The 226,081-nt window shown below is 69.0% G+C and carries 204 protein-coding genes, 1 tRNA gene, 5 pseudogenes and 1 riboswitch (2 of these 211 only partly in view); of the genes and pseudogenes, 114 read left to right on the top strand and 96 right to left on the bottom strand.

Going from position 1 to position 226,081, the window contains the following annotated elements; all coding sequences use genetic code 11:
- From atpA to NGK70_RS25090, 4 genes are all read left to right on the top strand, one after another.
- Positions 1-835, top strand: partial view of a F0F1 ATP synthase subunit alpha gene (gene atpA / locus NGK70_RS25105; RefSeq protein ID WP_251971156.1) — the 3' portion only. It extends 704 nt beyond the left edge of the window; 835 of the gene's 1,539 nt are visible here — the last part of the coding sequence; its start codon lies beyond the left edge, outside the window; it ends in the stop codon at positions 833-835.
- 23 nt (positions 836-858) lie between these two features.
- Positions 859-1,743: a F0F1 ATP synthase subunit gamma gene (gene atpG / locus NGK70_RS25100; protein ID WP_251971155.1), complete on the top strand. Its 885-nt coding sequence runs from the start codon at positions 859-861 to the stop codon at positions 1,741-1,743.
- A gap of 60 nt (positions 1,744-1,803) precedes the next feature.
- Positions 1,804-3,216, top strand: coding sequence for a F0F1 ATP synthase subunit beta (gene atpD, locus NGK70_RS25095; RefSeq protein WP_251971154.1), 1,413 nt, complete (start codon positions 1,804-1,806; stop codon positions 3,214-3,216).
- A gap of 127 nt (positions 3,217-3,343) precedes the next feature.
- On the top strand, positions 3,344-3,760 hold the full coding sequence (locus NGK70_RS25090) for a F0F1 ATP synthase subunit epsilon (protein WP_251971153.1): 417 nt from the start codon (positions 3,344-3,346) through the stop codon (positions 3,758-3,760).
- Positions 3,761-3,875: 115 nt separating this feature from the next.
- Here the strand turns inward: NGK70_RS25090 and NGK70_RS25085 are convergent, their stop codons facing one another.
- Genes NGK70_RS25085 through NGK70_RS25075 form a run of 3 tightly spaced genes read right to left on the bottom strand, consistent with a single transcriptional unit; the run spans position 3,876 to position 5,995 of the window.
- The gene (locus NGK70_RS25085; RefSeq protein WP_251971152.1) at positions 3,876-4,394 is read right to left on the bottom strand and encodes a TPM domain-containing protein; all 519 of its coding nucleotides are present in this window, start codon (positions 4,392-4,394) and stop codon (positions 3,876-3,878) included.
- Positions 4,394-5,359: a TPM domain-containing protein gene (locus tag NGK70_RS25080; protein ID WP_251971151.1), complete on the bottom strand. Its 966-nt coding sequence runs from the start codon at positions 5,357-5,359 to the stop codon at positions 4,394-4,396. The genes NGK70_RS25085 and NGK70_RS25080 overlap by 1 nt, the downstream gene beginning before the upstream one ends.
- Before the next feature lie 21 nt (positions 5,360-5,380).
- Entirely contained in the window at positions 5,381-5,995 is a 615-nt protein-coding gene (locus tag NGK70_RS25075; RefSeq protein ID WP_428985628.1) for a LemA family protein, read from the bottom strand.
- A gap of 93 nt (positions 5,996-6,088) precedes the next feature.
- On the opposite strand from NGK70_RS25075, the gene hemE reads away from it, so the two are divergent.
- The 3 genes from hemE to NGK70_RS25060 all read left to right on the top strand — a co-directional run bounded on the left by hemE (position 6,089) and on the right by NGK70_RS25060 (position 11,078).
- Positions 6,089-7,159, top strand: coding sequence for a uroporphyrinogen decarboxylase (gene hemE, locus NGK70_RS25070; RefSeq protein ID WP_251971150.1), 1,071 nt, complete (start codon positions 6,089-6,091; stop codon positions 7,157-7,159).
- Positions 7,160-7,585: 426 nt separating this feature from the next.
- The gene (locus tag NGK70_RS25065; RefSeq protein WP_251971149.1) at positions 7,586-9,715 is read left to right on the top strand and encodes a primosomal protein N'; all 2,130 of its coding nucleotides are present in this window, start codon (positions 7,586-7,588) and stop codon (positions 9,713-9,715) included.
- Between the two features lie 43 nt (positions 9,716-9,758).
- Positions 9,759-11,078, top strand: coding sequence for an FAD-dependent oxidoreductase (locus tag NGK70_RS25060; RefSeq protein WP_251971148.1), 1,320 nt, complete (start codon positions 9,759-9,761; stop codon positions 11,076-11,078).
- A 13-nt stretch (positions 11,079-11,091) separates the two neighbouring features.
- Here NGK70_RS25060 and NGK70_RS25055 read toward each other — a convergent pair whose 3' ends face one another.
- Complete coding sequence (locus tag NGK70_RS25055; RefSeq protein WP_251971147.1) at positions 11,092-11,913, bottom strand: carbon-nitrogen hydrolase family protein; 822 nt, start codon at positions 11,911-11,913, stop codon at positions 11,092-11,094.
- 326 nt (positions 11,914-12,239) lie between these two features.
- On the opposite strand from NGK70_RS25055, the gene glnE reads away from it, so the two are divergent.
- Together glnE and NGK70_RS25045 are read left to right on the top strand one after the other, a co-directional pair.
- Positions 12,240-15,017 (top strand): bifunctional [glutamate--ammonia ligase]-adenylyl-L-tyrosine phosphorylase/[glutamate--ammonia-ligase] adenylyltransferase, encoded by a 2,778-nt coding sequence (glnE, locus tag NGK70_RS25050; protein WP_251971146.1) that lies wholly within the window; start codon positions 12,240-12,242, stop codon positions 15,015-15,017.
- Between the two features lie 38 nt (positions 15,018-15,055).
- Complete coding sequence (locus NGK70_RS25045) at positions 15,056-15,652, top strand: rhomboid family protein (RefSeq protein WP_251971145.1); 597 nt, start codon at positions 15,056-15,058, stop codon at positions 15,650-15,652.
- Between the two features lie 32 nt (positions 15,653-15,684).
- On the opposite strand, the gene NGK70_RS25040 is transcribed toward NGK70_RS25045, so the two are convergent.
- The 4 genes from NGK70_RS25040 to NGK70_RS25025 all read right to left on the bottom strand — a co-directional run bounded on the left by NGK70_RS25040 (position 15,685) and on the right by NGK70_RS25025 (position 19,194).
- The gene (locus tag NGK70_RS25040) at positions 15,685-17,571 is read right to left on the bottom strand and encodes a potassium transporter Kup (protein WP_251971144.1); all 1,887 of its coding nucleotides are present in this window, start codon (positions 17,569-17,571) and stop codon (positions 15,685-15,687) included.
- 153 nt (positions 17,572-17,724) lie between these two features.
- Positions 17,725-17,982: a glutaredoxin 3 gene (grxC, locus tag NGK70_RS25035; protein ID WP_251971143.1), complete on the bottom strand. Its 258-nt coding sequence runs from the start codon at positions 17,980-17,982 to the stop codon at positions 17,725-17,727.
- Positions 17,983-18,113: 131 nt separating this feature from the next.
- Positions 18,114-18,521 (bottom strand): rhodanese-like domain-containing protein, encoded by a 408-nt coding sequence (locus NGK70_RS25030; RefSeq protein ID WP_251971142.1) that lies wholly within the window; start codon positions 18,519-18,521, stop codon positions 18,114-18,116.
- Positions 18,522-18,867: 346 nt separating this feature from the next.
- Positions 18,868-19,194, bottom strand: a complete 327-nt coding sequence (locus NGK70_RS25025) for a DciA family protein (protein WP_251971141.1) — start codon at positions 19,192-19,194, stop codon at positions 18,868-18,870.
- Positions 19,195-19,212: 18 nt separating this feature from the next.
- On the opposite strand from NGK70_RS25025, the gene NGK70_RS25020 reads away from it, so the two are divergent.
- The 3 genes from NGK70_RS25020 (at position 19,213) to argJ (ending at position 24,410) form a co-directional block, all read left to right on the top strand.
- Positions 19,213-20,247 carry a M23 family metallopeptidase gene (locus NGK70_RS25020; protein ID WP_251971140.1) on the top strand — a complete coding sequence of 345 codons (1,035 nt, stop codon included), beginning with the start codon at positions 19,213-19,215 and terminating at the stop codon, positions 20,245-20,247.
- A 150-nt stretch (positions 20,248-20,397) separates the two neighbouring features.
- Positions 20,398-23,142, top strand: coding sequence for a preprotein translocase subunit SecA (gene secA / locus NGK70_RS25015; RefSeq protein WP_251971139.1), 2,745 nt, complete (start codon positions 20,398-20,400; stop codon positions 23,140-23,142).
- Between the two features lie 38 nt (positions 23,143-23,180).
- Positions 23,181-24,410 carry a bifunctional glutamate N-acetyltransferase/amino-acid acetyltransferase ArgJ gene (argJ, locus tag NGK70_RS25010; RefSeq protein WP_251971138.1) on the top strand — a complete coding sequence of 410 codons (1,230 nt, stop codon included), beginning with the start codon at positions 23,181-23,183 and terminating at the stop codon, positions 24,408-24,410.
- Positions 24,411-24,432: 22 nt separating this feature from the next.
- Here the strand turns inward: argJ and NGK70_RS25005 are convergent, their stop codons facing one another.
- Positions 24,433-25,473, bottom strand: a complete 1,041-nt coding sequence (locus NGK70_RS25005) for a CaiB/BaiF CoA transferase family protein (RefSeq protein WP_251971137.1) — start codon at positions 25,471-25,473, stop codon at positions 24,433-24,435.
- 219 nt (positions 25,474-25,692) lie between these two features.
- Between NGK70_RS25005 and NGK70_RS25000 the strand changes: the two genes are divergently transcribed.
- Positions 25,693-26,559, top strand: coding sequence for a helix-turn-helix transcriptional regulator (locus NGK70_RS25000; protein ID WP_251971136.1), 867 nt, complete (start codon positions 25,693-25,695; stop codon positions 26,557-26,559).
- 89 nt (positions 26,560-26,648) lie between these two features.
- The gene (locus NGK70_RS24995) at positions 26,649-28,247 is read left to right on the top strand and encodes an aspartate:alanine exchanger family transporter (protein ID WP_251971135.1); all 1,599 of its coding nucleotides are present in this window, start codon (positions 26,649-26,651) and stop codon (positions 28,245-28,247) included.
- On the opposite strand, the gene NGK70_RS24990 is transcribed toward NGK70_RS24995, so the two are convergent.
- Together NGK70_RS24990 and NGK70_RS24985 are read right to left on the bottom strand one after the other, a co-directional pair.
- On the bottom strand, positions 28,248-29,948 hold the full coding sequence (locus NGK70_RS24990; RefSeq protein WP_251971134.1) for an NAD(P)/FAD-dependent oxidoreductase: 1,701 nt from the start codon (positions 29,946-29,948) through the stop codon (positions 28,248-28,250). It lies immediately after the preceding gene.
- A 115-nt stretch (positions 29,949-30,063) separates the two neighbouring features.
- Positions 30,064-30,228, bottom strand: a complete 165-nt coding sequence (locus NGK70_RS24985) for a hypothetical protein (protein ID WP_251971133.1) — start codon at positions 30,226-30,228, stop codon at positions 30,064-30,066.
- Positions 30,229-30,484: 256 nt separating this feature from the next.
- Between NGK70_RS24985 and NGK70_RS24980 the strand changes: the two genes are divergently transcribed.
- Complete coding sequence (locus tag NGK70_RS24980; protein WP_251971132.1) at positions 30,485-32,575, top strand: PKD domain-containing protein; 2,091 nt, start codon at positions 30,485-30,487, stop codon at positions 32,573-32,575.
- Between the two features lie 76 nt (positions 32,576-32,651).
- On the opposite strand, the pseudogene NGK70_RS24975 reads toward NGK70_RS24980, so the two are convergent.
- The 3 genes and pseudogenes from NGK70_RS24975 to NGK70_RS24965 form a co-directional block, all read right to left on the bottom strand.
- Positions 32,652-33,176 (bottom strand): annotated as a pseudogene (locus tag NGK70_RS24975) (methylmalonyl-CoA mutase family protein); the annotation flags it as partial.
- Positions 33,177-35,639 carry a S8 family peptidase gene (locus NGK70_RS24970; protein WP_251971131.1) on the bottom strand — a complete coding sequence of 821 codons (2,463 nt, stop codon included), beginning with the start codon at positions 35,637-35,639 and terminating at the stop codon, positions 33,177-33,179.
- Between the two features lie 61 nt (positions 35,640-35,700).
- Positions 35,701-36,747, bottom strand: coding sequence for an AAA family ATPase (locus NGK70_RS24965; protein WP_251971130.1), 1,047 nt, complete (start codon positions 36,745-36,747; stop codon positions 35,701-35,703).
- A gap of 240 nt (positions 36,748-36,987) precedes the next feature.
- Between NGK70_RS24965 and NGK70_RS26715 the strand changes: the two are divergent.
- Together NGK70_RS26715 and NGK70_RS24955 are read left to right on the top strand one after the other, a co-directional pair.
- Positions 36,988-37,236: pseudogene (locus tag NGK70_RS26715) on the top strand (toll/interleukin-1 receptor domain-containing protein); the annotation flags it as partial.
- Positions 37,237-37,452: 216 nt separating this feature from the next.
- On the top strand, positions 37,453-41,367 hold the full coding sequence (locus NGK70_RS24955) for a CHAT domain-containing tetratricopeptide repeat protein (protein WP_251971128.1): 3,915 nt from the start codon (positions 37,453-37,455) through the stop codon (positions 41,365-41,367).
- Between the two features lie 123 nt (positions 41,368-41,490).
- On the opposite strand, the gene icmF is transcribed toward NGK70_RS24955, so the two are convergent.
- A complete protein-coding gene (gene icmF / locus NGK70_RS24950; RefSeq protein WP_251971127.1) occupies positions 41,491-44,781 on the bottom strand; it encodes a fused isobutyryl-CoA mutase/GTPase IcmF in 3,291 nt (1,096 codons plus the stop codon).
- Between the two features lie 572 nt (positions 44,782-45,353).
- Between icmF and NGK70_RS24945 the strand changes: the two genes are divergently transcribed.
- Complete coding sequence (locus NGK70_RS24945) at positions 45,354-46,004, top strand: hypothetical protein (RefSeq protein WP_251971126.1); 651 nt, start codon at positions 45,354-45,356, stop codon at positions 46,002-46,004.
- A 93-nt stretch (positions 46,005-46,097) separates the two neighbouring features.
- Positions 46,098-46,859, top strand: a complete 762-nt coding sequence (locus NGK70_RS24940) for a type III pantothenate kinase (RefSeq protein WP_251971125.1) — start codon at positions 46,098-46,100, stop codon at positions 46,857-46,859.
- 1 nt (position 46,860) lies between these two features.
- On the opposite strand, the gene NGK70_RS24935 is transcribed toward NGK70_RS24940, so the two are convergent.
- The 7 genes from NGK70_RS24935 to NGK70_RS24905 all read right to left on the bottom strand — a co-directional run bounded on the left by NGK70_RS24935 (position 46,861) and on the right by NGK70_RS24905 (position 55,924).
- Positions 46,861-47,706, bottom strand: a complete 846-nt coding sequence (locus tag NGK70_RS24935; protein WP_251971124.1) for a potassium channel family protein — start codon at positions 47,704-47,706, stop codon at positions 46,861-46,863.
- Positions 47,707-47,749: 43 nt separating this feature from the next.
- A complete protein-coding gene (locus NGK70_RS24930) occupies positions 47,750-50,200 on the bottom strand; it encodes an EAL domain-containing protein (RefSeq protein ID WP_251971123.1) in 2,451 nt (816 codons plus the stop codon).
- A gap of 92 nt (positions 50,201-50,292) precedes the next feature.
- A complete protein-coding gene (gene hslU / locus NGK70_RS24925) occupies positions 50,293-51,651 on the bottom strand; it encodes an ATP-dependent protease ATPase subunit HslU (protein ID WP_251971122.1) in 1,359 nt (452 codons plus the stop codon).
- A 2-nt stretch (positions 51,652-51,653) separates the two neighbouring features.
- On the bottom strand, positions 51,654-52,190 hold the full coding sequence (gene hslV / locus NGK70_RS24920; protein WP_251971121.1) for an ATP-dependent protease subunit HslV: 537 nt from the start codon (positions 52,188-52,190) through the stop codon (positions 51,654-51,656).
- A gap of 134 nt (positions 52,191-52,324) precedes the next feature.
- Positions 52,325-54,088 (bottom strand): STAS domain-containing protein, encoded by a 1,764-nt coding sequence (locus NGK70_RS24915; protein WP_251971120.1) that lies wholly within the window; start codon positions 54,086-54,088, stop codon positions 52,325-52,327.
- Between the two features lie 47 nt (positions 54,089-54,135).
- Positions 54,136-54,624, bottom strand: coding sequence for an RNA polymerase-binding protein DksA (dksA, locus tag NGK70_RS24910; RefSeq protein WP_251971119.1), 489 nt, complete (start codon positions 54,622-54,624; stop codon positions 54,136-54,138).
- Between the two features lie 220 nt (positions 54,625-54,844).
- The gene (locus tag NGK70_RS24905) at positions 54,845-55,924 is read right to left on the bottom strand and encodes a CobW family GTP-binding protein (RefSeq protein WP_251971118.1); all 1,080 of its coding nucleotides are present in this window, start codon (positions 55,922-55,924) and stop codon (positions 54,845-54,847) included.
- A gap of 191 nt (positions 55,925-56,115) precedes the next feature.
- Here NGK70_RS24905 and NGK70_RS24900 point away from each other — a divergent pair, with 191 nt between their 5' ends.
- Positions 56,116-57,012, top strand: coding sequence for a CorC family transporter (locus tag NGK70_RS24900; protein WP_428985555.1), 897 nt, complete (start codon positions 56,116-56,118; stop codon positions 57,010-57,012).
- A gap of 1 nt (position 57,013) precedes the next feature.
- Positions 57,014-58,594: an apolipoprotein N-acyltransferase gene (gene lnt / locus NGK70_RS24895; protein WP_310742563.1), complete on the top strand. Its 1,581-nt coding sequence runs from the start codon at positions 57,014-57,016 to the stop codon at positions 58,592-58,594.
- On the opposite strand, the gene NGK70_RS24890 is transcribed toward lnt, so the two are convergent.
- Complete coding sequence (locus tag NGK70_RS24890) at positions 58,580-58,819, bottom strand: hypothetical protein (protein ID WP_251971117.1); 240 nt, start codon at positions 58,817-58,819, stop codon at positions 58,580-58,582. The genes lnt and NGK70_RS24890 overlap by 15 nt on opposite strands.
- 322 nt (positions 58,820-59,141) lie before the next feature.
- On the opposite strand from NGK70_RS24890, the gene pal reads away from it, so the two are divergent.
- Together pal and NGK70_RS24875 are read left to right on the top strand one after the other, a co-directional pair.
- Complete coding sequence (gene pal, locus NGK70_RS24885) at positions 59,142-59,717, top strand: peptidoglycan-associated lipoprotein Pal (protein ID WP_251971116.1); 576 nt, start codon at positions 59,142-59,144, stop codon at positions 59,715-59,717.
- Between the two features lie 110 nt (positions 59,718-59,827).
- Positions 59,828-61,717 (top strand): ATP-binding cassette domain-containing protein, encoded by a 1,890-nt coding sequence (locus NGK70_RS24875; protein WP_346433170.1) that lies wholly within the window; start codon positions 59,828-59,830, stop codon positions 61,715-61,717.
- A 39-nt stretch (positions 61,718-61,756) separates the two neighbouring features.
- Here the strand turns inward: NGK70_RS24875 and NGK70_RS24870 are convergent, their stop codons facing one another.
- The 4 genes from NGK70_RS24870 to NGK70_RS24855 all read right to left on the bottom strand — a co-directional run bounded on the left by NGK70_RS24870 (position 61,757) and on the right by NGK70_RS24855 (position 65,287).
- Positions 61,757-62,332, bottom strand: a complete 576-nt coding sequence (locus NGK70_RS24870) for an SCO family protein (protein ID WP_428985627.1) — start codon at positions 62,330-62,332, stop codon at positions 61,757-61,759.
- Positions 62,333-62,479: 147 nt separating this feature from the next.
- A complete protein-coding gene (locus NGK70_RS24865) occupies positions 62,480-63,664 on the bottom strand; it encodes a COX15/CtaA family protein (RefSeq protein WP_251971115.1) in 1,185 nt (394 codons plus the stop codon).
- A 4-nt stretch (positions 63,665-63,668) separates the two neighbouring features.
- The gene (gene cyoE, locus NGK70_RS24860; protein ID WP_251971114.1) at positions 63,669-64,550 is read right to left on the bottom strand and encodes a heme o synthase; all 882 of its coding nucleotides are present in this window, start codon (positions 64,548-64,550) and stop codon (positions 63,669-63,671) included.
- A gap of 77 nt (positions 64,551-64,627) precedes the next feature.
- Complete coding sequence (locus NGK70_RS24855) at positions 64,628-65,287, bottom strand: c-type cytochrome (protein WP_251971113.1); 660 nt, start codon at positions 65,285-65,287, stop codon at positions 64,628-64,630.
- Positions 65,288-65,579: 292 nt separating this feature from the next.
- Between NGK70_RS24855 and NGK70_RS24850 the strand changes: the two genes are divergently transcribed.
- From NGK70_RS24850 to NGK70_RS24830, 5 genes are all read left to right on the top strand, one after another.
- Entirely contained in the window at positions 65,580-66,344 is a 765-nt protein-coding gene (locus tag NGK70_RS24850; protein WP_251971112.1) for a cytochrome c oxidase subunit 3, read from the top strand.
- Positions 66,345-66,387: 43 nt separating this feature from the next.
- Positions 66,388-67,227, top strand: coding sequence for an SCO family protein (locus NGK70_RS24845; RefSeq protein WP_251971111.1), 840 nt, complete (start codon positions 66,388-66,390; stop codon positions 67,225-67,227).
- Positions 67,217-68,038, top strand: a complete 822-nt coding sequence (locus NGK70_RS24840; RefSeq protein ID WP_251971110.1) for a cytochrome c oxidase subunit II — start codon at positions 67,217-67,219, stop codon at positions 68,036-68,038. The genes NGK70_RS24845 and NGK70_RS24840 overlap by 11 nt, the downstream gene beginning before the upstream one ends.
- A gap of 32 nt (positions 68,039-68,070) precedes the next feature.
- Positions 68,071-69,648 carry a cytochrome c oxidase subunit I gene (locus tag NGK70_RS24835; RefSeq protein WP_251971109.1) on the top strand — a complete coding sequence of 526 codons (1,578 nt, stop codon included), beginning with the start codon at positions 68,071-68,073 and terminating at the stop codon, positions 69,646-69,648.
- 89 nt (positions 69,649-69,737) lie between these two features.
- Positions 69,738-70,388, top strand: a complete 651-nt coding sequence (locus NGK70_RS24830; protein WP_251971108.1) for an SCO family protein — start codon at positions 69,738-69,740, stop codon at positions 70,386-70,388.
- A 25-nt stretch (positions 70,389-70,413) separates the two neighbouring features.
- On the opposite strand, the gene NGK70_RS24825 is transcribed toward NGK70_RS24830, so the two are convergent.
- Positions 70,414-71,859: a cbb3-type cytochrome c oxidase subunit I gene (locus NGK70_RS24825; RefSeq protein WP_251971107.1), complete on the bottom strand. Its 1,446-nt coding sequence runs from the start codon at positions 71,857-71,859 to the stop codon at positions 70,414-70,416.
- 145 nt (positions 71,860-72,004) lie between these two features.
- A complete protein-coding gene (locus tag NGK70_RS24820) occupies positions 72,005-72,934 on the bottom strand; it encodes a methyltransferase domain-containing protein (protein WP_251971106.1) in 930 nt (309 codons plus the stop codon).
- A gap of 28 nt (positions 72,935-72,962) precedes the next feature.
- Between NGK70_RS24820 and NGK70_RS24815 the strand changes: the two genes are divergently transcribed.
- Both NGK70_RS24815 and NGK70_RS24810 read left to right on the top strand, forming a co-directional pair.
- Positions 72,963-73,712, top strand: a complete 750-nt coding sequence (locus NGK70_RS24815) for a ComF family protein (RefSeq protein WP_251971105.1) — start codon at positions 72,963-72,965, stop codon at positions 73,710-73,712.
- Positions 73,713-73,731: 19 nt separating this feature from the next.
- On the top strand, positions 73,732-74,205 hold the full coding sequence (locus NGK70_RS24810; protein WP_251971104.1) for a tRNA (cytidine(34)-2'-O)-methyltransferase: 474 nt from the start codon (positions 73,732-73,734) through the stop codon (positions 74,203-74,205).
- A gap of 36 nt (positions 74,206-74,241) precedes the next feature.
- Here NGK70_RS24810 and NGK70_RS24805 read toward each other — a convergent pair whose 3' ends face one another.
- The 7 genes from NGK70_RS24805 to NGK70_RS24775 all read right to left on the bottom strand — a co-directional run bounded on the left by NGK70_RS24805 (position 74,242) and on the right by NGK70_RS24775 (position 80,559).
- Complete coding sequence (locus NGK70_RS24805) at positions 74,242-74,724, bottom strand: thermonuclease family protein (protein ID WP_251971103.1); 483 nt, start codon at positions 74,722-74,724, stop codon at positions 74,242-74,244.
- A gap of 185 nt (positions 74,725-74,909) precedes the next feature.
- A complete protein-coding gene (locus NGK70_RS24800) occupies positions 74,910-75,605 on the bottom strand; it encodes an ABC transporter ATP-binding protein (RefSeq protein WP_251971102.1) in 696 nt (231 codons plus the stop codon).
- A gap of 47 nt (positions 75,606-75,652) precedes the next feature.
- Positions 75,653-76,753: an ABC transporter permease gene (locus NGK70_RS24795; RefSeq protein WP_251971101.1), complete on the bottom strand. Its 1,101-nt coding sequence runs from the start codon at positions 76,751-76,753 to the stop codon at positions 75,653-75,655.
- Positions 76,754-76,786: 33 nt separating this feature from the next.
- The gene (locus NGK70_RS24790; RefSeq protein WP_251971100.1) at positions 76,787-77,821 is read right to left on the bottom strand and encodes a hypothetical protein; all 1,035 of its coding nucleotides are present in this window, start codon (positions 77,819-77,821) and stop codon (positions 76,787-76,789) included.
- A 321-nt stretch (positions 77,822-78,142) separates the two neighbouring features.
- Positions 78,143-79,162 (bottom strand): NAD(P)H-dependent glycerol-3-phosphate dehydrogenase, encoded by a 1,020-nt coding sequence (locus tag NGK70_RS24785; protein WP_251971099.1) that lies wholly within the window; start codon positions 79,160-79,162, stop codon positions 78,143-78,145.
- 34 nt (positions 79,163-79,196) lie between these two features.
- Entirely contained in the window at positions 79,197-79,649 is a 453-nt protein-coding gene (secB, locus tag NGK70_RS24780) for a protein-export chaperone SecB (protein ID WP_251971098.1), read from the bottom strand.
- A 157-nt stretch (positions 79,650-79,806) separates the two neighbouring features.
- Positions 79,807-80,559 carry an alpha/beta fold hydrolase gene (locus tag NGK70_RS24775; protein ID WP_251971097.1) on the bottom strand — a complete coding sequence of 251 codons (753 nt, stop codon included), beginning with the start codon at positions 80,557-80,559 and terminating at the stop codon, positions 79,807-79,809.
- A 145-nt stretch (positions 80,560-80,704) separates the two neighbouring features.
- On the opposite strand from NGK70_RS24775, the gene NGK70_RS24770 reads away from it, so the two are divergent.
- Together NGK70_RS24770 and NGK70_RS24765 are read left to right on the top strand one after the other, a co-directional pair.
- The gene (locus tag NGK70_RS24770) at positions 80,705-81,406 is read left to right on the top strand and encodes a histidine phosphatase family protein (protein ID WP_251971096.1); all 702 of its coding nucleotides are present in this window, start codon (positions 80,705-80,707) and stop codon (positions 81,404-81,406) included.
- Positions 81,407-81,545: 139 nt separating this feature from the next.
- A complete protein-coding gene (locus NGK70_RS24765; protein WP_251971095.1) occupies positions 81,546-82,748 on the top strand; it encodes a hypothetical protein in 1,203 nt (400 codons plus the stop codon).
- Positions 82,749-82,845: 97 nt separating this feature from the next.
- Here the strand turns inward: NGK70_RS24765 and NGK70_RS24760 are convergent, their stop codons facing one another.
- Positions 82,846-83,787, bottom strand: coding sequence for a porin (locus NGK70_RS24760; RefSeq protein WP_251971094.1), 942 nt, complete (start codon positions 83,785-83,787; stop codon positions 82,846-82,848).
- A 252-nt stretch (positions 83,788-84,039) separates the two neighbouring features.
- On the bottom strand, positions 84,040-84,939 hold the full coding sequence (locus NGK70_RS24755) for an alpha/beta hydrolase (RefSeq protein WP_251971093.1): 900 nt from the start codon (positions 84,937-84,939) through the stop codon (positions 84,040-84,042).
- A gap of 413 nt (positions 84,940-85,352) precedes the next feature.
- On the opposite strand from NGK70_RS24755, the gene NGK70_RS24750 reads away from it, so the two are divergent.
- The gene (locus NGK70_RS24750; protein WP_251971092.1) at positions 85,353-85,700 is read left to right on the top strand and encodes a hypothetical protein; all 348 of its coding nucleotides are present in this window, start codon (positions 85,353-85,355) and stop codon (positions 85,698-85,700) included.
- 123 nt (positions 85,701-85,823) lie between these two features.
- On the opposite strand, the gene NGK70_RS24745 is transcribed toward NGK70_RS24750, so the two are convergent.
- Positions 85,824-87,329 carry an ABC transporter substrate-binding protein gene (locus NGK70_RS24745; RefSeq protein ID WP_251971091.1) on the bottom strand — a complete coding sequence of 502 codons (1,506 nt, stop codon included), beginning with the start codon at positions 87,327-87,329 and terminating at the stop codon, positions 85,824-85,826.
- A gap of 344 nt (positions 87,330-87,673) precedes the next feature.
- On the opposite strand from NGK70_RS24745, the gene NGK70_RS24740 reads away from it, so the two are divergent.
- Together NGK70_RS24740 and NGK70_RS24735 are read left to right on the top strand one after the other, a co-directional pair.
- The gene (locus NGK70_RS24740; protein WP_251971090.1) at positions 87,674-88,273 is read left to right on the top strand and encodes a protoglobin domain-containing protein; all 600 of its coding nucleotides are present in this window, start codon (positions 87,674-87,676) and stop codon (positions 88,271-88,273) included.
- 79 nt (positions 88,274-88,352) lie between these two features.
- Positions 88,353-88,724: a PH domain-containing protein gene (locus NGK70_RS24735; RefSeq protein WP_251971089.1), complete on the top strand. Its 372-nt coding sequence runs from the start codon at positions 88,353-88,355 to the stop codon at positions 88,722-88,724.
- A gap of 22 nt (positions 88,725-88,746) precedes the next feature.
- Here NGK70_RS24735 and NGK70_RS24730 read toward each other — a convergent pair whose 3' ends face one another.
- The 8 genes from NGK70_RS24730 to NGK70_RS24690 all read right to left on the bottom strand — a co-directional run bounded on the left by NGK70_RS24730 (position 88,747) and on the right by NGK70_RS24690 (position 94,755).
- Positions 88,747-89,694, bottom strand: a complete 948-nt coding sequence (locus NGK70_RS24730; protein ID WP_251971088.1) for a TauD/TfdA family dioxygenase — start codon at positions 89,692-89,694, stop codon at positions 88,747-88,749.
- Positions 89,695-89,699: 5 nt separating this feature from the next.
- Positions 89,700-90,335 (bottom strand): hypothetical protein, encoded by a 636-nt coding sequence (locus tag NGK70_RS24725; RefSeq protein ID WP_251971087.1) that lies wholly within the window; start codon positions 90,333-90,335, stop codon positions 89,700-89,702.
- Between the two features lie 52 nt (positions 90,336-90,387).
- Entirely contained in the window at positions 90,388-90,882 is a 495-nt protein-coding gene (locus tag NGK70_RS26545) for a sulfurtransferase TusA family protein (RefSeq protein ID WP_310742562.1), read from the bottom strand.
- 23 nt (positions 90,883-90,905) lie between these two features.
- Positions 90,906-91,235, bottom strand: a complete 330-nt coding sequence (locus NGK70_RS24710) for a TusE/DsrC/DsvC family sulfur relay protein (protein ID WP_251971086.1) — start codon at positions 91,233-91,235, stop codon at positions 90,906-90,908.
- A 27-nt stretch (positions 91,236-91,262) separates the two neighbouring features.
- The gene (cas6, locus tag NGK70_RS24705) at positions 91,263-91,937 is read right to left on the bottom strand and encodes a type I-MYXAN CRISPR-associated protein Cas6/Cmx6 (protein WP_251971085.1); all 675 of its coding nucleotides are present in this window, start codon (positions 91,935-91,937) and stop codon (positions 91,263-91,265) included.
- Positions 91,938-91,942: 5 nt separating this feature from the next.
- Positions 91,943-92,176, bottom strand: a complete 234-nt coding sequence (locus NGK70_RS24700) for a DUF6967 family protein (protein WP_251971084.1) — start codon at positions 92,174-92,176, stop codon at positions 91,943-91,945.
- Positions 92,177-92,202: 26 nt separating this feature from the next.
- Complete coding sequence (locus NGK70_RS24695) at positions 92,203-93,483, bottom strand: NAD(P)/FAD-dependent oxidoreductase (RefSeq protein ID WP_251971083.1); 1,281 nt, start codon at positions 93,481-93,483, stop codon at positions 92,203-92,205.
- A gap of 186 nt (positions 93,484-93,669) precedes the next feature.
- On the bottom strand, positions 93,670-94,755 hold the full coding sequence (locus NGK70_RS24690; RefSeq protein ID WP_428985603.1) for an IS630 family transposase: 1,086 nt from the start codon (positions 94,753-94,755) through the stop codon (positions 93,670-93,672).
- 169 nt (positions 94,756-94,924) lie between these two features.
- On the opposite strand from NGK70_RS24690, the gene dsrA reads away from it, so the two are divergent.
- The 14 genes from dsrA to NGK70_RS24620 all read left to right on the top strand — a co-directional run bounded on the left by dsrA (position 94,925) and on the right by NGK70_RS24620 (position 107,952).
- Complete coding sequence (gene dsrA / locus NGK70_RS24685; RefSeq protein WP_251971082.1) at positions 94,925-96,229, top strand: dissimilatory-type sulfite reductase subunit alpha; 1,305 nt, start codon at positions 94,925-94,927, stop codon at positions 96,227-96,229.
- 24 nt (positions 96,230-96,253) lie between these two features.
- On the top strand, positions 96,254-97,363 hold the full coding sequence (dsrB, locus tag NGK70_RS24680) for a dissimilatory-type sulfite reductase subunit beta (RefSeq protein ID WP_251971081.1): 1,110 nt from the start codon (positions 96,254-96,256) through the stop codon (positions 97,361-97,363).
- A 24-nt stretch (positions 97,364-97,387) separates the two neighbouring features.
- A complete protein-coding gene (tusD, locus tag NGK70_RS24675) occupies positions 97,388-97,747 on the top strand; it encodes a sulfurtransferase complex subunit TusD (protein ID WP_251971080.1) in 360 nt (119 codons plus the stop codon).
- Positions 97,748-97,763: 16 nt separating this feature from the next.
- Positions 97,764-98,120 carry a sulfurtransferase complex subunit TusC gene (gene tusC / locus NGK70_RS24670; protein WP_251971079.1) on the top strand — a complete coding sequence of 119 codons (357 nt, stop codon included), beginning with the start codon at positions 97,764-97,766 and terminating at the stop codon, positions 98,118-98,120.
- 18 nt (positions 98,121-98,138) lie between these two features.
- Positions 98,139-98,450, top strand: a complete 312-nt coding sequence (gene tusB, locus NGK70_RS24665; protein ID WP_251971078.1) for a sulfurtransferase complex subunit TusB — start codon at positions 98,139-98,141, stop codon at positions 98,448-98,450.
- An 87-nt stretch (positions 98,451-98,537) separates the two neighbouring features.
- A complete protein-coding gene (locus tag NGK70_RS24660) occupies positions 98,538-98,873 on the top strand; it encodes a TusE/DsrC/DsvC family sulfur relay protein (protein ID WP_251971077.1) in 336 nt (111 codons plus the stop codon).
- Positions 98,874-99,065: 192 nt separating this feature from the next.
- A complete protein-coding gene (locus NGK70_RS24655; protein WP_251971076.1) occupies positions 99,066-99,794 on the top strand; it encodes a respiratory nitrate reductase subunit gamma in 729 nt (242 codons plus the stop codon).
- A 6-nt stretch (positions 99,795-99,800) separates the two neighbouring features.
- A complete protein-coding gene (dsrK, locus tag NGK70_RS24650) occupies positions 99,801-101,372 on the top strand; it encodes a sulfate reduction electron transfer complex DsrMKJOP subunit DsrK (protein ID WP_251971075.1) in 1,572 nt (523 codons plus the stop codon).
- Between the two features lie 53 nt (positions 101,373-101,425).
- Positions 101,426-103,387: an NAD(P)-binding protein gene (locus NGK70_RS24645; protein ID WP_251971074.1), complete on the top strand. Its 1,962-nt coding sequence runs from the start codon at positions 101,426-101,428 to the stop codon at positions 103,385-103,387.
- Positions 103,388-103,403: 16 nt separating this feature from the next.
- Positions 103,404-103,886, top strand: a complete 483-nt coding sequence (locus NGK70_RS24640) for a hypothetical protein (protein WP_251971073.1) — start codon at positions 103,404-103,406, stop codon at positions 103,884-103,886.
- Positions 103,883-104,611 (top strand): sulfate reduction electron transfer complex DsrMKJOP subunit DsrO, encoded by a 729-nt coding sequence (dsrO, locus tag NGK70_RS24635; protein ID WP_251971072.1) that lies wholly within the window; start codon positions 103,883-103,885, stop codon positions 104,609-104,611. Before NGK70_RS24640 ends, dsrO begins: the two co-directional genes overlap by 4 nt.
- Before the next feature lie 30 nt (positions 104,612-104,641).
- The gene (gene nrfD, locus NGK70_RS24630) at positions 104,642-105,937 is read left to right on the top strand and encodes an NrfD/PsrC family molybdoenzyme membrane anchor subunit (protein ID WP_251971071.1); all 1,296 of its coding nucleotides are present in this window, start codon (positions 104,642-104,644) and stop codon (positions 105,935-105,937) included.
- Positions 105,938-105,991: 54 nt separating this feature from the next.
- Positions 105,992-107,587, top strand: coding sequence for a cobyrinic acid a,c-diamide synthase CobB (locus NGK70_RS24625; protein WP_251971070.1), 1,596 nt, complete (start codon positions 105,992-105,994; stop codon positions 107,585-107,587).
- A complete protein-coding gene (locus tag NGK70_RS24620; protein ID WP_251971069.1) occupies positions 107,581-107,952 on the top strand; it encodes a HesB/IscA family protein in 372 nt (123 codons plus the stop codon). The genes NGK70_RS24625 and NGK70_RS24620 overlap by 7 nt, the downstream gene beginning before the upstream one ends.
- Positions 107,953-107,991: 39 nt before the next feature.
- Here the strand turns inward: NGK70_RS24620 and NGK70_RS24615 are convergent, their stop codons facing one another.
- Genes NGK70_RS24615 through NGK70_RS24600 form a run of 4 tightly spaced genes read right to left on the bottom strand, consistent with a single transcriptional unit; the run spans position 107,992 to position 111,367 of the window.
- A complete protein-coding gene (locus NGK70_RS24615; RefSeq protein WP_251971068.1) occupies positions 107,992-109,122 on the bottom strand; it encodes an Sfum_1244 family protein in 1,131 nt (376 codons plus the stop codon).
- Positions 109,122-109,343 carry a hypothetical protein gene (locus NGK70_RS24610; RefSeq protein WP_251971067.1) on the bottom strand — a complete coding sequence of 74 codons (222 nt, stop codon included), beginning with the start codon at positions 109,341-109,343 and terminating at the stop codon, positions 109,122-109,124. The genes NGK70_RS24615 and NGK70_RS24610 overlap by 1 nt, the downstream gene beginning before the upstream one ends.
- 40 nt (positions 109,344-109,383) lie before the next feature.
- The gene (locus tag NGK70_RS24605) at positions 109,384-110,160 is read right to left on the bottom strand and encodes a response regulator (RefSeq protein WP_251971066.1); all 777 of its coding nucleotides are present in this window, start codon (positions 110,158-110,160) and stop codon (positions 109,384-109,386) included.
- Positions 110,153-111,367: a GAF domain-containing sensor histidine kinase gene (locus NGK70_RS24600; protein ID WP_251971065.1), complete on the bottom strand. Its 1,215-nt coding sequence runs from the start codon at positions 111,365-111,367 to the stop codon at positions 110,153-110,155. Before NGK70_RS24600 ends, NGK70_RS24605 begins: the two co-directional genes overlap by 8 nt.
- 444 nt (positions 111,368-111,811) lie before the next feature.
- Between NGK70_RS24600 and NGK70_RS24595 the strand changes: the two genes are divergently transcribed.
- From NGK70_RS24595 to NGK70_RS24565, 7 genes are all read left to right on the top strand, one after another.
- Positions 111,812-114,688 carry a molybdopterin oxidoreductase family protein gene (locus NGK70_RS24595; RefSeq protein WP_251973889.1) on the top strand — a complete coding sequence of 959 codons (2,877 nt, stop codon included), beginning with the start codon at positions 111,812-111,814 and terminating at the stop codon, positions 114,686-114,688.
- The gene (locus NGK70_RS24590; protein WP_251971064.1) at positions 114,685-115,413 is read left to right on the top strand and encodes a 4Fe-4S dicluster domain-containing protein; all 729 of its coding nucleotides are present in this window, start codon (positions 114,685-114,687) and stop codon (positions 115,411-115,413) included. The genes NGK70_RS24595 and NGK70_RS24590 overlap by 4 nt, the downstream gene beginning before the upstream one ends.
- A 138-nt stretch (positions 115,414-115,551) precedes the next feature.
- Positions 115,552-116,502 (top strand): dimethyl sulfoxide reductase anchor subunit family protein, encoded by a 951-nt coding sequence (locus tag NGK70_RS24585; protein ID WP_251971063.1) that lies wholly within the window; start codon positions 115,552-115,554, stop codon positions 116,500-116,502.
- Complete coding sequence (locus NGK70_RS24580) at positions 116,499-117,512, top strand: sulfite exporter TauE/SafE family protein (RefSeq protein ID WP_251971062.1); 1,014 nt, start codon at positions 116,499-116,501, stop codon at positions 117,510-117,512. The genes NGK70_RS24585 and NGK70_RS24580 overlap by 4 nt, the downstream gene beginning before the upstream one ends.
- An 8-nt stretch (positions 117,513-117,520) precedes the next feature.
- The gene (locus NGK70_RS24575) at positions 117,521-117,940 is read left to right on the top strand and encodes a hypothetical protein (RefSeq protein ID WP_251971061.1); all 420 of its coding nucleotides are present in this window, start codon (positions 117,521-117,523) and stop codon (positions 117,938-117,940) included.
- A 34-nt stretch (positions 117,941-117,974) separates the two neighbouring features.
- Positions 117,975-118,829, top strand: coding sequence for a universal stress protein (locus tag NGK70_RS24570; protein ID WP_251971060.1), 855 nt, complete (start codon positions 117,975-117,977; stop codon positions 118,827-118,829).
- Positions 118,830-118,922: 93 nt separating this feature from the next.
- Positions 118,923-119,612 carry a Rieske 2Fe-2S domain-containing protein gene (locus NGK70_RS24565; RefSeq protein ID WP_251971059.1) on the top strand — a complete coding sequence of 230 codons (690 nt, stop codon included), beginning with the start codon at positions 118,923-118,925 and terminating at the stop codon, positions 119,610-119,612.
- A gap of 28 nt (positions 119,613-119,640) precedes the next feature.
- On the opposite strand, the gene NGK70_RS24560 is transcribed toward NGK70_RS24565, so the two are convergent.
- From NGK70_RS24560 to NGK70_RS24545, 4 genes are all read right to left on the bottom strand, one after another.
- Entirely contained in the window at positions 119,641-120,750 is a 1,110-nt protein-coding gene (locus tag NGK70_RS24560) for a YeeE/YedE family protein (protein WP_251971058.1), read from the bottom strand.
- A 107-nt stretch (positions 120,751-120,857) separates the two neighbouring features.
- Positions 120,858-122,192, bottom strand: a complete 1,335-nt coding sequence (locus NGK70_RS24555; protein ID WP_251971057.1) for an OmpP1/FadL family transporter — start codon at positions 122,190-122,192, stop codon at positions 120,858-120,860.
- 125 nt (positions 122,193-122,317) lie between these two features.
- The gene (gene dsrE2, locus NGK70_RS24550) at positions 122,318-122,788 is read right to left on the bottom strand and encodes a sulfur carrier protein DsrE2 (protein ID WP_251971056.1); all 471 of its coding nucleotides are present in this window, start codon (positions 122,786-122,788) and stop codon (positions 122,318-122,320) included.
- Between the two features lie 54 nt (positions 122,789-122,842).
- Positions 122,843-123,070, bottom strand: coding sequence for a sulfurtransferase TusA family protein (locus NGK70_RS24545; RefSeq protein ID WP_251971055.1), 228 nt, complete (start codon positions 123,068-123,070; stop codon positions 122,843-122,845).
- Positions 123,071-123,276: 206 nt separating this feature from the next.
- Between NGK70_RS24545 and NGK70_RS24540 the strand changes: the two genes are divergently transcribed.
- Positions 123,277-123,720, top strand: coding sequence for a S24 family peptidase (locus tag NGK70_RS24540; RefSeq protein WP_251971054.1), 444 nt, complete (start codon positions 123,277-123,279; stop codon positions 123,718-123,720).
- Between the two features lie 4 nt (positions 123,721-123,724).
- Here the strand turns inward: NGK70_RS24540 and NGK70_RS24535 are convergent, their stop codons facing one another.
- The gene (locus NGK70_RS24535; protein WP_251971053.1) at positions 123,725-124,762 is read right to left on the bottom strand and encodes an SLAC1 family transporter; all 1,038 of its coding nucleotides are present in this window, start codon (positions 124,760-124,762) and stop codon (positions 123,725-123,727) included.
- 231 nt (positions 124,763-124,993) lie between these two features.
- Here NGK70_RS24535 and soxC point away from each other — a divergent pair, with 231 nt between their 5' ends.
- The 9 genes from soxC to NGK70_RS24490 all read left to right on the top strand — a co-directional run bounded on the left by soxC (position 124,994) and on the right by NGK70_RS24490 (position 133,087).
- Positions 124,994-126,397, top strand: a complete 1,404-nt coding sequence (gene soxC / locus NGK70_RS24530; protein ID WP_251971052.1) for a sulfite dehydrogenase — start codon at positions 124,994-124,996, stop codon at positions 126,395-126,397.
- Complete coding sequence (locus NGK70_RS24525; RefSeq protein ID WP_251971051.1) at positions 126,381-127,508, top strand: c-type cytochrome; 1,128 nt, start codon at positions 126,381-126,383, stop codon at positions 127,506-127,508. The genes soxC and NGK70_RS24525 overlap by 17 nt, the downstream gene beginning before the upstream one ends.
- A 147-nt stretch (positions 127,509-127,655) precedes the next feature.
- A complete protein-coding gene (gene soxY, locus NGK70_RS24520; RefSeq protein ID WP_251971050.1) occupies positions 127,656-128,114 on the top strand; it encodes a thiosulfate oxidation carrier protein SoxY in 459 nt (152 codons plus the stop codon).
- Between the two features lie 15 nt (positions 128,115-128,129).
- Positions 128,130-128,441 carry a thiosulfate oxidation carrier complex protein SoxZ gene (gene soxZ / locus NGK70_RS24515; protein WP_251971049.1) on the top strand — a complete coding sequence of 104 codons (312 nt, stop codon included), beginning with the start codon at positions 128,130-128,132 and terminating at the stop codon, positions 128,439-128,441.
- Positions 128,442-128,532: 91 nt separating this feature from the next.
- The gene (gene soxA / locus NGK70_RS24510; RefSeq protein WP_251973888.1) at positions 128,533-129,315 is read left to right on the top strand and encodes a sulfur oxidation c-type cytochrome SoxA; all 783 of its coding nucleotides are present in this window, start codon (positions 128,533-128,535) and stop codon (positions 129,313-129,315) included.
- Between the two features lie 26 nt (positions 129,316-129,341).
- Complete coding sequence (gene soxX, locus NGK70_RS24505; protein WP_251971048.1) at positions 129,342-130,016, top strand: sulfur oxidation c-type cytochrome SoxX; 675 nt, start codon at positions 129,342-129,344, stop codon at positions 130,014-130,016.
- 157 nt (positions 130,017-130,173) lie between these two features.
- A complete protein-coding gene (gene soxB / locus NGK70_RS24500) occupies positions 130,174-131,907 on the top strand; it encodes a thiosulfohydrolase SoxB (protein WP_251971047.1) in 1,734 nt (577 codons plus the stop codon).
- Between the two features lie 69 nt (positions 131,908-131,976).
- Positions 131,977-132,585 (top strand): Tll0287-like domain-containing protein, encoded by a 609-nt coding sequence (locus NGK70_RS24495; RefSeq protein ID WP_251971046.1) that lies wholly within the window; start codon positions 131,977-131,979, stop codon positions 132,583-132,585.
- A gap of 82 nt (positions 132,586-132,667) precedes the next feature.
- Positions 132,668-133,087, top strand: coding sequence for a DsrE family protein (locus NGK70_RS24490; protein ID WP_251971045.1), 420 nt, complete (start codon positions 132,668-132,670; stop codon positions 133,085-133,087).
- Positions 133,088-133,128: 41 nt separating this feature from the next.
- On the opposite strand, the gene NGK70_RS24485 is transcribed toward NGK70_RS24490, so the two are convergent.
- The 3 genes from NGK70_RS24485 to NGK70_RS24475 form a co-directional block, all read right to left on the bottom strand.
- Positions 133,129-134,253: a YeeE/YedE family protein gene (locus tag NGK70_RS24485; RefSeq protein ID WP_251971044.1), complete on the bottom strand. Its 1,125-nt coding sequence runs from the start codon at positions 134,251-134,253 to the stop codon at positions 133,129-133,131.
- 140 nt (positions 134,254-134,393) lie between these two features.
- A complete protein-coding gene (locus NGK70_RS24480; protein WP_428985626.1) occupies positions 134,394-135,671 on the bottom strand; it encodes an FCSD flavin-binding domain-containing protein in 1,278 nt (425 codons plus the stop codon).
- Positions 135,672-135,699: 28 nt separating this feature from the next.
- Complete coding sequence (locus NGK70_RS24475) at positions 135,700-136,068, bottom strand: c-type cytochrome (protein WP_251971042.1); 369 nt, start codon at positions 136,066-136,068, stop codon at positions 135,700-135,702.
- 343 nt (positions 136,069-136,411) lie between these two features.
- Here NGK70_RS24475 and NGK70_RS24470 point away from each other — a divergent pair, with 343 nt between their 5' ends.
- From NGK70_RS24470 to NGK70_RS24460, 3 genes and pseudogenes are all read left to right on the top strand, one after another.
- The gene (locus tag NGK70_RS24470; RefSeq protein WP_251973887.1) at positions 136,412-137,290 is read left to right on the top strand and encodes an MBL fold metallo-hydrolase; all 879 of its coding nucleotides are present in this window, start codon (positions 136,412-136,414) and stop codon (positions 137,288-137,290) included.
- Positions 137,287-137,835, top strand: coding sequence for a TlpA disulfide reductase family protein (locus NGK70_RS24465; protein ID WP_251971041.1), 549 nt, complete (start codon positions 137,287-137,289; stop codon positions 137,833-137,835). The genes NGK70_RS24470 and NGK70_RS24465 overlap by 4 nt, the downstream gene beginning before the upstream one ends.
- 51 nt (positions 137,836-137,886) lie before the next feature.
- Positions 137,887-138,156 (top strand): annotated as a pseudogene (locus tag NGK70_RS24460) (5'-nucleotidase C-terminal domain-containing protein); the annotation flags it as partial.
- A 28-nt stretch (positions 138,157-138,184) separates the two neighbouring features.
- Here the strand turns inward: NGK70_RS24460 and NGK70_RS24455 are convergent.
- Positions 138,185-139,750, bottom strand: a complete 1,566-nt coding sequence (locus NGK70_RS24455; protein ID WP_251971040.1) for a S8 family serine peptidase — start codon at positions 139,748-139,750, stop codon at positions 138,185-138,187.
- Positions 139,751-140,079: 329 nt separating this feature from the next.
- On the opposite strand from NGK70_RS24455, the gene NGK70_RS24450 reads away from it, so the two are divergent.
- The 3 genes from NGK70_RS24450 to NGK70_RS24440 all read left to right on the top strand — a co-directional run bounded on the left by NGK70_RS24450 (position 140,080) and on the right by NGK70_RS24440 (position 143,755).
- The gene (locus NGK70_RS24450; RefSeq protein WP_251971039.1) at positions 140,080-141,126 is read left to right on the top strand and encodes a cupin domain-containing protein; all 1,047 of its coding nucleotides are present in this window, start codon (positions 140,080-140,082) and stop codon (positions 141,124-141,126) included.
- A 197-nt stretch (positions 141,127-141,323) separates the two neighbouring features.
- Positions 141,324-142,484 (top strand): L-lactate dehydrogenase, encoded by a 1,161-nt coding sequence (locus NGK70_RS24445; protein WP_251971038.1) that lies wholly within the window; start codon positions 141,324-141,326, stop codon positions 142,482-142,484.
- An 89-nt stretch (positions 142,485-142,573) separates the two neighbouring features.
- Complete coding sequence (locus tag NGK70_RS24440; RefSeq protein WP_251971037.1) at positions 142,574-143,755, top strand: carboxylate--amine ligase; 1,182 nt, start codon at positions 142,574-142,576, stop codon at positions 143,753-143,755.
- Between the two features lie 61 nt (positions 143,756-143,816).
- Here NGK70_RS24440 and NGK70_RS24435 read toward each other — a convergent pair whose 3' ends face one another.
- From NGK70_RS24435 to NGK70_RS24420, 4 genes are all read right to left on the bottom strand, one after another.
- Entirely contained in the window at positions 143,817-145,430 is a 1,614-nt protein-coding gene (locus NGK70_RS24435; protein WP_251971036.1) for a peptide chain release factor 3, read from the bottom strand.
- A 105-nt stretch (positions 145,431-145,535) separates the two neighbouring features.
- Entirely contained in the window at positions 145,536-145,895 is a 360-nt protein-coding gene (locus NGK70_RS24430) for a hypothetical protein (RefSeq protein WP_251971035.1), read from the bottom strand.
- Positions 145,896-146,011: 116 nt separating this feature from the next.
- Positions 146,012-147,097 (bottom strand): IS630 family transposase, encoded by a 1,086-nt coding sequence (locus NGK70_RS24425; RefSeq protein WP_428985603.1) that lies wholly within the window; start codon positions 147,095-147,097, stop codon positions 146,012-146,014.
- 75 nt (positions 147,098-147,172) lie between these two features.
- Positions 147,173-149,671 (bottom strand): toll/interleukin-1 receptor domain-containing protein, encoded by a 2,499-nt coding sequence (locus NGK70_RS24420; RefSeq protein ID WP_251971034.1) that lies wholly within the window; start codon positions 149,669-149,671, stop codon positions 147,173-147,175.
- 143 nt (positions 149,672-149,814) lie between these two features.
- Between NGK70_RS24420 and NGK70_RS24415 the strand changes: the two genes are divergently transcribed.
- The 3 genes from NGK70_RS24415 to NGK70_RS24405 are packed head-to-tail and all read left to right on the top strand — an operon-like array spanning position 149,815 to position 151,647.
- A complete protein-coding gene (locus tag NGK70_RS24415; protein WP_251971033.1) occupies positions 149,815-150,057 on the top strand; it encodes a type II toxin-antitoxin system CcdA family antitoxin in 243 nt (80 codons plus the stop codon).
- Positions 150,057-150,356, top strand: a complete 300-nt coding sequence (locus NGK70_RS24410) for a CcdB family protein (RefSeq protein ID WP_251971032.1) — start codon at positions 150,057-150,059, stop codon at positions 150,354-150,356. The genes NGK70_RS24415 and NGK70_RS24410 overlap by 1 nt, the downstream gene beginning before the upstream one ends.
- Before the next feature lie 28 nt (positions 150,357-150,384).
- A complete protein-coding gene (locus tag NGK70_RS24405) occupies positions 150,385-151,647 on the top strand; it encodes an AAA family ATPase (protein ID WP_251971031.1) in 1,263 nt (420 codons plus the stop codon).
- 49 nt (positions 151,648-151,696) lie between these two features.
- Here the strand turns inward: NGK70_RS24405 and NGK70_RS24400 are convergent, their stop codons facing one another.
- From NGK70_RS24400 to gntR, 3 genes are all read right to left on the bottom strand, one after another.
- Positions 151,697-152,590, bottom strand: coding sequence for a sensor histidine kinase (locus NGK70_RS24400; RefSeq protein ID WP_251971030.1), 894 nt, complete (start codon positions 152,588-152,590; stop codon positions 151,697-151,699).
- Positions 152,571-153,236 (bottom strand): patatin-like phospholipase domain-containing protein, encoded by a 666-nt coding sequence (locus NGK70_RS24395; RefSeq protein WP_251971029.1) that lies wholly within the window; start codon positions 153,234-153,236, stop codon positions 152,571-152,573. Before NGK70_RS24395 ends, NGK70_RS24400 begins: the two co-directional genes overlap by 20 nt.
- Positions 153,237-153,428: 192 nt before the next feature.
- A complete protein-coding gene (gntR, locus tag NGK70_RS24390) occupies positions 153,429-154,478 on the bottom strand; it encodes an HTH-type transcriptional regulator GntR (protein WP_251971028.1) in 1,050 nt (349 codons plus the stop codon).
- 193 nt (positions 154,479-154,671) lie between these two features.
- Here gntR and NGK70_RS24385 point away from each other — a divergent pair, with 193 nt between their 5' ends.
- From NGK70_RS24385 to NGK70_RS24370, 4 genes are read left to right on the top strand one after another with little or no spacing between them, the layout of a single operon-like run.
- Complete coding sequence (locus NGK70_RS24385) at positions 154,672-155,175, top strand: gluconokinase (protein ID WP_251971027.1); 504 nt, start codon at positions 154,672-154,674, stop codon at positions 155,173-155,175.
- Positions 155,172-155,687 carry a TRAP transporter small permease subunit gene (locus tag NGK70_RS24380; RefSeq protein WP_428985554.1) on the top strand — a complete coding sequence of 172 codons (516 nt, stop codon included), beginning with the start codon at positions 155,172-155,174 and terminating at the stop codon, positions 155,685-155,687. The genes NGK70_RS24385 and NGK70_RS24380 overlap by 4 nt, the downstream gene beginning before the upstream one ends.
- Positions 155,688-155,692: 5 nt before the next feature.
- Positions 155,693-156,985, top strand: coding sequence for a TRAP transporter large permease (locus tag NGK70_RS24375; RefSeq protein ID WP_251971026.1), 1,293 nt, complete (start codon positions 155,693-155,695; stop codon positions 156,983-156,985).
- Positions 156,986-157,037: 52 nt separating this feature from the next.
- The gene (locus NGK70_RS24370; RefSeq protein WP_251971025.1) at positions 157,038-158,057 is read left to right on the top strand and encodes a TRAP transporter substrate-binding protein; all 1,020 of its coding nucleotides are present in this window, start codon (positions 157,038-157,040) and stop codon (positions 158,055-158,057) included.
- A 62-nt stretch (positions 158,058-158,119) separates the two neighbouring features.
- Here the strand turns inward: NGK70_RS24370 and NGK70_RS24365 are convergent, their stop codons facing one another.
- Together NGK70_RS24365 and NGK70_RS24360 are read right to left on the bottom strand one after the other, a co-directional pair.
- Positions 158,120-159,673 carry a methyl-accepting chemotaxis protein gene (locus NGK70_RS24365; RefSeq protein ID WP_251971024.1) on the bottom strand — a complete coding sequence of 518 codons (1,554 nt, stop codon included), beginning with the start codon at positions 159,671-159,673 and terminating at the stop codon, positions 158,120-158,122.
- Between the two features lie 67 nt (positions 159,674-159,740).
- Entirely contained in the window at positions 159,741-160,220 is a 480-nt protein-coding gene (locus NGK70_RS24360) for a cache domain-containing protein (protein WP_251971023.1), read from the bottom strand.
- Between the two features lie 177 nt (positions 160,221-160,397).
- Between NGK70_RS24360 and NGK70_RS24355 the strand changes: the two genes are divergently transcribed.
- Positions 160,398-162,773, top strand: coding sequence for a carbohydrate binding family 9 domain-containing protein (locus tag NGK70_RS24355; protein ID WP_251971022.1), 2,376 nt, complete (start codon positions 160,398-160,400; stop codon positions 162,771-162,773).
- Between the two features lie 97 nt (positions 162,774-162,870).
- Positions 162,871-163,059: a hypothetical protein gene (locus NGK70_RS24350; RefSeq protein WP_251971021.1), complete on the top strand. Its 189-nt coding sequence runs from the start codon at positions 162,871-162,873 to the stop codon at positions 163,057-163,059.
- A 58-nt stretch (positions 163,060-163,117) separates the two neighbouring features.
- On the opposite strand, the gene NGK70_RS24345 is transcribed toward NGK70_RS24350, so the two are convergent.
- Complete coding sequence (locus NGK70_RS24345; RefSeq protein ID WP_251971020.1) at positions 163,118-164,932, bottom strand: cisplatin damage response ATP-dependent DNA ligase; 1,815 nt, start codon at positions 164,930-164,932, stop codon at positions 163,118-163,120.
- 2 nt (positions 164,933-164,934) lie between these two features.
- Positions 164,935-165,498, bottom strand: a pseudogene (locus tag NGK70_RS24340) (DNA ligase-associated DEXH box helicase); the annotation flags it as partial.
- 300 nt (positions 165,499-165,798) lie between these two features.
- Here NGK70_RS24340 and NGK70_RS24335 point away from each other — a divergent pair.
- Complete coding sequence (locus NGK70_RS24335) at positions 165,799-167,025, top strand: IS110 family RNA-guided transposase (protein ID WP_251969229.1); 1,227 nt, start codon at positions 165,799-165,801, stop codon at positions 167,023-167,025.
- An 85-nt stretch (positions 167,026-167,110) separates the two neighbouring features.
- Here NGK70_RS24335 and NGK70_RS24330 read toward each other — a convergent pair.
- Positions 167,111-167,581: pseudogene (locus tag NGK70_RS24330) on the bottom strand (DNA ligase-associated DEXH box helicase); the annotation flags it as partial.
- Between the two features lie 196 nt (positions 167,582-167,777).
- Here NGK70_RS24330 and NGK70_RS24325 point away from each other — a divergent pair.
- Positions 167,778-169,334 (top strand): methyl-accepting chemotaxis protein, encoded by a 1,557-nt coding sequence (locus tag NGK70_RS24325; protein WP_251971019.1) that lies wholly within the window; start codon positions 167,778-167,780, stop codon positions 169,332-169,334.
- Positions 169,335-169,344: 10 nt separating this feature from the next.
- On the opposite strand, the gene NGK70_RS24320 is transcribed toward NGK70_RS24325, so the two are convergent.
- A complete protein-coding gene (locus tag NGK70_RS24320; protein WP_251971018.1) occupies positions 169,345-169,893 on the bottom strand; it encodes a YaeQ family protein in 549 nt (182 codons plus the stop codon).
- A 79-nt stretch (positions 169,894-169,972) separates the two neighbouring features.
- Here NGK70_RS24320 and NGK70_RS24315 point away from each other — a divergent pair, with 79 nt between their 5' ends.
- Together NGK70_RS24315 and NGK70_RS24310 are read left to right on the top strand one after the other, a co-directional pair.
- The gene (locus NGK70_RS24315) at positions 169,973-170,293 is read left to right on the top strand and encodes an antibiotic biosynthesis monooxygenase family protein (RefSeq protein ID WP_251971017.1); all 321 of its coding nucleotides are present in this window, start codon (positions 169,973-169,975) and stop codon (positions 170,291-170,293) included.
- A gap of 20 nt (positions 170,294-170,313) precedes the next feature.
- Positions 170,314-170,937: a methyltransferase domain-containing protein gene (locus tag NGK70_RS24310; RefSeq protein WP_251971016.1), complete on the top strand. Its 624-nt coding sequence runs from the start codon at positions 170,314-170,316 to the stop codon at positions 170,935-170,937.
- 79 nt (positions 170,938-171,016) lie between these two features.
- On the opposite strand, the gene NGK70_RS24305 is transcribed toward NGK70_RS24310, so the two are convergent.
- A complete protein-coding gene (locus NGK70_RS24305) occupies positions 171,017-172,204 on the bottom strand; it encodes an acetyl-CoA C-acyltransferase family protein (protein WP_251971015.1) in 1,188 nt (395 codons plus the stop codon).
- A 127-nt stretch (positions 172,205-172,331) separates the two neighbouring features.
- On the opposite strand from NGK70_RS24305, the gene NGK70_RS24300 reads away from it, so the two are divergent.
- Complete coding sequence (locus NGK70_RS24300) at positions 172,332-173,459, top strand: HD-GYP domain-containing protein (RefSeq protein ID WP_251971014.1); 1,128 nt, start codon at positions 172,332-172,334, stop codon at positions 173,457-173,459.
- Here NGK70_RS24300 and NGK70_RS24295 read toward each other — a convergent pair.
- Positions 173,449-174,894: a diguanylate cyclase domain-containing protein gene (locus NGK70_RS24295; protein WP_251971013.1), complete on the bottom strand. Its 1,446-nt coding sequence runs from the start codon at positions 174,892-174,894 to the stop codon at positions 173,449-173,451. The genes NGK70_RS24300 and NGK70_RS24295 overlap by 11 nt on opposite strands.
- Positions 174,895-174,917: 23 nt before the next feature.
- Positions 174,918-176,000 (bottom strand): ABC transporter substrate-binding protein, encoded by a 1,083-nt coding sequence (locus tag NGK70_RS24290; RefSeq protein ID WP_251971012.1) that lies wholly within the window; start codon positions 175,998-176,000, stop codon positions 174,918-174,920.
- A gap of 236 nt (positions 176,001-176,236) precedes the next feature.
- Here NGK70_RS24290 and NGK70_RS24285 point away from each other — a divergent pair, with 236 nt between their 5' ends.
- The 5 genes from NGK70_RS24285 to NGK70_RS24265 all read left to right on the top strand — a co-directional run bounded on the left by NGK70_RS24285 (position 176,237) and on the right by NGK70_RS24265 (position 181,955).
- Positions 176,237-177,619 carry a ribulose-bisphosphate carboxylase gene (locus NGK70_RS24285; protein ID WP_251971011.1) on the top strand — a complete coding sequence of 461 codons (1,383 nt, stop codon included), beginning with the start codon at positions 176,237-176,239 and terminating at the stop codon, positions 177,617-177,619.
- A 114-nt stretch (positions 177,620-177,733) separates the two neighbouring features.
- Positions 177,734-178,537, top strand: coding sequence for a CbbQ/NirQ/NorQ/GpvN family protein (locus NGK70_RS24280; protein ID WP_251971010.1), 804 nt, complete (start codon positions 177,734-177,736; stop codon positions 178,535-178,537).
- Between the two features lie 15 nt (positions 178,538-178,552).
- Positions 178,553-180,826 (top strand): hypothetical protein, encoded by a 2,274-nt coding sequence (locus tag NGK70_RS24275; protein ID WP_251971009.1) that lies wholly within the window; start codon positions 178,553-178,555, stop codon positions 180,824-180,826.
- A gap of 100 nt (positions 180,827-180,926) precedes the next feature.
- Positions 180,927-181,466 carry a MarR family winged helix-turn-helix transcriptional regulator gene (locus NGK70_RS24270; RefSeq protein WP_251971008.1) on the top strand — a complete coding sequence of 180 codons (540 nt, stop codon included), beginning with the start codon at positions 180,927-180,929 and terminating at the stop codon, positions 181,464-181,466.
- Between the two features lie 54 nt (positions 181,467-181,520).
- Positions 181,521-181,955: an organic hydroperoxide resistance protein gene (locus tag NGK70_RS24265; protein WP_251971007.1), complete on the top strand. Its 435-nt coding sequence runs from the start codon at positions 181,521-181,523 to the stop codon at positions 181,953-181,955.
- A 119-nt stretch (positions 181,956-182,074) separates the two neighbouring features.
- On the opposite strand, the gene NGK70_RS24260 is transcribed toward NGK70_RS24265, so the two are convergent.
- The 8 genes from NGK70_RS24260 to NGK70_RS24225 all read right to left on the bottom strand — a co-directional run bounded on the left by NGK70_RS24260 (position 182,075) and on the right by NGK70_RS24225 (position 191,662).
- Complete coding sequence (locus NGK70_RS24260) at positions 182,075-183,007, bottom strand: ribokinase (RefSeq protein WP_251971006.1); 933 nt, start codon at positions 183,005-183,007, stop codon at positions 182,075-182,077.
- Positions 183,007-184,305, bottom strand: a complete 1,299-nt coding sequence (locus tag NGK70_RS24255) for a TRAP transporter large permease (RefSeq protein ID WP_251971005.1) — start codon at positions 184,303-184,305, stop codon at positions 183,007-183,009. The genes NGK70_RS24260 and NGK70_RS24255 overlap by 1 nt, the downstream gene beginning before the upstream one ends.
- Entirely contained in the window at positions 184,302-184,787 is a 486-nt protein-coding gene (locus NGK70_RS24250; RefSeq protein ID WP_251971004.1) for a TRAP transporter small permease, read from the bottom strand. Before NGK70_RS24250 ends, NGK70_RS24255 begins: the two co-directional genes overlap by 4 nt.
- The gene (locus NGK70_RS24245; RefSeq protein ID WP_251971003.1) at positions 184,788-185,813 is read right to left on the bottom strand and encodes a sialic acid TRAP transporter substrate-binding protein SiaP; all 1,026 of its coding nucleotides are present in this window, start codon (positions 185,811-185,813) and stop codon (positions 184,788-184,790) included. It lies immediately after the preceding gene.
- A gap of 35 nt (positions 185,814-185,848) precedes the next feature.
- Positions 185,849-186,781: a dihydrodipicolinate synthase family protein gene (locus tag NGK70_RS24240; protein WP_251971002.1), complete on the bottom strand. Its 933-nt coding sequence runs from the start codon at positions 186,779-186,781 to the stop codon at positions 185,849-185,851.
- Positions 186,782-187,046: 265 nt separating this feature from the next.
- Positions 187,047-188,519, bottom strand: coding sequence for a hypothetical protein (locus NGK70_RS24235; protein ID WP_251971001.1), 1,473 nt, complete (start codon positions 188,517-188,519; stop codon positions 187,047-187,049).
- A 174-nt stretch (positions 188,520-188,693) separates the two neighbouring features.
- A complete protein-coding gene (locus NGK70_RS24230; RefSeq protein WP_251969112.1) occupies positions 188,694-189,707 on the bottom strand; it encodes an IS701 family transposase in 1,014 nt (337 codons plus the stop codon).
- A gap of 53 nt (positions 189,708-189,760) precedes the next feature.
- The gene (locus NGK70_RS24225) at positions 189,761-191,662 is read right to left on the bottom strand and encodes an NACHT domain-containing protein (RefSeq protein ID WP_251971000.1); all 1,902 of its coding nucleotides are present in this window, start codon (positions 191,660-191,662) and stop codon (positions 189,761-189,763) included.
- A gap of 321 nt (positions 191,663-191,983) precedes the next feature.
- Here NGK70_RS24225 and NGK70_RS24220 point away from each other — a divergent pair, with 321 nt between their 5' ends.
- Positions 191,984-193,207 (top strand): cation:proton antiporter, encoded by a 1,224-nt coding sequence (locus tag NGK70_RS24220; RefSeq protein WP_251970999.1) that lies wholly within the window; start codon positions 191,984-191,986, stop codon positions 193,205-193,207.
- Between the two features lie 10 nt (positions 193,208-193,217).
- Here NGK70_RS24220 and NGK70_RS24215 read toward each other — a convergent pair whose 3' ends face one another.
- Genes NGK70_RS24215 through NGK70_RS24205 form a run of 3 tightly spaced genes read right to left on the bottom strand, consistent with a single transcriptional unit; the run spans position 193,218 to position 194,846 of the window.
- Positions 193,218-194,189, bottom strand: a complete 972-nt coding sequence (locus NGK70_RS24215; protein ID WP_251970998.1) for a LysR family transcriptional regulator — start codon at positions 194,187-194,189, stop codon at positions 193,218-193,220.
- Between the two features lie 25 nt (positions 194,190-194,214).
- Complete coding sequence (locus NGK70_RS24210) at positions 194,215-194,601, bottom strand: type II toxin-antitoxin system VapC family toxin (RefSeq protein ID WP_251970997.1); 387 nt, start codon at positions 194,599-194,601, stop codon at positions 194,215-194,217.
- Positions 194,598-194,846, bottom strand: coding sequence for a type II toxin-antitoxin system Phd/YefM family antitoxin (locus NGK70_RS24205; RefSeq protein ID WP_251970996.1), 249 nt, complete (start codon positions 194,844-194,846; stop codon positions 194,598-194,600). The genes NGK70_RS24210 and NGK70_RS24205 overlap by 4 nt, the downstream gene beginning before the upstream one ends.
- 223 nt (positions 194,847-195,069) lie before the next feature.
- Between NGK70_RS24205 and rpe the strand changes: the two genes are divergently transcribed.
- From rpe to NGK70_RS24160, 9 genes are all read left to right on the top strand, one after another.
- Positions 195,070-195,753: a ribulose-phosphate 3-epimerase gene (gene rpe / locus NGK70_RS24200; RefSeq protein ID WP_251970995.1), complete on the top strand. Its 684-nt coding sequence runs from the start codon at positions 195,070-195,072 to the stop codon at positions 195,751-195,753.
- Positions 195,754-195,813: 60 nt separating this feature from the next.
- Positions 195,814-196,911, top strand: coding sequence for a class 1 fructose-bisphosphatase (locus NGK70_RS24195; RefSeq protein ID WP_251970994.1), 1,098 nt, complete (start codon positions 195,814-195,816; stop codon positions 196,909-196,911).
- Between the two features lie 40 nt (positions 196,912-196,951).
- Positions 196,952-197,836: a phosphoribulokinase gene (locus NGK70_RS24190; protein ID WP_251970993.1), complete on the top strand. Its 885-nt coding sequence runs from the start codon at positions 196,952-196,954 to the stop codon at positions 197,834-197,836.
- A 30-nt stretch (positions 197,837-197,866) separates the two neighbouring features.
- On the top strand, positions 197,867-199,921 hold the full coding sequence (gene tkt / locus NGK70_RS24185) for a transketolase (RefSeq protein WP_251970992.1): 2,055 nt from the start codon (positions 197,867-197,869) through the stop codon (positions 199,919-199,921).
- Positions 199,922-199,941: 20 nt separating this feature from the next.
- Positions 199,942-200,661: an HAD-IA family hydrolase gene (locus NGK70_RS24180; RefSeq protein ID WP_251970991.1), complete on the top strand. Its 720-nt coding sequence runs from the start codon at positions 199,942-199,944 to the stop codon at positions 200,659-200,661.
- Positions 200,662-200,715: 54 nt separating this feature from the next.
- Complete coding sequence (gene fba / locus NGK70_RS24175) at positions 200,716-201,753, top strand: class II fructose-bisphosphate aldolase (protein WP_251970990.1); 1,038 nt, start codon at positions 200,716-200,718, stop codon at positions 201,751-201,753.
- An 11-nt stretch (positions 201,754-201,764) separates the two neighbouring features.
- Positions 201,765-202,517 carry an HAD-IA family hydrolase gene (locus NGK70_RS24170; protein ID WP_251970989.1) on the top strand — a complete coding sequence of 251 codons (753 nt, stop codon included), beginning with the start codon at positions 201,765-201,767 and terminating at the stop codon, positions 202,515-202,517.
- An 87-nt stretch (positions 202,518-202,604) separates the two neighbouring features.
- Positions 202,605-202,985 carry a hypothetical protein gene (locus NGK70_RS24165; RefSeq protein ID WP_251970988.1) on the top strand — a complete coding sequence of 127 codons (381 nt, stop codon included), beginning with the start codon at positions 202,605-202,607 and terminating at the stop codon, positions 202,983-202,985.
- Between the two features lie 119 nt (positions 202,986-203,104).
- Entirely contained in the window at positions 203,105-203,461 is a 357-nt protein-coding gene (locus tag NGK70_RS24160; RefSeq protein WP_251970987.1) for an ArsR/SmtB family transcription factor, read from the top strand.
- A gap of 34 nt (positions 203,462-203,495) precedes the next feature.
- On the opposite strand, the gene NGK70_RS24155 is transcribed toward NGK70_RS24160, so the two are convergent.
- The 4 genes from NGK70_RS24155 to NGK70_RS24140 all read right to left on the bottom strand — a co-directional run bounded on the left by NGK70_RS24155 (position 203,496) and on the right by NGK70_RS24140 (position 208,601).
- Positions 203,496-203,786, bottom strand: coding sequence for a metal-sensing transcriptional repressor (locus NGK70_RS24155; protein ID WP_251970986.1), 291 nt, complete (start codon positions 203,784-203,786; stop codon positions 203,496-203,498).
- A gap of 115 nt (positions 203,787-203,901) precedes the next feature.
- Positions 203,902-204,126 (bottom strand): YgaP family membrane protein, encoded by a 225-nt coding sequence (locus NGK70_RS24150; RefSeq protein ID WP_251970985.1) that lies wholly within the window; start codon positions 204,124-204,126, stop codon positions 203,902-203,904.
- Between the two features lie 45 nt (positions 204,127-204,171).
- Complete coding sequence (locus NGK70_RS24145) at positions 204,172-207,459, bottom strand: efflux RND transporter permease subunit (protein ID WP_251970984.1); 3,288 nt, start codon at positions 207,457-207,459, stop codon at positions 204,172-204,174.
- 23 nt (positions 207,460-207,482) lie between these two features.
- On the bottom strand, positions 207,483-208,601 hold the full coding sequence (locus tag NGK70_RS24140) for an efflux RND transporter periplasmic adaptor subunit (protein ID WP_251970983.1): 1,119 nt from the start codon (positions 208,599-208,601) through the stop codon (positions 207,483-207,485).
- Between the two features lie 411 nt (positions 208,602-209,012).
- Here NGK70_RS24140 and NGK70_RS24135 point away from each other — a divergent pair, with 411 nt between their 5' ends.
- The 4 genes from NGK70_RS24135 to NGK70_RS24120 all read left to right on the top strand — a co-directional run bounded on the left by NGK70_RS24135 (position 209,013) and on the right by NGK70_RS24120 (position 210,547).
- Complete coding sequence (locus NGK70_RS24135; protein ID WP_251970982.1) at positions 209,013-209,267, top strand: hypothetical protein; 255 nt, start codon at positions 209,013-209,015, stop codon at positions 209,265-209,267.
- A gap of 144 nt (positions 209,268-209,411) precedes the next feature.
- On the top strand, positions 209,412-209,927 hold the full coding sequence (locus NGK70_RS24130; protein ID WP_251970981.1) for a GNAT family N-acetyltransferase: 516 nt from the start codon (positions 209,412-209,414) through the stop codon (positions 209,925-209,927).
- A 102-nt stretch (positions 209,928-210,029) separates the two neighbouring features.
- Complete coding sequence (locus tag NGK70_RS24125) at positions 210,030-210,254, top strand: addiction module protein (protein WP_251970980.1); 225 nt, start codon at positions 210,030-210,032, stop codon at positions 210,252-210,254.
- Positions 210,251-210,547: a type II toxin-antitoxin system RelE/ParE family toxin gene (locus NGK70_RS24120; RefSeq protein WP_251970979.1), complete on the top strand. Its 297-nt coding sequence runs from the start codon at positions 210,251-210,253 to the stop codon at positions 210,545-210,547. Before NGK70_RS24125 ends, NGK70_RS24120 begins: the two co-directional genes overlap by 4 nt.
- Positions 210,548-210,606: 59 nt before the next feature.
- On the opposite strand, the gene NGK70_RS24115 is transcribed toward NGK70_RS24120, so the two are convergent.
- On the bottom strand, positions 210,607-212,766 hold the full coding sequence (locus NGK70_RS24115) for a cellulase family glycosylhydrolase (RefSeq protein WP_251970978.1): 2,160 nt from the start codon (positions 212,764-212,766) through the stop codon (positions 210,607-210,609).
- A 257-nt stretch (positions 212,767-213,023) separates the two neighbouring features.
- Here NGK70_RS24115 and NGK70_RS24110 point away from each other — a divergent pair, with 257 nt between their 5' ends.
- From NGK70_RS24110 to NGK70_RS24100, 3 genes are read left to right on the top strand one after another with little or no spacing between them, the layout of a single operon-like run.
- The gene (locus NGK70_RS24110; protein WP_251973885.1) at positions 213,024-214,106 is read left to right on the top strand and encodes an adenosine deaminase; all 1,083 of its coding nucleotides are present in this window, start codon (positions 213,024-213,026) and stop codon (positions 214,104-214,106) included.
- Between the two features lie 20 nt (positions 214,107-214,126).
- Positions 214,127-214,483: an arsenate reductase (glutaredoxin) gene (gene arsC, locus NGK70_RS24105; protein WP_251970977.1), complete on the top strand. Its 357-nt coding sequence runs from the start codon at positions 214,127-214,129 to the stop codon at positions 214,481-214,483.
- A gap of 11 nt (positions 214,484-214,494) precedes the next feature.
- Positions 214,495-215,805, top strand: coding sequence for a leucine-rich repeat-containing protein kinase family protein (locus NGK70_RS24100; protein WP_251973884.1), 1,311 nt, complete (start codon positions 214,495-214,497; stop codon positions 215,803-215,805).
- Between the two features lie 139 nt (positions 215,806-215,944).
- Here NGK70_RS24100 and NGK70_RS24095 read toward each other — a convergent pair.
- Both NGK70_RS24095 and ispB read right to left on the bottom strand, forming a co-directional pair.
- A tRNA-Pro gene (locus NGK70_RS24095) sits at positions 215,945-216,021 on the bottom strand.
- 18 nt (positions 216,022-216,039) lie between these two features.
- Positions 216,040-216,981: an octaprenyl diphosphate synthase gene (gene ispB, locus NGK70_RS24090; RefSeq protein WP_251970976.1), complete on the bottom strand. Its 942-nt coding sequence runs from the start codon at positions 216,979-216,981 to the stop codon at positions 216,040-216,042.
- 372 nt (positions 216,982-217,353) lie between these two features.
- Here ispB and rplU point away from each other — a divergent pair, with 372 nt between their 5' ends.
- The 4 genes from rplU (at position 217,354) to proB (ending at position 220,384) form a co-directional block, all read left to right on the top strand.
- Entirely contained in the window at positions 217,354-217,665 is a 312-nt protein-coding gene (gene rplU, locus NGK70_RS24085) for a 50S ribosomal protein L21 (RefSeq protein ID WP_251970975.1), read from the top strand.
- 34 nt (positions 217,666-217,699) lie between these two features.
- Positions 217,700-217,957 (top strand): 50S ribosomal protein L27, encoded by a 258-nt coding sequence (rpmA, locus tag NGK70_RS24080; protein ID WP_251970974.1) that lies wholly within the window; start codon positions 217,700-217,702, stop codon positions 217,955-217,957.
- Between the two features lie 169 nt (positions 217,958-218,126).
- Positions 218,127-219,227, top strand: coding sequence for an Obg family GTPase CgtA (gene cgtA / locus NGK70_RS24075; protein WP_251970973.1), 1,101 nt, complete (start codon positions 218,127-218,129; stop codon positions 219,225-219,227).
- Positions 219,228-219,265: 38 nt separating this feature from the next.
- Positions 219,266-220,384: a glutamate 5-kinase gene (gene proB / locus NGK70_RS24070; protein WP_251970972.1), complete on the top strand. Its 1,119-nt coding sequence runs from the start codon at positions 219,266-219,268 to the stop codon at positions 220,382-220,384.
- A 113-nt stretch (positions 220,385-220,497) separates the two neighbouring features.
- Here the strand turns inward: proB and metH are convergent, their stop codons facing one another.
- Positions 220,498-223,296 carry a methionine synthase gene (gene metH, locus NGK70_RS24065; RefSeq protein ID WP_251970971.1) on the bottom strand — a complete coding sequence of 933 codons (2,799 nt, stop codon included), beginning with the start codon at positions 223,294-223,296 and terminating at the stop codon, positions 220,498-220,500.
- A gap of 63 nt (positions 223,297-223,359) precedes the next feature.
- Positions 223,360-223,471, bottom strand: a riboswitch (S-adenosyl-L-homocysteine riboswitch).
- Between the two features lie 113 nt (positions 223,472-223,584).
- On the opposite strand from metH, the gene NGK70_RS24060 reads away from it, so the two are divergent.
- Positions 223,585-224,181, top strand: a complete 597-nt coding sequence (locus NGK70_RS24060) for an OmpA family protein (protein ID WP_251970970.1) — start codon at positions 223,585-223,587, stop codon at positions 224,179-224,181.
- Here NGK70_RS24060 and NGK70_RS24055 read toward each other — a convergent pair.
- Positions 224,159-225,253, bottom strand: a complete 1,095-nt coding sequence (locus tag NGK70_RS24055) for a homocysteine S-methyltransferase family protein (RefSeq protein ID WP_251970969.1) — start codon at positions 225,251-225,253, stop codon at positions 224,159-224,161. The genes NGK70_RS24060 and NGK70_RS24055 overlap by 23 nt on opposite strands.
- 266 nt (positions 225,254-225,519) lie before the next feature.
- Here NGK70_RS24055 and NGK70_RS24050 point away from each other — a divergent pair, with 266 nt between their 5' ends.
- Positions 225,520-226,081, top strand: partial view of an IS110 family RNA-guided transposase gene (locus NGK70_RS24050; RefSeq protein WP_251969340.1) — the start only. It continues 665 nt past the right edge of the window; the window shows 562 of its 1,227 coding nt (coding positions 1-562); its start codon is at positions 225,520-225,522; the stop codon falls past the right edge of the window.

Raw genomic sequence — 226,081 nt, 5'->3', positions numbered from 1 at the left:
GTACATCTCGGCCTACACCGGCTGCACGATGGGCGAGTACTTCCGCGACCGCGGTCAAGATGCGCTGATCATCTATGACGACCTGTCCAAGCAGGCCGTTGCCTACCGTCAGGTGTCGCTGCTGCTGCGCCGCCCGCCGGGCCGCGAAGCCTTCCCTGGCGACGTGTTCTATCTCCACAGCCGCCTGCTGGAGCGTGCCGCTCGCGTGAACGCCGACTATGTCGAAGCCTTCACCAAGGGCGAAGTCAAGGGCAAGACCGGTTCGTTGACCGCGCTGCCCGTGATCGAGACCCAGGCTGGCGACGTGTCCGCCTTCGTGCCGACCAACGTGATCTCGATCACCGACGGTCAGATCTTCCTGGAAACCAACCTGTTCAACGCCGGCATCCGCCCCGCCATCAACGCGGGTATCTCGGTGTCTCGCGTGGGTGGTGCAGCGCAGACGAAGCTGGTCAAGAGCCTGTCCGGCGGTATCCGTACCGACCTGGCGCAATACCGTGAACTGGCGGCCTTCGCGCAGTTCGCTTCGGATCTGGACGCTTCGACCAAGAAGCAGCTCGACCGCGGTGCCCGCGTGACCGAACTGCTCAAGCAGGCCCAGTACCAGCCGTTGTCGATCAGTCTGCAGGCGGCCTCGCTGGTGGCGGTGAACAAGGGTTTCCTGGACGACGTGGACGTCAAGAAGGTGCTCGCCTTCGAAGCCGGCCTGCACCAGTTCCTCAAGACCAGCCACGGCGCGCTGCTCAAGAAGCTCGAAGACAACAAGGCGATGGACAAGGACGCGGAGGCCGAGCTGCTCGGCGCCATCGCTGCGTTCAAGAAGTCCTTCGCCTGATCCCGAGCTAAAGGAGCAAGGTCATGGCGGCCGGCAAGGAAATACGCGGCAAGATCAAGAGCTTCGAGAACACGAAGAAGATCACCAAGGCCATGGAAATGGTGGCCGCGTCCAAGATGCGCAAGGCCCAGGAACGCATGCGTGCGGCCCGGCCTTACGCTGACAAGATCCGCAACATCACGGCCAACCTGTCCCGGGCGACGCCCGAGTACAAGCACCCCTTCGTGGTGAAGAACAGCGGCAGCGGTGCGGTGGGCATGATCATCGTCACGACCGACAAGGGTCTGTGCGGTGGTCTGAACACCAACGTGCTGCGTGCAGTCACCAACAAGATGCGCGAACTCGACGCTGCCGGCACCAAGGTGCGGGCGGTGGCGATCGGCAACAAGGGCTTCAACTTCCTGAATCGCATCGGCGCGACGGTCGCGGCACACGCCACCCAGTTGGGTGACGTGCCGCACCTCGACAAGCTGATCGGCCCGGTGAAGGTGCTGCTCGACCAATATGCCGAGGGCAAGCTCGACGCGGTGTACCTGTGCTACACCAAGTTCATCAACACCATGAAGCAGGAGCCGCTGGTCGAACAGCTGCTGCCCTTGTCGGTGGAGCGTCTGGCCCAGACCGAGGCTGAGAAGTCGGCCTACGGTTGGGACTACCTCTACGAGCCCGATGCGCAATCGGTCATCGACAACCTGATGGTGCGCTACACCGAGGCGCTGGTGTTCCAGGCGGTGGCCGAGAACATGGCGTCCGAGCAGTCTGCGCGGATGGTGGCGATGAAGGCGGCGACCGACAACGCCGGCAACCTGATCAACGAGTTCAAGCTGGTCTACAACAAGACCCGCCAGGCCGGGATCACGAAGGAACTGTCGGAAATCGTCAGCGGCGCCGCGGCGCTGGGTGGTTGACCAGCCCGCGCCTCATCAAGACGCGACGGACGCAACGTATCAAGTTTGAAGGAACGAAAAATGGCGAACACTCAAGCGGTCGGCAAGATCGTTCAGTGCATCGGCGCTGTGGTGGACGTGGAATTCCCGCGTGACCAGATGCCCAAGATCTATGACGCGCTGAAGCTCGAAGGCACCGCACTGACGCTCGAAGTCCAGCAGCAGCTGGGTGACGGTGTGGTGCGCACCATTGCGCTGGGCTCGTCCGACGGCCTGCGCCGCGGCATCGAAGTGAAGAACACCGGTGCCGGCATCACCGTGCCGGTCGGCCCCGCCACGCTGGGTCGCATCATGGACGTGCTGGGCAACCCGATCGACGAGCGCGGTCCGGTGTCGATGGACCTGTCGGCCCCGATCCACCGCAAGGCCCCGGCCTACGATGAGTTGAGCCCGTCGCAGGAGCTGCTCGAAACCGGCATCAAGGTGATCGACCTGATCTGCCCGTTCGCCAAGGGCGGCAAAGTGGGTCTGTTCGGTGGTGCCGGCGTGGGCAAGACCGTGAACATGATGGAGCTCATCAACAACATCGCCAAGGCGCACTCGGGTCTGTCCGTGTTTGCCGGCGTGGGTGAGCGTACCCGCGAGGGCAACGACTTCTATCACGAGATGGCCGATTCGGGCGTCGTGAACCTGGAAGATCTATCCAAGTCCAAGGTGTCCATGGTCTACGGCCAGATGAACGAGCCCCCGGGCAACCGTCTGCGCGTGGCCCTGACCGGCCTGACCATCGCCGAGTCGTTCCGCGACGAAGGCCGCGACGTGCTGTTCTTTGTGGACAACATCTACCGCTACACCCTGGCCGGTACCGAAGTGTCCGCGCTGCTGGGCCGCATGCCCTCCGCCGTGGGTTACCAGCCGACGCTGGCCGAGGAAATGGGCCGTCTGCAGGAGCGGATCACGTCCACGAAGGTCGGTTCGATCACCTCCATCCAGGCCGTGTACGTGCCTGCGGATGACTTGACCGACCCGTCGCCCGCCACCACCTTCGCCCACTTGGACGCCACCGTGGTGCTGTCGCGTGACATCGCCTCGCTGGGTATCTACCCCGCCGTGGACCCGCTGGACTCGACCTCCCGCCAGGTCGACCCGAACGTCGTGGGCGAGGAGCACTACACCACGACCCGTGCGGTGCAGGGCATCCTGCAGCGTTACAAGGAACTGCGCGACATCATCGCGATCCTGGGCATGGACGAACTGGCGCCGGAAGACAAGCTGGCCGTGGCCCGTGCCCGCAAGATCCAGCGTTTCCTGTCGCAGCCCTTCCACGTTGCGGAAGTGTTCACCGGTTCGCCCGGCAAGTACGTTCCGCTGAAGGAAACCATCCGCGGCTTCAAGATGATCGTGGCCGGCGAGTGCGATCACCTGCCGGAGCAGGCCTTCTACATGGTCGGCACGATCGACGAAGCCTTCGAGAAGGCCAAGAAGATTCAATAACCGGCGCATACGGGCCGATGGCGTCGTTGCACTCCTCGCCGTACAGAAGTACGGCTGCGGGGTGCGCCTAGCCCTCGACCCGTCTGCTTGGTTCTTGAACCTCCTTGCACACGCCTAAGGAAAGCAGATGGCAACCATTCATGTCGACGTGGTCTCCGCGGAAGAGTCGATCTTCTCCGGCGAGGCCAAGTTCGTCGCGCTGCCGGGCGAGGCGGGTGAGCTGGGCATCCTGCCCAAGCACACCCCGCTGATCACCCGCATCAAGCCGGGCGCCGTGCGCATCGAGCGTGCCGACACCGGTGAAGAAGAGTTCGTCTTCGTTGCCGGGGGCATCCTCGAAGTGCAGCCCGACTGCGTGACCGTGCTGGCCGATACCGCGATCCGCGGGCATGACCTCGACGAAGCCAAGGCCCACGAGGCCAAGCGGCTCGCCGAAGAAGCGATGAAGAACGCCAAGAGCGACATCGACTTCGCCCGTGCCCAGAGCGAGTTCGCCGTGATGGCGGCGCAGATCGCAGCGATCACCAAGCTGCGCAAGAAGTGAAGTGACGCTGCTCGACCCTGCCTGCTGGCGGGGTGGAGTGGATTGATCACGACGACAGGGCCCGCCGCGTGCGGGCCCTGTGCATTTCCCTTGTACGTTCCGGTGGCGCGGTGCTTCAGCCCAGCTCGGGCGGGTCCGGCAGCTCATTGTTGGACGCATCGCCCCCAGGCAGGACAGGGTACAGCGGCTCCAGCGTGGTAGCGATGTGCTCCAGCGCAGCGATCAGGCCCTGCGTCAATCCACCCCCTGCCGTGATGGCCTGCCGCGCCTGAGACAGGGCAGCGTCCCATTCCCCGGCCATGACGCGCGCATGGACACCGCGGTCCGCCACGATCTCCAGGGCCCGGTCCGCGAGCAGCGCGTAGATCAGCACGCCGTTGTTGGCCTCGGTGTCCCAGACCCCCAGCTTGGCAAACATCGACCGGGCGCGAACGCCCGGTGCGTCGCCGCGCCACAGGTAGCGCCAGGGCAGCGAGGCCTCGACGCAGAGGCGCACCTGCGCCGCATGGCGCGCCTCGCAGCGCTGCACGGCCCGCGTCAGCTCGTCCAGCCCGGCCGAGCCGCCCAGCGCGCGCCGGGCATCGCCCTGATCGAGCCAGAGGTGGCGCCACCACACCCGGAGCTTGCGCCGCATCACCAGTCCCCCGAGGCGCCGCCGCCCCCGAAATCACCGCCGCCACCGCTGGTGAAGCCGCCGCCACTGTCGCTGCCACCGCTGCTCCAGCCTCCACCGCCTCCGCTCCAGCCGCCGGGGGGGCCCCAGACGACCGGGCCATGGCGGGTACCCTGCGCCGCGCGTTTCAAGGCGCCGCCCACGCCGATCACCAGTGTCACGACGAAGGCCGCCAGGCCAGCCGCCGCGGCGATCGGCAGCGACTGGGTCAACAGCCAGCCCACGGTGCCCCCGCCTGCGCCGGCCAGCAGCGCACCGAGCTTCCGACCGAAGACCCCAGTCAGTACCCGCGCCAGCACCGGCAGTGCGATCAGGGCGGGCAGGAGCCATTCGAGCCAGGCATCCCCCGTGTCATCAGGCGCGCGCGTGGCGATGTCGCCCGAACCGGCGGCGCCCAGCTTCTCTGCACGGACGCGCTCGCCGATCCGGTCGATCGCAGCAGAGAGCCCTTGGGCATACTCCCCGCGCTTGAAGGCCGGGCCGACCGATTCGCTGATGATGCGCTTGGCCGCCAGGTCGGGCACGGCGCCTTCAAGCGCCTTCGCCACCTCGATGCGCACCCGCCGGTCCTGGCTGGCCACCACGATCAGCAGCCCGTCGCCCACCGTGCGACGCCCGAGCTTCCAGGCTTCACCGACGCGCTGGGCATAGGCGGCGATGTCCTCGGGCGCCGTGGTCGCCACGGCCAGCACGACCACCTGGGCGCCGGTTTCCTGCTCCAGGGTGGCCAGCTGTTGCTCCAGGCGCAGCCTCGCGTCAGCGGCCAGCAGGCCCGCGCTGTCAACCACCCGGCCTGACAGCGGCGGGATCGCCTGCACCTCCTGGCACCAGGCCAGCCGTGGCAGGCAGGCGAACAACGCCAGCCAGAGCAGCGCGACTGCCCGCGCCAGCGACGCGCGAAGACCATGCCGGTGAACGAGGTGCATGGCAGCGATGGATGGTCGCGTTCAGCGCGAGGCGGGCCGGTCGAAATTCACCGCCGGAGGCTGACTGATTTGTGCCTCGTTGGCCACGGTCAGGCTGGGTTTGACGGGGTAGCTGAACACCATCGCCGTGAGGTTGCTCGGGAAGCTGCGCACCAGCACGTTGTAGTCCTGCACCGCCTTGATGTAGCGGTTGCGCGCCACGGTGATGCGGTTCTCGGTGCCTTCGAGCTGCACGCGCAGGTCCTGGAAGCCCTGGTTGGCCTTCAGGTTGGGGTAGTTCTCGCTGACGACCAGCAGGCGCGACAGCGCGCTGCTCAACTCGCCCTGCGCGGCCTGGAAGCGCTTGAGCGCCTCGGGGTCGTTGGCCAGTTCGGGCGTGACCTGGATGGAGGTGGCCTTGGCACGCGCCTCGACCACCTTGGTCAGCGTGTCCTGCTCGAAGGCCGCCTCGCCTTTCACGGTGGCCACCAGGTTCGGGACCAGATCGGCACGGCGTTGGTACTGGTTGAGTACCTCGGCCCAGCTCGACTTCACCGCCTCGTCCAGCCGTTGGAAATCGTTGTAGCCACAGCCACCGAGCAAGCCCGTCAGCCCCAGCAGCGCCACCATCCACCCCAGCCTGAACAGCCGATGCATCCGTTTCACTCGCACCTCCAGCGTCGCTTCAATCCAATGACCCAACGACATGCCGCACCAGATGGGGGTCCCCGGGCTGCCTACAATCCCGCTATGTTTGCCCCACTCCAGAACGACACCCTGCTGCGCGCCCTGCGCCGTCAGCCCACTGACCATACGCCGATCTGGCTGATGCGCCAAGCCGGGCGCTACCTGCCGGAGTACCGCGCCACGCGCGAGCTGGCCGGCAGCTTCATGGGGCTGGCGACCCACCGGGACTACGCCACCGAGGTCACGCTGCAGCCGCTGGAGCGCTATGACCTGGACGCGGCGATCCTGTTCTCCGACATCCTGACGGTGCCGGATGCGATGGGCCTGGGCCTGAGCTTCGCGGCGGGTGAAGGGCCGAAGTTCGCCCGCCCGGTGCGCGACGAGGCAGCGGTGGCCGCGCTCGAAGTGCCGGACATGGCGAAGCTGCAGTACGTCTTCGACGCCGTCACCTCGATCCGCCGGGCGCTGAACGGCCGCGTGCCGCTGATCGGCTTTTCCGGCAGCCCCTGGACCCTGGCCTGCTACATGGTCGAGGGCGGTGGCAGCGATGACTACCGGCTCGTCAAGAGCATGCTCTACCGCCGCCCGGACCTGATGCACCGCCTGCTCGCCGTGACCGCCGACGCGGTGGCGCTGTACCTGAACACCCAGATCGAAGCCGGCGCCCAGGCGGTCATGGTTTTCGACAGCTGGGGTGGCGTGCTGGCCGATGGCGCCTTCCAGGACTTCAGCCTGGCCTACACCCGCCGCGTGCTGGCCGGCCTGAAGCGTGACCACGCCGGCGAACACATCCCGCGCATCGTCTTCACCAAGGGCGGCGGGCTCTGGCTGGAGGAGATCGCTGCCTGCGACACCGATGCGGTCGGCCTCGACTGGACGATGGACCTGGGCCGTGCTCGCGCCCTGGTGGGCCACAAGGTGGCGCTGCAGGGCAACATGGACCCGAACGTGCTGTTTGCCGAACCGGCGCAGATCGCCGCCGAGGCGCGCCGCCTGCTCGACCGTTTCGGGCCCCACGCCGGCCATGTGTTCAACCTGGGGCATGGCATCAGCCAGCACACGCCCCCCGAGTCGGTGACCGCGTTGGTCGAGGCGGTTCGTACTCACTCACGTGCCATGCGAGGCCTGGCCTGAGTTGCTGTCGCGCAGTCAGTGGCCCGGGCTTGAGCCCGCGCAAGACTGGAAACGCCCCGGAACGGGGCGACTTATCCCCAGCGCGCCCGCGATCGCTTCTTGACCATGGCTTGCTGCAATGGCACATGGCAAATGACGCAAGGATGTGCTAAGTGGTTGATTTGCAAAAAGTCGACCCCTGCCTCAACGGTGGGCAATCTGTGGCGCAGCCTTGTTTGACAAGGCTTTGACAGCCGTTTTCGCAGGTTGCTCACAAAGTTATCCACAGATTCGGTGGACAGGTGGAGAAAGTCCTTGTCTATCAGTGACTTGGCGCAGCAAGCTCGACAGCGTTCGAGCTTGCGCGCCTAACTGGCCTCGTTTGTGGACACCGTTGACCCCGTGAATGCGGGTTGTCCAGCCAGTCTGGTCCGGGTAAGGGTGCTGGTGGCCCTGCCCCGGCACAGCGGGATCGACGCGGCGCTGGACTACCTCAGCCCGGTGGCGCTGCCGGTCGGCCAGTTGGTGCGGGTGCCGCTCGGTCGGCGGGTGGTCATGGGCGTCGCCTGGGACGGGGGAGCGTCCGAACCGGCGGATCCGGGCCATCCGGACGACCGGGCCCATCCCTCCCATCCCACCCATCCGGCCGACCCGGTGGCGGTGGGTGAGGCGGCCGACCTGAAGCCCGTGGCCGAGGTGCTGGAGGCCCTGCCGCCGCTGGACGCGGGTTGGTGCGAGCTGGTGCGCTTTGCGGCCGGCTACTACCAGCGCAGCCTGGGCGAGCTGGCGCTGACGGTGCTGCCGCCCGAGCTGCGCGATGTGGATGGCGTGCAACTGCAGCGGCGGCTGAAGCGCCTCGCCAAGCGCAGTGCGGTGCCGTCGATCGCGGGCGAGGTCCCCGGGGCACCGACGCTGCCAGCGCTGTCCGAGGACCAGCAGGCCGTGCTGACGGCGCTGGCGGCCAGTGCGCCGGCCACCCACCTGCTGCACGGCGTCACCGGCAGCGGCAAGACCGAGGTCTACCTGCGTGCGGCCGAGGCCGAGCTGGCCAAGGGGCGCCAGGTGCTGGTGCTGGTGCCGGAGATCAACCTGACGCCGCAGCTGGAGGCGCGCTTCGCGCAGCGCTTCCCGGCGCACCGGCTGGTGTCGCTGCACAGTGGCCTGACGCCGGCCCAGCGCCTGCAGCACTGGCTGGCCGCCCACCTCGGCCAGGCGCAGCTGGTGCTGGGCACGCGCATGGCGGTATTCGCCTCGCTGCCGCGCCTCGGGCTGATCGTGGTCGACGAGGAGCACGACCCCTCCTACAAGCAGCAGGAGGGCGCCCGTTACTCGGCCAGGGACCTGGCGGTCTGGCGCGGCCGGCAGGCCAACGTGGCGGTGCTGCTGGGCTCGGCCACGCCCTCGCTGGAAACCTGGCTGAACGCCACGCCGGCGCCGGAGGGACCGGGGCGCTACCAGCGCCTGGCGATGCCCCGGCGCATCGGCGATGGCGGCCTGCCGGCGGTGCGGCTGCTGGACCTGCAGCGCGTCGTCGGCATGCACGGCAGCCGCGTGATGCGCGAGCACCCCCTGGCGCCCGAGCTGTTGGCGGCGCTGCGCGAGCGCGTGGCGCGCGGCGAGCAGAGCTTCGTGCTGCTGAACCGGCGCGGCTATGCCCCGGTGCTGCACTGCACCGGCTGCGGCTGGAAGAGCGGCTGCCCGCACTGCAGCGCCTGGCGCGTCTTCCACAAGGTGGACCGCAGCCTGCGCTGCCACCACTGTGGCTTCAGCGAGCGCGTGCCGCGGGCCTGCCCGGTCTGTGGCGACCCCGACATCCAGCCGATGGGCCGCGGTACCGAGCGGCTGGAGGAGCAGCTGGCCGAGCAGCTGCCCGGCGCGCGCATCGGCCGCATCGACGCCGACACCACGCGCAGCAAGGGCAGCCTGGAGAGCCAGCTCGCCGCGGTGCACGCCGGCGAGGTGGACGTGCTGGTGGGCACGCAGATGGTGGCCAAGGGGCACGACTTCCGTCGCATGACGCTGGTGGCGGCGGTGAATGCCGACAGCGCGCTGTTCTCCAGCGACTTCCGCGCGCCTGAACGCCTGTTCGCCCTGCTGCTGCAGGCGGCCGGGCGGGCCGGGCGCGATGCCGCCCATGCCGCGCGCAGCGAGATGTGGATCCAGACCTGGTACCCGGACCACCCGCTCTACCAGGCCCTGCAGGCGCAGGACTACGAGGCCTTTGCCGCCAGCCAGCTGGCCGAGCGCCGGGTGGCGTCGCTGCCGCCCTTCAGCTGCCTGGCGCTGCTGCGGGCCGAGGCGCGCAGCCAGGAGGCGGCGCTGGGCTTCCTGCACGAGGCGGCACGGGCCGCCGAGGCGCTCGGCGCGCTGCAGGCCGGGGTGCAGATCTACCCGCCGGTGCCCGCCGCGCTGCAGCGCGTGGCCAACGTCGAACGCGCGCAGATGCTGCTCGAAGCGCCCCTTCGCCCACCGCTGCAGCGCCTGTTGGCGGCCTGGGTGCCGCGCCTGCAGGAGGCCAACCGGGGTGAGCACCGCGTGCTGCGCTGGGCGGTGGATGTGGATCCCCAGGCGATTTGATCGCGCTGCTTCCGGCGGCCCGGTGCGAGGGAAAATCCGCGCCATGGACACCCTGCACGCCCCCGACATCGCCACCGCCGCCGCCGCCGAGTCACTGGCCCGCCCGCTGAAGATCGCCGTGGTCGGAGCCGGGCCGGTCGGTCTCGCGCTGGCCCTGCTGGCCGCGCAGCGGCTGCCGCAGGCGACGGTGTGCGTCTACGACAGCCTGCCGGCCGACCACGACATCTCGCGCGATGCGCGCACGCTGGCGCTGTCGCTGGGCAGCGTGCAGCTGCTGCAGCAGCTGGGCCTGTGGGCCGACATCGCGGCGCAGGCCGCGCCGATCCGGGCAGTCAACGTCTCGCAGCAGCAGCCGGCGCTCCTGGGCCTGCTGAATCCGCTGAACCCGCTGGCAGCGCACCGCAGCGGACCGGCGGTGGAGCCGCAGGTCTGGATCCGGGCGGAGGAGGAGGGCGTGGAGCAGCTCGGCGCGGTGGCGAGCTACGGCGCCATCGTCGCGCCGCTGCGTGCGGCCTGGCAGGCCGCCTGTGCGGCCCATCCCGAGCGCTGCCAGGCGCGCTACGGCACGCCGGTCAGTGGCCTGAGTCGACGCCCGGGCGGTGTCGAGGTGGATGCCCAGGTGGTCGAGCGCCACGACCTGGCGGTGATCGCCGAGGGCGGCGTGTTTGCCGACCAGGCCCGCCGTGCGGTGCACCGCGACTACCGGCAGCGCGCCTGGGTCGGCACCGTGACGCTGGCCGATACGCCCGCCGGCACGGCCTGGGAGCGCTTCACGCCGCAGGGGCCGGCGGCGCTGCTGCCGTTGCCTGACGCAATGGAGCTGGCACCGGGGCAGCCAGGCGGCCAGGCGAGCGGCACCCGCCGCGCCTCGCTGGTGTGGTGCGTGCCTAGCGACGACGACCCGGTCGAGTCGCTCAGCGAGGCGCAGCGCCTGGCGGTGCTGGCGCACATCTTCCCGGCCGAGGTCGGCCGCTTCGTCGGCATCAGTGCGCTGAAGGTCTTTTCGCTCGGGCTGAACGCCGAGCGCAGCCTGGTCGAGGGCCGCACCGTGCGCATCGGCAACGCGGCGCAGACGCTGCACCCGGTCGCTGGCCAGGGGCTGAACCTGGGGCTGCGCGACGCCCACGCGCTGCTGCAGGCCCTGCGCACCACGCCCGATGTCGATGCGGCGCTCGCGCGGGTCGCCTGGCAGCGCGCACCGGACCGCTGGGCGCTGATCGCCGCCACCGACTTCCTGGCGCGCAGCTTCACCTGGCAGCTGCCGGGGCTGTCGACACTGCGCGGTGCCGGGCTGGCCACGCTGCAGCAGATCCCGCCGCTGAAGTCCTGGCTGGCGCGGCGCATGATGTTCGGCCACCGCTGAGCAGATCAGCCTTTCAGATGCGGCGGTGCGTGAGGGCCGGCAGCTGCTGGCGCACCTCGGCCGCGCGGGCAAGGTTGAGCCCAGCCATCACGACGGCCTCGCCCTCGGCCTGCATCGCCAGCACCTCGCCCCAGGGATCGGCGATCAGGCTGTGGCCCCAGGTGCGCCGGCCGTTCTCGTGCGTGCCGCCCTGGGCCGGGGCCAGCACGTGGCACTGGTTTTCCACCGCGCGGGCGCGCAGCAGCAGCTCCCAGTGCGCCTGGCCGGTCGGGTAGGTGAAGGCGGCGGGCACCACCAGCAGGTCGCAGGGCGGGTGCATCAGCGCGCGGTAGAGCTCCGGGAAGCGCAGGTCGTAGCAGATCGACAGGCCGATGCGGAAGCTCTCGCCCGCGCGGCTGTGCGCCTCGAAGGCCACTGGCGTGGCCGGGCCGGCGCAGAGCGTGGCAGCCTCGTCGTAGCGGCGCTCGCCATCGTCGAAGCGGAACAGGTGGATCTTGTCGTAGCGGGCCACCTGACGGCCTTCCGGGCTCCAGACCAGGCAGCTGTTGGTGGCGTGGTCGGGGTCGCCCGGCACCTGCAGCGGCAGCGTGCCGCCGATCAGCCAGAGGCCGTGCTTGCGGGCCAGCGCTGCCAGCGCGTCCTGCAGCGGGCCGTCGCCGGGGCGCTCGGCGAGTGCGAGCTTGTCCGTGTCGCGCCGGCCCATCAGGCAGAAGTACTCGGGCAGCGCGACCAGCTCGGCGCCCCGTGCAGCGGCCTGCGCCACCAGGGCGGCGGCGCGGGCGAGGTTGTGGGACACGTCCGGGCTGGACACCATCTGGAGGGCGGCGATCTTCATGGGTAGCGGTGGGGGAGGGGAGAACGAGGCGGGCGGCGAGGCTGAAGTGCACATGATGCCGCCACGGCCAATTTCCGCGGCGGTCACTGACCTTGCACAAGCGTTCCATACTGCCCGGGCGGCACACTGATCCACATCGGTTTCAGGCCGTGGTCAGCCAGGACAGGCAGCCTGCGCGCCCCGTGCGGCAACCGCCGCCCCGGGGCAGGCAATCCCAAGACAGGTGGTTGGAGCGAGGATGAATCAACACGACGACGCCGTGCAACGCCGCACGGTGCGGGCAGGGGCCGGCCTCGGCCAATGGGCCGACGGGACGGGAGCGATGGATGAATGACGCACTGCAGAGCCAGGGCGCCGTGACGGCGCTGGCCGAACACTCGCGCTACGTGCAGCGCGTGCGCCGTGTGTGGGGCAAGGAGATGGCCCTGCTGCCCCCCGGGCCGCCTCGCCGCGAAGCCATGGGCGCGCTGATCGATGCCCTCCTGGAGCGCGGGCGTGACCTGCCGGCCGCACTGCGCGTCGCACGCCAGGTGGTGATGGAGCGGCTGGCGGTGCTGGATGTCGAGGAACAGGCGCCGGTCGAGGTGATCACGCTCGCCATGACCGAGCTGGCCGAGGTCACGCTGGACCGGGCGGTGCACGCCGGCCGTGCCGAGCTGGACGAGCGCTACGGTGAGCCGCTGACCGAGGCCGGCCAGCCGATCGACTTCTGGGTGGTCGGCATGGGCAAGCTGGGCTCGCGCGAGCTCAACGTCTCGTCGGACATCGACCTGATCTACGTCTACGAGGAAGACGGCGAGACGCGCGGCCGGGTGGATTCGCAGACCGGGGCCCCGTCGGGCAAGGGCGTGATCAGCGCGCACGAGTACTTCGCGCACCTGAGCCGCCGCCTGCAGGCGCTGATCGGCGACGTGACGGGCGAGGGCTTCGTGTTCCGCATGGACCTGGCGCTGCGGCCCAACGGCAACTCCGGACCGCCGGTGGTGAGCCTGTCGATGCTGGAGGAGTACTTCCTGGTCCAGGGCCGCGAGTGGGAACGCTTTGCCTGGCTGAAGAGCCGGGTGGTGGCGCCGCGCGCCTCGGTGGCCTCCGGGCGCGTCAAGGCGCTCGGCGACGTCGTGACGCCCTTCGTCTACCGTCGCTACCTCGACTACGGCGTCTTCGAGGGGCTGCGCAACCTGCACCAGAAGATCCGCGACGAGGCCAACCGCCGCGCCGCCGGCCGTCCCGAGCGGGCCAACGACGTCAAGCTCTCGCGCGGCGGCATCCGCGAGATCGAGTTCATCGTCCAGCTGCTGCAGGTGGTGCGCGGCGGGCACTTCCCCGAGCTGCGCACCCGCCCCACGCTGAAGGCGCTGCAGCGCCTGTCGTCGGTGGGCCTGATCAAGCCGGAGGCGGCCGAGCAGCTCGCCGAGGCCTACGTCTTCCTGCGCCGGGTGGAGCACCGCATCCAGTTCCTGGACGACCAGCAGACCCACATGCTGCCCACCGCCGACGGCGACCTGGGCTGGATCGCCCGCTCGATGGGCCTGACCTGCACGGCCGATGCCTGCGAGCTGCTGGACCAGTTCTGCACGCACCGCGAGTTTGTCGCCACCGAGTTCGACAGCCTGCTGCATGACGGCGGCAGCGCCCCGGCGAAGAAGCCGGGCGGCTGCAAGGGCTGCGGCGGTGCGGCGCTCACGCTGGACTCGCCCGCGCTGGCCGAGGGGCTGTCGCCCGAGGTGGCGCAGCGCCTGAAGCACTTCATCGAGCTGCCCAAGGTCGCGCTGCTGCGCGAGGACTCGCGCCAGCGGCTGGCACGCCTGTTCAAGCGCGCGCGCCAGATGTGCGAGGAGGGCGCCGTCGAGGACGGTGACCTGGCGCTGCAGCGCTTCATCGACTGGATGGAGCCGCTGCTGCGCCGCGAGAGCTACCTCGCGCTGCTGTCCGAGCGGGCCCGGGTGCTGGAGCGCCTGCTGCGCCTGCTGGTGCTGGCGCGCTGGCCGATGCGCTACCTGATGCAGCACCCGGCGGTGATCGACGAGCTGGCCGATGTGCGGCTGGCCCACGAGCGCTTCAACTCGGCCGCCTTCCAGCGCGACCTGGATGAGCGCCACCTCGGCTGGGTGCGTTCCGGCGAGGCCGACGAGGAGCTGCTGCTCGACACCCTGCGCCGCGCCCACCAGGCCGAGACCTTCCGCACCCTGGTGCGCGACGTGGAGGGCGAGATCACGGTCGAGCAGGTGGCCGATGACCTCTCGGCACTCGCCGACGCCACGCTGGAGTGCACGCTGCGCTGGGCCTGGCAGCACCTGCGCCAGCGCCACCGCGACGAGCCCCAATTCGCGGTGATCGCCTACGGCAAGCTCGGCGGCAAGGAGCTGGGCTACGGCAGCGACCTGGACATCGTCTTCCTCTACGACGACGACGACGACCGGGCCGGCGAGGGCTACACCGCCTTCGCGCGCAAGGTGATCACCTGGCTGTCGCTGCGCACGGCGGCGGGGGCGCTCTACGAGATCGACACCGCGCTGCGGCCCAACGGCAACTCCGGCCTGCTGGTGACCTCGATGACCTCCTTCGAGCACTACCAGACCGGCCGCGGCAGCAACACCGCCTGGACCTGGGAGCACCAGGCCATCACCCGGGCGCGCTGGTGTGCCGGCCAGCCGCGGCTGGCGCAGCGCTTCGAGGCCGTGCGCCGCGCGGTGCTCTGTGCCGAGCGCGACCCGCAGGCGCTGCGCCAGGAGATCATCGCGATGCGCGACAAGGTGCGCCAGGGCAACCCCGTGCGTGCCGGCCGCTTCGACCTCAAGCAGAGCCCGGGCGGCATGATGGACGCCGAGTTCGCGGTGCAGTACCTGGTGCTGGCGCACAGCGCCACGCACCCGGGGCTGCAGGAGAACCACGGCAACATCGCGCTGCTGGAGCGTGCCGAGCAGCTGGGCGTGCTGCCGGCGGGCGTGGGCCACGCCGCAGCCGATGCCTACCGCGAGTTGCGCCGTGCGCAGCACCGCGCCCGGCTCGACGAGGCCAGCGCCACCCGCGAGCTGGCCCAGCTGGGTGAGCTGGCGCCGCATCGCGCGGCGGTGCAGCGCCTGTGGCAGGTGGTGTTCGGCTGACGCCGCACCCGGCTCGGCCGGGCTGGGCCTGGGCGGCCGTGGCCGGCCTCCTGTTGCTGCCGGCCCTGGCGATCGGCCCGGCCGATGGGCTGGCGCTGCGGATGCTGGCCTGGCGCCCGGAGCTGGCCTGGAGCGAGCCCTGGCGCTGGTGGAGTGCGGCCTGGGTGCACCTCAGCGCCGGTCACCGCTGGGCCGACCTGGCCGGCGCGCTGCTCGTCGGCGCACTCGGGGTGCTGGCATCGCTGCCGCGCCGGGCGGCCTGGGCCTGGGCGTTGGCCTGGCCGCTGACCCACCTCACGCTGGTGCTGCAGCCGCAGCTGGTGCGCTACGTCGGCCTGTCCGGCGTGCTCTATGCCGGCGTGGCGGTGCTGGGGGTGATGTTGCTGATGCTGCCGGACCGCCCGCGAGCGCAGCGGCTGCTCGGCGCGGCGCTGCTGGCGGGCGTGTTGATGCGGCTGGGGGGGGATAGGGCCTGGGAGCGGGTGCTCTACCGACCGCCGGGTTGGGATTTCTCGATCGCCCCGCTGGCCCATGCGGCCGGGGCGTTCTGGGGGGCGCTGCTGGCGGCGCTGGCGCAGGGGTTGCATGGTTTCGTCGACCGGCCGGCCAACTCCCCGGACGAGCGGCCGCGCTGAACGCGGCGCTCGGCCTTGCCCGCCCTCGATCCTCAGATCTCGACCTTGGCGCCCAGCTCGACGATGCGGTTGGAGGGCAGGTTCAGGAAGTCCGCCGCCGCCGCCGAGTTGCGGTGCATGCTGGCGAAGATCTTCTCGCGCCACATCGCCATGCCGCCACCGAAGGTGGGGATCACGATGTCGCGCGACAGGAAGTAGCTGGTGTCCATGTCGTCCAGCGGCACGCCACGGTCCTTCAGGAGCTTCAGGGCCTCGGGCACGTCCGGGTCGTTCTTGAAGCCGAAGTTCAGCGTGACTTGCCAGCAGTGGTGGCCCAACGGGGTCATCTCGATGCGCTGATCGAAGCCGACCCAGGGGATGTCGTGGTGCCTGACCGTGACGAACAGGTTGTGTTCGTGCAGCACCTTGTTGTGCTTCAGGTTGTGCATCAACGCGTTGGGGGTCAGCCCCTGCTCGGCGGAGAGGAACACCGCCGTGCCTTCCACGCGCGTGGGCGGGCTGACGAAGATGGCTTCCAGGAAGCTGGTCAGGTCGATCGCATCGTCGCGCAGGCGTTCGGCCATCAGGAAGCGCCCACGCCGCCAGGTCAGCATCAGGATGAACATGCCGACGCCGATCACCAGCGGGAACCAGCCGCCGCCGAACAGCTTGAGCATGTTCGACGCGAAGAAGGTGATGTCGATGACGAAGAAGAATCCGGTGGCCGCCAGGCACAGCGCCAGCGGGTACCTCCAGCCGTAGCGGATGACGTAGAAGGTCATCACCGTGGTGATGGTCATGTCCAGCGTCACTGCGATGCCGTAGGCCGAGGCCAGGTTCGAGGAGGTCTTGAACAGGCCCACGGCCAGCACGATGAAGACGTACAGGCCCCAGTTGATGAAGGGCACGTAGATCTGACCCAGGTCGCGCACGGAGGTGTGCTTGATGTGCATGCGCGGCAGGATGCCCAGCTGGATGGCCTGCTTGGTGACCGAGAACGCCGCCGTGATCAGCGCCTGCGAGGCGATCACCGTGGCCGCGGTGGACAGGAAGACCAGCGGCAGCTGAGCCCAGTCCGGCGCCATGTTGTAGAAGGGGTTCTTCACCGCCTCCGGGTCGTGCAGCAGCATCGCGCCCTGGCCGAAGTAGTTCACCACCAGGGCGGGCATCACGAAGCCGTACCACGCGATGCGGATGGGCAGCTTGCCGAAGTGCCCCATGTCCGCATAGAGCGCTTCTCCCCCGGTCACGCAGAGCACCACGGCGCCCAGGCCGATGAACGCCACCAACGGGTTGGCCAGGAAGAAGCCAACGGCATACGCCGGATTGACAGCCACCAGCACCCCGGGGTGGGCCACGATGTGCGGCAGGCCCAGCGCCACCAGTGCCACGAACCAGATCAGCGTGACGGGGCCGAAGAACTTGCCGATGCCCCCCGTGCCGAAGCGCTGCACGGCGAACAGGGCGGTCAGCACCACCAGCGTGATCGGGATGATGGCGTTGTGCAGCCGCGGCGAGACGACCTCCAGGCCCTCGACCGCCGACAGCACCGACACCGCCGGCGTGATGACGCCATCGCCATAGAAGATCGCCGTGCCGAACAGGCCCACGGCCATCAGCACGTCGCGCAGCGCCGGTCGCTCGCGCACCGCATGGGTGGCCAGGGCGAGCATCGCGATCAGCCCGCCTTCGCCGTTGTTGTCCGCCCGCAGGATGAGCAGGACGTACTTCAGCGAGACGACGATGGTCATCGTCCAGAAGATCAGCGACAGCACGCCCAAGACATTGTCGGGCGTGACGGCCACATGCCCGCCGTGGAAGACCTCCTTCAGCGCATACAGCGGGCTGGTGCCGATGTCGCCGTAGACGACGCCGAGCGCTGCCAGGGTCAACGCCGCGACGGCGCGCGGCGAGTGGGAGGCGTGGGTGGAGGCGCTCAAGGGCTTCGCCCGGCACGGCGCCGGACGTGACAGTCCAAAACGCCCATTGTGCTACGCAGCAGACGATTTGTTGCAGATCGCGGGTGCCACCCCACAGTGGCGTGCACCCGCGTGTGGCTGGCTGCCATCACGGCGGCCAGCGAGGAGTGAACCTCAGGCCTGCAACAGAGGAGCCAGGCCGCCGGTGCGGTCCAGCGCCATCAGGTCGTCGCAGCCACCCACATGGGTGTCGCCGATGAAGATCTGCGGCACGGTGCGGCGACCGGTCAATTCGATCATGCGGTCGCGCTCGGCCGGTTGCAGGTCGACGCGGACCTCTTCGATGGCGTGGACGCCACGTTGCTGGAGCAGGGCCTTGGCGCGGACGCAGTAGGGGCAGACCTGCGTCGTGTACATCTTGACGGGCTTCATGGGCAGCACTTCGAACCGGGGACAGGCCACCATTGTCAGGGCGCGGCCAAACTCGCGCTGGCCGCCCTGGCGAATCCCGAGGCCCGATCAGGCCGAATGTGCACGCATCCCGGGATGGGCGCCGAACAAGCTCAGGCCGATTTCTCGACCGGCAGGCTGGCTTCGCGCCAGGCGGCCATGCCGCCGGCCAGCACATGCACGCGCTCGTGGCCGAGTTTCTTGAGTACCCCCGCGGCGCGCTGCGCACGCGAGCCCCGCGCACAGACCAACACCACCGGCAACGTCTTGTTGCTGGGCAGCCCCTTGGCGCCATCGAGCGTGGCCAGCGGGATGTTGCGCGAGCCCACCACGTGGCCGGCGGCGAACTCGGCGGTGTCGCAGACGTCGATCACGACCGCCTTCTCCCGGTTCATCAGCTGCACGGCCTCCTGCGGGCTGACCGCGTTGGCACCTCCGCGGCCGAGCTGGGGCCATGCCAGGGCACCGCCCGAGACGAGGGCGGTCACGATCCAATACCAGTTGTCGAGGAGGAACTTCACGCGGAGGGTGCCGGCGCAGGGCGCGGCCAAGGAGGGCAGGGGGGCAAATTATAGAATTCAATGCGCCGGACTGGTCCCGGCCGACGTGCCGCTCAGCAAGGTGCCTGAAGGACGCCTTGGCCCGCGTACCGCCGAGGCGAACCAGGGCAAGGCCGACGATGGGGTGGCTTTGGCCGCCCGTTGATGGCCCACCGGGGTGTTCGGCGGCGGCTTTGTCACTTTCTGTTGCGCGGTCGCGACGTGCACGCAATTGCGATGGCTCAAGTTGTGTTGCATGTCGCAGTGCACAAATCGCCGGATCTGCAGGCCCTGCCAGCGTCCCCTTCGAGCGGGGGAGGGGCTTCTATCAACGTGAACGCGTCGATTGAACGCGGATCTTGATTGAGCTAATCTCAAAACCCTGTTGACGCAGGGCCGTCTCCAAAAGAGGCTGCATCTGGCGCAACTTGGCCGCCACCGCTGGGCCGGTGGCGAACAGGGTCCAGCCGCTGTCTTCGACAGGGCCAGGCTTCACGAAGGGGGCCAGGCCCGGCGGGAGGAAGGTGCGGATCGCATCCATGCGTGCATGGGCGGCCGCCAGCCGCTGCTGCAGGCGCAGCAGGGGTTCACATCGTTCCAGGGCGCGCCGCAATGGCGTGGCATCCGGAACGGCCACAGGCTTACCCGTTTTCACGCGAGGAGTGTAGCGACGATGGACATCCTGATCACCCACGGCAACATGGCGCGCACGCGCTCGATGCATGTGCGGCCGATCCAGTTGTGGCTGACCGGCACGGTGGTGCTGGTGTTGCTGATGCTGCTGTCGGGCACGATCTATCACGTCATCTTCCTGAAGGCGGCGCGGGAGGGCTGGCCGGTGGTGAGTCACCTGGTGCGCCTGGTGGTGCGTGACGAGTTCGAGCAGCGCGACCGCTTCATGCGGGAGAACCTCGACGCGATGGCGCAGAAGGTCGGCGAGATGCAGGCCAAGGTCATCAAGCTCGAAGCGGTCGGGTCGCGCGTGTCCGGTTTGGCGGGCATCAAGGCCGAAGAACTGCGTGCGCTCGACGCCGCGGGCAGCCCCGCCTCCGCGCCGGCCAAGCCGGCCGCGGGTGCGGCCGGTGCGGGGGGGGGCGGGCGTGGCGGGCCCTTTGTGCCGGCGAGCACGCCGTCGATCGAGCAGCTCAACGAGGTGCTGGCTCAGTTGGACGTGCAGACCGACCACGGCTCGGATGTGTTCACCCTGGTCGAGTCGCGCCTGCTGGAGAAGCGCCTGGAGATGATGATGGTGCCCAGCATCGCGCCGGTGGCGGGGGGCGTGGGGTCCGGCTTCGGATTCCGTGTCGATCCGTTCAACGGCCGCGCCGCCTTGCACACCGGGCTGGACTATCCCGCGCCGGTGGGCACGCCGATCCGGGCCGCTGCGGCCGGGGTGGTGCGGTCGGCCGAGCCGGACGGTGCCTACGGCCTGTCGCTGGAGCTGGATCACGGCAACGGCCTGGTGACCCGCTACGCGCACAACTCGCGGATCCTGGTGAAGCCGGGCGAGCTGGTGCGCCGCGGCCAGGACATCGCGATGGTGGGCAACACCGGGCGGTCCACCGGCCCGCACCTGCACTTCGAGGTGCTGCTCGGCGGGGTGCCCCAGAACCCGGCGCGCTTCCTCGCCCGGGGCGAGGGCCTTGACGCGGCCGAGAAGACCGCGGCAGCCACCCAGTCGCGTGGCAAGGCACGCAGGGGCCGGTGATAAACTCATCGGCTTTGTGACGGGGCCTGTCCGCCAGGTCCGCATGTGTCCCGTCGGCAGCCAAGAGGCTGCCGATGTCGTTTCCGGTCTCCCCTTTTTCTCCCTCCTGCAGTCCGGGTCGCATCACTGCAGGTGCACCGCACCCCCTCCATGTTGCCCAAGCTCCTGACGTCGATTTTCGGCAGCCGCAATGACCGCCTGCTCAAGCAGTACCGCCGGGTGGTCGACCGCATCAACGGGCTCGAAGTCCAGTTCGAGAAGCTGAGCGACGAGGAGCTGCGCGGCCGGACCGCCGAGTTCCGCCAGCGCGTGGCCAGCGGCACCTCGCTGGACGACCTGCTGCCCGAGGCCTTCGCGGTGGTCCGCGAAGCCAGCAAGCGGGTGCTGAAGATGCGGCACTTCGACGTGCAGCTCATCGGTGGCCTGGTGCTGCACAACGGCAAGATCGCCGAGATGCGCACCGGCGAGGGCAAGACGCTGATGGCCACGTTGCCGGTCTACCTCAACGCGCTGGCCGGTACGGGCGTGCATGTGGTGACGGTCAACGACTACCTCGCGCGCCGCGACGCCGAGTGGATGGGCCGGCTGTACAACTTCCTCGGCCTGAGCGTGGGCATCAACCTGCCCAACATGTCGCGCGAGGAGAAGCAGGCCGCCTACGCCAGCGACATCACCTACGGCACCAATAACGAGTACGGCTTCGACTACCTGCGTGACAACATGGTCTACGAGGTGGCCGACCGGGTGCAGCGCCCGCTCAACTACGCCATCGTCGACGAGGTGGACTCGATCCTGATCGACGAGGCACGCACGCCGCTGATCATCTCTGGCCAGGCCGAGGACCACACCGACCTGTACCTGCGCATCAATGCGGTGGTGCCCAGGCTGAAGAAGCAGGTTGGCGAGGCCGACCCGCGCACCGGCGAGGGTGTGATCGAGCCGGGCGATTTCACCGCCGACGAGAAGACCCACCAGGTCGTGCTCACCGAGGACGGCCACGAGAACGCCGAGCGGGCGCTGGCCGAGGCCGGCCTGCTGCCGCCGGGGGCGTCGCTGTACGACGCGTCCTACATCACGCTGGTGCACCACCTCTACGCCTCGCTGCGTGCGCACCACCTGTTCCACCGCGACCAGCACTACGTGGTGCAGAACGGCGAGGTGACGATCGTCGACGAGTTCACCGGCCGCCTGATGAGCGGACGACGCTGGAGCGACGGCCTGCACCAGGCGGTCGAGGCCAAGGAAGGCGTGCAGATCCAGCCCGAGAACCAGACGCTCGCCTCGATCACCTTCCAGAACTACTTCCGCATGTACGCCAAGCTCGGCGGCATGACCGGTACGGCCGACACCGAGGCCTACGAGTTCCAGGAGATCTACGGCCTGGAAACGGTGGTGATCCCGCCGAACCGGCCGACCGTGCGCCGCGACGAGCTGGACCTGGTCTACAAGACCGACCGCGAGAAGTACGACGCCGTCACCGCCGACATCCGCGAGTGCTACGAGCGCGGCCAGCCGGTGCTGGTGGGCACCACCTCGATCGAGAACTCCGAGCGTGTCTCCGAGCTACTGAACAAGGCGGGCCTGCCGCACCAGGTGCTCAACGCCAAGCAGCACGCCCGCGAGGCGGAGATCATCGCCCAGGCCGGCCGGCCGAAGATGGTCACCATTGCCACCAACATGGCGGGCCGCGGCACCGACATCGTGCTGGGCGGAAACGTCGAGAAGCAGGTGCAGTTCGTCGAGGCCGACGAGGCCCTCTCGGCCGAGGAGAAGGCCGCGCGCATCGCCCAGCTCAAGGGCGAGTGGCAGGGCCTGCACGAGCAGGTGGTGGCGCTGGGCGGCCTGCGCATCATTGCCACCGAGCGTCACGAGAGCCGGCGCATCGACAACCAGCTGCGCGGCCGCGCCGGCCGCCAGGGCGACCCGGGCAGCTCGCGCTTCTACCTGTCGCTCGAAGACTCGCTGATGCGCATCTTTGCCGGCGACCGCGTCAAGGCGATCATGGAGCGCCTGAAGATGCCCGACGGCGAGGCCATCGAGGCGGGCATCGTGACGCGCAGCATCGAGAGCGCGCAGCGCAAGGTCGAGGCGCGCAACTTCGACATGCGCAAGCAGCTGCTCGAATACGACGACGTCGCCAACGACCAGCGCAAGGTGATCTACGCCCAGCGCAACGAGCTGCTGGAGCAGACCGACATCGACGCCCAGATCGCCCATCTGCGCCGCGGCGCGATGACCGACGTGGTGCGCACCTACGTGCCCGCCGAAAGCGTCGAGGAGCAGTGGGACCTGCCTGCGCTGGAGAAGACCCTGCGCGAGGAGTGGCAGGTCGAGGCCGGCGTGAAGGCGATGGTCGAGAAGAGCGACGCCGTCACCGACGAGGACGTGGTCGAGATGGTCGCCAAGGCCGCCGACGAGGTCTTTGCCGCCAAGCTGGAGCTGGTCGGGCAGGAGCAGTTCGCCAGCTTCGAGCGCATGGTGCTGCTGCAGTCGCTGGACACGCACTGGCGTGAACACCTGGCGGCGCTGGACTACCTGCGCCAGGGCATCCACCTGCGCGGCTACGCCCAGAAGAACCCGAAGCAGGAGTACAAGCGCGAGGCCTTCGAGCTGTTCAGCCAGCTGCTCGGCTCGGTCAAGCTGGAGGTCACCCGCCTGCTGATGACGGTGCGCATCCAGAGCCAGGAAGAGGTCGCCCAGGCGGCCGAGGCCATCGAGGAGCGCGCCGAGCATTTCTCCAACGTCACCTACACCCACCCGAACGAGGATGGCAGCGTGGCGCAGGAGACCGACCCGGCCACGCTGGCCGACGCCCTGCCGCGCGTGGGGCGCAACGACCCCTGCCCCTGCGGCAGTGGCAAGAAGTTCAAGCAGTGCCACGGCAAACTGGCGTGACCCACCCCCGTTGCGGCTGACGCCAAGAAGGAACCGACATGCCCGTGAACCTTGTTGCCCCGAATCCTGAGGATCTGCACCCGGTCGCCGGGGTCGAGATCGGCACCGCGATGGCCGGTGTGCGCAAGGCCAACCGCCGCGATGTGACGGTGTTCCGCCTCGCGCCGGGCAGCACGGTGGCCGGCGTCTTCACGCTCAACCGCTTCTGCGCTGCGCCGGTGCAGATCTGCCGCGAGCACCTCGCCGCCGGGCGGGGCAGCCGCGCGATCGTGGTGAACACCGGCAACGCCAACGCCGGAACCGGGGCCGACGGTCTGGCGCGGGCCAACGCCGTCTGCGACGCGCTGGCCGCGCAGCTGGGCCTGGCGCGCCAGGACGTGCTGCCGTTCTCCACCGGCGTGATCATGGAGACGCTGCCGATCGACCGGATCATCGCCGGCCTGCCGGCGGCGATCACCGACCTGAAGCCGGCGAACTGGGCCCAGGCCGCCGAGGGCATCATGACCACCGACACGCTGCCCAAGGCGGCGTCGCGCCAGGTCACGATCGGTGGCCGGACCGTGACCGTGACCGGCATCGCCAAGGGCGCCGGCATGATCCGCCCGAACATGGCCACGATGCTGGGCTTCGTGGCCACCGACGCGGTGATCGAGCCGGCGCTGGTACAGGCCCTGGTGCGCGAGGCGGCCGACCACAGCTTCAACCGCATCACCATCGACGGCGACACCTCGACCAACGACAGCTTCGTGCTGATTGCCAGCCAGCAGGCCGGCAACCCGACGATCACCGCGCTGGACTCGGCCGACGGCGAATTGCTGCGCGAGGCGGTGATCGCGGTGTCGCAGCAGCTCGCCCAGGCGATCGTGCGCGACGGCGAAGGCGCCACCAAGTTCATCGCCATCCGCGTCGACGGGGGGCGCTCCAAGGAAGAGTGCCGGCAAGTGGCCTATGCGATCGCGCATTCGCCGCTGGTCAAGACGGCCTTCTTCGCCAGCGACCCCAACCTCGGCCGCATCCTGGCCGCGGTGGGCTACGCCGGCATCGACGACCTCGACCAGGGCCTGATCGACCTCTACCTGGACGATGTGCACGTCGCCCGCGCCGGCGGCCGCCACCCGGACTACCGGGAAGAGGACGGCCAGCGCGTGATGAAGCAGGCCGAGATCACCGTGCGGGTGGACCTGCACCGCGGCAACCGCCACGCCACGGTCTGGACCTGCGACCTGTCGCACGACTACGTGACGATCAACGCGGACTACCGCTCCTGACGACTGGTGTTTGCGCGGGCGGTCAGCCCAGCGGTAGAAAGCGCGGCGCGAACGCGGCGCTGATCCGGCCGGCCGCATCCACCGTGAAGGTGCCGCGTGCCCGGTTGTGCGGGTGTTGCGCTGCCTCTGCGATGCCGAGCACCGGGGCGAAGCAGGCATCACTGCCCTCCAGCAGGGCCACCCAGTGGTCGCGCGGCTGCGAAGCGAACAGCGCGGTGAAGCGCGTCTTCAACGCGGGCCAGGTGGCGCGGTCGTACTGCGATGCTGTGTCCACGTCGTCGAAGCCCAGCCGGCGCAGCAGCTCCGCATAGAAGGGCGGCTCCAGCGCGCCGATCGTGAGGTGGCCGCCGTCGGCGCAGCGGTAGACGTCGTAGAAGGGCGAGTCGTGGAAGGGGCTGGGCGCGGGACCGTCGAGCTGGCCGCTGCCGCGGATCCAGTGCGCCAGGGTACCGAGCATCGCCACCACGTCGACGATGGCCGCGTCGACCACCCGTCCGACCCCGCTGCGGCGCGCCTCCAATGCCGCACTGACGATGCCGAAGGCCAGCGCCAGAGCGCCGCCAGCGTCGCCCAGCACCGTGGGTGGCACGATGGGGCGCTCGCCCCGGTGCGCGCCCAGCGACAGCAGGCCGCTCAGCGCCACGTAGTTCAGGTCGTGCCCGGCGGCCTGGGCGAGTGGGCCGGTCTGGCCCCAGCCGGTCATGCGGCCATAGACCAGCCGCGGGTTGACGGCTGCACAGTCGGCGGGGCCCAGGGCGAGGCGCTCCATCACGCCGGGGCGGTTGCCCTCGATCAGTGCGTCGGCCTGGGCGATCAGCGCCAGGGCCTGGGCACGGCCGGCGGGGGATTTCAGGTCCACTTCGAGCACCGTCTTGCCGCGGTGCAGCAGGTTCTCCCCGGGGCCACCGAGCTGCTGCGCCATCGGGTTGCCACCGGGACGGGCCAGGGTGGTGACGCGTGCCCCCAGGCCGGCGAGCATCCAGGCCGCCAGGGGGCCGGGCCCCAGGCCCTCGAACTCGATGATGTGCAGGCTGTGCAGCGGAGCGGCAAGGGCAGGGGTCATGCGAGGCGGGGCTGGCCGAGCCAGCGGGCGGAGAACCTGAGGGTCACCAGTTTGCACGATGCCCGGACCGAGCGGCATCCGCTGGCCGGGCGTGGCAGTCGGGCTGTTCGCCTGGCAGCGGATTTATTGATCCAGTTTAGGGTGTGTGCATCGGGTGGGTCGCACAATGAAAAACGTTGTACCAATAGCGTACATCTTTCCAACCCCTGTCAGCGATCCATGGAGTACTGGCCGCTCAAGCCCGGAACGCAGGACACCCCGATCGGGGCCAGCCAGGTCGCAGCCCTGCTGGCGCGGGTGGGTAGCCTGCCGCAGGAGGCCCTGGCGGGGGTGCTGCTTCATTGGCTGACCGAGCATGTCGCGCTGGCGCAGTGCGCCGTCTTCAGCTACCCACCCGGTCAAGCGCCCCGCATCGTTTCCTATGCCGACCGGGCCCGCACACGCCGGCTGCCCGCCATTGCGCAGGACTACGTGACCCGTTTCCACCGGGAAGATGGCAGCCGCCAGGCCATGGCCAGCGTGCAAGTGGAGCGGGCCGGCCCAAACGACGGTGCCATCCTGCTGCACCGCCAGACGCCCGCGGACCTGGGCGACGGGGACTACCGGGCGATCTGCTATGACCAGCCGCGCATCAGCGAGCGCATCGCCCTGCTGAGCTGCCAGGACCGCTGGCACTGGCTGTCGATCAACCTCTACCGCGGGCACGAGCACGGGCCCTTCCTGCCGCAGGAGGTTGCGTGCATCGAGGCCTTTGCGCCCTTCCTGACCCAGCTGGTGCGCCTGCACTTGCGCTGCCACCAGTATGACAACGAGTTGGGCAGCACCCTGGTGCAACGCCTGAAATGGCGCTTCCCCGCGCTCACCCGGCGTGACCTGGACCTGCTGGACGGGGTGGTGGCAGGGCAGGATGGCGACGAGATTGCCCACCTGATGGGCATCCAGCCTGCGAGCGTGCAGACCTACCTCAAGCGGCTGTACCGCAAGCTGGGCATCTCCGGCCAGCGCGAGCTGTTTGGCCTGATGCTGGCGCCCCTCACGCCGGACCACTGGGTGGCGTCCAGATCGAGAGGATCTGGTGGTGATTGATTGATTTCCGGGTTATGAGTCAATCAGTAATGACCCTTGTATGTCGCGGGGCGTGGCCATAATCGCGACTCCCGATGCCCGGAAACCCCATGAACTCCCTCCTTGAATTCTTTGGCCACCAGGAGATCCTCCTGCTGGTCCTGCTCGTCGGCCTTGGCTCGGTCATCGGCCACCTGCGCGTGGCCGGCGTCTCCGTCGGCGCGGCGGCGGTGCTCTTCCTGGCCATCGGCCTGAGTGCCTGGGGCGATGCCCACGGCCACAAGCTCATCGTGCCCGAGCACCTGGGCGTGATGGGCCTGATCCTGTTTACCTTCTCGGTGGGCATCATGTCCGGGGCCAACTTCTTCGCTACCCTGCGCCAGGGCCTCGGGCCCATCCTCGGCATGGTCGGCGCGCTGATCGCCGGGGCCGTGGCGGCCGTGGTGGCGGGCAAGCTGCTGGGGCTCGATCCGGCCACCGTGGCGGGCAGCTTTGCAGGCGCACTGACCAACACGCCCGCGCTGGCTGCGGCGCGCGAGGCCGCCGGCAACAGCCCGCTGCCGACCATCGGCTACGCGGTGACCTACGTCTTCGGCGTGGTCGGCATGCTGATCGTCACCAGCCTGGCGCTCAAGCACCGTGCCCAGGACAGCGACGCACCCGCACCGCTGGTCAACTGCACCATCCGCGTCGAGACGCCCGAGCGGCCCAGCATCCGCGAGATCGAGCAGCGCCACGGTGGGCGCATCAAGTTCTCGCGCGTGCGCCACGGCGGCATGCGCTTTCCGGTGCAGGCGGTCAGCGAGGACGATGTGCTGACCTACAACGACCTGGTCACCGTGGTCGGACCCGCCAACGAGGTCGAGCAGGTGGCCGAGGAGCTGGGGCATGCCTCCTCGCACGCGCTGGAGGCCGATCGCAGCGAGCTGGACTACCGCCGCATCACACTGTCCAACGGCAAGCTGGCCGGCCGCAGCGTGGCCGAGCTGGACCTGCTGGAGCGCTTCGGCGCCACCGTCTCGCGGGTGCGCCGTGGCGACGTGGACATGCTGGGCACCGACCACCTTGTGATCCAGCTGGGCGACCGACTGCGTGTGGTCGCGCCGCGCGACCGGATCGCTGCGGTGAGCGCCCACCTGGGCGACTCGGCGCGTGGCCTGTCGGACATCAACCCGATGGCGCTGGGTGTCGGTCTGGCCGCGGGCATCCTGCTGGGCAAGGTGGTCTTTCCGCTGCCGGGCACGTCCTTTTCGGTGGGCTCAGCGGCCGGCACGCTGCTGGTGGGGCTGCTGCTGGGGCACGTCGGGCGCATCGGCAACTTCGTCACCACCCTGCCGCTCACGGCCGCACAGGCGATCTCCGAGTTCGGCCTGCTGATCTTCCTGGCCCAGGCAGGCACCAAGGCCGGCTCACTGATCGGCGCGGCATTTGCCTCCGGCGAGTGGCTGCGCATCCTGGTACTGGGTGCGGTGATCACGCTGACGGTGGGCGGAGGCGTCTACCTGGTGATGCGCCGCGTGTTCGCCATGGGTGGCACCAAGCTCTCCGGCGTGCTGGCCGGCACGCAGACCCAGCCGGCGGTGCTGGCCTACGCCAACGGCCGCACCCGCTTCGATGCCCGCGTGGCGATGGGCTACGCGCTGGTCTACCCAGCGGCGATGATCACCAAGATCCTGCTGGGGCAGATCCTGGGCAGCCTGGCACGCTGATCAGGCGGTGCCCGGTGCTGGTACGCCCAGCATCGCCGCGCCCAGCGCCTCGGCCACCTCAATGCCGTCCACGCCGGCGCTCATGATGCCGCCGGCGTAACCCGCGCCCTCGCCGGCCGGGTAGAGGCCGTGCACGTTCAGGCTCTGGAAGTTGCGCCCGCGGTTGATGCGCAGCGGCGAGGAGGTGCGCGTCTCCACGCCGGTCAGCACCGCATCGGCCATCGAGAAGCCGCGGATCTGCCGCTCGAAGGCCGGCAGCGCCTCGCGGATCGCCTCCAGCGCGTAGCGCGGCAGGCTCTCGCGGCCCTTCTCCGACAGGTCGGTCAGGTGCACGCCCGGCTTGTAGGAGGGCAGCACCTTGCCGAAGCCGGCCGCAGGCCCCTTCTGCCGCTTGATGAAATCGCCCACCAGCTGGCCCGGGGCGATGTAGCCGCCGCCGCCGAGCTCGAAGGCGCGAGACTCCCAGTGGCGCTGGAAGGCGATGCCGTCCAGCGGGTTGACCGGCCCGCTGCCACCGGGGTCGCTGCGGTAGTCCTCGGGCGAGATGCCCACGACGATGCCGGCGTTGGCATTGCGCTCGTTGCGCGAGTACTGGCTCATGCCGTTGGTGACCACCCGCTCGGGCTCGGAGGTGGCCGCCACCACCGTGCCGCCCGGGCACATGCAGAAGCTGTAGACCGAGCGGCCGTTCTTCGCGTGGTGCACCAGCTTGTAGTCGGCCGCGCCGAGGATGGGGTGGCCGGCGTTCGGCCCGAAGCGGGCGGCGTCGATCACACTCTGCGGGTGCTCGACGCGGTAGCCGATCGAGAAGGGCTTGGCCTCCATCATCACGCCGCGGCGCTGCAGCATCGCGAAGGTGTCGCGCGCGCTGTGGCCCAGCGCCAGCACCACATGGTCGCTGCGGATCTGCGTGCCGTCGGCCAGTTCGACGCCCCGAACATGGCGGCCTTCACCCTCGCCCTCGATCAGCAGGTCGGTCACCTGCTGCTGGAAACGGATCTCGCCGCCGAGCGCCTCGATGTCCGCGCGCATCTTCTCGATCATGCCGACCAGCCGGAAGGTGCCGATGTGCGGCTTGCTGACGTAGAGGATCTCCTCGGGCGCACCGGCCTGCACGAATTCGGCCAGCACCTTGCGCGTCAGGTGGCGGGCGTCGCTGATCTGGCTGTAGAGCTTGCCGTCGGAGAAGGTGCCCGCGCCGCCTTCGCCGAACTGCACGTTCGACTCCGGCGTCAGCACGCCCTGGCGCCACAGCGCCCAGGTGTCCTTGGTGCGCTCACGGACCTGCTTGCCGCGCTCCAGCACGACGGGCCGCAGCCCCATCTGTGCCAGGATCAGTGCCGCGAACAGGCCGCAGGGGCCGAAGCCCACCACCACCGGGCGCCGCCGCGGCTCGCCGCGCTGGTAGAAGTCGACCGGCGCGTGGCCGGCGAACTGGTAGCGAGTGTCCGGCGTCGGGCGGATCTGCCGGTCACCGGCCAGCCGCTCGGCCACATGCGCCTCGGTGGCCGCATCGGCCAGCTCGCAGTCCAGGGTGTAGATCAGCACGATCGCCGTCTTCTTGCGTGCGTCGTAGGCGCGGCGAAAGACGGTGAAGCCCTTCAATGCGTCGTCTGGCACCCCCAGCCGGGCCACGATGGCCGGGCGCAGCGCGTCTTCGGCATGGTTCAGCGGCAGTCGCAGTTCGGTGATGCGCAGCATGGCGGGCGAGGGGGAGAACGACAAAGAGCGGGGCAGAAACGACAAGACGGCCCGGTGGCCGTCTCGAAGGGTACACGCCGACCGGCGTCCCGGTGGCATGAAGGCGCAGGGCCGATCAGCCCGAACGAGCGCGCTTGCCCGGGTTCTTCTTGGAACGGGTGTGCGAACCGCGCTCCAGGCTGCACTTCTGGCCGCGACCCTTGGTGAAGGTCACGCCCTTGGGGGCGATGGGACGGGGGGTGGCCTTGCGATCGGCCTCGGTGACAATCTTGCTGCCCATGAATGGCTCCGTGGAACGGGGGGTTTCGAATTCGAACCCGATATTAGGCCACAAGTCAGGCGCGACGCAGCGGACTGCCCGTACCGGATGTGCCGTGACGGATGGCACAGGCAGGGACATCCATCGGGGTGTTGGCGCCACAGTGTGTGACAACCCGTCAGTAGATGTGCATTGTTCCGGCGACAGATGACCGTGGTTGCCTACGATGTCCTTCGGCCGCGAAGGGCCAGGTTGCCGGACATCCAAGGAGAACATCATGCGAATTCTGTCGCGCGCGCTGGTCGCGTGCCTGCTGGGGATTGCGGTATCGGCCATGGCCGCCGGAGGGGCCAAGCCTGTCGTGCCCCATGTCGAAAAGGGCCCATTTCCGCAGCTGAACCTGCCCGACCGCGCCGCCAAGGGACAGCGGGCGGTTGATCTGCTCGGTACGCGCCTGCCGGACGTGGCCGCGTGGTACCGCAAATCGCCGGATGAGTTCCGTTCGATGTTGCTGAACGATCAGCGGGTGCGGATCGACCAGCGTGGCCGCATGTTCGTCGTGGATGAACTCGATGCGCCGCTGCCTCCGGCCCCTGCCGTCCCGGGCCAGACCAAAAGCGTCGCAACCGCAACCGCAACCGCCGCCGTGACGGCGGCGGGCACCTCGGCCGGGCTGCTGGACGGCACGCTCGCGCCGCTTGACCAGACCTTTCTGCTGCACAGCCGTCCCGGTGCGCAGCGCACCGTCTACCTGAACTTCAAGGGTGCGACGATGACCGGCACGGCCTGGAACTCGGCCGGTACGACCATCACGGCACAGCCCTTTGACCTCGACGGCGTGCCGGGCACCTTCTCGACCGCCGAGCTGGAGCGGATCCAGTACATCTGGCAACGCGTCGCCGAGGACTTTGCCCCCTTCGACGTGAACGTGACCACCGAGGCGGTGGCTCCTGACCTGCTGACCCGCGCCAGCAGCACCGATGCCGTCTACGGCACCACCGTCCTGATCACCAACAGCGCCGGCGTCTACACCTGCTCCTGTGGCGGGGTGGCCTATGTGGGCGTCTACGACGAGGTCGGCGACTACTACAAGCCGGCGCTGGTGTTCTACGACAAGCTGTCTTCCAGCGAAAAGTACATCGCCGAGGCCGCTTCCCACGAGGCGGGCCACAACATCGGCCTGTCGCACGACGGCACGTCGACCGCCGGCTACTACACCGGCCAGGGTGCGGGGGCCTACACCGGCTGGGCGCCCATCATGGGCGTGGGCTACTACAAGCCGCTGGTGCAATGGAGCAAAGGCGAGTACCTGGATGCCAACAACACCCAGGATGATTTCGCCGTGGCGCAGTCCAACGGCCTGCCGCTGCGCCTGGACGACCACGGCGATACCTTGGCCAGCGCCACGCCGCTGAGTGGCAGCAGCAGCGCAGGCGTGACCACCTTCGCGACGCAGGGCGTGATCGAGCGTGCCACCGACATCGACGTGTTCTCGTTCTCGGCCGCCGCCGGGCCGGTGACCCTGACGCTGTCGCCGGCCAAGCGCTCCGCCAATCTCGACGGCGTGCTGGCGATCTACAACAGTGCCGGCACGCTGCTGGCCAGCTCGAACCCGGTCGACCTGCTGAACGCGTCGATGTCGGTCACGCTGCCCGCATCCGGGACCTACTACGTGGCCGTCCTGGGGACTGGCAGCGGTGACCCGGTGACCACGGGCTACAGCAACTACGGCAGCGTCGGGCAGTACGCCCTGTCGGGCAGCTTCTACACCCCGGGCAACGTCGCTCCGACGGCGGTCATCACGGCCACGCCCACCAGCGGTACCGCGCCGCTGACGGTCAGCTTCTCCGGCTCGGGCTCCACCGACTCCGATGGCAGCATCGTCGGCTGGAGCTGGAACTTCGGTGATGGCACGACCGGGAGCGGCGCCACTGTCAGCCATGTCTACAGCAGTGCAGGCAGCTACATCGCCGTGCTGCAGGTCACCGACAGCGGCGGGCTGACCGCGGTGAAATCGACCATGATCACCGTGGGTGCGCCCCCGGTGGCCGTCAGCGTCGCTGACATCGCGATGTCGCTGACCATCGCGAAGAGCGGCACCGCCAGCGCCAAGGCCGCCGTGAAGGTGGTCGATGCCACCGGCCGCGTGATCAGCGGTGCGGTGGTCACCGGCAACTGGTCCGGCATCGTGAGCAAGACGGCCGCGACGGCCACCACCTCGTCCACCGGCCTGGCCACCTTCACCTCGCCCACCTCGTCGAAGACGGCCCGAGGCAGCTTCACCTTCACCGTGACCAAGGTGACCGCCAACGGCTACAGCTACGTGCCGGCCTCCAACCTGGAAACCAGCGACTCGATCCTGCGCTGATCCGTCCGGGCCAGATGACAAAAGGGGCGCTGCGGCGCCCCATTGTTCATGTCGGCGCGGCGTGATCCGCCGCCGCTCACATGCTGCGCCGGTACTGCCCGCCCACCTCGAACAGCGCGCTCGTGATCTGACCCAGCGAGCAGCAGCGCACCGCGTCCATCAGCACCTCGAAGACGTTGCGGTTCTCGATCACCGCCTGCTGCAGGCGGGCGAGCTGGACAGGGGCCTCGGCGGCGTGGCGGGCGTGGAAGTCGGCCAGGCGGGTGAGCTGGGACTGCTTCTCTTCCTCGGTCGAGCGGGCCAGCTCGATGGACTCGGGCACCGCGTCGCCGTGCGGGTTGCGGAAGGTGTTGACGCCGATGATGGGGTACTCGCCGGTGTGCTTGAGCATCTCGTAGTGCATGCTCTCTTCCTGGATCTTGCTGCGCTGGTAGCCGGTTTCCATCGCGCCGAGCACGCCGCCGCGGTCGGCGATTTTCTCGAACTCGGCCAGCACGGCCTCCTCGACCAGCTCGGTCAGCTCCTCGATCGCGAAGGCGCCCTGGTTGGGGTTCTCGTTCTTCGCCAGGCCCCACTCGCGGTTGATGATCGCCTGAATCGCCTACCGACTTTCGATGGCCACTGCCACTGCGGTCGCTGCCGCAATCTGATGCGCTACAGGTGTGTAGAGGTCTACGTTGGTTTCAGGTGAGCGTATTGACACTACCAGGCTGTACCGTGCAGAAAGGTTGTAGCGCTCCAGCGCGGGCCGGGTGCGCCACCAGCCCTTCGATGGGTAGACCGCAATCTCATGGCGTTGAGCCAGTTCGGCGGCGCTGCCGCGCCAGATGTCCTGATGCAGCGAGCCGCGGTGCCGGTAGCGCTCGCCCAGCAGCCAATGCGGGTCGCGGCTTTCCACCACCTCGTCATCGTCTTCGCGCAGTGCCGCCGCGTTGATGCGGGCGACAAACTGCTCGGTTGAGGTATCCAGCGGGCGTCGTACATCGAAGCGCAGCTGGTGCGAGGCGTAGTGGAACTTTGATGCCGTGCCTCGCGCCGAGGGATTGGGCTCGATGAAATACGACAGGGTGACGCGCAACTCCAGCTGGGCATCGGGCGGCAGCGCTTCCAATGCCGCCTTCGGCCAGGGCAGGGCATGCAGGTGCATGTCGCGCGTGGTCACTGCCTGTCCGCTTCGGCGCTGGTAAGGCTGTAGCTGGTCCTCCACCACCAGTGTCAAGGCGTGCCCTGCGCTCCAGCGGGCTCGTTCCACGTCGGGCACGCCCCAGCCGCAGTGGCGGATCAGGTGGACGTGATCGCGCTTGCTGGGGTTGGGTGGAAGGAACTGTGCCCGCATGGCTGGCGTCCATTCGGCCGCATGCACCAGCAACGCCCGGATCGTCTCGGGCCGCAGGTCGGGATAGTCCGCCATCAGCTGCGCCGCCATGCCAGCACACAGCGCTGATGCGGCACTGGTGGCGTTGAAGGGCGTCAGCAGCCGCTGCTGGGGGCGATGGTGGGCCGCCAGCAGCTTGAGGCTGTCCACCCCGATTGCGCCACGGGCATCGCGCGCCGCGTTGCCGCCCTCGCACACCACATCGGGCTTCAGAGGCCAGGCGTTGTCCCAGGTGGCGGAGGTGGTGGAGTACGGGCTCAAGCCGCCCTCCGGCGCGATGGGCTCCAGGCCCCGCGCATCGGCTTCCGAAATGTGCACCTTGCGCGTACAGGCGCCCACGGTCAGCGCGTTCCAGGCTTGGCCCGGGTCATACAGGCCCTGCGTGCTCAATGCGTCTGGATAGCCGTTGATCGCGTTCAGGTCTTCGGTGTTGCCTGCCGCCAGCACGAACAACTGTGGAAAAGCTCCGTCGCGATCGTAGTCAGTGGCTAGACGGTCCACCATGGCAGACCACGCGGACGGTCGGCCTTGTTCCCGGCCATCTTCCGCTGTCACTGCGGAGACGAAGACTCTTTTCCTGTCCGGAGCTACGACATCTGGCTGTGCCACGGCATCGGCAAACAAGGCTGCGTGGTGGAGCTTGCTGCCGGGGTTGCCACCCGATTGGTCCACCAGCTTCACCGATTCCAGCCGGTGCGGCACCGCCAGCGGGCTGGCCGAGGTGAAGGCCTCGGTCAAGTCGCCATAGCTGGCCAGCGTGGCGATGCCGGTGCCGTGGTTGGCGTCGTCGCCCACGCCCCAGGCGGGGTGAACCGTGTGCGCGTCGGCTGGCGCCAGCAAGGGCGCCACCAGCGGGTGCGCCTGGCTGACGCCCGAATCCAGCACGCACACACGCGGCACCCGCGGGTCATCCTCGTGCGGGGCCTGAAGGCGGGCCACGGCTTCGTCCACCCATTCGCGCTGTTCGGCGATCGGCATGGCGTCGAACAGCGCAGCCGTGTCCTTGGCCCGCCGCAGTTCCGCCACGCAGTTCAGCACCAGCGTCGACTGGCCGAACTGCTGCACCGAGCCCCGCATCAGCAGCACCGATCGTTCCGGGAAGCGGGCCACCGCCTCACCCACCTCGCAGCCCGCTGCGGCGGCCAGCTTGCGGAAGTCGGCCACTACCGCCGCAGGCCGGCCCCGCGTGGGCAGCCACACCTCCCACCACAGCTGCTCGTTGGGGTCGGCGGGGAACAGGCCGGGCAAGTCGGTCCACAGCGCGCGGAGGCTGCTGGTCCGGATGGCGGCGATGGTGTCCACCAGCTTGTGGTTGTCCCGCAGTTGCTGGCCGTTGGCGCTGCGACGCTCGGCCAGGTAGTGGGCCACCACCTGTTCAAAGTGGGCCAGCTTGCCATCGGGCACAAACACGTTGGCGCGGGTGATGCCCGCTTCTGTCTGAACGCTCAGCACCTCGATGTGGTTCAGCGCGTTCTTGCCCCGCTCGTGGCCCAGGCTGTTGATGGCCAGCGCCACGTCGGGACGGCCGACAAACTCCAGCTGCAGTCCCAGTCCGCTTTCCAGGTTCAGCCCGCGCTGTGCCGCGGCGGCCTGCTGCGCCAGCGGTCGCATGGCCTGCAGGCTGCGTTGCAAGGCCTGCCCGTGGCGCGCGCGATCCTGCGGCGGAATGGGCGCTGGGCGGACCGGCATTCCCCGGGCCTTGAAGTCTTGCGCCTGGCCGGTGTTGCGCAGGCGAAGGTGGGGGCGTCGGTCAGCGGCCGGGCCTGCCATGCTCGCTCAGTGGCACAGCCTGGCCCAGGCGTTCGGCGATCGCGCGGCGCTCATCCAGTGCCTGCCGCAGGTCGGCGGACTGAACCTGCGCCTGGTCCGCCAGGATGGCGTGCTTCACAGCCTCTTCCGCCGCGCGGCACACCTCGGCGTGGCTGAGGCCCGCCAGCGGCGTGGCCCAGGCACTGGCCCGCCAGGGCTTGGGGCTGAATGCGCCCAGCCGATTGCGCAGCAGCGTCACGGCCTGGGCGGCCGATGGCAGCTGGTAGCCCACCACATCGTCGAAGCGGCGGAACAGGGCCTGGTCCAGCACCTCGGCGTGGTTGGTGGCGGCCAGGATCAGACTGTGCGAGGCGTCCTGCTCGATCATCTGCAGGAAGCTGTTCAGCACGCGGCGGATCTCGCCCACGTCTTGTCCCTGGGCGCGCTGCGAGCCGATGGCATCGAACTCATCAAAGAAGTACACCCCGCGCACATCGGCCATGGCATCAAACACCAGGCGCAGCTTGGCCGCCGTCTCGCCCATGAACTTGGTGATCAGCGCATCCAGCCGCACCCGCATCAGCGGCAGGCCCAGCTCACCCGCCAGGGCCTCGGCGGTCAACGTCTTGCCGGTGCCCGGCGGGCCCACCAGCAACAGCTTGCGCCGGGGTTGCAGGCCGTGGGCCTGCAGGCGGGCGATCTGGCGCTGCTCCTTGACCACACGCGCCAGTTGCTGGCTGGCGCTGTCGTCCAGCACCATGTCGACCAGGCGTGCCGACGGGTGGCTGACGTTGAGCAGGCTTTCCAGCTCGCCTCGGCGCGCGGCGCTGTTCATCAGCCCGGCGGCGATGGGCACCAGCTTGCCCCCCGCGGCAGGCGCCAACCGGGCCTTGGCCGCATCGATCAGCTCGCGCAGTTCCAGCGCCAGCTTGCCGCGGCCCGCCTTGGCTTCGTGCGCGGCCACCTGCATCGCCACCGACAAGAACTGGCCGTCATCCCGTCGCAGGTGCGACTGGATCAGGGCCTTCAGTTGGTCGGGGCTGGGCATCGTCAAATTGTCGCGCATGAGATGCCCGGCGTGGCGCCAATCAGTGGTCGCCGCCAGATTCCTTCACATGCCACTGTGGCGCAGGGGTGAGGGTGCTGCGCGGTGGGGTGGCGCTCAAGGTCCTGTGGGCAACGGGCAGCGCGCAAGGGTTGCCGTTCACGTGGTCCGACGATCACGGATGGGCCCTTGAATTGGCATATCCTGCAACCGTCAAGGCGAACAGGACAGCAGGGGGTCACGATGCCGGGCAAACTCTTCATCTCGCACAGCTCACAGGACGACGATCTGGTGCGGCGTCTGCGCCAAGGTCTGGCCGAGCTGGGGCAGGAGGGCTGGATCGATTCGCGCGAGCTGCGCGGCGGTGATCCGCTCTGGCCAGAGATCGAGGCAGCCATCGGCGCTTCGGCCGGGCTGGCAGTGATCGTCAGCACCCACGGGCTGCAGTCGAAGTGGCTCGGCAAGGAGCTGAAATATGCGCTGAAGCTGCAGGCGGCACGCGGCGCCGACAGCTTCCCGGTGATTCCGCTGGCGGTCGATGGCTGCAAGCTGGGTGTGCTGGAAGAGTTTTTCGCCGCCGAACCGCTCTACATCCCGATCAGCAGCGCCGCTGGTGGCATCGACGCCGCGCTGCACGCCATCCTCGTTGCGCTGCGGCTGCGTGACCCGAGCGACCCGCCACCCACCATCCAGCCTCCCGCCGCACCGATGGAAGAACTGGTGCTGGAGCTGTCCCGCCTGTCGATCCACCTGGCGGACGGCAAGCGCCGCGCGCGCGGCAGCGCCCGACTGGTGTACGAGCCAGCCGACCGTGAAAAGCGCGAGGTGCGCAGCCCGAAAAGCTGGACGTTCGAGGCTCCGCTCGGCCCGATCGAGGTCGAGGAGCTGCGCTGGTATCTGGAGACCTACGCCGTCTGGCCGAGCCGCTTCGATGAGCATCGTGTCAGGAAGATCGAAGCTGATCTGGTTCGATGGGGGCAGATGCTGCACGACGCGGCGATGCCGGCCGACAAGGCGGCCAGCGTGCTGCAGGCGTGGGCGCAGGTGGGCGACGGCGCCGCGCGGCGCTTCTCGGTGCATGTCGAGCCTGAGTTGGACGACGGTGCGCCCGAGGCTGACGTGCTGGCCGCCCGGGAGGCCGCGACGCTGCTGCTCGGCCTGCCGTGGGAGCTGCTGCACGACGGGCGCGGCTTCCTGTTCCAGGGCGGCCGGCCGGTGCGGGTACGCCGGCGTCTGCCGAACACGCACGCGGTCGAGCCGCCGGTGCTGGCCACGCCGATCCGCATCCTGCTGGCCAGCCCCCGGCCGGAGGACGACGCCTGCGGCTACATCGACCACCGCGCCAGCAGCCTGCCGCTGGTCCGGGCGATGGAGGAACTCGGCGAAGTAGTGCATCTGACGCTGCTGGCCACGCCGACGCTCTCGGCGCTCCAGGAGGAACTGCAGCGCGCCAAGGCGGCCGGGCAGCCGTACCACGTCCTGCACTTCGACGGCCACGGCGTCTACGACCGCCGCGTCGGTCTCGGCGGGCTGTGCTTCGAGCATGACGAGGATGGCGAGCAGATCGGCCCGCGCCGCCACCGCACCGTCTACACCGACGTGCTCGGCCCGCTGCTGCGCGACCACGGCATCGCGCTGGTGTTCCTGGAAGCCTGCCAGAGCGCGCAGGCCGAGCAGGCCAGCGAATCGGTCGCCAGCGAGATGCTCAAGACCGGCGTCGCGTCGGTGGTGGCGATGAGCCACAGCGTGCTGGTCGAGACGTCGCGGCGCTTCGTCACTGCGTTCTATGGCGCGCTGGCCCAAGGTGCGCGCGTCGGCGACGCGATGCTGGCCGGCCAGAGCGAGCTGCACGCGCGGCCGTTCAGGGAGCGCATCTTCGGCGAGGCCGATCTGGAACTGCGCGACTGGTTCGTGCCGGTGCTGTTCCAGGACAAGGCCGACCCGCACCTGTTCAAGGAAACGCCCACGCGGCAAACCGCCGAAGACCGCCGCACGCGCGTTAACGGCCGCCTGCACGCCACGCCGCTTGAGCCCGCCACCGGCTTCATCGGCCGCAGCCGCGAGCTGCTGACGCTGGAGCGCGTGCTGCAGCGGCACCGCTACGCCGTGCTGCGCGGCCAGGGCGGCGAAGGCAAGACCGTGCTGGCGGCCGAGTTTGCGCGCTGGCGCGTGCGCTCAAGGCAGGTGCGGCGCGCGGCGTTCGTGTCGGTAGAGCAGCACAGCCACGACCGGGCGGTGCTGGATGCGCTTGGCCGGCAACTGGTCGGGGAGAACTATTCGGTGGCGCAGTTCACCACGATCGACGCCGCCTGCCGGCCGGTCGAGCGCGTGCTGCGCGAGGACAGCGTGCTGCTGGTGATCGACAACCTGGAATCGGTGCTGCCCGCCCCGCCGCTGCCCGGCGCGGCGCCCGATCCGATGGCCGACCTCACCGCCGACACGGCCGACGCCATCCTCCAGCTCTGCGCCCGCCTGGGCGCCATCGGCGACACACGTCTCGTCTTCACCAGCCGCGAGGCGCTGCCAGCGCCCTTCGACGCCCCGCAGGCACGCATCGAACTGCACCGCCTCTCGGCCGAAGACGCCGTCCGGCTGGTCGAGCGCGCCCTCGAAACCGACCCCAGCGCCAGCCCCTCCGCCGGCCCCGCCCTGCACAACGCCAGCGCCGCCGACATCCGCGATCTGGTGGACGCCGTCCAAGGCCACGCCCGCACGCTGGCGCTGCTGGCCCCGTCGCTACGCCACGACGGCGTGGCCGCCACCCGCACCCGGCTGGTCGAGCTGATGGCGCAGATGGAGCGCGACCACCCGGGCGAGCGCGAACACTCGCTCTACGCCAGCGTCCAGCTGTCATTGCGGCGGCTGCCGCCGGAGATGCAGGAGCGGGTGAAGGTGCTGGCGGTGTTTCATGGCGGTGTTCAGCTCGGCGTGCTGCGAAACATGATGGGCTGGGAAAACGACGACGTGTCCGCTCTCGCCACCGGGCTGATCAGCACCGGTCTGGCAACGTCTAACCCCTACGACCACCTGAGCCTCAACCCGGCGCTGTGCCCCTACCTGCGCGCCCGGGCCGGCACCGAGCCACTGTCCGACTGGCAGGCATGCTGGGTGGCGGAGATGCTGCAATACATGGCGTTTCTGAGGCAGCAACACAGTCAAGACACCCTGCTGGCCGCCACACTCACGCAGCTTGAACTACCCAACCTGATGGCGCTGCTGACCGAGATCGAGCACGCCGGGCAGGCTGAAACCACCATCAACCTGTGTACCCGCCTGCGGCTACTGCTGGAGAACCTCGGCCGGCCACGCCTGCTGCAACGGGTAGCGGCAGCAAGTGACGCCGCCCAGGCGGCGCTGGGTGAAGACTGGAGCCATGCGCGCTTCGAGGCCGAGCGAACCCGCATCGAGCAGCTTCTCGCACAGGGGCGTTGGCAGGAGGCGTTCGATGGTGCGCAGGCGCTGAGGCAGCGAGCCGAGTCGGCGGGTGAAGCGGCCTATCAGGGTGCCGACTACGACTTGGCTGCGGCATGTTGGCTTCTTGGGCGGATCTTGAAATCTGCCGGTGCGGCCGAAGCAGCGCTGCTCTGGCTGGCAGAAACCCGGCAACGCTTTGAAAACGTCGAAGCGGCCCGGCCCGGTTGCGGTGCCGCCCGCATGACCTCGACATCCATCATCGAAGCAGGAGACTGTCTGCTGTTTCTGGGCCGACTCGACGAGGCGGCAGCGTCCTACGAACACGCCATTCAGCTTGCCGAAGCTTGGCAAGACCACCGGAGCGTGGCGGTAGGCAAAGGCCAGCTCGGTACCGTGCGTATGTTCCAACGCCGCTACGCCGAAGCGCTGGCCGCGCATGAAGACGCCCGCCGAACGTTCGAGTCGCTAAGTGAACCGGGTTCCGTTGCCACGGCCTGGCACCAGATCGGCATGGTGCATCAGGCTGTCGGCCAGCCACAGGCCGCGGAAGATGCCTACCGTCGTGCGCTGGTCATTGAGGTGCAGCTGGGTGATACAGCCAGACAGGCGGGAACGTTGAACGAACTCGGCCTTCTCTATAACCAACTTGACCGAATCGACGCCGCCGCCGCCTTCTTCCGGCAGGCGGCGGATCACTTCAAGGATGACCGGGCGAAGGAAGGGGTCACACGAAACAACCTCGCCGAAACTTTGCGCAAGCTGGGGCAGCGGGACAAGGCGCGGCAGGAGATCGAGCGGGCCATCGTCTGCAAACAGGGTCTGGGCCATGCGGTCGAGCCGTGGAAAACCTGGGCCATCCTGTCCGACATCGAAACCGACGCCGGCCGGCTGCCCGAGGCGCAGCAGGCGCGGCAACAGGCGATCAAGGCGTATCGGGCCTACCGGCGGGATGGTGGGGAGAACCAGGATTCGGTTGGGCAGCTCTGCGATGCGATCTGCCAGGAGGTGCAGGCAGGCAAGACCGCCGAGGTGCGGGAACAACTCCGGCAGCTTGAAGCAGCCCCGGGTCTTCCCGATCAACTACGGCCGCTGCTCCCAGTACTGGAAGCCATCGTGGCCGGCAACCGTGACCCGGCCTTGGCGGAGGCGCCGGAGTTCAGCTACGACACCGCTGCCGAAGTGCTGTGGCTGATCGAACGCCTGGGGTGACCGCCAGCAGGACGGACGGGAGCCGAACTGCTGGCTCTTGGGCCATACACGGCCCGACGGCGTGAGAAGTTGCGGTGCCGTTTGCAGGAGGGAACCTGTGCCAGTTCCCTCGACAACCTCGCCTTACATCGACCGCCGGTACTGCCCGCCCACCTCGAACAATGCGTTCGTGATCTGCCCCAGCGAGCAGCAGCGCACCGCGTCCATCAGCACCTCGAAGACGTTGCGGTTCTCGATCACCGCCTGCTGCAGGCGGGCGAGCTGGACAGGTGCCTCGGCGGCGTGGCGGGCGTGGAAGTCGGCCAGGCGGGTGAGCTGGGACTGCTTCTCCTCCTCGGTGGAGCGGGCCAGCTCGATGGACTCGGGCACCGCGTCGCCGTGCGGGTTGCGGAAGGTGTTGACGCCGATGATGGGGTACTCGCCGGTGTGCTTGAGCATCTCGTAGTGCATGCTCTCTTCCTGGATCTTGCTGCGCTGGTAGCCGGTTTCCATCGCGCCGAGCACGCCGCCGCGGTCGGCGATTTTCTCGAACTCGGCCAGCACGGCCTCCTCGACCAGCTCGGTGAGCTCCTCGATCGCGAAGGCGCCCTGGTTGGGGTTCTCGTTCTTCGCCAGGCCCCACTCGCGGTTGATGATGAGCTGGATGGCCATCGCGCGGCGCACGGACTCTTCCGTCGGCGTGGTGATGGCCTCGTCGAAGGCGTTGGTGTGCAGGCTGTTGCAGTTGTCGTAGATCGCGATCAGCGCCTGCAGCGTGGTGCGGATGTCGTTGAACTGGATCTCCTGCGCGTGCAGGCTGCGCCCGCTGGTCTGGATGTGGTATTTCAGCTTCTGGCTGCGCTCGTTGGCGCCGTACTTCTCCCTCATCGCCACCGCCCAGATGCGGCGGGCCACGCGGCCCAGCACCGTGTACTCCGGGTCCATGCCGTTGGAGAAGAAGAAGCTCAGGTTGGGCGCGAAGTCATCGATGTGCATGCCGCGCGCGAGGTAGGCCTCCACGAAGGTGAAGCCGTTGCTGAGCGTGAAGGCGAGCTGGCTGATCGGGTTCGCGCCGGCCTCGGCGATGTGATAGCCGCTGATCGAGACCGAATAGAAGTTGCGCACGTCGTGGTGCACGAAGTACTCGGCGATGTCGCCCATGACCTTCAGGCTGAACTCGGTGGAGAAGATGCAGGTGTTCTGGCCCTGGTCTTCCTTCAGGATGTCGGCCTGTACCGTGCCGCGCACGTTGGCTAGCACCCACTCGCGGATCTTCTCGGCCTCAGTGTCGGTGGCGTCGCGGCCGTTGTCGGCCCGGAACTTGTCGAGCTGCTGGTCGATCGCCGTGTTCATGAACATCGCCAGGATGCTCGGCGCCGGCCCATTGATCGTCATGCTCACCGAGGTGGTCGGGCTGCACAGGTCGAAGCCTGAATAGAGCACCTTCAGGTCGTCCAGCGTGGCGATGCTCACGCCCGAGTTGCCGACCTTGCCGTAGATGTCCGGGCGCGGGTCGGGGTCGTTGCCGTAGAGCGTCACCGAGTCGAAGGCGGTGGACAGGCGCTTGGCGGGCATGCCCTCGCTGACCAGCTTGAAGCGGCGGTTGGTGCGGAAGGCGTCGCCCTCGCCAGCGAACATGCGGGTGGGGTCCTCGCCCTCGCGCTTGAAGGCGAACACGCCCGCGGTGTAGGGGAAGCTGCCGGGCACGTTGTCCAGCATCAGCCACTTGAGGACCTCACCGTGGTCCTCGTAGGTGGGCAGAACCACCTTGCGGATCTTGTTGCCGCTCAGCGTGGTGTGGACCAGGTTGGTGCGGATCTCCTTGTCGCGGATCTTCACCACGTACTCGTCGCCAGCGTAGGCCTTCTGCATGGCCGGCCACTGGGCCAGCAGCTTCCTGGCGTCGGCGTCCTGGCGGGCTTCGCGCTCGTCGGCCAGGGCCAGCACGGTGTTCTTCGCGCCGGACTTCTCCGCGTCGGCCTCCTGAAGCATGCGCGCGCTTTCGCGCAGCTGCTGCACCTCGCGGGCCAGCCGGGCCTGCCGGCGCGCGCGGGCCTTGTAGCCGCGCAGCGTGTCGGCGATCTCGGCCAGGTAGCGCACCCGGGCCGGTGGCACCACCGGGGTCTGCTGGGTGCTGTGGCGCGTGGCCACCGGCGGCAGGCGGCCCTCGGCGAGCGCCAGGCCTTGCTCCACCAGGCGGGCCTTGAGCGCCTGGTAGAGCGCGGTGACGCCGTCGTCGTTGAAGCGGCTGGCCATGGTGCCGAAAACGGGCATCTGCTCGGGGCGCTGGCCGAAGGCCTCGCGGTTGCGCTGCACCTGCTTGGCCACGTCGCGCAGCGCATCGGCAGCGCCCTTGCGGTCGAACTTGTTGATCGCCACGAACTCGGCGAAGTCGAGCATGTCGATCTTCTCCAGCTGGCTGGCGGCGCCGAACTCGGGCGTCATCACGTACAGCGGGATGTCGACGTGCGGCACGATGGCGGCGTCGCCCTGGCCGATCCCGGAGGTCTCGACGATGATGAGGTCGAAGCCGGCCACCTTGGCGGCGGCGACCACGTCGGGCAACGCGGCGCTGATCTCGCTGCCGGTGTCCCGGGTGGCGAGCGAACGCATGTAGACGCGCGCACCGTTCTTCCACGGCCCGGTGGCATTCATGCGGATGCGGTCGCCCAGCAGCGCACCGCCGCTCTTGCGGCGCGAGGGATCGATGCTGACCACGGCGATGCGCAGGCTGTCGTCCAGGTCGAGCCGGAAACGGCGGATCAGCTCGTCGGTCAGGCTGGACTTGCCCGCGCCGCCGGTGCCGGTGATGCCGACGACCGGGGTTTGGCTGCCCTGCGCGGCCTCGCGCACGGCGGCGACCAGCGCGGCGTCGGCGTCGCCGTTCTCCAGCGCGGTGATGAGTTGGGCCAGGGAGCGCCAGGCGGCTTCGCTGCCGCCCTGGATCGCGGCCAGTTCCTTCGGCGCGTGCTCGGACAGGCTGTGGTCACAGCGCATCACCATTTCGCCGATCATGCCGGCCAGGCCCATGCGCTGGCCGTCCTCCGGGCTGAAGATGCGCACGTTGTGGGCCGCCAGGTCGCGGATCTCGGCCGGCACGATCACGCCGCCGCCGCCGCCGAAGACCTGGATGTGCGCGCCGCCGCGCTGCCTCAGCAACTCGACCATGTACTTGAAGTACTCGACGTGGCCGCCCTGGTAGGAGCTGACGGCGATGCCCTGCGCATCCTCCTGCAGCGCGGCGGTGACCACCTCGTCCACCGAGCGGTTGTGGCCCAGGTGGATCACCTCGGCGCCCATGCCCTGCAGGATGCGCCGCATGATGTTGATCGAGGCGTCGTGGCCGTCGAAGAGGCTGGCGGCGGTGACGAAGCGCACCTTGTGCGTCGGGCGGTAGTTCGCCAGCGACTGGTATTCGGCGGACAGGTCGGTCATTCGGGGTGTCTCCAGGTCGGGTGCTCAGGCGGTGGTGTCGGTGAACCGGACGATCCTGAACCTCGAAGCTGATTCTAATTTGACGTTTACGTAAACGTCACTCCGGTCGGACCCGATCGACAGGCTGCACCAACCCGGGGCGTCTGGGCCGGAGCCCGGGCATCATGAGGTCCTGAAGGTGCGCTGACGGTGCACGCGGGGGGCGCGCGGCCGGTGTGCGGGCCCGCCGGGCCTGGCACGCCTCCTGCATCACCCTTGTTGAGGTCACGGTCCTGTGGCCTCGCTAGGTGGGACATTGTTGGACAACGGCGTCCGGTCGTCCCTGCCGGTGGTGCGCAGGCACTGGCGACAGGGGGAGCGATCGCGACGCCGTCTTTTTCCCCACCCCTGGGCGCCGCCATCGCGGGCGCGGCGGGCCAACCGCGCAGGGCAGCCACCGTGGCGTGCATGCCGCGCTGAATCCCGTGGTGGGCCGAACGGTCGTTCACTTCCGGGCATTTGCGCACACAATGCAGGCTTGAACACGCCGGCCGGCATCCGCCGGAGGCGCTGTGTCACCACGAGGGCCGACCTTGGTGATTCCCTGCAAGACCGCAGCTGGCCATGCCGAACTCGCCGCGCGTGAGCGGCGCCTGTCCCAGCGGCACCGCACGCTGCTGTTCTTGGTCGATGGTCGACGCAGTCTGGCAGACGTGGTCCGCTTGGGCGAGCAAGCTGGCGTCCCGCGGGCCTACGTGGACGAGTTGCTCGCGCTGGGCCTGATCGTGATGGCCGCGCCGGTCAGCCAGGGGGCGGTCGAGGCTTCCGAGTCCGCCTGGGCACCGACGCAGCAGACCGGTCCGCATCGGTCAACGCGATCGGGCGAGGGTGACCCCATGGACTCGCTGCCCTTTGGCTGGCCCACCGACCTGTCTTCGCTGCCGCGGGTGTTCTCCTCGTCCGAGGATTCGGTCGGTTTTGGCGAGCCGGTGAGCAACACGGAACTGTCTGCGCTGGAGGGCCATGACCCGGCCTTGGCCCAGGCGCGCAGCGTGGTCCTGCAGGCCCTGCTGTCGACGGCGCCCGTGGTCGGGGCGGTCACCATGTTGCGCGTGCGGCGCTCGCGCAGCCGGGCCCAGTTGCGCGCGCTGCTGCCGGAGGTGCAGGCGCGCCTGAGCCGCCCGCGCCACTTGGCCGATGCGCGGCTGGTGATCCAGCGCGTCGAGGCGCTGCTGGCGGCCTGATGCCATGGACCGTATTTCGCCGACACTGGCGGCCCGGGCATCCCGGATCCGCTGCCGTTTTTCCCCCTCAACCCTTGTACGGTTCGCTTGCGCATGAGTTTTCTCGTCGTGGACATCGGTAACACCCGCCTGAAGTGGGGCCTGTACGACCGCTGTGAGGCGGGGGCGACGCTGCAGTCGCATGGAGCGGTCTACCTGGAACAGATCGAGTCCCTGGCCGAGCAGGCCTGGGCGGACCTGCCGGCACCGACGGCCATGCTGGGCTGTGCCGTGGCCGGGCAGGCGGTGCGCCGCCGGGCCGAGGAACAGCTCGATGTGTGGGACCTGCGGCCACGCTGGGTGGTCTCCGAGGAGCGGTCCTGCGGCGTCGTCAACGGCTACGAGCACCCTTCGCGGCTGGGTTCGGACCGCTGGGCGGCGATCATCGGCGCGCGTGGGCGTGTGCTCGACCAGGGGGCGCCGCGCCCCGCCCTGGTGGTGATGGTGGGCACTGCGGTGACGGTGGACGCGGTGTCGGCCGACGGCCGCTTCCTGGGCGGGCTCATCCTGCCCGGCTTCGGCCTGATGCTCAAGGCGCTGGAGAGTGGCACCGCCGGGTTGCATGTGCCCACGGGCGACATCAAGCGCTTCCCGACCAACACCAGCGATGCGCTGATGAGCGGCGGTACCTACGCGATCGCCGGGGCCATCGAGCGCATGCATCGCCACGTCATCGAGGAATGCGGCGCCGAGCCGGCCCTGTTCATGACCGGCGGTGCCGCGGTCAAGCTCGCGCCGATCACGCCGCTGGGCTTCGAGGTGCTGGACATGCTGATCTTCGAGGGCCTGCTGCGCATCGCCCAGGAGCGTGCCTGAGTCAGCGGGTGTCGCCGGGCTGTGGCGGCGCGGTGGCCTGCCCAGGGTCGGGCGGCATTGCGTTGCGATGCACCTCCGCGCGCAGCGTGGCCAGCTCCTGCCGCAGGTAGCCCACCTCGCGGTGCAGGTCCTGCAGGATGTCGCGCTCCAGGCGCCGCTCGGACGATTCCACCCACATCGACGAGATGGCGGCCGTCACCAGGGTCAGTACGCCCCAGCCCAGCAGCACCACGAAGACCGAGAAGATCTTGGCCGCAGGCGTGCTCGGCACGATGTCGCCATAGCCCACGGTGGCCGCGGTCACGAAGGCCAGCCACAGGCCGTCGGCCAGCGTCGGTGCGTTGGGCTCCAGCCACCAGAAGCCGCCGCCGCACAGCGCCAGCACGGTCAGCGCGAGCAGCAGCAGCACCGGCAGGCTGCCGCGCTCGAACAGGCGCTGCATCGACCAGACCATGTAGATCAGCGTCAACAGCGCTGTGGCACCGCGCACCGCGAGGGCCACGGGCGATCCGGCGCTGGGCGGCAGGGCCGCGGCCAGCAGCAGGCCGATCACCAGCGCCACCACGATCATCAGCCGCCAGGAGCTGATGGATCGGCCGTGCGCGGCCACGCGGGCGCGGCGTGCGCCCAGCCACTCGTTGCCGGCCACCACCATGGCGGCCAGCGCATAGGCCGCGGCGGCCAGGGGCGTCGGTGCGCCGTCCAGCAGTTCGACGTAGAACGCCGGGATGGTCGCCGTGAGAGCCAGCAGCACCGGCCAGCGCCCGCGCAGCACGTCCCAGTGCCGTGACACCTCGCGCAGGAGGCGCGACGGTTGCGGTCGGTGCGGCGAGGCTGAGCGGGTCATGCCGGCAGCCTAGCAGGCCGGTGGCGACATACCCCGGGTTGCATCAAGCGGGGCTGCTGTCGAGCGCGCTGCGGCGCGAGCGGACCCAGCTCTCCAGGTGGGGGGCGGTCAACGGCGGGCTGATGCCCAGGCCCTGCAGCTGCTCGCAGCCAGCCTCGGCGAGGAAGCGGCGCTGCGCGTCGGTCTCGACCCCCTCGGCCACCACGCCCAGGCCCAGGCCGCTGGCGAGCTGGATGATGGCGCGTGCGATCGCGGTCGCCTGGCGCTGGCCGGGCAGTTCGCGCACGAAGGATCGGTCGATCTTCATCTTGTCGATCGGCAGCTCCTTCAGGTGCGCCAGCGAGGAGTAGCCGGTGCCGAAGTCGTCCACCGACAGTTTCACCCCGAGTGCGCGCAGCTGCAGCAGTCGTTCGCGCACGGCGGGGACGTCGTCCATCAGCATGCGCTCGGTCAGCTCCAGTTCCAGCCAGCCAGTGGGCAGGCCCGTTTCCTTCAGCAGCCGGTCGATCGAGTCGACAAAGCCCGGCGCCTGGAACTGCAGGGTCGACAGGTTCACCGCCACCGTCAGGTCCAGGCCGTGCTGGTGCCAGTGGCGTGCACAGCGGGCCGCTTCGCGCAGCACCCAGGCGCCGATCGGCACGATCAGCCGGTGCTGCTCGGCCAGCGCGATGAACTCGTCGGGGGCGAGCAGGCCGCGCTCGGGGTGCTGCCAGCGGATCAGTGCCTCGACGCCCACCGGCATGCCGTCGCGGGTGCGCACCTGCGGCTGGAACAGCAGGGCGAACTCGCCGTGCTCGATGGCGTGGCCGAGCTGGCCTTCCAGTACCAAGTTGGCGTAGGCGGAGGTGGCCACCTGTGGCTCGAAGATCGCGTAGGTGGCACGCCCGCGCGCCTTGGCCACGTGCATCGCCGCGTCAGCGTGCTTGATCAGCACGTCGGGCGTCTCACCGTCGCGCGGATACAACGCAATGCCCAGCGAGGGCGTCACCGAGATCGGCCGGCCCTCGATGGCCAGCGGTGCGGACACGGCGGTGAGCAGCTTGTTGGCGACATGGATCACGTCGGCCGGGTCGCGCACGCCCGGTAGCAGCACCATGAACTCGTCGCCCCCGAAGCGGGCGAGGCGGTCGGTGCTGCGCACCTGCTCGCCGATGCGCCGCGCCACGGTCTTGAGCAGGGCGTCGCCGGCGGTGTGGCCCACCGAGTCGTTGACGCGCTCGAAATGGTCCAGGTCGATGAAAAGCAGGGCCAGCTGCGTGCCCGCGGCGCGTGCGGCCACCATCAGGTGCTCCAGCTGGGCCAGGAAGGCGGCGCGGTTGGGCAACCCGGTGAGGGGGTCGTGGTGGGCCAGGTAGTGCAGGCGGGCCTGGGCGGCGTGGCGGTCGCGCACATCGCGCACGATGGTCATGCGCATGTGCAGGCCCTGCTGCAGGCTGCTGCGTTCGATGAACTCCACCGGCAGGCGGCTGCCGTCGCGGTGCATCAGGGCGGTCTCGTAGGTCACGTCCTTGCCGGCGGCAGCGACGTGGGCCACGCGGCTGCGCTGCTCGGGCGCGATGAGGTCCAGCACGCGGCGGCCGAGCAACTCGTGCAGCGTCTGGCCGAGCAGCTCGCAGATGGCGGGATTGGCGTCGGCGATGCGGCCGTCGCGGTGGAAGAGGATGCCCTCCACGCTGGCCTGCATGAACTTGGCCAGGCGCTCCTCCGACTCGATCATCGCCCGCTCGGCGCTGCGGTGGCGTGTCAGGTCGCTGAGCAGCACGAACAGGCCCTGCACCCGGCCCGCGTCGTCGTGCTGGGGGGCAAAGGCCACCTCGGTCCAGACGCGGTGGCCGTCGGCCAGCTCGATCTCCTGCTCGCAGCTGCAGCGCTGGCCGCTGCGCAGCGCCTGGGCGATGAAGGGCTGCACCTGCTGGGCCAGTTCCTCGCCCAGCACCTGCGGGATGCTGCAGCCGTGGATGGCCTGCACGTCGAAGCCGAAGGCGTGGGCGTAGGGCTGGTTGGCGTAGGTGCAGCGCAGCTCGCCCGCCTCGTGGTAGCCCATCATCAGCGGGACGCGGTCGGCCAGGTCACGCAGCTGGTCGAAATGCGCTGTGGCGAGGGCCTCGCTGCGCTGCAGCTCGGTGACGTCGTGCAGCACCGCCACGCACTCGGTGCCCGCCGGCCGCCAGCGCAGGGTGAAGGCGAGCCAGCGCGGCTCGCGCCCGTTGGCCACCGTGCAGGGCAGGGGCTCGATGCTGCTGCGGCGTTCGGCCAGCGCGGCGAAGAAGGCGCCGCGGGCGGACGGGGCCAGCAGCTGCAGCCAGTCCATGCCGGGTTGGCCAGGCTCGCCGGGCAGGCCCCGCGTCAGTGCCAGGAAGGTGCGGTTGCCGCGCAGCAGGCGGCCGTCGCAGGCGAGCTGCGCCACCGCGAGTCCCAGCTCGTCCCAGCCGGGGCTGGCGTCGCGGGGCAGGCGGCTGTTGGCAGAGGAGGCTCGGGCCGGACGGGTGGTCATGAAGAGGGGGCGAGGGGCACCAGCCGGCCATGATAGGCAGCGGCCTTTGCTGCCACGTGTCTGTACCACCCCCCTGAGCGAGGGGGGGTGGGTCAGAGGATGAAGCGCGAGAGGTCCTCGTTGGCTGCCAGACTGGCCAGCCGGCTGTCGACCAGGGCCGCGTCGATGACGATGGTTTCGCCGCTGCGCCGCGGGGCGTCGAAGGAGATCTCGTCGAGCAGGCGCTCCATCACGGTGGCAAGCCGCCGAGCGCCGATGTTCTCGGTCCGTTCGTTGACCGCGTGGGCGATCTCGGCCAGGCGCCGCACCGCCTCGGGCGCGAAGGACAGCGTCAGACCCTCGGTGGCCAGCAGGGCCTGGTACTGCTTGAGCAGGCTGGCGTGGGTGCTGGTCAGGATGGCCTCGAAGTCATCGACCGACAAAGAGCCCAGCTCGACGCGGATCGGAAAGCGCCCCTGCAGCTCCGGGATCAGGTCGCTGGGCTTGGCCAGGTGAAAGGCGCCCGAGGCGATGAAGAGGATGTGGTCCGTCTTCACCATGCCGTACTTGGTGCTGACGGTGGTGCCCTCCACCAGTGGCAGCAGGTCGCGCTGCACGCCCTGGCGGGAGACGTCGGCGCCCTGGGCATCCGAGCGGCTGGCCACCTTGTCGATCTCGTCGATGAAGACAATGCCGTTCTGCTCGGCGTTGTGCAGCGCGCGGGTTTTGATCTCATCCTCATTGACCAGCCGTTGGGCCTCTTCGTCGATGAGCAGCTTGCGCGCCTCGGCGATGGTCATCTTGCGCGTCTTGCGCTTGCCCTGGCCCAGCTGGGAGAACATGCCGCGCAGCTGCTCGGCCATCTCCTCCATGCCCGCCGGGCCCATGACCTCCAGCGTGGGCTTGGCCTCGGCGACCTCGATCTCGATCTCCTTGTCGTCCAGCGTGCCCTCGCGCAGGCGCTTGCGCATCACCTGGCGGGCGGCGCCCTCGCCAGCGCTTCCCGCGCCGCCGCTGCCGGAGCTGCTGCCGTCGGCAAAGCCGAACTCGCTGCGTGGGCGCGGCACCAGAGCGTCGAGGACACGGTCCTCGGCGGCATCCTCGGCACGGGTGCGCATCAGGACGACCTGGCGTTCGCGCTCCTGCTTGACGGCGCTGTCGACCAGGTCGCGGATGATGGTGTCCACGTCCTTGCCGACATAGCCCACCTCGGTGAACTTGGTCGCCTCGACCTTGATGAAGGGTGCGTCGGCCAGCCGCGCCAGGCGGCGGGCGATCTCGGTCTTGCCCACGCCGGTGGGGCCGATCATCAGGATGTTCTTCGGCGTGATCTCGTGGCGCAGCTTCTCATCGACCTGCTGGCGCCGCCAGCGATTGCGCAGCGCAATCGCCACGGCGCGCTTGGCATCCTTCTGGCCGACGATGTGGCGGTCGAGTTCGGAGACGATCTCCTGGGGCGTCATGGAACTCATGCTCAATCCAGCGTTTCGATGGTGTGGGACTGGTTGGTGTAGATGCACAGGTCGCCGGCGATCTCCAGTGAGCGCTTGACCACCTCGGCCGGTGCCATCTCGGTGTGCAGCAGCAGGGCCCGCGCCGCGGCCTGGGCGTAGGCGCCGCCGGAGCCGATCGCGACGATGCCCTGCTCGGGTTCCAGCACGTCGCCGTTGCCGGTGATGATCAGCGAGGCGCTGCGGTCGGCCACGGCCAGCATGGCCTCCAGCCGGCGCAGCACGCGGTCGGTGCGCCAGTCGCGCGTCAGCTCCACCGCCGCGCGCACCAGGTGGCCCTGGTGCTTCTCCAGCTTGGACTCGAAGCGCTCGAACAGCGTGAAGGCGTCGGCCGTCGCACCGGCAAAGCCGGCCAGCACCTGGTCACGGTACAGGCGCCGTACCTTGCGCGCGGTGGACTTGACGACGATGTTGCCCAGCGTGACCTGGCCGTCGCCGCCGATCGCCACCCGGTCGCCGCGCCGCACGCTGACGATGGTGGTGCCGTGAAAGGATTCCATGGAGCTTGGATCTGGGGATGGAAGGGGCCATCACAAGCACCGTGAAACGTGACGGTGCCCGGACTTGAAGACTTGATTGCGCGGGAAGGGGCGGCGGCGCAGCGGGCGGTCGCCCTCGTTGCGCCCGCCGCGGGTCAGACGTTGCGCACGGTGACGCGGGCGTGCTCGTTGATGCCCATGGCGCCGCAGAACAGCGCGACCAACCGGTGGGCGTCGATGAAGCTCACCGAGCGGTTCTCGCCGCGCCGCAGCAGCACCCAGTTCAGCAGGTCACCGGCGGCGATGAAGTCGACGCGGATCAGCCGGCCGCAGGACACGTTGATCAGGCTGGCCGAGCCGATCTGGGCTTCGAGTTCCTTCAGCAGCGCGCTGATGTCACCCACCAGCTGGCCGTTGAGTTCGACGTTGGCCACCGCCGGCGAGCCCTCGTCGAGCGGCTCGGACTCCATGAAGCCGGTCGAGACGTCGGCCGTGTGGGTCGGGTGCGCAATCGTCACGCCGGAGGTGCTGGCCATGTTCAGGGCACAGCGTGCCGGGGCCCACGATGGCGGCGACACCTCGTAGGTCATGCAGTAGTCGATCGCGGTCTGGTCGAACTCCGGGGCCCGGTTCGCCAGGCGCAGGGCCTCCAGGCGCAGCATCCAGTAGGCGGGGTCGGCATCGCGCATGCCCGCCGGGGCGGCATCTGCAAGGATCTGGAAGAAGCGCTCGCCGCCGATCCAGTGCATCTCCACCGGCTGGTCGGCCCACTCGTGCAGCAGCCGGGTCAGCGCGGTGCAGGCCTGGGCGTCGATGCGGCGCACCTGGCGCCAGTCCAGCACCCAGGGCAGCGGCAGCTGCAGCAGTTGCGAGCGCAGCTGCGCGATGCCGTCGGCGTCGAGCCGTTCCGGCGCGACCCAGCCGACGGTGGCGTCGATCTGCGGGGTGGTCCGGGGCGCCTTGCTGCGCGGGCGGTCCTGGGCGGCCTGCTCGGCGACCATGCGCGGCAGCGAGTACCACTGGGGAGCGGACCAGCCGAAGCGTTGGAGGTAGTCCATCGCCAGCGTCTCGAACTTCTGCTGCTGGCCCGTGGCGCGGTAGAGGTCGAACAGCGCCAGCCAGGTTTCCGAATGGTGGGAGCGCAGCCCGCCGGGGTGCACCAAGTCCTGCAGCACGCGCTCGCACTGGTCGAAGTCGGCGTTGGCGAAGGCGATCACCGCCTCGTCGAGCTCGGCGTCGTGGGCCAGCTCGTTGACCTCGAAGGCGAAGGCGTTGGATGGATCCTCGCTGCTGCCATGCAGCGGCGACATCGCGGAGACGCCCTTGCCCATCATGTCGGAGGGCGTACCCGAGCGGGTCTGCGCGGCCGGGGGCGGCGAGGCCAGCATCGCCGGCTCCAGCTGCATCGGCGTAGTGGGCTTGAAGGCGTCGGTCAGCACCGGCGAGGTGGCCATCACCTGCGGTGCGGTGGTAGCGGAGAAGAAGGAGTCCGACAGCGAGGGGGTCACCGAGCGCATCACCGCCGCACCGCGACGCGCCGGCATCGAGGCCGACTCGCCCACCATCTGCCGCTCGATCGCGTCGATCTTGTCCTTGACGCCGTTGTCTGCCCGGGCGCCGCCATCGTTGATGCGGACCTCGGAGTCATCCAGGTGCGACAGGCCTTCGAGCCCGGCCAGACCGTCGCCGGTCAGCCCCTCGCGGCGGATCTTGCGCAGCATGTCGAATTCGCGCTTGCGCACGAAGTCGTTGCGCCGCTTGCGCTCGATCATCGCCTTGATCTCGGAGCGCGCGGCGTCGTCCTCGTGCTGCTCCGAGCTCGGGTTGTTCAGGTCCGCCCAGTCGGTGGTGGGGTTGAGCGCAAAGCGCACCACCTTGCGAAAGAAGCCGCTCTTGGGTGGATCCTTGGATTCAGACATGGTGTGGAGCGGTGCCGGAGGCCACGGGTGTAACGACCGGCTGCGGCTCAGTCCCCGAAGAGTTTTTGCTTGAGTTCGCGGCGCTGCTGCGCTTCGAGTGACAGTGTAGCGGTGGGGCGGGCCAGCAGACGGCGCAAACCGATGGGCTCACCTGTTTCATCGCAGTAACCATAGTCACCGGAATCGATGCGGGAGATGGCCTGCGAGATCTTCTTGAGCAGCTTGCGTTCGCGGTCTCGGGTGCGCAGCTCCAGCGCGTGCTCTTCCTCGATGGTGGCGCGGTCGGCCGGATCGGGGACGATGGAGGTGTCTTCGCGCAGGTGCTCGGTCGTCTCGCCGGCGTTGGACAGCAGGTCGTCCTTCTGCTTCATCAGGCAGGTGCGGAAGAATTCGAGCTGCTTGTCGTTCATGTACTCGCTGTCGGGCATGGACAGCAGTTCACTCTCGGTCAGCTCGCTGCCGGACTTGGTCTTCCAGGCATTGGCGAGCTTCGGGTCGGCCGTGGGCAGCGAGCGGGGGGTGGCGGTCTGTGGCATGGGGCGACTCGATTGGCTGACTTCAGTAGGGACGCGCTCGGAGCTGGACCATCGCGCTGCCGCAAGGAGCCTCGCCGCCGTGGCGGGCGGGCCTGGGTATTGTTATGGACCTGGATTGCCCTGCGGCCGGCTTGGGCCGGTTTGGGCGCGCGGATTGTAGCCATGTCACGCCGGTGGCGTGGGGGGGTGATCCCGGGTCAAAGCGAGGCCGTGTCGGCCTTCACGCCAGGCAGTGGTCCAGACCTTGCTGGAAGACCTCGCGCGGCAGGTCGATGCCGATGAAGACCATGCGGCTCTGGCGGAGTTCGTCCTTGTTCCACTGAGGGCCCAGGTCGCTGCCCATGAGTTGGTGCACACCCTGGAAGATCACCTTGCGCTCCGTTCCCTGCATGTACAGCACACCCTTGTAGCGCAGCATGCGCGGGCCGTAGATCTGCACCACCGAGCCGAGGAAGTCCTCCAGCTTGGCCGGGTTGAAGGGCCGCTCGGCACGGAAGACGAAGGACTTCACGTCATCGTCGTGGTGGTGGTGATGCGGGTGGTTGCAGGGTTCTCCCGGCCCGTGATCGTGGTGGTCATGGCCGTGATCGTGGTCATCGGCATGGTCATGACCATGGTTGTGCCCGTGGTCGTCGGCGGCGGCCAGGAAGTCCGGGTCGATTTCCAGCTTGGCATTGAGGTTGAAGCCGCGCAGGTCGAACACCTGGGCGATCGGCACCTCGCCGAAGTGCACACGCTGCTGGGGCGCGCGCGGGTTCATGTGCTTGAGGCGGTGCGACAGCGCCTCGACGGCGGCCTCGTCGACCAGGTCGGTCTTGCTCAGGAAGATCTGGTCCGCAAAGCCCACCTGGCGGCGCGCCTCCTGGCGGTCGTCGAGCTGCTGCTCGGCGTGCTTGGCGTCCACCAGGGTCAGGATGGAGTCGAGCAGGAAGGCCTCGGCCACCTCGTCGTCCATGAAGAAGGTCTGCGCCACCGGGCCGGGGTCGGCCAGGCCGGTGGTCTCGATGACGACGCGCTCGAAATCCAGCTCGCCCTTGCGGCGGCGCAGCGCCAGGTCGGCCAGCGTCTGGCGCAGGTCCTCGCGGATGGTGCAGCAGATGCAGCCGTTGCTCATCTGGATGATCTGCTCCTTCGTCTCGGAGACCAGGATGTCGGTGTCGATGTTCTCTTCGCCGAACTCGTTCTCGATCACGGCGATCTTCTGGCCGTGCGCCTCGCTGAGCACGCGCTTGAGCAGGGTCGTCTTGCCGGAGCCGAGGAAGCCGGTGAGGATGGTGGCGGGAATCAGGCCAGTGGACATGGAAACTCTCTGGGGTCTCTGGGGGAGGGCGGCCCCGCCTGCCTGCCAAAAGGGGGCGGCGGGCGGCGGACAGCCTGCATTGGACCACTCCCTGGCGCCGGTTGCAGGGCGGGCGTGAGCGCAGGGGCGGCGGGTGCCAATCCGTCATCGGCATCAGTTATTCTTGTTGCATCTTCACTTTGGCACGTCCTGTGTCCGAACCTCCTCAATCCACTGCCCGCCACCTGCGTGAGGGCGCACGTGCCCACGCGGGGGATCGTCGCAGCCTGCTGGAGCGGGTGCGCGAGTTCCTGTCACCCGGACCGGACTCCACCGACGAGCTGATCGAGACCCTGGCCGACGCCGAGGAGCGCGAGCTGATCGATCCCGAGTCGCGCTCGATGCTCGAAGGCGTGATCCGCATGGCCGACCTCACCGCCGGCGATGCGATGGTGGCAGCGCCCCGCATGGACCTGCTGGACATTGCGGCGCCCTATGACGAGCTGCTGGCGCTGGTCATCGAGACCGGGCACTCGCGCTTTCCGGTCTACGAGGGCGACCACGAGAACCTGATCGGCATCCTGCTCGCCAAGGACCTGCTCAAGCTGCAGCGCGCCCCCGAGCTGAACCTGCGCACCCTGCTGCGCCCGGCGGTGTTCGTGCCCGAGTCCAAGGGCTTGAATGAGCTGCTGCGTGACTTCCGCTCCAACCGCAATCACCTCGCGATCGTCATCGACGAGTTCGGCCGCTGTGCCGGCCTGATCACGATCGAGGACGTGCTGGAGGAGATCGTCGGCGAGATCGAGGACGAGTTCGACGACAAGGACGGCGAGACCGGCATCTACACCCTGGCCGATGGCAGCCAGCGGGTGGCCGGCGATGTGGCCATCGAGGCGGTCAACGCCGCCTTTGGCGTGGATCTGCCGCCCGACGAGTTCGAGACCATCGGCGGCCTGATCGCCGACCACCTCGGCCGGGTGCCGCGGCGCGGCGAGACGGTATCGGTGGGCGGGCTGTCGTTCAGCGTGATGCTCACGCGCGGCGGCGCGGTGCGCTGGTTCCGGGTCCAGCGGGTTCCTGCGCCGGCCCCGTCGGTCGCGGTGGGCTGAAGTGGCCTTGTTCCCGCGGGGCGGTGGCTCACCGCTGGTCGGCTTTGGCCTGTCTCGTGGCGCTGCGTTCGCGCTGGCCGTGCTGGGCGGCGCGCTGCAGGCGCTGTCGCTGGCGCCGCTGCCGTTGGGTGGCCTGCAAGTCGTGGCGCTGGCGCTGCTGGTCGCGGTGCTCCCGGGCGCCAGCGTGCGGCGCGGCGCGGCGCTCGGCCTGGCCTTCGGGTTTGCCTGGATGCTGGGCACCTTCTTCTGGCTGTTCGTCAGCATGCACCGCTACGGGCACCTGCCGGCGGCGCTGGCGGGGGTGGCCGTGGCAGCGCTTGCGGCGGCGATGGCGCTGTATCCGGCCGCCGGTGCGGCGGCGTTTGCCGCCTGGGCGCCCGCCTCTCGCTGGCGTGCCGTGGTGCTGTGGGCGCTGCTGTGGCTGGCCGGCGAACTGGCCCGGGCGCAGTGGTTGACCGGCTTCCCCTGGGGGGCGGCCGGCTATGCGCAGGTCGATTCGCTGCTGGCCGTCCTCGCGCCCTGGCTGGGCGTCTACGGCATGGGCGCGGCGGCGGCGGCGCTCGCGGCCTGGTCGGCGTTGCAGGCCCTGGAGGCGCGCGGTGCGCGGCGGCTCTGGGCGCTCGCCCCCGCGCTGGCGCTGACGCTGCTGCCCGCCTGGCGCGGGCCGGACTTCACCATGCCCACCACCCGCCTGAGCGTCACGCTGCTGCAGGGCAATGTGCCGCAGGACGAGAAGTTCGACTACACCCGCCTGCCCGCGACCCTGGCCTGGCACGCGCGGGCGCTGACCGCCGCGCGCAGCGACCTGGTGGTGGCGCCGGAGACGGCCATCCCGCTGCTGCCGGAGCAGTTGCCGCAGGGGTTCTGGGACCGGTTGACCGCTCACTTCGCTGCCGGCCGCAGCCATGCGCTGGTCGGCATGCCGCTGGGGGACCTGGGGGCGGGCTACACCAACTCGGTGGTCGGCCTGGCCCCCGCGGTCGGCAACCGGCCTGGCGAGTACCGTTACGACAAGCACCACCTGGTGCCCTTCGGCGAGTTCATCCCGCCGGGCTTCCGCTGGTTCGTCGATGCAATGCGCATCCCGCTGGGCGACTTCTCCCGCGGGCCGCGGGCAGCGCCATCTTTTCCGGTGAATGGGGAGTGGGTGGCGCCGAACATCTGCTACGAGGATCTGTTCGGCGAGGAACTGGCTGCGCGCTGGAACGGCGAGCACCCGGCGCCCACGCTGCTGGCCAACGTCAGCAACATCGGCTGGTTCGGCGAGACGGTGGCGGTGGACCAGCATCTGCACATCTCGCGGCTGCGCAGCCTGGAGCTGCAGCGGCCGATGCTGCGGGCCACCAATACGGGGGCCACGGCAGTGATCGACCACCGCGGGCAGGTCACCCATCGGCTGGCGCCGTACCAGCGCGGCGTGCTGGAAGGCGACGTCACCGGCCGCAGCGGCACCACGCCCTTTGCCTGGTGGGCATCCCGCCTGCGGCTGTGGCCGTTGTGGGTCCTGGCGCTGGCCGGGATCGCCTGGCTGGCGGGGCCCGCCATGCGCCGGCGCCGGGGCCGGTCGTCAGATCAGCGGTGAGAGCACCCGCGCCGCAAGCCGTTGCACCAGTTCGGAGGGCGTCGCGCGGGCCTCGTCGAGGCAACGCCGGGCGTAGGCCGAGTCGCTCAGCAGGCGCTGGATGTCGATGCGCCCGACGTAGGCACTCATCACCCACTTGAGGTCGGTCAGTGCGAGCAGGTCGGGTGGCTGGCGCAGCCCGGCGTCGGGGATGCGGTAGGGAAACGGAGGGTCGACGCAGGCCATGAACGGCTCCCGGGGGCGACTGTCGCCATTGAAGGGGGCCATCGTGATGCAGGGGCCGGCCGATGCAAGCGCCGAATTGACGGGTGCTTCCGGCGCATCCGGGGCCAGGGCAGGCCGCGGTGCGACCCCGAGGTGGTCGTGATCAAGGAACATGGCGACGCAAGCAAGCTCTCCGATCCCCCGCAGCCTGCACCGCACCACGGTATCTTTTTGATCCTGATGGCTGAATCATGGTCGTGTAGAGTCAGCCAGCCCGCCCGCGCTGTCAGGCACCTGGGCGATACATCCTCGCTGCCTTCACACTCCCCAACAGGATTTCGTCATGTTCCGTTTGGCTTCTGTCACGATGCTGACACTGGCGCTTGCCGCCTGCTCCAACCCCCCGAAGGTCGAGGCGCCGGCCACTGCCCCTGCGTCGTCGACCACGGCGGCCACTGCCCCTGCCGCGCCGGGCACGCCCGCGGCCCCCCAGGCGGCGCCAGAGTCCAGGGTGGCGGCGGTGGACCTGGGTGCAGCCAAGCCCGGCGCCAGCACGGCGGCCGCCCACCTCGACCCGGCCAGCCCGATCTCGCGCCAGCGCAGCATCTACTTCGACTTCGACCAGTTCGTGATCCGCGCCGAGGACCGCCCCGTGGTCGAGGCGCACGGCAAGTACCTGGCCTCGGCACGCACGCTGAAGGTGTCGATCGAGGGCAACGCCGATGAGCGGGGCAGCCGCGAGTACAACCTCGCCCTGGGCCAGAAGCGCGCCCAGGCCGTGGTGCAATCGCTCAAGCTGCTGGGCGCCAACGACGAGCAGCTCGAAGCCGTCAGCTACGGCGAGGAGCGCCCGAAGGCCACCGGCCACGACGAGGCCGCCTGGGCCGAGAACCGCCGCGCCGACATCCGCTACAAGTGATCGCCTGATGGCTTGATCGCCGCGCCGGGTCGACCCACCCAGCGGCCCCGCCCGTTTCCAGCAGGCGCCAGCGGCCGGCCCATAATGCCGCGCCGCTCCTCATCCTTCCCATGGCCCTGCTCACCCTCCAAGATGCCTGCCTGGCTTTCGGGCACGTTCCGCTGCTCGACCACACGGCGATGTCGCTGGAGCCCGGGGAGCGGCTCGGCCTGATCGGCCGCAACGGCACGGGCAAGTCCTCGCTGCTGAAGATCCTGGCCGGGCTGGAGCGCCTGGACGACGGCATGCTGCAGCTGCAGCAGGGCCTGCGCCGCCACTACGTGCCGCAGGAACCGGCCTTCCGCCCAGGGGTGAGCGTGTTCGAGGCGGTGTCCGACGCCCTGGCCGAGGTGCGCGACCTGCGCCAGCGCTACGAGGCGCATGCCCCCGGGGAGGACCTGGACGCACTGCAAAGCCGCATCGAGGCGCTGGACGGCTGGACCTGGGAGCAGCGCGTCGACCAGACGCTCGACCGGCTCGGCCTGCGTGCCGACGCGAAGGTGGACGACCTCTCCGGCGGCCAGCGCAAGCGCGTCGCACTGGCCCAGGCGCTGGCCGCCTCGCCCGAGGTGCTGCTGCTCGACGAGCCGACCAACCACCTCGACCTCGACGCCATCCTCTGGCTGCAGGAGCTGCTCAAGAGCTTCCGTGGCGCGCTGGTGGTGATCACGCACGACCGCGCCTTCCTCGACGCCGTGGCCACCCGCATCCTGGAGCTGGACCGCGGCCTGCTGCGCAGCTACCCGGGCAGCTTTGCCGCCTACGAGGCCGCCAAGGAGCGCGAGCTGCACGCCGAGGCGCTGGCCAACGCCCGGGCCGACAAGCTGCTGGCGCAGGAGGAGGTCTGGATCCGCAAGGGGGTCGAGGCGCGGCGCACCCGCAGCGTCGGCCGCGTGGGCCGGCTGCAGCAGCTGCGCGCCCAGCGGGCGGCGCGCCGCGACGTGGTCGGCCGTGCCAAGCTGGAGGTCGATGCCGGCGTGCCCAGCGGCAAGATCGTCGCGGTGCTGGAGAGCGTGTCGAAGTCCTTCGGAGCACGCCCGATCGTGCGCGACTTGAATGTGACGATCCTGCGTGGCGACAAGGTCGGCCTGATCGGTGCCAACGGCGCCGGCAAGACCACGCTGCTGCGCCTGATCCTGGGCGAACTGGCGCCCGATGCCGGCACGGTGCGCCGCGGCACGCAGATCCAGGTGGCCTACTTCGACCAGATGCGCGAGGCGCTCGACCCCGAGGCGACGCTGGCCGACACCATCAGCCCCGGCAGCGAGTGGGTCGAGATCGGCGGGGTGCGCAAGCACATCATGGGCTATCTGGGCGACTTCCTCTTCTCACCCGCCCGGGCCAACTCGCCGGTGAGCAGCCTCTCCGGCGGTGAGCGCAACCGCCTGCTGCTGGCACGGCTGTTCGCCAAGCCCGCCAACGTGCTGGTGCTCGACGAACCGACCAACGACTTGGACATCGACACGCTGGAGCTGCTGGAGGACCTGCTGCAGTCCTACCCGGGCACGGTGTTCGTGGTCAGCCACGACCGGCGCTTCCTGGACGCGGTGGTCACCTCCACCCTGGTCGCCGAGGGCGAGGGCCGCTGGCGCGAGTACGAGGGCAGCGTCGAGGACTGGCTGCAGCAGTCGCAACGTGCGGCGGCCCTGGCGCAACAACAGCAGCAGGCCGTGGCTGTCCCCAAGCCGGCGCCGGCCCAGGCGCCTGCGGCCGTGCCGGTCGACGCCGCACCGGCCGTGCGCCGCAAGCTCAGCTACAAGGAGCAGCGCGAGCTGGACGAGCTGCCGGCGCGCATCGACGCGCTGGAGACCGAGCAGCGGACCCTGGCCGAGGCGATGGCCGGCACCGACCTCTACACCCGCACGCCCGAGCGCATCGCCGAGGTGCATGCCCGCCATGCGCAGATCGAGGAGGCGCTGCTGGAGCTGCTCGACCGCTGGGAGTCGCTGTCCAGCCGCTGAACCGTCGCTGAGCCGGCACTGAAGGCGGTGCCGGCCCGCTCAGCGGGCCTCGTCCAGCAGCTTCTTCAGGTCGGCGGCCAGCTCGGCTGGCGGGGTGGCGTGGCGCACGTACAGCCTGATTCGGCCCTGGGTGTCGTAGACGTAGGAAGCGGCGGTGTGGTCCACCGTATAGCTGCTCTCGGTCTTGCCCGGCACCTTGCGGTAGAAGACCTTGAACTCCTTGGCCGCTGCAGCCACTTCATCTGCCGTGCCCCACAGGCCCAGCCAGTTCGGGTTGAAGCTGCCGACGTAGGACTTCAGCAGCTCGGGCCGGTCGCGCTCCGGGTCGACGGAGACGAACACGCCAACCAGCTTGTCGCCATCGGCGCCGAGCAGCCGCTGGGCCTCGGCCAGGTTGGTCAGCGTGGTGGGGCAGACGTCCGGGCACTGCGTGTAGCCAAAGAACACCACCGCCAGCTTGCCCTTGAGCTCGCCCAGGCTGCGGCGCCGGCCGTCGGGGTCGCGCAGGTTCAGTTCGCGTGCATAGGTGGCGCCGCTGATGTCCAGCGACTTGAAGGGGCTGGCCTTCGGCGCGCCGAGGCGGTCGCAGCCGGGCAGCAGCGCCGCGCCCGCCAGCAGGCCGGTGATCAGCCACAGACGGCGGAACCTGTCGGCCGTGGGCGCAGCGGTGACAACGGGAGCGAGGAGGGCGTCTTGCAGGGGAAGGGTCACGGCCGGATCTCGGGCAGGAATCGAAACGTGCCACCCGTCAGGGCCGCACGCTCACCGGGACGCGAGCATACCCCCGCGGTCATCCCCCGCCAGTCCCGGGCGAGCGACGGGCGTGACCACGCTCAAGGCCGCCAGCGCGCCCATCAGCAACGCCGCACCGGCCGTGTGCGCCAGCGCTGCCGCCAGCGGCCAGTCGAACAGCACGTTGGACACACCGCTGGCCACCTGCCAGGCCACCAGGCCGGCAAGCAGCCCGCCGGCCCGCGGGAGGCCGTGCCGCCACAGGCGCCAGGCGAGCGTGCCGACCGCGGCAACCACCACCAGCGCGCCCAGCCGGTGCACGACATGGATGGCAGTCAGCGCGGCAAAGGGCAGGAAGCCACCCTCCGCCGTCTGACCGAGTTCGCGCTGCCATTGGAAGCCGGTGGTCAGGTCCATCGCCGGCCACCATTGGCCCTGGCAGGTCGGGAAGTCCTGGCAGGCCAGCACCGCATAGTTGGTGCTCACCCAGCCGCCCAGTGTCACTTGCATGATCACCAGCGCCAGCACGGCGCGCACGGACCAGCGCCCGCGCGCCGACAAGGCCGGGGTGTGGGGCGCATCCCGGGTCTGGCGCCGGGCCAGCACGGCCAGCAGCGCCAGCAGGCCCAGCCCGCCGAGCAGGTGGCCGGTCACGATGGCCGGGTAGAGCTTCATCGTCACGGTGAGCGCGCCGAAGGCGCCCTGCGCGATGACCCAGAGGAAGATCAGCGCGGTCCAGGCCGGCCAGACCTGCCCGTGCGTGTCCGGGCAGACTCCGGTATCGTTGTTGCGTGCCCGCAACGCCAGCCGGGCATGCCAGAGCATCATCGCGGTGATCAGCGCCCCCACCGAGGTTGCCAGGTAACGGTGCAGCATCTCCACCCAGGCCTTGCCGTGGGTGACTGGCCCGCTTGGCAGGGCCTGCTGGGCCGCGCTGATGGGGGCGTTGGCTCCCAGCGGACTGGCCTGACCGTAGCAGCCCGGCCAGTCCGGGCAGCCGAGGCCGGAATCCGACAGGCGGGTGAAGGCGCCGAAGACGATCAGGTCGAAGGTCAGGAACAGCGTCAGCCAGGTCAGCGCCCGCAGGCGTGAGTGGACGCTGCGGTGCGAGCGGCGCTGCCGCCAGGCCATCAGGCCCGCAAAGGAGGCCGCCACCGAAGCGCCGATCGCCGCCAGCTGGGCGGCCGGACCCCAGTCGACCCCGCTCAGGACCACGGGTTCAGGTCAGGTAGTGGTCCACCAGCAGCGCGGAGAACAGCGCGGCGAGGTACCAGATCGAGTACTTGAAGGTCGAGCGCGCCAACGCATCGCTGTAGTGGCGCAGCATGCGCACCGCGCGCAGCACGAACACACCGCTCAGGCCCGCAGCCGAGAGCAGGTACAGCGGCCCGCTCATGCCGAAGGCGTAGGGCAGCAGCGACACCACGAACAGGCCGATCGTGTAGCGCAGGATCATCTTGCGCGTGTACTCGGCGCCATGCGTCACCGGCAGCATCGGCAAACCGGCGCGGGCGTAATCCTGCGTGCGGTACAGGGCCAGCGACCAGAAGTGTGGCGGCGTCCAGACGAAGATGATCAGGAACAGCAGCATCGCCTCCACCGGCACCTGCCCGGTCACCGCGGCCCAGCCCAGCACCGGCGGCATGGCGCCGGAGGCGCCGCCGATCACGATGTTCTGCGGCGTGGCCGGCTTGAGCCAGACGGTGTAGATCAGCGCATAGCCGACGAAGGTGGCAAAGGTCAGCCACATCGTCAGCGGGTTGACGAAGCGGTGCAGCAGGAACAGCCCCACGCCGCCGACGATGAAGGCAAAGGTCACCGTCTGCATCGACGTCAGCGCGCCCGAGGGCAGCGGGCGCCGCCGCGTGCGCATCATCACGGCGTCGATGCGCTGCTCGATCAGGCAGTTCACCGCCGCGGCCGAGCCAGCGGTCAGGCCAATGCCGATGGTGGCGAAGAACACCACGTCCGGCGCCGGCAGGCCTGGCGTGGCCAGGAACATGCCGATCACCGCGCAGAACACCACCAGCGAAACCACGCGGGGCTTGGTCAACGCAACGAACTGGCTGACGACCCCCTTGTCGAGAACTACCGCGCTCATCGCCCCTCCTGCTGCTGCTGTGCGACTGGAATCCGTTGTGTTCGGTTGCCACCCGGGCCACGCCAGGCGGATGCCGCTCAGCGCGAAAGCGTGGCCACGTACTCGGCCACCGCGGCGATCTCGCTCGCGTTCAGCCGCCCGGCCACGTCCCGCATCACGTGGGCCTCGTCGTTGGCCCGCGTGCCGCCCTTGTAGGCGGTGAGCTGCGCAGCGGTGTAGGCCGGGTGCTGGCCGCCCAGTGCCGGCGCCAGCGTGGTGGGCGGCACCTTCATCGTCATCGCCCAGTCCGCCTTGCCAGCCCCCGTCATGCCATGGCAGCCCACGCAGGCTGGCACCACGTCGGGGCGGCCCTTGCCCTTGAGGTAGATCTTCTCGCCTGCGGCGAGCAGCTCCTTCTTCGTCACCGCGGCCTGGTTGGCCTTCTGGCTGGAGAAGAAGGCGGACAGATCGTCGATGTCCTGGTCCGACAGCGGCTGCGCCATCGGGCTCATCTGCTCGTTCTTGCGCCGTCCGGCCTTGAAGTCATGCAGTTGCTTGCGCAGGTACTGCGGTAGCTGCCCCGCGAGCTTGGGCCACATGTCGGCCAGGCTGTTGCCGTCCGGCCCGTGGCAAGCCATGCAGGCTGCAGCCTTGGCCTTGCCGGCCTCGGCGCTGCCGGCGCCCCAAGCACCGGACGTGCACACCGCTGCCGCGCTCACCACGCTGCCCCACACCCACCATCTGCTCGTGCCGACCATCGTCTCCGTCTCCTCGCCGGGGCCTCGCCCATTCGCGGCAAATCCTAATGGCAGCCTCCGAATCCCCGTTGCGTGTAAACCCGCGAGTGAAAACCCGGCCGTAAAAACCCGGATGAACTCATCCCCTTCGTGGCTTGTGCACAGCGCAAATCCATTGCTAGTATTTGTGCGAGGGCAAGGGTACGGTGCGTCGCTGATGCGCCGGGGTGTTGCCGCGAGCACATACACGACACTGAAAAGTGAAAACCAGCCGGTGGATGGCATTCCTCCGGCCAGGAGACGAGGAGACCGCATGTCACACGAGGTGGGTGCCGTTCACGGCGATCACGGCCATGGGGCGCACTGGGAATGGAGTATGTGGCCCGCCGTGGCCAGTCTTGGCATCCTGGCGCTGGCGCTGGCCTTCTCGTTCCATTTCGTCTATCACCAATCGTTTACCGCAGTGATCACGCTGGGTATTGGCGTGGTCATGGTGCTGGCCGGGGTGGCGGGGTGGACGAGCGAGGCCATGGGCCATGGCGAGGGGCTGTCCTTCGGCGCGATGGGGTGGTTCATCCTCGCCGAGGCGATGATCTTCGTCTCCTTCCTCGGCAGTTATTGGTTCCTGCGGCTCGGGGCCCCTTTCTGGCCACCTGAAAACACGCCCGAGATTCCAAAGGTCCTGCCGATCATCATGACCTTCGTGCTGGTGGGTTCGTCCTTCACGATGCACCACGCCGAGGCCCTGCTGCACCAGGGCAACCAGGCGGGTTTCCGCACCTGGCTGATCATCACGCTGGCGATGGGGGCGGCCTTCCTCGGCATGTCCGCCTACGAATGGAATCACCTGATCCACGGTGGATTCTCGATTTCGACCAACGTCTACGGCACCTTCTTCTTCTCGATCACGGGTTTCCACGGCGGTCACGTGATCGTTGGCCTGTCGATATTCCTGGCGGGTTTGCCAAGCGCATTGCGGGGCCAGGCGGAGCCGGGTTTCTGGCGCACGGCGGGCCTGTACTGGCACTTCGTCGACATCATCTGGTTCTTTGTCGTCTCCCAGATTTACTTCTGGTGAGCCGGGTATCACGGGTGCCACGGGTTTGAGGGTTGCTGCCGTCATGCGCTGGTTGTTCGCGGGTCTGATCGCCGTGCTGGCGGGCTGGGCGCATGCCGTGGGCAAGCCGCCGATGGAGAACCGCAGCAGCTTCGATCCGGCCATCATGCAGATCGACGAGGCCAAGCACCTCGGGCAGCGGCTCGCGCCCGACACGGCCTTTGTGGACGAGCAGGGGCGGCCTTTCACCTTCGGCCAACTGTCGGGCAAGCCCGTGATCCTGGTGCTGTCGTATTACGGCTGTGACGGCAGTTGCCCGACGATCAACCAGAACCTGGCGGCGGCGCTCAGTGGTGTGAAACGCTTTCGCGCCGGGCGGGATTACCAGATCCTGACGGTGTCCTTTGACCGCCAGGACACGGCGCAGACCGCGGGCACGTTTGTCCAGCAGATGCGCACGCGCCCCGGTGCCATTCCCGAAGGGTGGCGTTTTGCGGTGCTGCAGGACCGGGCCGATGAAGCGCCCAAGCGCTTTGCCGAGGCGGTGGGTTTCCAGTTTTTCTGGTCTCGCATCGACAAGACCTTCATGCATCCCAATGTGCTGGTCTTCCTGACCCCCGATGGCCGCGTGGCCCGCTATATCTATGGCACCCGCATGGATGCCCAAAACCTGGAGCTCGCGCTGATCGACGCCGACTGGGGCCGCATCAGTGAATCCGCATCGGCGGTTTTCGACATGATCACCGGCGCCTGCTTCAGCTACAACTTTTCCGAGGGCCGCTACCAGCCCAACTACGCCCTGCTGGCGGGAGTGGGGGCGCTGGCGTTCGGCGGCAGCCTGGTCGCTTGGGGGCTGCTCGGATACCGCAGACGATTCGCGAGGAGACCTGTGAATGCACACTGAAAACACCGCGCCCGGCGGGCGTGTGAGCGCCACCGCTGCGGCCTGGGCGGGCGGATGCGCCGCCTGGCTGGCAGCTGCGTCGGCGCTCGCCTACGAGCCCGCCAGTGCCGCGCCCGGGCGGATCAACGACCCGGCGGCCGGCTGGGACCACCTCTGGCATGAGGTGATCGTCGACATCACCATCATTGGCGTGATCTTCGCGTTGGTGATGGCCTGGTTTCTGTGGCGCTATCGGGCCCGCAAGCCCGGTGAAGTCGGCACGCAATCCAAGCTCAGTCCGGCGGCGGTGATCGGCTGGGCGGTGATCCCGACCTTCATCTTCATGGCCGACGACTTCTACCTCGCTGCCAACGGCTGGAAGCTCTGGAACGACTACCGCGACGTTCCCGCCGATCGCATGGAGGTGAAACTCGAATCGGGCATGTACAGCTGGGACTACACCTATGCCAACGGCGTGCGCACGCAGAACGTGCTGCGCGTGCCGGCCGGCAAGCCGGTGATGCTGCGCATGACCAGCCGGGATACCCTGCACAGCCATTTCATCCCGGATTTCCGCGTCAAGGAAGATTCGATGCCGGGCCGGGTGACCTACCTCTGGTTCTACCCGAAGGCGCCGGGCGAGCATGTGGTGTCCTGTGCCGAGTATTGCGGGGTGATGCATTCCTACATGGCGGGCAAGATCATCGTGATGCCCGAGGGCGAATTCAAGACCTGGCTGGACCAGGAGGTCGCCAAGCTGGCTCCCGCCGACAAGGCGGTGGACAAATCTGCTGAAAAGACAGCTGACAAACCGGCCAACCCGCCGGTCTGAGGTGGCGTGACGGACGCGACAGGAGTGGATTTGTGAGCTTCAATATCAAGGAATGGATCTTCACGACCGACCACAAGCGGGTTGGCGTGCTGTATCTCATCGGATCGATCGCTGCCTTTGGCGTGGCGGGCATCGCCGCCATGCTGATGCGCATCGAGTTGTCCACGCTGGGACCGACCATCACCACCAACCCGACGCAGTACAACGTCTGGTTGTATGCCCACGGGGCGGTGATGATCCTCGGGTTCCAGATACCGGCATTGACGGGTTTCTTCGCCAACTACTGCATCCCGCTGATGATCGGCGCGAAGGACGTGGCCTTCCCGCGTGTCAATGCGCTGTCGGTCTGGCTGTTCTATGTCGGCATCATCCTGGCGCTGCTGACCTTCGTGGTGCCGGATCCCCCGGATGTGATGTGGACGGGTTATCCGCCGTACTCGACGATCACCACCGGCAACACCGCGCTCTACAGTTTCACGGTATTGGTGCTGGGTTTCGCCTCGATCATCGGTGGGGTGAACTTCCTCACCACGGTGGCCTACATGCGCGCGCCGGGACTGAAGTGGAGCAACCTGAACATCTTCGTCTGGTGCACGCTGGGTGCCTTCGTGCTGCAGTTGATCTTCGTGCCCGTGCTGGGCACCGCGGTGACGCTGATCAGCTTCGACAAGTACCTGGGTACACATTTCTTTGACCCCTCGCGCGGCGGGGATGTGCTGACCTACCAGAACCTGTTCTGGTTCTACTCACACCCGGCGGTGTACGTGATCTTCCTGCCCTTCATCGGGGTGGTCTACGAGATCGTCGCCACCTTTGCGAAGAACCGCGTGTTCAACCACAAGGTGGTGCTCTGGGGCGGTATCGGCGGCATCGTGATCCTCTCCGGCGAGGTGTGGGTGCACCACCTCTACGTGTCCGGCATGGCCGACTGGATCCGCATCGGCCAGATGGTGACCACGCTGCTGATCTCCATCCCGGTGGGCCTGCTGGTGATCAGCTTGGCGGGCACGCTGTACAAGGGGTCGATCACCTTCGAGACACCGATGCTCTATGCCCTGGGCGTGCTCTTCCTGTTCCTGATTGGCGGGCTGACCGGGATTCCGCTGGCGCTGACTTCGCTGACGCTGCACCTGTCGGATACCTACTACGTGGTGGGCCATTTCCACTACGTGATGGCGGTGGCGGGCACGTTTGCGATCTTCGGGGGCGTGTACTACTGGTTCCCGAAGATCACCGGGCGCATGTACAACGAGCGCTGGGGCAAGATCGGCTTCTGGCTGACCTTCGTGGGCGTCAACATCGTCTTCTGGATCATGATGACGGTGGGCGTGAAGGGCATGCCGCGGCGCTACTACGACTACTCGGCCTTCCCGCAGTTCGAGAGCGCGCACCAGTGGATGACCCTCGGTGCCGCCATCCTGGGTGTGGGCTTCCTGATCGCGGTCGCGAACTGGATCATCGGTGCGATGAAGGGTGCCCCGGCAGGGGACAACCCCTGGCGCTCCCAGTCGCTGGAGTGGACCACCGTCTCGCCGCCGCCGCACGGCAACTGGCCGTCGCCGCCCAGCGTGGATCCGGACTGGACGCCGTATTCCTACGAGCGTCGCTGACCTGAGTGGCGTCGGGCAACCGGCGCCGTGTTGAATGAGCGGGGCGTCGGGTGGCGCCCCGTTGTCATTCCTGATGGAGATCCAGGCACATGACGACCGACCGAGTCCGCCGCACCCTGCTGTACGTGGGCGTGGGCGCCCTGCTGGCCGGCGCGGCGTTGACGCTGAAGGGGCTGCGCCGCAGCGGACCGGGCAGCGCGGAGCAGAACGCGGCGCAGGCCGGCTTGCGCAGCGTGACCGTGATCGACGATCCGCAGCCGCTGCCGGCCTTCGAGCTGGCGAGCCCGGCCGGGCCGCTGACACGCGACAGCCTGCGCGGGCGCTGGACCTTCCTTTTCTTCGGCTACACGCAGTGCCCGGACGTCTGCCCGACCGCACTGAGCCTGATGGCCGAGTTGCAGCGCCAGCTGGCGCCGCCGCAGCGGCCGGCGGTGCTGTTCGTGTCGGTGGACCCACAGCGCGACACGCACGAGTTGCTGGCCGCCTACGTGCCGGCCTTCGACGTCACCTTCCGCGGCGCCAGCGGCAGCGACGCGGCCCTCGCGGCCCTGGTGAAGCACCTGGGCGTGATGTACCAGCGCCACCCGCCCGCCCAGGCCGAGCACCCGGGCATCTACACCGTGGACCACACCGCGTCGATGTTCCTGATCGATCCGCAGGTGCGGCTGCGCGGGGTGTTCTCGCCGCCGCACGACCTGGCGGCGATGCGGGCGGACTACCTGCGCCTCACCGGCGCCTGAGCCTGGTCGGCGGGCGGCCAGGCTGTCAGGCCGCCGCCGGGCGGTTCTTCGCGGTCATCGAGCGCAGGCAGACCCACACGAACATCACGCCGCCGATCACTGCGATCAGCCCACCCAGGCCCATCATGCCCATGCCGATCTTCTGCGGCAGCGAGACGAGCACCTGCTCGGCGCCGGCCACCTTGCGCTGCACGCCGTAGCCGCCCGACCACGCGAGGCCGAGGATGTGCATCAGCTGCCCGCCGCCGTAGACCCAGGGCTGCCAGCGCGCCATGCGGCTGTCGGGGTCGGCAAAGCCCAGCTGAGGCAGCAGCAGGTAGACCACGCCCATGAAGCCCAGCGTCACGCCCACGATCGAGCCGTGGTAGTGGGCCGGCACGACGACGTTCACGCCACGGATCAGGAAGGCCAGCACCCCGCCGGTGACGAAGAGCAGCAGCGAGGCCAGCAGCGCGGACTTGAGCGGGCTGGGCGGGCGGCGCCACACGGCGGGCAGTGTCGCGGCGGCGGCCAGCAGCAGCGGCAGCATCGCCAGGTGGCCGTGCTCCATCAGCTTGGCGAAGGCGGTGAGCTGCTCGCCCGTGCCCACCGGCGTGAGCGGCAGGATCGCCAGCGCCGCCACCACCGGCAGCGCGGCCAGCCAGAACAGGCGCTGCGTCAGCACCGCCGTGAAGCGGGGCCGGCAGCCCAGCGCGTCGGCCAGCCAGAACCAGGCGACCAGCGCGAGCAGCGCATGCTGGAACTGCAGGATGTGGCCCGGCCCCCAGAACAGGAACTCGTAGTACGCGGTGCCGCTGCCTGCTGCGGATGAAGGCAGGGCCGCCCAGGTCCAGCCCAGCGCGCCCCAGGACAGCGCGCCGGCCACCGAAGCCAGCCAGACGCCGCGCTGCAGCGCTGCCGCGCCCGCGGGCAGCCCGGGGGCCGGTGCCCCCCAGCGCAGCGCCCGCAGGATCGTCAGGCCGAAGCCGGCGCCGACGATGCCCAGCCCGGTCAGGAAGGTGCCCTGCTCCAGCACCGGGATGTAGTTGTTCAGCAGCGGCTGCGCCTCGGGCAAAAAGGGCGACACCGCCATCACCGCCGTGCCCGCGCAGGCCAGTGCCCAGCCGGCCCAACCCCAGGCGACGCCGCTTGGCCCGGCCGCGAGGCTCCACAGCACGCCGGCAAAGGCCATGAACCAGATCAGCACCGACAGGTCCACATGCACCACCAGCGCAGCGCGGAACAGGTCGCGCAGCGGGAACACCGCGGCGATGCCCGGCGTGCGCGAGAGCACCAGCACGATGGCCAGCACGCCCGAGCCGATCAGCGCAGCCACGCCCAGCCAGAGGAAGGCGCGGGCGAGCTGCTGGCCCGGGCCGGGCTCGATGCGCAGGCGGAAGGCCGCGGGATCGGCCGCGGGGTCGGCGGCGGGGCCGGCGGAACGGGCAGAGGCGGCGAGGGCAGCAGGCGCAGCGGAGGTCAGGGCGTTCATCGGGCAGCGTGGCATCGGGCTGGGCGCATGCTACGGGGCCGGCCGGCGGCCTGACACCGTATCTCTGCCCATTGCCAGCGGCGGGCTCCTGATTCCTGCCTGTGGAGATCGGCCCGCCGGCAGGCTGATTCTCAGCCCTTGCCCCTCAGCCGGCCGGGCGCCGCCGCGTCATGTCGCGCATCGCGTCCAGCGAGATGCTGGTCTCGGCGGCCACCGGCACGCGGGGCTCGGGCTTGAGGGCGTGCCCGTAGATGATCTCGAAGGTCAGGTGCAGGCGCCCGTCCGCGCCGCGCAGGCCGTCGGCCAGGGCCTGCTCCAGGCGCTGGCGCCAGCGCGGGGTGCGCAGGCCGGCGTGGCGGGCCGGATCCGTGTTGGCGCCCAGCGTGCGCAGCTCGGCCAGCAGGGCAGTGGGGCTGTCCCAGGTGAGCGTGAGCGTCTCCATGTCCATCACCGGGTCGGCAAAGCCGGCGTGCACCAGGGCGTCGCCCAGATCGTGCATGTCGATCCAGGCGCTGGCCGGCGAGCCCCAGCCAGCGCGGGTGTAGAGGCCGCGCAGTTCACGCAGGGTGTCCGGGCCAAAGCAGGAGAACATCAGCAGGCCGTCCACCTGCAGCGCCGCGTGCCAGCGCTGCAGCAGGGCGGGCAGGTCGTTGGCCCAGTGCAGCCCCATGTTGGCCCACAGCAGGTCGCCGTGCGCGGACGCGACGCCGCCAGGGGCGCGGAGGGCCGGGCTGAACAGCCGCTTCAGCCAGCCGCTGGGCGCCGATGCCGGCAGCGGCTGGCCCTCGGCATCGAGCGCCACCAGCTCGGCCTGCGGGCAGTGCTGGCGCAACAGCTGGTCTGACCACGCCTGGCTGGCGCCCTGGTTCGTGATGCGGTCGCTGCCCCAGTCGAGGATGCGCCGGGGCGGGCGGCGCAGCAGCCCAAGGCGGTCGGCCATGCGGCGTGCCACCTCCTCGTGCAGCCAGGGCGCTGCGGCGCGGCGCAGGTGGCGCTGCAGCGCCGGGCCGTCGACGCGGGTCGGCGCCACGTCTCGGCGCAGGGCAGGGGTCGGGTCGTTGGGGGGTGTCGCCATGGTGGGCCGGCAGTATAGTGAGCCGACCATGGGTGGACTGACGGGCGAGGGCGAGCTGGCCGCAGCGCTGCGGCGCTGGCAGCGGCGGCTGGCCGCCAGTGCCTGTGCGGTCTGCGAGCGCTGGCAGGGCGAGCCGGTCTGCGCCGTCTGCCGCAGCCGCTTCGGCACCCCGGTGGCGCGCTGCCGCGGCTGTGCCATCGAGCTGCCCGGCGCGGCGGCCGAACTCTGCGGTGCGTGCATCCGCCACCCGCTGCCGCTGCAGGCCACCGTGGCCGCCTGGGCCTATGGCTATCCCTGGGACCAGCTGATCGCGCGCTTCAAGTTCCACGGCGCCGTCGAGCTGGCCGGCCCGCTGGCCGATGGCGTGGGCGCGGCGGTCGACGCGGGGCTCGACGCCGGCTGGCTCACCCTGCCCGAGCTGTTGCTGCCGGTGCCGCTGTCGGCGCGCCGCCTGCGTGAGCGCGGCTACAACCAGGCCTGGGAGCTGGCCCGCCGGCTCGGCCGCCGCTGGCGGCTGCCGGTCGAGCCGTTCTGGCTGGAGCGCGTGCGTGAGACGCCGCACCAGGCCGAGCTGACCCGCGCCGAACGCCTGCACAATCTCGCCGCCGCCTTCGCCGTGGCCCCCGAGGCCCGCCACCGGTTGGCCGGCCGGCGTGTGGCGCTGGTCGATGACGTGATGACCACCGGCAGCACGCTGGCCGAGGCGGCCGCCACGTTGCGACGCGCCGGCGTCGCCGAGGTCCAGGCCTGGGTGCTGGCGCGCACGCCCGACGACTGACTGTTTCCACCCCGCCCGCATGTTCCGCATCGTCCTGGTCCACCCCGAGATCCCGCCCAACACCGGCAACGTCATCCGCCTGGCGGCCAACACCGGTTGCGAGCTGCACCTGATCGAGCCGCTGGGCTTCTCGATGGACGACAAGCTGCTGCGCCGCGCCGGGCTGGACTACCACGAGTACGCGCCGGTGCAGCGCCACGCCAGCTGGACCGCCTTCGTCGAGCGCTGCGCGCCCGATCCGGCCCGCAGCTTCTGCTTCACCACCCGCGGCACCCGGGCGCCGGCCGATGTGGCCTGGCAGCCGGGTGACTGGCTGGTGTTCGGCAGCGAAACCGCCGGCCTGCCGCCCGAGCTGCGCAACACGTGGTTTGCGCCCGCCCAGCGCCTGCGCCTGCCGATGCGCCCTGACCAGCGCAGCCTGAACCTGAGCAACTCGGTGGCGGTGGCGGTGTTCGAGGCCTGGCGGCAGAACGGCTTCGCCGGGGCGGCCTGACGGACCGGCCAACGGAGCGCTGCCGGCCTGCTCCCGTCAGTCCGCCCGGCGGGCGTGCCGAAAGTCCCAGGGCGTGGTCGGGGCAGGAGCGCGCCACAGGCCCGTGCGCGTCCTGCGCGCCGCGTCTTCGGCCGCCGCGTAGGCGGTCTGGTCCTCGGGAGACTGATCCCGTTGGTAGGCCTTGTAGTGCCAGGCCATGCCGGCGCTGACCTGGGCCAGGCCGGCGTCCTGTTGCTGAACGAGCACCTTCCCCACCATCCGCCCGTAGCGGTCATGCGTCGACCACTCCACCACCACCTGCTTGCGCAAGACCAGGTCGGCCAAGTGCCGTTTCGCGCGATGGCCAAAGGGCTGGCTCTTCTCCGGGGCGTCGATGCCCGCGAGCCGGACCTTGTGCGCCGTCCTGGACGCATCCAGGACCGTCACCGTGTCCCCGTCGGACAGCCCGACCACCTTCCCTTCCAATCGGGCCGCCGAGGCGGCCGTGGCTGAGAACCAGGCAATCGCGAAGACCAGCAACGCGCCCCTCCACGATCGGGCTCGGTCAGGCGGGGCGGCATGAGGCATTGCGTTCTTGATCGTGGTCTTGAGTTGCAGGGGGGGGCCGCGCCCGGGGTGCTGGGCAAGGTGCCTGCTGAAGATATCGGAACGTGGCTCACCTCGGTCGGTGGTCCCCTCGAGACTGGGGCGTGCCTTTGCCGCGCTCACGCGGCGGGCGGCCCTTCGTGGCGGACCACCGCACCGTCGCGCAGCTCGATGTGCGTGTCCAGCGCCGCGGCGATCTCGGGGTTGTGCGTGGCCACCAGCACCAGGGCGGCGCGCTCGCGGGCCTGGGTGAGCAGCAGCTCGATCACGCGCTGGCCGTTGCGGCTGTCCAGGTTGCCGGTGGGTTCGTCGGCCAGCAGCACCGCCGGCTGGTTGACCAGGGCCCGCGCCACCGCGGCGCGCTGGCGCTCGCCGCCGGAGACCTGGGTCGGCAGGAAGTGCGCCCGCGCGGCCAGGTCCACCTGCGCCAGCATGTCGGCGGCCCGCTCGCGGCGCTCGGCACGGCCCAGGCCCAGCGCGATCATCGGCGCCTCGACGTTCTCCTGCAGCGTCATCGTCGGCACCATGTGGTGGAACTGGAAGACGAAGCCGACGCGTCTGGCGCGGAAGGCATGGGCGTTGCGCACCTGCGCCAGGTCCACGCCGCCCAGCAGGATGCGCCCGCGCGTGGGCCGGTCGAGCAGGCCGATCAGCGACAGCAGCGTGCTCTTGCCGCAGCCCGACGGCCCGGTCAGCGCCACGCTGCGGCCGGCCTCGGCGGTGAAGCTCACGTCGCGCAGCGCCTGCACGCCGCCGCCTTCGTAGTCACGGCACAGACCGTCGACGACCAGCATGGGGTGGGCCGGGGCGTTCATGGCGAAGCCTTCATGGCAAGTCGATCAGGGCGAGTTCTGTGTGGCCTTCACTCGTGGCGCAGCGCGTCCAGCGGCTGCATGCGCCACAGCACCGCCGCCGGCCAGAGCAGTGACAGCAGCCCGACCGCGGCGATCAGCGCGGCGGATTCGGCCACTTGCCCGGCGGACAGGCGCAGCGGCAGCCAGCCGAAGCCCACCGACTCCAGCCGATTGACGCCGTGCAGCAGCGCCAGCCCGAAGAGGTTGCCCAGCACGGTGCCCGCGGCGCAGAGCAGCAGGCTCTCGGCGGCCAGCATGCGCAGCACCAGCCAGGGCGTCCAGCCCACGGCCATCAGGATGCCGATCTCGCGGGTGCGCTCGGCCACCGCCATCATCAGCATGTTGGTCACCACCAGCGCGGTGCCCAGCAGGACCACCACGGCGATCGTGCCGACGAAGGCCTCGACGACGCGGAACAGCCGGATCGCGCCGGCGAACTCGGTGCCGGGGATGGCCCGCAGCGCTGGAAAGTCGCGTGCTACCTGGGCGATGACGCGCGCGGTGGCCTCGCGGTCTCCGGTGCTGACCAGCGCCAGGGTGTACTGGCCCTCGCTGCCCTCGGGCGCGAACAGGCGCTGCACCGGGCCGATCTCACCCATCATGCCGCCATCGAACAGCCGGCTGCCGGTGCGGTAGACGCCGGCGATGCGCCAGGACTCGCCGCCGATGGCCACGCTCTGCCCGGCGGCCAGGTTCAGGCGCTGCGCGGCGATCTCGCCCATCGTCACCTCGCGCTGCCCGGGCGTGAAGTGCCGGCCGGTGACCAGCGGCACGCGCTGCGCAAAGGCCGGCGTCACGCCCAGCACCATGGCGTAGGCGCTCCAGGGCTCGTTGAGCGTGCCCATCACCATCGGCAGCAGGGCGGCGCCATAGCGCGCCTGCAGCGACTGCATCTGCGCCTGGGTGAGCTTGGACGAGAAGGGCGAGGGCGCGCGCCGCTCGTGGATCACCACGTCGAAGTGGTAGGTGCCGATGGCGCTGGCGATCTGCTGGCGCAGGTCGGTCGTGATCGCGGTGGCGGCGGCGAAGAGGCCGACCCCCGCCGCGATGCCCAGCACCGTCATCAGGCTGCGCACGCGCGCGCGCAGCACATTGCGCCAGAAGATCATGGCTTGGCGTCCGTGGTCAGCGTCGTTGTCGCCTCACTGGCAGGCCGGCAGGCTGCTGTCGACCGCGCCGTCGACCATCAGCGTGGCCTGCAGCGTCGCACCCGGCACGACCGTGAGGACGGCCGTGCTGCTGCCACTGCCGCCGCTTCCGCTGCCGGTGAAGGTGATCGCGCCACCGGTGTACTTGCCGGTGGAGTCGGTGACGATCGGCGTGGTGGTGCTGAAGTCGAAGTACTCGCCGTTGGAGCGGTAGCCGCGAGCGCTGTAGCTCATCTGCGAGCCGCCGCTGGCGGTGTCGAAACTGGTCATCGTGAAGCCGGTCTGGCGCCGCACCTTGCCGGAGACGACGTTGGTCTGCTTCACCTCGGCGACCACCATGCGGTCCGGATTTGTGGCGGTCGGGTTGCCACCGGGCACGCCCACCGTGTAGGCCAGCCCGGTGAAGGCCAGCGTCTCGGAACTCACCGTCGTGCCGCCGGTCGTGCGCACCAGCGCATTGATGCCGCTGCTGCCGGTGTCCGCGGTGAACTTCGTCGAGATGGGCCCGGAGTCGGTGGGGGTGGCGGTGTTGACGAAGGACAGGCTGCCGCTGAGCACCTCCTCGTTGCCGGTGGTGCTGTCCACGGTGCAGTAGTCGCTGAAGGCCAGCGTGGCGGTGGTCACGCCGCTGGCGTGCGAGTAGCTGGTGTAGCCGTAGCGCCCGCCGTGGCCGACGCAGTTGCCCAGTACGTCGGCGGGCTGGGTGCTGGTCAGCGCCAGCGCACGCTTGCTGCCGGTGACTGCCGAAGTGGCCGAGGCGGTTGACGCCAGCGGCGTGCCCATCAGCCGGGCCTGGTGGCGCTGCTGGATCAGCGCAAGGGTGGTGTTCAGCAGCCGCGACCCGCCCGGGTTGGAACTGGTCGCGCTGGTCGTGGTCAGCGTTGTGTTGCTGCAGACGGGCAGGAAGGCGTTGGCGTCCGCCGCCGCCGCCCTGGCGCTGCTGCTGGTGATGGTGGTCTGGGTGGCGGGCGTGCTGTCATCGCTGCCGCTGCCGCCGCAGGACACCGCGAGCGCGGCCAAGCCGATCACGCTGAGACTGCCTCCGAACCAATGCAGGGGCCGGGATCCGTGGTGGGGTTGCCTTGTCATGTCGCGTACCTCTTTATCGCGAGACGATGGGTGCGCCGTGGACCGTGGCCTGACCGGGGCAGGGTGCCCGGAGTGACCTGCGCTCCTCGGCGGAATCAGTCTCTCGCCTGGAGGCGGGGCGACACTGCGCTGGATCAATCCGCGCGATGCCGTGGCCGGTATGGCCCCGTGCCTGAGGTGCGGGAACGCACCCGGTGTGAAAAAGTGGCGCTGCCTGGGTGGCGGTGCCGCGCGGGCAGGGGCCGCTCGGGGCCCGCTGCGTCAGTGTTCCGCGCGCGCCTCGCGCGTCATCAGCGCGGCCACGGCGGCGCGTGGGGCGAGTTCGCCGCGCAGCACCGCGACGACCGCCTCGGTGATCGGCATTTCGACGCCGAGCGTGCGGGCCCGGTTCAGCACCGTCTCGGCGCTGTAGACGCCCTCGGCGACGTGGCCGAGTTCGTGCAGGATCTGTTTGAGCGACACCCCGGCCGCCAGGCGCAGGCCGACGCGACGGTTGCGCGAGAGGTCGCCGGTGGCGGTGAGCACCAAGTCGCCCAGGCCGGACAGGCCCATGAAGGTCTCGGCCATCGCACCGAGTGCCAGCCCGAGGCGGGTCATCTCGGCCAGGCCGCGGGTGATCAGCGCAGCGCGGGCGTTCAGACCCAGCGCCATGCCGTCGGCGATGCCGGTGGCGATCGCCAGCACGTTCTTGACGGCGCCGCCCACCTCGACGCCGACCGGATCGGGCGAGGAGTAGACGCGCAGGCTGCCGCCGTGCAGGGCCTGCATGGCGGCCTGGCAGAGCGCCGCGTCGCGGCTGGCGGCCACCAGGGCGGTGGGTTGGCCGCGGGCCACCTCCTGCGCGAAGCTGGGGCCGGAGAGCACGCCGGTGCGCACCCGGGGGGCGGCCTGCAGGGCGATCTCATGGCCGAGCAGCCCGCTGCCGGCCTCGAAGCCCTTGCACAGCCACATCGCGGCGCTGCCCTCGGGCAGGCGCGCAAGCGTCTCGCGCAGCGCCGCCATCGGCGTGCCGATGATGAACAGGCCGCGCGCGCCAGGAGCGCCAGCGTGGGCCAGCGCGGCGTCCAGGTCGGCGGTGACGCGCAGCGCCGCTGGCAGGGCGATGCCAGGCAGGTAGCGCTGGTTCAGCCGCGTCGTGGCGATCGCCTCGGCCTGCGCCGCGTCACGCGCCCACAGCAGCGTGGGCTGGCGCGTGGCGGCCTGGGCTGCCAGTGCGGTGCCCCAGGCGCCGGCGCCGAGCACCGTGACGGGAACCGGCAGGTCGTCGAGCGGGCGCGTCATCGTGGCTCAGGCGCTTCTCGGGGACTGATTCCGGTCAGTTGGGCAGCTGGCCGCCTTGCTGCTGGGCCTGCTGCGCCTCGAACATGGCCTGGAAGTTCACTTCGGCCAGGTGCACCGGCGGGAAGCCGCCACGGGTGATCACGTCGGCCACCACGGCGCGCAGGTACGGGTAGACGATGCCCGGGCAGGCGATGCCCAGGATGGGCTGCATCTGGTCGTCCGGGATGTTGCGGATCTCGAAGATGCCGGCCTGCTTGGCCTCGCACAGGAACAGGGTGCGGTCGGTCAGCTTGGTGGTGACCGTGGCGGTCACGGCAACCTCATAGATGCCTTCGGCCACCGGCTGCACTTCGACGCCCAGGTTCACTTCCACCGCCGGCTGGCCCTGCTCGATCAGGATCTGCGGCGAGTTGGGCTGCTCCAGCGACAGGTCCTTCAGGTAGACGCGCTGGATCTGGAACACGGGTTGGGCTTGTTCGTCGGACATGGCTGGTGACTCGGTGATGGCTGGGGGCGGGGCACGAATCAGGAGGCTCGGGCCGCCGCGGCAGGGCCCGCGGACGGGCGCGGCGGATTATGGCAGGCACCCTGGCGGGGTCCGGGCGGTTGCGGACCCCGCACCATGGGGGCGTCAGGCGGCGGATTCAGGCTGGCGTGACGGGTTGGGCATCCAGTCCGTCCAGCCAGGCCAGCAGGGTGTCGCTGACGCGCTGCGGCGCCTCCAGCGTCAGCATGTGGCCGCATTCGGGCAGCTGCACCAGCCGGGCGCCGGGGATGGCCTCGGCCATCTCGCGGGCCTCGTCCGGCGGGGTCAGTGCGTCGGCCTCGCCCACCATCACCAGCGTCGGGCAGCCGATCGCGCCGAGGTGCGGCCGCAGGTCCGCCCGGGCCATCACGGCGCGGTTCTGTGCGATCAGCTGCGCGGCGCCGGCCCGGCGGATCATCTGGAAATAGGACTCCACCAGCGCCGCGTCGCCGGCATGGCGAGGGTGGAAGGCCGCCGGCAGGTTGGCGCGCAGCACCTCGTCCATGCGGCCGGCCTCGAAGCGCTTGATCGCCTCGCGCCGCAGGAACACCATCGCCGCCACGTCCGCCCGGGCCGAGCTGCCCAGCAGCGCCAGCGCGGCGACGCGTTCGCCCGCCTGGCGCAGCGCCTCCAGCGCCACCATGCCGCCCATCGAGCAGCCGATCAGCACCAGCGCGCCGCGGGTCTCGGCCAGCAGCTGTGCGGCCATCTCCGGCAGGCTGGCCGCCCGAGTGTGCACGTCGGTGACCTGTACACGTGCGGTGCCATAGCGCTCGCGCAGGGCCGCGGCCTGGTGTTCGAACAGGGCGGCATCGCAGGCCAGGCCGGGCAGCAGGACCAGGGTGGCGGAGGTGGCGGGGGCCGTCGTCATGCGCGCAAGGATAGCCCGCCGGGTTCGTCCGGCCGGACGCGTGCGGCTTCACCGCGAACGATGCCCGCCGCGCCGCGAGGTTGTGCCCAGGCTGAAACTTCGAGCGGCCGCGCGTCTCCATCGCTGTGGTTTACTCGAACACACCATGACCGAACTGATCGTCATCCGCCACGGCGAAACCGACTCCAACCGCGAGCACCGCTTCCAGGGCCAGCTGGACGTGCCGCTCAACGAGACCGGCCGCCTGCAGGCCGAGCGCCTGGCCGAGCGGTTGGCAGACGAGCCCGTGGATGCCGCCTGGGTCAGCGACCTGCAGCGGGCCCGCCAGACCGCCGCACCCTGGGCCACCCGCCGCGCCCTGGCGCTGCGGGCCGATGCCCGCTGGCGCGAGCAGTCCTTCGGCGAGATCGAGGGGATGAAGGTGCACACCCTGCACGTCGAGCATCCCGAGCTCTGGGCGCGCTGGGCCGAGCACGATGCCGACTTCGGCCTGCCCGGCGGCGAGAGCGCGCGGCAGTTCCACGCCCGCATCCTCGCCGCGCTGCAGGCCCTGGGCGAGGCGCACCCGCGCGAGCGCGTGCTGCTGGTCACCCACGGCGGCGTGCTGGACATGCTCTGGCGCACCGCCACTGGCGAGTCGCTGCACGGCCCGCGCCGCTGCGCCATCCCCAATGCCGGCATCAACCGGCTGCGCTGGGACGGGCACCGCCTGGAGATCGACGCCTGGGCCGACGACGCCCACCTCGCCGGCCTGCCGGCACAGCCCTCCACCGTGCCGCTGAGCGTGCGCCTGCGCGAGCTGGGTGCCGTCGGAGGGACCGAGGACGCCGAGCCGCCGGTGCCCTGAGGTTCGAGGGTGGGGCGTGCTGCCAGTTTCGGCGAGCCACAGGCCCCTGATCCGGGTGATTGGGGGCGGGCGCGTGCCAGTCGCCTGACAGAATGAAGGCCTTTTCCCTCTCGCCGCGGCACGGCCGCGTTCCCGGACCATGGCCGCTCTGTTTCCACGCTCGCCCCGCATCGCCCCGAGGACCCTGCTGCCGCTGGCTGCCGCGCTCGCGCTGCTGGCGGCGGTGCCGGCTCAGGCCCAGGCACCGTCCACAGCCGCCCCCAGCGCAGCCGAGACCGAGTTCTGGCGCTCGGCCGAGCGCATTGGCACGCCCGATGCATACCGTGCCTTCCTGTCGGCCTTTCCGAACGGGCTGTTTGCGCCGATGGCGCGCGCGGCGCTGGCCAAGGGTGAATCGGCCAGCCCGGTGGTGCTGCCGGGCACCGGTGCGGCGGCGCAGGGTACGGCTGCTGGCGCCGTTCCCGCGGTGTTGCCGAGCAGCCCGCTGGGCACGCTGGGCGTGGGTGGCCGGCTGCAGCCCTTTTCCCGCGAGGCCGAGAACAGCGGCATCGTGACCTTCCGCCTGGGCGACCGGTTTGCCGGCCCGGGCGCGCTGATGGTGGGCCGCTTCGGGGCCAAGAAGCAGTTGCTCCTTCCGGCGGGGGACTGGGTGGTGCTGGCGGCGGTGGACAACCGCTCAGCGCAGAACGTCAACTACATCAGCCACCAGATCCGCAGCGAGCCGGTGGATGTGGGCAGCGTGGTGTTCGGGCGCTTTGCCGGTTCGCGCCTGGTGACGCTGCTGCACTTCACGATGAACGGTCGCCAGGTGACGGTGCCCACCTGGAGCGATCTGGCGGGTTGCGAGGCGGGTGGCGCGCTGCGGCTGCGCTTCGAGAAGGGCCTGCAGCAGCGCACCCGTGACGAGTGCCTCGCCCTGCGCAGCAGCGCCGAGCCACTGGCCGGGACTGATCCGGCGCAGGCGGAGCTGCGGGGGGAGTTGCAGGCCAGCCTGGCGTCGCTGGGGGCCGTCGTGCGTGGGGCGGGGCTGACCAGCACGCTGAGCTTTGGCGACCGGACCTACGGCTACCTGGGGGTGAGCCGCATCGACTGGCCGGGGCACTGGCTGGGCGCGCCGGCCGACGACCCGCGCGCCTGGACGCCCGAGGCGCTGGCCGTGGCACCGGCGCAGCGCGCCTATGTCGACGCGCTGGTGGCCTGGGCGGCGGCCTACCGGGCGGCTGCGCGGGAGGGTTACTGGCGCGACCACCCCGGGCCGGAGCTGTCGCCCGGGGGCCAGGCCTCCGCGGGCCCGGTGCCGGCCGGGCTGGGGGAGTGGCCTGCGGGCGGCGTGGGGCGCTGAAAGAGCGGCGCTGAAACGCAACGACCCGCCGGGAGGGCGGGTCGTTTGGAGCGTTCGGATGCAGGGGCCGTGCGGGCCCCGCTGAACCGAACCTGGATCAGAACACCAGGATCAGGCCCAGGGCGTAGCCGGTGCCATCGACGCCGGTCTTCGCGTTGGCCTTGCCGGCCTCGAAGTAGGCGTAGGTGTTCTTCAGCACTTCCTTGTTCACGAAGAGCTCGTAGGCGCTGCCCTTGGTGTCGGAATTGCGGGCGTACTGGCCGCCCACGGTGATGCCGGCGCCGACCGGCACCGTCACGCCGGTGCTCAGGCCCTTGGCGTTCTTGCCGCCGTCGGCATAGCCCAGGGCGAACTTCGCGAAGCCGAAGTCATAGCCGGCGGACACCGACATGAAGTCCTCGCCACCGTCCACGCGCTTGCTCTCGTAGGCCACCGCGGCCGACAGCTTGTCGACGCCGTAGCTCACGCCCAGCGAGACGTTGTTCTTCGCACCGGCGACGTTGCCTTCGGGCACGAAGCCGGCTTGCACGCTCAGGCCGCCGAACTTCGGCGAGATGTACTGCAGCGAGCGCGACTGGCGGCCCGTGCCCCAGGTGGCCACGCCGGCCAGGCCGGGTGCGGACACGCCGTTGGAGGCGCCGTTCTGGTCGAAGCCGGCCATGGTCTGGAAGGGCACCGAGTCCTGGCGGCCCAGGCGCACTTCACCGAAGCCACCCGACACGCCGGCCCAGGCCTGGCGGTTGAAGAAGGCGCCGCCCGGATTCACGGCGCCGTCGCTGTTGATGCCGCCGGTTTCGAACTTGAAGTTCGCCTTCATGCCCGAACCGACGTCGAGGTTGCCCTTCACGCCCAGGCGGGTGGTGGAGTTGCCTTCGCCGGAGCCGTTGTCGCCACCGGAGTGGAAGTCGGCCTTCAGGCCAGCGGCATCAGAGGCCACGCTCTTGCCGTAGCTCATGTCGATCAGACCGTAGACGGACACCTGGGCCTGGGCGGCGCCGGCCAGCAGGGCAACGGCGGCGAAAACGAAAGTCTTCTTCATGGTGATCACCTGGAATCCTCGAACGAGGGTTGATGGGCGGAAACAACGACTTGCGGCTCGTTGCAAGGTGTGCGGCAGTGTAGGCGTGACAAACGCCCTGAAGCCAGCTCGGATGTTGTGTTTCGAAGACATGTCGTCTCCTGGACGAGACCACGCGCAGCAGATTGGCGACGGCCATACACCATCGGGCGGATGGATTGCGGCTGCGGGTCGGTGAGTTGTCGCGCGAGCACGACGCCTCGGGCGATGCGGTCAGCCGCCGGTGCTCAGGTGGTGGGCCAGCCAGTCGCACAGCGGGCTGGCCGGATCCTCGAAGCCGTGCAGGGCGCTGAAGTGGTTGCGCCCGGCTTGCACCGAGAGCACGCCCGGGTTGCCGGCGGTCTGCCAGGCATCGTGCATCAGCCGCGACTGGTGGGCGAACTCGTCGGACTCGTCACCGCCCCAGGTCAGCCAGAGCGGCGTGGTGCTGCGGCGCGTGCTGGCGAGAAAGGCCGGCGACTGGCGGCGGATCACGCCGTCGTCGAGCTGGATCATTGGCTGCAGGTAGCTGTAGCGCAGCGGATTCAGGTCATACAGGCCGCTGATGGCCAGCGCGGCGCGGAATGGGTCGGCCGGCAGGCCGTAGTCTTCGGCCCAGCGCGTCAGCAGCGCCATCGCGGTGAGGTGGCCGCCGGCCGAGTGTCCACCGATGGCCACGCGCTGCGCATCGCCGCCGTGGGCGCCGATGTGGCGCAGTACCCAGGCCAGGGCGGCGCGCACCTGGCGCACGATCTCGTCGATCGTCACCTGAGGGCACAGCGCGTAGTTCACCAGCACGGTGGTGATGCCGCGCCGCTGCAGGCCCAGCGCGATGCCGCTGAAGTCCCGCGACGACAGCGCGCGCCAGTAGCCGCCGTGCAGGAACACGAACACCGGTGCCGCCCCCGGGCCGGAGCCCTGCGCGGAGGGATCGGCCGGGAAGATGTCCAGCGTCTCGGCCAGCGTTGCTCCGTAGGGCAGGTCCAGCTGGTGGCGCAGCGTGGCGCGCGCCCGCTGGGCCGCCTCGGCGAAGTGGCGCAATTCGGCCGCGGCGTCGGCCACCTGCAGCGAGGGGTTGTAGGCCGCATCGATCTCGGCCTGGGTCTGGAAGTGGCGGTACAGCGCTGCTGGCATGGGCGGCTCCTGAAGTCGGCGGTTGGAAGCACTTCTCGCGCAACGTGCACATCGGCCATGCACATCAAGTGGGCATGGCCAGGCAGGCAAGCGCCGCCCGGGGATTCTGGCGGCCAGCCCCACGGTGTTCCAGTGCACTCAGGGTTGTCACGGATCACCGGGCCCGCCGGTCAACCGAACATGGATCGGCTCCGTTGTGACTGCGGATTTGCACGGATCCGATGAGGTCCGGAGTGTTGAGAAAAGTCAACAGTCGGCTGTGGTGGGTCGGTAACATGTTCAATGTCAGGACCCCATCGCGTGTCTGTGATCCAATGAGAATCCCTCGTCGGGTGGTCAGCGGTCCACAGTCCGTGACCCTGACGTCGGTTTTCGACAACAGCGTTTTGTTTGCCAGAGTCAGGAGTCCATCAATGACCATCCGCACCCTTTCCACCGCCCTGATCGCTTCCGTCTTCATGGTGTTTGGCGCCCAAGCCGCCGAAGGCACCCAGGACACCCCCGCGCCGAAGAAGGCCACCGCCGCCGAAAAGGCCGAGGCCCGTGCCAAGCGCCAGGCTGAAGTCAAGGACGCCAAGAAGAAGGGCGAACTGAAGGAAGTGCAGGAAGCCTCCCCGGCTCCCGCCGCCGCATCGAAGGTGAGCAAGGAAGAGGGCAAGGCCCAGACCGCCAAGCGCCGTGCCGAAGTCAAGGAAGCCGTCAAGAAGGGCGAGCTGCCGAAGACCAACGAAGGCATGTCGGGCATGTCCGGCGCGAAGTGAGTCCCTGCCGGGCGGGTCCCGGCGTGACGAAAGAGGCCACCTTGTCGGTGGCCTTTTTTCATGGGGTGCCCGTCAAGGGCGCATGACGGCCCTGGCGCTGTGGGGAGGGTCCAATTCCCCCCTTCACTCCCAGCCCAGCGCGGCCAGTTCGTTGGCAAGGATCGGCATGTCGCGCCACAGGCCCTTCAGCCCGGCCTTGGCGATCGTGATCCAGGTGGGTTGGTAGAGGTAGGCGGCCACCACGTCGTCGGCCACCAGGCGCTGCGCCTGGGCCAGCAGGGCGTGGCGGCGCGTGGTGTCGGCGGTGGCGTTGATCTGCGCCCACAGGGCGTTGAACTTTGCCGAGTCGTAGTTCCAGTAGTAGCCCGGCCGGGCGAAGTTGCCGAAGTCCAGCGGCTCGACGTGGGAGATCAGCGTCAGGTCGTAGGCACGGTCCTTGTAGACGCCGGACAGCCACTGCGCCCATTCGACGCTTTCGAGCTTCGCGGTGATGCCGACCTTGGCCAGCTGCGCCGCGATCACCTCGCCCCCCTGGCGGGCGTAGGGCGTGGGTGGCAGCTTCATCGTCAGCTCCAGCGGCGCGGTGATGCCGGCCTCCTTCAGCAGGGCGCGGGCGCGCGGCGGGTCGTAGGCGTTCACCGCGGTGAGGTCGACGTAGCCGGGTGCCCCGGGCACGTAGAAGCTGCCGATGGGCATGCCATAGCCATCGGCCGCGCCGTCGATGACGGCCCGGCGGTCGATGGCTGAGGCGATGGCGCGGCGCACCCGCACATCGTCGAGCGGCCGGCGGCGATTGTTGATCGCCAGGATCGTCTTGGCGCGCGAGCCGCTGACGATGACCTGGTAGCGGCGGTCGGACTTGAACTGTTCCAGCGCGCGGCCGGCGGCCACCCGCGGGAAGGCGTCCACGTCGCCCGACAGCAGTGCGGCGATCTGCGCCGCCGCGTCGCCGATGAAGCGCAGGGTGACCCGCGCCAGCGCCACCTGCTTCGCATCGCGGTGCTCGGCCCAGCGGGCCAGCGTGATGCTGGACCCCTTGGTCCAGCGCTCCAGCCGGTAGGGGCCGGTGCCCACCGGCTGGGTGGCGTTGCCGGCGACGCTTTTGGGCTCGACGATCACCGCGGTGGCCTGGCCGAGCTGGAACAGCAGGTCCGGGTTCGGGTTCTTCAGCGTCAGCACCAGGGTGCGGTCGTCGGTGGCGCGGAGGTTGAACAGGTTGGTGAAGACGGCGCGGTCCTTGTTCAGGCTGCCCTCGGCGGCGGCGCGCTCGTAGCTGAACTTCACCGCCGTGGCGTTGCAGGGCTCGCCGTTGTGGAAGCGCAGGCCCGGGCGCAGCTTGAACGCCCAGGTCTTGTTGTCGGGCGTGACGGTCCAGGACTCGGCCAGCAGCGGCGCGATGCTGCCATCGCCGCGGATCTTCGTCAGCGTCTCGAAGACGTTGTAGAGCACCACCTCGGCGATGGCCGAGGACGCCCCCGCGGTCGGGTCCAGGCCGGGCGGCTCCAGCGTCATGCCCAGCACGGCGCTGTCGCGGCGGATGCGCGCCTGGGCGAACACCGTCGCGGGATGCGTCAGGGCCCCAGCCAGGGTGGCGCTGCCGAGGTTGGCCAGGAGGTGGCGTCGTTGCATGGCGGGCTCCGGGTCGAGAGGAAGGGTGGGCGGTAAGTGTGACAAACGCCGCGATCGTAGTGTCTGCCGGGTGCACCGGCGATGCGGGTGATGCCGGCGGGGGCGGCACCCGTCCCGCCCGATGCGCAGCCCGATGGGTCGCCCGCAGTCCCCTCGGCCGCGTCCCGGTCGCCCCGCGGTCTGCCTCGGATTGCGCAACTTCGCTCGGAATCCCCGTGAGCGGGGGGGCGCCCGGCTGTGCCGGCGCTGCCTGCACGGTTAGGCTTGCGCGCCTTGCATCGAGGGTGGCGCGGGGCCCCCCTTCGGCGCACGTGGCCGGCATTGCATTCCTGGAGGTACGCGCAGTGAACTTGTACGAGCTGACCCGCAGCATCATCGACAGCATTCCCGAGCAGCAGCGCTTCTCGTCCCAGGACGAGGTGCTGCTGATGCAGTTCAAGGCGCCGCTGCTCGCCCTGGAAGACGAACTGGTCAAGGGCTTCTACGACGAGATCGAGGCCAACCCCAAGATCAACGCCCTGCTGGGTGACGGCGCGCGCGCGCAGCGCGAGGCGACCCTGCGCCGCTGGTGGCAGCGCACCCTGGCCGGCCCGATCGACGACAAGTACTGGGCCTGGCAGGCCCTGGTGGGCGTCGTGCACATCAAGGTGGGCGTGAAGAACCCCATGATGATGGGCATGTGGAACTGGATCCTGACGCGCCTGCGCGAGCGCGTCACCGCCGACGTGGTGGGCAGCGCCGAGACGGCGGCCCAGGTGATGGCCTGCGTCGAGCGGCTGGCGCTGACCACCCAGGCGATCACCGCGGAGAGCTTCCTGCTCAACTACCTGGAAACCGTCATCCGCCTGACCGGCTTCAAGCCGGCGCTGCTGGAGCGCATGTTCAAGACCGAGATCAACCTGGTGCTGGCCGAAGCGCGCGAGCAGCTGGGCGAGAACATCTGATCACGGACCGGGGAGGGCCTCGGTGCGACACTCCCCGTTGGCCCGCACCGGCGGTGCGGGCCGACTTGAGAGGAGTGTCATGGGACTGATTTCCGGCCTGATGGGCAATGCGGCCTCGGCCGACCTGGGCAAGCTGCGCGAGCAGTACAGCCAGCTGTTCGCCGAGGGCGAGACGCTGGAGGCGGGCTTCGTGGTGATCCGCGAGACCTTCCTGTTCACCAACCGCCGGCTGATCCTGGTCGACGTGCAAGGGGTGACCGGCTCCAAGGTGGCCTACCTCTCGATCCCCTACGGCAAGATCACCAAGTACAGCGTCGAGACGGCCGGCATGTTCGAGCTGGATGCCGACCTGAAGATCTGGGTGGGCAGCGATCCCGAGCCGATCGCCTGCCGCTTCAGCCGCCAGGTGGACGTCTACGCGCTGCAGCGGGTGCTGGCGCAGCACGCCTGATCGTTCCTGTGCCAGGCAGGCGTCAGGCCATGCCTGGCAGCGCGTCCAGAAAACGGGCGCGGTAGATCAGCCGCGGCGCGGCGGGGTCGTCGATGAAGGCGCTGCGGTCATGCAGTACGTTGGCGGCCACCAGCCCCCAGCCCGGCTGCAGGCGGGCCTGCAGCACCGGGGTGGCCGAGTCGGCCAGGATCTCGCGCAGGGCCTGAGCGGCGGCGCGGGTGCTGTCGTCGTCACGCCAGTCGATGCTCACGCTGCGCGCCGTGTAGCGCATGTGCAGCGCGCCGTCCGCGCGCACGCTCAGCACCGGGCCGGTCTGGCGGGGGCGCTCGCTGCCATCGGCCTCGACGCGCGGCGGGATGCTCATCGCCTCGGGGTGGAACAGCGCGGCGGCCAGGGCGGCTTCACGCTGCATCAGCAGCGCCGCGGCCAGGGCGTGGTCGAGCAGCCGGTTCGCCCCACCGCTGGCGGCCGGGCGCACGCAGTGCAGCAGCAGGGCGTGCACCTGGCGGTCGCCGGGGTTGTAGTAGCCGTCGGTGTGCCAGCCAAGCGCCCGGTTGGTGTAGGGGATGTAGTCCATCCCGGCGGCGATGCCCGGCTGCACCTGCAGGTGGCTGATGCCCTCGTCGTCGGCCAGCCAGTTGCTGTCCAGCCGCTGCAGGCCGAGGTGCCTGGCCAACTGCCGCGGCAGGGTGGGGTCGGCGTCCAGCCGCGTGCTGGCATAGATCGCCATGCCGCTGCGCCGCAGGCGATCAGTCAGTGCCCCCTGCTCGGCCGCCGTGGGCTGGTGTGGGTCACGCAACTCAACGACGAGCGCCTCGGCGCTGCGCGGGTAGTGCCGCAGCCGGTGCTCCAGCCAGCGCGCCAGCCGCTCGGGCCGCGGGCCGGTGGCGTCCCAGGGAGCGGGCGGTGCCGCATCGGCGGCCGATGTCGTGGCGTGAAATGGGGTGGCCAGGGTGGCGGCGGCGTTCATCTGGGTCAGTCTCCGGCAACGCCTGCGGCCCGCCGGGCACGCCGGGGCGCCTGGCCGAGCAGGCCGTTCAGGCCCTTGAGGACGAGGGCGGCGGCGTCGGGCGCCTCGATCTCCATCACCTGGTCGTGCACCCACATGCGGTCACGGTCCCCGAGCACGTGGATCAGCCGCTCGGCCAGGAAGCGTGCCACCGGGTGGGTCAGCCGCGCCGGTTCGATGTCGAAGTCGGCATAGTCCTGCGAGCGCAGGTTGAGCAGGTCGATGAAGTGGTCGCGGTCCGGGTGCCGGCCCGGCGCGGCGGCCGGGGCACCGGGATCGGTGCGGGCGCCGAGCAGGTCGGCGCGGTTGTCGGCGTAGATCTCCGCCACCCGGTTGGCCAGGGTGGAGGTGAAGTCCAGGCGCTCGGGCTCGCTCATCTGCGCATAGGCGATGCGGTCGGTCACCTGGATCAGGAAGACCAGCCACTCGGCCAGGAAGTCGAAGTACTGCGCGCCGGGCAGGATGTCGAAATCCGCGCGCCGCATGTTCTGCAGCACGTTGAAGCCCACCCGCCAGACGATGAACGCCGCCGCGCCGGCCACCTCGCGCACGCTGCGTGGGCGGTCCTCGCGGAACCACTGGTTCTTGATGCGCAGGGCCATGGTCGGCCGCCTTCCCCTTCTTGTGCGCTAGCCGAATGCCGCGTGGACCGGCCTACCGGTTCGGGCCGCGGCGGATGAAGAACTCGTAGGTGCCGGTGGCCACCTCGTGGGTGGCGATGATCGAGTGGCCGGTGGCGTCGGCCCAGCCGGCGATGTCGCCGCGCACGCCGGCGCAATCGCTCACCAGGCGCAGCACCTCGCCCGGCTGCATGCTGCCCAGCAGGCGCTTGGCCTCGACGATGGGGCCGGGGCAGACGACGCCGCGCAGGTCCAGGTCGGCCTGGGCCGGCGGGTGGTCGGCGGTGCCCTTGCGGATGTAGTAGCCCTGGCTGCCGTCGGGGCGCTTGTCGGCGCCGACGACCTGGTTGCCGGTGGCGCGCGCCCAGGCGAAGAGGTCGCTCTCGGTGCCGGCGCAGTCGGACACCAGCAGCAGCACCTCGCCCTCGGCCAGGTCATCAACCAGTCGCTTGGCGCTCAGGATGGGGCCGGGGCAGCTGACGCCCTTGACGTCCAGCGTCACGTGGGGAGTGGGGAACGGGGTGGTCATGGCTCGCGGCCCTCTTTCGATGTTCAGTAGCCGCCCTTGCCGAAGGGCTTGGGCAGGCCGGCGATGCGGGCGCCCTGCTTGGCGGGGCCCATCGGGAACAGGTCGTACAGCGCCTTGTTGTCCAGCGCCGGGTCGATCTCCGCGATCTCCTTGAGCATGGCGCGGAAGTTGGGCGTGTGGCCGTGCTCGCGCCAGGCGTCGCGCAGGTAGCGGATCACGGTCCAGTGCGCGTCGGTGAGCGTGATGCCCTCGGCGGCGGCGATCACCGCGGGGACGTCGTCGCCCAGCTGGGCCTCGAGCAGGTAGCCCTCGTCGTCGACCTCGTGGTCGCTGCCGTTGATCAGGTAACCCATGGGTGGCGGTCTCCGTGTGTCGGGGGCTCAGTCCTCGGGGGAACCCAGCCCGGTGATGGTCTTGTGTGGCACGAACAGGCCGCAGCCGAGCAGGCGGTGGCGGCCCAGCCCCAGCACCTGCAGCGCCAGCGCGTGCCGCTGCGGCAGGTCGTGCAGCACCAGGGCGTGGCCGTGCAGGCGGCTGGACTCGGTCGAAGGGCGGCCCTCGCTGCCAGGAGCGAGGGTCGAGCGCGCGCCGCCGCTGATCCAGTGGCCTGTCACGCCCAACTCGGCGAGCGTGCTGGCCACTTGAGCATCGAAGTCTTCGTCGGCTGGCCCCCAGCAGACGAAGTCGGCGTACAGCGTGCGGGTGGGTACCAGTTCGCGCGGGGGCGCAGCGGCACCCACCTGCAGCGGGTGGCCGTCCACGTCGAGCCGCTGGCCGCACAGCGCCCGGGCCTGGGCCACGCGCGCGGCGGGCAGGCGCAGCCCCAGGCGGGCGCGCCGCGGCAGCAGCACGAGGTCGTCCTCGCCGGGTGAGCTGCGCAGCGCATGTACGCCGGCCTGGGGCTCCTCGGCCAGCCAGGGCAGGGCCTGCTGCAGGGCGGCGGCCAGGGCGGCGCAGTGCTCGCGCGGCAGATCCCGGCCGGCCAACTCGAAGGCCAGGTCGACCGTGTGAGCGGCCGCCTGCTGCGCGGCTTCCAGCGCGGTCGGGAGGGCCACGACCGTCATGGCACCTGCGCGGCCGGTGCGGCCGCCTGCGTGTCGCTCCAGGCCTGCATCGCCTGCGCCCAGGCAGCGGCGGTGGCGGCGTCCACGTCGAAGATGGTGAAGCGCTTGCCTTCGCGGATGCGCACGCGCAGCAGCGGCATACCACCGGTCTCGAAGTCGACCTCTTCGAGCTGGATTTCCTGCCGGCCCCAGGGCACGGTCAGGTCGGCGAGTCGGCGCGTGGCGACCATCGGTGGCGGTCCTTCGTCCCGGGGCGTCAGTTCTTCAGCTTGGCGATGCCCATCGCCTTGAGCACCATCTTCTCGAAGACGGGCTCCGAGGTGCCGTTGCGCATCTTGCGCAGGAAGTACTTCTCGAAGCCGATCTTGGCCAGGTGCACCCACTTGCCCTCGCTGAACCAATTGACGTTGCGCGGCGGGATCTGCGGCAGGGCGACGAAGGCGGCGCCGCTGTCACCGAAGTCCGCCAGGCAGACCGCGTTCCAGGTCGCCGTCTTGGTGGGCTCCTGGCCGTCCAGCGCGGCGCGGATGTTGTGCGCTGTCGCGGTGACCATCGACTCGATCATGTAGCCCGTCTTCGGCGCACCCACCGGCAGCGGCGTGGCCTCCACCGGCGGGATCGCCACGCACACGCCCACCGAGTAGATGTTCCTGAACTTCGGGTTGCGCTGGAACTGGTCGATCGTGATGAAGCCGCGCGGGTTGGTCAGCCCTTCGATGCCAAACACCGCGTCCACGCCCTTGAAGGCCGGCAGCATCATCGAGTACTTGAAGGGCAGCTCGTGCTCCTTCTTCGGCTTGCCGTCCTCGTCGTGCTCGGTGACGAACATCCTGCCGGCCTCGACCCGGGTGGTCTTGGCGTTGCAGATCCATTTGATGTGGCGATCGCGGAAGATCGACTCCAGCAGCCCCTTGGAGTCGCCCACGCCGCCCAGGCCGAGGTGGCCGATGTAGGGCTCGGGCGTCACGAAGGTCATGGGCACGCGGTCGCGCAGCTTGCGCCGGCGCAGGTCGGTCTCCATGATCATCGCGAACTCGTAGGCCGGACCGTAGCAGGAGGCGCCCTGCACCGCGCCGACGACGATCGGGCCCGGTTCCTTCACGAAGCTGTGCCAGGCGTGCTGCGCGTCCACCGCGTGGTCGACGTGGCAGATCGACTGGGTGTGCCCGCCCCCGCTGGCCGGGCCCAGGCCGGGCACCTCGTCGAAGGCCAGCTTCGGGCCGGTGGCGATGACCAGGAAGTCGTAGGCGAGGCTGCTTCCGTCACCCAGCTCGACGCGGTTCTCGGCCGGATGCACCCGCTTCGCGCCCGCGGCGGAGAAGCCGATCTTGCGCTTGGCCAGCACCGGACCGATGTCCAGCTCGATGTCGCCGCGCTGGCGCCAGTCCACCGCCACCCAGGGGTTGCTGGGCACGAAGTGGAAGGTCGGCGAGTTGCTGACCACGGTGATGCGGTCTTCCGGGCGGGCAAGTTCCCGCATCTCGTAGGCCATCGGCATGCCGCCGATGCCCGCGCCGATGATCACGATGTGCGCCATGTCCTGTCTCCGTGGATCTGCGATTCTTCGATGTGGGCGAGCGTCGGCTATTGAGCGCGTGGCGGGGCGCCAGCGTCTATAGCCGCGGGGAGGGATGGGATCTACCCCTTCCGGGTAGCTGGGCATCCCCCGTCGGGCGAAGCGAGCGCCACCGCCCGGAGTGATGGTGCGCAGCGGGCGCGGCTCCTAGTGCAGTGTTCCATTCTGTTTCCCACTTAACCGGGAGTTGGCGCGAATGACCTTCTGCAAGATGTCGCGAGCGCTCTTGGTCCAGATGAACGGCTTGGGACTGGTGTTGTGATGCGCGACGTACGCCTTGATCGCCGCCTCCAGCTCGCCCACGCTGGTAAACACGCCGCGCCGCAGGCGTTCGGTGGTGATGTCGCGGAAGAAGCGCTCCACCATGTTCAGCCAAGACGCCGAGGTCGGCGTGAAGTGCATGTGGAACCTGGGGTGCTTGGCCAGCCACGCCTGCACCGCCGCGTGCTTGTGGGTGGCATAGTTGTCGGCAATCAGGTGCAGGGTCTTGCCCTTGGGCGTCTCGCGGTCGATCTGGCGCAGGAACTTCAACCACTCGGCGTGCGTGTGCCGCTGCTGGCACTGGCCAATGACCGTGCCGTCAAGCACGTTGAGCGCAGCGAACAGCGTGGTCGTGCCGTGGCGCTTGTAGTCGTGCGTCATCGTCTGCGCACGACCCTTCTTCATCGGCAGGCCCGGCTGCGTGCGGTCCAGTGCCTGCACCTGGCTCTTCTCGTCGCAGCACAGCACCAGGGCGTGCTCGGGCGGGGACATGTACAGCCCCACGATGTCTTCGAGCTTCTCGACGAACTTCGGGTCGCGCGAGACCTTGAAGCCACGCACCAGGTGCGGCTTGAGCCCATTGGCCTGCCAGTGACGCATCACCGTGCTGGGGCTGACCTGCAGCACCGCAGCCATCTTGCGCGTGCTCCAGTGCGTGGCGGCCTCGGGCTGGCTTTGCGTGGTCAGCTCCACCAGCTTGGCCACGTCCACCTTGACCGGCGGTGCCCCGCGCGGCAGGTCCCGCTCGATGCCCGCCAGTCCGGACTTGATGTAGCGCTGGCGCCAGCGACCCGCCGTGATCCGGTCGATGCCCAGCTCCTGGGCGATCTGCAGGTTCTGCAGGCCTTGCGCGGCCAGCAAAACAATGCGCGCACGCTCGGCCAGTCGAACGCTGGTCGCCTTCGAATGCGCCAGCCGGATCAACTCAGCCTCCTCCTCTTGACTCAACTCGATCGCAGGGGCAACTCGCACTTCCTGGCTCCAACTCTGTCCGTAGTAGACCATTGGAGTCGTGTTGTTCAATTAAGTTGCTTCAACAATCAAACACTACACTAGCATCCATCCCATCACATCTGTCGATCCGCGCCGTGCAGCGACTGCTGCGCACCCTGCGAGACCGCCCCGCCCAGGAGACAAGCCGATGGCCAAGCCCATGCATCCCACGCCGATGCTCGACGAGCTCGAGTCCGGCCCGTGGCCCAGTTTCGTGACCGGCCTGAAACGCCTGGCCGAGGACAAGGACTACGTGGTCGACGTGCTCGGCCAGCTGGAGACGTCCTACAAGACCCGCAAGGGCTATTGGAAGGGCGGCACGGTCGGCGTGATCGGCTACGGCGGTGGGGTGATCCCGCGCTTCACCGAGCTGAAGGACGCCGAGGGTAAGCCGGTGTTCAAGGACGCTGCCGAGTTCCACACGCTGCGTGTGATGCCGCCGCCGGGCATGCACTACACCACCGACATCCTGCGCAAGTTCTGCGACGTCTGGGAGGAGCATGGCTCGGGCCTGATCGCCTTCCACGGCCAGTCCGGCGACATCATGTTCCAGGGCGCCAAGACGGACAACGTGCAGGGCGCCTTCGACGCGATCAACGAGCTGGGTTTCGACCTGGGCGGCGCCGGCCCGGCGGTGCGCACCTCGATGAGCTGCGTCGGCGCAGCGCGCTGCGAGCAGAGCTGCTACGACGAGGCGCGGGCGCACCGGGCGGTGATCAACAACTTCCTGGACGACATCCACCGTCCGTCGCTGCCGTACAAGTTCAAGTTCAAGTTCAGTGGTTGCCCGAACGACTGCATGAACTCGATCCAGCGCGCCGACATGGCCATCATCGGCACCTGGCGCGACAACATGCGCAGCGACGAGGCGCTGGCGCGCCGCTGGTTCGCTGCCCACGGCGTGGACGAGCTGGTCAACAACGTGGTGGCCCGCTGCCCGACCAAGGCGATCCAGCTCAAGGATGCCAGCAAGGTGGCGACCGGCGCGACCATCACCTCGGTGAAGGTGTCCGACACCCAGGCGCTGGAGATCGACAACCGTGACTGCGTGCGCTGCATGCACTGCATCAACGTCATCACCGGCGGCCTGGCCCCGGGCGAGGACACCGGCGCAACCATCCTGGTCGGAGGCAAGCGCACCCTCAAGATCGGCGACCTGATGGGCACCGTGGTGGTGCCATTCATGAAGCTGGCCACCGACGAGGACCGCGAGGCGCTGGTCGAGTTGGCCCAGAAGATCATCGACTTCTTTGCCGAGAACGCGCTGGAGCACGAGCGCACCGGCGAAATGATCGAGCGCATCGGCCTGGTGAACTTCCTGGAGGCGCTGGAGATCGAGGTCGATCCGAACATGGTCGCCTGCCCCCGCACCAACCCCTACGTGCGCACCGACGGCTGGGACGACGAGGTCGCCCGCATCAAGGCGCTCAAGCAACAGCAGCAGGCTGCCTGAGCCGGTTTCGAGGAGACGAACCTGATGAACACCGCCACGGCCACCGCCGCCACCGCCGCTCCGAAGGCCTCCCCGCGCCGCGCCATCGAGTGCGGCGTGCCCGACAACCAGCAATACCTACACCCGCTGCTGAAGAAGAACTACGGCGCGTGGAAGTACCACGACCGCCCGCGTCCCGGCGTGCTGCACCACGTGGCTCGCAGTGGCGACGAGGTCTGGTCGGTGCGTGCCGGCACCCAGCGCCAGATGGACGTGGGCACCGTGCGCAAGCTCTGCGACATCGCCGACCAGTACGCCGAAGGCCATGTGCGCTTCACCATCCGCTCGAACATCGAGTTCATGGTGTCGGCCGCCGACAAGGTGGCGCCGCTGATCGAGAAGCTGGAGGCCGAGGGCTTCCCGGTGGGGGGGACCGGCAACTCGGTGTCGATGATCGCGCACACCCAGGGCTGGCTGCACTGCGACATCCCGGGCACCGATGCCTCCGGCGCGGTCAAGGCGCTGATGGACGAGCTCATCACCGAGTTCCGGCGCGAGGAGATGCCCAACCGGGTGCACCTGTCCACCTCCTGCTGCGAGATCAACTGCGGTGGCCAGGCGGACATCGCCATCATCGTGCAGCACACCAAACCGCCCAAGATCAACCACGACCTGGTGGCCAACGTCTGCGAGCGCCCCTCGGTGGTGGCGCGCTGCCCGGTGGCGGCGATCCGCCCGGCGCTGGTCAACGGCCGGCCCTCACTGGAAGTGGACGAGGCCAAGTGCATCTGCTGCGGCGCCTGCTACCCCCCGTGCCCGCCGATGCAGATCAACGACCCCGAGCACAGCAAGCTGGCGATCTGGGTGGGCGGCAAGAACAGCAACGCCCGCGGCAAGCCGACCTTCATGAAGATGGTGGTGTCCGGCCTGCCCAACAACCCGCCGCGCTGGCCCGAGGTGTCCGAGGTGGTCAAGAAGATCCTGCACACCTACAAGGAAGACGCCCGTTCCTGGGAGCGCATCGCCGACTGGATCGAGCGCATCGGCTGGCCGCGCTTCTTCGAGAAGACCGGCCTGACCTTCACCAAGTACCTGATCGACGACTGGCGCGGCGCGCGCGTCAACCTCAACGCCTCGACCCACATCCGCTTTTGAGGCCAGCCCCACCGGGACATCACGATGAAGTTCGGCATCCTCGTCAACGAAGGCCCCTACCAGCACCAGGCCAGCGACAGCGCCTACCAGTTCTGCGCTGCCGCCATCGCCCGGGGCCATACCGTCCAGCGTGTGTTCTTCTATCACGACGGGGTGAACAACTCGACCCGCCTGACCGAGCCGCCGCAGGACGACCGCAACATCGTCCAGCGCTGGAGCCGGCTGGCCGAGCAGCACGGCGTGGACTTGGTGGTCTGCGTGGCCGCGGCGTTGCGCCGCGGCATCAAGGACGAGAACCTGGCGCCGGGCTTCCGGATCTCCGGGCTCGGGCAGCTGGTCGAGGTCGGCATCCAGGCCGACCGCGTGGTCACGTTCGGCGACTGAGTCGGTGGGAGCAGCGATGAAAAAGTTCATGTTCGTCAACCGCAAGGCCCCTCACGGCACGGTGTACGCGCTGGAGTCGCTGGAAGTGGTGCTGATCACCGCGGCCTTCGACCAGGACGTGTCGCTGGCCTTCGTCGATGACGGCGTCTACCAGCTCAAGAAGCAGCAGCTGACCAAGGGCATCGAGACCAAGAACTTCTCGCCCACCTACCGGGCACTGGACGGCTACGACATCGAGAAGCTCTACGTGGAGCGCGAGTCGATGCAGGCACGTGGGCTGACCGAGGACGACCTGCTGGTCGACGTGACGGTGCTGCCCGCCGCGGAGATGGCCGCGCTGATGCGCGAGCAGGACGTGGTGCTGAGCTTCTGAGCCTCGAAGGGAAACGCCATGCTGAACATCGTCAACAAGTCCCCGCTGGAGCGCAACACGCTGGACAGCTGCCTGCGTCTGATGTGCGCCGACGGCGGCGCCGGGGACGCGTTGCTGCTGATCGAGGACGCCGTCTACGCCGTCACCCGGGGCAACGCCGCCGCAGCGAAGATCGCCGATGCGATGGCGCGCTGCAAGGTCTACGCGCTGATGCCCGACCTGGAGGCCCGCGGCGTGGCCGACCGGGTGCTCGACGGCGTGCACACCGTGGACTACGGCGGCTTCGTCGACCTGGTGGCCGCGCACCCCAACAACCAGTCCTGGCTCTGAACACGGGCCTCGATCGACAAGACCACAAGAACGACCGACTCTGATGCGCCGATGGCCGGCGCCTACCTTTCCCCTCAGGAGAAGCCTGTGAGCACCATCGAAGTCAACGGCAAGAGCTACGAAACCGACGAGGAGGGCTACCTCGTCAACCTCGCCGACTGGAATGCCGACGTCGGCAACTACATCGCCGGCACCGAGAACATCCAGATGACCGACAACCACTGGGAGGTGGTGAACTTCCTGCGTGGCTACTACGACGAGTACCAGATCGCCCCGGCGGTGCGCGTGCTCACCAAGGCCATCGGCAAGCAGCTCGGCCCGGAGAAGGGCAACAGCCAGTACCTGTACGAGCTGTTCCCCTACGGCCCGGCCAAGCAGGCCTGCAAGATCGCCGGCCTGCCCAAGCCGACCGGCTGCGTCTGAGCTGAGCCGCCGGCAGCCCCCGTGGGGGTGCTGCCTTCCTGAGTCACCGGCACCCTGTCCGATCCGGCTGCATGCAGCCAGGGTGGTGCCGCTGCATGGCTGCGTCGCCGGCATGGCTGCCGGTGCCGAGTGCTTGGTTTCCCGGTCCCCGGTTTCTCTGGTTCCTCAGGTTTCCTTATCCCTCCTGTCCCCGTGAACTACGCATTCGCCACCCTGTTCTATTTCGCCGCCATCGTGCTGGTGGCGGGGGTGGCGGCGCGCCTGTGGCGCTGGGGGCAGGTGCCTGCGCCGCTGAAGATCCCCACCACGCCGGCTCCCACCACCTCCGGCGGCGTGGCGCTGCGGCTGGCGCGCGAGCTGGTGTTCTTCGAAAGCCTGTTCCGCGCCAATCTCTGGCTCTGGGCCTGCGGCTGGATCTTCCACGTCGGGCTGGCCCTGGTGGGCCTGCGCCACCTGCGCTACTTCACCGATCCGGTGTGGGGCCTGGTGGCCTGGATGCAGCCGCTGGGCATCCTGGGCGGGCTGCTGATGGTCGCCGGCCTGGCGGGGCTGTGGCTGCGCCGCTGGGCGGTGCAGCGCATCCGCTACATCTCCACGCCGTCGGACCACCTGATGCTGGCGCTGCTGCTGCTGATCGCCGCGTCCGGCCTGGCGATGAAGTTCGTGTTCCACACCGACGTGCTGGCGGTCAAGCGCTTCTTCATCGGGCTGATGCACTTCCAGGTGCTGCCATTGCCGGCCGATGGCCCGCTGGTCGTGCACCTGTCGCTGGTGGCGGCGCTGATGCTGATCTTCCCGTTCAGCAAGCTGATGCACGCGCCGGGGTTGTTCTTCTCGCCCACCCGCAACCAGCCCGATGACCCGCGCGAGCGGCGCCACCAGGCCGCGTGGGCGGCTCGCCTGGACGTGACCAAGGGCTGATGCGCGATGGCCGACCCAACCGCTGTCCCCACCCCCCCAGCGCCGGCTCCCAAGCCCGCTGCAGCCAAGCCGGTGGCCCCGGCGCTGCGCGAGTTCGGCGAGATCCCGGCGTTGCAGCCCGGGTCGATGGCCGGCTCGAAGCCCTATGTGGCCAACGAGAAGATCCAGGAGGCGATCGGCTTCCCCGGCGCGCTGGTGGAGGACTGGCACGACCGCGCCATCGGCAAGATGGGCGAGCTGCTGGGCAAGTACCGCTCGCTGCAGGTGTTCATGGACGCCTGCGTGCACTGCGGCGCCTGCACCGACAAGTGCCACTACTTCCTGGGCAGCGGTGACCCCAAGAACATGCCGGTGGCGCGCCAGGAGCTGATGCGCAGCGTCTACCGCCGCCACTTCACGCTGGCCGGCAAGCTGTTCCCGAAACTGGTGGGCGCGCAGGACCTGACGCGCGAGCTGCTCGACGACTGGTTCAACTACTACCACCAGTGCTCCGAGTGCCGGCGCTGCAGCGTGTTCTGCCCCTACGGCATCGACACCGCCGAGATCACGATGGCGGGGCGCGAGATCCTCGACTCGATCGGCTACGGCCAGAAGTACGGCAACGAGATCATCGGCAAGGTGCATCGCATCGGCAACAACCTCGGCCTGCCCGGCCCGGCGCTGGAGGACACCCTGCTGGGCCTGGAAGAGGATGTCAAGGAAGACACCGGCGCGGACGTGAAGTACCCGCTGGACGTGCAGGGCGCCGAGGTGCTGTTGGTCACGCCGAGTGCGGACTTCTTCGCCGAGCCGCACGTCGAGAGCCTGATCGGCTACGGCAAGGTCTTCCACGCCGCGGGCATCAGCTGGACGCTGTCGTCCAAGGCCAGCGAGGCCGGCAACTTCGGCATGTTCATCGGCAACTACGAGCAGCTGCGCAAGATCGCGCTGCGCATCCGCGAGGCGGCGCTGGAGCTGGGCGTCAAGCGCATCGTGGTGGGCGAGTGCGGCCATGCCTGGCGGGTGGCCTACAGCTTCTGGAACACGCTGGTGGGCATCGGCGCGGGCGGCAAGGACCCCTTCGCCATCGAACTGCAGCGCCAGCTGGACCCCCGCTACAAGCAGCCGATGCACATCTGCGAGCTGACCTGGGACCTGATCCAGCAAGGCCGGTTGAAGTTCGACAAAGAGAAGAACGACCACCGCATCATCACTTTCCACGATTCCTGCAACGTCGCGCGTGCCTCGCGCATGGGCGACGCGCCGGGCGGCCAGTTCGAGATCCCGCGCGCCATCATCCGCGCGGTGGCCAATCACTACGTGGAGATGGCGCCGGGCACCACGCACGAGAAGACCTTCTGCTGTGGCGGCGGTGGCGGCCTGCTGACCGACGAGTTGATGGACCTGCGCATCAAGGGCGCGCTGCCTCGCATGGAGGCGCTGCGCCAGGTCGTCGACCAGCAGGGCGTGAACTTCATGGCCACGATCTGCGCGATCTGCAAGGCGCAGTTCAGCAAGGTGCTGCCGTACTACGGCCACAAGATGCAGCTGGTCGGCGGGGTGCATCAGCTGGTGAGCACAGCCATCCGCCTCGACTGACCAGATACCCGCCAGAGACCCGTCAGAGACAAGAGCTACGCCGGAGACATGCGATGTCCGATACACCCACTCAAGGCACGGCGCTGAACTTCCGCCGCTACAAGGACGGCGACAGCCAGCCCCACTCCTGGCGGGAGAAGATCTTCCAGGCCAGCCACACGCACAAGTGCCCGACCTACATCCAGTCCACGCCACCCTGCCAGGGCAGCTGCCCGTCGGGCGAGGACATCCGCGGCTGGCTGGCCGTCACCCGCGGCACCGAGAAGCCGCCCGCCGGCGTGCCCTGGCCCGAGTACGCCTGGCGCCGGCTGACGCAGGCCAACCCCTTCCCGTCGGTGATGGGCCGGGTCTGCCCGGCGCCCTGCGAGAAGGGCTGCAACCGCAACGAGGTGGAGGACCACGTCGGCATCAACGCGGTGGAGCACTTCCTGGGTGAGTACGCCATCGCCAACGGACTGGGCTTCGCGGCACCGGCCGAACGCAGCGGCAAGACGGTGGCGGTGATCGGCGGCGGGCCGGCCGGGCTGTCCTGTGCCTACCAGCTGGCGCTCAAGGGCCACAGCGTCACCATCTTCGACGAGCACACCCAGCTTGGCGGCATGATGCGCTACGGCATCCCGGGCTTCCGCACGCCGCGCCAGGTGCTCGACGCCGAGATCCAGCGCATCCTCGACCTGGGCGTGGCGACCCGCCTGGGCGTGCGGGTGGGCAGCGACGTGACGCTGGAGCAGATCCGCGCCGAGTTCGACGCCGTCTTCCTCGGCCTGGGTGCCCAGGCCGGGCGGGTGTTGCCGATTCCCGACAGCGCGGGTGGCGGCGATGCGCCCAACGTGGTGACGGCCACTGCCTTCCTGAAGGCCTTCAACGACGGCCGCCTGCAGCATGTGGGCAAGCGGGTGGTGGTGGTGGGCGGCGGCGACACCTCGATCGACGTGGCCACGGTGGCACGCCGGCTGGGCCACATCGAGCGCAGCAACCCGACCGACTTCGACGATGTGTTCGGCGGGCGCGTTGCCCATGACGTGGCCGAGGTGTCGGCCAAGCAGGGCTGCGACGTGACGCTCACCTCGGTGTTCGGCGTCGACAAGATGCAGGCCAACCGCCACGAGATCGAGCAGGCGCATGCCGAGGGCATCGCCATCCGCGGCGGGCTGGTGCCGGTGGCGCTGCTGCGCGGGGCCGACGGGCGTGCCACCGCGCTGCGCGTGGCGCGTTGCGAGGCGAAGATGGTCGGCCCGAAGCTGGAGATCAAGCTGATCGAAGGCAGCGAGGAAGACATCGAGGCCGACCTGATCGTCTCCGCGATCGGCCAGGCGGTGGACTTCACCGGGCTGGAGGTCTTCAACGCCGGTCGCGGTGCGGTGGATGCCGACCGCAACTACCAGGTCAAGGGCCAGCCGGGCGTGTACGCCGGCGGTGATGTGCTGCGTCCGCACCTGCTGACCACCGCGATCGGCCACGGCGCCATCGCCGCCGATGGCATCGACCGCTTCCTGGCCGGCGAGGACCCGGAGAAGCGACCCAAGATCGACGTGCACGCCTTCGACCTGAAGCGCAAGATGGTCGAGAAGGGTCTGGCGTTCTCGGAAGCGGCCGAGCCGATGCGTGGCACAGACCGCACCAACGTCGCGATCCACAACTTCGAGAACCGCTCGGATCGCTACGTCATCCCGCACGACGAGCTCTTCCTCGGCCACTTCAGCTACACGCCGCGGCTGCAGCGCCACGTCACCACGCTGGACCGGCAAAGTGCGCTGGGCAATTTCGAGGAGCGGCTGGATGCCCTGAACGAGCAGCAGGCGGTGGCCGAGGCCAAGCGCTGCATGAGCTGCGGCATGTGCTTCGAGTGCGACAACTGCGTCGTCTACTGCCCGCAGACTGCGGTGTTCCGCGTGCCGAAGAAGGAGGCCACGCTGGGTCGCTACGTGGCCACCGACTACAACAAGTGCATCGGCTGCCACATCTGCCGCGATGTCTGCCCCACCGGCTACATCCAGATGGGTCTGGGCGAGTGACAGCGGGTGTGATGCCGTGAGCACGTCGACCGCGCGATCCACTGGCTTGGGCGCCGCCGCGCTGGCGGTGCTGGTGCTGCTGGCGCTGTTCTGGCTGCTGCGCCCGGCCATGCCCGCGGCCGGGCCGCTGGACGTGGCCGCGGCGAAGGCCCAGGGGCCCTGCGTGGCGCCGCCCGACGAAATCCGCCGCAGCCACCCCGACCTGCTGCGCCACCAGCGCGACGTCACGGTGCGCGAGGGCGTGCGCGGCGCCCGGGCCAGCCTGGCCGCCTGCGTGAACTGCCATGCCACGCCGGTGGCCGGGGGCGCCACACCAGTGCGTTCGGTGCTGGGCGGGCCGCAGCAGTTCTGCCAGGGCTGCCACACGGTGGCGGCGGTGAAGCTCGATTGCTTCGAGTGCCACGCCACCGTGCCGCAGGGGCCGGGCCACGGTGCCAGCGGTTCGGTGACGGCCGCTCTGTCGCGTCGCGCGACGATCCGATCGGAGGGGGCGCCATGACCAGCCACCGCCGCGCCTGGATCACCGGCAGTGCCGCCGCCGCGCTGGGCGTGGCGATCGCGCCCGGCATCCGCCTGATCGAGGTGGCGCAGGCCCGCACCAGCGGTGAGGCGGCCAGCGCCAAGGTCCGCTGGGGCCTGCTGATCGACACCTCGAAGTGCGACAGCGGCTGCGACGCCTGTGTCAAGGCCTGCAGCGACGAGAACGGTCTGCAGTCCGCCATCGAGGACCGCCAGCGCCCGCAGTGGATCCGCAAGGTCATGTTGACCGAGGTGAAGACCGGCCGCCAGGCCAGCGCGCCGATGATGTGCCAGCACTGCGCCGAGCCGCCCTGTGTGGACGTGTGCCCCACCGGCGCCTCGTTCAAGCGCGCCGACGGCATCGTGCTGGTCGACCGCCACGCCTGCATCGGCTGCCGCTACTGCATGATGGCCTGCCCCTACAAGGCGCGCTCGTTCGTGCACGAGCCGCTCGCGAACCAGCGTGCGCAGGTGCCGCGTGGCCAGGGCTGCGTGGAGAGCTGCACGCTGTGCGTGCACCGGGTCGACCGGGGCGAGCAGCCGGCCTGCGTCGAGGCCTGCGCCGCGGCCGGGCGCGGCGCGATCCTGTTCGGCGACCTCAACGATGCGAACAGCGAGATCGCCCGACGCGTGCGCGCGCTCGCCACCCAGCCGTTGCGCGCCGACCTGGGGCTGGACCCCGGCGTGCGCTACCAGGGCCTCTGAGCCCGGGCCTGTGAACCCAAGGAGCCGGGCATGAGCGCCTCATTCACCGCTGCCGCACCGAGCGAGGTTGGTGCTGCCCCTCCGGCGGCCCCGCCCACGTTGCCTTCTCCCGCCGACGAGGTGCGCCGATTCTGGGCCGTGGCGGCCTTCGGCGCGCTGCTGGTGGCCATCGGGCTGGGCGCGGCGCACTTCATGGAGACGCACGGCCACGCGGTCACCGGCATGAGCAACCAGATCGTCTGGGGCCTGCCGCATGTGTTTGCCATCTTCATGATCGTGGCCGCTTCGGGTGTGCTGAATGTGGCCTCGGTCGGGTCGGTGTTCGGCCAGACGGTCTACAAGGCGCGCGCGCCGCTGTCCGGGCTGCTGTCGCTGGCGCTGCTGGGCGGCGGGCTGTTTGTGCTGATGCTGGACCTGGGCCGGCCGGACCGCATCGTGGTGGCGGCCACGCACTACAACTTCAAGTCGGTGTTCGCCTGGAACGTGTTCCTCTACTCCGGGCTGTTCGCCATCGTGGCGGTCTACCTGTGGACGCTGATGGAGCGGCGCATGAACCGCTACGCCCCCGCAGCCGGTCTGGCGGCCTTCATCTGGCGTTTTGTGCTGACCACCGGCACCGGCTCCATCTTCGCCTTCCTGGTCGCGCGCCAGGCCTATGCCTCGGCGCTGCTGGCGCCGATGTTCATCGTGCTGTCCTTCGCCTGGGGGCTGGCGGTGTTCCTGATCGTGCAGTCCGCCATGTACGCCTGGAACGGCCTGGCGCTGCCGGTGGCGATCCAGCGGCGCATGACGCGGCTGCTGGGCATCTTCGTTGCCGCGGCGGCCTACATGGTGCTGGTCTACCACGGCACCCAGCTGTACGCGACGAAGCTGCACGGCTTCGAGCGCTTCCTGCTGCTCGACGGCGGCGTCTACCCGCTGCTGTTCTGGGTTGGCTATGTCGGCCTGGGCACCCTCTGGCCGCTGACGCTGCTGCTGGCGCCGTCGCCGCTGGGCGTGCGGGGCACGGTGCTGGCCGCGGCGCTGGTGGTGCTGGGCGGGTTCGCCTTCCTGTACGCCTTCATCGTCGGCGGGCAGGCCTGGCCGCTGGACATCTTCTCCGGCTACACGGCCAGCAGCACGTTCATGGACGGCCAGGTCGACGCCTACACCCCCCGGCTGCCCGAGTGGCTGCTGGGCCTGGGCGGGCTGGGGCTGGCCTTCCTCGTCACCGCGGTGGGCGTGCGCGTGCTGCGCTTCATGCCGCAGGACGACTTTGCCCGCTTTGATCTGGCGGCCGGCCAGCCGGTCGCCACCACAGGCACCACCGCCGCCCGCAAGGGCTGATCGCTTCCGGACGTTTCAGTGCGTCTTCCAACGTCGCCAACCGGGGAGTCCTGCATGTCCGTTCCCGCACGCTGGCTGCTGTCGGCCGCCCACAAGTCCTCCGGCAAGACCACGCTGGCCATCGGCCTGGCGGCGGCCCTGCGGGGTGCCGGCCACGCGGTGCAGACCTTCAAGAAGGGCCCGGACTACATCGACCCGATGTGGCTGGCCGAGGCCTCCGCGCGGCCCTGCTTCAACCTGGACCCGCAGCTGATGGGCTGGGGCGAGATCGATGCGCTGGTGCAGCGCGAGGTACGGAGCGGGGGGCAGGGCGGGGGGCCGGGCGCCGACGTGACCCTGGTCGAGGGCAACAAGGGCCTGTACGACGGCCTGGCGCTGGACGGCAGCAACAGCAACGCCGCGCTGGCCAAGCGCCTGGGCCTGCCGGTGGTGCTAGTGATCGATGCGCGCGGCATGACCCGCGGCGTGGCGCCGCTGATCCTGGGCTACCAGGCCTTCGACCGCGAGCTGCGCATCGCCGGTGTCATCCTCAACCGCCTGGGCGGCTCGCGCCACGAGGCCAAGCTGCGCGCGGTGATCGAGCACTACACCGACGTACCGGTGCTCGGCGCCGTGCAGCAGGATGCAGCGCTGGAGATCGTCGAGCGCCACCTCGGCCTGGTGCCCAACCACGAGGCCGAGGCGGCGTCGCGCACCGTCGCGCGGCTGGCCGATGCGGTGCGCCGGCAGGTCGACCTGGACCGGCTGCTGGCGGTGACGGCCGCCGGACCGGGCGAGGCGGCCACCGTGCCGGGGATCGAGCTGCGCGGGCCGGCGCCTGCGGTGATGCCCATGCTGATGCCTGTGCCCGTGCCAAACCCTGCCGCGGACCCGGTGCGCATCGGCGTGGCGATGGACCGCGCCTTCGGCTTCTACTACGCCGACGACCTGCGCGCGCTGCGCGAGGCGGGCGCCGAGATCGTCGCCATCGACACCCTGCACGACACGCTCCTGCCGCCGCGGTTGGACGGGCTGTTCCTCGGCGGCGGCTTTCCCGAGACCAGCGCTGCCGAGATCGCCGCCAACACTTCTTTGCGCAGCGCACTGCAGCAGGCCATCGTCGGGCAGCGCCTGCCCACCTATGCCGAGTGCGGCGGGCTGATGCTGCTCGCGCGCAGCCTGCGCACCCTCGACGGCCAGATGCACCCGATGGTCGGCGCCATCCCGGGCGATGTGGTGATGCATGCCCGCCCGGTCGGCCGCGGCTATGTGCGCCTGCGCCCCAGCGGTGCGGCGCCGTGGTCGGCGCTGGCAGAACCGCCGGTGCAAGGGGCCGGCGATGACGGCCTGCCGGCCGACGGCTGCGTGCACGCCCACGAGTTCCACTACTCCAGCCTGGAGAACCTGGACCCCGCCGCCCCCATCGACTACGCCTGGCAGGTCGAGCGCGGCCACGGCATCGACGGCCGGCGCGACGGCCTGCTGATCCACCGCCTGTGGGCGTCCTACAGCCACCTGCGCAGCGTTGGCCACTGCCGGTGGGCGGGCGCGTTCGTCGCCCATGTGCGTGCGGTGCGGGATGCGGCGCCGTGTATGGCCGTGTCCGATCTGCCGTCCCCGGTGCTGCGCACGCCGCGCTTGAGCCGCCCGAAGGAGTACCTGCCATGCTGACCCTGACCCCCGCCGCGGCCCGCGAGATCCAGAGCGCCGCCCTGCGCAGCGGCCTGCCCGATGACGACTGGGCGCTGCGCATCGCCGCCGATGTCGACGCCGAGGGCGCGATCCGCTTCGGCCTCGGCTTCGACGAGGAGCGCGAGGCCGACCTGAGCTTCACCGACCACGGCGTCGCGCTGCTGGTGGGCGCGCCCAGCCGGGAGCTGCTCACCGGCGTGACGCTGGACTTCGTGCCGACCGGGCCGAACGCCTGGGGCTTCGTCTTCCTGCCGCCGGAGGAGGCGGTGGCGCCAGCCGGTGGCTGCGGCTCGGGGGGCTGTTCGAGCGGCGGCTGCGCCTCCGCCGGGCGCGGCTGCCGCTGAACGACCCTCTCGCTGCAGTCCGGGCCGGCCCGCTGCCGGTCAGCCCGGGTGAGGACCCACCAGCTTCCACGGATGCGGCGCCGCATCGGGAAACTGCTCCAGCGCTGCGGCGGCGGCCACCGGGTCGGCCGCGTGCCCGTCCAGACAGCGCCGGGCCACCGTCAGCCAGTGCACCGCCCCGAGCCGGGCCGCCTCGGCCAGGGCGTCCAGCCGGGCCGTCTCGCGCCAGATGCGGTAGGCCTCGCCGGCGAGCGGGAACAGCAGGACCCGCCAGCCATCGAGGTTGGCGAAGTAGAAATGCAGCCCGGAGTCATTGCCATGGCGGGCATTGGCGATCAGGACGGGCAGGGTGCTGTGGCAGTCGGCCAGCAGGTCGCGGATGGCGCGCAGCAGCAGTTCGGCCCGCCGGCCGGGCGTCGCGTCCAGCAGCCGGGCCCAGTCCGGGCCGAGCAGACCCTCGGCCTGGGCCTCGCCCAGCTCGTGTGCCAGCACGCGGCGGGCATCGGCGGCGGCCATGCGATCCAGCAGGGCCGACAGCTGCGCTTCGTTGCTTCCACCCTCGTGGCCCCAGGCACGCAGTGCCCGGCGTAGCGCTCCCTCGGGTGGCTGGCTGGCCCAGGGCTCGATGCGGCTCCACAGCCAGCGGCGCAGTGCGTCGTGGCGCAGCACGATGCCGCCGGCCTGGAAGGCGGCGGGCAACGTGGCGGCATCGCGGGCGTATTCGCACCCGGCTTCGACCACCGGTACCCCTTGTTCGCGGCCGTGTTGACGCAACTGAGCCAGGAAGAAGTGTGCGGCGCCGAAGCGGCCGATGCCGGCGCCGTACACCAGCCCGTGCGGCAGCAGCCGGTCATTGATGGCGCGGACGTCGAAGGGATCCCGCGGCGCATCGCCGCCGATCCTGATCGCGTCATAGTCGGCCGTTTCCAGCGCCTCCCACAGCCGCTCGCGCTCGGTCAGCCAGCGGCCGATGTCGGCGCGCGGCAGTGCGGCGGGCAGCGGCAGGTCATGCTCCCAGCGGTAGAGCTCGCGCATCTGCAGCAGGTAGTTGCACAGGCTGAGCTCGCGGGCGTGGCGCGCATCGGCGACATGGCAGTTGCGCTGCACCTGCTCGATCAACCGATCCAGGCCGGGCAGCGGACGGGGCCGTGCAGCGTCGGCCGGTGGCATCAGTCGTCGCCCGGTTGAGGCGACGCCTCTCGCGCCTGCGAGAGCAGGTCCTCGGCCTGCAGGGCGTTGTCGGCGTGGATCAGCCGGATCTGCTCGTTCGGGCCGAGCGGGCCACTGCGCAGTGCCTGAACCCGGGCGCGCGCCTCGCGGTAGGTGTCGTACTGCCCGGCCGGCGACAGGGTGCCGATGGGCAGGCTGCGGCGGTACACGAAGTAGGGCATGGCGTTCGAGACCGGGCCGGGCATCCAGGACGGCGTCGGCTCAGCGTGGCAACGGGGGGCGCAGGGGCGCCAATCCCGGCGTGGCGGAGCCTCCATGGGGCAGTGCCACGCTCGCCGGGGCGGTTTGTGCGGCTTGTGCGGCTTGGGCGGCTGGTGCGGGGTAATGTCCGGCCACGCCGTGCTCCACCGCGAACACCGCCGCCTCCACGCGCGAGCTCAGGCCCAGCTTGGCCAGGATGTGGCGCACGTGCAGCTTGACGGTGTCATGGCTGATGGCGAGCGCCTTGGCGATGGTCTTGTTGCTCTTGCCGCCGACCAGGAACTGCAGGATCTCGCGCTCGCGCTCGGTGAGCTTGACGGTCTTGCCCTTGGGCGCATCGGCCTGACCCAGGCGCAGCAGGTTGCTGAGCTTGCCCGCCATGGCCGGGGCGATCACCAGCTCGCCATGGCCGCAGCGGCGGATCGAGGCGATCACGTCGTCCGGGTCCATGTCCTTGAGCAGGTAGCCGCGCACGCCGGCCCGCAGCGCCTCGGCCAGGTCGTCGGGCGAGTCGCTCATGGTCAGGATCACCACCGGCGTCTCCACCCCCGCCGCGCGCAGCCGCCCCAGCAGGGTCAGGCCGTCCATCAGCGGCATGCGCAGGTCCATCACCAGCAGGTCGGGCGCCTGCTGCTGCAGGATCGGCAACACCTCGTCCGGCTGGCCGGTGGCGGCGAGTACGCGCATGCCGGCACGCAGCTGCAGCAGCTCGGCCAGGCCCTGGCGGCACAGGCCGTGGTCATCGACCAGCACCACGCTCAGGCTATGTTCATCCATGGTGGGTTGCCGTTCCTGGAAATTGGAGCCGCAGCGACGTGCCGCGTCCGCTGCGGCTGAGCAACTCGATGCGCCCGCCGATCAGCCTTGCACGTTCGCGCATGAGGTCGAGTCCGAAGTGGTCCTGCCGGCCGCCCTGGGTGGCCTGGGCCTGAGGCAAACCGACCCCGTCGTCATCCACGCTCAGGATCATCTGGTCGTGCACTCGCTGCAGCCGCAGCGTTGCGTGGCGTGCGCCGGCATGCTTGGCCACGTTGGCCAGCGCCTCGCGAGCGATGTGGAAGACCTGCAATTCCTGCTCGGGGTTCAACCCCAGTGCTCCAGCCTCGTCGATCACCTCCACCTGCAGGCCAGCCACGCTGCCGAGTTGCTCGGCCACCTGGTGGAGAGCCTGCACCAGCCCTTGCGGGTCCATGCGGGTGCGGAACTCGCTGATCAGCTCGCGCATGCGTCCGTGTGCACCGGCCAGCGAGTCGTCGATGTCTTTCAAGTAGCGCTCCGAGGTCAGCCGATCGCCGTGGTCGACGGCGCTGCGCAGCAGGGCCAGGCGCATGCGCATCCAGGTCAGTGACTGGGCCAGCGAGTCGTGCACCTCGCCCGCCAGCATCAGGCGTTCCAACGTGACGCTGTCGTGCAACGCGCGACGCGCCAGCCGGTGGTTCTCCAGCGCCAGGCCGAGCATGTCGCCCATCGCCGGCAGCAGCGCCGACAGCGTGGCCGGCACCTCGGGCGGGCCGTCGAAGAAGAGGTTGAGCACGCCGCAGGGCGCCTGGCCGTGGTGCAGCGGCAGCACGTAGACACGTTCCTGCGGCACCTCGGAGAGCTGCCGGGCCACCGCCCGGGCGCAGGCGCAGGTGGAGGAAGCGGCGCAGGCCCGGTCCAGGCGCAGGGCGTCGCTGCACACGCCGCAGTCGCTGCCCGGCTGCTGGCGGGATTCGAGTGCATTGACCGCCAGGTCACCGACCGCACTCACCAGCAGCAGCCCGCCGTCGTCGGCGTCGACCAGCCGCAGGGCGCCCGCACGCGCGCCCGCCAGCGTGACGACGGCCTGCAGCAGTCGCTGCAGCGGCGCACGCCATTCGCCATCCGCCAGCGTCGGCATGGCCGCCTGGGGTGGCAGGTCAAGGCGCGGCGGCGTGGCCTTCGCGATCACCGCCGCGAGGGGGGCCGGAGGCGGGCGCCGGGCGGATGAGAGGAGGGCCGACATGGGCAAGGTACTTCCTGGGTTGTGACCACCCAACAGGTCGTATACCCATTGGGGTACGTGTGTATTTTCGACCCGGGCGAAGGGCGGCACAACGGGGGAATCCCGAGCCAGGAGGCTGGATGCGGATGGCTTGCGTTGCGTCAGCCATTGAGCTACCCAGCCGGGTAGGGTGCGCTGCCCTTGGAGGGAATAGACGGTTCGCGGGCGGGTGGGCGTAATGGCGCCACGCTGATCACGACCCCACCGCCGGTGGGGGGAACCGTCCGCGTGGCTTGCCGCGATGGGGGCCATGTCGCGGCGCAGCGCAGAACGACGAGCACCGAGACCATGCCCGCGCCCAGCTCCCCCAGCCCTGTCTCCACTTCAGGTCGCCTGCCCCTGCACGACCCGATCGCCGCGCCGCTGCCGGAGGCCAGGACCGAGGTCAAGACCACGACCTGTTACATGTGCGCCTGCCGTTGCGGCATCCGCGTGCACCTGCGCGATGGCGGCAACGGGCCCGAAGTGCGCTACATCGAGGGCAACCCCGAGCACCCGCTCAATAAGGGCATCATCTGCGCCAAGGGCTCCTCCGGGATCATGAAGCAGTACGCCCCGGCCCGGCTGACCATGCCGCTGCGGCGCAAGCCGGGCACGGAGCGCGGCGCCGGGCAGTTCGAGCCGATCAGCTGGGAAGAGACCTTCACGCTGCTCACCGAGCGCCTGGGCCAGCTGCGCGCCACCGACCCGAAGAAGTTCGCCCTCTTCACCGGCCGCGACCAGATGCAGGCGCTGACCGGCCTGTTCGCGCGCCAGTTCGGCACCCCGAACTACGCAGCGCACGGCGGCTTCTGCTCGGTCAACATGGCCGCCGGGATGATCTACACGATCGGCGGCTCGTTCTGGGAGTTCGGCGGGCCCGACCTGGAGCGCGCCAAGCTCTTCGTGATGATCGGCACCGCCGAGGACCACCATTCCAACCCGCTCAAGAACGCCATCGGCAAGTACAAGAACGCCGGCGGGCGGTTGGTGGCGATCAACCCGGTGCGCACCGGCTACGCCGCAGTGGCCGATGAATGGGTGCCCATCCGCCCCGGCACCGACGGCGCGCTGCTGCTGGCGCTGATCCGCGAGCTCATCGCACTCGGCCTGTACGACCGCGACTTCCTGGTGCGCTACACCAACGCCGGCCAGCTGGTGAACCAGGCCGAGGCGCATGACGAGTTCGGCCTGATGATGCGCAACGCCGAGGGCGATGTCGTCAACCCGCTGCGCCCGGCCAACTTCTTCTGGTGGGACCGCCTGAGCGGCCGGCCGGTGGCCGACCACGCACCGGGGGCCGACCCGGCGCTGCTGGGCGCCTTCACGATGCCGGACGGCACGCCCGTCAAGCCAGCCTTCCAGTTGCTCGAAGAGCGCGTGCGCGACTGCACCCCCGAGTGGGCCGAGGGCATCACCGGCATCCCGGCCGAGACCATCCGCCGCCTTGCGCATGAGATGGGCGTGACCGCACGCGACCACACCATCGAGCTGCCGATCGCCTGGACCGACTGTTGGGGCCAGGAGCACAAGAGCGTCACCGGCAAGCCGGTGGCCTTCCACGCGATGCGCGGGCTGGCGGCGCACAGCAACGGCTTCCAGACCATCCGCGCGCTGGCCATCCTGATGTCGCTGCTGGGCACCATCGACCGGCCCGGGGGCTTTCGCCACCGCGCCCCTTACCCGCGTGCCGTGCCGCCCAACGCCCGCCCGCCGCGCTCGCCCGCCTCGGTCAAGCCCAACACCCCGCTGGACGCGCCGCCGCTGGGCTGGCCGGAGACGCCCGCCGACCTCTTCGTCGACGACGCCGGCGAGCCGGTGCGCATTGACAAGGGCTTCAGCTGGGAGCACCCGCTGTCCGCCCACGGGCTGATGCACAACGTCATCACCAACGCCTGGCGCGGTGACCCCTACCCGATCGACACGCTGTTCCTCTTCATGGCCAACATGGCCTGGAACTCGAGCATGAACACCTCCGAGGTGCGCAAGATGCTCGTCGACAAGGGGGCGGACGGTGCCTACAAGATCCCCTTCATCGTGGTCTGCGATGCCTTCCGCTCGGAGACCACCGAGTTCGCCGACCTGATCCTGCCGGACACCACCTACCTGGAGCGGCACGACGTGATGTCGATGCTGGACCGGCCGATCTCGGAGTTCGAAGGCCCGGTGGACGCGGTGCGCGTGCCCATCCTGCCGCCGCTGGGGCAGTGCAAGCCCTTCCAGGAGGTGCTGGTCGAGCTGGGCAGCCGGCTCAAGCTGCCGGCCTTCACGACGCCCGAAGGCGGTCGCAAGTACCGCGACTACCCGGACTTCATCGTCCGCTACGAGACCGCACCGGGCTCGGGCATCGGCTTCCTGACCGGCTGGCGGGGCGCCGAGGGCGACAAGGCGATGCGCGGCGAGCCCAACCCCAAGCAGTGGGAGGCCTACGCGGCGAACAACTGCGTGCACGCGGTGCACCTGCCGCCCGCGCTGCAGTACATGCGCAACTGGAACCGCGACTACATGGTCTGGGCCCAGCAGATGGGCCTGCGGCGTGACAACGACCCGATCGTCATCCACCTCTACTCGGAGTTCCTGCAGCGTTTCCGCCTGGCCGCCGAGGGCAAAGCGGGTGGGGGGCCGCGTCGCCCGCCGGAGCGCCTGCGCGAGCGCATCCGCACCTTCATGGACCCGCTGCCCTTCTGGTACGAGCCGCTGGAAGGCCTGCAGGCCGACAAGGCCAGCTTTCCGCTCGCGGCCATCACCCAGCGGCCGATGGCGATGTACCACGCCTGGGATTCGCAGAACGCCTGGCTGCGCCAGATCCATGCCCACAACGAGCTGCACGTCAACACCCGCACCGCACAGGCGGCCGGCATCGGCGACGGCGACTGGATGTGGGTCGAGTCGCGCTGGGGCCAGGTGCGCTGCCTCTGCCGGCACTCGGAGGCGGTCGAGCCCGGCACCGTCTGGACCTGGAACGCCATCGGCAAGGCCCGTGGCGCCTGGTCGCTGAGTGACGATGCCAACGAGTCGCGCAAGGGCTTCCTCCTCAACCACCTGATCAGCGAGGAGCTGGCGCCGGAGGCCGACGGCCGGCGCTTCTCCAACTCCGACCCCGTCACCGGTCAGGCCGCCTGGTACGACGTGCGCGTGCGCATCCGTCCCGCCGGGCCGGACGGGGCCGGCGAGACCTATCCTCAGTTCGCGCCGATGCAGGCGGTGCCGGGCATGGCCGCGGCGCCCCCCAAGTGGCGCGCCTGGTTCGCCGGGCGCATGGGCCTGGGGGCTGGCGCCGCGAACAAGGGAGGCCAGGCATGACACAGCTCGCCCTGGTCATCGACCTCAACATCTGCGTGGGCTGCCATGCCTGCGTCACCAACTGCAAGCAGTGGAACACCTCCGGCGCGGCCGGCCCGCTGGTCGACGAGAACCCCTACGGCGCCGACCCCACCGGCACCTTCTTCAACCGGGTGCAGACCTTCGAGGTCGGCGAGTTCCCCAACACGCAGACGGTCCACTTCCCGAAGAGCTGCCTGCACTGCGAGGACCCGCCCTGCGTGCCGGTCTGCCCCACCGGCGCGAGCTACAAGCGCGCTTCGGACGGCATCGTGCTGGTCGACTACGACCGCTGCATCGGCTGCAAGTACTGCAGCTGGGCCTGCCCCTACGGCGTGCGCGAGCTTGACGAGAAGCGCCAGGTGATGACCAAGTGCACCCTCTGTGTCGACCGGATCTACAACGAGCAGCTGCCGGTGGCGGAGCGCAAACCCTCCTGCGTGCTGGCCTGTCCGGCCGGGGCGCGGCTGTTCGGCGACGTGCACGATCCGGACTCGGTGGTGTCGGTGGCCATCCGCGAGCGCGGCGGCTACCCGCTGATGCCCGAGCAGGGCACCCAGCCGTCCAACCACTACCTGCCGCGGCGCCGCACCGTGATCCCGGTGCGCGCCGAGCAGCTCGTGCGCGCGGACAACCCGCTGCGCGTCGATGGCCGCGAGCCGCAGCCAGCCACCGGTGAGCCGCTTGGCGCCGATTGGGAGCATTGACATGGCCCACCCCCGTTGCGGCTTCGCCGCTCTCCCTCAAGGGGGCGCCGCCAGCAGACCGGACAGGCCGGATCTGCGGCGTTCGCTGCACAGGCGCTGCGTCAGCCTGCGGCACCGGCCCGTCCTCGGAGACCACGCATGAAACCGGCCCTCTCCGTTCTCCTCCTGACCACCCTGATCGGTGCGGCCCAGGGCCTCGTGCTGGCGCTGGCCGGTGTCGAGCTCGCTTCCTGGGCTGGCGCCGTGGCGCTGCCGACCACCTTCCTGTTTGCGGGCGCCGTGCTGGCGCTGCTGCTCAGTGCGGCCGGGCTGGTGGCGTCCTTCTTCCACCTCGGCCACCCCGAGCGGGCCTGGCGCGCGGCGGCGATGTGGCGCACCTCCTGGCTGTCGCGCGAGGTGATCGTGCTGCCGGCCTTCATGGGCGGCACCGCGCTGTATGGGCTGGCGCGCTGGGCCGGGCATCCAACGGCCCTGCTGCTCGTGCTGCTGGCGGGGGCGCTGGCGCTGGCGCTGTTCGTCTGCACCGGCATGGTCTATGCAGCGGTGAAGGTGATCCGCGAGTGGGCCAGCCCCTTCACCGTGGTGAACTACACCGCGATGGGCGCGGCCTCCGGCCTGACGCTGGCCACTGCGCTGGCGGCCTTCACGGCGTTGAACGCGCCGGAGCTCGGCGTCGGGCTCGGCCGCCTGGCGCTGGCAGCCACGCTGCTGGCTGCGGGCCTGCGGTTGGCGGCGCAGCGGCGCAACCAGCGCCTCGTGCCCAAGACGACGCTGCAGACCGCGATCGGCGTGCGCCACCCGCGCATCGTGCAGAAGTCACAGGGGGCGATGGGCGGCTCGTTCAACACCCGCGAGTTCTTCCACGGCCAGGGTGAGGCCTTCGTGCGCCGGCAGGCGGTGCGCGCCCTGCTGGCCGGCTGGCTGGCGCCCAGCCTGATGTTGCTGCCGCTGGCGCTGGGGGCCGCTGCGCTGCCCTGGGTGCTGGTGGCGGCGTTCGTGGCCCAGTGCTGGGGGCTGCTGTCGGAGCGCTGGCTGTTCTTCGCCCAGGCGCGGCACCCGCAGAACCTGTACCACTCGTCGACCGCATGAGCTTGCATCCAGTCTGCGGCCTGTTGGCCGGCCGGCCGTGCCGGCCTGTGCCGGTGGGGCGCCTCGCCGCACTCGTGCCGCCGATGCTGATCCTGGCGCTGCTCACCTGGGCTGCCCCGAGCCTGGCCGCAGACGGGGCTGCCGTGGCTGGCGCACCAGATGCCCAGCCCTGGTGGGTCTGGCCGCTGGGGCTGTTCGTGGTCTGTTTCCTGCTCGGCATCGTGGCGGTGCCGGCCGGTGTGGGCGGCGGGGTGCTGTTCGTGCCCATCGTCGGCGGCTTTTTCCCGTTCCACCTGGACTTCGTGCGCGGCGCAGGCCTGCTGGTCGCGCTGGCCGGGGCGCTGTCGGCCGGGCCGGGGCTGCTGCGCGCCGGTTACGCCAACCTGCGCCTGGCGCTGCCGCTGGCGCTGGTGGCCTCGGCCAGTTCGATCGTCGGGGCGCTGCTTGGCCTGGCGCTGCCGGCGCGGGTGGTCAACCTGGCGCTGGGCACGGTGATCCTGGGCATCACGGCGCTGATGCTGACGGCGCGCAAGTCGGAGTGGCCGGTGGTCGATCGGCCGGACCGGCTGTCGCAGGCGCTCGCCATGCACGGCATCTTTCGCGACGCGGCCAGCGGGCGCGAGGTGGCCTGGCAGGTGCACCGCACGCCGCTGGGACTGGTGCTGTTCCTGCTGATCGGCGTGTTGGCGGGCATGTTCGGGCTGGGCGCCGGCTGGGCCAACGTGCCGGTGTTGAACTTGGTGATGGGTGCGCCGCTGAAGGTCTCGGCCGCCACCTCGGGCTTCATCCTCTCGCTGGTGGATTCGTCGGCCGCCTGGGTCTACCTGAACCGCGGCGCGGTGCTGGCCGTCGTCGCGGTGCCGTCGGTGGTGGGCATGATGCTGGGCGCTCAGATCGGTGCGCGCCTGCTCACCGTGGTGCCGGCGGCGATGGTGCGCAAGATGGTGATCGGCCTGCTGCTGTTCGCCGGGCTGCGTGCGCTCCTCAAGGGGCTCCAGATATGGAACTGAGGCCGCCCATGACCGACGTTCAGAAGGACTTCGTCGACGCCGCACAGCAGCGCTACGCCCGGTGGCTGGCGACCGGCTCGCGCCTCGGTCTGGCCGTGCTGGTGGCCAGCTTCGTGGCCTACGTGGCCGGCTGGATCGCGCCGCTGGTGCCACTGGAACAGCTGCCTGCGCTGTGGAACCAGCCGGTGGCCCAGTACCTGCAGACCACCGGCCAGCCCACCGGCTGGGGCTGGCTGGCGCTGGTGCAGCGCGGCGACGTGCTCAATCTGGTGGGCATCGCGCTGCTGGCCTCCTGCTCGCTGCCCTGCCTGCTGGCCGTGATGCCTCTGTATGCCCGCGCCCGCGACCGCGCCTTCGTGGCGATCTGCGTGCTGGAGGTGATCGTGCTGGTGTTTGCGGCATCGGGCATCATCGGTGGCGGGCACTGAGGCGGTGCCTGGCCAGACGACCCTGGAGCCGGCGGTGAACCCCTCCCATTCTTCCCCTCCCTTCCAGCACCTGCTGCTGGCCACCGAGCGCAGCGAGCATGACGTGCCCGCCGAGATCACCGCGTTGGCGATGGCCGCACGCTGCGGCCTGCCGCTGCGGGTGGTGCTGCCGCTGCGCAGCAACCCGGAGTACGAGATCGCCGCCCCCGAGCTGGCGCTGCGCGCCGAGCGCGAGATGGCGGCCCGGGTGGCGCAGCTGCGCGAGCAGGCCACCCGTGCGGGCGTGACGCTGGAGGTGTCGGTTCGCCGGGGCGAGGAGCCCTGGCGCGAGATCGTCGCCGACGCGCAGGCCAGCGCCGCCGACCTGCTGGTGACGCGTCACCGCGGCAAGCAGGGCATCCTGGCGCGGCTGCTGGTGGGCGAGATGGTCAGCAAGGTGGCCGGCCACGCCCCCTGCTCGATGCTGATGGTGCCGCCGCCCGGCGGGCTGTGGTCGCACCATGTGCTGGCCGCCGTCGATGCCTCCGCGCACGGGCCGGTGGTGGCGCGCCAGGCGGCGGCGGTGGCAGCCACCTGCGGCCTGCCGCTGACCGTGCTCAGCGTGGCGCCGGACGGCAGCGCGCCGGCCCAGGCCGCGGCCCTGGCGGTGGCGCAGCGGGCCGCCGATGCGGCGATGCAGGCCGTGCCGGGTCTGCCCGCGCCACCGCAGGTGCGCACCGGACAGGGCCGCGCCTACGAGGCCATCGTCGCCGCGGCCGATGCAGCGGGCGCCGACCTGATCGTGCTCGGCCGGCGCGGCGAAACCGAGCTGGCCGACCTGCTGCTGGGCAGCACCGCCCAGCGGGTGGTTGGCCTGGCCGGGCGCGCCGTGATGCTGGTCAGGGCCTGATCCCGGCGCAGCTTCTCCCGTCTCGCGGCTTGGTGGCGTTGCAGCCTGGCGGCCGCGAGGCCCGATCCCTTCCCTTCTTGAGATCGAAGACCGATGAGTGACGCCCTCGACTACCTCGTGAAAGCCCGGCCCGATGCGGTTGGCCACTACTTTGCCTTCCTGAAGGCCTGCGGCACCCACCTCGACCCGAAGACGCGCAACCTCATCAGCGTCATCACCAAGGTGCACGCGCAGACCGAGCGGGGCCTGCGCCAGTACCTGAAGCGTGCGCTTCGCGAAGGCTGCACGCCGATGGAGGTGCTCGACGCGCTGCTGATGGCCTTCCCGACCCTCGGCCTGGCGAAGATCATCTGGGCGGTCGACATCATCCTGGCGATGGATCTGCCGGGCTTCCATCCCGATGCGCTGAAGGGCGCCGCACCCGCTGCTCCCGCTGCTGCGGCCGTGCCCGTGGCGACGACCCTACCCGCGGCCGAGCCGACCTGGCACGACCTGCTGGCGACGAAGGAGCTCGCGGTGGGCGAGAGCCGCCGCCTGGAGTGCGCTGGCCGGGCCGTGTTCATCCACCGTGCCACGCAGCGCGCCTGGCGCGTCTACGACAGCCTCTGCCCGCACCAGGCCACCCACATCCCGCACCTGGGGCTGCAGGGCGACACGCTGACCTGCCCGAAGCACGAGTGGCAATTCGACCTGCGCAGCGGCGCCTGCACCGCCAAGGGTGACCAGCCGCTGCGCCAGTGGCCCAGCAAGGTCGAGAAGGGCCGCCTGCTGGCGCAGTGGTGATCGATGAACGATTGAGGCTCCGGGGGGGTCAATCCCGCATCGCGCGGGCGTACTCCCACTTCAGCGTCGCCACGCAGCCGGCGATGATCGCCGAGAAGGTGAGGAACGCACCGATGGACAGGGTCGACAGCCCGGTCACGCCCTGGCCGATGGTGCAGCCCATCGCGGTGACGCCGCCCATGCCCATCAGGATCGCGCCGATGATGTGACGCGCCAGGTCCTCGGTCTGGCGGAAGCCCTCCACGCGGAAGCTGCCACTGGTCAGCGCACCCAGCGCTGCGCCGCCCACCACGCCCAGCGCGGTGGCGATGCCGAAGGTGACGATGCGGCTGGTGTCGCTCCACATCATCAGCAACTCCAGCGTGTAGGCGTAGGGGGCGATGAAGCTCAGCGATTCGGCGCGGCCGCTGTTGGTGGCGACGAAGGCCTCCTGCAGCGTCTCGGGGTGCTCGGCGAGGTAGCCGACGTGGCCGCTGATGTACCAGCCCGCGGCAACAAACAGGCCGGTGAGCAAACCGCCCAGCAGCGGTTCGGGCCGGCGGAAGTCGCGGTCGGCCAGCGCGAAGGCGACCAGCCCGCCGCCGATGAGGGCCACCAGCACCATCAGCAGCGTGCGTGCCGACAGGCCGAAGGTGCCGGCCAGCAGCGTGGGCAGGTCCTGCCCGGCGCCGACGTTCCACACCCAGGGCTCCAGCCAGCGCACGCGCCAGACGCCGAACAGCCCCTTGAGCGTCATGTAGGCAGCAATCGCCACGAAGGCGAACACCACCACGGACTTGAGGTTGCCACCGCCCAGGCGGATCAGGGTCTTGCTGCCACAGCCGCCGGCCAGGGTCATGCCGATGCCGAACAGCGCGCCGCCTACCAGATTGGCCACCCAGAGAATGCGCCCGGAGGTGTAGATCGACTTGGACACGTCGATCAGCCCGGCCAGTTGCAGCGCCCCGGTGGCCAGGATGGCCGCGCCGATGGCCATCAGCCACATGCGCATGCGTGTCCACGAGCCCATGGCCACGATGTCGGACACCGCGCCCATGGTGCAGAAGTTGCTGCGCTGGCCGACGAAGCCGAAGGCCACGCCGAGCCCGGCGCCCAGCCAGGCGATGGTTGTCGGGGAAACGATGTTGCTGCCGTCCATGGGGGGTCAGCCTCGCTCAAGAAAGTGGGGTCAGGAAAAGGGCGCCGCATGCCCACGTTCGTGTCGGCAGCACGGCGCCCGCGGGGGCGAGATTGTGACGGAGGCGCTCAGAACCGCATGGCCCAGGCCATGCCCAGCGATTGCTGCTTCATCCAGATGGTTTCCTGCCCGCCGTTGCCGGGGCCGAGCAGGGTCGGGGAATTCAGCATCGAGTAGCCGGTGACCGACACCTTCGGTGCGTACATGTAGGCCATCGTCAGCTCGGAGTTGCCGCCCAGCTGCATCGTGCCGCCCAGGGTGTAGTGGGTCTTCGTCACGCCAGGCGCAATGATGTTGAACGACACATCCGCTGCGGTGATCGGGTTGTCGCCCTTGTTGTAGCCCGCCCGCAGCGTCAGTTGCGGACTGGCCTGCCACTGCACGCCCAGCTTGTAGACATCGATGTCCTTCCATCCGAAGCCGGGGCCGTTCGCCGAGCCGAGCGGGGCCTGGTTGCTGCTCGGGTTGCCCACGGACGGCACGCCGCTGTATTCGATGCGCATCCAGTCGAGTGCGACGGTGACGGCGGGTATGACCGACACCGCGACGCCCAAGCCGTAGTTGGCTGGGATGTCGAAGTCACCGGCGCCGGCAAACAAGCCCTTGTACTTGTCAAGGGTCCCCATGTCCATCTTGGGCGAATAGGCTGCCGCCAGTGTGACCGGCCCCACCTTGCCCTGATAGCCGACGCGAACACCGAAGCCGGTCGAGCTGTCGTAGCCGTTGTTGGTGACGTAGCCCGGGTTGCCGGTCATCGGTGGGAAGCCGGGGCCGTTGTCGAAGGCCTGCAGGCCCGACATCTTGAATCGCTGATAGCCGAGCAGCGGCGACAGGCCGATGGCGTGGTCTGGCGCCAGCTTGAACGAGACCGTCGGCGCGATGATCAACTGCATCAAGTCCATCGTCAGGCGGCCGCTGCCGCACATCGGATTGGCCACGTTGCCCGACGGATTGCCGCAGGAGGTCTGGGCCCCGGGATAGTCGGTGTTCATGCCGCCATTCCCGTACACCGTGATGCCGGCGGTCAATGACGGACTGAACTGGCTGATGTAGCCGAACTCGGGCACGAAGTGGTTGTTGCTTTCGCTGGTCGTGTTGAAGTCGAATGCGCCGCCCATGCTGCCCTGCCGGCTGGCGCCGCGCTTGGGTTGGAACCAGTCCAGGCCCAGGTCGAGCCGGCTCCCGGCAAAGGACATGCTGGCCGGGTTGTTGGCGCCGCCCATGCCGTCCTGGCTCATGGCCAGGGAGGCGCCGCCCATGCCCTTGGCCTTCAGGCCATAGCCATGCGGGAAGTAGCCATTGGTGGCCAGCGCGGCCAGGGGACTCAGGGCCAGGGCGGCGCCCAAGGCGATGGCGCGGCGGGTGTGGGCGTGGGGACGCTTCGACTGGGGAAGATGCAGCATCGTTTCTCTCCGGCATGTCTCGTGGTGGGTCGCGGGCCCGGTGAGGGCGGGCGCACCCGGGCGGCGGCCCCGGTGTCTCCCCGGGGTGCATCAAGGCGCGGGCAGGCCCCGCAAGCCGCCCCGTGTCAGATGAACAGGCAGATGTCGGTCTTGCCGGCAAACTCCATGAAGGTGGAGGCGCCGCCGTACTCGACCTGGTCGATGAAGTCCTTCTTCTCGAAGTCGAACAGGTCCACCGTCATCTGGCAGGCGATGAACTTGACGTCGGCCTCCAGGCAGAGGTCACGCAGCTCCTCGAGCGAGGCGACGCCCTTGGACTTGATCTTCTGCTTCATCATCATCGTGGCCATGGTCTCCATGCCGGGCAGCATCTGCACCATCACCGGCATGGGCACCGGCATCGGCATGGCCGGGTTGGCCAGCGGGCTGATCTTCACGTCCGACAGGTCGCGCCGCAGCAGCTGCAGCCCGTAGAAGGTGAAGAAGACCTGCACCTCGTAGCCCAGCGCCGCGGCGGTGGAGGCGAGGATGAAGGGCGGGTAGGCCATGTCCAGCGTCCCTTTGGTCGCGATGATGGCCATGCGTTTGGGTTCCACGGTGTGCTCCTCGGTCCGGTTCTGCTTCGTGGGCGGCTCGCTCAGGCGGGGGCGTCAGCCCTTGCGCAGATAGAACACGTACTCGCCGCCGGCCGTGCCGGACTCGACCAGCGGATTGCCGGTCTGATTGGCAAAGGCCTCCATGTCCTTGACCGATCCGGGATCGGTGGTCGTGACCTTGAGCACCTGGCCCGAAGTCATGGCGTTGAGGGCCTTCTTGGTCTTGACGATGGGCAGCGGGCAGGACAGGCCGCGTGCGTCGAATTCCTGGTCGAATTGCATGGAGGATCTCCTCGGTCGTTGAATCTGCGCTTCGGTAGGCGTGCTCCCCCGTCGCGATGAGGCCGACAACCTCACACGCAATGCGGGAATCCTGCATGGATTGGGCGCGGAGCGACGCCCGAGCGTCTATCACCGCCATGGGGAGTCAGGGACTAGCCCATCTGGGTGATCGACCAGCGCCGGGCGGGACCCGCATGCTGCGCGGCATGGCCGATGCCTTGCCGCTCCAAACGACTGCGCCCGCTGCGGGCTCGAGCGCGACTGCTCGCCTGGTCATCCCGATCCGGCCTGCCGCTGGCGCGGCGCAGGAGAACGCGCTCGACTGCAGCGGCACCGAGGTGTTCGCGCTGCGGGTGATGGGGGCGTCGATGGCGCCCGAGTTCGAGGACGGCGACATCGTCGTCATCGAGCCTGAGGGCCGCGTGCGTGACGGCGCCTATGTGCTCGTGCAGCTGCCCCGCGAGGGCTGGGTGCTGCGCCGCCTGCGGGCCGCACCGGCCGCAGGCCCCGACAGGGCGGGCTGGTGGGTGGAGGTACTGGACGGATCCAGCCCGAGCGCACCGCTGCCTGGCCCCGAGGCGGTGGCCGGCGTGGTCATCCAGCGTGCCCGTCCCGGACGGCGCCGGGAGACGCGCTGGTACGGGGATTGAGCGGTCAACCGCCCGTCGGTGCGCCCACCGGTTGCAGCACCGCCACCTGCTCCGGCACCAGCAGCGTGCCCTGGCGCAGGCCGCGCCAGGTGCCCAGCAGCAGGGCGGTGATCACCAGCGAGGCCAGCGCCAGCAGCACCGGGCCGAGCACCGCCAGCAACCCGCCCGGCTCGGCCAGACGCAAGGTCAGCGCAGCCAGCGCGGCCAGCGGGAACGACAGGCCCCAGTGCGGCACCCCGAAGGGCAATGCGGCCAGGCGACGCGCCTGCGAGCCGGCCCACAGGAAGCTGAACAGCGCGACCCCCCAGCAGCCCCAGGCCAGCAGCCGCGGCGCGCCGAACTGCAGCAGGGCCAGGCCGACCACCGCGGGCGGTGCGATCAGGATGAAGTGCGCCGGCAGCAGCCGCTCCGGCCAGAGGCCCTGGGTGGCCACGCGCACCAGCAGCAGCACCAGCACCACCGGCCAGAACAGCAGGCCAACGCCGAACTGCGCCGCCGCCCACTCGGTGTGGCCCAGCGGCACGCCGGCCAGTGGCGCGAGCACGTTGCCCACCACCGGGATGATCATGGCCGGTGTCAGCACCGGCCAGTGCAGGCCGCCCGGCTTGTTGCCCTGCCACCAGCGCGACAGCACCCACAGCGTCACGGTGAACTGCCCGAGTGCGCCGACCCACCAGGCGAGGTGGACCGAACCGACGAGCACCGGCGCACCCGAACGCAGCCCTTCCGGCCCCAGCAGGGTGGTGCCGACCGTGGCCAGCAGCATCAGCCCGATCGGGATCGCGGCCAGGAAGGCGTGCCGCACCGGGTGCGCCCGGTCCTCCTGCCAGGCCTTCGGGTGGCGCCGCAGCCGCAGCACGGCGGCCACGGCCAGGGCCAGGTAGGCGGCCAGTGCCGCCACGCCCAGGACCAGGGAGATGGCGAGCGCCATCTCGCCCATCAGCTCGGAGGCGCGGTTCCAGGCCAGCGCCAGGCCGCACAGGCCCATCGGGATGGCGAACCAGACGGGGTAGAGGTAGGTGAGGGGAGCGGCAGGGGTCATGGGGGCATGGATCGGGCGCCGGTGGACCCAGGGACGGGCGTGCGGCACGCAGCCACTGTAACGGCGGTGTGAGTTCTTCACAACCCGCGGGGGTATCTGCCCTGGGCGCGTCGATGGGTGTTTCCACCAGCTACGTGTCAGCCAGTCCTCTCATAATATTTGTTTGTGCTTATATCTAGATGATCCGAGTCAGGTGTCGGGCTCGGGCACGCACGTTCCACAGGAGAGCTTGTGCAAGCTGACGATCGCACGGGGCCGGAAGGCGGGTTCCCGGGGCGCCTGCTGAAGGCGCCCGAAAACTTCATCGATGCCGCGGGGGTGCGCACGGTGTTCGCCGAGGCCAAGCAGGGCCGGCGTGACTTCATCCGGCGTGCCTTCGCCTCGGCCGTGGGTGCAGGCGCAGCGGGTGGCGCCGTGGTGGCGCAGGCCCAGTCCAATCCGGTGCCCACCGAGGGCGGGGATCCCAACATCCTGGAGTTGCCTGAGCACAGCCGCAACCTGGGGCAGGGCGTGGCCAGCGAGGGCTACGGAAGGCCGTCGAAGTACGAGAGCAATGTGCAGCGCCGGCCCAGCCCGGGGCTGACGCAGACGACCCAGTCGTCGGTCTCGTTTGCGCCGTTGCAGTCGCTCTTCGGCATCGTCACGCCCAGTGGCCTGCACTTCGAGCGCCACCACCAGGGCTGGTGGGACGTCGATCCGTCCAAGCACCGCCTGATGGTCAACGGCTCGGACGAGAAGATGGTGAGGACGCCCAAGGTCTTCACGCTCGACGAGATCATGCGGCTGCCGGCGGTGAGCCGCTTCCACTTCATCGAGTGCGGCGCCAACAGTGGCATGGAGTGGGGCAACGTTGCCGTGCCGACGGTGCAGTACTCGCACGGCATGCTCAGCTGCAGCGAGTTCACGGGCGTGCCGCTGAAGATCGTGCTCGACCTGTGCGGGGTGGACTACAAGCGTGGCCGCTACGTGCTGGCCGAGGGCGCCGACGGCTCGTCGATGACCCGCACCATCCCGATGGAGATGATCGAGTCCGGCGAGGTGCTGCTGGCCTATGGCCAGAACGGCGAAATGCTGCGCCCTGAGAACGGCTACCCGCTGCGCCTGGTGGTGCCGGGCGTGCAGGGCGTGAGCTGGGTCAAGTACCTGCGCCGCATCGAGGTGGGCGACGCGCCCTATGCCGCCAAGGACGAGGCGGTGCACTACATCGACCTGATGCCCGGTGGCCTGCACCGCCAGTACACCAGCATCCAGGAATGCAAGAGCGTGGTCACCACGCCCTCGGGTGGGCAGGTGCTGCTGGACAAGGGCTTCTACAACATCTCCGGGCTGGCCTGGTCCGGCCGCGGCAGGGTGGCCAAGGTGGACGTGTCGGTGGACGGCGGGCGCAACTGGCGGCCGGCGCGCATCGAAGGCCCGGTGCAGACCAAGGCGCTGACGCGCTTCAACATCGACTGGGTGTGGGACGGCCGTCCGGCCATCATCCAGAGTCGCGCCACAGATGAGACCGGCTACGTGCAGCCCAGCTATCGGCAGCTGCGCGCGGTGCGTGGCAAGCGTTCGATCTATCACAACAACGCCATCCAGTCCTGGCTGGTGCAGGAGAGCGGGGAGGTCAAGAATGTTCAGCTCTCGTGAGTGGACAGGGCTGCGTAGCGCCGCGCTGGCGCTGGCGGGCGTGACGCTGGGTGCGGCGGTCTGGGCCCAGGCGATGCCCAAGGACAGTGCCGCAGCCTTCGCTGGCATCGGCCGTCCGGCCACCGCCAAGGAAATCGCGGCCTGGGACATCGACGTGCGGCCCGACTTCAAGGGCCTGCCCAAGGGTTCCGGTTCGGTGGCCCAGGGCATGGACGTCTGGGAAGGCAAGTGCGCCCAGTGCCATGGCATCTTCGGCGAGTCCAACGAGGTGTTCTCGCCCCTGGTGGGCGGCACCACCGCGGACGACGTGAAGACCGGCAAGGTGGCGCGCCTGCTCGACGAGTCCTACCCCGGGCGTACCACGCTGATGAAGGTGGCCTCCATCTCGACGCTGTGGGACTACATCCACCGCGCGATGCCCTGGAACGCGCCCAAGTCGCTCAAGGTCGACGAGGTCTACGCCGTCACGGCCTACCTGCTCAACATGGGCGGGGCGCTGCCGGACAACTTCGTGCTGTCCGACCGGACGATGGCCGAGGCCCAGGCGCGTCTGCCCAACCGCAATGGCATGACGCTCGACCACGGCATGTGGCCGGGTCAGTCGCTCAAAACCGGCGGCAAGCCCGAGCTGCGGCCCGACGTCAAGGCCGTGGCCTGCATGAAGGACTGCGAGGCCGAGCCGAAGGTGGGTTCGTTCCTGCCCGACTTTGCCCGCAACAACCACGGCAACCTGGCCGAGCAGAACCGCATCGTCGGGGCGCAGCATGGCGTGGACACCACCCGTCCCGCAGGAGCAGCGCCCGCGCCGGTGGTTGCAGCAGCACCAGTGGCCAAGGCTGTGGAGGCCGGCGGCTCGGCAGCGGTGATGCCGCTGCTGCAGAAGAACGCCTGCATGGCCTGCCATGGCGTGGACAACAAGATCGTGGGACCGGCCTACCGCGACGTGGCGAAGAAGTACAGTGGGCGAGCCGATGCCGTTGCCTACCTGACGGGCAAGATCAAGGCGGGCGGCTCCGGTGTCTGGGGCGCGGTCCCGATGCCCGCGCAGGCCTTGCCAGAGGCGGATGCCAGGCTCATCGCACAATGGCTGGCTGACGGTGCGAAGAAGTAAATGACCGCTCCCCGGCTCTGCAGCCGTCCAAACCCAGTTGGGCTACTCCCTCCGGGCAGGTCGGTTTCAGGGTCCGCCCTCTGCGCGGCGGGCCGCGGCCTCATCAGAATCCCCCCGAACTGCAAGACACGTAAAGGAGTCTTCTCAATGCAAACTCGTCGCGAAATGCTCAGCCGCAGTGCGGGCGTCGCCGCCATGCTGGCTGGCATGGGCCTGCTGCCGAGCGTCGCCCAGGCGGCCTATGCGCAGGCAGCCTTCGATGCCAAGACCATGGCCGACCTGGTCAAGTCCCTGGGTGTGAGCGCTCCGGCCGAGAACAAGGCCGTGACCATCACCGGCCCGGACATCGCCGAGAACGGTGCCGTGGTGCCGCTGGGCTGCTCGACCACGCTGCCGGGCGTCAAGCGCCTGCTGATCGCGGTGGAGAAGAACCCGTCGATGCTCTGCGCGCTGTTCGACGTCACCGACTCGGTGGAGCCGAACTTCAACACCCGCGTGAAGATGGGCCAGTCGTCCAACGTGTTCGCCATCGCGATCATGAACGACGGCAAGGTGTTCTTCGCGCAAAAGGAAGTCAAGGTCACCCTCGGTGGCTGCGGCGGTTAATACAAGGAGCTTCAAATGGCAGATCCGATGCGCATTCGCGCCCAGGCCGCTGGCGACAAGGCCACCGTGCGCGTGCTGATGAGTCACGAAATGGAAACCGGGCAGCGCAAGGACGCGTCCGGCAAGGTGATCCCCGCCTGGTTCATCCAGGAGGTGAGCGCCGCCCACAATGGCAAGGTCGTGATGACCGCCCAGTGGGGTCCCTCGGTGTCCAAGAACCCCTTCCTGCAGTTCAACGTCAAGGGCGCCAAGGCCGGCGACAAGGTGAGCGTGAGCTGGGTGGACAACAAGGGCGACAAGCGCACCGACGAAGCCACGGTGTCCTGAGCCGGCTCATCACCACAGGCCCTTTCGGCCCGAACCGCCCGACCCGACCGATCACCAAGGAGACACCTTGAAGCGCATTGCCCTGGCCCTGATGTGTGCCGCTGCTGCTGGCATGGGCCCCGTTGCCATCGCGCAGACCAAGTCGGCGTCCGACGGCATCGCGGAATACCGCAAGATGCTGGAAGACGGCAACCCGGCCGAGCTGTTCGAAGCCAAGGGGGAAGACCTCTGGAAGAAGAAGCGCGGGCCGAAGAATGCTTCGCTCGAGCAGTGCGACCTGGGCAAGGGGCCGGGCGTGGTCAAGGGCGCCTGGGTCGAATTGCCACGCTGGTTTGCCGACACGAAGCGGGTGCAGGACCTGGAGTCGCGCCTGCTCACCTGCATGGAGACGCTGCAGGGACTGAACGCCGCGGAGATCGCCAGGACGCCCTTCGGCAAGGGCGAGCAGGTGACGATGGAGGCCCTGGCCGCCTGGATCTCGGCCGAGTCGCGGGGCCTGAAGATGGCCCTGCCGCAGGGTCACGCCGAGGAGCAGCGCATGTACCAGCTGGGCCAGCGCGCCTTCTTCTTCCGCGGCGGGCCGATGGACTTCGCCTGCTCGACCTGCCACGGCGAAAAGGACAAGCGCATCCGCCTGCAGGACCTGCCCGACCTGCGCAGCAACCCGGGTGACGGCATCGGCTTTGCGGCCTGGCCGGCCTACCGCGTCTCCAGCGGCGAGATGTGGAGCATGCAGCGCCGCCTGAATGACTGCTACCGGCAGCAGCGCTTCCCGTATCCGGGCTATGCCTCGGATGTCACGATCGCACTCGGGGTCTACATGGGTGTGAATGCCAAGGGTGCGGTCTCGATCGCCCCGGCCATCAAGCGTTGATCGCCCATCACCCACGGAGACCGCGAATGAATGTCAATGTCAACGCCAAGAAGACGGGCCTGATCGTGCTGGCCGGCCTGGGCGCGGCAGCCCTGGTGGCGGGCTGTGCCACCGCGACCGATCCCGCGGGGCCGAAGGCGCTGGATGCCTCGTTCAAGGCGATGATGCAGGCCTCCTTCCGCGACGAGGGCATCGCCAAGGTGGATCGCCTGCAGCAGGATGCCGGCCAGGCCGCCTGCTCCACCGGCGCGGCGCCGAACGAAGCCGCCGTCAAGCGCATCGAGGCCGAGTCGCTGGCGACCGTGAAGGCGCCTTCCGATGGCAAGTACCTGGGCGACTGGAAGGAAGGCGAAAAGCTTGCCCAAAGTGGCCGGGGCATGACCTGGACCGACAAGAGTGCCGCTTCGAGCGCCAACGGGGGCAACTGCTACAACTGCCACCAGCTGACCCAGGCGGAGATCTCCTTCGGCACCATCGGCCCGAGCCTGTACAACTACGGCAAGCTGCGCGGCGTGACCGATCCGGCCAGCCCGGCGGCCAGGCCGATGGTGGAGTACACCTGGGGCAAGCTCTACAACGCCTGGGCCTATAACGCCTGCTCGAACATGCCGCGCTTCGGCCACAAGGGCCTGCTCGACGAAAAGCAGATGCAGCACCTGATGGCGCTGCTGCTCGACCCGAAGTCGGCGGTGAATCAGTGAGCGCCCCCAGGCCGACGACAGGCGTCGTCCGCCCCCCAAGGGGGTCAAGGAAACCTGCGGCGGCCCGGCGTTTCCTTGTGACTTGATCCGCGCCAGAACCCGGGCCCGTGCCGTGCACGGGCTTTTTCCGCTTCAATACATCATTGACTGCTGATACATGAATCTCTCCAAGCGCGAATTCCTGCAGGTACTGGGCGCCGCCTCCGTGGCCGGCATGGGCCTGGGCCGCTGGGCCGATGCCGATGCCGCCACGGCGCAGAAGGGGTTGTATGACCTGCCGAGCTTCGGCAACGTCAGCTTCCTGCACATGACGGACTGCCACGCGCAGCTCAAGCCGATCCACTTCCGCGAACCCAGCGTGAACCTCGGCATCGGCGGCATGCAGGGCCACCTGCCGCATCTGGTGGGCGATCACCTGCTGAAGCTCGCCGGGGTGAAGCCCGGCACCGACCTGGCGCATGCCTTCACCTATCTCGATTTCGAGCAGGCCGCGCGCCGCTACGGCAAGGTCGGTGGCTTCGCCCACCTGGCCACGCTGGTCAAGCAGCTCAAGGCCAGCCGTCCGGGTGCGCTGCTGCTGGACGGCGGCGATACCTGGCAGGGCAGCGCCACCTCGCTGTGGACCAACGCCCAGGACATGGTGGATGCCTGCAAGTTGCTGACGGTGGACGTGATGACCGGCCACTGGGAGTTCACCTACGGCATGGAGCGGGTCAAGGAGATCGTCGAGAAGGATTTCAAGGGCAAGGTGGATTTCGTTGCCCAGAACGTCAAGACCAACGACTTCGGTGACCCGGTCTTTGCACCCTACGTGATCCGCCCCATCAACGGTGTGCCCTGCGCCATCATCGGCCAGGCCTTCCCGTACACGCCGATCGCGAACCCGCGCTACATGGTGGCCGACTGGGGCTTCGGCATCCAGGACGACAACATGCAGAAGATGGTCGACGAGGCCCGCGGCAAGGGCGCGCAGGTGGTCGTCGTCATCAGCCACAACGGCATGGACGTGGACCTGAAGATGGCCAGCCGGGTGCGCGGCATCGACGCCATCTTCGGCGGCCACACCCACGACGGCGTGCCGGTGGCAATCCCTGTCACCAACCCGGGCGGCAAGACCCTGGTCACCAACGCCGGCAGCAACAGCAAGTTCCTCGGCGTGATGGACTTCGACGTCAAGGGCGGCAAGGTGGTGGACTTCCGCTACCGCCTGCTGCCGATCTTCGCCAACCAGATCAGGCCCGACGCCGAGATGGAGGCGCTGATCACGAAGATCCGCAAGCCCTACGAGGCCAAGCTCAACGAGAAGCTGGCGGTCACCGACGGCCTGCTCTACCGCCGTGGCAACTTCAACGGCAGCTGGGACCAGCTGATCTGCGACGCGCTGATGGAGGTGCAGGGCGCGGATGCGGCCTTCTCGCCCGGCTTCCGCTGGGGCACCAGCTTGCTGCCGGGCGAGGTCATCACGCGCGAGCTGATGATGGACCAGCTGGCCATCACCTACCCCTACGCGACCCTCACCGAGATGAGCGGCGAGACCATCAAGACGGTGCTGGAGGACGTGGCCGACAACCTCTTCAACCCCGACCCCTACTACCAGCAGGGCGGCGACATGGTGCGTGTCGGCGGCTTCACCTACACGATGACGCCGGGCGAGAAGATGGGCAGCCGCATCAGCGACCTGCGCCTGAGGGGCCGTGCCGTGGAAGCCGGCAAGACCTACAAGGTGGCCGGCTGGGCGCCGGTGGCCGAGGAAGCCGCCAAGGCCGGCAACAAGCCGGTGTGGGACGTGGTCGAGACCTGGCTGAAGGCCCAGGGTGGGCGGGTCAAGCCGCGCACCGTCAACACGCCGAAGTTGGTCGGCGTGGCCGGCAACCCGGGCATGGCCGATTGACATGCCGCGTCGGCGAGGGCTGGCACCGCGCCGACGCGGCGATCTGAAATCAACTCCCAAGGAAACAGCATGAGGACCGCTCCGCTCCCGATCTCCCGCCACACGCCTGGCCTACTGCCCCTTGCCGCCGCACTGACGGCCGCCCTGCTGGGCACGCCGGTCCGCGCCGCCGACGAGCCCTGGGTGGCCGAGGCGCGCGGTGTGGCCACCTCGATCCCGCCCAAGCTGCTGGCCGTGCTGAAGGCCGAGATCGACCAAGGCGGCTTCGAGCAGGCCATCACCGCCTGCAATGAGAAGGCGCCGCAGATGGCGAAGGCGGCTTCGGAGCAGACCGGCTGGCAGGTGCGCCGCGTCAGCCTCAAGCAGCGCAACCCCAAGGCGGTGCCGGATGCCTGGGAGGCCGCCACGCTGGCCGACTTCGACCGGCGCGCCGCTGCGGGCGAGAGCCCGATGACGCTGGAGCGCGCCGAGCAGGTGACGCTGGACGGCCGGCCCACCTACCGCTACATGCGCGCGCTGCCGGTGCAGGAGCTGTGCGTCAACTGCCACGGCCCGCGCGAGTCGCTCAAGCCGACGGTGGCCGCCAAGCTCAACGCGCTGTATCCGGCCGACCAGGGCGTGGGCTACTCGGTCGGCCAGATCCGCGGCGCGATGACGATCCGCAAGCCGGCGCCCTGAACCTGCCGCGGCAGGGGGATGGGATCGCGGGCAAGATGATCGTGATGGTCAAGCTGACTTCCACACCAAGGAGACAACGATGATGAACCGGATGATCCGCCCTCTCTGCCTTGCCGCGCTGCTCCTGGTGAGCAGCATGGCCGCCTTCGCCCAGGACAAGGTGGTGTATCACGTCGCTGATGCGGCGACACAGGCCCTCGCCGGCCTGCGCAACGTGAAGAACCACCTGGACACCGATCCGACCGCCCAGATCAGCGTGGTCACCCATGCCCAGGGCGTGGATTTTCTGATGCTCGACGCCAAGGACCGCAACGGCAACCCCTACGAGGTCGCTGTGCAGGAACTGGCGGCGCGCGGCGTGAAGTTCGAGGTCTGTGAGATCACCCTGAAGAACCGCAGCTTGAAGAAGGAGCAGTTCATCGGCGAGGCCACCTTCACCCCCTCCGGTGTGGTGCGGCTGACGAAGCTGCAAATGCAGGGCTGGGCCTACATCCGCCCCTGAGGTCGGCTGCCTGCGGCGTCCTGCGAGCGCTGCAGTCCGGTTTACGGCCGCGCGTAGCTGGCACTGACTTCGGGATCCGGCCCTGCTGCCAGGGCGGGTGCGGGCGGGTGCGCCCGCTCGGCCGGCAGGTCGATCAACCGGTCGGTGATCATTGCCGCCCCCCAGATGGTGGACAGCGTGACCCAGGAGGTCAGCGTGAACACCGCGGCGCCGGAAATGCCCGCACCGACGGCGCAGCCGCCGGCGAGCATGCCGCCGAAGCCCATCAGCAGCGCGCCGATGATGTAGCGCCGCATCGCCTGCCCGCCCTGGAAACCTTCGAGCTTCAGCTCCCGCCAGATCAGGGCTGACAGGAAGGAACCGATCGCCACGCCCGGCACCAGGCCCAAGTCGAACTTCAGGGGCTGGCCGGGCGGCGAGAGCACCAGCATCAGCGTGTCGGCGGCCGGCCCGGTGAAGGACAGGCTCTGGATCGGCACGATCAGGTCGAACACCGCGCGCGATACCCGGTAGGTCATCAGCCAGGCGCAGGCCACCATGACGCCCACCCCGACGGCACCGAACCAGCCCCAGAAGCGCACCCGCTGGCGACGGGCCCAGAGCAGCGCGGCCACCAGCCAGATGGCGCCGAAGAGCACGCCGCCTGGGTGGCCGAGGTGGGTCAATGCCAGCAGGTCACGCGAGCTGGCTTCCACCGTCCACCAGCCGGCGATACTGGTGCGCAACGGCGAAAGCAGGCCACTGAGCGCCGACTGCGCCGTCACTGCAAACACCAGCCCGGACAGCAGGGCGCGCAGGTTGCCTTGCGCGGCCAGCACCAGCAGCCGGCTGGAGCAGCCACGCGCCAGGATCATGCCGGCACCGAACATCGCCCCGCCGATCGCTGCGCCGGACACGCTGCCGCGCGCCGAGAGCTGGCGCGACTCGGCCACATTCATCCAGCCCGCCAGGATGAAGACCTGGGTCAGCAGCACCGCGGTGGAGAAGGTGAACAGCCAGACGGTCAGCTTGCCTTCCTTGGTGCCGCGGGAAAACTCGATGACCGCAGAGCGCAGACAGAAGCGCGAGCGGTGCGCGAAGAAGCCGAACAACACGCCGATGACACCGCCGACCAGGGTGATGGTCCACATCTCGCCCAAGCGGGCGATCACGGTGTCAATGAACATGGCGGGCGGCCCGGCTGGGTGAGGAGGATGGATGCACGCCAGCGTGGCGCAGCTCCATCCATCATTGCTGATGTTTCAATGATCTGCCGGGCCCGAGCTGCCAGGCTTGATCTGCATCAGGCCCCGGCCCGGGGCTCCGGTCACATCAACGTGTCAGCCCAGATGTTCTTGGCCCAGGCTTCGGCGTAGCGGCCTTCCAGGTCCGAGCGCACGTCCGACACGCCGCCGGAGCCGCCGATGGTGCGGAAGGTCTTCTGTGTCGGCACGAACTCGTGCACGCTGGCCACATGGATCACGTGCGCGTCGTCCACGTAGCTCATGCAGACGTTGGTCACCATCGGGTGCGGGTTGATTTCGATGCCCTGCAGTTCGGCCACGATCGCCGCTGCCGTCACCTTGGCATGCGAGTTCGCCATGTGGCCGGACTTCGGCATGCCCTGGGCGACCTGGATGGCATCGCCGATGACGTGCACGTCCTTGGCGGCGGTGGATTCGAAGTTCAGGAAGTTGACATGGCACCAGCGGTTGTTGGCGTTGGCCAGCCCGGTCTGCACCGCCAGCGCACCGGCGCGCATCACCGGCAGCACGTTCAGCACGTCGGCCTTCACGTCACCCTGCACCTCGAACTCGACGGTGTTGGTCTTCGCGTTGACCGCCACGGCCTTGTGCTGCGGGCGGTACTCGACCATGCCACCGTACAGGTCCTGCCAGGCCTTCTTGAACAGCGGCCCCTTGGAGGTGACGTCCGGGTTGCCGTCGAGGATCAGCACCTTGGACTTCGGCTTGGCCTTCTTGAAGTAGGCGGCGATGACGCTGGCGCGCTCGTACGGCCCGGGCGGGCAGCGGTACGGCGCTTCGGGGATCACGATGGCATAGGTGCCGCCGTCGCGCATGGCTTCGAGCTGGCGGCGCAGGGCCATCGTCTCCGGACCGGCTTTCCAGGCGTGCAGGATCTGCCCGGCCGTGTGCGCTTCGCGCAGGCCCTGGATCTGGTCCCACATGAAGTCGATGCCGGGGGCGAGCACCAGCTTGTCGTAGCTGACGGTGCTGCCGCCGGCCAGCGTGGCGGTCTTCTTGGCGGTGTCCACAGCGGTGACGCTGTCATGCACCACCCGCACGCCGTGCCTGCTGCTCAGGCCGGTGTAGGGGTTGGTGATGTCGGCCATGGTCTTCTGGCCGCCGATCACCAGGTTGGACACCGGGCAGGACACGAAGGAGGTGTTGGGCTCCACCATCATCACGTCGATGCTGTGGTCCGACAGCAGGCGGATGTACTTCGACACCGTGGCGCCGCCGTAGCCTCCTCCGACGACGAGCACCTTGGCTTTGCCAGCGGAGGTGCCGCCCAGCGAGGCGCAGCCGGCCAGGCCGAGTGCACCACCGGAGATCAGGCCCTGCAGGATGAGTCTGCGTTGCATCATGTTGTTTGTCCTCAGGCGAATCGGGTCACGGGGCAGGCTTCTGCGCGGCGAAGAACTTCGATAGTTCCTCCAGCTGCTCCTGCGAGTAGCCGCGGGTGATCTGGTGCATGATCGTCGCGGGCCGGGCGCCGGTGCGGAATGCCAGCAGCTGGCTGATGATGTAGTCCTGCGGAAGCCCGGCCAGGCGCACCAGCGCCTCGCCCTGTACCGCCTGGCCCTCGGTGCCGTGGCACTGGGCACAGGCCGAGGCCAGCGCACGGGTGCGCAGGCGCTGCGGATCCTTCGCCAGCGCTGGGGTGGCGACGAGCACGGCGGCGAGCACGGTGGCCAGCCACCGCAGCGGCGAGCGCATGCCGGACGTGGCAGCAGCGTTGAAAGCGGGGGGGCGGACCATGCAGATCTCCTCGTGTGGCATCCGTGTTGTTCAGGAAAGGGCGAAGCGCGCTCATGCGGGCACAGATCGCCGGGCCATCGGCATCGATGTGGTTGCCCGGCGCCGAACGGCGTATAGTGTCTTGAATATCATTGCATACGAATTTAGTATTATCCCTATGAATAAAGCAGCCTTGATACGAAGAAGGCAGCGCGTTGCGCGCATACACCGTTCGACGACTACAGTGCTCGTCGCGGCGAGTATGGCGTTCGCAGCGCCGGCGTTGGCTCAGTCGCAACCCGTGTCACCCGTTGGAGCTACCCGGGCGGACGCCAGCGCGACGCCTGAGTCCGCCACCGTGGACATGCGTGTCGAGGCGGTGGGCGACGGCGCCTACTTCGTCCAGGGCCAGAGCGCGATGGGCTCGGCGGCCAACCAGAACTTCATCTCCAATGCCGCCTTCGTGGTGGCAGACGGCGGCGTGCTGGTGATCGATGCGTTGGGCTCCCCGCCGCTGGCGCAGCGACTGCTGCAGGAGATCCGCAAGGTCACGCCGTTGCCGATCCGCTACGTGGTGGTCACGCACTATCACGCTGACCACATCTACGGCCTGCAGGTGTTCAAGCAGGAGGGGGCGCAGATCATCGCCCACGCCAGTGCGCGGGAGTACATCGGCTCCGAGACGGCGCGCCAGCGCCTGGCCATCAGCCGCGAGGAGCTCTTTCCGTGGGTCGACGAGCACACCCGGGTGATTGAGCCGGACCGCTACGTGGGCGAGCACGGCAGCGAGGCGGATGTCCCCCTGCGCATCGGCCGCAGCGAGTTCCTGCTGCGCCATGTCGGCCCGTCACACACCCTGGAAGATCTGGTGGTCTGGCAGCCGTCCACCGGCGTGCTGTTCGCCGGTGACCTGGTGTTTCGCGGCCGCGTGCCCTTCGTCGGCAATGCGGACAGCCGCAGCTGGGTGGCTGCACTGGATCGCATGATCGCCCTGCGCCCGCGCATGATGCTGCCCGGGCATGGGCCGGTGTCCCGCTCGCCCGAGGCCGACCTGCGCGCCACGCGCGACTACCTGGCCTATCTGCGCCAGACCATGGGTGAGGCGGCGCGCAACCTGGAACCCTTCGACGAGGCCTATGCGCGCACCGACTGGTCCCGCTTTGCCGGCATTCCCCTGTTCCAGGCGGCCAACCGCATGAACGCCTACAACATCTACCTGCAGATGGAGAGCGAGTCGAAGTGAGCAAGGTCCACGCTGCGCCTGACACCGATCGACGCCGCCTGCTGGGCCGGGGCGCTGCGCTGGGCCTGGGAACGGCCTTCGCGGGCTGGGGTGGCCTGGTAGGGGGTGCCGCCCATGCCGCTGCGGCCGCACTGGGGGAGCCCGTGCGCTGGCCGAGCGTGACCCTGCTGGACGGCCAGACGCTGGCTCCCGACCATTGGCGTGACGCTGCCACGCTCGTGGTCTTCTTTGCCACCACCTGCCCCTTCTGCCAGCGCCACAACCAGCACGTCGAGAAGCTCGTGCAGGCCACCCGCGGCCAGCCGCTGCGCGTGGTTGGCGCCGCGCTGGACCGGACGGCAGCGCCCGTGCAGGCCTACCTGCAGCGCCAGCAATACACCTTCCCGGTCACGCTGGACGCGGGGTTGCTGCGCGAGGCGCTGACGCCGCGCAAGGTCATCCCGCTGACCTGCGTGGTCGACCGCAGCGGGCGGCTGCGCGAGGTGATACCCGGCGAGATGTTCGAGGAGGATGTGCTCGGCCTCGCCAAGTGGGCGCACACCTGAGGGCTGCGCCGCATGGGCCGGGCAGGCCGGGATGTGGACTTCCGCTACCGCCTGCTGCCGGGCGAGGTCATCACGCGCGAGCTGATGATGGACCAGCTGGCCATCACCTACCCCTACGCGACCCTCACCGAGATGAGCGGCGAGACCATCAAGACGGTGCTGGAGGACGTGGCCGACAACCTCTTCAACCCCGACCCCTACTACCAGCAGGGCGGCGACATGGTGCGTGTCGGCGGCTTCACCTACACGATGACGCCGGGCGAGAAGATGGGCAGCCGCATCAGCGACCTGCGCCTGAGGGGCCGTGCCGTGGAAGCCGGCCCCCTGAGCGGGGCCGGCATGGCGATGCTCAAAGGCCGCAACCGCGGGCCTTGATGCGGTCGTCGGCCGCCTTGGCCTGGATCAGGCCATGGCCGAACTTCGTGTCGCGGCCGGCTGCCCCGAGGTCGAGGGCGCTCAGGTTCAGCGAGTTGCGCAGCTGCAATGCCGTGCAGCCCGGGTTGCGGCTCCACACCAGCGCTGCGACGGCCGAGACGTGCGGGGTCGCCATCGAGGTGCCGTCGAAGAAGGCATAGTTCGTGGGCGTCACCGCCACGGTGGCGGACTGCCCCAGCTGCCCTTTCAGGCTGGCTCCCTCGGTGTCGGATGCCGTGACCGAGGGGATCGTGGTCACGGTGGTGCCCAGGGTCCCGCCGAAGCCGCCGGCGACGTTGTTGTAGACCACCGCGCCGACTCCGCCCGACGCCTGGCAGTTGGTGACCTTCGTGGCGAAGTCGTAGGTGCCGCGCTGGATCAGGCAGATCCTGCCCGTCATCGAGCCGGCCACTGCACTGCCTCCCAGGCCGAAATCGGCCAGCGGCGCCGAGGCAGTCTTTTTCGGCGAGCCGTCCATGCCGCCAGGGCTGTACACGATCGACCCCACGGTCAGCGCAGAGGCGCTGCCGGCACCCATCGGCACCGTGGACAGCACGTTGACGCCGGGCGCAGCGATCTCGACGTCCTTGTTGTACTGGGAGAACGTTGCCCAGGCCCTGCTTTCATCGAGGGCGGCCACCGACACCACGCTGGCGTAGCCGGCGGGGTAGGACACCCGGGTGTTGCCGTCGTTGCCAGCTGCGGCCACCGGCAGGATCCCCGCCGCGTAGAGCCTGTCGAATGCCGTCTGCTCGGTGCGGCTGGACATGCTGCCGCCCAGGGACATGCTGATGATGTTGGCCCCGGCCGCCTGGCACTTGTTCGCCGCTGCGGCGAGCGTGGACGAGTAGGCCCAGGCGTCAGCACCGAACACCTTCACGATGTGCAGCTTGATCTGCTGGTTGGGCAGCACGCCGACCACTCCGGTGCCCGCATTGTTCAGCGCCGCAATCGTCCCAGCCACGTGGGTGCCATGGTGGTTCTCGTCGGTGTACCACCAACCGGTGCCTGAGTCGTATTCGCCGGTGACGTTGCTCGCCGCGCTCAGATCCTCGTGACTGCGGTCGTAGCCGGAATCGATGATGCAGATCTTGCGGGTGCTGGCCTGGGCGTCGCTGAGCAGGTTGGCCTGCACCAGGCCGATGCCATAGGGAACCAGCTGGCCGAGCGCATAGGGAGTGCCGGTGGACGGGGAGGTCGCCGCGTACAGGTAGCGCTTGACGTCCTCCTCGACGTACACCACGTTCGGGTTGCGCGACAGGCCGTTCACCGCGGCTGCAGGCAGTTCCACCGCCATCGCGTCCATGCCGTCGATCTCCAGCCTCACCTGGCCGCGCGCCGACGCGACGCTGGCCTTCACGAGGGCCGACGCACCGGGCTGGTAGGCCACGATGACCCGTGTGCTGTCGCTGGCAGCCAAAGCGGTGCCCGCGGTGGCAATCAGGGCAAGGGCTGCGACCAGCGGGCGCAGTGCGGCGCGGGAGGGGTGACAGTCACTCATGGATGTGGTCCTCGAACGAGTGGAATGGCAGGCACTGGAAATTCCGCTGCAGCGAAATCTCGCAGATTCGAGCGTAGCGGCAGAATCGCGCTCTGCGTGTCATGGCAAACCGCAGGAATCAGACGGAATCGGCACCACGGCCGGCGTTCCGTCCGACCACCGAGGAGCAGGAGGGACCAGGTGGCCAGGGCCGACGCAGGGGTGTTGGTCGCTGTTGATCGTTCGTATACTGATCAATTGACGGCAACAGAGCGGACATCCGTGGCTGGTCATCAGGTTCGTATGTCTGTGACTTGAGCTCTGCCATCCAGCGCACCAGGAGACAACCCATGAGCCACGCCCTCGGCACCGTCGCCGACCTGCCGCCCGACTACTACAACGGGCTGGTCAGCCGCAACCTGATGCCGCTGTGGCCGTCGCTGCGAGCCGCGCTGCCCTACGGCATCCCGAGCCGCAACACCCAGCCCACGCTCTGGCGCTACGCGGACGTGCGCCCCGAGCTGATGCGCGCCGGCGAGCTCACGCCGATCGAGAAGGCCGAGCGCCGCGTGCTCGTGCTCTGCAACCCCGGCCTGGGCCTGGACACGCTGCGCGCCACGCCGACGATCTACATCGGCCTGCAGCTGATCCTGCCGGGCGAGACGGCGCCCAACCACAAGCACACGCCCTCGGCGGTGCGCTTCGTGGTCGAGGGCCACGGCGGCTACACCGTGGTGCGCGGCGAGCGGCTGCCGATGGAGCGCGGCGACCTCATCCTCACCCCACCCGGCCTGTGGCACCAGCACGGCCACGATGGCGACGGCCCGGTGATCTGGCTCGACGCGCTGGACCTGCCGCTGGTCTACGGCATCGAGGCCTCCTACTGCACCGAGGCGCCGCTGCAGACCATCACCGACCCGCTCAACTCCGGCACCGTGCGCTTCCGCCAGGGTGGCGTGGTGCCCTACGGCTCGCTGCAGCGTCAGCGCCAGGACTACCCGCTGCTGCGCTTCCCCTGGACGGCCGTGCGCGCCACGCTGGCCGAGCTGGCCCGTGTCACCCCGAAGGGCGAGGCCGTGCACCTCGCCTACGTGAACCCGGAAACCGGCCAGGAGTGCCTGCCGACGCTGGGCTTCTCGGCCCTGATGCTGCGCCCGGGCGAGGAGCTGCGCCTGCCCAGGCGCTCGGCCTCGGCCTGCTTCCACGTGGTCGAAGGCGGTGGCATGGCATTGATCGACGGCAAGGCGCTGTCCTTTGGCGAGAAGGACACCCTGGCCGCGCCCACGCACGCCGAGATCACCCTGAGCAACGCCTCGGCCAGCCAGCCGGCCTGCCTGTTCATGGTCGATGACGCTCCGCTGCATCGCAAGCTGGGGATCTACGAAGTGCTGGGCTGACCGCCCTCGTTGCCGGGCGCTTTGCGCGTTCCGGCGGGATGCAGGTGGCGCAGATTTGAGAGCGATCAAACCCGCGCCATTTGCACGCATCCCGGTCATTTCCCGCCCTGCCGACCTGTGCGACAACTGCGCCCCGAGGTTCGGTGCGGGGCGCTCCCTGTCCCCGCTCTGCGAACCCGGCCGCCGGCAGACCCGGCGTGACAAGCGGGGTATTGGACATGGTGCAGGCGGTGACGGTGGCGGATTACCGCGAGTTGGCGAGGCGGCGCGTGCCCCACTGGCTGTTCGAGTACATCGACGCGGGGGCGATCAGCGAAGATACGCTGGCGGCCAACATCGCCGATTTCCGGCGCTGGAACCTGCGCCAGCGCGTGATGCGCGACGTCTCGCGCGTGTCGACCGCGACCACGCTGTTTGGCCGGGAGCTCGCGGTTCCGCTGGTGCTCGGTCCGGTCGGCTTCGCCGGCATGTTCGCGCGCCGTGGCGAGACCCAGGCGGCCCGGGCGGCCGAACGCGCCGGCGTGCCGCTGTGCCTGTCCAGCGTGTCGATCTGCGGCCTGGAGGAAGTGACGCAGGCCGCGGGCGTGGCCCCATGGTTCCAGCTCTACATGATCAAGGACCGCGCCTACATGGAGACCCTGCTGGCGCGGGCGGCGCGCCTGGGCTGCCCGGCGCTGGTGTTCACGGTCGACCTGCCGGTGCCGTCGCGGCGCTACCGCAACGTGCGCAGCGGCATGGGCCTGTGGGGGTTGCGGCGCCGGCTGGTGCTGGGGGCCAGTGCGGCGAAGCGGCCGGGCTGGCTCTGGGAGGTCATGCTGCGCGGGCGCCCGCACGCCTTCGGCAACTTCGCCGAGGGGATTGCCGAGGCGCGCACGCTGGAGGGCTTTGACGCCTGGGTGGAGCACAACTACGAGCCCTGCCTGGACTGGGACCTGCTGGCCTGGGTGCGCGAGCGCTGGTCCGGCCCGCTGGTGATCAAGGGCATCCTCGACCCCGACGACGCCCGCCTGGCGGTGGATGCCGGAGCCGATGCCGTGCTGGTGTCCAACCACGGCGGCCGCCAGCTCGACGGCACCTGCTCCAGCATCGCGGCGCTGCCGGGGGTGGTCGACGCGGTGGGTCAGCGCGTGCCAGTGCTCTTCGATGGCGGCATCCGCACCGGCGTCGATGTCTTCAAGGCGCTGGCCCTGGGGGCCCATGCCTGCGTCCTGGGGCGCGCCTGGGCCTGGGGGCTGGCCGGTGGCGGCGAGAAGGGCGTGGCCGCGGTGATCGACATGCTGGAGCGGGAGCTGGCCACCACGATGGCCTTGGCCGGCTGCACCGACGTGCGCGGGCTCGACCGGACCGCGCTGTGCTGAGGCCTGCCAGCTCCCCCCAAGGGACCGAACACGCCGCTGCGGCCGGCCGGTCGCCGGTTGCGAAGCGGGCAGGTCGCCTGCCACCGGCGGTGGTGCTGTCCTGCGAGGGGCATTGCGAGCCGGCGCTTGGGGTGGTGCGCGCGCTGGGCGAGCGTGGCGTGCCGGTCATCGTGCTCAGCGAGACGGCTCAGGCCGCGGCGGCGCTGTCACGCCACTGTGTGGAGCATGTGGTGGCGCCGCAGCTGGGTGGCCACCCGCCGGCATTGCGCTCGGCCCTGGAGGCGCTGGCGGAGCGGCATGGCGGGCCGCTGCCGGTGTTCCCCACCGTCGATCCCGACCTGGATACCCTGGTGCGGCTGGCGCCGTCGCTGGATGCCCGTCTGGCTCCCGTGGTGGGCGAGCCGGCCCTCATGCTGCAGCTGATGGACAAGGCCGCCTTCCAGGCGCTGGCCGAGCAGCACGGCCTGCCGGTGCCACGCACCTGGGCCCCGGCGGACCAGGCAGCGCTGCGGCAGGCCGCGCAGGAGGCGCACTTCCCGGTGATCGCCAAGCCGGCCTTCCCGTACCACTGGCACAGCGCGCTGGCGCAGGCCTTCAGCGGCAAGAAGGCCCAGTTGCTGGACGACCCGTCGGCGCTGCTGGCCTTCGGTGCCACCCTGGGCGAGCGCGACCTGGGTGTGCTGGTGCAGGAGTACGTGCCCGGCGCCGACGACCAGCACATCGACGTGCATGCCTACGTGGACCGCCAGGGCAGGGCGCAGGCCACTTTTGCCGGCTGCAAGCGGCGCATCTACCCGGCGCATGCCGGCAGCGGCTGTTACGTCGAGGCCCTGGATCTGCCGGAGCTGGAGCGCAGCACCGTGGACATGCTCCAGCGCATCGGTTTCACCGGCCTGGCCAACGTGAACTACAAGCGCCACGCCGTCACGGGCCGCTACACCCTGCTCGAGATCAACCCGCGCGTCAGCCAGTGGGGCTTCTTCACCACCCGCGCCGGCGTCAACCTGCCCTGGCTGGCGTACTGCGACCAGGTCGGGCTCGAAGCGGGGCCGCTGCCGGCGCGCCGGGTGGGCCTGCGCTTCGTGGACTCCACCCGCGACCTGAAGGCCTTCCGCCAGTACCACGCCGCCGGTGAACTGACCGCGGCGGCCTACCTGCGCTCACTCTTTCGCTGGGGGCTGGTGCACCAGTCGCTCGATTGGCGCGACCCCGTGCCCGGCCTCAGCCTGCTGTGGCGCCATGCCCGGGCCGTGCTGGGGCGGGCGCGGTGACAGGTCGGAGCCGGTGAGCTGACGGCGCGGGGCGCGCCGTCCCGCAGCGCCGCCGGGTGAATCAGCCGTTCGGCCCGCTCCCAAACACCCGGCCGCTGTGCTCGCGCATCGCGTGGAACTGGATGTCGGGCACGCGCTCCTGCGTCACGCGCAGGTCGGAGCTGTACTGGCAGAGGAAGGCCGGGGCGCCGACCACGTCGTAGGCGATGCGCAGCGGCTCGCTGTCGATGAACTTCTTCAGCTTGGCCTCGTCGGCGCTGGTGATCCAGCGCGCCAGCGAAAACCGGCAGGGGTCCAGCCGGGCCTCCACGCCGTACTCGCCCTTCAGGCGGTGCAGCACCACTTCGAACTGCAGCTGGCCGATGGCGCCCAGCATCATCGAGCCGCCCGCCACCGGGGTGAAGACCTGGATCGCGCCCTCTTCGCCCAGCTGCTGCAGGCCCTGGCGCAGCTGCTTGCTGCGCAGCGGGTCCTTGATCTCGACGGTGCGGAAGCTCTCCGGCGCGAAGAAGGGCAGGCCGGTGAAGTGCAGGCCCTCGCCCTCGGTCAGCGTGTCGCCCAGCTGCAGCACGCCGTGGTTCGGGATGCCGATGATGTCGCCGGCCACCGCGTCGTCCACCAGCTCGCGGCGCTGGGAGAGGAAGCTCACCACGGTTTGCGGGCGCATCTCCTTGCCGTTGCGCACCACCTTCAGCCGCATCCCGCGGGTGAAGCGGCCCGAGCTCACGCGCACGAAGGCGATGCGGTCGCGGTGCGCCGGGTCCATGTTGGCCTGCACCTTGAAGACCACGCCGCTGAACTTCGGCTCGGCCGGCTCCACGGTGCGTTCCAGCGCGGCGCGCGCGCCCGGCGGCGGGGCGAGTTCGCACAGCGCGTCCAGCACCTCGCGCACGCCGAAGTTGTTGATCGCCGAGCCGAAGAACATCGGCGTCTGCCGGCCGGCCAGGAACTCGGCGTGGTCGAAGGCCGGCGCGGCGTCGCGCACCAGCTCCATCTCGCCCAGCGCCTGTTCGTAGGGGCCGCCGAAGCGTTCGGCGTGTGCCGCATCCTGCAGGCCGTGCAGGGTTTCCTCGTCGCCACCGGCGCGGTCCTCGCCGGGCTCGAACAGGCGCATCTGGTCACGGCGCAGGTCCATCACGCCGTGGAAGAACTTCGCCATGCCCACCGGCCAGGTGAAGGGCACGACGGTCATGCCCAGCTCCTGCTCGATCTCGTCCATCAGCGCCAGGGGCTCCTTCACCTCCCGGTCCATCTTGTTGACGAAGGTGATGATGGGCGTGTTGCGTGCGCGGCAGACCTGCAGCAGCCGCCGCGTCTGCGGCTCCACGCCGTTGGCCGCGTCGATCACCATCAGTGCCGCGTCCACCGCAGTCAGCACGCGGTAGGTGTCTTCCGAGAAGTCCTGGTGGCCGGGGGTGTCGAGCAGGTTGATGACGCAGTCGCCGTATTCCATCTGCATCACCGAGGAGGCCACCGAGATGCCGCGCTGCTTCTCGATCTCCATCCAGTCGGAGGTGGCGTGGCGCGAGGCCTTGCGCGCCTTCACCGAGCCGGCGATCTGGATCGCGCCGGAGAACAGCAGCAGCTTCTCGGTCAGCGTGGTCTTGCCCGCATCGGGGTGCGAAATGATCGCAAAGGTGCGGCGGCGGCGGATGTCGGTGGCGAGGTCGGACATGGTGCAGGGCGTGTTCGGGGCGTCGATGGAGACGCCAACCCATGATTGTCGCCGGTGGCCGCCGGCCGCAGCGCTGGGCAGGGTCAGTGTGGGGCTGACGAGGGGTCAGTGCGGCGCCGACCCGCCCTGCCGCCACTGCGCCAGCGCCGCCTCGGCATCCGCCAGCTCCTCCCGCCGCCGGCCGTAGCCGCAGCGCTCGATCAGCGCGCGCGCGGCGGCCAGGTCGGCTTCGGGCGATTCCCAGGGGTAGTTCGCCTCGCGGAAGAACAGCCGGGCGCGGTAGAGGTGAATGTCGGCCATGAACAGCCGCATCGGGCCGCGCTCGGCGATGTCCCAGGCTTCGTCGAGATCGGCCTGGGCGCTGTCGGGGCCGGTGAGCGGGCCGGTGATGGCGCGCAGCCAAGCGCGGGTGAGGAGGCCGCGGGGGAGGTGGTCTTGTGTGCCAGCGCGGCGCAGGCCCGCCACGGCGGCGTCCGCTTCGCGGCGGGCCTGGGCGAGTTCGGTGGCGTCGGGTTCGGCCGGAGTCAGCAGGGCGGTGAAGAGTGCGGTGCGGGCCAGGGTGAGGTGGTCGAGGGCAATGTCTAGTGCAGTGTTCCATTCTGTTTCCCACTTAACCGGGAGTTGGCGCGAATGACCTTCTGCAAGATGTCGCGAGCGCTCTTGGTCCAGATGAACGGCTTGGGACTGGTGTTGTGATGCGCGACGTACGCCTTGATCGCCGCCTCCAGCTCGCCCACGCTGGTAAACACGCCGCGCCGCAGGCGTTCGGTGGTGATGTCGCGGAAGAAGCGCTCCACCATGTTCAGCCAAGACGCCGAGGTCGGCGTGAAGTGCATGTGGAACCTGGGGTGCTTGGCCAGCCACGCCTGCACCGCCGCGTGCTTGTGGGTGGCATAGTTGTCGGCAATCAGGTGCAGGGTCTTGCCCTTGGGCGTCTCGCGGTCGATCTGGCGCAGGAACTTCAACCACTCGGCGTGCGTGTGCCGCTGCTGGCACTGGCCAATGACCGTGCCGTCAAGCACGTTGAGCGCAGCGAACAGCGTGGTCGTGCCGTGGCGCTTGTAGTCGTGCGTCATCGTCTGCGCACGACCCTTCTTCATCGGCAGGCCCGGCTGCGTGCGGTCCAGTGCCTGCACCTGGCTCTTCTCGTCGCAGCACAGCACCAGGGCGTGCTCGGGCGGGGACATGTACAGCCCCACGATGTCTTCGAGCTTCTCGACGAACTTCGGGTCGCGCGAGACCTTGAAGCCACGCACCAGGTGCGGCTTGAGCCCATTGGCCTGCCAGTGACGCATCACCGTGCTGGGGCTGACCTGCAGCACCGCAGCCATCTTGCGCGTGCTCCAGTGCGTGGCGGCCTCGGGCTGGCTTTGCGTGGTCAGCTCCACCAGCTTGGCCACGTCCACCTTGACCGGCGGTGCCCCGCGCGGCAGGTCCCGCTCGATGCCCGCCAGTCCGGACTTGATGTAGCGCTGGCGCCAGCGACCCGCCGTGATCCGGTCGATGCCCAGCTCCTGGGCGATCTGCAGGTTCTGCAGGCCTTGCGCGGCCAGCAAAACAATGCGCGCACGCTCGGCCAGTCGAACGCTGGTCGCCTTCGAATGCGCCAGCCGGATCAACTCAGCCTCCTCCTCTTGACTCAACTCGATCGCAGGGGCAACTCGCACTTCCTGGCTCCAACTCTGTCCGTAGTAGACCATTGGAGTCGTGTTGTTCAATTAAGTTGCTTCAACAATCAAACACTACACTAGCAGGGAGTACCAGCGTTCATCCTGGCCCCGCGTTAGGGTTTGCGCCGCGCGCTGCCCGACCGCCTGCAGCACCTCGTGATGCCCCGCCGCTTCTTCCGCGGGCCCGTGCTGGCCCGCAGCCGCCGCCTGCCACGCCGCACGCTCAGGGGCGGCGAGCAGCTGGTCGGCGTACCGGAAGCCTCGCAGCGAGTAGAGCAGCGGGTAGCTTGGCTGAAGCTCCTGCTGCATCTGCTCGGCCTCGCGGAACCCCTTCAGCGCCTCGGCCCGGCGGCCCGCCTGGTGCAGGGCGTCGGCGTGGGTCGCGCGGTTGACCATGCGCTGGATCGCATCGCCGCTGCGGTCGGCGTGGGTCACGGACTGCTCGGCGTCCTGCGCCGCTGCGGCCACCTCGCCCAGTGTCATCTCCAGTTCGCTCAGGTTGCTGGCGGCGATGGCAGCAAACTTCCATTCGCTTCGCGCAACGTAGGCATTGAGCCCCGCACGCATCGGCTCAAGGGCTTCGGTCAGCCGGCCCAAGGCGCGCAGGCGGAAGGCTGCCTGGTTCAGCAGCCAAGCTTGGTCAGCCTCCGTCAAGGCGGGCGACACCCGCTGCCAGGGCTGGTCGAAGAAACACGCCACGGCGCCCAGATCCGAACCGAAGGCGCCGAGCTTTTTGACTGCGTAAGCCTCGGCTTTCCGAGCGATACGGGCGTAGTAAACCTCTTCACAAGCCCGCTGCTGCAATCCCGCCAGACAGCCATGCGCCACGGCTTGATAAAGCGGCTGCAGGTCTTCGAGCGTGGGCTGATCGCCTTCGTTGGTTCTGGCGCACAGGTGCTCGAAGAGCCGGCCATGCGCCGCCCGCCAGGCGTCGGGTTGCTGCTCGCGCAACTGGCGGGCGAAGTATTCGCGTAGCAGCGGGTGGGCGTCGAGGCTGAGCAGGTGGCCGCTGCCGGCTTCACGGTGGACGGTGAGCAGGCGGGCGGATTCGAGGCGCTGGAGCGCGACATTGATGACAGCAGGGCTTACCCGCTCGTACTTGATCCTTTCCTTCGCCCCGAAAAGTCGCCGTACCCATCCGCCGAATCCGACTACTTGGTGCTCCTGCGAACGACCAGCAAAGAGTGGCTCGGTGAGGCCGGCGATGACCGGCGGCTGCCGCAGTGCCTCGAAGCAATCCGCCGTGACCGGCCGGTCGAACAGGCCGAGCAGGCGCAGCAGGGCCAGGGCGCGGCGGCCGGCGTCGCCTTCACGCTCAAAGCTCGCCTCGTAGGCCGCCATGACGCGGAAGGCATGGCCGCCCTGTTCCTCGGCGTCGGCCTCTTCCAGCTTGACGAGCTGGCGCTGGCGGATGTCGCCAGCGTGCGCGTCGCGCAGCCAGCTGCCGAGCAGCTGCAGGGTGAGGGCGTGGCCCTTGACCTCTTCCACCGCGGCCTGGAGTTCCTGCGCAGAGCCCGTGACGCCCAGCGTGGTCAGCAGGTGCGTGCCGGCCTCGGGGCTCAGGCGCTTTAGTTCATGCTCCGGCGCCGTGCTCTGCCGGAAGGCCTTCAAGTCCGGCACCGAATACCGCGTGGTCACCAGACACAGCCCCTGGCTCTGCTGCGCCAGCCCCTTGAGCAGCGCGGCGAGGCCCTGGTCCTTCAACTGGCTGCCGGTCGGCGCCGTCGGGGCGTATTGCAGCGGCTCCAGCCCGTCGAGGATCAGCAGGCTGCGCCGGCTGCCGACCAGGCGGGCCAGGCGCTGGCCTTTCTCATAAGCACCGGCCGGGCCGGCGGCGAAGGCGCGGTCGGCATCGTCGTCGGCAAAGAAGTCCAACGCGGCTTTCAGGAAGGCGTCTGACGAAGCCGCTACCTGGTCGCGCGTGCCCTGGCTGTAGAAAGACCAGGCAAACGCCGCCTCGCAGCCCGGCCAGCCCTTCGCACTCAACTCGTCCACCGCCCACTTCGCCACCAGCGAGGTCTTGCCCTCACCGCCCAGCGCGACGAAGGTCAGGATGTGCGGCCGGCCCGCTTCGGCGCGAAGTGCTTTTTTCCAGGCGTCGGAGATGAGTGCAAGCTCGGGATCCCGGCCGAGAAGGCGCTCGGGGGCGTATTTGGTGAAGCGGTTCTGACGGTCGATGTCAATTCGCCGCTCGGCCGTTGGACCGACGACGAAGTTGATGACATCGCGGCCGGCGAAATAGGGCGGTACGGGCGAGCGGTCGATGCGCAGGCCGATGACCCGCCCGCCCAGGCTGCGGGCATGTTCGACCTCGCGCCGCACCCAGTCCGACGCGCTGGAGGCCGCAGAGATGACGCAGACGAACAGCTCGCTGTCCGCAATGCCCTGCTGAATCACGGGCCAAAAGGCGTCGTCCGGCCGGATGGATGCGGCGTCGTTGAACACCTCCGCCAGCCCGGCCGCGCGCAGAAAGGACTCCAGCTCCGCCACGTAGCCGTCGTCGGCGGTGGCGTGCGAGATAAAGGCCTGCCGTGGCGGCCGCGACAAGTCGCCCGATGGTGCTGGTGCCATGACGTTCTCTCCCGGAACGGGCACTTTACAGCGCAAGTTCATGCCTCGGCGGCGCTCGCGGTGTCGACTTGGCGCGGCCGCCCGATTGCAGGTCAAGCCTGTGGGTGGCAACATCGAGTCCAACATTCTCATCGCCATCGATCATGACCATCCGGGCTGCATCTTCTACCCGCAAGGCCACCAACATCACTGTGGATGCGGCACTGCTGGCGCAGGCCAAAGCATTGAAGATCAACGTGTCCCAGGCCAGCGAGGCGGGGTTGCGGCAGGCGGTGGCTGAGGCTGAGGCCGGCCAGTGGCTCAGGGCGAACAGTGCGGCTCTCGACAGCTCCAACGCCTACGTTGAACGGCACGGGTTGCCGCTGGCCCGGTTCAGGAATTTCTGATGGCCCGCTTTGACGTGTATGCCGGCGTGGATGGAGGCGGATACCTGCTCGACGTTCAGGCCAACCTGCTCAGTCGGCTCAATACCCGCGTGGTCGTACCCCTGCTGCCGCTGGACCAGGCGCCGACGCCCGCGGACCGGCTCAATCCACGCTTTCAGGTGAACGGTGTGCCGGTGGTGATGGCGACCCAGTTCATGGCCGCCGTTCCGGCCGCGGAACTCCGGCAGCAGCTGGCAGCGCTGGATCACGAAAGCAACGCGATCTTGGATGCCATCGACTTCCTGCACCAGGGCTGGTAACCAGGGCCGGAAATCCGACAAAGACACCATGTGGACCACCTTCCTCGACGCCCTGCGCCAGCAGTTCGAGAACCAGGTCTTCGCCGGCGGCATCGCGCTTGGGCTGGTGGGGGTGCTGGCGGCTTCGCTGCGCCATGTGCCCGGCCTGCTTTGGTCGCAGCTGCAGCGTGCGCTGGTGGTCACGGCCACGCTGGACAGCCGCAACGACCTGTTCCCGGCCTTCGTCGGCTGGCTGAATGATCAGCACTTTGGACAGAAGAGCCGCTGGTTCACGGTGGTGAAGGCCGACCCGGCGGTGGCCGAGAGCGAGGACGAAGCGGCCGATGGCGCGCCGACGCTGCAGTACAGCCCGGCGCCGGGCTTCCATCTGTTCTGGTACCGCGGCCGGCTGATGTGGCTGCGCCGGGAGATCGTGGTCAACCTGCAGGTGGTCGAGACCTTCCACCTCAGCGCCCTGTTTGCCCCGCGCCGGCTGCTGGAGGAGGTGCTGGAAGGCGCGCTGCGCCATGCCGAGGCCAAGCGGGCGCACCGCCTGTCGCTCTACGCCGTGGACCGCTGGGGCGAGGACTGGCGGCTGGCCGACAGCAAGGTGCGCCGCAGCCTGGACTCGGTGGTCCTGGATGCCGGGGTGGCCGCCCGGCTGCGCGACGACATCCACGGCTTCTTCGCCCGGCGCGAGTGGTACGCGCAGCTGGGCATCCCCTGGCGGCGTGGCTACCTCCTGTACGGGCCGCCCGGCACGGGCAAGACCAGCGTGGCCTACGCGCTGGCGGGCGAGCTGCGGCTCAAGCTCTGCACCCTGTCGCTGACCAACCCCAAGCTCAACGACCACAGCATGGCCGAGCTGCTGCAGCGCACGCCGCCGCGCTCGCTGATCCTGATCGAGGATGTGGACGCCTTCTTCGTCGCCCGGGAGAAGCAGGATGCGCGCATCGAGGTCAGCTTTTCCGGCCTGCTCAACGCGCTGGACGGCGTGGCGGCGCAGGAGGGCCGCATCGTGGTGCTGACCACCAACCACCACGCGCGGCTGGACGCAGCGCTGATCCGCCCCGGGCGCGTCGACCTGGCGGTGGAGCTGGGCAACGCGACGGCCGAGCAGCTGCGCGGGCTGTTCCTGCGCTTTTTCCCTGCGGCGGCGGGCGTGGCCGAGCCGCTGCTGGCGGACTACCCGGCGCAGGCGCTGTCGCCCGCGCAGATCCAGCAGACCCTGCTGGCGGCCGATGAGCCCGCTGGCGCCGCGGCCGGGCTGCGCGCCGCCTGGGCGAAAGGAGCCGCCGGCGCACCGGCGTGACGGCCTGCTGCCGTGCCGGCAGACCTGCCGTCGGCCGTCAGACCTGCCGTCAGCCGTCGACCGTTTCCTTGTCCCAGGCCGGCAGCCACAGGGTCACGGTGGTGCCGATTCCCAGCTCGCTGTGCAGCTCGACCTGGCCGCCGTGCAGCTCGACGATCTCCTTGACCAGCGCCAGGCCCAGCCCGGTGCCGGGGATGCTGCCGGAGCTGTCGGCGCGGAAGAAGCGCTCGAAGGCCCGCGCAGCGTGCTCGGGCGCCATGCCGATGCCCTGGTCGCGCACCGCAATGCCCACCTGCGCCGTGCCGCCAGAGCTGCCTTCGGGCTGTGGGCGCTGCAGCAGGCGCAGCTCAATCTCGCCGCCGGCCGGTGAGTACTTGTAGGCGTTGGACAGCACATTGGTCAGCGCATGCTGGATCTTGGCCCGGTCCACGTGCACCGGCGGCAGGTCCTCCACGAGCAGGCAGCGCACCCGGCGCTCGTCACCGGGTACCAGCAGGCTCTTCACCGCGGCGTCGGCGGCGTCGCGCAGCTGGGTGACTTCGAGCTGGAAGTCCTTGCCCTTGCGCGCCTCGATGCGCGCCAAGTCGAGCAGCTCGTTGACCATGTCGGTCAGCCAGATCGACTGGCGGTTGATGGTCTGCAGCAGGTCGCGGGTGCGTTCCTCATCGAACTTGCGCAGCATCAGAAGGTCCGAGAAGCCGCGGATGCTGGCCATCGGGGTGCGCAGCTCGTGCGCGGCGGTGGACAGGAACTCGCTCTTCATGCGGTCCACCTCCGTCTCGCGGGTGATGTCACGCAGGTGCAGCACGCGCGAGACATTGGGGGCATCGCAGTCGCGCCGGGCGCACACCACCACGCGTTGGGGTGGGCCGTGCAGCACCATCACGTCGGTGCTTTCGGAGTTGCCATCCGTGGTGCTGTGTTCACGATGCCACTGGGCCATGCCGGGGGGGTTGAGCTGTGCCACCCGTTCGGCCAGGCGGTCGTCGAAGTCGGTACCCGCCAGTCCGATCAGTTCGCTGCGGGCCAGGCTGGAGCAGGGTGTCGATCGACACGGCGCTGACCAGCGCGCCATCGATATGGCGCGAGCCATTGAAGCGCACGGGTTGTGCCAACAGGAGCTCGCGGTGGCTGCCGTCCTGGCGCCAGCCGGTCTGCAGGCGGGTGGCCACCATCGCCGCCTGCGCCATCGAGCGCACGAGCGGCGGCAGCTCCGGTGGGGAGTCGGCCAGGTTGGCGGCCTGCTGCGCCACCACCAGGCGGGCGCTGTCGTCCACCAGCCAGATGCCTGTGACGGCGCCGTGCGCCTGCAGGTATTCGTTCAAGTCGGCTGACACTGCGGCGGCGGCGTCGCTAGTCGGTCCATCCTGCGCGGCCTGGCGCAGGCGGCCGTGTCGCACCATCTCGGACTGCCCGCCGTGCAGACCTTCCAGGCCCGCGGCGAGTTCGCCCCGCAGCTCGCTGCCGGCGAGCCGCAGCGAGGCCTCGGCGTGCTGCCAGAGCAGCCATCCGGTCACGACGAGCGAGAGTGCGGCCACCCATGCCATGCCGTAGGTGGCCAGACGCTGGGCGTCCCTGGACAGGCGCACTGCCAGACTTCCGGGAGGCGCTTTCGGTCCTCGTTTCAGCCGCAGGGCCCATCCCGGCGGCGCGGGGGAGGAAAAGTCGTTCAAGCAGGCCTCGCCAGGGCGGCTCACCTGTCCGCTTGTCTGTGTTATCGGCCAGGGTCCACAGGGCTTGAGGCGAAACGGGCCGGCTCGCCGCAGCCCAGCTGCGAAGCCTCAGCTGCTGCCGCGCACCACCAGATCGAAGCCCAGGTCCAGGCTGGGCGCGGGGGGGGTCTCGCCCCGCATCAGCCCCAGCAGCATCTGCGCGGCCGCGCGGCCCATCTCGCTGCGCGGGGTGCGCACGCTGGTCAGCGGCGGGACCATCTGGTCGCTGCCAGTCAGGTCGTTGAAGCCCGCGATGGCGATCTGCGCCGGCACCGCCACGCCCAGCCGCAGGGCGGCGAGCAGCGCGCCCTGCGCCAGGTCGTCGTTGCAGAAGAAGATCGCGTCCACTGGCGGCTTGTCGGCCGGGCGGTGGGCGGCGATCTGCTCGAACATGCGGGCGCCTTCGGCCAGCGACGAGGGCGCCGGGTTGAGCCACTCCAGCGCCGGGTCGTGCAGCCCGGCGTTGACCATCTCGCGGCGCCAGCCGGCCAGGCGCTGCAGCGTGCGGGGGTCGAGCTGCGCGGCGGCAAAGGCGATGCGGCGGCGCCCGCGTGCCAGCAGGTGGCGCGTCATCGCCGCGCCGGCCTCCTCCTGCGACAGACCCACCGAGTACACGCCCGGCGCGTCGCTGGTTTCCATCAGATGCACGCAGGGCACACCGCTGGCGGTGATCAGCGCGCGCGTGGCCTCGCTGCGGTCCAGCCCGGTCACCAGCAGGCCGGCCGGGCGGTGCTGCAGCTGCTCGCGCAGCAGCTGCTCCTCTTCGATCGGGTCGTAGTGCGTGATGCCGATGAGCGTCTGGTAACCCGCCGGGCGCAGGGTGCGCTGCGCGGCTTCGAGCAGGTCGACGAACAGCGCGTTGGACAGCGCCGGGATCAGCACCGCCACGTGCGAGCTGCGCTGCGAGGCCAGCGCACGCGCGGCCGGGTCCGGCACATAGCCGAGCTTGGCGGCGGCGTCCTTGACCCGCTCGATCAGCGCCGGGTCCACCGCGCGCTCGCCGCGCAGCGCGCGCGAGACGGTGATCGGGCTGACTTCGGCCAGGCGGGCCACATCGGCCAGGGTGACGCGGCCGGTGGCTCGGGAGCGGAGGGGAGGGGCGGGGCTGGAGGCGCTCATGATCGAGGGTTTTCACTGATCTGCCGGCGTCGCGATGTCCGTAGGATAGCGCTATCCAATCTCTTGCGTCCAGCAGGTGCTGCGGATCGGGATGGCGATGTCCGAGGCAGCACGACGCTGCAGGAGCGCGATTCTGGCCGAAGGCTCCGATCGGGCAATTTTTTTGACAACTCTGGATAGCGCTGTCCAAGCGATGAATGATTCCCTGGTGATCATGGGTGTGTCCGGCTGCGGCAAGTCCAGCCTGGCGGCGGCGGTGGCTGAGGCCGAGGGGCTGCCGCTGGTGGAGGGCGACGCCCACCACAGCGAGGCCAGCCGCGAGAAGATGCGCGCCGGCGTGGCGCTGACCGACGCCGACCGTGCCGGCTGGTTGGAACGCCTGGCCGCCGAGTTGTGCGCGCACCCGCAGGGCTGCGTGCTGGCCTGCTCGGCACTGCGCCGCAGCTACCGCGATGTGCTGCGCTCGGCCTCGCCGGGGCTGCGCTTCGCCTTCCTCGACATCGCGCCGGAAGAGGCGCAGGCACGGGTTGCCGCGCGCTCGGCGCACTTCTTTTCCCCCCGCCTGGTGGACAACCAGTTCGCCACGTTGGAGTCGCCGCTGGGCGAGCCGCGCGTGCGGCGGCTGGACGCCACGGCCCCCCTGTCCCGACTGCAGACTGAGGTGTCCACCTGGCTGCATACCGAGGAGCCGGCATGACTGCCCAGACAGAAACGAGCCCCGTCCACCGCGGACGTTTTGCGCGTTACACCGACACTGCGATGGCCGCCTGCCTGGGCGTCATGGCGCTGGCGGTGTTCGTCAACGTGGTGCTGCGCTACGGCTTTGGCAGCGGCATCGCGGCCAGCGAGGAGCTGTCGCGCCTGCTGTTCGTCTGGATGGTCTTCATCGGCGCGACGGCCGCCTACCCGGCGGGCGAGCACATGGCGTTCACCAGCCTGGTGGGGCTGCTGCGTGAGAAGCCGGCGCTGTTCGGGGTGGCCACCGCGGTGATCCGCGTGCTGGTGCTGCTGGGCTGCGCCCTGCTGGCCTGGGGCGCGTGGCAGCAGGTGGTGGTGGGGCTGGACAGCCACTCGGTGGTGCTGGGCTACCCGGTGGCGCTGCTGCCGCTGCCCGCACTGCTGTGCGCCCTGGCGATCGGCGCGATGGCGCTGGTCGAACTGATTCAACGCCGGCCGCTGGACCTTGGTCACAGCGCGGAAGTGGAGTGACTGCGATGTCTGCCGAAGGTCTTGCTTTCATCGTCTTCTCGCTCGGCATGCTGGTGCTGATGGGCATCGGCATGAACATGGCGCTGGCGCTGGTGCTCACCGGCGCCGGCATGGCCTGGGTGCTGGGCTTCTGGGACACCCAGTTGCTGGCGCAGAACCTGGTGGCCGGCATCGACAGCTTCCCGCTGTTGGCGGTGCCCTTCTTCATCCTGGCTGGCGAGCTGATGAACTCCGGGGGCATCAGCCGCCGCATCATCGACATGGCGCAGGCCTGGGTGGGCCACATCCGCGGCGGGCTGGGCTACGTGGCGATCGGCGCGGCGGTGCTGATGGCCAGCATGAGCGGCTCGGCGCTGGCCGACACCGCCGCGCTGGCCACCATCCTGCTGCCGATGATGCGCCAGCAGGGCTACCCGATGGCCACCTCGGCGGGGCTGCTGGCCTCGGGCGGGATCATCGCGCCCATCATCCCGCCGTCGATGCCCTTCGTGATCTACGGCGTCACCACCAACACCTCGATCTCGGCGCTGTTCGTCTCGGGCATCGTGCCGGGGCTGATCATGGGCGCGGGCCTGATCGTGGCCTGGAAGTGGGTGCTGCGGCGCATCGACCTGCCCAAGGGCGAGGCGCTGCCGATGGCCGCGCGGCTGCGCACCACTGCCAAGGCCTTCTGGGCGCTGCTGATGCCGCTGATCATCATCGGCGGCATGAAGAGCGGCATCTTCACGCCCACCGAGGCGGCGGTGGTGGCGGCGTTCTACGCGCTGGTCGTCGCCCTGTTCGTGCACCGTGAAATGAAGCTGCGCGAGGTGCATGGCGTGCTGGTGCGTGCCGCGCGCACCACCGCCATCGTGATGTTCCTCTGCGCCGGCGCCCAGGTGGCCAGCTACATGATCACCCTGGCCGACCTGCCGGGGGTGCTGACCGGCTGGCTGGGCCCGCTGATCGAGCAGCCGCGCCTGTTGATGGTGGTGATGATGGTCGCGCTGGTCATCATCGGCACCGCACTGGACCTGACGCCCACCATCCTGATCTTCGCGCCGGTGATGCTGCCGATCGCCGTCAAGGCCGGCATCGACCCGGTCTACTTCGGCCTGATGTTCGTGCTCAACGGCGCCATCGGCCTGATCACCCCGCCGGTGGGCACGGTGCTCAACGTGGTGGCCGGCGTCGGCCGGCTGTCGCTGCCGCAGGTCATCCGGGGCGTGAACCCCTTCCTCGTCACTTACGTCGCCATCCTGGCGCTGTTCGTCGCCTTCCCGCAGATCGTCACCGCGCCGGTGGCGTGGATGCGCTGATCACCGGCCTGTCTTCGTTTCGTTCCCCACTGTCCAACCCGAGAGTCCCACCATGAAGTTCTTCCGCCGCGCCCTCCTGGCTACCGCCGTCGTGGCCGCCATCGCTGCTCCGTTGGCCGCCCTGGCGCAGGACATCAAGCCCCGCCTGATCCGCTTCGGCTACGGCCTGAACGAGGTCAGCAACCAGGGCCGCGCCGTCAAGCTCTTTGCCGAGCAGGTCGAGAAGGCCTCGGGCGGCAAGATGAAGATCCGCGCCATCGGCGCCGCGGCGCTGGGCCCCGACACCCAGATGCAGCAGGCGCTGATCGGCGGTGCGCAGGAGATGATGGTGGGCTCCACCGCCACCCTGGTGGGCATCACCAAGGAAATGGCGCTGTGGGACACGCCCTTCCTCTTCAACAGCGCCAAGGAAGCCGATGTGCTGCTGGACGGTCCGATCGGCCAGAAGGTGATGGACAAGCTGCAGGAGAAGGGCCTGGTCGGCCTGGTCTACTGGGAAAACGGTTTCCGCAACCTCACCAACAGCCGTCGCGCCGTCACCAAGGTGGAGGACCTGGACGGCATCAAGCTGCGCGTGATGCAGAACAACGTCTTCCTGGAGAGCTTCCGGACGCTGGGCGCCAACGCGGTGCCGCTGCCGTTCTCGGAACTGTTCAGCGCGCTGGAGACCAAGACGGTGGACGGCCAGGAGAACCCCTACAACACCATCCTGAGCAGCAAGTTCTACGAGGTGCAGAAGTACCTGAGCGTGACCAACCACGTCTACAGCCCGTGGATCGTCACCGTCAGCAAGAAGTGGTGGGACGGTCTGAGCAAGGACGAGCAGAAGGTGTTGATCGACGCCGCCAAGGCGAGCCGCGACTTCGAGCGCCGGGACACGCGCGAGGAAGCTGGCCGGGCCCTGGCCGACCTGAAGACCAAGGGCATGCAGATCAACGAACTCACCCCGGCCGAGACCGCGCGCATGCGCGACAAGCTCACGCGCGTGAACGCGTCGATCGCGGCCAACGTCGGCATGGACCTGTGGAAGGACACGCAGGCGGCGCTGGCCAAGCTGCGCAGCGGCAAGTGAGGGTGTGAAAGCGCCGCGCCGGCCCGGAGGCCGCGCGGCGCCTGAACGTGCCGGCCCTCGGCTCAGGCCGTGCGGAACACCGCCAACGAGTGCATCAGCGCCCGCGCCTGTTCCTGCAGCGACTCGGTCGCCGCCGCCGCCTGCTCGACGAGCGCGGCGTTCTGCTGGGTATTGCTGTCCATGCGGCTGACCGCCTCGCTGACCGAGGCAACGCCGCCGGCCTGCTCCTGGCTGGTCCGGGCGATGGTGGTGATCAGCCCGCTGGCGTCCTCGATGGCGCGCACGATCTCGCCCATGATCTGGCCGGCGGCCTGGGCCTTCTGTGACCCGGTGTCGGCTTGGTCAACCGAGTCGCCGATCAGTGCGCGGATCTCCTTGGACGAGGCCGCGCTGCGGCCCGCCAGCGCCCGGACTTCCTCGGCCACCACCGCGAATCCCCGGCCGTGCTCGCCCGCCCGGGCCGCCTCGACGGCGGCGTTGAGCGCGAGGATGTTGGTCTGGAAGGACAGCGAGTCGATCACGCCGACGATGTCGCGGATGCGCACCGCCTGGGCGGCGATCTGTTCCATCGAGCTCACCGCTTCCTTCACCGCACCGCCGCCTTGGCGGGCGATGTCCGCGGCCCGCGCTGCCAGCTGGTGGGCCTGCGCGGCCCCTTGGCTGCTGTCGAGCATCTGGCCGGCCAGGTGCTCCATCGTCGAGGCGGTCTGCTGCAGTTCGGAGGCGGTCTGCTCGGTGCGGATCGACAGGTTCTGGTTGCCCTGGGTGATCTCGGTGGAGGCGCCCTCGATGTGCTGCGCGGCGGTCTGGATCTGGCCGATCAGCCCGCGCAGGCGCTGGGCCACGTCCTGCATGGCGTCCAGCACCTGGCCGGTTTCGTCGCGACTGGTGTGCTCGACGCGCCGTGTCAGGTCACCGGCCGCGATGTCGCGTGCGAGGTGCACGGCGCCCTGCAGCGGCCGCACGATCAGGCGGATGCACAGCCAGGTGATGGCGCCCGACACCAGCAGGGCGCCCAGGAGGACCGCCAGGGTCACCGAGTCGGCCCGCGCCGCGGTGGCGTTGGCCTGCTCGACCTCGGCCTGGATGCGGCCATTCACCGTGGCGACCAACTTCTCGACGGCTTCGGACAGGCGGGCGTGTTCCTGCTCGGCCGAGGTCATCAGCATGGCCGCCTGCGACAGTCCGCTGGACTTCATGTCCAGGGTGTCCAGCGCCAGCTTGGCGAACCCGGCGAGCGACTTCTGCAGCCGCTCGTAGAGCACCCGCTCCTGGGGCGGGGCGGCCTGCATGAGCTGGCCGACATGGGCCTGCACCGCCTTCAGTTCCTCGACGATGGCCTTGTCGACGGCTTCCACTCGGGCCGCCTTCATGCCCGAGCCCTCGTAGGCCAGGCTGCGCATGACCATGCCGTCGAGCTGCACCACGCGGGTCTTCAGCTTGGCGACCACCTCGATGCGGGGCAGTTGCTCCTGGCTGAGCGAGCGCAGCGCCGCACTGCTGGCCTGGTTCGACAGCCGCCCGACCGCGGACACGGCGATCAGGCAGGCGATGGCCAACAGCGGTGCCAGCGCCACCTTGGCGGCGATGGGCAGGTCGTGGAGGAATCTGGACATGGAGGGCAGGCGGCCGGCGAAGCCGTCGTGGTCACAAAGGGGCCTGGCGGTGGGCCAGGGTGCAGGTTCAGCGGTAGAAGCCGACGCCCACCAACAGTTCGGTGCCAGGCACGCGCTGGATGTAGGCGGACTTGTCCTCCACCTTCTTGGTCACGGGGTGGGCCCATTCGTAGTCCACCCAGCCGGGCTTGCCGCCCTTGGCCACGGTGACCATTTCCTTGGCGAACTCCTTGCCCGAGGCGTCTTTCACCTCCAGGAAGTTCTTGCCGATCATCTTTTCGTTCAAGTGGTAGCGCATCACGCCGCTGAACTCCTGCACGAATGCGAACAGGTCCTTGTTGGTCCACTTGGCCCGGTCGGTGGAGAGGTCCTTGGCGGCCTGCTCGATGCCCACCTTCTTGATGTGGGCGGTGACCGCGTCGCTCAGCACCTTGGCTTCGTCGCGGGTGCCCCTCTCCGCGGCAAAGGCCGCAGGGGAGAGGGTGGCGAGTGCGGCGGCGCAGAGGACCGTGGCTGTGGCAAGGAGGTGGCGACGCTGGATGGGCATGAAAGGGCTCCGTGAAAGAGACTGAAAGACCTTGAGATCGGCAGGGCTTGCGGGGACTTGAACCGAATCGGCGTGCAGCCAGGCCAAGCTCCCGGATCGGGCGTTGGGGGATGGGGAGGGGTTGAAGCCGACCGTCAGCGTCGATTGGACCCAGACGCGGGGGCGCGCGATCCTCCGATGACCATCTGGATGTGGGGCCTGTTGGCGGTGTTGACGATGGCTGTCAACCGCTGTGGCGTGCCCGGCACCTGGGCACGACAATCGCCCGCCATGTCGCGACATCCGCTCTTCAAGCTCCTTGATCGCTGCTGCGTGCGCAGCCTCCTGTGCGCCGCCGCGTCGGCCCTGCTGGCAGGGTCCGTGGGGGCGCAGACCGGGGCTGCACCTGCCGCACCCGCTGCGCCCGTGGCAGGTTCCGTCGCCGAGTTCCCGCCGGTGTACGCGGTGCGGCTCGGCGCAGGCGAGCAGATCCGGCTTGACGGCCGGCTGGATCACCCGGCCTGGCAGCGTGCGCCGGCCTTCGAGGGCTTCGTCGAGAAGGACCCGCAGTTCGGCGCGCCGCCCGCCCAGCGCACGCGGGTGCAGGTGCTCTTCGATGACCAGGCGATCTACGTCGGCATCACGGCCTTCGACGACGCGCCCGGGCTGATCCGTGCACCGCTGGTGCGGCATGACCAGGTGTTTCGCACCCAGGACTTCGTGGTGGTGCACCTGGACGCGATCGGCCACCGGCGCGCGGCGCAGTTCTTCCGCATCGGCGCCTCGGGCAGCCTGGGCGACGGCATGTACACCGCCGACGACGACACCGAGGACTTCGCGCCCGACTTCGACTGGGACGGCGCGGTCCACCACGGCGCCGAGGGCTGGACGGCGGTGCTGCGGCTGCCCTTTGCCTCGCTGCGCTTCTCGGAGGACCCGTCCGCCGTCTGGCGCATGCTGGTGGCGCGGCGCCTGCCGCGCGAGCAGTTCCACCTCCTCACCTCCGCGCCGGTACCGCGCGACGCGCCCAGCTTCATCCAGACCATGCCGCGGCTGGAGGGCGTGCAGCTGCCGGCGGCGCACCACTTCCTGACCCTGCGGCCCAGCCTCACGGCCCGGCACGACAGCGCTGCCGGCACCCAGTGGGACGCCAGCCTGGATGCCAAGTGGCGCGCCAGCGCCGAGCTGGTGGTGGATGCCACGCTGAACCCGGATTTCTCGCAGGTGGCGCTGGACGTGCCCCAGCTCAAGGGCAACGAGCGCTACGCCCTGCAGCTCAGCGAGAAGCGGCCCTTCTTCTTCGAGTCCAGCGACCTGCTGCGCTCGCCCACCGAGGCGCTCTACACCCGCAGCCTGACGCAGCCGCGCTGGGGCCTGCGCGGCACCTGGCGCTCGGCCAGCGTGGCGGGCACGGCGATGGCGATCGACGACCGGGGCGGCGGCCTCGTCCTGCTGCCCGGGCCCTATGGCACCGGCTATGCCGAGCAGCCGGGCTCCAGCGCGCTGGTGGCGCGCCTGCGTGCCGACCGCCCGGGCCTGCAGGGCGGGCTGGTGGCAGCCACGCGGCGCTACGACGGTGAGCGCGGCAGCAACGAGGTGGTGGGGCCGGACCTGAATTGGTCCTTCGCCGAGGGCTGGCGGCTGCACGCGCAGTGGCTGCATGCGCGCACCACGGCCCAGCCGGATGCGCAGGGTGAGCTGCGCCTGGCCGATGCGGTGGCGGGCGACCGGGTGTTCACGCGGGCCTACTACAACAGCGAGACGCTGGAGGCCCACCTCGGCGTGGACGACATCGACCAGGGCTTCCGGGCCGACAGCGGCTTCGTCGGCCAGTCCGGCGTGCGCCAGTACAAGGGCTGGCTCTCGCGGGCCTGGCGCGACCTGCCGGCGCTGCGCGGCATCGGCCTCAACGAGGTCTGGCCCAACGTCGAGTTGCTGCAGGTGCGCGACCGGCTCACCGGCCAGGTGATCCAGCAGCGCGTGCGCCCGGGCCTGTGGGTGAACGGAGCGCGCAACTTCGAGGGCTGGCTGCAGTGGTTCGGGCATGAGCGCCAACGCCTGGCCGCCGATGCGCCGCTGCTGGCCGAGCGCTACACCACCGCGGGCTTCATCCTCTCGCCGGCGCCCTGGCTGTCGCACCTGGAGGCCAACCTGACGCAGGGCCGGCTGATCGATGCTGGCCAGGGCGTGGTGCGGCCGGGCCAGCGCAGCTACCTCTTCATGCGGCTGCGCCCGCTGGCCCGCCTGGAACTGGAACCGACCCTGTCCACGGCGCGGCTGTGGGGCGGTGACCGCCCGGGCTACCGCGAGAGCGCGATGCAGTGGCTGGCGGTGTGGCACTTCGATGCGCGCAACCACCTGCGCGCCATCACCCAGCGCAGCCGGCTGGAGCGCGGCACGCAGGCCGAGCCGACGCAGCGCGTGGCCTCGCTGACCTGGAGCCGGCGGCACTCGGCCGGCACGGTCCTCTACGTTGGCGCCAGCCGGTCCGACCCGGGTGGTAGCGAGCGCCGCGTGACCGAGGGCTTCATCAAACTGCAGTTCGACGTGGGCGAGCTGCGCGCCGGCTGGTGAGCGGGTCCGCCAGAGAATATTTTGTCCTGACCGTCAACCGGCGTCGCCGCGGGCCGTTGGAGTGTCACCTTCCACACCTGACTCGAAAGTCAACACCATGAACAAGATCCTGGCCGCCCTGATCGCTTCCGTCTTCGCCGTGGGCGCCTACGCCGCCGATGCCGCTGCCCCCGCCAAGGCCGAAGCCGCTCCGGCTGCCTCCGCCCCGGCCAAGGCCAAGGCCAAGAAGGCCGTGCACAAGCACAGCAAGAAGGCCAAGGCCGCTGCCGCTGCTGCCAGCAAGTAATCTCGTTGTGGCCGGCACTGCGGTGCCGGCTGTGGCGAAGATCGATTCCAAGGCCCCGTCAGGGGCCTTGGTCGTTTTCATCGGGTGATGGCGTGGGCGGCGGCTCCTGTCTCCGCGCCTGCGTCAGCGCCTGCAGGCCGGGCAGGCAGTCGGCCTCGTGCAGCGGCTTGTCCTCGCGGATGCGCAGCATGCGGGGAAAACGCAGCGCCACGCCGCTCCGGTGGCGGGGGCTGGGGGCGATGGCCTCGAAGCCGATCTCGAACAGCAGCGTCGGGCGCAGGCTGCGCACCGGGCCGAAGTGCTCCAGCGTGGTGGCGCGGATCACCCGGTCGACCGCCTTGAACTCGGCGTCGCTGAGGCCCGAGTAGGCCTTGGCGACGGGCAGCAGTTGCAGGGCGCCACTGTTGCGCGGCGGTGGCGGCTCACGCCGGGCGATGGCCTCGGCCACCGCCTGCGCCTCGGCGGCATCGGCGGGTGGGCGGTTCCAGACCGCGAAGGTGTAGTCGGTGTACACCCCCGCGCGCCGGCCGTGGCCGGCCTGGGCGTAGATCAGCACCGCGTCGACGGTGTAGGGCTCGACCTTCCACTTCCACCACAGGCCGTCGGCACGGCTGCGCCCGCTGCCGTAGCGCGACTCGCGCTGCTTGAGCATCAGGCCCTCGACGCCGCGCTCGCGTGACCGGGCCCGCAGCGCGGCGTAGCCGGCCCAATCATCGGCCTGCAGCCGCGGTGACAGGCGCAGGGACGGCCCATCGGGCGGCGCGTCCAGGTCCGTGCCGGCGCCCTGATGGCGGGCGAACAGCGCTTCCAGCGCGCTGCGCCGAACGTGCTGGGGCTGCCCGCGCAGGTCCTGGCCGGCCGCTTCGAGCAGGTCGTAGGCGATGAAGCTCACCGGCGTGGCGGCCAGCAGGGTGCGGCTGAGCGTGCGGCGGGTGATGCGCTGCTGCAGCCGCTGGAAGGGCGCGGGCGCGGGCTCGCCGGGATGCCAGACGAGCAACTCGCCATCCAGCACTGTGCCATCGGGCAGGGCCGCTGCCAGGCCCGCCACCTCGGGGAAACGGTCGGTGACCAGCTCCTCGCCGCGCGACCAGATCCACACCTGGCCGGCGCGCTTGAGCAGCTGTGCCCGCATGCCGTCGTACTTCCACTCGATCAGCCAGCCGGCGGCATCGCCCAGCGCCGCGGCGGATTCGTCTGCGGCGCAGGGGTCGACGGGCAGCGGATGGGCGAGGAAGAAGGGGTAGGGCTGCCCGGGGGCGGGCGCTGCAGCGTCGGCGGGCGCGAGCAGGGCGGTGAAGCCGGCCGCGCTGGGGGTGGCGCGCGCGTCGGTCCAGCCGACCAGGCGCTGGGCCATCAACTGGGCGTCCAGCCCGGCGAATTCGGCGAGTGCGCGCTGCACCAGCAGCTTGCTCACCCCCACGCGCCAGCCGCCGCCGATCAGCTTGACGAGCAGGAAGCGGCCGGTGCTGTCCAGTTCGTCCCAGGCGGTGGCCAGCCGGGCCTGCTGCTCGGCGGGCGGCAGGCCCCGCAGCGGCAGCAGGCGCTGCTCGACCCACTCGGCCAGGCCGGACTCGCTGTGGCGGGTGGGCGGCGGGAGGATGTGGGCAATCGTCTCGGCCAGGTCGCCCACCGCCTGGTAGCAGGCCTCGAAGAGCCAGCCCGGCAGCCCGGCCTGGGCGCAGGCGGTGGCGCGCAGCAGGGCCGTGGGCACCACCTGGCGCGGCTTGCCGCCGCAGAGGAAGTAGACCGCCCAGGCCGCATCGGCTGGCGCGGTGCGGGCCGTGTCGGCCAGGTAGGCCTGCAGCGCATGCAGCTTGGCGCCGGTGGCGGTGCTGCCGTCCAGGTCGAGGTAGAGGCGGGCGAAGCGGCGCATGGTCAGGCGGCCGCGTTGTCGCCGTCGCTGGCATCGTCGCTGCCGTAGGCCGTCGTGAAGCTGCCGGCCTGGAGCCCCTGTTCACTCAGCCAGCGCAGCAGCACCGCCGCCTCGCCGTGGGTGACGATGACCCGCTCGGCCTGCGTGGCGGCGATGGCGCGCAGCAGCCCGGGCCAGTCGGCGTGGTCGCTGAGCACGAAGCCGCGGTCCACGCCGCTGCGCCGGCGCCGCCCGCGCAACTGCATCCAACCGCTGGCAAAGGCGTCGCTGAACTCACCCAGCCGCCGCGCCCAGGCGCTGCCCTGCACGGAGGGCGGCGCCACCACGAGGGCGCCGCGCAGCGCGCCGGCATCGAGCGCCTCGATGCGCTGGGTGGCCGGCAGGGGGATGCCGCTGCTGCGGTAGGCCGCGTTCAGCGGTTCGACGGCGCCGTGCACCACGATCGGCCCGATCGCCGGGTCCACGCCGGCCAGCAGCCGCTGCGCCTTGCCGAAGCTGTAGCCCAGCAGCAGGCTGGCGCGCCCGGCGGCGGCGTTGGCGGCCCACCAGGCATCGATCTCTGCGAACTGTCATGGCCCGGGCGGGTCACCCTGGATGATGGAAGACACTGAGGGTGTGCGGGCCTGAGCGGGTAGAGGTCGGTCAATATTTTGATGGCACTCGACCGCGATCGCTAACTTGACCCGCTGCCGACCACTCGTACCCAGGATTGCCTGCGGGCGCTGCTGAGTTCCTTGCGGAGCCCGGGCGCCCGACAGCCCACATTAAAGAGAGCCGCCAGGCTTTGTCCCGGCAGGCCGTTGGTCGGCGGCACCTGCGCGGGCCCGCACGCTTGTGATTGTTGTTCAAGCTGCAGGAGCCCGGCAATGGATCTGACCCCGATGCACAAACGCGTGATCGCGCTGGACGTACACCAGGCCAAGATCACCGCCTGTGCGGTGGTCGAGCATGACGATGGCCGAGTGGAGGTCACCAAGCGCGACTTCGGAGCCTTCAGACGCGACCGCCGTGCCTTGGCGCAATGGTCGCTGGAGATTCGGCCCGAGGTGGTGGTGATGGAGAGCACGGGGGTGTACTGGAAGAGCCCGTTTGCGGCGCTGGAGGCGGTGGGCATCATCGCGTGGGTGGTCAACGCGCGCCATGTCAAAGCTGTGCCCGGGCGCAAGACCGACATGGCCGATGCGCAGTGGCTGGCCACGCTGGCGCGTGCGGGCCTGTTGCGCGCCTCGTTCATTCCACCGGTGGACTTGCGCCAGCTTCGTCTGGTGGCGCGTCAGCGGCAGAAGCTCGTGGGCATGTGCAGCGCCGAGAAGAACCGGCTGCACAAGGTGCTGGTAGATGCGGGCATGCGCATCAACGTGGTGGTCAGCGACATCCACGGTGCCAGTGCACGCGCCATGGTCAAGGCGCTCATTGCGGGCCAAGCCATGTACGAGGTGCTGGATCAAAAGGGGCGCCTTCGGGCCAGCCGGGACGAGTTGTTCGAGGCCCTGAGCACCGAGCAGTTCAGCGCCGCGCACCGCTTCGTGGCCCAGGAGATCATGCAGCACATCGAGCACATCGAGACCCGCATCGCCCGCATGGACCAATACCTGCTGGACGGACTGCGCGCCTGGCAGCCGCAGCTCAAGCTGCTGCAGACCTTGCCGGGTATCGACATCCAGGGCGCGGCGATGCTGCTGGTGGAGATCGGCGCGGACATGGACGTCTTCGGCAGTGCCGAGCGGCTGGCCAGCTGGGTGGGCATCTGCCCGGGCAACAACGAGAGCGCGGGCAAGCGCAAGACCGGGCGCATCCGCAAGGGCAACGCCTGGGTCAGAAGGCTGCTGTGCGAGTTCGCCCAGGCTGCAGCGCGTACCCGCTGCGCGCTCAAGGCCAAGTTCGACGCGCTGGCCATTCGCAAGGGACACAAGAAGTCCATCGTGGCGCTGGCCCACAAGATGCTGCGTACCGTCTACGCCATGTTGGCCAACGGCACCCACTACCAAGACAAGGAGGTCGACTACGAGGCCCTGAACGTCCAGCGCAACGCCCCGCGCTGGCTCAAAATGCTGCGCAAGCACGGCTTCATCGCCACCCCCACCGCCACCTGAGACTCGCTTGCCTGCTGACCTTGCGGCCCCGACCAGCCTCAGGTCAGGCAGCCACACGTCCGCGCTTGGGTGTCTTCCACATTAACACCTCGCGCTGTGGCCGCCAGCGGTACACCGGCAGGCCGAAGGTGCATTCGCTGATGAAGCAGTGGCAGCGCACCGGCTCGAAGGGCGCGCAGGTCGGGTTGGCATCGTCGGCATGGCCGCTGGCGAAGTAGTCGCCCGAGGTCACCCAGACCTGGCCGCGATGCTCGATGCGCACCTGGGCCGAGCCGAGCACGTGGCCGGCGGGGTGCAGGCTGACGTGGGTGTCGCCCAGCGTGAGGACGTCGCCCCAGCCGAGGGTCTGCAGCGCGATGTGGCCGCCCAGCCGGGCGCGCAGCACGCCGGCCCCTTCCGCGCTGGCCAGGTAGGCCGCGTGGCCAACGCGGGCGTGGTCGGCGTGGGCATGGGTGATGACGGCGCGCTCCACCGGCCGCCAGGGGTCGATCCAGAAATCGCCCGGCGGGCAGTACAGGCCTTCGGGGCGCAGGACGACCAGATCGGCGACGGACACGGCGAGGCAGCGCAGGTGACGGGGGAATGGTTGTAGCAGAGCCAAGTGTCCTTTGCTGCCCTGGAGCGAACTGACCCGACATTCCCGCGCTGCTCGGCCGATAAAGCGAGGGAGCTGGCGCCAAGATGAGCCCACTCAGATCTGCGTTGACTCGGCCCGCGCCATCCCCAAAATGAACAATCGATCTCCCCTCACGGTGAAACGTCAGCTGATGCTGAGCTTCGGCGGACTGGCATTGGCCAGCCTGCTGGTGGCTGGGCTGGCCTCCTATGGTTTGGATCTTGCCAACCAGCGTTTCCGCGACTACGTGGACGGAGTGAACGAGCGCGCCAGGACCGTTGCCAACCTGGGCCATGCGATCAAGGACCGGGCGGTGGCGGCGCGCAATCTGCTCTTGGCCGCCACGCCCGCGGATCGGATCCGCCAGGCCGATGCGGCGGCGGTGGCGCATCGCGAGGTGGTCGAACTGCTCAAGCGCTACAACCACCTGGTGTCGCGTGCCACCGACATGAGCGACCGCGGCCGGGCAGCCGCTGCCGAACTCAACCGCGTCGAACAGTCCTACGCGCCGGTGGCGCTGGGGGTGGTGGAGCTGGGTATGAAGGGTGAGCACGAGGCGGCGTTGGCCAAGCTCAATGCCGACTGCATTCCCATGCTCAATGCGCTGAACAAGGTGCTGCACGAATATGAGCAGATCGCCGAGGCCGCGGAGAAGCGCCAGACCGAAGCGGCCTACGACGCGATGCAGCGCGAGCGTGCCTTGCTGTTCGGCGCGGCGGGCCTGGCACTGGCGCTGGCTGCGTTGATCGGCTGGTGGATCCCGCGCCGGCTGGCCGCCTCGCTGGGGGCCGAGCCGGCGGCGCTGTCCGCGGCAGTAGGCCGGGTGGCCGACGGTGACCTCAGCCAGATCGTGGGGGCCGACCGGGCGCCTGCGGGGAGCGTGCTCGAGTCGCTGGGCCGTATGCAGGGCTCCCTGGTCGGCCTGGTCGGCCAGATCAAGGAGGTGGCCGAGGGGGTCGCTTCGGCATCCGGGCAGATCGCCTCGGGCAACCAGGACCTGTCCGGGCGCACCGAGCAGCAGGCCAGCGCCCTGCAGGAAACCGCCGCGCAGATGCACCAGATGACCGACACCGTGCGTTCCAGTGCTGGCGGTGCGCGCCAGGCCAGCGAATTGGCCGGGGACGCCGCGCAGGCGGCAGGACTGGGCGGCCAGGTGGTCGGGCGCGTGGTGGGCACGATGGGCGAGATCACCCAGTCGAGCCGCCGCATCGCCGAGATCATCGGCGTGATCGACGGTATCGCCTTCCAGACCAACATCCTGGCGCTCAATGCCGCGGTGGAGGCGGCCCGCGCCGGTGAGCAGGGCCGCGGCTTCGCCGTGGTGGCCGGCGAGGTGCGCACGCTCGCGCAGCGCAGTGCGGCTGCCGCGAAGGAGATCAAGGCGCTGATCGACACCTCGGTGGCCCGGGTGGACGCCGGCAGTCAGCAGGCCGAGGAGGCTGGGGCGACGATGCGCGACATCGTCGAGCGGGTGCGCAAAGTGACCGACCTGATCAGCGAGATCCACGTCGCCACCGAGCAGCAGACCCAGGGGATCGAACAGGTCAACCAGGCAGTGATGTCGCTCGATCAGGGCACGCAGCAGAACGCCGCGCTGGTCGAGCAGAGCGCTGCTGCGGCCGAGAGCCTGCGCCAGCAGGCGCAGCAACTGACGCAGCTGGTGTCGACTTTCCGGACCGGACAGCCCGCCTGACGCGCCGTGGTCAGCGCGCGGGCTGCTGCCAGGCGAGCGGGATCAGCTCGGCGCTGCCCCGCGGGCCGCTGATCAGCCAATGCCCTTCCTGGTGGGTGCAGCCCAGGCGCATGCTGCGTTCGGCCAGGGCAGTGAGGGCCTCGCATTCCTCCGGTGGCAGGAACCACACGGTCAGGTTGCGCAGCTTGGCCAGGTCGCGGGCGTTGTCCTGCCACCAGGCCTCCGCCTTTCGGCCGCCGTAGGCCAGCACGATCACCTCGTCGGCGCGGCCGGCGGCGCGGCGCAGCCGCCGCTCGTCGGGCAGGCCGACCTCGATCCACTGTTCGATCACGCCGGTGTCGTCGCGCCGCCAGAGTGCCGGCTCGCCGTCGGTGGAGATGTCGCCGGCCAGCGCCAGGCGCTCGTCGGCGTGCATCGCAAAGGCCAGCGCGCGCACCATCAGGCGCTCCTCGGTCTCGGACGGGTGGCGGGCCAGGGTGAGGGCGTGGTCGGCGTAGTAGCCGCGGTCGATGTCGGCGATCGCCAACTCGGCCTTGTAGATGGTGGAGCGCAGGGCCATGGGCGGATTGTAGAAGGCGGGGTTAGGATGCTGGCCTCGCTTTTCCGAAGCGCATACCCATCACAGGACGGAGCAACGCATGATCCTGGAAGTCGCCGACATCCGCATCCAGCCCGGCCGCCAGGCCGATTTCGACGCCGCCATCCGCCGTGGCGTGGAGACCGTGATCGCCCATGCGCATGGCTTCAGCGGCTACAAGGTCCAGCGCAGCATGGAGTCGCCCGAGCGCTACCTGCTGATGATCTGGTGGGCCACGCTCGAGGACCACACGCTGGGCTTCCGCGGCTCGCTGGCCTTCTCGGAGTGGCGCGGCATCGTCGGCCCGTTCTTCGCGCAGCCGCCGGTGGTCGAGCACTTCGAGCTGATCGCCAAGTCCGGCGACGTGCCGGCCGGGGTCTGATCCGGATCGCGCCGACGACCATGGCTGGCCCAAGCGTCGACTTCTGGCAGCAGCGCTTCGAGGCGCAGGACCTGCCCTGGGACCGCGGTGCAGCCAGCCCGCAGCTGGCGGCCTGGCTGGCCGACGGCACGCTGGCGTCGGGCCAGCGCATCGCGGTGCCGGGCTGCGGCAGCGGCCATGAGGTGCTGGCGCTGCGCCAGGCCGGCTGTGCGCCGGTCTACGCGATCGACTACGCACCCGCGGCAGTCGCCCTGGCCCGCACAAATCTCGCGCAGGCCGGCTTCAACCCGCCGGACGACGAACTGCTGCAGGCCGACGTGCTGCAGTGGCAGCCGGCCGAGCCGCTGGATGGGGTCTACGAACAGACCTGCTGGTGCGCCCTGCACCCGGACCACTGGGCCGCGTACGCCGCGCAGCTGCACCGCTGGCTGCGCCCGGGCGGGCGGCTCGCGCTGCTGGGGATGCAGATCCTGCGACCCGGCGCGGCGCAGGGCCGCATCGAGGGCCCGCCGTATCACCTGGACATCGGCATGCTGCGCGCCCTGCTGCCCGCCGACCGCTGGATCTGGCCGGCACCGCCTTACCCGGCGGTGCCGCATCCGCGCGGCTGGACGGAACTGGCGATCGTGCTGACCCGGCGCTGAGACCGCAGAAACGCCAACGGCCCGCAAGCGGGCCGTTGTACGGTGAAGCCGGGCGCCGGACGGATCCGGCGCCGGGGGATCAGCAGCGTTCGAAGATCGCCGCGATGCCCTGGCCGCCGCCGATGCACATCGTCACCAGCGCGTAGCGGCCGCCGGTGCGGTGCAGTTCGTAGACTGCCTTGGTGGTGATGACCGCGCCGGTGGCGCCGATCGGGTGGCCCAGCGAGATGCCCGAACCGTTCGGGTTCACCTTGGCCGGATCCAGGCCCAGCTCCTTGTTGACCGCGCAGGCCTGGGCGGCGAAGGCCTCGTTGGCCTCGATCACGTCCAGGTCGGCGATGGTCAGGCCGGCGCGCTCCAGGGCCTTGCGGGTGGCGGACACCGGGCCGATGCCCATGATGGTGGGCTCCACGCCGGTGTGGGCGTAGGCGACCAGGCGGGCCAGCGGCTTCAGGCCGTGGGCCTTGACGGCCTCGGCGCTGGCCAGCGCCACGGCGGCGGCGGCATCGTTGATGCCCGAGGCGTTGCCGGCGGTGACCGCACCGTCCTTCTTGAAGGCCGGGCGCATCTTGCCCAGCGATTCGGCGGTGGTGTCGGCCTTGATGTGCTCGTCGGTGACGAAGCTGATCGTGCCCTTGCGGCTGGCGATCTCGACTGGAACGATCTGGTCCTTGAAGATGCCGGCGGCGGTGGCGGCGGCGGCGCGGCGGTGGCTCTCGGCCGCGGCCTCGTCCATCTGCTGGCGGCTGATGCCGAACTGCTCACCGACGTTCTCGGCGGTGATGCCCATGTGGATCTTGTGGAAGGGGTCGTGCAGCGCGCCGACCATCAGGTCGATGACCTGCGCGTCGCCCATGCGGGTGCCCCAGCGTGCGCCGGGCATCAGGTAGGCGCCACGGCTCATGTTCTCGGCACCGGCGCCGATGGCCACTTCGCAGTCGCCCAGCAGGATGGCCTGCGAGGCGGAGATGATGGCCTGCAGGCCCGAGCCGCACAGGCGGTTGACGTTGAAGGCCGGCGTTTCCTTGGGCAGGCCGGCGTTCACCGCGGCGACCCGGCTCAGGTAGCAGTCACGCGGCTCGGTGGTCACCACGGTGCCCATGGCCAGGTGGCCGAAGGCCTCGGCGGGGGCGCCGGAGCGCGCGATGGCGGCCTTGACCGCCGTGGTGGCCAAGTCGGCCAGGGGCACGTCCTTCAGGGAGCCGCCATAGGTACCGATGGCGGTACGGGCGGCGGCGACGACGAACACTTCGCGTGGGGCGGTCATGGGGTGTCTCCTCGGTGCATGGAAGAAGAAGGGATGCAGGCTAATCGCGCCTGTTTTCGACAGGCTGACAGCGAATTGCACTCGCTATCATGCCGCAGGGGGACTTCATTCATTAAGGATTGGATTGATGTCGCGCCCGATCATCCTCGTCGTCGATGACAGCCCCGAGAACCTGATGGTGCTCGGCGAGTTGCTGCATGGCGATTACCAGGTGCGCGCGGCCAACTCGGGCGCCACCGCGCTGCGCCTGGCGGCCCTCAAGCCTTTGCCCGACCTGATCCTGTTGGACGTGCTGATGCCCGGCATGGACGGCTACGAGGTGCTGCAGCGCCTGCAGGCCGACGAGGTGACGCGAGCCATCCCGGTGATCTTCGTCACCGCGCTGGGCGCGACCGAGGACGAGGAGCACGGCCTGCAGCTGGGCGCGGTGGACTACATCACCAAGCCGCTGCGCCCGGCGATCGTGCAGGCGCGCGTGCACACGCACCTGGCGCTCAAGCAGGCACGTGACCGGCTCGCGGCGCACAACTCCGACCTGGAGGCCGAGGTGGTGCGCCGCATGGGTGAAAACCTGCTGATCCAGGAGGTCAGCATCCTGGCGCTGGCGCACCTGGCGGAAATCCGCGACCCCGAGACCGGCAACCACCTGCTGCGCACGCAGGAGTACGTGCGCACCCTGGGCAACCAGCTGTGCGAACACCCGCGGTTCCGGGGCTTCCTGACGCCGCACACCATCGACGCGCTGGCCAAGTCGGCGCCGCTGCACGACATCGGCAAGGTGGGTATCCCGGACCACATCCTGCTCAAGCCAGGCAAGCTCACGCCGGCGGAGTGGGAAGTCATGAAGACCCATGCCCGCCTGGGGGCGGCGGCCATCGAGCAGGCCGAGCGCGAGGCGACGCGGCCGGTGGAGTTCCTGGTGCTGGCCAAGGAGATCGCCCACCACCACCACGAGCGCTGGGACGGCACGGGCTACCCGGATGGCCTGGCGGGCGACGCGATTCCCGTCTCGGCGCGGCTGATGGCGCTGGCCGACGTGTTCGATGCGCTGATCTCCCGGCGCGTCTACAAGGAGCCTTTCTCGCCGGAGGTGGCTCGCGCCATGATCGTGGAGCAGAGCGGCCGGCAGTTCGATCCCGATGTGGTGGATGCCTTCATCGCCACCTACGGGCATTTCTGCGACATCGCCGCGCGCTACGCCGATACCCAGGCCACGCTGGAGGCCAAGCTGCGCGGCCTGCAGGTCACGGGCTGACGGCTTCGGCGGGTGCCGCCTGGGCGGTGATGCCCGTCGCGCCGTTGGTGCCACCGGTGCCGTTGGCGACGGTTCCTGCCGGAGCCTGCGCCATGGCGAAGCCGCCACCGTGCTGCTTGATGTCGTACATCGCCAGGTCCGCCTGGGCCAGCAGGGTGTCCCTGTCGGCCCCGTGCGCGGGGAACAGGGCGGCGCCGATGCTCACGCCGAGGTGCAGTGGCACACCGTTCCAGTCGATCGGTTCGTCGAACAGATGGATCACCCGCTCGCCCAGGGTGACGACGCCCGCGGGGTCTTCGAAGCCCTCGAACACGATCAGGAACTCGTCCCCACCCAGACGCGCCACGAGATCGGACTGACGGCAGGTCGACTGCAGGCGGTGTGCCATCACCTTGAGCGCCTGGTCGCCCGCTGCGTGGCCGTGGGTGTCGTTGATGGCCTTGAAGCCGTCGAAGTCGAACAGCATCACGCCCAGGCTGCTGCGGTAGCGGCGCACATGGTCGATGCGCTTGGACAGGTAGCTCATCACAAAGGCCCGGTTGGCCAGGCCGGTCAGCGCGTCGGTGCTGGCCAGGCGACGCAGCTCCTCCTCCAGCTGTTCACGCCGGCGGATGTCCCGGGCCAGCTCCTCGTTGGCCTCGGTGAGCTGGACCGTGCGCTCGCGCACGGTCGCCTCCAGGGCCTCGTTGTGTGCCAGCAGCTGGCGGCGGGCCTCCATCAGGCGCTGCATCAGGCGGGAGAAGGCGCCGTAGAGCCGGCCGATGTCGTCCGCATCCTGCTGCTCGGGCAGCACGGGGAACTCGGACAGGTGATCGGGCTGGATCTCGTCGGCCGTCTGCACCAGCGTGCCCAGCGGGCGCCCGATGGCGCGCCAGAAGATGTACTGCTGCAGCACCACCGCCAGCGCGAACAGGGCGATGGCGCTGAGCACCAGCCAGGCCACGCGCTGCAGCGTGCTGCGCAGCACGGCGGCCGTGTCGATCGCCACGACCGCGTAGGCGGTGAGGGTGTCCTTGCCGCGCAGGATGGGCAGCACGACGTACTCGCCCGATGCCTGGCCATGTGCCAGGGCCGAGCGGTGCGCGGTCTCGACCAGGTCGGTGGGCAGCGGTGTGGCCATCGGCCCTGGCGTGCTGCGGTAGCGCAGCTGGCCACGGGCGTCGAGCAGGGCAGCCTCGTGCAGCAGCTCGTTGTTCTGGATCACGGCCGCGCACTGCTGCTCGAAGTTGAGGAAGTCCTCGACCCGCATCTCCAGGGCCAGCAGGCGCTGGGCGCGGGCGGCCAGCTCCTCGGCGGCGAAGTAGGCCCGGTTGGCGGCGTTCTCCATCTGCTGGTGGTGCAGGAAGACGCCCCCCAGGCCGGTCAGCACCGTGGCCACCACGGAGGCGAAGACCAGCGAGATCAGGTTGATGCGCAGCGGCAGCGAGATGGCCATGGCTCAACGTCCTGCCGGGTCCATCACTGCTCCCAGACGAAGCGCGACAGTACCTCGGCGCCCAGCAGCACGCCGGAGTCGATCGTCAGGCCCAGCTTGCGAGCGCGGGCCAGCGAGATCATCGGGCGGCCCTTCGCGGTGGGCTCGGGCGTGATGGCCGCGGGCGACACCTTGTCCAGCAGGATGCGGCGCGCCATCTTGCCTGCCAGGCGGCCCTGCTCGATGCCCGACACGGTCACCGAGCACAGCGTGCCGCGCTCCACCCGGGTGTCCCAGAAGGAGAAGTCCGGCAACTTGCTGTTGTCCACCGTCCAGCGCGACACCTCCTCGTAGTCGGCGAAGCCGCCGCCCGGCTTGGTGAAGCGGAAGATGCCCAGCGTGCCCAGGGCGTCCACCTTGCCCTGCAGCGCCGTGACCTGGGCCTTGTACTCGTCGAAGGTCCGGGGCTGGAGCCACTGCACGCTGTCGATGTCGTCGCGCTTGGCCAGGTCCTTCAGGATGCGGGCCTTCACGCCGACCCACGTGGGGTCGTCGTCGAGCACGATGGCCAGCTTGAGCTTGCCGCTCTGGGGCTTGACCGAGCGCAGCAGCGCCAGGGTGCCCAGGAAGTGCTCGCGCTCCAGCACGCCGGTGATGTTCTTCGCCTTGTCAAAGCCGTAGTCGGCATGTTCCTTGTTCACCCCGGAGTAGACGAACGGGATGTCCGAGTTCAGGAACTTCACCGCCACCTCGGACTGGGCGTAGTCGTCATTGGTGTAGACCAGGTCCGGCTGCCACTGCTCGATCAGCGTCAGGGCCTCCTTGATGGCCGCCGCGCGTTTGGAGGCCTCCTTGTGCTTGGCGTCCAGCTCGACGACCTTGAAGGTGGCGTCTGCGATGCCCAGGGCCTCCTTGAAGCTGTCGAACTGCTGCTTGTTCCAGACCCAGTCCATGCGGTAGCTCGCCACGTGCAGGATGCGCAGCGGTGCGGCGTGCGCGGGGCGGGCAGCGAGCAGGCCCGCGGCACTCAGGGCCAGCAGGCCACCCTGGCGCAGGAGGAACTGGCGCCGGGATGCGGCGAGGCACTGAGGGTGTGGGGGACGTGGGGGACGTGGGGGACGTGACATGAAACGGCTCCTGACAGGGCGGCGCTGGGAATCCCCAAGGTCATCGGCCGCGAGGTGGCCAAGTTGAGCTGCAGCAAGGTAACCGCCGGGTTAAGTAAGTGAAGGTTGAATCCACGCATCAGAAAACGTGACTTCACCTTAGTTTCATGCGCTCCTACAGTGACCGCATCGATCCACACCGCATCCAGCGCCTTCGCCGTTGCCCCCGGACCCCCCGGACCCCCAGGAGACCAGCCATGGACCAATCGCACCGTTACGCCGACCTCAGCCTGCGCGAGGAGGACCTGATCCGCGGCGGCGGCCACATCCTCGTCGCCTACAAGATGCTGCCCAAGCCGGGCCACGGCTACCTGGAGGCGGCAGCGCACTTTGCCGCCGAGTCCAGCACCGGCACCAACGTCGAGGTCAGCACCACCGACGACTTCACCCGCGGCGTCGACGCGCTCGTCTACCACATCGACGAGGCGCGCGAGGACATGCGCATCGCCTACCCGCTGGACCTGTTCGACCGCAATATCACCGACGGGCGGATGATGATGGTCAGCTTCCTGACGCTGGCGATCGGCAACAACCAGGGCATGGGCGACATCGCGCACGCCAAGATGATCGACTTCTGGGTGCCGCCGCGTGCCATCCAGCTCTTTGACGGCCCCAGCAAGGACATCAGCGACCTGTGGCGCATCCTGGGCCGCCCGGTGAAGGACGGCGGCTACATCGCCGGCACCATCATCAAGCCCAAGCTGGGCCTGCGCCCGGAGCCGTTTGCCCGCGCGGCCTACGAGTTCTGGCTGGGCGGCGACTTCATCAAGAACGACGAGCCGCAGGGCAACCAGGTCTTCGCGCCGATGAAGAAGACCATCCCGCTGGTGGTCGATGCGATGCGCCGGGCCATGGACGAGACCGGCGAGGCCAAGCTCTTCTCGGCCAACATCACCGCCGACGACCACTACGAGATGCTGGCGCGCGGCGAGTTCATCCTCGGCGCCTTTGGCCCGGATGCCGACAAAGTGGCCTTCCTGGTCGACGGCTACGTCGGCGGCCCCGGCATGGTCACCACCGCACGGCGCCACTTCCCGGGGCAGTACCTGCACTACCACCGCGCCGGTCACGGCGCCGTGACCTCGCCCAGCGCCAAGCGCGGCTACAGCGCCTACGTGCTGGCCAAGATGAGCCGGCTGCAGGGTGCCTCCGGCATCCACGTCGGCACCATGGGTTACGGAAAGATGGAGGGCGAGAAGGACGACCGGGCCATCGCCTACATCATCGAGCGCGACAGCTACCAGGGCCCGGTCTACCACCAGGAGTGGTACGGCATGAAGCCGACCACGCCGATCATCTCCGGCGGCATGAACGCGCTGCGCCTGCCCGGCTTCTTCGAGAACCTGGGCCACGGCAACGTCATCAACACCGCCGGTGGCGGCAGCTACGGCCACATCGACAGCCCGGCCGCTGGCGCCAAGAGCCTGCGTCAGGCCTACGAGTGCTGGAAGGCGAAGGCCGACCCGATCGAGTGGGCGAAGGAACACCGCGAGTTCGCCCGCGCCTTCGACAGCTTCCCGAAGGACGCGGACGCGATCTTCCCCGGCTGGCGCGACAAGCTCTCCGGAGTCCATCGATAACCCCCCGTTGCGGCTGACGCCGCTCCCCCCAAGGGGGGCACCGCCAGTGGACCGGCCAAGCCGGATCCACGGCGGTCGCTCTCTGAAAACCCGACTTCGCTGGAGGCATCCTGGATGGACCCGCTGCACGACTGGCGCCTCACCGCCGAGCCGCACTACCGGCCTCAGGGCAACGAGGTGGCGCTGTACGAGGCCGCCTACGCCGCGCGCCTGCCGGTGATGCTCAAGGGGCCGACGGGCTGCGGCAAGTCGCGCTTCGTCGAGTTCATGGCCTGGCGGCTCGGCCGGCCGCTGGTGACGGTGGCCTGCAACGAGGACATGACCGCCGCCGACCTGGTCGGCCGCTTCCTGCTGGAGCCCACCGGCACCCGCTGGCAGGACGGCCCACTGACGCTGGCCGCGCGGCATGGCGGCATCTGCTACCTCGACGAGGTGGTGGAGGCCCGCCAGGACACCACCGTGGTGATCCATGCGCTGACCGACCACCGGCGCTGCCTGCCGCTGGACAAGAAGGGCGAGCTGGTGCGCGCGCACCCGGACTTCCAGCTCGTCATCTCCTACAACCCCGGCTACCAGAGCCTGATGAAGGACCTGAAGCCCTCCACCCGCCAGCGCTTCACCGCCTTCGACTTCGACTATCCCCCGCCCGCGCTGGAGGCCCAGGTGCTGGTGGCCGAGTCCGGCCTGGACGCTGCACTGGCGGCCCGGCTGGTCGAGATCGCCCAGGCCGCGCGGCGGCTGAAGGGTCACGGCCTGGCCGAGGGCATCTCGACGCGGCTGCTGGTCAATGCTGGCCAGCTCATCGCCCATGGCGTCGCCCCGCGCGAGGCCGCCCGCATGGCCATGGTCTGCCCGATCACCGATGACGCCGACATCCGCGAATCGCTCGACCATGCGATCGACGCGGTGCTCGGCTGACGGCCGAGCGTGGGCATGCTCGCCCCCCAGCGCCCCGGCCCGCGCTTCGCGGAGGTCGACGCGATCTTCGATGCCTGCGTCGCCCAGGCGCGCGAGCGGCTGGATGCCGACACCGTGGACGCCTGGCTGGACCTGGCCTTCTGGCTCGGCCGGCTGGGCCGTGGCGCCGAGCCGCAGCGGCAGTGGCTGCTGCACGGCGCCGCGCTGCTGGCCCGACTCGGCCCCGGCCTGCTCGCCCCGCTGCGCGAGGCGCTGGCGGCGCTGCAGAAGACGCCGGACGGCCGCGCCATCGGCGCGCTGCTGGCGGTGCTGCCGGCGCTGCGGCTGTTCACCGTCGCCGACGCTACCGGCTGGCTGGCGCAGGTGCTGGCGCTGCAGCGGGGCAGCAGTGTCGCGATTCACCACCGCGCCATCGACCCGAGCGCGGCGCTGCCGGTCTTCCTGGCTGAGTCGCCCGGCCTGCTGGCCCGCGTTCCGGTGGCCGGCCTGGGCCGCTGGCTGGACGCCGGCCTGCGCCTGCACGGCCATCACCCGGACCGGCTGGCGGAGTTCCTGCGCCGGGAGTCGCCGGACAGCCGGGCGCTGTTCAACCGCGAGCGCCCCGGGCTGGCGCTGGCCGACGCCGAACGGCGGCTGATGCTGACGCTGCGTGCGCTCTGGGCGCTGGACGAGCCGATCCTGCCGCTACCGGAACCGACGACTGATGGCGAGGCCGCCGCGGCATTGCCGTGCCTGGAGGCCGACGGCCTGCACCTGCCCGAGCGGCTGGCGGCCCGCGCCGGCGTGGGCGCCCTGCAGCGCTACCGCCTGATGGCCGCGCACCTGGCCGGGCATCGGCGCTGGAGCCACTCACTCGTGGCCGACAACTGGAGCCCGATGCAGCGCCTGGCAGTGGAAACCGTGGAGGACGCGCGCATCGACGCGCTGCTGCTGCGGCGCTTCCCCGGCCTGGGCGCGGCGATGCGCGCGCTGCACCCGACACCGCCGGCCGATCCCGATGACGCTGCGGATTCACAGCGCCGCGTCAGCACGCTGCGGCTGCGCCTGACGCGGCTGTCCCGCGCCTTGCTCACCAGCGAGTCCGGCGACGACCTTGAGCGGGAATGCGTGGCCCGATTCACCGAATCACTGTCGAGGGGCGAATCCAGTACCAGGGAGATGGCCACGCTGGCGCTGGCCTGGGTGGCGCGCAGCCGCCGGCCCAGCGACCAATTCGCCGAGGTGATCTTCGAGGGCACGCAGGTCGACTGGCGCGACGACAACCGTCACCTCTGGCGCTTCATTGAGGCCGGCGACGAGGAGGACACGCTGGGCGACCAGCCGCCACGCCCCGCCGAGGCCGAGCCGGACGAACTGCCGCCGCGCCTCTACCCCGAGTGGGACGCCGCGGCGCTGGCCTACCGGCCCGATTGGGTGAAGGTCTACGACCGCCTGCAGCCGGCCGGCCGCGCCGCGGACATCGACGCGCTGCTGGCGCGCCACCACGACACCGAGCGTGACCTCAAGCGCCTGCTCGATGCCCTGAAGCCCCAGGACCGTGTGCGCCTGCACCATCAGGAGGAGGGCAGCGAGCTGGACCTGGATCGGGCGATTGCCGCGCTGGGCGACCTGCGCGCTGGCCTGCTGCCCGACACCCGGGTGCAGATGAGCCACCGCACGGACGGCCGCGACATCGCGGTGCTGCTGCTGATGGACCTGTCGGCGTCGGTGAACGACCGGGTCAAGGATCCCGTGCCGGCCGGGGAAGGCGGCGGCGAACCGGGCGCTGAGTCCGGCGAAACCGTGCTCAGCCTGAGCCGCGCCGCGGTGGCGCTGCTGGCCGGGGCGATCGCCACGCTGGGCGACCAGCTCGCCATCGTCGGATTCCACTCCGACACGCGCCAGCGCGTCGACCTGCTGCACGTCAAGGGCTTCAGCGAGGCCTGGGATGAGGCGCCCAAGGCGCGGCTCGCGGGCGTGCAGGGGGCGTTCTCCACCCGCATGGGCGCGGCGCTGCGCCACGCCGGCGAGCTGCTCAGCGGCCGCCGGGCCGACCGCCGCCTGCTGCTCGTGCTCACCGACGGCCGCCCCAGCGACGTGGACGTGGCCGACCCGGAGCACCTCGTCGCCGACGCCGCCCAGGCGGTGCACGAGCTGGACGCGCAGGGCCTGTACACCCACTGCATCAGCCTGGACGCCCAGGCCGACGCCTACGTCGGCCGCATCTTCGGTGCGCGCTGCAGCGTCATCGACCGGGTGGCCCAGCTGCCGCGCCGGCTGCCGGAGATCTTCCTGGGGCTGACGCGCTGAGCGACGCTGGCGCGGTGGTGAAGATCCCTGACCAGTGGGGACATGGCTTCCAATGACCTTTTAAATTGTGTGCAATTGAATTGCCAACAATAATTCAGCCATGGATTCGACACCGACCCCTTCCGCCGCCAGCCCCCTCGATCCGGCGCCCGCCGCGGCTGACGCCGGCTGGCTGGCGCTGGACCGACAGCTCTGCTTCGCGCTGTATTCGGCCTCGCTGTCGATGACCAAGCTCTACAAGCCGCTGCTCGATCCGCTGGGGCTGACCTATCCGCAGTACCTGGTGATGCTGGCGCTCTGGGAGCGTGACGGCGAGACCGTCGGCCAGCTTGGCGCGCGGCTGTTCCTCGACAGCGGTACGTTGACGCCGCTCCTCAAGCGGCTGGAGGCACAGGGCCTGCTGCAGCGCCGGCGCGACGCCGCCGACGAGCGCCGGGTGCTGCTCAGCCTGACTACCGCCGGGCGTGACCTGCGCGAGCGTGCGCAGGCGGTGCCGCGGGCCGTGGCCTGTGCGACGGCTTGCGAGCTCGACGAGATCATCGACCTGACCCAGCGACTGCAGAACCTGCGGCGCCGGCTGGTCGACGCGCAGGAAGGGCCTGCGCCCGCAGCGGACTCGCCTCCCGACCCGGCGGGTTGACGGCGCGCCGCCTGCCTTCTTTCTTTCCTCACCCACCCACGAACGGAGCATCCCATGGCCATCGACCAAGCCCTCTACACCGCCCACGCCACCGCCACCGGAGGCCGCGCCGGCACCGCCAAGTCCGACGACGGTGCGCTGGATGTCGCCCTGTCCACCCCCCGCCAGCTCGGCGGCGCGGGCGGCGCCGGCACCAACCCGGAGCAGCTCTTTGCCGCCGGTTACGCGGCCTGCTTCATCGGCGCGATGAAGGCCGTGGCCGCGCGCCAGAAGCTGGCGCTGCCGGCTGAAGTCAGCATCGCCTCGTCGGTGGGGATCGGCCCGATGACCGGCAAGCCGGGCGCCTTCGGCATCGCCGTGGCGATGCAAATCAGCGTGCCGGGCATGGAGCGCGCCGCGCTGGAGGCCCTGGTGGCCGCCGCGCACGAGGTCTGCCCCTACTCCAACGCCACGCGCGGCAACATCGACGTGACGCTGACGGTGGCCTGATCCTGCCGGCCTGGCCAACTGCCGGCTTGACCGCCTGACCGCCTGGAAGTCCACCTGCAGCACCTGCGGTGGCAGGGCGGCTGGCGCTCGCCCTTCAAGGGGCCGTAGGCCGGGCGCGCTCAGCCGCTGACCAGCAGGCGCTTCACCGCGTCCACGTCGGGCATGCCGCCCAGCGCGCCGGCGCCGGTGACCGACAGCGCCGCCGCCGCGTTGGCCTGCCGCAGCGCTTCCTGCATTGGCTCGCCGCGCGCGAGCGCCGCGGCCAGCGCGCCGGTGAAGGTGTCGCCTGCGCCGATGGTGTCGCTGACCGGGACCCGGTGGCCGCTGCCGTGCACCGGAGCGCGGCCGGGCTCGAACAGCGTCCAGCCCGCCGCACCGCGGGTGACGACGATCGCGCCCGCGCCGGCCGCCTGCAGGCGCTGCGCGGCGAGGGCCGGGTCGCCCCCGGCCGGCTCGTCCGCCAGCGCGCGCAACTCGGTTTCGTTGGGCGTCAGCAGGTCGGTCAGCGCGATCAGCTCGGCCGGCAGCGGCTGGGCCGGGGCCGGCGCCGGGTTGAGCAGCGTGGTCACGCCCGCGGCGCGCGCCAGGCGGAAGGCCGCGAGCGTCGCCGCCAGCGGCACTTCGCAGCTGGTGACCACCACCCGGGCGCCGCGCAGCAGGTCCGCCGCGGCGTCGACATGGGCCGGACCCAGCCCGGCGTTGGCGCCGGAGGCCACGGCGATGCTGTTGTCGCCGTCGTCGTAGACGAGGATCTGCGCGACGCCGCTGGGCTCGCCGGTCACCACCTCGACGGCGCGGCGGTCGATGCCCTCGGCGTCCCAGAGCGCCAGCGCCATGCGGCCGAAGTCGTCCGCGCCGATGCGAGCCAGCAGCGCGGTGCGCGCGCCCTGGCGGGCGCAGGCGATCGCGGCGTTGGAACCCTTGCCGCCGGGGGCGACGCGGAAGTCGCGGCCCATCACCGTCTCGCCGCGCTGCAGCGGCCGCGCGACGCGGCAGATCAGGTCGGCGTTCCAGCTCGCCAGGCAGACCACCTCGGCCCTGCAGTCGCTCATCACTTGCCTCCGTAGCCCATCGTCTGCGGCAGCCACAGCACGATCTGCGGGAAGAAGGTCATCGCCAGCAGCAGCACCAGCAGCATGACGATGAAGGGCCAGCCCTCCTTCATCATCTCGCCGATCGGGACGCCGGTGAGCGCCTTGGTGACGAACAGCAGCATGCCAAACGGCGGGTGGATCAGGCCGATCATCATGTTGAGCACCACCAGCACGCCGAAGTGCACCAGGTCGATGCCCAGCGCCTTGACCGCCGGCAGCAGCATCGGCACGAACACCAACAGCAGCACGCTCACGTCGAGGAAGCAGCCCAGCAGCAGGAACATGACGTTGACCAGCAGCAGGAACTGCGTCGGGCCCAGGTGCAGTGCGTCGACCCACTGCGCCATCGCCTGCGGCACGCCCTCGGCGGTGAAGGCGTAGTTGAGCAGGAAGCTGCCGGCCAGGATCAGCGTGATCACCGCACTGGAGCGCACCGACTCCAGCACCACGGCGTAGAAGCGGCGCCAGTCCAGCGCGCGGTAGACCAGCGTCGAGAGGATCAGCGCATGTGCGGCGGCCACCGCCGCCGCCTCGGTGGGCGTGAAGGCGCCCGAGTAGATGCCGCCCAGCAGCACGATGGGCATGGACAGCGGCAGCGCGCCTCGCCACAGCACCTGCGGCCACTCGGCCAGAGGCACCGGCGCCTCGCGCGGCATGTGGCGGCGCCGGGCGATGACCCCCACCACCGCCATCATCGACAGCGCCATCAGCGCGCCCGGCAGCACGCCGCCGAGGAAGAGCGCGCCCACCGAGGCGCCGGAGACCAGGCCGTAGATCACCATCGGGATCGAGGGCGGGATGATCGGCCCCAACGTGGCACTGGCCACCACCACCGCGCCGGCGAAGCCGCGGGAGTACTCGGGCTTCTTCAGCATCTGGCGGATCGTCACCAGCCCGGGGCCGGCGGCGTCCGCAATGGCGCTGCCGCTCATGCCCGAGAAGATCACGCTGACGAGGATGTCCACCTGCGCCAGCCCGCCGCGCAGCCGGCCGACCAGGATGCGGCAGAAGTCGAACAGGCGCTCGCTCACCGTGCCGGCGTTCATCAGGTTGGCGGCGAAGACGAACATCGGCACGGCCAGCAGCACGTAGCTGTTGTACAGGCCGTTGCCGATCTGCTCGGCCGCCAGCCCCAGGTCCTGCTGCTTGGCCACCAGGTAGGCGATGCCCGAGGCGATCATCGAGAAGCCGATGGGCAGGCGCATCAGCAGGCCGGCGAGCAAGACGCCGATCAGGGCGAGCAGGGAGGAACTCATGACGTGGGCACCCCGGCGTCTTCCAGGTCCAGTCCGCGCAGGGCGCGCCCGATGTTGCGCAGGGCGCGGATCACCAGGGCGATCAGCAGCGCCACGAAGGGCAGGAACACCCACATGAACGGGATGCCCAGCACGGGGGTGCCCTCGCGGTTCATGAAGTGCACATAGTCCCAGCAGGCCGGCAGCGCCCAGGCGGCCAGCCCGCCGATCATGAGGTTGCCGGCGATGCGCATGAACTGCCGCGCCCGCCCGCCCACCGCGTTCCACACCAGGTCGAACATCACGTGCTCGCGCTCCGGCACGATGGCCGCTGCGGCCCAGAGGATCACCCAGACGTAGAGGCACACCGCCAGCTCGTCGGTCCAGGGCAGCGGCCGGTTGAAGCCGAAGCGCGCCACGATCTGCACCATGAAGACGGCGAAGAGCGCCAGGAAGAGGCCGGCGCCCAGCGCGTCGGCCGCCGCCTTGAGTCGCCGCAGCATTTACCGGGTGTTGTTGATGCGCTCGAGCAGGCCCTTCGGCCAGGCCTTGGCGATGTCGCTGCTTGCGTAGGCCGCCTGCACGTGCTTGCGGAAGGCCTCGACGTCCGGCGTCGTCACCGTCAGCCCCTGGCTCTTGAAGAAGTCGACGATCTGCGCCTCCTCCTTCATGCGGTTCTCGTTGTTGAAGGCCGCGGCCGCGGCCGCGGCGGCGCTCACCTTCTGCTGCTGCGCCGGGCTCATCGCCTTCCATGCCTTGTCGGAGATGGCGATGAAGATGCCGTCCACCAGGTGGTTGGTGAGCACCAACTGCTTGGTGACCTCGTAGAACTTGGCGGCGCGTACGGTGGGCAGCGGGTTGTCCTGGCCGTCGATGGTGCCGGTCTTCAGGCCCATGTAGACCTCGCCGAAGGCCAGCGGCGTGGCGGTGGCCCCGAGTGCCTCACCCAGGAACAGCCACTCCTTGCTGCCGGGCATGCGCAGCTTGACGCCCTTGAGGTCGGCCGGTGTCTTGACCGGTTTCACGTCGCGCAGGTTGACCTGCCGGGTGCCGAGGTAGATGGGGGTGAGCAGCGTCACGTCCATCTTGTCGGTGGCGAGCTTGAACATCTCCGTGCCGATCGGGCCGGCGAAGACCTTCTGCTGGTGCGCCGGGTCGCGGATCACGTAGCCGGCGGTGAAGATGCTGAACTCCGGCACCTGCTTGGCGATGTCGAAGGCCGAGATCGAGCTCAGCTCCAGGTTGCCGCGCGCCATCGCCGCCGGCTCGGTGCCCTGCTTGAACAGTGTGGCGTTCAGGTTGATCTGCACGTCGAACTCGCCCGGAGCGGACTTGTCGAGCGCGTCCTTGAACACCGTCCACATCCTGCCGTGCCAGTCGTCCGGCACCGCGGGGGTGGAGATGCGCAGCAGCGTCTTGGTCTGGGCCTGCACGGCGGTCGGTAGCCAGGCGGCCGCGGTGGCCACGCCGGCGCAGGCGGCGGCGAGCAGGGCGCGGCGCAGTGGCGCGGAGGCAATGCGTGTCGTCATCAGAGGTCTCCTTCGTGTTGTGGGGAAAGCGGGGGTCAGTCGCGATCCGGGTCGATGCCGATGGCGCGCCAGCCGCGCTCGAACTCGGGCAGCAGGCCCGGGCCGATCGCCAGCAGCGGCGCGCGCACGCGCAGCCAGCCCGGCTCGCCGGACTTCAGCGCCATGATGGCCTTGAGCGCCGGGCCGAGCGCGTAGCCGCCCAGCCAGGCCAGCAGCTGCTGCACGCGTTCGAGATCGCGCACAGCGGCGGCCGAATCGGGTTCGGCCACCAGCCGCTGCACCAGCCGCGGCATGAAGTTGGCCAGCCCGCTCACCGCCCCGCGGCTGCCCAGCCGCGCCAGCGTCGGCAGATCCGGCTCGTTGCCCACATGGACGCCCAGCGGCCCGGCCGGCGGCATGAAGGCCGCGGCGAAGGCCAGCGAGTCCTCCAGCTTGCAGCCGCTGTCCTTGATGGCGACGATCGTCTGCGGGTAGCGCGCCAGCAAGGCGCGCACCACGCCCTGCGTCAGCGGCACGCCGCCCACCTGCGGCAGGTGGTAGACCACCAGCCGCAGCCGCGCATCGGCCACGCGGTCGATGACCTGCGAGAACGCATCCACCACGCCCTGCTCGGGCACGCCCTTCAGGAAGAATGGCGGCATCATCAGGCAGCCCCAGGCGCCGGCTTCGACCGCATGGCGCGTGAGGGCGACGACATCGGGCAGCGCCGCACAGCTGGTGGACACCAGCACCCGCGATGCCGGCACGCCACCCGCGAGCAGCGCGTCCACCCCCGCGATGCGCTCGGCCACCGAGAACGACGGCCCCTCGCCCGTGGTGCCAAAGGGCGTCACGCCCGCGCAGCCCGCGTCCAGCAACTGTCGCGCATGGGACGCGAAGCGGGGGCCGTCGATGTCCAGCCGTTCGTCCAGCGGGGTGAGCAGCGCGGGCCAGATGCCGTTCAGGCCAGGAGATGGAAATGAACTCACGCAGCGCTCCGAGGTGGGTCGTATCGGAAGCGGATGTTAGGTGCCCACAATACCTCGGCCGCAGGAACTTTCTCGGGCAGCGGCGCCTGCGACTCAGCAATTCGGGTCAACCGTGGGTGAAGCGCAGCGCGGGAGCCACGCCCCGGAATGCATGGGGCTTCTACGTGGTGCAATCCAATCCATTTAGTCCACCGAGGTCTTTCTTCAGGCGTCGGAGAGCGCCAATAATGTCCGTACATTCCCTATGTGTGCTGTGGTTTTAATCTCAGTAAAAATAATCCCCCACCTCCGAAACTCTGAAGGAGAGGGGTTCATGTTCATTTCGTTCTATCTTGCCGTATTTCATCCCACTATTATAAGATAGTTTCTTGAGTTTTGCATTAAACGCGGGGTCTATGTCCTTAGTAGTCTTTAAGTATACGCCCGATCGATTGGCGTTGTATCCGACGATTGACATGACTCCTTCCCACTCGATGTTACACCCGATATAGATGTGAGTGAGGTCGGGCAGAGAGTCTGGTTTTGGGATATGGAAGTTTCTAGCGTTCCATACTCCAATTCTGCGGACTGATTCTGGCGGGTGTGCGATTACTGTATTTGCTCCGCCAACTGAAACGTCTATCGAAATTAATGATTTAAATCCCTGGAGGTTTAGGCTCCATTTCGCGGGATATTGGGAGAGCAAAGCAATCTTGCGTAGTGCGTTTCCTGGTGGCGGGCTCGACAAGAAACCGGTTGGTGATCGAATAACGACCAACTCCTTCAGGTGGGTGAGTGAAATTCTTGCTGCATTCGACTCGGTTGAGTCCCCGAGATCAAATAGAACCAATTTTTCTATTGACTTACACTGCGAAAGAATGCTGAGATCTAGTACATTGTTTGATGTGAATGGCGCATTGTTGGTGCCTGATAATATGAGGGTTCTTAGGTCCTGCAACTCGTCAAGTCCAATCAGTTGGTCGCAGTTGTCTAAGAAGATGCCGAGGGATTGCAACTTGCAGGATCTCGCTAGTGCCGACAGAGTACCCTCCTGTAACCGGCCGACGCGCAAATGCGCCAACTCCTTGAGTGTCGATATTCTCTCTGCATCAAACCGATTGAATAGCTTGATTGATTGACCTTGCAGGGAATTGTGTCGAATTGGAATTAGCGATGATGTACCGCTTATGCTGTTGCTGCTTTTCTGGATCGGCTTTTGTATTTTGTCTGTTGAAAACCGGAGATCTAATTTCTTGTGTCTCCTGTAATCCTCAATCAGCATAATCAGCTCTTGCTCATTAGAAGGAATGGTGTCGAACCCATTCAGTATGGCAGAAAAATAAATTAGCTCTGATCTTTCATTTGTATCGTTGATTTGCAGGAAGGAAAGGAAGTATCCATTTTTTAAGATTCTTTCATAGTATTCTTGTTGATCAAAAATTGGTGCTGCAGAAAGTAGCTCTGAATATACCTTGGACGATTGGAACTTTGCGTATCCTTCTAATATGCGAAACATCTTTCTGTCGCCCGATAGTCTTGCACATCGGACGCACGCTGCGGCAATATTTTCTGTGTAATCTGGCCTGAAGGACAGCAAATCCGGGTTGAGCGTCGCGGCTGATGAAAGTGTTTTTGCTTGTTCTGAGTCAGTCGGAGGGAAAAGGCTGGATAATAGTGCTTCGAGCGGCTCAAGTAATTCTTTTTTGAGGTTGGTGCCCGCAGTCTCTAGGCAGCATGCAATGGTCGCTTTGGCTTCCAATGTGTGAGAGCCGATTAGAAAAGGTCTTCGAAGAAGTTGCTTTATAAACTCATCGCGACCTGCTAGTCGAGAGTGGCCGGCAGCGAAAACTATTGTTTCCCGCCAACTTTCTTCTTAGGACTTACGCAGGGTCACTTCAGCTAGCGCAATGATTCGCCATTTCGACTCAATATGTCAGATGGGTGCCATGCGAATGGTTGGTGACCGAAGTTCCTTCTTGAGGAATTCCGAGAGGATTCCCTTCTTCAGGCTGTAGATGTTTGTCTTCAGCGCTTTGGCCGTCTCGCAGAGGTGGACCCAGGCCAATATCGCGCAGGCGATGTGATTCTTCTGTGACCGGGCCATTCTGCACTGACATTTTTCGATGCCAAGAACCTGCTTGATCTCCCTGTGGTACTGCTCAATCTTCCAGCGCACGGCACACATCTCATGCGTATCGTCCGTCGAATCTTGAGATAGGTCGTTTGTCACAACCCAGTCCGTGCGATTGGTATCAACCACAACCCGGAACAGTTTCAGCTTGATGTCACTGGGAAACTTGAACAGTTTGACGTGTTTGCCATGCACATGTTCTTGGGCACTCCACTGCAGCGTACTGACCGCCTTGTAGGGCTGCTGGCCTTGGCTGTCGTCAACCTTGCGATTGCTCTTGAGCGGGCAGTAGAAGTGCTTGCCCGCCCGGTGGATGTGCTTCATCAGATCCATGGTGGCGTACCAGGAGTCCATCAGCACGGTGCGAAAGGGCAGCTTCTTGTGCGCCATGGCATTGTCGAACATCTCCTGGACATGATCCAGCTTGGACTTGCCGTCTTCGTCAGGCGCATAGATGCGCCAGTCGATGATCCAGTAGTGGCCGGTCTTGATGTTCACGTACAGGCAGTTGACCACCCCAATGCCCTTGATCAGGCCGTGGGCGTTGCCGCTGTACTGTTTGCGCACCAGCTCGATTTTGTGCGAGTGGTTCTTGTCCAGAACGCTGTCATCGAAAACCAGGCAGGCATCGTCGTCAAATTCGATGTTTCGTCGGGCCAGATTCCAGACATCGGCCGGGCTGATATTGGCAGCCTGCAAGTAGCGATTTATGGCGTCATGAGAAAACCTCTGATGGTGATCCGCAAAATAGGTCTGCGTGTAGTTGATTTGTGTGGATATCAGAAATTGGCAGTAGTCTCGGCTCGTGGGTTTCATGGTGAATATATTATCACAAATACCACGAAATCGGCGCCGATATATTAAATAATCTAGTTTGATTTAAACGTTTGCGTAAGTCCTACTTCTCTTGCCTTGCCTACCAGTAACCCATGATCTTTGGTTTCAATTGCACAGCGGGATGCCATGAATTCGAGAAAAGTTCGATGTTTGAAATCCACTTTATCATGTTCCGGCTCTCGCAGTACTCCCGATCGCTCGTGCAAAGCGTCGTATATCTTCTCTGGCGCGTACTTGTCTATATTTGAAAGTCTTGCTTTGAGAACGTTTATTTGTTCAATGGCTAGAGATTTATCTATGTCGCTGTAATTGTTGCGGAGCATCCAGTAAGCTAAACCGTCCAGTAAAGTCTTCTTCTCATCGAGATTAAGCGGTGGTAGGTCGAGGTTTTCGACGCCTCGCTCTGCATCGCGATGATGCATCAGGATATCTAGCAACGCAGCATAGAGTCCCATCCTGTCGCTGTGGATCCTTTGATGGTGTTCAAAGTTGATCGCGCAGATCATCGCGCACATCAATGGGCTTGATGCTATTTGAGCAACAGCCGGACGTTCATGAAGGGTTTTGCGAAGAGATTCCTCGCTATGGCTAAGCAGCTTCCTTTCATCTTCCGAGACCTCCGGTCTCGCGGCCTCATGCCAATGAGCAATGAATTGCTCGCAATCATGCAGTGACATGGACTCAAGATTCAATGTCAGGAATCTATCTGCGTTGAATTGTTCCTGAAGGGAGCGGCCTTCATGTAACCGCTCAAGGGCAGCGGGTCGTGAGCTAATTACCCAAACAGACTTGGGTGTTTGTGCTGCGAAGCGGTTGATCCACTCATGCCATTTTATTCTTTGTTTTGTTGGTAATTCATCTAGGCCGTCGAGGATAAAGAGTGCACCTGTACTCATTCTTTCGTGAGCCCAGTTTTGAGGCATAGCATTCAGAATGCTGTTTGCAAACGATTCGATCAGTTTTGTGGGGTGCGGTGGCTCTATGATTGTAGAGTAATCCCTGAGCTTGGCAAAAACCGGAATCAGCCCAACCCATGATCGCATATTGGAGGGGAGATCATTTCGCGCAGAACGTACTGCTAACCATTGCATGAAAGTGGTTTTTCCGCCGCCTGCATCACCTCGAACCAGCATCTTCTTGGCTCTCTGTAGTTGATTGCTCGTGGCAGCCGTCTCACCTCCACTAATTGTCGATGGAATCTGCACGTATGCAGTCGATAGCCCATATTTTTTATTTCGCCCGCCGACCAAGGTTAGACCTAAAAGTTCAATTTGATCCAGTTGATGTATTAGTTGTCGTCGATAGGCTGTCTCAAACTCAGTATCCTCTCTACTACGCGAGTCTGTTCTTGAAGCCGCTACATTCAAGATGTCTTCCCCATGCTTTAGTAATTTCTGTAAAACTCTTCTGTTATCGTCGTCTCGTTGTAGTAGCTCTTGAAATACCCTGATTTCAAGATTGGGCAGTTTCTCTGCGATTGTTACAATGCGAACTGAGCATATTTCCGCTATCAGGTCTCCAAGAGCTAGGGTGCTGCTATCCACATGACCTTGAATCCGTCTAGCCTCCTTTCTCAGTTCATTAGATAGAAGGCCAGGATTTAAACTGCCCTTTACTACGAGACTTGTAACGTCAATATTTTCTATTGCCTGCTTGATAGCCTCAATTGCTGAGTTCTTGTTGTTTTCTTTTAATCCGGAGAATTCAATGGTTATCTTTTCTTCTATGTGCTTGCAAACTCCAATAAGTAAGTCTTCCAGGAAATGCTTTGATTTTGTTTGTTCAATTAGGTCTGTCCCATATTTTTTGGCAAGAAAATCTATGGCGCTAGAGCTGGAGGTTGTTGCAAATGAGTCATGTCCAAATTTGTACTTGGCCACTGCTTTAAACAGTGCTGGGGCTAACTTCGTAATCAGTACTTCTAGTAGCGACATGAAATCCTCCTGTATCAGTGACTTGATATTGGATCAAGGCTGATGTTTGGTAGATAAATGGACGATGCTTGATTGACAATGTTCAAAACATTGTCGGTGCAAGGTAGTGGTGTTATATTGTGTCTATATGAAACATATGGGTCGGTGTGTGTCAACATTGATCTGAGTAGATTTGGTGCCTAGTGGTTCCTGTCTCGCAGTGCGCAAGTGGCGCGATTCAGACCGAGTCAAGGCCGATGTCCGGCTGCCGGCACGCCCCCGCATCGACGCCCGGCCTGCCAAGATCCGCTAACCCAGCAGCCGAGCGTCATAGCTGAACCCATGAACACGACCGAAATCTTCCTGATCGCGATGCTGATCATCTTCAGCCTGCCCTACCTGGTATGGCGGCTCGGGCGCACCGACTACTACGCGCCGCTGGTGGTGGTGCAGATCGTCGCGGGCATCCTGCTCGGGCCGGGGGTGCTGGGTGCGGCGTTTCCAGACTACTACCGCTTCGTCTTCAACCCGCAGGTCATCACCGCGCTCAATGGCGTGGCCTGGTGGGCGGTGATGCTGTTCGTCTGGATCGCCGGCATCGAGCTGGACCTGCGCCAGGCCTGGGCGCACCGGCGCGAGAGCGGCATCACCGCCGGGCTGGCGCTGGGCGCACCGCTGGTGCTGGGCTGTGTGGCCGCCATCGCCATGCTGGCCGTGCCGGGCTGGATCGGGCCGAAGGCCGAGCGCTGGCAGTTCGTGCTCGGCGTGGGCATGTCCTGCGCGGTGACGGCGCTGCCGATCCTGATTCTGTTGATGGAGAAGCTGGAGATCCTGCGCCGCCCGATCGGCCAGCGCATCCTGCGCTACGCCAGCCTGGACGACATCGCCATCTGGGGCGTGCTCGCGCTGATCCTGCTGGACTGGCAGCGCGTGGGCAAGCAGGCCGCCTTCCTGGCGCTGTTCGGCCTGACCAGCGTGCTGCTGCGCAAGCTGATGCTGCGCATCCCGGAGCGTGACCGCTGGTACGTCGGCCTGATCTGGCTGGCCGCCTGTGCCTTCGGCGCGGACTGGTCGGGCCTGCACTTCATGGTCGGCGCCTTCCTGGCCGGCGCGGTGATGGATTCGCACTGGTTCGACCAGGCGCAGATGGACCTGCTGCGCCACCACGTGCTGCTGGTGATGATGCCGGTGTTCTTCCTGAGCACCGGGCTGCGCACCAACTGGGACATCAGCGCGGGAGGCGGTGGAGGAGGCGGCTTTGCCGCGGTGTTTCTGGCGGCGGGCTGGCTGCTGCTGGCCTCGGTGGTGGGCAAGCTCGCGGGCATTCACGCCGCCGGTCGGGTCCTCGGCTGGCAGCGCGGCGAGGCCTCGCTGATCGGCTGGCTGCTGCAGACCAAGGCGCTGATCATGATCATCTTCGCCAACATCCTGCTGGACAAGGCGGTGATCACCAACGCCACCTTCACCGCGCTGCTGCTGATGGCCGTGGCCAGCACCATGCTGACGGTGCCGGTGGTGACGCCGATGCTGCGGCGGCTGGAGGCGGTGCTGGGGCGCTCGGGCTGACGGTGGCGAATCAGCCAGGCTCGTTGTCGGGTAGCACCGTTTTCGCCACCGTGCTGCCCATCCACGGCCGGTCGTGCTCGGCCAGGTACGTTTCGCCTTCTTCGAGGATGAAGTAGCGAAAGGCCTCGGCCGCTGGCGACAGCACGCGTGACTGCAGGCGCACCACGTTCCACATGCGCATCACCGGCGTGTCCTCGACGTGCACCAGCTCGATCACGCCGGCCTGCAGCTCCAGGCCCAGGGTGTGCAGGCTCAGGAAGCTCAGGCCCATGCCGGCCATCACCGCCTGCTTGATGGTCTCGTTGCTGGACATCTCCATCGCGATGCGCGGCTCGACTCGATGGTCCTGGAAGAAGCGGTCCATCAGCGCGCGCGTGCCCGAGGCCGCCTCGCGCACGATCAGCGGGTAGTTGGCCAGCGCCGCCACTGGCGGGTGGCCCGAGCGCAGGATCGGGTGGTCCGGTGGTGCGACGAAGACGTGCGGGTGCGCCGCGAAGGGCTCCGCGCGCGTGGCCAGCTCGCGCGGCGGGCGTCCCATGATCGCCAGGTCCACCTCGCCGTTGACCATCAGCGCGACCAGCTGTTCGCGGTTGCCGGTGACCTGCAGCTTCACCTCCACGCCCGGGTGCTCTTCGCGGAATTTCACCAGCAGCCGCGGCACGAAGTACTTCGCGGTGCTGACCAGCCCGACGCTCAGCAGCCCGGTCTCCAGCTTGCGAAAGCGCGCCATCGCGTCGTCCGCATCCTTCAGCGTGGCCAGCAGCCGCTTGGCGTAGACCAGGAAGTACTCGCCCGCGGTGGTCAGCGTCACCTTGCGGCCCTGGCGGTCGAACAGCGGCAGCTCGATGGCCGACTCCAGCTCCTTGACCTGCATCGTCACCGCCGGGGGCGTGAGGTGCAGCGCCTCGGCTGCCCGCACGAAGCTCAGGTGGCGCGCCACCTCGACGAAGACGCGCAGCTGGCGGAAGGTGACGGTTCTCATCGCGTCATGGGTTGGGCGACACTGCTCAGACCCGCCGCACGGGCCCTGGGTATTGCGCCACCAGGGCGTCCGCCGTCAACAGCGTGATGCCCTCGGTCAGCGCCTGGGCCACCAGCAGCCGGTCAAACGGGTCGCGGTGCAGGGGCGGCAGGCCGCTCACCGCCACTGCGTGGGCGCTGGTGATCGGCAGCTCGGTGTAGCCGTTGTCCAGCAGGCCGCGGCGCAGCACCCGGGCATCGACACGGAAGTCGTCCCGGCCCAGTCCGGCCTTGATCGTCACTTCCCACAGGCTGGCGGCACTGAAGACCAGCTCGTGGGCGGGCGACTCGATCAACTCGCGGGCGGCCTCGGGCAGGCGGTCGGGCATGCCTGCAGCCCAAAGCAGCAGATGGGTGTCGAGCAGCAGCTTCATGGTGTGCCGCCGCCGAACAGCCGCTCGATATCGTCGGCGCCCATGCGGTCGAAGTCGTCCGGTACGCTGATCTCGCCAGTCAGGAAGCCGGTGCGGCGCATGTGCCCCGCCTCCGGGGTGGCCAGCGCCATCACCTTGACCAATGCCTTGCCAGCCTTGGCAATCACGAAGGGCTCGCCTTGTGCGGCGCGCTCCACCAGCCGCGAGAGGTGGGTCTTGGCTTCGTGGATGTTGACGGTTTCCATCGTGTTTCGACCGGACTAAGTCCGTCTAGTTTAACCAGTCTCAAGGCGTTCAACGGGTTGGTTGGATTCGATTTAGTTTCCCTGAATCGAAACACAAACATCAGTGAATTTACCTTAAACAACCCGCTGCCTACATTGCAGTCACCGGGCCGTCATCTCTCGCGTCTCTTCCTCTCCTTCCTGCTTTCGGCGGCCCGGTCTTTTCGGATCCTTTGGTGCCGCCATGAACTTCCGCATCGCCCCCAGCATCCTCTCGGCCGACTTTGCCCGCCTGGGTGAGGAGGTGCGCAACGTCATCGCCGCCGGCGCCGACTGGATCCACTTCGACGTGATGGACAACCATTACGTGCCCAACCTGACCTTCGGCCCGATGGTCTGCCAGGCGCTGAAGAAGCATGCGGTCAAGCCCGACGGCAGCCCGGCCCCGATCGACGTGCACCTGATGGTGCAGCCGGTGGATGCGCTGGCCCTCGACTTCGCCAAGGCCGGCGCGGACATCATCACCTTCCACCCCGATGCGTCCACCCACGTGGACCGCACGCTGCAGCTGATCCGTGGCGCGGGCTGCCAGGCCGGGCTGGTGTTCAACCCGGCCATGCCCATCGACGTGCTGGAGTGGACGATCGACCAGGTCGACGTGATCCTGCTGATGAGCGTGAACCCCGGCTTCGGCGGCCAGAGCTTCATCGAGCACACGCTGCGCAAGGCCGAGCGGGTGCGGCGGCTCATTGACCAGTCCGGCCGGGACATCCGCCTGGAGATCGACGGCGGGGTCAAGGTGGACAACATCCGCCGCATCGCCGACGCCGGTGCCGACACCTTCGTGGCCGGCAGCGCGATCTTCGGCAAGCCCGACTACCGCGCCGTGATCGACGCGATGCGCGCCGAGCTCGAAGGCGCCCGCTAGTCCCCCGCTAGTCCCCTCTCGCTCCCAGAAATCCGACGACAACCCAGTGAGCCTCCCACCATGCCTTTGTCCAGCCGGTCCACCCTGACCCAGTACCTCATCGCCCAGCGGCGCCGCTTCCCCGGTGCCAGCGGGGATCTGAACGCCCTGATCCTGGATGTGTCGCTCGCCTGCAAGGCGATCGCCCGCACCGTCGCCTTCGGCGAGCTGGCAGACGGCCTGGGGGCGGCGGTGAACGCCGCGGTGGGCGGCGAGACCAACGTGCAGGGCGAGGTGCAGAAGCCCCTGGACGTGCTGTCCAACGAGGTCTTCCTGCGCCGCAACGAGTGGTCCGGCACGCTGGCGGGCATGGCCTCCGAGGAGATGGAAGAGCCTTCGCAGATCCCGGCGGCGCACCCGCGCGGCAAGTACCTGCTGGTGTTCGACCCGCTGGACGGCAGCTCCAACATCGACGTCAACGTCTCGGTGGGCAGCATCTTCTCGATCCTGCGTGCGCCGCAGGACGTCATCGACAGCGGCCGCGACGTGGTGGAGGCCGACTTCCTGCAGCCCGGCGCCAGCCAGGTGGCCGCCGGCTACGCGCTCTACGGGCCGACGACGATGTTCATGCTCAGCGTCGGCAACGGCGTGGCCGGCTTCACGCTGAACCCGAACCTGGGTGAGTTCATGCTGACGCACCCGGATGTGCGCGTACCGGCGGACACGCACGAGTTCGCGATCAACGCGTCGAACTCGCGCTTCTGGGAGCCGCCGGTCAAGCGCTACGTCGACGAGTGCCTGGCCGGCAAGACCGGGCCGCGCGGGCGCGACTTCAATATGCGCTGGATTGCCAGCATGGTGGCCGAGGCGCACCGCATCCTGATGCGCGGCGGCGTGTTCATGTACCCGCGCGACATGAAGGACCCGTCCAAGCCCGGCCGGCTGCGCCTGCTCTACGAGGCCAACCCGATCGGCTTCCTGATGGAGCAGGCGGGCGGGCGCGCCTCCACCGGCCGCCAGCCGATGCTGGGCGTGAAGCCCAGCGCGCTGCACCAGCGCATCGGCCTGGTGTTCGGCTCGAAGAACGAGGTCGAGCGCATCGAGCGCTACCACCACGAGCCGGTCACCCGTGAGGCGCCCGCGCCCCTCTTTCAAGAGCGCAGCTTGTTCCGCGATTGAGCCGCCCGCACCGAATTTTTCAGCATCCAGGAGATCCACCATGTCCGAGAGACACCCGATCATCGCCATCACCGGCTCGTCCGGCGCGGGCACCTCGTCGGTGACGCGCACCTTCGAGAACATCTTCCGCCGCGAGAAGATCCAGGCCGCCGTCATCGAGGGCGACAGCTTCCACCGTTACGACCGCCTGGAGATGCGCAAGCGCCAGGCCGAGGCGGAGAAGGGCGGCAACAAGCACTTCAGCCACTTCGGGCCGGAGAACAACCTCTTCCCCGAGCTGGAGGCGCTGTTCCGCAGCTATGGCGAATGCGGCAACGGCAAGCGCCGCAAGTACCTGCACGACCCCGGCGAGGCGGCGCCCTACAAGCAGGACCCCGGCACCTTCACGCCCTGGGAGGACCTGCCGGCCGACACCGACCTGCTGTTCTACGAGGGCCTGCACGGCGCGGTGGTGACGCCGGAGATCGACATCGCCCGCCACCCGGACCTGCTGATCGGCGTGGTGCCGGTGATCAACCTGGAGTGGGTGCAGAAGCTCTACCGCGACAAGAACGTGCGCGGCTACAGCGCCGAGGCGGTGACCGACACCATCCTGCGCCGCATGCCCGATTACGTGCACTACATCTGCCCGCAGTTCGAGCACACGCACGTCAACTTCCAGCGCGTGCCGGTGGTGGATACCTCCAACCCCTTCATCGCCCGCGACATTCCCACCGCCGACGAGTCGCTCTGCGTGATCCGCTTCGCCAACCCGAAGGGCATCGATTTCCCCTACCTGCTCAACATGATCAACAACTCGTGGATGAGCCGGGCCAACACCCTGGTGGTGCCGGGCGGAAAGATGGAGCTGGCGATGCAGCTGATCTTCACGCCCTACATCTGGCGAATGATGGAGCGCCGTCGTCGCTCGATTGGTGTCCTCTGAGCCGGAAGAACGAACAGGAGCAATCACACCATGGCAAGTTCTTCAACGGATCGCGTGCTGCGCCCGGACAACGGCCAGCGCAACGAGCTGGCCAACGCGCTGCGGGCGCTGGCGATGGATGCGGTGCAGCAGGCCAACTCCGGTCACCCCGGCGCGCCGATGGGCATGGCCGAGATGGCGGTGGCGCTGTGGACGCGCCACCTGCGGCACAACCCGGCCGACCCGCAGTGGTGGGACCGTGACCGCTTCGTGCTCAGCAACGGCCACGCCAGCATGCTGCTCTATGCGCTGCTGCACCTCACCGGCTACGACCTGCCGATCGAGCAGCTCCAGCGCTTCCGCCAGCGCGGCAGCCTGACGCCCGGCCACCCGGAGGTGGACCACACCCCGGGCGTGGAAACCACCACCGGCCCGCTGGGCCAGGGCCTCACCAACGCGGTGGGCATGGCGCTGGCCGAGAAGCTGCTGGCCGACGAGTTCAACCGCCCCGGCCACACGGTGGTGGACCACCGCACCTGGGTCTTCCTGGGCGACGGCTGCCTGATGGAGGGCATCAGCCAGGAGGCCATCTCGCTGGCCGGGGTGTGGAAGCTCGCCAAGCTGACCGCGCTCTACGACGACAACGGCATCAGCATCGACGGTGCGGTGCCGAGCTGGTTTGCCGATGACACCGCCGGGCGTTTTGCCGCCTGCGGCTGGAACGTGGTCGGCCCGGTGGATGGCCACGACGTGGCCGCGCTGGACGAAGCCTTGCGCGAGGCGCGTGCCAGCAGCGACCGTCCCACGCTGGTGATCTGCCGCACCACCATCGGCAAGGGCTCGCCGGCCCGCGCCGGCACCGCCAAGTCGCACGGCGAGCCCCTCGGCAAGGAAGAGATCGCCGCGACCCGCGCGGCGCTGGGCTGGCCGGCTGCGCCCTTCGAGGTGCCGGCTGATATCGCCGCGGCCTGGAACGCCCGTGCCGCCGGCGCCGACGCCCAGGGCGCCTGGCGCGCCGGCTGGGAGGCCTATCGCAGCGCCTTTCCGGCCGAAGCGGCCGAGCTGGAGCGCCGCATGAGCGGTCAGCTGCCGCGCGACTTCGAGGGCGACCTGCAGGGCTGGATCGCCGAGGCGCAGCTCAAGGCCGACACCGTCGCCTCGCGCAAGGCCTCGCAGAAGTCCATCGCGCGGCTGGCCCCGGCGCTGCCGGAGCTGCTGGGTGGCTCGGCCGACCTGACCGGCTCCAACCTCACCGACTGGCCGGGCTGCGGCGCAGTGCGTGGCGGGGAGTCCGGCGGCCGGCACATCAACTACGGTGTGCGCGAGTTCGGCATGGCCGCGATCATGAACGGCATCGCGCTGCACGGCGGGTTCATCCCCTTCGGCGGCACCTTCATGACCTTCAGCGACTACAGCCGCAACGCGATCCGCATGGCGGCGCTGATGAACCGCCGCGTCATCCACGTGCTGACGCACGACTCCATCGGCCTGGGCGAGGATGGCCCCACCCACCAGCCAGTGGAGCACGCCGCCAGCCTGCGGCTGATCCCGAACCTGGACGTCTGGCGCCCCTGCGACGAGGCCGAGACGCTGGTGGCCTGGGGCAGCGCGGTCACCCAGCCGCGCCGGCCGAGCGCGCTGCTGCTGTCGCGCCAGAACCTGCCGGCGCAGACCCGCACGCCGGAGCAGACCGCGGCCATCTGGCGCGGCGGCTATGTGCTCAGCGACCGGCCGCAGCCGCGTGCGGCGATCCTGGCCACTGGCTCGGAGGTCGGCCTGGCGATGGCGGCGCAGGCGCTGCTGGACGCGCGCGGCCTGCCGGTGCGGGTGGTGTCGATGCCCTCGACCAGCGTGTTCGACCGCCAGGAACGCGCCTGGCGCGACGCGGTGCTGCCGCGCGACCTGCCGAGCGTGGCGGTGGAGGCCGGGGTGTCGAAGCTCTGGGCGTCTTACGGCTGCACGGCGGTGCTGGGCATCGACCGCTACGGCGAGTCCGCGCCTGGCCCCGAGCTGATGAAGGCCTTCGGCTTCACGCCCGAGCACCTGGCCGAACTGGTGGCCGGCGAGGTCGGCAGCGAGCCGCAGATCGAGCGTTCGTCCAACTGACCCGCACCCGAGGCCCACCCATGCGCTACAGCGTCATCTCCTTCGACCTCGACGGCACCCTGGTGGACACCGGCGCCGAGATTGCCATCGCGGTCAACCGCACGCTGGCCGAGTTCGGCCTGCCGCGCCAGCCGGATGCGTTGATCCTCGGCTTCGTCGGCGCGGGCACCCGCACCACCCTGCAGCGCACGCTGGACCACCTCTGCGAGCGCGACAGCGTGTGCGTGAACGAGCGCTGCCGTGCCGCGATGGGGCCGCGGCTGGATGCGATCTACGGCGCGGTGGCCGGCTCCAGCGCGCGGGCCTACCCCGGCTGCCAGGCGGCGCTGCGCGCGCTGCGCCTGGGCGGCGTCAAGCTGGCCTGCCTGACCAACAAGGAGCACCGTCATGCCGTGAAGGTGCTGCAGGGTACCGGTCTGCTGGAGGCCTTCGACTACGTCGTCGGCGGCGACCTGCTGCCGCAGCCCAAGCCCCACCCGCAGGCGCTGCGGCATGTGCTGGCCGTGCTGGGTGGCGAGCCGCAGCGGGCCGCCCATGTGGGCGACTCGGCCACCGACGTCGAGACCGCCCGCGCCGCCGGCGCCGAGGCCTGGTTCGTGCCCTGGGGCTACCCCGGCGGACGTGCCGATGCCGGTCGCGATGCTGATCGCCACTTCACCGGCCTGCCCGAGATCGCCGACTTCGTGCTCAGCGCCAACCGCAGCCACGCCGACACGGCGCCCGCGCGGCTGGCCGCCTGAGCCCATCCAGATCCCTCCCCCTTTCCTCCTTCCATTTCTTCCGAGGCATTTCCGATGGCCCTGATTGCCCTGCGCCAACTGCTGGACCACGCCGCCGACCACGGCTACGGCGTGCCCGCCTTCAACGTCAACAACCTCGAACAGATCCACGCCATCATGCAGGCCGCCCAGGCCACCGACAGCCCGGTGATCCTGCAGGCGAGCGCCGGGGCGCGCAAGTACGCCGGTGAGGCCTATCTGCGTCACATGGTGCTGGCAGCCATCGAGACGCACCCGGACATCCCGGTGTGCCTGCACCAGGACCACGGTGCCTCGCCAGCGGTGTGCATCCAGGCGATCCGCTCCGGCTTTTCGAGTGTGATGATGGACGGCTCGCTGCGCGAGGACGCCAAGACCCCGGCCAGCTACGACTACAACGTGGCCGTCACCGCCGAGGTCTGCAAGATGGCCCATGCGGTGGGCGTGTCGGTGGAGGGCGAGCTGGGCTGCCTGGGCTCGCTGGAAACCGGCGATGCGGGCGAGGAGGACGGCGTGGGCGCGGCGGGCAAGCTCACCCACGACCAGATGCTGACCGACCCGGTCGAGGCGCGGGATTTCGTGGCCCGCACGGGGGTGGATGCGTTGGCGATCGCGATCGGCACCAGCCACGGCGCCTACAAGTTCACCCGCCCACCCACCGGCGAGGTGCTGGCCATCGACCGCATTGCGCAGATCCACACCGCGGTGCCCAACACCCACCTGGTGATGCACGGCAGCTCCAGCGTGCCGCAGGAGTGGCTGGCGATCATCCGCCAGTACGGCGGCGAGCTGAAGGAGACCTACGGCGTGCCGGTGGAGGAGATCGTGCGCGGCATCGCCAGCGGCGTGCGCAAGGTCAACATCGACACCGACATCCGCCTGGCGATGTTCGGCGCGATGCGCCAGCTGATGGCCACGCAGCCCGGCGAGTTCGACCCGCGCAAGGCGCTGGCCGCGGCCACGAAGGCGGCGCAGGGCATCTGCCAGGCGCGCTTCGAGGCCTTCGGCTGCGCCGGCCAGGCCAGCCGCATCAAGCCCGTCGCGCTCGACGCGATGGTGCCGCGCTACCGCTGAGGGGCCGGGCGATGCCGCAGGCGCAGCACACCCTGGAGGCCCTGCTCTGGGACGTCGACGGCACGGTGGCCGAGACCGAGCGCGACGGCCACCGCGTCGCCTTCAACCAGGCCTTCGAGGCCGCCGGGCTGCCCTGGCACTGGGACGTGGCGCACTACGGCGCGCTGCTGGAGGTCACCGGCGGGCGCGAGCGCCTGCTGGCCGACATGGCCACCCGCGGCGACGCGCCCCACCGGGCCGAGGACCGTGAGGCGCTGGCCCGCCACCTGCATGCGCTGAAGAACGAGCGCTACGCGCGGCTGGTCGAGGCGGGCGCCATCGCCGCCCGGCCCGGGGTGCTGGAGGTCATGCGCGAGGCCCGCGCCGCCGGGTTGCGCCAGGCCATCGTGACCACCACCAGCCGCAGCAATGTGCAGGCGCTGTTTGCCCGCCTGCTGGGCGACGACTGGGCGGCGGGGTTCGAGGTGGTCTGCTGCGGCGAGGACACCCGGCGCAAGAAGCCCGACCCGGAGGTCTACCTGCTGGCGCTGCAGGCGCTCGGTCTGGTGCCGGCAGCGGCACTGGCGATCGAGGACTCGACGCCGGGCAGCCAGGCCGCCGGTGCGGCGGGGGTGCCGTTGCTGCTGCGCACGAGCGTGTACTTCCATGACGACGGACTGCCCGAGGGTGTGGTTGGCTGGCTCTGCCCGCCGGACGCACCCATCGACTTGGCGCTGCTGCGCCGCGTGCATGCGGAACTCGGCCGAGTCACGGCCCAGGCCTGAGGCTGCGCAGGGGCGGGTGGATCCACTTACTGTGTCGCCCACCCAAAGGGTAGAGTGCGCGCTGCACCCGGCCCCAGGAGGAAGCACATGACCTCATCTCGCCCCTTACCCGTTCGTGTCCCCGCCGTCGCCACCCTGGCCGGCGGGCTGCTGGCACTGGCTGCGCTGGGCACGGCAGGCCCTGCCGCTGCACAGGCACCGGCCTGGGTGCCGGAGATCTTCCGCGACGCTGACCTGCCGTTGGGCGAGAAGCTGATCCGGGAGAACAAGTGCAGCGAGTGCCATGTCCGCAACGTCGGCGGTGACGGTCTGAGCATCTACAACCCCAAGGGGCGCATCTCCACACCCGGTGCGCTGCGTGGCATGGTGGAGTACTGCAGCACGCAGCTGAACCTGGGCCTCTTTCCGGAAGAGGTCACGGCGGTGGCGGCGGTGCTGCAGCGCGACCACTACCGCTTCAGACCCTGACCTGGAACATGGCACGAGGTCTCGGGACGCACCCGTGGGCCTCAGCGCAATATCCGCCGTTACTTCTATTCGCGGGTGCGCATAAAATACCGCCGTTCAACCTGACGGGGAACTTGCACATGGAGCGCCTTGCCGACGCAGATACGGTGTTTGACTCGGTCGCCGAGCTGTTTTCGCTGCTGTCCACACCCATCCGGCTCAAGATCATCAGCTCGCTGTGCAAGGGCGAGAAGAACGTCACGCAGCTGCTGTCGGAGATCGACACCACGCAGCCCAACATGTCGCAGCACCTGTCCACGCTGTACCGGGCAGGGGTGCTCGGCAAGCGGCGCGACAGCACGCAGATCTACTACCGCCTGGAAAGCGAACGCGTGGCCACGCTTTGCCGCGCCGTGTGCACCCAGGTGGCGATGGAGATGGATCGCGACGTGCAGATGGCGCCGTCGGACCGCCTGCTGCCGCTGGGCGCGCGCTGACCGGCGCCAGCGGGCGGCCGCGGCGGGCCGCCCGTCAGCGCACCTTGCCCAGCAGCGTCTGCACGTCGTCGAGCATGTGGGCCAGCTCGGGCTCCTGTGCCTCGCTGACCCCCAGCTTCTGGCGCAGCTCCTGCTGCATGAAGCACACGGTCATGCGCACGTAGGCGCTGTCGAGCGCCTTGCGCACGGCGGCCATCTGGCTGGCAATGTCGAGGCAGGCATCGCCCGACTCGATCATCCGCTGGATGCCGCGCAACTGGCCCTCGGCGCGCTTGAGGCGGTTGAGCAGATCGGTGCGGGCGGATTCGTCCTGGAGTTGGGCCATGGTGCAGATCTCCGGGCTGGCCGGCATGGGGTGCTTGGAGTCTGGCATTGTCCCTGCTCCGGGTCGAATCGACTTCAGGGGATTCAGTAGGTTTCAGGGGGACCGGAGGCGCAGCTCAGCGGCTGCAGGCCGAGCCGCCTTCGGGCACGCCCAGCTTCTTGAGCAGGAAGCTCGGCGGGCAGAAGCCCGTGATGCCCGACTGGAACAGGTTGGCGCCGACGAAGGCGGTGAAGGCCAGGAACCACTTGCTCACGAAGATGGGGCTGCCTTCGACGCCCAGCGCCAGCGACAGCATGACGAAGAAACCGGCCATCAGGCGGATGTAGCGTTCGACGGTCATGGGGAGGTCCTTTCGGGGGTCAGGGGTACAACAAGAAGGATCGGCTCAGGCGCCGTGCTTGCGCCGGTAGACGGCGAAGTACAGCACCGGGATGACGACCAGCGTCAGCAGCGTCGAGACCAGGATGCCGAAGATCAGCGACACCGCCAGCCCGTTGAAGATCGGGTCATCGAGGATGAAGAAGGCGCCGATCATCGCGGCCAGCGCCGTCAGCGCGATCGGCTGGGCGCGCACCGCGGCGGAGGAGACCACCGCGTCCTTGAACGGCATGCCCTGCGCGGTCTGCAGGTCGATGAAGTCCACCAGCAGGATCGAGTTGCGCACGATGATGCCGGCCAGCGCGATCATGCCGATCATGCTGGTGGCGGTGTACTGCGCGCCCAGCAGCGCGTGGCCGGGCATCACGCCGATGATGGTCAGCGGGATCGGCGCCATGATGATCAGCGGCGTCACGTAGCTCTTGAACTGCGCCACCACCAGCAGGTAGATCAGGATCAGGCCCACGCCATAGGCCGCACCCATGTCGCGGAAGGTCTCGTAGGTGATCTGCCACTCGCCATCCCACTTCAGCGCGTACTGGCGGTAGGGGTCGGAGGGCTGGGCGATCCAGTACTCGCCGAGTTCGCCCACACCCAGCTCCTTGCTCAGTTCGGGCCCGCTCAGCTTGCCGCGGATGGCGAACAGGCCGTACAGCGGCGAGTCCAGCTTGCCGGCCATGTCGCCGAAGACGTAGCTCACGCCATGAAGATCCTTGGTGTAGAGCGGCTTGTCGATCACGCCACGCTCGACACGCACCAGCTCGGATAGCGGCACCAACTGGCCGTTGGCCGCACGCATCGGTAGCTGCAGCAGCGCGTCCAGCCCCACCTGGCGCTCGCGCGGCAGCTGCAGCCGCACGGGCACCGGGTGCTTGCTCTGGCCGTCGTGCAGGTAGGCCGCGTCCATGCCGGAGAGCGCACCCTGCACCGTCATCGCCACCGCGGCCACCGGGATGCCCAGCGATTCGGCGCGCTGGCGCTGCACGCGCAGGAAGGCGCGCGGCGCGTCCTCGCGCAGCGTGGTGTCGGTGCCGACGATGTCCGGCGTGGCGCTGAACGCCTTGGCGATGCGCGCGGCCACGCGCTGGCGGCCGGCCTCGTCGGGGCCGTAGACCTCCGCGACCAGCGGGCTCATCACCGGCGGGCCCGGCGGCACCTCGACCACCTTGACGCGCGCGCCCCAGGCCGCGCCGAGCTTCTCCAGCTCAGGGCGGTGGCGCTGGGCGATGGCGTGGCTCTTGTCGCTGCGGTGCGCCTTGTCGACCAGGTTCACCTGCAGGTCGCCCTGCTCGGCGTCGGCACGCAGGTAGTACTGGCGAACCAAGCCGTTGAAGGTGATCGGGCTGGCGGTGCCGGCGTAGCCCTGCAGGTCACGCACCTCGGGCTGTTTCGCCAGCCAGGCGCCCATGGCCTGCAGCGCCGCGGCGGTGTCCTCCACCGGCGTGCCGGCGGGCATCTCCACCACCACCTGGTACTCCGACTTGTTGTCGAAGGGCAGCATCTTCAGCACCACCCACTGAACGACGGCCAAGCCAACCGACAGCAGCAGCGCGGCCAGGATGCCCGCCAGCAGCAGCCAGCGCTTGCGGGCGCTGTCCAGGAAGGGCGTGAGGAGGGCGGTGAACAGCCGTGGCAGCTTCGCGGCCAGGCCCTTCGGCTCGGCATGGGCGGCATGACCCGTCGCGCCGTGCGGCTTCATCAGCCTCGCCGCCAGCCAGGGCGTGACGCTGAAGGCAATCGCCAGTGAAATGGCCATGCCCAACGACGAGTTGATCGGGATCGGGCTCATGTACGGGCCCATCAGGCCGGACACGAAGGCCATCGGCAGCAGCGCCGCAATCACGGTCAGCGTGGCCAGGATGGTCGGGCTGCCGACCTCCTCCACCGCGCCAGGTATGATCTGCAGCAGCGGCCGACCCGGGTAGAGCTGCTGGTGGCGGTGGATGTTCTCCACCACCACGATGGCATCGTCCACCAGGATGCCGATCGAGAAGATCAGCGCGAACAGGCTCACCCGGTTGAGCGTGAAGCCCCAGGCCCAGGAGGCGAACAGCGTGGCCGTGAGCGTCAGGATCACCGCCGCGCCGACGATCACCGCCTCGCGCCGGCCCAGCGCCAGGCCGACCAGCAGGATCACCGACGCGGTGGCGAAGGCCAGCTTCTGGATCAGCTTGTTGGCCTTCTCCGCTGCCGTCTCGCCATAGTCGCGCGTGATGCTCATCTCCACGCTGGCGGGGATGAGGGTGTTGCGCAGCTCGTCCAGGCGCGCACGCGCGGCGCGGGCCACGTCCACCGCGTTCTGGCCGGGCTTCTTGGTGACGGTGAGCGTCACCGCGGGGTAGACCTGCCCAGCGGGGGCAGCGCTGGCAGCCCCTTCAGAAGCGGGTGCCGAGCCGGGCGTGAACCAGACCGCGCTCTGCAGCTGCGCGGCGCCGTCGGTCACCTCGGCCACCTCGCGCAGGTAGACCGGCCGGCCGTTGTGGCTGCCCACCACCAGCGCGCCCACGTCCTCGGCCGAGCGCAGGAACTCGCCCGTCTCCACCGTCAGCATCTGTGGCGTGGCGCTGCCGCGCTGCGCCACCGTGCCGGCGGGCATCGCCAGGTTGGCCGCGGCAATGGTCTGCTTCAGGCGCAGCAGGTCCACGCCGCGCTCGCGCAGCCTGGCCGGCGCCAGGTGGACCTGCACCGTGCGCCCCGGGCCGCCGAGGGTCGCCACCTCGCGGCTGCCGGGCACGCGCTTGAGCTCCGCTTCCACGCTGCGGGCCACACGCTCCAGTTCCACCGCGGGGGTGCCCTCGCGGCTCCACAGCGTCACGCCCAGCACCGGCACGTCGTCGATGCCTTTGGGCTTGACGATGGGCGTCAGCGTGCCCAGGTCGCGCGGCAGCCAGTCCTGGTTGGCGTTGAGCACGTCGTACAGGCGCACCAGCGCCTCGGTGCGCGGCACGCCCACCTTGTACTGCACCGTCAGCACCGCCACGCCGGGGCGGGCCACCGAGTAGGTGTGCTCGATGCCGGCGATCTGGCTCAGCGCCTGCTCGGCCGGGCGGGCCACCATGTTCTGCACGTCCGCCGCGCTCGCCCCGGGGAAGGGGATCAGCACGTTGGCCATCGTCACGTTGATCTGCGGCTCCTCCTCGCGCGGCGTCACCAGCACCGCGAACAGGCCGAGCAGCAGGGCCACCAGCGCCAGCAGCGGCGTGATGGCGTTGTTCTGGAACAGCGCGGCCATGCGGCCGGAGATGCCCAGCGGGGCCTCGTCGGCGCCGGGGGGCGGCAGTTGGGATTGGCTCATGTCGGTCGCTTCCCGCTGTGAACTCACTGCGCCGCGCCCGTCGGCCGTGCACCGGCCAGGCCGGCCTTCACCGCATCCGCCGCCACGCGCTCACCGGCACGCAGGCCGCCCAGCACCTCGACGCCCTGGCCGGATTCGCTGCCGGCACGCACCGCGCGCAGCACGAACTGCGAGCCCTGCGCCACGTAGACGGCCGTCAGCTCGCCGCGGCGCAGCAGAGCGCCCGCCGGCACCGCCAGGCTCGCGCCCGCCGGCTTGGCGCCGGCTGCGGCGGGTGTCCCTGCCGTCGCACCGCCAAAGCGCACCCGCACCGCCTGCCCCGGCAGCGTGCGGGCGCTGTCGGCCGCACTCAGGTCCAGCCGCCATTCCACCGTCTGCGCCACCGGGTCGGCGGTGGGCAGGTCCACCCGCCTGGCGGGCGTGACCCACTGACCATCGGGAAGTTGCACCTCGATCTTGCCGGCGCTGCGCGCCAGCGCCGCCTGCGAGGCCGGCACCTGCACCACCGCGCGCACCGCACCGGGGGCGTACACCGTCAGCACCGGCCGGCCGGGAGCGGCCAGGTCGCCGGCGTCCAGATGGGTGGCCAGCACCAGGCCGTCGAAGGGCGCCGTCACCGTGGTGAAGTTGCGCGCCAGGGCCGCCTGGCTGCGCCCGGCCTGGGCCTGCTGCAGCGCGGCCTCGGCGGCCTTCACCTGCGTCTCGGCGTTGTCCTGGGCAGCCTGGCTGACGTAGCCCTGCGCGCGCAGCTCTCGGGTGCGGTTCAGTTCGGTGCGGGCCTGGCGCAGCATCGTGTCGGCCTGCGTCACGGCCGCATCGCTCTGTGCCAGCCCGGCGGCGGCACTGCGCTCGTCGATGCGCGCCAGCACCTGACCGCTGCGCACCTTGTCGCCGGCCTTCACCGCCAGCGCCAGCACATTGCCGCCCACCTGCGCCGCCACGGTGGCCTGGCGCACCGGTTCCACCGTGCCGTCCAGGTCCAGCGAGCGGCCATTGCCACCGGCCTGCACCCGCACCGTCGCCACCTCCGGCCCACTCGCCGCCGGCGCCGCCTGGGCGCCCGTGGCGACCAGCACCAGCGCTGCCAGGGTGGCAGCGGTGGCCACGAAAGGCACAGAGTGAATGAAGGGGCGGCGGCGCATGTCAGGTCTCCTTGATACCCCATATGGTATACCAATGGGGGTGGGGGTACCCCGTGGGTGACGGGAAATACCTGAGTGGTGGTCGGGGCTTCCCAGGGCAAAGCGAAGCGTGTGGCTGCCGGATGTTTACACGCAGGCCTCCGAGGCGATGCCCGTGGGTGATCGGGCAGCCGTCCAATCGGCGCCGCGGACACGGCTGATTGGCTGCACTCCTATGAGGTGGGCGTAACGAAAGAGGGCATTTGTCTGCCATGCCCGCCAGTGCGTGGTCGAGACGATGCAACCAGCGGCAGATAGACTGCTCTTAATTCACCCGCGCAAACAAGGCCACTGCGCCCCATGCACTTAGCCATTCAAGCCGTCGGAGTTCCATGCGCCGCTGGAGCATGTGCTGCAGCAGGCTCGGCGGCGGTGAGCGCCGTCGCCGAAATCCTCTTCGACATCTGCGATCCAAAATTTGGCTGCGGTTTCGGTCTCCAGTTCGGTGCAGGATTGGCCGGCATCGTGGCGTTCCTAGCTGGCGTCGTTCTGCTCTGTGGCTTGGCGGCCTACACCGGAGCTACCGGGCGCCTCGTTCCGCAGCGTCGAACGCTCATTGCCGCTGCTTTACTTGGGTTCATAGTCGGCACGGTCTGGACGCTCGTCGCGACCGGTACGTACATGTAGTGGGTCGTGTGATTTGATTGATCGGCTCAAATTGAAAATGTCGTTAGAGCGAGCATTGGTGCGAAATCCTGTCCTGTTGCTGGTCAATAGCGCTGACGACCCTGGCGGTCGGCAGATGTAAGAGCCCAGCGCCCAAGTCGCCCCGTGACCCCCACCATCCGCCAAATCCAACTCCCCGACGCTGAGCCCTTCCGGGCCTGCCTCGACGCCGTGGCGCGGGAGCGCAGATATCTTGCGCAGGTGGAGGCGCTGCCGATCGAGCGGATCCGGGAGTTTGTCGAAAGCTCAGTGGCCAGTGATGCCGCGCAGTTCGTCGCGATTCACGACGGTCGCCTGATCGGGTGGTGCGACGTGTTTTCCCACTGGGCCCACGCCCTGCAGCACGTGGGCACGCTGGGGATGGGCGTCTTGGACGGGTACCGGGGGCAGGGTATCGGCGAGCGGCTTCTCCGCCGGACGCTGGCCCACGCGCTGGAGAAGGGGGTCTATCGCGTGAAGCTCGAAGCGCGCTCGGACAACGCCCGGGCGATCCGGCTCTACGAGCGGGTCGGCTTCCGGCATGAAGGCATCGCCAGGGCGGCGCTGCGGTTCGACGGCCGGTTCCATGACGCCGTGCAGATGGCCTTGCTGCAGGGGCCTGCGGCCGAGCGGGCGATCTGAGCCGCCGGTTGCCGTCATGGCGGCCTGAGGGTTGGGTCGAAGGGTCGATCTTCAGGCCGCTGCTGTGGCATCCTTGCCTTTCATCGTCAGAGGTTGCGCCCCATGTCCACCCCCGTTGAAGACGTTGCTGCCCAGGCGCTCAGCCTGCCACCCGAGGACCGGGCAAAGCTGGTTGAGCGGCTGCTTGCCAGCTTCGAGCCGAAGTCGCCGACACAGTCGGCTTGGCTCGCGCTGGCGAAGGACCGACGCGATGCGGTGCGGGCCGGCCAGGTCAACATGGTTCCCGGCGGCGAGGCGCTGGCCCGGGTACGGGCGCGTTTGACGTGAGTTGGTGGCTGCACCCGGACGCCGAGGCTGAGCTTGGCGACGCGGCGCTCTACTATGCCGAGCACGCCAGCAGCGCGATTGCGCAGGCTTTCCTGGCTGAGTTCGAGCGAGTGCGCGATCTCCTGGTCGAGAATCCACTGCGCGGGCCTCATGGCGAAGATGGACTGCGCGTGTATCACTTCGACCGCTTCCCGTACACCGTGATCTACGAGCCGGATGAGGACGCCGGGCCGCAGATCTACGCTGTCGCCCATCAACACCGCGAACCCGGCTACTGGGCTGCGCGTCTGTAGCTTGGGCAAGAAAAGCCGCGCCTTCCCGGCGCGGTTCTCATCCGTTGAATTGAACCGGATCAATACACCGCAATTCCCTGTGCCTTGAACAGGTTGATCAGCGGCTGGTTCAGGTTGGCGGCATCCGGGAAACCGTACAGGTTGCTGTACGCGCCCCAGCTGACGCTGTGCCAGTTCCAGTTCATGCCGCTGGCGCCGTACTGGGCCATCAGGCTCAGGGTGTCGGTCATCCAGGCCAGGCCGCCGCGCTCGGCGGTGTAGTTGCGGGGGTTTTGGCCGAATTCGCCGATGTTGATCGGCACGTTGTGGTTGAGCGAGAACTGGACGCCGTATTCCAGCAGGCTGGCTTCGAGGAAGGCCTTGGTGTAGGGCGTGCGGGTGACGTAGGCCTTGTGGGTCTGCAGCTGCAGGCCCATCGCCCCGGTGCTGCCGGTGGCGTTCGTGCCCTTGATCCAGCCGGAGACCTGGTACTTGTAGCCCTGGCGCACCGAAAAGGCGAGGTTGGGCATCTTGACCAGGAACTTGCCCTTGGCGCCGGAGATGCTGACGGAGGCGCTGCCGCGGTGGCCGGTGCTCTCGATCACCCGGCTGCCGGTGGTGCCCGACAGGCGCTGGGTGGTGGTCTTGCCGGTGAAGGACAGGTAGGGGTCGAAGGATTCCAACAGGTGCGGATTGGCGGGCGCCTTCTCCATGTCGATGTTCTGCACCACACGCACCAGGTTGCCGGCGGGGTCGTATTCGGTGACGGTGAAGTCGTCGAAGGTGACCTTGCCGGTGTTGGCGGTGGCGATGAACACCGGCACCGCGGCGATCACGTTGCTGGCGCTGATGGTGAAGGGGCTGCCGCTGTAGTGGGTCCAGGCGGTGGTGCCGGTGGGGATGGGCGTGTTCTCCAGCAAGGTGCCTGGGGTGGTGTCCGAGGCCCAGGGCAGCACCATCGACGTGGGGTCGCCGTATCGCATGTTGCTGTCGCCGAGGTTGCCTCCGTACGACAGCTGGGAGGCGTGATACCAGTGGTCGTAGTGGTGGAAGTCGTACATCACATTGCCGTCGGCGATCAGCGGCGGCACCGTACAGTCGCTGGCAAAGCAGCTCTGCACATCGAGCAGGTGGCGGGTGTTCACGCTGCGGATCGCGCCGGCCAGGGTCTGCACATAGGCCTGGTACTGGGCGTTGCTGGCCGGCAAGGTTTCGTTCATCAGGTCGAAGCCGGCGATCACCGGCTCGTCCCGGTAGCGGTTGGCGATCTCGGTCCACAGCGCCTTGAGCCGGTCCTGGCAGGAGCCGTAGGCATTGCCGGCGGTCCAGAACGTGCCGGTGTAGCCGCTGCCCTGGTAACCACACTGCGGCGCCATCATCGACAGCAGGATGCGCACGCCACCCTGGCGGGCCGAGACGATCTGCTTGTTCAGCCAGTCCCAGCCCTCCTGCTTGTAGACGTAGGGCGAGGCGTTGTCCTCGAACATCCGGTACCAGACGTTCAGCCGCACCGCGTTGAGGCCGGCGGCACGCACGGCGGCGTAGTCCTCGCGGTCGAATTCACGGCTCTTGAAGACTGAGTCGGCCATGTCGGCCTCGTCGCTGTAGGCCGCGAAGTTGGTGCCGAGCAGGCGGATCGGCGTGGCGGCGGCGCCGACCACCAGCTGGCGGCCGGAGGCGCGGATGAAGTCGCTGGCCGCGCCGCCGGTGGGCACGTAGGCCTCGGGCGGGTCGAGCCGGGCGTCGTCGATGAAGAAGTCGCTGCCGACGGCAGGGCCGTTCAGGTAGACCTGCGCCAACGAGACGGTGCCGGTCGGGCTGTGCTTGTAGTAGCCGCCCAGCTTGACCCACTTGCCGGCGGGCACGCTGCGGCTGTCGAGCACCACGTACCTGGTGCCGGCGCCGTCCACCAGCTTGATGCCGAAGGAGTAGCTGGCCGATACCGCCTGGCGGTTGCGCACCCACACGCGCACATCGTGGCCCTTGCCGGCCTGCAGCTGGCTGGTGACGGTCTGCGCGATGCCCACCGTGGTGGCGCTGCGCCCGGACACCAGCGCCGCCTGCGTGCCGCCGTGGGCCTGCTCGGCGCTGGCCGCGATGACCGGCGTGCCGCCAAAACCGACCCAGCCGGTGGCGTTGCCGGGGGCCTCGAAGCTGGGATTCACCAGCGCGTTGGCCGCCAGGGCCGGCGCCGCACAGGCGAACAGACCCGATAAGAAGAACAAATTTCTCTTGGACATGACAGCCCCCGCTGCGTTGGATTACCAATCCCTGTATCAGATGATGGATTTTTCAGTTCCGCAACCAAGGATCGTGCGATCGGGCGGGCGCTGTGGCGCAGGGCTGACGCGGCCATCAGGCACACTGGTCGCGCAAGTCCGCAAAGCACGGCTGCCAGCCGCTGCGCGTCGCGCCTCGCCGGCGTCCCTCGCCATGACCCGGCCCGCGCGACCCACGCGCCTGTGACCCGGTGAACCCAATGACCCCGATGACCCCCATGACTCCGGTAGCACCCGTCACCCCTGACCAGCTCGCCGCCATCCCCCGTGAGCGCCTGCCGGCGCTGTTGCGCCTGATGCCCAAGGCGGAGCTGCACATCCACATCGAGGGCTCGCTGGAGCCTGAGCTGATGTTCAAGCTCGCCGAGCGCAACGGCGTGCAGCTCGGCTACCCGAGCGTGGCGGCGCTGCGGGCGGCCTATGCGTTCACGGACCTGCAGAGCTTTCTCGACATCTACTACGCCGGTGCCAGCGTGCTGCTGACCGAGGCGGATTTCTCCGAGATGGCCTGGGCCTACTTCGAGCGGGCCGCGGCGGACAAGGTGGTGCACGCGGAGATCTTCTTCGACCCGCAGACGCACATCGAGCGTGGCGTGCCGATCGAGACGGTGATCAAGGGGCTTGGCCAAGCGGCCAGGCGGGCCCAGGCCGAGCTGGGCCTGAGCGCAAAGCTGATCCTGTGCTTCCTGCGCCACCTCAGTGAGGCGGACGCGCTGCGCACCCTGGAGGCGGCGCTGCCCTGGCGCCACCACTTCATCGGCGTGGGCCTGGACAGCAGTGAGTGCGGCCACCCGCCGGAGAAGTTCGCGCGGGTGTTTGCCCGCAGCCGCGAAGCGGGCCTGCACCTGGTGGCGCATGCGGGCGAGGAGGGGCCACCGGCCTACATCGAGGCGGCGCTGGATGTGCTGCAGGTCGAGCGCATCGACCATGGCGTGCGCTGCACCGAGAGCCCCGCGCTGCTGCTGCGCCTGGCCGCCAGCCGCACGCCGCTGACGGTCTGCCCGCTGTCGAACGTCAAGCTGCGCGTGTTCGATACGCTGGCCCGGCACAACCTGCCGGCGCTGCTGGCCGCCGGGCTGTGCGTGACGGTGAACTCCGACGATCCGGCCTACTTCGGCGGCTACTTGAACCAGAATCTCGTCGAGACCTTCGCGGCGTTGCCGCAACTGGGCGCGGCTGAGGCCTACGCACTGGCGCGCAACAGCTTCGAGGCCAGCTTCGTGCCTGCGGCGCAGAAGGCGGCCTGGGTCGCGCAGCTCGATGCCCTCTTCACTGAATTTGCGCTGGAAGGCGCCCGCTGACCTCTTGAAGCCGTGAACCCATGACCGAGCCCACCGTCACGATCTATCACAACGCCCGCTGCAGCAACTCGCGTGGCGCGCTGGCGCTGATCCAGGCCGCTGGCATCGAGCCGCGGGTGATCGACTACCTGAAAACGCCGCCGGACCGAGCGACGCTCGAAGGGCTGATCCGCGCTGCCGGCCTGACGCCGCGCGAGGTGATCCGCACCAAGGAGGCGGTCTACGCGGAGCTGGGCCTGGACGGTGCCACCGACGCGGCGCTGATCGACGCGATGCTGGCGCACCCGCTGCTGATCAACCGGCCCTTTGTCGTGACGCCGAGCGGCACGCGGCTGTGCCGGCCACCCGAGGTGGTGCGCGAGATCCTGCCGGCGTGAGCGCGCCAGCCATCGATCCCACGCTGGCGGCGCTGCGCCGCGGCGATCTGGCGGGTGCGCGTTCACTCACCTTGCGTGGCGGGCTGACCGAGCTGCCGGCCGAGGTGCTCGGCCTGGCGGACACGCTGGAGCAGCTCGACGTGACGGGCAACGCGCTGACGGCGCTGCCGGCCGATTTCAGCCGCCTCCAGCGGCTGAAGGTGCTGTTTGCGTCAGGCAACCGCTTCGAGCGGCTGCCGCCGGTGCTGGGCGACTGCCCGGCGCTCAGCCAGATTGGCCTGCGCGGCTGCGGCCTGCGTGAGCTGCCTGGCGAGGCGCTGCCGCCGCAGCTGCGCTGGTTGACGCTGACCGACAACGCCCTCGAGCGGCTGCCGGCGACTCTGGGTGAGCGCCCAGCATTGCAGAAACTGATGCTTGCCGGCAACCGGCTCAGCGCGCTGCCTGCGTCGCTCGCGCAGGCCCGCTCGCTGGAGCTGCTGCGGCTGTCTGCCAATCGCCTCGAACACTGGCCCGGCTGGCTGGCGGAGCTGCCGCGCCTGGCCTGGCTGGCCTGGGCGGGCAACCCGCTGGAGCCGACGGATGCCACGCCGATCGTCGCCGACCTGCCCTGGGCGCAGCTGCAGCTGGGCGCGTTGCTGGGCGAGGGCGCTTCCGGCCGCATCCACCGCGGGCTTTGGCGCGGAGCCCCGCTGGCCAACGGTGGCGTCCGCGAGGTGGCGGTGAAGCTCTTCAAGGGCGCGATGACCAGCGACGGCCTGCCCGAACGCGAGATGGCGGCCTGCCTGGCGGCCGGGGCGCATCCGCACCTGATCGCCGCGCTCGGCCGGGTCGCCGATGCCCCAGCCGGCCAGCAGGCGCTGGTGATGCCGCTGCTGCCATCGGGTTGGCAGACGCTCGCGGGGCCGCCCAGCCTGGAGAGCTGCAGCCGCGATGTGTACGACCCAGCCCTGCGCCTGTCGGGCACGGCCGTCGTGCGGTTGCTGCGCTGCACCGCCAACGCGATGGCGCACCTGCACCGGCGGGGCTGGTCGCATGGCGACCTGTATGCCCACAACATCGCCTGGGATGGGCAAGGCGGCGCGGCGGTTCTGTCGGACTTTGGTGCAGCGTCGAGGCTGCTGCCATCGAGCCTCGGCGAGGCGCTGCGCCGTATCGAGGTGCGGGCCTGGGGGCTGTTGGCCGAGGAACTGCTGCGGCGCTGCATGACCGACGTGCCGGCCCTGCGCGATCTGGCCGGGGCCTGCACGCAGCCCAACGTGGGTGTTCGTCCGACCTTCGATGAGGTGGTGGCGCAGGTCGCAGGTCTGGCCGCAGGGGGCTGAGGGCCCGGTGCGGCGGTGTCGCGTCGTGAGCGCGCGACAGGCGTCGCAGGCACACCCGCGTGGGCCGAGGCCGAACCGAGCGGGTTCGGTCTCGGAAATGAATAAGGCCGCGCATTGCGCGGCCTTATTTCAAAGATCCTGGTCGGGGTGAGAGGATTCGAACCTCCGGCCTCTACGTCCCGAACGTAGCGCTCTACCAGGCTAAGCTACACCCCGCTTGCTGCGTCGATTGACTTACGTCTTTCTCTCAACAGCCTGAACACATAACTGTAGCAGACCTTCCTTGAATTCGGAAGGGGGTAGTGAAGAAATATGAGTGCTGGCCTTGCGAGCCTCCTCGCGCGCAGCGGCACGGGTGGCTTCCAGGGCGCCGGTCGAGCGCACGATCTCGACGATATCGGGCAGGCGCTCCACTTCGCCGTGCTGGATGGCGTGGCGGATGAGTTCGCGCTGCTCGGGTGTGCCGTGGCTCATGGCATACAGCAGCGGCAGCGTGGGCTTGCCTTCGCGCAGGTCGTCGCCGACGTTCTTGCCCAGCTCGGCGGTGGCGCCCTCATAGTCGAGCAGGTCGTCCACGAGCTGGAAGGCGGTGCCGAGTGCCCTGCCGTAGGAGGCGCAGGCCTCTTCGACCGCTTCTGGCGTGCCGGCGAGCACGGCGCCCAGGCGGGCACTGGCCTCGAAGAGCTTGGCAGTCTTGTAGCGGATCACACGCAGGTAGTCCTCGACCGTGATGTCGGGCTCATGCATGTTGAGCAGCTGCAGCACCTCGCCCTCGGCGATCACGTTGGTGGCGTCAGCGAGCACCTCCAGCACGCGCATGCGGTCCACCGAGACCATCATCTGGAAGGCGCGCGAGTACAGAAAGTCGCCTACCAGCACGCTCGCGGCGTTGCCGAACAGGGCGTTGGCGGTCTGGCGGCCACGGCGCAGGGCGGACTCATCAACGACGTCGTCGTGCAAAAGGGTCGCGGTGTGGATGAACTCCACCGTGGCGGCCAGCTCGAAGCGTTCCGGTCCCTCGAAGCCCAATGCGCGTGAGAACAGCAGCACCAGCATCGGGCGGATGCGTTTGCCGCCTGCGCTGACGATGTAATGCGAGATCTGGTTGATCAGCACCACCTCGGAGGCCAGCCGGCGCTGGATCACGGCGTCGACCTGCGCCATCTCCGGGGCCATCAACTGCTGCACGGACGAGGGCGTTTTCGAGGCGGGAACGGCGGCTAGGCTCACGGGATACGGGACGGCGTGGGTCGGTTCGCACCGCGGAGAACGCGGGCGCAAGGTGGCGGATTATAGGAAGGCTGTCACATATTGGCCGTTGCGTTGGATCGGCCTGTGTCGGCGCCGCTGCGCGAAGCCTGGTTTGTGCAGGCGGTGCCTGTGCGGTAGGCCGCCGTCGTGTTATCATCCCACGCTTCGACCGTCTGCCGGGCCTTCTTCGAAGGCATCAAAAGCGGCGAAGCAGTGCGGTCATGGGTTGGTGTCACGCCGCCCAGGGCTGGAGAGAGCCTGGGCCTGGGCCCGGGGCGATGTAGTGGAAAGGCTGATATGTACGCGGTCATAAAAACCGGTGGCAAGCAATACAAGGTTGCTGCCGGCGAGAAGATCAAGGTAGAACAGATTGCTGCGGAAGTTGGCCAAGAGATCGTGATCGACCAGGTTCTCGCGCTCGGTAGCGGCGCGGAGCTGAAGGTGGGCACGCCCTTGGTTGAAGGCGCAACGGTCACTGCCACGGTGTTGGCGCATGGCAGGCACGACAAGGTCCGCATCTTCAAGATGCGCCGTCGCAAGCACTACCAGAAGCACCAGGGCCATCGTCAGAACTACACCGAGCTGCAGATCGCAGCGGTGCAGGGCTGATCGGCTAGCCCGTTCACGATCCAGGAGCTGAAAGATGGCACAGAAAAAAGGCGGCGGTTCCACACGGAACGGCCGCGACTCCCAGCCGAAGATGCTCGGCGTCAAGGCCTTCGGTGGTGAGCTGGTGAGCGCCGGCTCGATCATCGTGCGCCAGCGCGGCACCCGTTTCCATGCCGGCCCGAACGTCGGCATGGGCCGCGACCACAGCCTGTTTGCGCTGGTGGACGGCAAGGTGTCCTTCGCTGTGAAGGGCCCCCTGAGCCGCAAGACCGTGGTGATCACCCCGGTCTGAGCGACGACGAGTCTGGTTTGGTCCAGACCAAGAGGAGCCCCGGTCCGCCGGGGCTTTTTGCATTGAGCGCCTCACGGGGCGCTTCAAAGATGGGCTGCGTTGCGCCGGCGAACGCAGCATTCCCTCCTGTAGTGATGCCGGCCCATCCGTCCAGCTCAGGAGTCCCCAGATGAAGTTCGTCGACGAAGTCACCATCGACGTGGCGGCGGGCCAAGGAGGCGCGGGCTGCTGCAGCTTCCGGCGCGAGAAGTTCATTCCCTTCGGCGGGCCCGATGGCGGCAACGGCGGGCGCGGCGGCCACGTCTATGCGGTGGCCGACCGCAACCTCAACACGCTGGTGGATTTCCGCTACACGCGCCGCCACGAAGCGCGCAACGGCGAGGCCGGGCGGGGCTCGGACCAGTTCGGTGCCGCCGGAGAGGACGTGACCCTGCGCATGCCGGTGGGCACGATCATCAGCGACGCCGAGACCGGCGAGCGCATTGCCGAGCTGCTCACGGATGGCGAGCGGATCATCCTCGCCAAGGGCGGTGACGGCGGCTTCGGCAACCTCCACTACAAGACCAGCACCAACCGGGCGCCGCGCCAGAAGACCCCCGGCTGGCCCGGGGAGGCCCATGCGCTGAAGCTGGAGCTGCGCGTGCTGGCCGACGTGGGCCTGCTGGGCATGCCCAACGCCGGCAAGTCCACGCTGATCGCGGCGATCTCCAACGCCCGGCCCAAGATCGCCGACTACCCGTTCACGACGCTCCACCCGAACCTGGGCGTGGTGCGCGTGGGACCGAGCCAGAGCTTCGTCGTCGCCGACGTGCCGGGGCTGATCGAGGGCGCGTCCGAGGGGGCCGGCCTGGGTCACCTCTTCCTGCGTCACCTGCAGCGCACCCGCGTGCTGCTGCACCTGGTCGACATGGCGCCGTTCGACGACGAGGTGGACCCCGTCGCCCAGGCTAAGGCCATCGTCGGTGAGCTGAAGAAGTACGACAAGGACCTGTACGACAAGCCGCGCTGGCTCGTGCTCAACAAGCTGGACATGGTGCCGGCCGAAGAGCGTGCCGCACGGGTGAAGGACTTCGTCAAGCGCCTGCGCTGGAAGGGCCCGGTCTACGAGATCTCGGCGCTGACCCGTGAGGGCTGCGAGCCGCTGGTGCGCGCGCTGTACCAGTACGTCGCCGCCTTGAACGCGCCGCCGATCGAGGAGCCGGACGTGCGTTTTGCCGAACCCGAGGACGCACCGGTGCCGCCCGCCGCGGACGATCCCCGTTTTCGCTGACACTGGCCGGCTGAACCGCTGCCACTGCCCCACGCATCATGAGTGACATCCTGAAGAACGCCCGCCGCATCGTCGTCAAGGTGGGTTCCAGCCTGGTGACCAACGAGGGCCGGGGCCTGGACGCCGAGGCGATCAACGCCTGGTGCGTGCAGCTGGCCGCGCTGGTGCGCCAGGGCCGCGAGGTGGTGATGGTGTCGTCGGGAGCGATCGCCGAGGGCATGAAGCGCCTGGGCTGGGCCACCCGGCCGAAGGAAGTGCACGAGTTGCAGGCGGCGGCCGCCGTCGGCCAGATGGGCCTGGCGCAGATCTACGAAACGTCCCTGCGCGAGCAGGGCCTGGGCAGCGCGCAGGTGCTGCTCACCCATGCCGATCTGGCCGACCGCGAGCGCTACCTGAACGCCCGCAGCACGCTGCTGACCCTGCTGGAGCTGGGCGTGGTGCCGGTGATCAACGAGAACGACACCGTGGTCACCGACGAGATCAAGGTGGGCGACAACGACACCCTGGGCGCGCTGGTGGCCAACCTGGTCGAGGCCGATGTGCTGGTGATCCTCACCGACCAGAAGGGCCTGTATTCGGCCGATCCGCGCAAGGACCCCGACGCGCAGTTCATCCACGAGGCCCAGGCCGGCACGCCCGAGCTGGAGCAGATGGCCGGTGGGGCCGGCAGCTCGATCGGCAAAGGCGGGATGATCACCAAGATCCTCGCCGCCAAGCGGGCAGCAGGCAGCGGCGCCTCCACGGTGATCGCCTGGGGCCGCGAGCAGGACGCCCTGCTGCGCCTGGTGGCGGGCGAATCCATCGGAACGCTCCTGGTGGCGACCACCGCCAAGGTGGCGGCGCGCAAGCAGTGGATGGCCGACCACCTGCAGATGCGCGGTGCGGTGGTGATCGACGACGGCGCGGTGGTGAAGCTGCGCGACGAGGGCAAGAGCCTGTTGCCCATCGGCGTGGTCGAAGTGCAGGGCGAATTCGCCCGCGGCGACGTGATCGCCGTGCGTTCACCCGCCGGGATCGAAGTGGCCCGCGGCCTGGCCAACTACACGGCCAGCGAAACCCGCCGCATCGCCCGCAAGCCCTCCTCGCAGATCGAGGGCCTGCTGGGGTACGCCAACGAGCCCGAGCTGATCCACCGAGATAACCTCGTCCTGGCTTGACCGACCGGTTTTCCCCCCCCTTGAAAAAGGGGGCAGGGGGGATTTGCCACCCTCCCCACTGATCAAATCCCCCTCGGTCCCCCTTTTTCAAAGGGGGAAGGAAGGCAGGGCGTTCAGCCCAGCTGCGGCGCCAATGCCCGGCGGGCTGCGGCCTCGTCCATCGCGGCCCGCGCCGCATAGTCCGCCAGCTGGTCCTCGCCGATCCGGCCGACGTTGAAGTACGCCGCCTCCGGGTGGGCGAGGTAGAAGCCGCTGACGGAGGCGGCCGGGGTCATGGCCAGGCTCTCGGTCAGGCCCATGCCGATTTCGGCGGCGTCGAGCACCTCGAACATCGCGCGCTTGACGCTGTGGTCCGGGCAGGCCGGGTAGCCCGGTGCCGGGCGGATGCCGCGGTAAGCCTCCTTGATCAACTCGTCGTTGCTCAGCGCCTCGTCCGGCGCGTAGCCCCACAGCTCGGTGCGCACGCGCTGGTGCAGGTGCTCGGCGAAGGCTTCGGCCAGGCGGTCGGCCAGGGCCTTGAGCATGATGGCGCTGTAGTCGTCGTGGTCGGCGAGGAACTGCGCTTCCTTCTTCTCGATGTTCAGGCCGGCGGTGACGGCGAACAGGCCGATGTAGTCGGCTTTGGTGCCCTTGGGCGCGATGAAGTCGGCCAGCGAGCGGTTCGGCCTCGGCACGCCGTCGATCACCGGTCGCTCGGTCTGCAGGCGCAGCGGCTGCCAGCGCAGCAGCACCTCGCTGCGCGACTCGTCGGTGTAGACCTCGATCACGTCGTCGTCCACCGTGTTGGCCGGCCACAGGCCGATCACCCCGTTGGCCTGCAGCCAGCGGCCTTCGATCAGGCGCTGCAGCAGGCGCTTGCCGTCGCTGTAGACGCGCACGGCTTCCTCGCCGACGACGCTGTCCTTGAGGATGTCCGGAAACTTGCCAGCCAGGTCCCAGGTCTGGAAGAAGGGCGCCCAGTCGATGCACTGGGCCAGCTCGGCCAGGTTCTGGTTGCGGAACACGCGCCGGCCGATGAACTTGGGCGCGGGCGGTGTGTAGGCGGCCCAGTCGACGGGCGTCTTGTTGGCGCGCGCCTGGGCCAGCGTGACCAGCGGCGTGACCTTCTTGTTGGCGTGCTGCTCGCGCACGCGCTCGTAGTCGGCGTTCAGCTCGGCGATGTACCTGGCGGCGCGTTCATCACTCAGCAGGTCCGAGCACACGCCCACCGAGCGGCTGGCGTCGGGCACGTAGACCACCGGCCCCGTGTAGTTCGGCGCGATCTTGACAGCGGTGTGCACGCGTGAACACGTGGCCCCACCGATCAGCAGCGGCGTGCCCTTGCTGCGGAAGTACTCGTCGCGCTGCATTTCGGCAGCAACGTGCTGCATCTCTTCCAGGCTCGGCGTGATCAGGCCCGACAGGCCGATGATGTCCGCGCCTTCTTCCTTGGCCTTCTTCAGGATGTCCTGGCACGGGACCATCACGCCCATGTTGACGACCTCGAAGTTGTTGCACTGCAGGACCACCGTGACGATGTTCTTGCCGATGTCGTGTACGTCGCCCTTCACGGTGGCGATGACGATCTTGCCCTTGGGCTTCACGTCGCCGCCCGCGTCAGCCAGCGCCTTCTTCTCGGCTTCGATGTAGGGCAGCAGGTGCGCCACGGCCTGCTTCATGACGCGGGCGGACTTCACCACCTGGGGCAGGAACATCTTGCCGGCACCGAAGCGGTCGCCGACGATGTTCATGCCCGCCATCAGCGGGCCTTCGATGACGTGCAGCGGGCGGCCGCCCTTGGCAGCAATCGCCTGCCAGGCTTCTTCGGTGTCGAGCTCGATGAAGTCGGTGATGCCGTGCACCAGCGCGTGGCTCAGGCGGTCCTCGACGCTCACGGGTGCCTCGGCCGTGCCGCGCCAGGCCAGCTTGGCGCTGTCGTCCTTGGCCGCGCCCTTGGCCGATTCGGCGATCTCGATCAGGCGCTCGCCCGCAGAGAGTTGCGGCTCGCCGGCCTTGTAGGACGGCGTCCTGTTCAGCACCACGTCCTCGACGCGCTCGCGCAGCACCGGCTCCAGGTCGTCATAGACGCCCACCATGCCGGCGTTGACGATGCCCATGTCCATGCCCGCCTGGATGGCGTGGTACAGGAAGACGGTGTGGATGGCCTCGCGCACCGGCTCGTTGCCGCGGAAGCTGAACGACACGTTCGACACGCCGCCCGAGACCTTCGCGCCCGGCAGGTGCTGCTTGATCCAGCGCGTGGCGTTGATGAAGTCGACCGCGTAGTTGTCGTGCTCCTCGATGCCGGTGGCGATGGCGAAGATGTTCGGGTCGAAGATGATGTCTTCGGGCGGGAAGTCGACCTCGTCCACAAGGATCTTGTAGGCCCGTGCGCAGATGTCGATCTTGCGCTGGAAGGTGTCGGCCTGGCCGGCCTCGTCGAAGGCCATCACCACGGCGGCGGCGCCATAGCGCCGGACCAGCTTGGCCTGGCGCTTGAACTCGGCCTCGCCTTCCTTGAGCGAGATCGAGTTGACGATGCCCTTGCCCTGGATGCACTTCAGGCCCGCCTCGATCACCTCCCACTTGGACGAGTCGATCATGATCGGCACGCGCGCGATCTCGGGCTCGCCGGCGATCAGGTTCAGGAAGCGCACCATCGCCGCCTGACTGTCGAGCATGGCCTCGTCCATGTTGATGTCGATGACCTGGGCGCCGTTCTCGACCTGCTGGCGCGCCACGGCCAGGGCCTTCTCGTATTCGCCGGCCAGGATCATCCTGGCGAACACCCGGCTGCCGGTGACGTTGGTGCGCTCGCCGACGTTGACGAACAACGATCCGTCGCCGATCGACACCGGTTCCAGGCCGGACAGCCGCATCGGGGGCACGCTGGCGGCGGGGGAGGAGGGGGACGCGGTGGGGGAGGTGTTCATGGCCGGGCTGCAACTCGGGCCAGCCACGCGACACCACGGCCCACCCGTGATGCCCATGGCGGGCAAGGGTGAGCGTCGTTGCAGGGTGGTCTGCTCCGGATGCCGGACTGGCCCACCGCCCCGAGCCTGGCAGCGGGTGGCCTGGCCACCCCCTGTTGCAACGCCCCTCGGGAAGGCGCGCATTGTAATGGGCCCTCCTGGCTCGCTGCAGCGCTGGCGCTGTGACCCTGTCGACAGGCCGGTCGGCCTTGTGCACCTGAAGCGTGCACGGGACAATAGGCCGTGAATATGTCACGAACAACCGATGACCACATGGCGGGTGCAGCGCGGCGCCGCTGCCTGATCTGGGGCGCCGCGGCCACCGGCGCGACGCTCACCGCGCTGCTGGGTGGCTGCGCAGGCGGCGGGCCCAAGTCAGGCGGTGGGGCGACGCCCGCCATCCCGCCGCCGAAGCCAGGCTCCCTGCCCGAGCCGGCCCCTGACCAGCCCGGCCTGGATGGTCTGCGCAGTCGCCTGGCGCGCGAGTTTGCCGGCACCCCGCTGCAGCTGGAAATGGGCGAAACCGCGGCGGCGGACTTCCTGCGCATCAGCGTGCCGCAGCCGCACGGCTTTGAGCCCGGTCGGGCCGCGGTCAGGCCGGCGCTGGCGGCGGTGCTGGACCGGCTGGTCGAGCCGTTGCGCCGTGAGGGGAACTGGACGGTGCGCGTGGCTGGCCCGATCGATGCCGGCGGCTCGGGCTGGATCGGCCCCGACCGCGCCGCGGCGGTGCGCGACTACCTGGTGCTCAAGGGCGTGGCGGTCAAGCGCTTCACGGCCCCGCAGCGTCACGCCATGGGGCTGACCGAGATCACGCTGGTGGAACTCAGGCGGCGAGCAGCCCGGTGAAGGTCTGCAAGGCCTGCGTGTGCACGCAGCGCGGGCGGTAACGGCCCACGCGCTCGGCGATCGCGCGGATGTGGTCCGGCGTGGTGCCGCAGCAGCCACCGGCGATGTTGAGGAAGCCGTCGCGGGCGAACTCCTCCACCAGCCGGCCGGTGACCTCGGGCGTCTCGTCGAAGCCGGTGTCGCTCATCGGGTTGGGCAGGCCGGCGTTGGGGTAGCAGGAGACCGCGGTGTCACCGGCGATCTTCGACAGCTCCTCGATGTACGGGCGCATCAGCGTGGCGCCCAGCGCGCAGTTCAGGCCGATGGCCAGCGGCCGGGCGTGCCGCACGCTGTGCCAGAAGGCGCCCACCGTCTGGCCTGACAGGATGCGGCCCGAGGCGTCGGTGACGGTGCCGGAGATGATCACCGGCAGGCGCTCGCCGGTTTCCTCCATCAGCTCGTCGACCGCGAAGATCGCTGCCTTGGCGTTGAGCGTGTCGAAGATGGTTTCGATCAGGAACAGGTCGGCACCGCCATCCAGCAGCCCCCGGGCCTGTTCGAGGTAGGCGGCCTTGAGTTCGTCGAAGCTCGTGTTGCGCGCCCCCGGGTCGTTCACGTCCGGGCTGATGCTGGCGGTACGCGGCGTCGGGCCGAGGGCGCCGGCGACGAAGCGCGGCTTGTCGGCGCTCGAGTACTTGTCGCAGCAGGCGCGTGCCAGCCGGGCGGCGGCCACGTTCATCTCGTAGGCGATGTCGCCCAGGCCGTAGTCCTCCTGCGCCACGCGGTTGGCGCCGAAGGTGTTGGTCTCGATCAGGTCCGAGCCGGCGGCCAGGTACTGGTCGTGGATCTCGCCGATCACGTCCGGGCGCGTGAGCACCAGCAGGTCGTTGTTGCCCTTCAGGTCGGTCGGGTGGTCGGCAAAGCGCGTGCCGCGGAAATCCGCCTCGGTCAGCTTGTAGCGTTGGATCATCGTGCCCATCGCGCCGTCCAGCACCAGGATGCGCTCGCGCATCAGCGCCGGCAGCTGCGCGGCGCGCGTGTAGGGCAGGGCAGAGGCGTTGGCAACGGCGGAGGTGGGCAGGGCGGCGTTCATGGGCGGGATTCTAGGGACCGGCCTGCATGTCAGTTGCTCCACCGCGCTTCGCGCGACCCGCGACGCATGAAACGGGCGTGTAATGCGGTGGCGGCGTCCGGCGCAGAGGTCGGTTCGTACTTGGTGTCTCGAACCCGTATGTCAGTTGGACCCGCGGCTCCACGAGCACCCCGCACTGTCGCCTTGGGCTTCGCGCCCCTGAGCACGCATCCTAGAGTTCGATGACGTGGGCCGCATGCCGATGTCGCCGCGGACTGGAGGCGATCATGGAAGTGATCTACCCGCGCTGCGCCGGACTGGACGTGCACAAGGAGACGGTGGTGGCGTGCGTGCGCATCGCCCGCGACGGCCCACCCTTGCAGGAGGTGCGCACCTTCCAGACGACTACCTCGGGCCTGCTGGCCCTTGGCGACTGGCTCGACTCCTTCGGCGTCGAGCACGTCGCCATGGAGGCCACCGGCGTGTACTGGAAGCCAGTGTGGCACGTGCTCGAAGGCCACTTCGAGCTCGTGCTGGCCAACGCCGCGCACGTGAAGAACGTTCCTGGCCGCAAGACCGACGTCAACGACGCGATGTGGCTGGCGGACTTGCTGGCCCACGGCCTGATCCGCGCCAGCTTCGTGCCGCCGGTGGCGGTACAGGAACTGCGCTCGCTCACGCGCACCCGCAAGCAGTTCGTGCGCGAGCGCAGCGCGCACGTCCAACGCATCGAGAAGGTGCTCGAAGACGCCAACTTGAAGCTTGGCGTCGTGCTGGCCGATATCGTGGGCAAGAGCGGCCGGGCCGTGTTGCAGGCCCTCATCGGCGGCGAGCGCGATCCCGAGCGCC

Source organism: Sphaerotilus microaerophilus (assembly GCF_023734135.1).
GTDB lineage: Bacteria > Pseudomonadota > Gammaproteobacteria > Burkholderiales > Burkholderiaceae_C > Sphaerotilus > Sphaerotilus microaerophilus.
This window is presented reverse-complemented; position numbering and strand designations above follow the sequence as displayed.

Coding starts and splice junctions, on each gene's coding strand:
- atpG (WP_251971155.1), top strand. CDS start 859: ATGGCGGCCGGCAAGGAAATACGCGGCAAGATCAAGAGCTTCGAGAAC.
- atpD (WP_251971154.1), top strand. CDS start 1,804: ATGGCGAACACTCAAGCGGTCGGCAAGATCGTTCAGTGCATCGGCGCT.
- NGK70_RS25090 (WP_251971153.1), top strand. CDS start 3,344: ATGGCAACCATTCATGTCGACGTGGTCTCCGCGGAAGAGTCGATCTTC.
- NGK70_RS25085 (WP_251971152.1), bottom strand. CDS start 4,394: ATGCGGCGCAAGCTCCGGGTGTGGTGGCGCCACCTCTGGCTCGATCAG.
- NGK70_RS25080 (WP_251971151.1), bottom strand. CDS start 5,359: ATGCACCTCGTTCACCGGCATGGTCTTCGCGCGTCGCTGGCGCGGGCA.
- NGK70_RS25075 (WP_428985628.1), bottom strand. CDS start 5,995: ATGCATCGGCTGTTCAGGCTGGGGTGGATGGTGGCGCTGCTGGGGCTG.
- hemE (WP_251971150.1), top strand. CDS start 6,089: ATGTTTGCCCCACTCCAGAACGACACCCTGCTGCGCGCCCTGCGCCGT.
- NGK70_RS25060 (WP_251971148.1), top strand. CDS start 9,759: ATGGACACCCTGCACGCCCCCGACATCGCCACCGCCGCCGCCGCCGAG.
- NGK70_RS25055 (WP_251971147.1), bottom strand. CDS start 11,913: ATGAAGATCGCCGCCCTCCAGATGGTGTCCAGCCCGGACGTGTCCCAC.
- glnE (WP_251971146.1), top strand. CDS start 12,240: ATGAATGACGCACTGCAGAGCCAGGGCGCCGTGACGGCGCTGGCCGAA.
- grxC (WP_251971143.1), bottom strand. CDS start 17,982: ATGAAGCCCGTCAAGATGTACACGACGCAGGTCTGCCCCTACTGCGTC.
- NGK70_RS25020 (WP_251971140.1), top strand. CDS start 19,213: ATGGACATCCTGATCACCCACGGCAACATGGCGCGCACGCGCTCGATG.
- secA (WP_251971139.1), top strand. CDS start 20,398: ATGTTGCCCAAGCTCCTGACGTCGATTTTCGGCAGCCGCAATGACCGC.
- argJ (WP_251971138.1), top strand. CDS start 23,181: ATGCCCGTGAACCTTGTTGCCCCGAATCCTGAGGATCTGCACCCGGTC.
- NGK70_RS25005 (WP_251971137.1), bottom strand. CDS start 25,473: ATGACCCCTGCCCTTGCCGCTCCGCTGCACAGCCTGCACATCATCGAG.
- NGK70_RS25000 (WP_251971136.1), top strand. CDS start 25,693: ATGGAGTACTGGCCGCTCAAGCCCGGAACGCAGGACACCCCGATCGGG.
- NGK70_RS24995 (WP_251971135.1), top strand. CDS start 26,649: ATGAACTCCCTCCTTGAATTCTTTGGCCACCAGGAGATCCTCCTGCTG.
- NGK70_RS24990 (WP_251971134.1), bottom strand. CDS start 29,948: ATGCTGCGCATCACCGAACTGCGACTGCCGCTGAACCATGCCGAAGAC.
- NGK70_RS24985 (WP_251971133.1), bottom strand. CDS start 30,228: ATGGGCAGCAAGATTGTCACCGAGGCCGATCGCAAGGCCACCCCCCGT.
- NGK70_RS24980 (WP_251971132.1), top strand. CDS start 30,485: ATGCGAATTCTGTCGCGCGCGCTGGTCGCGTGCCTGCTGGGGATTGCG.
- NGK70_RS24970 (WP_251971131.1), bottom strand. CDS start 35,639: ATGCCGGTCCGCCCAGCGCCCATTCCGCCGCAGGATCGCGCGCGCCAC.
- NGK70_RS24965 (WP_251971130.1), bottom strand. CDS start 36,747: ATGCCCAGCCCCGACCAACTGAAGGCCCTGATCCAGTCGCACCTGCGA.
- NGK70_RS24955 (WP_251971128.1), top strand. CDS start 37,453: ATGGAAGAACTGGTGCTGGAGCTGTCCCGCCTGTCGATCCACCTGGCG.
- icmF (WP_251971127.1), bottom strand. CDS start 44,781: ATGACCGACCTGTCCGCCGAATACCAGTCGCTGGCGAACTACCGCCCG.
- NGK70_RS24940 (WP_251971125.1), top strand. CDS start 46,098: ATGAGTTTTCTCGTCGTGGACATCGGTAACACCCGCCTGAAGTGGGGC.
- NGK70_RS24935 (WP_251971124.1), bottom strand. CDS start 47,706: ATGACCCGCTCAGCCTCGCCGCACCGACCGCAACCGTCGCGCCTCCTG.
- NGK70_RS24930 (WP_251971123.1), bottom strand. CDS start 50,200: ATGACCACCCGTCCGGCCCGAGCCTCCTCTGCCAACAGCCGCCTGCCC.
- hslU (WP_251971122.1), bottom strand. CDS start 51,651: ATGAGTTCCATGACGCCCCAGGAGATCGTCTCCGAACTCGACCGCCAC.
- hslV (WP_251971121.1), bottom strand. CDS start 52,190: ATGGAATCCTTTCACGGCACCACCATCGTCAGCGTGCGGCGCGGCGAC.
- NGK70_RS24915 (WP_251971120.1), bottom strand. CDS start 54,088: ATGTCTGAATCCAAGGATCCACCCAAGAGCGGCTTCTTTCGCAAGGTG.
- dksA (WP_251971119.1), bottom strand. CDS start 54,624: ATGCCACAGACCGCCACCCCCCGCTCGCTGCCCACGGCCGACCCGAAG.
- NGK70_RS24905 (WP_251971118.1), bottom strand. CDS start 55,924: ATGTCCACTGGCCTGATTCCCGCCACCATCCTCACCGGCTTCCTCGGC.
- NGK70_RS24890 (WP_251971117.1), bottom strand. CDS start 58,819: ATGGCCTGCGTCGACCCTCCGTTTCCCTACCGCATCCCCGACGCCGGG.
- pal (WP_251971116.1), top strand. CDS start 59,142: ATGTTCCGTTTGGCTTCTGTCACGATGCTGACACTGGCGCTTGCCGCC.
- NGK70_RS24875 (WP_346433170.1), top strand. CDS start 59,828: ATGGCCCTGCTCACCCTCCAAGATGCCTGCCTGGCTTTCGGGCACGTT.
- cyoE (WP_251971114.1), bottom strand. CDS start 64,550: ATGAGCGCGGTAGTTCTCGACAAGGGGGTCGTCAGCCAGTTCGTTGCG.
- NGK70_RS24855 (WP_251971113.1), bottom strand. CDS start 65,287: ATGGTCGGCACGAGCAGATGGTGGGTGTGGGGCAGCGTGGTGAGCGCG.
- NGK70_RS24850 (WP_251971112.1), top strand. CDS start 65,580: ATGTCACACGAGGTGGGTGCCGTTCACGGCGATCACGGCCATGGGGCG.
- NGK70_RS24845 (WP_251971111.1), top strand. CDS start 66,388: ATGCGCTGGTTGTTCGCGGGTCTGATCGCCGTGCTGGCGGGCTGGGCG.
- NGK70_RS24840 (WP_251971110.1), top strand. CDS start 67,217: ATGCACACTGAAAACACCGCGCCCGGCGGGCGTGTGAGCGCCACCGCT.
- NGK70_RS24830 (WP_251971108.1), top strand. CDS start 69,738: ATGACGACCGACCGAGTCCGCCGCACCCTGCTGTACGTGGGCGTGGGC.
- NGK70_RS24825 (WP_251971107.1), bottom strand. CDS start 71,859: ATGAACGCCCTGACCTCCGCTGCGCCTGCTGCCCTCGCCGCCTCTGCC.
- NGK70_RS24820 (WP_251971106.1), bottom strand. CDS start 72,934: ATGGCGACACCCCCCAACGACCCGACCCCTGCCCTGCGCCGAGACGTG.
- NGK70_RS24815 (WP_251971105.1), top strand. CDS start 72,963: ATGGGTGGACTGACGGGCGAGGGCGAGCTGGCCGCAGCGCTGCGGCGC.
- NGK70_RS24810 (WP_251971104.1), top strand. CDS start 73,732: ATGTTCCGCATCGTCCTGGTCCACCCCGAGATCCCGCCCAACACCGGC.
- NGK70_RS24800 (WP_251971102.1), bottom strand. CDS start 75,605: ATGAACGCCCCGGCCCACCCCATGCTGGTCGTCGACGGTCTGTGCCGT.
- NGK70_RS24795 (WP_251971101.1), bottom strand. CDS start 76,753: ATGATCTTCTGGCGCAATGTGCTGCGCGCGCGCGTGCGCAGCCTGATG.
- NGK70_RS24785 (WP_251971099.1), bottom strand. CDS start 79,162: ATGACGCGCCCGCTCGACGACCTGCCGGTTCCCGTCACGGTGCTCGGC.
- secB (WP_251971098.1), bottom strand. CDS start 79,649: ATGTCCGACGAACAAGCCCAACCCGTGTTCCAGATCCAGCGCGTCTAC.
- NGK70_RS24775 (WP_251971097.1), bottom strand. CDS start 80,559: ATGACGACGGCCCCCGCCACCTCCGCCACCCTGGTCCTGCTGCCCGGC.
- NGK70_RS24770 (WP_251971096.1), top strand. CDS start 80,705: ATGACCGAACTGATCGTCATCCGCCACGGCGAAACCGACTCCAACCGC.
- NGK70_RS24765 (WP_251971095.1), top strand. CDS start 81,546: ATGGCCGCTCTGTTTCCACGCTCGCCCCGCATCGCCCCGAGGACCCTG.
- NGK70_RS24760 (WP_251971094.1), bottom strand. CDS start 83,787: ATGAAGAAGACTTTCGTTTTCGCCGCCGTTGCCCTGCTGGCCGGCGCC.
- NGK70_RS24755 (WP_251971093.1), bottom strand. CDS start 84,939: ATGCCAGCAGCGCTGTACCGCCACTTCCAGACCCAGGCCGAGATCGAT.
- NGK70_RS24750 (WP_251971092.1), top strand. CDS start 85,353: ATGACCATCCGCACCCTTTCCACCGCCCTGATCGCTTCCGTCTTCATG.
- NGK70_RS24745 (WP_251971091.1), bottom strand. CDS start 87,329: ATGCAACGACGCCACCTCCTGGCCAACCTCGGCAGCGCCACCCTGGCT.
- NGK70_RS24735 (WP_251971089.1), top strand. CDS start 88,353: ATGGGACTGATTTCCGGCCTGATGGGCAATGCGGCCTCGGCCGACCTG.
- NGK70_RS24730 (WP_251971088.1), bottom strand. CDS start 89,694: ATGAACGCCGCCGCCACCCTGGCCACCCCATTTCACGCCACGACATCG.
- NGK70_RS24725 (WP_251971087.1), bottom strand. CDS start 90,335: ATGGCCCTGCGCATCAAGAACCAGTGGTTCCGCGAGGACCGCCCACGC.
- NGK70_RS26545 (WP_310742562.1), bottom strand. CDS start 90,882: ATGACCACCCCGTTCCCCACTCCCCACGTGACGCTGGACGTCAAGGGC.
- NGK70_RS24710 (WP_251971086.1), bottom strand. CDS start 91,235: ATGGGTTACCTGATCAACGGCAGCGACCACGAGGTCGACGACGAGGGC.
- NGK70_RS24700 (WP_251971084.1), bottom strand. CDS start 92,176: ATGGTCGCCACGCGCCGACTCGCCGACCTGACCGTGCCCTGGGGCCGG.
- NGK70_RS24695 (WP_251971083.1), bottom strand. CDS start 93,483: ATGGCGCACATCGTGATCATCGGCGCGGGCATCGGCGGCATGCCGATG.
- dsrA (WP_251971082.1), top strand. CDS start 94,925: ATGGCCAAGCCCATGCATCCCACGCCGATGCTCGACGAGCTCGAGTCC.
- dsrB (WP_251971081.1), top strand. CDS start 96,254: ATGAACACCGCCACGGCCACCGCCGCCACCGCCGCTCCGAAGGCCTCC.
- tusD (WP_251971080.1), top strand. CDS start 97,388: ATGAAGTTCGGCATCCTCGTCAACGAAGGCCCCTACCAGCACCAGGCC.
- tusC (WP_251971079.1), top strand. CDS start 97,764: ATGAAAAAGTTCATGTTCGTCAACCGCAAGGCCCCTCACGGCACGGTG.
- tusB (WP_251971078.1), top strand. CDS start 98,139: ATGCTGAACATCGTCAACAAGTCCCCGCTGGAGCGCAACACGCTGGAC.
- dsrK (WP_251971075.1), top strand. CDS start 99,801: ATGGCCGACCCAACCGCTGTCCCCACCCCCCCAGCGCCGGCTCCCAAG.
- NGK70_RS24645 (WP_251971074.1), top strand. CDS start 101,426: ATGTCCGATACACCCACTCAAGGCACGGCGCTGAACTTCCGCCGCTAC.
- dsrO (WP_251971072.1), top strand. CDS start 103,883: ATGACCAGCCACCGCCGCGCCTGGATCACCGGCAGTGCCGCCGCCGCG.
- nrfD (WP_251971071.1), top strand. CDS start 104,642: ATGAGCGCCTCATTCACCGCTGCCGCACCGAGCGAGGTTGGTGCTGCC.
- NGK70_RS24625 (WP_251971070.1), top strand. CDS start 105,992: ATGTCCGTTCCCGCACGCTGGCTGCTGTCGGCCGCCCACAAGTCCTCC.
- NGK70_RS24620 (WP_251971069.1), top strand. CDS start 107,581: ATGCTGACCCTGACCCCCGCCGCGGCCCGCGAGATCCAGAGCGCCGCC.
- NGK70_RS24615 (WP_251971068.1), bottom strand. CDS start 109,122: ATGCCACCGGCCGACGCTGCACGGCCCCGTCCGCTGCCCGGCCTGGAT.
- NGK70_RS24610 (WP_251971067.1), bottom strand. CDS start 109,343: ATGCCCTACTTCGTGTACCGCCGCAGCCTGCCCATCGGCACCCTGTCG.
- NGK70_RS24605 (WP_251971066.1), bottom strand. CDS start 110,160: ATGGATGAACATAGCCTGAGCGTGGTGCTGGTCGATGACCACGGCCTG.
- NGK70_RS24600 (WP_251971065.1), bottom strand. CDS start 111,367: ATGTCGGCCCTCCTCTCATCCGCCCGGCGCCCGCCTCCGGCCCCCCTC.
- NGK70_RS24595 (WP_251973889.1), top strand. CDS start 111,812: ATGTGCGCCTGCCGTTGCGGCATCCGCGTGCACCTGCGCGATGGCGGC.
- NGK70_RS24590 (WP_251971064.1), top strand. CDS start 114,685: ATGACACAGCTCGCCCTGGTCATCGACCTCAACATCTGCGTGGGCTGC.
- NGK70_RS24585 (WP_251971063.1), top strand. CDS start 115,552: ATGAAACCGGCCCTCTCCGTTCTCCTCCTGACCACCCTGATCGGTGCG.
- NGK70_RS24580 (WP_251971062.1), top strand. CDS start 116,499: ATGAGCTTGCATCCAGTCTGCGGCCTGTTGGCCGGCCGGCCGTGCCGG.
- NGK70_RS24575 (WP_251971061.1), top strand. CDS start 117,521: ATGACCGACGTTCAGAAGGACTTCGTCGACGCCGCACAGCAGCGCTAC.
- NGK70_RS24565 (WP_251971059.1), top strand. CDS start 118,923: ATGAGTGACGCCCTCGACTACCTCGTGAAAGCCCGGCCCGATGCGGTT.
- NGK70_RS24560 (WP_251971058.1), bottom strand. CDS start 120,750: ATGGACGGCAGCAACATCGTTTCCCCGACAACCATCGCCTGGCTGGGC.
- NGK70_RS24555 (WP_251971057.1), bottom strand. CDS start 122,192: ATGCTGCATCTTCCCCAGTCGAAGCGTCCCCACGCCCACACCCGCCGC.
- NGK70_RS24545 (WP_251971055.1), bottom strand. CDS start 123,070: ATGCAATTCGACCAGGAATTCGACGCACGCGGCCTGTCCTGCCCGCTG.
- NGK70_RS24540 (WP_251971054.1), top strand. CDS start 123,277: ATGGCCGATGCCTTGCCGCTCCAAACGACTGCGCCCGCTGCGGGCTCG.
- NGK70_RS24535 (WP_251971053.1), bottom strand. CDS start 124,762: ATGACCCCTGCCGCTCCCCTCACCTACCTCTACCCCGTCTGGTTCGCC.
- NGK70_RS24525 (WP_251971051.1), top strand. CDS start 126,381: ATGTTCAGCTCTCGTGAGTGGACAGGGCTGCGTAGCGCCGCGCTGGCG.
- soxY (WP_251971050.1), top strand. CDS start 127,656: ATGCAAACTCGTCGCGAAATGCTCAGCCGCAGTGCGGGCGTCGCCGCC.
- soxZ (WP_251971049.1), top strand. CDS start 128,130: ATGGCAGATCCGATGCGCATTCGCGCCCAGGCCGCTGGCGACAAGGCC.
- soxA (WP_251973888.1), top strand. CDS start 128,533: ATGTGTGCCGCTGCTGCTGGCATGGGCCCCGTTGCCATCGCGCAGACC.
- soxX (WP_251971048.1), top strand. CDS start 129,342: ATGAATGTCAATGTCAACGCCAAGAAGACGGGCCTGATCGTGCTGGCC.
- soxB (WP_251971047.1), top strand. CDS start 130,174: ATGAATCTCTCCAAGCGCGAATTCCTGCAGGTACTGGGCGCCGCCTCC.
- NGK70_RS24495 (WP_251971046.1), top strand. CDS start 131,977: ATGAGGACCGCTCCGCTCCCGATCTCCCGCCACACGCCTGGCCTACTG.
- NGK70_RS24490 (WP_251971045.1), top strand. CDS start 132,668: ATGAACCGGATGATCCGCCCTCTCTGCCTTGCCGCGCTGCTCCTGGTG.
- NGK70_RS24485 (WP_251971044.1), bottom strand. CDS start 134,253: ATGTTCATTGACACCGTGATCGCCCGCTTGGGCGAGATGTGGACCATC.
- NGK70_RS24480 (WP_428985626.1), bottom strand. CDS start 135,671: ATGCAACGCAGACTCATCCTGCAGGGCCTGATCTCCGGTGGTGCACTC.
- NGK70_RS24475 (WP_251971042.1), bottom strand. CDS start 136,068: ATGGTCCGCCCCCCCGCTTTCAACGCTGCTGCCACGTCCGGCATGCGC.
- NGK70_RS24470 (WP_251973887.1), top strand. CDS start 136,412: ATGCGTGTCGAGGCGGTGGGCGACGGCGCCTACTTCGTCCAGGGCCAG.
- NGK70_RS24455 (WP_251971040.1), bottom strand. CDS start 139,750: ATGAGTGACTGTCACCCCTCCCGCGCCGCACTGCGCCCGCTGGTCGCA.
- NGK70_RS24450 (WP_251971039.1), top strand. CDS start 140,080: ATGAGCCACGCCCTCGGCACCGTCGCCGACCTGCCGCCCGACTACTAC.
- NGK70_RS24435 (WP_251971036.1), bottom strand. CDS start 145,430: ATGTCCGACCTCGCCACCGACATCCGCCGCCGCCGCACCTTTGCGATC.
- NGK70_RS24420 (WP_251971034.1), bottom strand. CDS start 149,671: ATGGCACCAGCACCATCGGGCGACTTGTCGCGGCCGCCACGGCAGGCC.
- NGK70_RS24415 (WP_251971033.1), top strand. CDS start 149,815: ATGACCATCCGGGCTGCATCTTCTACCCGCAAGGCCACCAACATCACT.
- NGK70_RS24410 (WP_251971032.1), top strand. CDS start 150,057: ATGGCCCGCTTTGACGTGTATGCCGGCGTGGATGGAGGCGGATACCTG.
- NGK70_RS24405 (WP_251971031.1), top strand. CDS start 150,385: ATGTGGACCACCTTCCTCGACGCCCTGCGCCAGCAGTTCGAGAACCAG.
- NGK70_RS24400 (WP_251971030.1), bottom strand. CDS start 152,590: ATGGCCCAGTGGCATCGTGAACACAGCACCACGGATGGCAACTCCGAA.
- gntR (WP_251971028.1), bottom strand. CDS start 154,478: ATGAGCGCCTCCAGCCCCGCCCCTCCCCTCCGCTCCCGAGCCACCGGC.
- NGK70_RS24385 (WP_251971027.1), top strand. CDS start 154,672: ATGAATGATTCCCTGGTGATCATGGGTGTGTCCGGCTGCGGCAAGTCC.
- NGK70_RS24380 (WP_428985554.1), top strand. CDS start 155,172: ATGACTGCCCAGACAGAAACGAGCCCCGTCCACCGCGGACGTTTTGCG.
- NGK70_RS24375 (WP_251971026.1), top strand. CDS start 155,693: ATGTCTGCCGAAGGTCTTGCTTTCATCGTCTTCTCGCTCGGCATGCTG.
- NGK70_RS24370 (WP_251971025.1), top strand. CDS start 157,038: ATGAAGTTCTTCCGCCGCGCCCTCCTGGCTACCGCCGTCGTGGCCGCC.
- NGK70_RS24365 (WP_251971024.1), bottom strand. CDS start 159,673: ATGTCCAGATTCCTCCACGACCTGCCCATCGCCGCCAAGGTGGCGCTG.
- NGK70_RS24360 (WP_251971023.1), bottom strand. CDS start 160,220: ATGCCCATCCAGCGTCGCCACCTCCTTGCCACAGCCACGGTCCTCTGC.
- NGK70_RS24355 (WP_251971022.1), top strand. CDS start 160,398: ATGACCATCTGGATGTGGGGCCTGTTGGCGGTGTTGACGATGGCTGTC.
- NGK70_RS24350 (WP_251971021.1), top strand. CDS start 162,871: ATGAACAAGATCCTGGCCGCCCTGATCGCTTCCGTCTTCGCCGTGGGC.
- NGK70_RS24345 (WP_251971020.1), bottom strand. CDS start 164,932: ATGCGCCGCTTCGCCCGCCTCTACCTCGACCTGGACGGCAGCACCGCC.
- NGK70_RS24335 (WP_251969229.1), top strand. CDS start 165,799: ATGGATCTGACCCCGATGCACAAACGCGTGATCGCGCTGGACGTACAC.
- NGK70_RS24320 (WP_251971018.1), bottom strand. CDS start 169,893: ATGGCCCTGCGCTCCACCATCTACAAGGCCGAGTTGGCGATCGCCGAC.
- NGK70_RS24315 (WP_251971017.1), top strand. CDS start 169,973: ATGATCCTGGAAGTCGCCGACATCCGCATCCAGCCCGGCCGCCAGGCC.
- NGK70_RS24310 (WP_251971016.1), top strand. CDS start 170,314: ATGGCTGGCCCAAGCGTCGACTTCTGGCAGCAGCGCTTCGAGGCGCAG.
- NGK70_RS24305 (WP_251971015.1), bottom strand. CDS start 172,204: ATGACCGCCCCACGCGAAGTGTTCGTCGTCGCCGCCGCCCGTACCGCC.
- NGK70_RS24300 (WP_251971014.1), top strand. CDS start 172,332: ATGTCGCGCCCGATCATCCTCGTCGTCGATGACAGCCCCGAGAACCTG.
- NGK70_RS24295 (WP_251971013.1), bottom strand. CDS start 174,894: ATGGCCATCTCGCTGCCGCTGCGCATCAACCTGATCTCGCTGGTCTTC.
- NGK70_RS24290 (WP_251971012.1), bottom strand. CDS start 176,000: ATGTCACGTCCCCCACGTCCCCCACGTCCCCCACACCCTCAGTGCCTC.
- NGK70_RS24285 (WP_251971011.1), top strand. CDS start 176,237: ATGGACCAATCGCACCGTTACGCCGACCTCAGCCTGCGCGAGGAGGAC.
- NGK70_RS24280 (WP_251971010.1), top strand. CDS start 177,734: ATGGACCCGCTGCACGACTGGCGCCTCACCGCCGAGCCGCACTACCGG.
- NGK70_RS24275 (WP_251971009.1), top strand. CDS start 178,553: ATGCTCGCCCCCCAGCGCCCCGGCCCGCGCTTCGCGGAGGTCGACGCG.
- NGK70_RS24270 (WP_251971008.1), top strand. CDS start 180,927: ATGGATTCGACACCGACCCCTTCCGCCGCCAGCCCCCTCGATCCGGCG.
- NGK70_RS24265 (WP_251971007.1), top strand. CDS start 181,521: ATGGCCATCGACCAAGCCCTCTACACCGCCCACGCCACCGCCACCGGA.
- NGK70_RS24260 (WP_251971006.1), bottom strand. CDS start 183,007: ATGAGCGACTGCAGGGCCGAGGTGGTCTGCCTGGCGAGCTGGAACGCC.
- NGK70_RS24255 (WP_251971005.1), bottom strand. CDS start 184,305: ATGAGTTCCTCCCTGCTCGCCCTGATCGGCGTCTTGCTCGCCGGCCTG.
- NGK70_RS24250 (WP_251971004.1), bottom strand. CDS start 184,787: ATGCTGCGGCGACTCAAGGCGGCGGCCGACGCGCTGGGCGCCGGCCTC.
- NGK70_RS24245 (WP_251971003.1), bottom strand. CDS start 185,813: ATGACGACACGCATTGCCTCCGCGCCACTGCGCCGCGCCCTGCTCGCC.
- NGK70_RS24230 (WP_251969112.1), bottom strand. CDS start 189,707: ATGAAACCCACGAGCCGAGACTACTGCCAATTTCTGATATCCACACAA.
- NGK70_RS24225 (WP_251971000.1), bottom strand. CDS start 191,662: ATGTCGCTACTAGAAGTACTGATTACGAAGTTAGCCCCAGCACTGTTT.
- NGK70_RS24220 (WP_251970999.1), top strand. CDS start 191,984: ATGAACACGACCGAAATCTTCCTGATCGCGATGCTGATCATCTTCAGC.
- NGK70_RS24215 (WP_251970998.1), bottom strand. CDS start 194,189: ATGAGAACCGTCACCTTCCGCCAGCTGCGCGTCTTCGTCGAGGTGGCG.
- NGK70_RS24210 (WP_251970997.1), bottom strand. CDS start 194,601: ATGAAGCTGCTGCTCGACACCCATCTGCTGCTTTGGGCTGCAGGCATG.
- NGK70_RS24205 (WP_251970996.1), bottom strand. CDS start 194,846: ATGGAAACCGTCAACATCCACGAAGCCAAGACCCACCTCTCGCGGCTG.
- rpe (WP_251970995.1), top strand. CDS start 195,070: ATGAACTTCCGCATCGCCCCCAGCATCCTCTCGGCCGACTTTGCCCGC.
- NGK70_RS24195 (WP_251970994.1), top strand. CDS start 195,814: ATGCCTTTGTCCAGCCGGTCCACCCTGACCCAGTACCTCATCGCCCAG.
- NGK70_RS24190 (WP_251970993.1), top strand. CDS start 196,952: ATGTCCGAGAGACACCCGATCATCGCCATCACCGGCTCGTCCGGCGCG.
- tkt (WP_251970992.1), top strand. CDS start 197,867: ATGGCAAGTTCTTCAACGGATCGCGTGCTGCGCCCGGACAACGGCCAG.
- NGK70_RS24180 (WP_251970991.1), top strand. CDS start 199,942: ATGCGCTACAGCGTCATCTCCTTCGACCTCGACGGCACCCTGGTGGAC.
- fba (WP_251970990.1), top strand. CDS start 200,716: ATGGCCCTGATTGCCCTGCGCCAACTGCTGGACCACGCCGCCGACCAC.
- NGK70_RS24170 (WP_251970989.1), top strand. CDS start 201,765: ATGCCGCAGGCGCAGCACACCCTGGAGGCCCTGCTCTGGGACGTCGAC.
- NGK70_RS24165 (WP_251970988.1), top strand. CDS start 202,605: ATGACCTCATCTCGCCCCTTACCCGTTCGTGTCCCCGCCGTCGCCACC.
- NGK70_RS24160 (WP_251970987.1), top strand. CDS start 203,105: ATGGAGCGCCTTGCCGACGCAGATACGGTGTTTGACTCGGTCGCCGAG.
- NGK70_RS24155 (WP_251970986.1), bottom strand. CDS start 203,786: ATGGCCCAACTCCAGGACGAATCCGCCCGCACCGATCTGCTCAACCGC.
- NGK70_RS24150 (WP_251970985.1), bottom strand. CDS start 204,126: ATGACCGTCGAACGCTACATCCGCCTGATGGCCGGTTTCTTCGTCATG.
- NGK70_RS24145 (WP_251970984.1), bottom strand. CDS start 207,459: ATGAGCCAATCCCAACTGCCGCCCCCCGGCGCCGACGAGGCCCCGCTG.
- NGK70_RS24140 (WP_251970983.1), bottom strand. CDS start 208,601: ATGCGCCGCCGCCCCTTCATTCACTCTGTGCCTTTCGTGGCCACCGCT.
- NGK70_RS24125 (WP_251970980.1), top strand. CDS start 210,030: ATGTCCACCCCCGTTGAAGACGTTGCTGCCCAGGCGCTCAGCCTGCCA.
- NGK70_RS24115 (WP_251970978.1), bottom strand. CDS start 212,766: ATGTCCAAGAGAAATTTGTTCTTCTTATCGGGTCTGTTCGCCTGTGCG.
- NGK70_RS24110 (WP_251973885.1), top strand. CDS start 213,024: ATGACTCCGGTAGCACCCGTCACCCCTGACCAGCTCGCCGCCATCCCC.
- arsC (WP_251970977.1), top strand. CDS start 214,127: ATGACCGAGCCCACCGTCACGATCTATCACAACGCCCGCTGCAGCAAC.
- ispB (WP_251970976.1), bottom strand. CDS start 216,981: ATGGCCCCGGAGATGGCGCAGGTCGACGCCGTGATCCAGCGCCGGCTG.
- rplU (WP_251970975.1), top strand. CDS start 217,354: ATGTACGCGGTCATAAAAACCGGTGGCAAGCAATACAAGGTTGCTGCC.
- rpmA (WP_251970974.1), top strand. CDS start 217,700: ATGGCACAGAAAAAAGGCGGCGGTTCCACACGGAACGGCCGCGACTCC.
- cgtA (WP_251970973.1), top strand. CDS start 218,127: ATGAAGTTCGTCGACGAAGTCACCATCGACGTGGCGGCGGGCCAAGGA.
- proB (WP_251970972.1), top strand. CDS start 219,266: ATGAGTGACATCCTGAAGAACGCCCGCCGCATCGTCGTCAAGGTGGGT.
- metH (WP_251970971.1), bottom strand. CDS start 223,296: ATGAACACCTCCCCCACCGCGTCCCCCTCCTCCCCCGCCGCCAGCGTG.
- NGK70_RS24060 (WP_251970970.1), top strand. CDS start 223,585: ATGTCACGAACAACCGATGACCACATGGCGGGTGCAGCGCGGCGCCGC.
- NGK70_RS24055 (WP_251970969.1), bottom strand. CDS start 225,253: ATGAACGCCGCCCTGCCCACCTCCGCCGTTGCCAACGCCTCTGCCCTG.